Here is a 229275-nt window from a genome sequence, read left to right on the forward strand (position 1 = left end):
GCTGACGACCGTATCAAACTCGAACCTAGCTGGAAGGAGGCCTTGCGTGCCGAGTTCGACCAACCCTACATGGCAGACTTGCGCACCTTCTTGCAGCAGGAGCGTGCCGCAGGCAAGGAGATCTATCCACCGGGGCCGATGATTTTCAACGCCCTCAATTCCACGCCGTTGGACAAGGTCAAGGTCGTCATTCTCGGTCAGGACCCTTATCACGGGCCGGGTCAGGCCCATGGCCTGTGCTTTTCAGTGCAACCGGGTGTGCCGGCGCCGCCGTCGCTGGTGAACATCTATAAGGAGTTGAAGCGCGACCTGAACATCGACATTCCCAGCCACGGCTGCCTGCAAAGCTGGGCCGATCAGGGCGTACTGATGATCAACACCACCATGACCGTCGAGCGGGCCAACGCTAACGCACATGCTGGCAAAGGTTGGCAGTTCTTTACCGACCGGATTATCGAAGTGGTCAGTGAGCATCAGCCACACCTGGTGTTTCTGCTGTGGGGCGCGCATGCCCAAGGCAAACAAAAACTGATCGATGCGACCAAGCATCTGGTGCTGACCTCGGTGCATCCGTCGCCGCTGTCCGCCTATCGCGGCTTCCTCGGTTGCGGACACTTCAGCCGGACCAATAAGTTTCTGGAGCAGAATGGCGAGACGCCGATCGAGTGGCGGTTGCCACCGGTCGCGTAATGATCGTTCCCTCGCGTGGGAACGATCATGGTAAGGAGGATTCTGGTTGCCGGTTCCAATACTTGAACAACGGTTCTGCCAGAAACAACACAAACAGCAGTCGCATGACTTGCATCGCTGTTACCAGTGGCACCGACAATTGCAAGGTCTCTGCGGTCAGGCTCATCTCTGCGATCCCGCCGGGCATCATGCCTAACGTCAGGGAACGCAGGTCCAGATGGGTCAAGGCACTCAAACCCAGGGCTGCTAGCGTGGCGATCAACATGGTCAGCGCCGTACCCATTAAGGTTCGGCCCATGAACGAAGGCGCTCGCCGGAAGAACTGTCGGTTGAAGTGACATCCCAAGCCGCTGCCGATCAGCCATTGCCCTATTTGACTGCCGCCGTTGGGCAAACCGATGTGCAGGTCCCAACCGATGCTGACGGCGGCGCTGACCAGCAGCGGCCCGAACAGCCACGGATTGGGTTGGCGCAAACGCTGCCAGCCCCAGGCGAGCAGGGCGCCCGCCGGAAACAGAAACGCCAGCCAATACCCGTTGACGGCTGTGGCATGGGCGATCGGCGCGCCTTCCCCCAGCACGTATTTGAAGGCCGCCGGCACACACAACACCACCACCAGCACCCGCAAACTTTGCCCCGCCGCGACCCGGCTAAGCACCGCGCCATTGCGCGCGCCGAGGTTGACCATTTCCCCTGAACCGCCCGGCATGCTGGAGAAAAACGCGGTGGCGCGGTCCTCCCCTGAACGCCGCATCAACCAGACCCCGACCACGCTGGACAGGCTAGTGATCAGCGCGCCAAAGAAGATCAACCCGAAATGGCTCATGACCTGCTCGATCACCACCGGGGTGAAGTGCAAGCCAATGCCGATGCCGACGATCCACTGCCCACCCTTACGCCCGCCAGGAATTTCTGCCAGTTGCCAGGGTGTCAGGCAGCGCACCAGGATGATCGCCAGTAACGAGCCGACCATCCAAGGTAGCGGCCAGCCGACCTGGCTGGCGAGGTAGCCGCCGAGTAGGCCGACCAGCGGCGTTCCCCACCAGGTTTTGAAAGGTCGATCAGACATCGCTGACCGGGCGTCGGGCGACCGAACGTTTGCGCCAGATCCGCAGGATCGGCATCAGGAGCATGATGGCGGTCAGCACCCAGACACCAAAGGTAATCGGGCTCGACCAGAGGATTTCCAATGCGCCGTTGGAAATCGACAGGGCACGACGCAGGTTTTGTTCCATCAGGCCTCCGAGGATGAACCCCAGCAGAACCGGCGACAACGGGAAGTCCAGCTTGCGCAGGATGTAGCCAAAAATACCGATGCCGATCATCAGGAACAAGTCGAAGGTGGTCGCGTGGACGGCATAGACGCCGATTCCGGTAATGATCGCGATGACCGGCACCAGCGCCCAGTTCGGCACGGAAAGGATGCGCGTGAAGAGACGGATCATTGGGATGTTGAGGATCACCAGCATGATGTTGGCGATGAACAACGAGGCGATTAGGCCCCAGACGATGTCCGGTTGCTGTTGGAACAGCAGCGGCCCTGGAGTGATGTTGTAAAGCGACAGCGCGCCAATCATCACCGCTGTGGTGCCGGATCCCGGAACGCCCAAGGTCAGCATCGGCACCAGGGCGCCGCACGCGGAAGCACCGATAGCGGTTTCCGGCGCCGCGAGGCCGCGCATGTCGCCTTGGCCGAACGTGCCCTTGGCGCCGGCGATACGTTTCTCGGTCATGTAGGCCACCGCACTCGCCAGTGTCGCTCCCGCCCCTGGCAACACGCCCATGATGAAGCCCAGCAAGCCGCAGCGGATGTTCACGACGAACACCGAAGACGCTTCCTTGAAGTTGAACATCATGCGGCCGGTGGCTTTCACCGCTTCCTGGCCGCGATGGGTCTTCTCCAGCAACAGCAGGATTTCGCTGATGGAGAACAGGCCCAACACCAACACCACAAACTGAATGCCATCGGTGAGGTGGATGTTGTCCCCGGTGAATCGGTACACGCCACTGTTGGCGTCGATGCCGACGGTCGACAGAAACAGCCCGATCAGCGCCGCAATAAACGTTTTCAGCGGACGATCACCTGCCATGCCGCCCAGGCAGACAATCGCAAACACCATCAGAACGAAATATTCCGCAGGTCCGAAGGCAATGGCCCATTTCGCCAGCAGTGGGGCGAACAGCACCATGCCGCAGGTGGCGATGAATGCGCCGATGAATGAACTCCACGCCGACAGCGATAACGCCACACCTGCCAGGCCTTTGCGGGCCATCGGGTAACCATCGAGGGTGGTCATCACGGTAGAAGCTTCGCCCGGAATATTGAGCAAAATCGAGCTGATCCGACCGCCGTATTCGCAACCCAGGTACACCGCTGCGAGCAGGATCAGGGCGGACTCGGGAGGCAGGCCCAGGGCAAACGCGATCGGGATCAGTAACGCCACGCCGTTGATCGGGCCCAGGCCCGGCAGCAGGCCCACCACCGTGCCAATCAACGTACCGCAGAGCGCGGTCACCAAGTTATAGGGCGTCAGCGCAACGCCGAAACCCTGTCCCAAATAGGCAAAAGTATCCATATCAGTTCTCCAGGACGTCGAGCAGGCCCAAGGGCAGCGGTACGTCCATCAACTTGTCGAACAGCAGATAGAGGCCAATGCTCATCAACGTGGTGACGACGATGCTGGGCCCCCAGCGACCGCCGTACAGACGGGCCATCGGAATGCCGATCAGGATGCTGCTGAGGATGAAACCCAGCGGTTCGAACATCCCGGCGAAGATCAACAGCAGCACGATGCACACGCCAATCTTGTTTAGGGTTTCACGGTCGAGTTTCGGGTCGTCGTCGCTGTGTACGATGGGCGTCGGGCGAAACAGCATGTACAGCAGGCCAAGGCCCATCAAAGCAAGCATCAACAATGGGAAAGCCCTGGGGCCCACCGGTTCGTAGGAAAAAGCGGCCTGATAGGGCCACGCCATGAGTGCCAGGCCAATACAGGCCAGCAACAGTGCGCAGGCAAAAATGCGTTGTAAGAGCATGCAGAACTCCTGTGCCGCGGCCCTCAATGACGAGGGCCGCGGCCGCTAGACAGAGGCGATCACTGGATCAGGCCGAACTCTTTGGCCAGCACTTTGTAGTCGGCGACCTGTTTCTTGACGTAGGTGTCCAGTTCCGGACCGGTCATGGCGAACGGGAAGAGTTGACGCTGATCGCGCAGCTTGGCGAAATCTTCGGAGGCCAGCAGCTTGTCGAAGGTGTTTTTCCACCAGGCGTAGTCTGCGTCACTGACTTTGGGCCCAAGGTAAAAGCCACGAACCACCGGCCAGACGATGTTGTAGCCTTGTTCCTTGGCGGTTGGGATGTTTTTCATTTCCGGCTCGTCCAGGCGTTCTTCGGCGAACACCGCCAACAGGCGCATGTCACCGCTTTGAATGTGCGGCATGGAGTCGGAGATGTCGGTACTGCCAACCTGAATGTGGCCGCCCAGCAACGCGGTGGCGATTTCACCGCCGCCTTCGAGGGCGACGTAACGCAGGTCACGCGGATTGATGCCAGCGGCCTTGGCAATCAGTGCGGTTTGCATCCAGTCCTGGCTGCCGACGGTGCCACCGGAGCCGATCACTACTTTGCTTGGGTCTTTCTTCAGCGCCTGAACCAGATCGTCTAGATTCTTGTAGGGCGAATCGCTTCTTACGGCGATGGCGCCATAGCTGGTGCCAACCGCCGCCAGCCAGCGGACGTTAGTTTCATCGAAGCGACCGAACTTACCCTGGGCCAGGTTCAGCAGCGAACCGCTGGACCACGCTACCAGCGTGCCCGCATCGGCGGGGCGTTGGGCGACCACCGCGTTATACGCCACCGCGCCGACACCGCCGGGCATGTAGGTCACGCGCATCGGTTTGGTCAGGAGTTTTTCGTTGACCAGCGCGCTTTGAGCCAGTTTGCAGGTCAGGTCGAAACCACCGCCCGGTGAGGCCGGGGCGATGCATTCCGGGCGTTTGGGTTCAGCGAGCAATTGGCCGGCGAACAACAGGGCGCTAGCGGTGAGCGCCACGTTACGCAGTGATAAGTTCATTCAAGTCTCCTTGGGAGTTTTTGTTATGGGCGTACTTTTTACCAACGGGCAATGCTGTCGCTCACCCGACAACGCACGTCATCCGCGTCGCGGGTGCAGTATTGGAACGGCAGGCCTTGCTGGCAACATGTTGGACGAGTGGCCAAGTACGTTGGCACTGAAAAGGGACGTGAGGCTAGGGCGGGGAAATCGTGCGGGCGGGCAAGCCTGGGGCTGTGTAGACAGCATCTTGAAGTACTCCATTATTGTTCTTATTGGCGAAAACGCTTCGAGGCGTTTTTCGTATGGCTTAGTGCTCAAGCAGCGGCAGTCGAAACGGTACAACTCTGGACTTTAGCCGCCGAACCTTTCGTGAACCTTTCAATCGGCTTTCACGGTTTTGAGGCTTCACAGCGGCGGATGCGGCTGTAAACTTCGCGCCAAAGAATGGCGTTGACCATCCCTGAATGAGGTAAAGATCCATGCGTGTTCTGCTCGTCGAAGATCATCTTCAGCTCGCCGACAGTGTCGCTCAGGCGCTCAAGAGCACCGGCTTGACCGTGGATGTGCTGCACGATGGCGTAGCGGCCGACCTGGCGTTAAGCAGCGAGGAGTACGCCATGGCGATTCTTGACGTCGGCCTGCCACGCATGGATGGTTTCGAGGTGCTGGCGCGCCTGCGGGGCCGGGGTAAAAACCTGCCGGTGTTGATGTTGACCGCACGCAGCGATGTCAAAGACCGGGTCCATGGGCTGAACCTGGGCGCCGACGATTACCTGGCCAAACCGTTCGAACTGACCGAGCTTGAGGCCCGCGTCAAAGCCTTGCTGCGGCGCAGCGTGTTGGGCGGCGAGCGTCAGCAGCGCTGCGGCGTGCTGGCCTATGACCTGGACACTCGCCGTTTCACTCTCGGCGAAGAACTGCTGACCCTGACCTCCCGTGAGCAAGCGGTGCTCGAAGCGTTGATCGCCCGTCCCGGTCGAGTGATGAGCAAGGAGCAGTTGGCCTCCCAGGTGTTCGGCCTCGACGAAGAAGCGAGCCCTGACGCTATCGAAATCTACGTCCACCGCTTGCGCAAGAAGCTCGACGGTCAGCCGGTGGCGATCGTGACCTTTCGAGGACTTGGCTATTTGCTGGAAAGCCGCGATGCATAAGCCCAGCAGCCTGCGCTGGCGATTGCTGTGGAACCTGGCGCTGTTGTTGGTGCTGTTGATGCTGGCCAGTGGTTTGAGTGCGTATTGGAACGGTCGCGAAGCCGCCGATACCGCCTATGACCGAACGTTGCTGGCCTCGGCGCGCACGATTGCCGCCGGCCTGTCCCAACGCGATGGCAGCCTCAGCGCCGACGTCCCTTACGTTGCTCTTGATACCTTCGCCTACGACAGCGCCGGGCGGATTTATTACCAGGTCAACGATATTCACCAAAAGCTGATCTCCGGCTACGAGAACCTGCCGGGACCGCCGCCTGGGACGCCGCGCACCGACGATTACCCGGCGTTGGCGCGTTTCTATGACGCCGTCTATCAAGGTCAGAATGTGCGCGTGGTGAGTCTGCTTAAACCTGTGATTGAGCCGAACATGAATGGCATGGCGGAAATTCGCGTGGCGGAAACCGACGAGGCTCGCGTCCGCATGGCACGCAGTCTTGCGATGGACACTTTGCTGCGTCTGGGCATGCTGGCAGTCGGTGCATTGTTGCTGGTGTGGTTCGCGGTCAGCGCCGCGCTTCGTCCTCTTGAGCGCTTGCGCACAGCGGTGGAGGAGCGGCAGTCGGACGATCTGCGGCCCTTGCCGTTGGTGGAAGTGCAACATGAGTTATGGCCGCTGGTGCGCGCGCTCAATCACTTTACGGAACGCCTGCGTGGGCAGTTCGAGCGCCAGGCGCAGTTTATCGCCGATGCAGCACACGAATTGCGCACACCGCTGGCGGCACTCAAGGCGCGACTCGAACTTGGGTTGCGTTCCAGCGCACCCGAGACCTGGCGCAGCACCCTTGAAACTGCCGCCCAAGGTACGGATCGCCTAACCCACCTGGCTAATCAGTTGCTGTCCCTGGCACGGGTCGAAAATGGCGCCCGCGCGATTGCCGAGGGGGGCGCTCAGTTGCTGGATCTGAGCCAATTGGCCCGTGAGTTGGGTATGGCGATGGCGCCCCTGGCCCACGCCCGCGGTGTGGCCCTGGCCCTGGAAGCGGAAGAGCCGGTGTGGCTGCGGGGTGAGCCGACGCTGTTGAACGAGTTATTGAGCAATCTGGTGGACAACGCGCTGGCCCACACACCGCCCGGCGGCAACGTGATCCTGCGGGTGACGGCGCCTGCCGTTTTGGAAGTGGAGGACGACGGGCCAGGCATCCCCCTAGACGAGCGGGACCGGGTGTTCGAGCGGTTTTATCGGCGTAACCAGCAAGTGGCAGGCTCGGGACTTGGGCTGGCGATTGTCGGCGAGATCTGCCGCGCGCACCTGGCTCAAATCAGCTTGCACGACGGGGAGAAGGCGGGGTTGAAGGTGCGGGTGAGTTTCATCGCAGGCGAGTGAGCGAAGCGCCGGCTTCCTTGCCACCGTTGCTTGTGTTCACCCTCAGTAGAACATCGACCGTGATTCATCCAGGTTCCAGCGCACGGGTTCGTTCTCGGGATCGATTCCTAGCTTTTTGAACGCCGGCACCGTCAACGGGTCGATGAGTGCCAGCGGATGATCGGTGCCTTTATAGCAATACAGGCAAGCCACCTGCACCAGGTCGACATAATCGACGCGTTTCGATTGGCGGTTGAAGTCCAGGTACGATCCGGGCAATTGCACCAGCAGTTCCGGAAACTCCCAGACCCTGAGCAGCTTGTCGCCGAGGAGCGGATGGATGCTATCGATCACATGGTTAAGGCTGATCGGGTCGGACAGCAGCTCATAGTGATCCTCTGCGTAAGTCAGGATCGGCAACACGCCAATCTGATGCACCAACCCGCCCAGTGCGGCCTGATCAGGTTTTAGCTGGGTATAGGTGCGACACAGCGAATAACAGACCCCGGCAATTTCCAGGCTCTTGCGCCATACCTCGCGCATTTTTTGTTCCACCACCTCGGATCGGGCATGGAAAATTTGCTCCATCACCAGACCAATCGCCAGGTTGCTACTGTAATTGACGCCCAGACGGGTGATCGCCGTGTGCAAGTCGGTCACTTCCTGGGTGGCGCGCAGTAAGGGGCTGTTGACCACTTTGATCAGGCGCGCGGACAGTGCTGTGTCACGGCTGATCACTTTGCTCAGGGTGCTGATGCTGATCTCCGGGTCCTCAGCGGCCTTGCGTATCTTTAGGGCCACTTCCGGTAGCGTTGGCAGAACCAGGTCGTCGTTATCGATGGCCTCAACCAAATCCTGTAGGACCTTATCTGCCAGCTCACTCATTTCGGTTCTCTAGGGTCTTGCAAAAAAATACGGCTCCTTACTAACGCTGAATTTCTTTATCGCGATCCAGTGAGTAAGGCAGGTCGAGCAATTGCAAGGCAGGACCGTCGAGCGTAGTCAGGTGGATGTCACCACCTTCTGCTGCTTCGGCTTGTAGCACGGCCAAGAGTTCAATGTGTTGATCTGTATGAGCGGCAATGACGACTTCGCCGATGGCGCTGCCGTGAGTCGGCGAGAACAGCGGGGTGCCGGGTTCTGGCAGTTCGGGGGTATCGAGTTGCAGGCGGTACAGGCGGCGCTTGAGTTTGCCCAGGTATTGCATGCGCGCGACGATTTCCTGACCGGTGTAGCAGCCCTTCTTGAAGCTCACTCCGCCGACGGCTTGCAGGTTCAGCATCTGAGGAATGAATAGCTCGCGGGTACTCGGCATGACCTGGCCGATCCCTGCTCGGACCTGCCCCAGTAGCCATTGATTCAGATTTCCTTCATTCAACAGGGCGCTCAGTTTGTCCTTGATTGCCTCGGCTTGATCGGCGGCGGCCCACAGTTCGGCGCGCTCAGGCGATACGCGAACGGCAATCAGGCGGTCATTGCGCACCACGCAGTCGGTATCGGCCGACAGCTCAAGACCCAGGCTACTCAGTGCCGTATCGCCCTGCTGGAGACCGAAGCGAACCCAGGCTGCGCTTTCGTCGGTCAGCTTGGATTTGGAGAATACCGCGTACTTTTTCAAGTCAGCGAGTTGCGGTTCGAGCAGTTCGCTGGCCATGGCCATTAAGACGCCATCACCTTGCAACAGAATACGAAAGCTGGACTGCATTCGGCCTTTCTGCGTGCAGCGGGCACCAAGACTGGCCTGGGTGTCGCTCAGGTAATTGAGGTTGCAGGTCAACTGGCCTTGCAGGAATTTGCCTGCATCCGCGCCGCGGACCGCCAGAACACCTTCGTGAGACAGGGTGCAGAAAAAAGCAGAGTCGGCCATGAGTCTTCGCAGGGTAAAAAGTCTGGGGGACATCATAAGGGGGCGCCCATGAAATGGGTAGTTCACAAAGGATCGGTTGTGCGCGACCAAAGCCGACTGTTCGGCGGTGCCTGGGGCTGTATACTTGCCGCCTATTTGAGGAGCGCTCCATGGTCGAAGATGTTGAACTGAATCGCCTCTACTGGCACAGCCGCCGCGGCATGCTCGAGCTTGACGTGTTGCTGGTGCCGTTCGTGAAAGAGGTCTACCCGCATCTCAATGATGTCGACCGCGATTGCTACCGTAAGCTGCTTGAGTGCGAAGATCAGGACATGTTCGGCTGGTTCATGGAACGTGCCGAGTCTGAGGATCCGGAGCTTCAGCGCATGGTTCGCATGATCCTGGATCGTGTCCAGCCCAAGTAATGTGTTCGAATGCCGCTGGCATGCCTCGCGGCAATTGCTGGCGGTGTATCTGTTGGCCCAGCTGTCAGCCCTGGGTTCGGTAGTTCTTCTCTCTATACCCGTTTGGGCGTGTTTGGTTGTGGCTTTGTGCTGCCTGGCGCATGGCGTTTGGGTTGTGCCGCGGCAAATTCTTTTGACCCATCCGACGGCATTCCGCGGTGTGCGGTGCAATGCTGATGGCTGGCAAGTGTGGAATCAGGCGTCCGGGTGGCAGTCGGTGCAGTTGCGGCCGGACAGCCTGGCGTTACCGTTGGTCGTGGTGCTGCGGTTTCGTCTGCGCGGCGAACGGCGGATCAGGACGCTCTGCGTGCCCCGCGATGCGCAGGCGGCGGACTTGCACCGACGCCTGCGAGTTCGTCTTGCGTTTAGTCGACGTAGGTGGGAGGCACCAGAATAGTGTCCAGCGCGACCGGCAGCATGTTCGGGTAATCGAGGGTGTAATGCAGTCCGCGGCTTTCCTTGCGCTCCATGGCGCTGCGGATCATCAGTTCGGCCACTTGTGCCAGGTTGCGCAACTCGATCAAGTCCCGACTGACCTTATAGTTGCTGTAGAACTCATCAATCTCGTCGAGTAACAGCCGCACCCGGTGCTGTGCCCGTTGCAGGCGCTTATTGGTGCGCACGATGCCGACGTAGTCCCACATGAATCGCCGCAGCTCATCCCAGTTGTGCGCAATGATCACGTCTTCATCGGAGTCAGTCACCTGGCTGGCGTCCCAGACGGGGAGGGCAATCGGGATCGAAACCTGTGGCAATTGTTCAATAATGTCAGCCGCCGCCGAGCGAGCGTAGACGAAACATTCCAGTAACGAATTACTGGCCATGCGGTTGGCACCGTGCAAGCCGGTGAAGCTGGTTTCGCCAATGGCATACAAGCCGGGCACGTCGGTGCGCCCCTGCTGATCAACCATCACACCACCACAGGTGTAGTGTGCCGCGGGTACCACCGGTATCGGTTGCTTGGTGATATCGATGGAGAATTCCAGGCAGCGCTCGTACACCGTCGGGAAGTGGGTTTTGATGAAGTCTTCGGGCTTGTGGCTGATGTCCAGGTAGACGCAATCGACCCCCAGCCGTTTCATCTCGTGGTCGATGGCGCGGGCGACGATGTCTCGGGGGGCGAGTTCGGCACGGGGGTCGAAGCGCTGCATGAAGCGCTCGCCATTGGGCAGCTTCAAGTGGGCACCTTCGCCGCGCAGGGCTTCGGTGATGAGGAAACTTTTGGCTTGCGGGTGATACAGGCACGTGGGGTGGAACTGGTTGAACTCCAGGTTCGCGACCCGGCAGCCCGAGCGCCAGGCCATGGCGATACCGTCACCACAGGCGCCATCGGGGTTACTGGTATAGAGGTAGACCTTGGCGGCGCCACCGGAAGCAAGAATCACGAAGCGGGCGCCATAAGTGTCGACTTCGCCGGTGCTGCGATTAAGAACGTAAGCCCCGAGGCAACGATCACCTTCCAGGCCCAGGCGTTTTTCCGTGATCAGGTCGACGGCGACCCGCTGCTCCAGCAGTTCGATGTTTGGCCGTTGTCGGGCTTGAAACAGCAGGGTTCTGAAGATCGCCGCCCCGGTAGCATCGGCGGCGTGGATGATGCGTCGATGGCTATGGCCGCCCTCGCGGGTCAAGTGAAACTCGAAGCCGCCGTCTTCAGTCCCGGACTGTTCGTCACGGGTGAACGGAACACCTTGGTCGATCAGCCATTGAATCGCTTCTTTGCTGTGTTCGACAGTAAACCGCACCGCGTCTTCATGGCACAGGCCACCGCCAGCGTTGAGGGTGTCGTCGACGTGGGATTCAACGGTATCGGTATCATCCAGCACGGCCGCGACGCCGCCCTGGGCCCAGAAGGTCGAGCCGTTGGCGAGGTCGCCCTTGCTCAATACCGCGATGCGTAAATGACCTGGCAAGGTCAGCGCAAGACTTAAACCGGCAGCGCCGCTGCCAATGACCAGAACATCGTGTTGAAACTGTTGGCTCATTTCAGGATTCCGCTCAAAGCGACCCGGGTCGGGGTTGGCGCAAGACACCTGGATCGGCGAGTCAGGCAGCCACACAGCCCACTAGTATATAGAGGGGTGGATCGGCACAATAGCCACGCCCGTATGGCATTGTGAAACTACTGTGGCGGAAAAGACCGGCCGCTTCGTCGGAAGTTTTTTTAAGCGGTTTGGCGATATGACGACTGTATCGCCGATTTAACAGTCTTTTTCTCTTCATAGTTACCCCGTGCCGGGTTCGTGCCGCTATAAATAATTGGAACTTTTGCCAGAAGTCCAAGATCAATAGACGGCTGCCTGAATCCAGGGACAGTGTCGGTTTCGGAGCGGGACCTGCGGTTTGGTCCTCTTCAGCGAATCCGATGACAAGATTATTCGCGCAGCCGGGTCATCCCGAGCTGCGTTTTTCGTGCGTGCCAAATCAGAGTCCGCAGGAAACTTGCTTGAAGGGGGAGAACTTTTGCGAAAAGCCCGAGTCTATGTTTGCAAGTCTGGTCGTTTAGTTATGCAAGCCTCCTTCGAGTTTAACGAGGAGTGTTCATGCTAACCCAGGAAGAGGATCAGCAACTGGTTGAGCGCGTTCAACGCGGCGACAAGCGAGCTTTTGATCTGCTGGTGCTGAAATATCAGCACAAAATTCTCGGGTTGATCGTGCGTTTCGTGCACGACACCCATGAAGCCCAAGATGTCGCACAAGAGGCCTTTATCAAGGCTTACCGTGCGCTTGGTAACTTTCGCGGAGACAGTGCGTTTTATACGTGGCTTTACCGCATCGCCATCAACACGGCGAAAAACTATCTGGTTTCGCGCGGTCGTCGGCCGCCGGATAGTGATGTTAGTTCTGAGGATGCAGAGTTCTACGATGGCGATCATGGCCTCAAGGATCTCGAGTCGCCAGAGCGTGCGCTTTTGCGCGATGAGATCGAGGGCACCGTCCATCGAACCATCCAGCAACTGCCAGAAGATTTGCGTACTGCTTTAACTTTGCGTGAATTCGATGGTCTGAGTTACGAAGACATTGCGGCAGTTATGCAGTGTCCGGTGGGTACTGTGCGTTCCCGGATTTTCCGGGCGCGGGAAGCCATCGATAAAGCCCTGCAACCGTTGTTGCAGGAAAACTAAAGACAGCGGCGATAGCCAAGAGAGGAACGCCATGAGTCGTGAAGCCCTGCAGGAATCGCTGTCCGCAGTGATGGATAACGAGGCGGACGAACTGGAATTGCGTCGGGTATTAAATGCCTTTGACGATGTTGAAACCCGTGAAACCTGGGCTCGTTACCAGATCGCTCGGGCAGTGATGCACAAGGATTTGTTGCTCCCTCGTCTGGACATTGCTGCGGCAGTTTCTGCTGCGCTCCAGGATGAAGCCGTTCCGGCCAAGGCATCGCGTGGTCCATGGCGTAGCCTGGGTCGATTGGCGGTTGCTGCTTCGGTGACTGTTGCCGTGCTGGCAGGTGTTCGTCTGTACAACCAAGACGAGATCGCCGGTGTTCAACTGGCCCAGCAATCAAACCAGCCGAGTCTGGCCGTTCCTCAGGTCAGGGGACCAGCAGTATTGGCCGGCTACAAAGAAAGCTCGGAAGCTACCGGTCCTATGGCGAGCGGTGTATTGCAAGGTCAGCCAGGCTGGCACGATCAGCGTCTGCCAAGCTACTTGCGCCAACATGCTCAACAAGCTGCCTTGAAAGGCTCTGAAAGCGCTCTGCCTTACGCACGTGCAGCAAGCCTGGAAAACCGCTAAGGAGGATCATGCGCGCCATACCTCTACTTACGCTTCTGCTCGGTGGCTGGTTTGTTGTTCCAGCCCACGCTGATGAGGCTCAAGACTGGTTGACCCGTCTTGGCCAAGCCGAGCAACAGCAAAGCTTTCAAGGTACTTTCGTCTACGAGCGTAACGGTAGTTTTTCTACCCATGACATCTGGCATCGCGTCCAGGATGGCAAGGTCCGCGAGCGTTTACTACAACTCGACGGCTCCGCTCAGGAAGTCGTGCGCATCGATGGGCACACTCAATGCGTCAGCGGCACTTTGATCGCGGGGCTGGGGGACTCCCCCAACTCTAGCGCCCGTGCGCTTGATCCGCAAAAGCTTAAAGATTGGTACGATCTTGCCGTCATTGGCAAATCGCGTGTGGCTGGTCGTGCAGCGGTGATTATTTCACTGACGCCACGTGATCAGCATCGATACGGCTTCGAACTGCATCTGGACAAAGAAACAGGCTTGCCCCTGAAGTCATTGCTGCTTAATGAGAAAGGGCAATTGCTCGAGCGTTTTCAGTTCACTCAACTGGATACGGCGAATGTGCCGTCGGACAAGGATTTACAGGCAGGCTCTGACTGCAACGCTGTCACGCTCGACAGCGACAAGGCTTCTGCTGTCAAGATCGCCCAGGATTGGCATTCTGATTGGCTGCCGCCCGGTTTCGAACTGACCAGCAGTACCTCACGCAAGGATCCTGAGACCAAAACCCAAGTCAATAGCTTGATGTACGACGACGGTCTTGCGCGCTTCTCGGTGTTTCTTGAGCCTTTGAACGGCGCTACAGTGACCGACACTCGTACCCAGTTGGGGCCGACTGTCGCGGTCTCCCGACGCTTAACCACGCCCCAGGGCGAGATCATGGTGACTGTCGTGGGTGAAATTCCAATTGGCACTGCAGAACGGATTGCGCTTTCCATGCGCTCCGACGCTGTTGCGGCCAAGTAGCAGCCCGACAGTGGTGGAACTCATTTGATTGGCCGTTTGATCGTGCGAATGGTCAGATATGGTCGTCCTGCCGTTGAGATGTCGAAATGTTTGGTGAGCATTTCAATTTGCAAATACCCCCAAAGTTTTCTATAGGTCAGAGCCTCTCGGTTCTGGCCTTGTTTGTTGTTCCCGGAACAAAAATACCGGCGTATTGTTCCCGGTGTTCCTTGCTCCATATCGCTTAACCATGCTCGTCGTAACGGGAGCCGTATGTCGATACCACGCTTGAAGTCTTATCTCTCCATTTTTGCCACCGTGCTGGTGCTCGGTCAGGCGGTCTCTGCCCAAGCGGCCGAATTGCCTGACTTCACGCAGTTGGTCGAGCAGGCTTCGCCTGCGGTGGTGAACATCAGTACTACGCAGAAGCTCCCCGACCGTAAGGTATCGGACCAGCAAATGCCCGACCTCGAAGGCTTGCCGCCGATGCTGCGCGAGTTCTTCGAGCGCGGTATGCCCCAGCAGCGCGCGCCTCGTGGTGATCGTCAGCGTGAAGCTCAGTCCTTGGGTTCGGGGTTCATCATCTCGCCTGACGGCTACATTCTGACCAACAACCACGTGATCGCTGATGCGGACGAAATTCTGGTTCGCCTGGCTGACCGCAGCGAGCTTAAAGCCAAGCTGATCGGCACGGACCCGCGTTCTGACGTGGCCCTGCTGAAAATCGAAGGCAAGGATCTTCCGGTGCTGAAACTTGGCAAATCCCAAGACCTCAAAGCTGGTCAGTGGGTAGTGGCTATCGGTTCGCCGTTTGGTTTTGATCACACGGTAACCCAAGGCATTGTCAGTGCCATTGGTCGCAGCCTGCCGAACGAAAACTATGTGCCGTTCATCCAGACCGACGTGCCCATCAATCCGGGCAACTCCGGTGGGCCATTGTTCAACCTGAACGGAGAAGTGGTCGGCATCAACTCGCAGATCTACACCCGTTCTGGCGGCTTCATGGGCGTGTCTTTCGCGATCCCGATCGATGTCGCGATGGATGTATCCAATCAGCTGAAAAACGGCGGAAAGGTCAGTCGCGGCTGGCTGGGTGTTGTGATCCAGGAAGTGAACAAGGACCTGGCCGAGTCGTTCGGTCTTGATAAGCCGGCCGGTGCGCTTGTCGCTCAAATCCAGGAAGGTGGTCCGGCTGCCAAGGGCGGTCTGCAAGTGGGCGACGTGATCTTGAGCATGAACGGTCAGCCGATTGTTATGTCTGCCGATCTGCCGCACTTGGTGGGTGCGCTTAAGGCGGGCGCTAAGGCCAATCTTGAAGTGATCCGTGACGGCAAACGTAAGAATGTCGAGCTGACGGTCGGCGCAATTCCTGAAGAAGGCAAAGAGCTGGCGGCCTTGCCAAAAACCGGTATTGAAGCCAGCAGCAACCGTTTGGGCGTTTCCGTTGCAGAGTTGACGGCTGAGCAAAAGAAAGCCAACGACCTTAAGGGCGGAGTGGTTATCAAGGAAGTTCAGGACGGCCCTGCGTCGTTGATTGGTTTGCAGCCGGGTGACGTGATCACTCACCTGAACAATCAGGCAATTGAGTCCACGAAAGAGTTTGCTGACATCGCTAAAGCACTGCCGAAGAATCGTTCGGTGTCTATGCGTGTTTTGCGCCAGGGACGTGCGAGCTTCATTACGTTCAAACTGGCTGAATAAACCGGTCGTTGGCTGAAAAAAAACCGCCTCGAAAGAGGCGGTTTTTTTTCTGAATCAACTCAGCCCATCATGTCCTTGACCATACGCTCCTGCTCCATCAGCTCGCGTTGCCGTGCGTCGATCCGCGACGACAGTGGGAAGTTACTGCCGGCCTTGCGTTTGGCGAAGTCCAGTTGTTGGATCGCCTGACGGTAGTCGCCGATCAGGGCGAAGTATTCTGCGCGGGCCTGATGCAGGCCGATGATGTTGCCCGACAAGCCACGAGTTTCCGCGACCATGTACCAGACGTCGGGATCGTCCGGGCGGCTTTTAAGCAAGTTTTCCAACGCCTTTTCCGCGTCTGCGGTGCGATTCTGTTTGAGCAGCAAGTCGACACGTATCTGATTCAGCGGGTAGTTGCCCGGATACTGAGTGAGCATTCGGTCGACCCTTGATTGCGCTTCAGGCAGACGATTGCTGGCGATATCCAGATCGACCTGGGCCAGGTTGTAAATGATCTCGTTTGGCGATTTAGCCAGTAGCGGTTTGAGATTCTCGCGCGCTTCATTCAACTGAGTGCCCTTGATCTGGGCAATCGCCAATCCGTAACGAGCCACGTCGCTACTTGGATTCTCATCGAGCTGGGCGCGGAAGCGTTTGGCGCCCAAACCTGGGGTCTCTTCATAAATCAGCTGTACGCGCGCACGAATCAACTGGTAACGCATGCTGTCTTCGATGCCGCCCGGTTTTGATTGTTCTGCGCGGTTACGCGTGTCCGCGATCCGCGATTCGGTGACCGGGTGAGTCAGCAGGAACTCTGGTGGTTTGGCGTCGAAGCGGTATTGGCGCATCAGTCGCTCAAACATATTTGGCATCGAGCGCGGATCGTAACCGGCTTTTTCCAGATTGAGGATGCCGATCCGGTCGGCTTCCTGTTCGTTTTGACGCGAGAAGCGCCTTTGTTCCTGGATGGCCGCCGCCTGAGTGCCGGCAATGGTTGCGATGCCGGCATCTCCGGCTCCGGCCGCCGCGATGACGATCCCGGCCAGCAGGGCGGCCATCATCGGTACTTGCATCCGCTGCGAAGCTTCTACGCCTCGGGCGAAGTGACGTTGAGACAAGTGAGCCAGTTCATGGGCCAGAACGGAGGCGTATTCGCCTTCGGTCTGGGCGTTCAGGAACAATCCGCCGTTGACCCCGATGATCCCGCCGGGCGCGGCAAATGCGTTGAGCTGCGGGCTGTTGATCAGGATGAATTCCAGGCGCCGATCATTGACCTGGCTGGTCTCGACCAGCTTGTAAACACTGGTTTCGACATAGTCCTTGAGCTGCGGATCGTTGAGTTGCGCGACTTGGCTGCGCAACATCGCCAGCCACGCACGGCCCAATTGGTATTCCTGTTGTGGCGAGACAATGGCAGAGCTGGCGTCACCCAGTGACGGCAGGTCGTCGGCGAAGCCTGGCGAGGCAAGCAGGCAAGCAAGCGTCAGCAGGGTAGGGCGCAAAAAAGTCATGCACAAAGCCTTAGTCGACAAAGAGCTTACTGTAGCCGGACACTGGGCTTGGGACCAGATATTCTAAGCCGCTCAACCACCTGCCCCGGAGTGACGCAATGACCGATGCTGTAGCCCATGACGCCGAGCTGGACGCCAGCGGTCTGAATTGTCCATTGCCATTGTTAAAGGCCAAGCTGGAGCTTAATCGCATGATCAGCGGCGCGGTGCTTAAGGTGATCGCCACGGATGCCGGCTCCCAGCGCGACTTCCGCACCTTTGCCAAGTTGGCCGGTCACACGCTGCTGCTTGAAGAAGACGAGGCGGGGGTCTACCGCTACTGGTTGAAAAAAGCCTGAAACCTGCTGCGTTCTGCCGCTAAGGATTATTGATGTTCAAAGTGTTACGCGACTGGGTTCAGCGCTATTTCTCTGACGAAGAGGCTGTGGTGCTGGCGGTGCTGCTGTTTCTGGCGTTTACCGCGGTGCTGACGTTGGGAGGCATGCTGGCGCCCGTGTTGGCGGGGATGGTGCTCGCCTATCTGATGCAAGGGCTGGTCGTCACTCTGGAGCGTTTGCGCATGCCGGGCGGCGTGGCGGTGGGGTTGGTGTTCGCCTTGTTCATGGGCTTGCTGATGGTGTTTATCGTGGTGGTCGTACCGCTGCTCTGGCATCAGTTGATCACCTTGTTCAACGAATTGCCCGGCATGCTCGTCAAGTGGCAGTCGCTGTTGCTGCTGCTACCCGAGCGCTACCCGCATCTGGTGTCCGACGAGCAAGTGTTGCAGGCCATAGAGGTGGCGCGGGGCGAGATTGGCAAGTTTGGTCAGTGGGCGTTGACGTTCTCGCTATCGAGCCTGCCGCTGCTGGTTAACATCATGATCTATTTGGTGTTGGTGCCGATTCTGGTGTTTTTCTTTCTCAAGGACCGGGAAATGATTGGCCAATGGGTGCGCGGTTACCTGCCTCGCGAACGCGCGCTGATCACCCGTGTGGCCCAGGAAATGAACCGACAGATCGCCAATTACATTCGCGGCAAGGTTATCGAGATCATCATTTGTGGCGGGGTGACCTACATTGCGTTTGTGGCGCTGGGGCTCAACTACGCGGCGCTGCTGGCGTTACTGGTGGGGATTTCGGTGGTGGTGCCTTACGTCGGCGCGGTGGTGGTGACGGTTCCTGTGCTGCTGATTGCGTTGTTTCAGTGGGGCTGGAGCGATCAGTTCATCTACCTGATGGCGGTCTATGGAATTATTCAGACCCTGGATGGCAACGTGCTGGTGCCGCTGTTGTTTTCAGAAGCGGTTAACCTGCACCCGGTGGCGATCATTTGCGCTGTGCTGCTGTTTGGCGGGCTGTGGGGGTTCTGGGGCGTGTTCTTTGCGATTCCGCTGGCTACGTTGTTCAAGGCGGTCCTTGATGCGTGGCCGCGCAAAGAGCCGGTGGTGGCTCCGCTGCTTTGATTGTCAGCTTTGACTGGCGAGTGAGTACACGCTGTATCACAAGGTTTGTGTAAATCCTGTGAGAGCGGGTTTGCCCACGAAGGCGCCTTAATAGGCGCCATCAAAATCAGTCTTTATTCAGGGCTTGAGCTGCCGCCAAAACCGCATCGACATGCCCCGGCACCTTCACGCCGCGCCATTCCTGACGCAGCACGCCGTTCTTGTCGATTAGGAACGTGCTGCGATCCACGCCCAGGTATTCTTTGCCGTAGAGTTTTTTCAGCTTGATCACGTCGAACAACTGACAGACGGCTTCGTCCTTGTCGCTGATCAGCTCGAAGGGAAACTCCTGCTTGCCCTTGAAGTTTTCGTGAGACTTCAGGCTGTCGCGGGACACGCCAAACACTTCGGTGTTAGCCGCCTTGAACGCCGCGTACTGGTCGCGAAAACCCTGGCCTTCAGTGGTGCAACCCGGGGTGCTGTCCTTCGGGTAGAAGTAAATCACCACTTGTTTGCCTTTGAGGTTCGCGAGGCTGATCGTCTGCCCGTTGGTGGCGGGCGCTTCAAAGTCGGCAACCGGTTGGTCGATAGCAACGGCCATGAAAGTTTCCTTACATTGGGTTTTGTGGGCGCCACGGTTCGATCAGCGCATCCAGGTTGAGCGCGTCGGCGAAATCCAGGAACTGATCACGCAGCCAACTGATTTGCACGCCAGCAGGCAAGGTCACGGTAAACGTGGCGTTGAGCATGGTGCCGCCGGTTTGCGGGGCTTGATAAGTGTCGCAGGTCAGGTTTTCCAGCTCGACGTTGTGGTCCATGAAGAACTGGCACAACTCGTTGATGATGTCCGAGCGATAAGCCGAGCTGACATAAGCCACATAAGGCAGGGCCTGTGGACGGTTCTCCAGCGCCGCGCTGCGCACCACGTTGACCGTGAAGGCGTGCTTCTTGGCGAGGCTCGGCAGGCTGCCTTCAAGGCGCGCCAGGGCGTCCCAGCTACCGGAGATCTCAAGGATCAGCGCGCTGCACTCGCCATGGCGGGTCAGGCGAGAGGTGACCACGGCGCAGCGGTTTTCATGGCTGGCGCGGCACAGGACGTTAGTCAGCTCCATGGGGTTGGCGCCGAGGGCACTGATGACAAGGAATTGTTCGCGAACTGTGGGGGTGGACATGCAGCATTCCTAAAGCGATGAGCGGTCGATACTTCTACGGGCTTTTTTACCGGGAGCGAGCCTGCGGATGCGAATTCAGAAAACCCGGCCGAAGGTTGCAACATGCTCCAGTGTGGCAAGAGCGAGGGGTGGCAACGCTGGATCGGGGCTTATGATGCCGAAAATGGAGGCTGGAACCCGGCTTGCGAGCTTATCAGTACCGATCAAAGTCTGAAGGGTAGCGAAAACCAGCGCCAAGGGGAATGGCAGCAGCGCAGTACTTTGCTTGTACAAGCATCTTGGCGCCAGTACCATTACGGCTCTCTTTTTCCGGCAGGAGCGGTTGCATGATTGCGGGCAGTATGGTGGCACTGGTCACACCCATGGATGCACAGGGTCGTCTCGATTGGGACAGCCTGAGCAAACTGGTGGACTTTCACCTGCAAAACGGCACCCACGCTATCGTGGCAGTCGGCACCACAGGTGAATCGGCCACTCTTGACGTGAACGAGCACATTGAAGTGATTCGTCGCGTGGTGACCCAGGTAGCAGGGCGCATCCCTGTGATCGCCGGTACTGGCGCCAACTCGACGCGCGAAGCCATCGAGTTGACCACCAATGCGAAGAACGCCGGCGCTGATGCCTGCCTGCTGGTGACGCCCTACTATAACAAGCCGACCCAGGAAGGCTTGTACCAGCATTTCAAGGCTATCGCCGAAGCTGTCGATATTCCGCAGATCCTTTACAACGTGCCTGGCCGTACTGCATGCGACATGCAGGCCGACACAGTAATTCGTCTGTCGACCGTGAAAAACATCATCGGTATCAAGGAAGCCACCGGCGACTTGAGCCGGGCCAAGGCCATCATCGACGGTGTCAGCAAAGACTTCCTGGTGATCTCTGGCGATGACGCCACCGCAGTCGAGCTGATTCTGCTCGGCGGCAAAGGCAACATCTCGGTGACCGCCAACGTCGCCCCGCGCGAGATGGCAGACCTGTGCAACGCTGCGCTCAAGGGTGATGCCGTCACGGCCCGGGCGATTCATGAAAAACTGATGCCGCTCAATAAAACCCTGTTTATCGAATCCAACCCTATCCCCGTGAAATTTGCACTGCATGAAATGGGCTTGATGCCGGACGGTATCCGTCTGCCGCTCACCTGGCTCAGCACTGCCTGTCACGAACCGCTGCGGCAGGCCATGCGCCAGTCCGGCGTCCTGGTTTAATTGAGGAAGTACAACGCATGAAGCGAATGGCCGGACTTTCCGCACTTGCCTTGATTATCTCCAGCACCAGTGGCTGCGGATGGGTCTGGGGCCCGGAAGGTTACTTCCGCGACCGGGGTAGCGATTACCTGGGCGCGCAACAGACTGCACCGATGCAACTGCCACCGGATGTCCACACCTCCAAGCGCCTCGATCCGCTGTTGCCGATCCCGCGCAACGTGGCCGATGACACCACCAAGGGTGAGTACATTGTTCCGCGTCCACAGCCGCTGTCGGCGATTGCCGACGCCAGCGACTACACCCTTCAAAAGAGCGGTGATTCGCGGTGGGTCATGGGCCAGCATCCTCCGGCCGAAGTCTGGCCAGTGGCTGTGCAGTTCTTCCAGGACAACGGTTTTCGTCTAGACGAACAACGTCCGCAAACGGGTGAGTTCACGACGACCTGGCAGCATTCCACTGAGCTGTCTGCCGCGATGTCCAAGCGCATGCTGGCAGCCGGTATCGCTTCTGAGAGCGAAACACGTGTGCGGGTCCGCATTGAACCGGGCGTGCAGCGCAACACCAGCGAAATCTATGTGGTCAGCGCCCAGCGTCCCTCGGGCAGCACCGCCAACGTCGACTTCACCAACCGTTCGGTGAACACTGGCCTGGACGCGGCGCTGGTGGATGACATGCTCGCGAGCATGAGCCGCATTTCGGAGAAGGGAGGTTCGGTCTCCATGCTGGCTTCCCGTGATTTCGATACGCCTAGCCGTGTCAGCTTGAGCGAAGACGGTAGCGGCAACCCGGTATTGAGCCTCGGCCCTGACCTGGATCGCGCCTGGTCGAGTGTCGGTCGTGCTCTGGATCAGGGCGAATGGCGTGTTGAAGACATCAACCGCAGTCTGGGTCTGTACTACATCAACCTGTCTGAAAAAGCCGAGAAAAAAGACGAGAAGCCTGGCTTCTTCAGTGGCCTCTTCGGCAGCGCGCCGACCAAAGAAGCTGTTGAAGCCCGCGCCGAGCGTTATCAGGTTCGCCTGAGCAAGGTCGGCGAGAACGTCCAGGTTACTGTTGAGAAAAACATCAACACCGTGGCGCCGGCAGAAGTCGCTCGCAAAGTGTTGAGTGTGATTCAGGACAATCTGGGCTGATAACATGCGTTTTGCCGTTCTCGGCAGCGGTAGCCAAGGGAACGGCACGCTGATAGCCAGCGATGACACTTACGTGCTGGTGGATTGTGGTTTCTCCCTGCGAGAGACCGAAAAACGCCTGCTGCGCCTGGGTGTAAACCCGGAGCAGTTGAGCGCGATACTCGTAACCCACGAACATGCCGACCACGTGCATGGCGTGGGTTTGCTGTCTCGGCGCTACAATCTGCCTGTCTACCTTAGTCGTGGCACCCTGCGCGGGATGCGCAAACCAATAGAGCCCGCAGGCTTTCTGGCCGGCGGCGAGCAACTGCAAGTCGGCGCCCTGCACATCGAAGTCATTGCCGTGGCTCACGATGCGCAGGAACCGACGCAGTACGTTTTCAATGACGGTGAGCGGCGCTTCGGCCTGTTAACCGACTTGGGCTCGTATTGCAGCAAGGTACTGGATGGCTATCGGGACCTCGATGCGTTGATGATCGAGTCCAACCACTGCCGTGACATGCTGGCTCGCGGTCACTATCCCTATTTCCTGAAGCAGCGGGTGGGTGGTGAGCTGGGACATTTGAACAACCACCAGGCGGCATTCCTGGTGGCCGAGTTGGGCTGGCAAGGCCTGCAACATCTGGTCCTGGCCCATTTGAGCAGCAAGAACAACCTGCCGCAGCTGGCCCGTCAATGTTTTGTCGACACCCTTGGGTGCGACCCGGACTGGCTGCAACTGGCCGATCAAGATTCAGGGCTCGACTGGCGACACATCGCCTAGCCCACCTACTTAGCAAGCGGAGCCCATCATGGAAAAACGTGAAGAACTCTACCGCGGCAAAGCCAAATCGGTATTCAAGACCGACGACGCTGACCGTTTGATCCTGCTGTTTCGTAACGACACCTCGGCGTTCGACGGCAAGCGTATTGAACAGCTCGACCGCAAAGGCATGGTGAACAACAAGTTCAATGCCTTCATCATGCAAAAACTCGAAGCAGCCGGCGTGCCGACTCAGTTCGACAAACTGCTGGGTGACAACGAATGCCTGGTGAAAAAACTCGACATGATCCCGGTCGAGTGCGTCGTGCGTAACTACGCAGCTGGCAGCCTGGTCAAGCGTCTTGGCGTTGAAGAAGGCCTGAAGCTCAACCCGTACACCTTTGAATTGTTCCTGAAGGACGACGCCAAGGGCGACCCGTTCATCAACGAATCCCATGTCGTAGCGTTCGGTTGGGGCACTGCTGAGCAACTGGTTCGCATGAAAGAACTGTCGCTCAAGGTCAACGAAGTCCTGAGCAAACTGTTCGATGATGCTGGCCTGCTGCTGGTCGACTTCAAACTTGAATTCGGCGTGTTCTCCGATGGCTCCATTGTTCTGGGCGATGAATTCAGCCCGGACGGTTGCCGTCTGTGGGACAAGGCTACCGGCAAGAAAATGGACAAAGACCGCTTCCGCCAAGGTCTCGGTGACGTCATCGAAGCCTACGAAGAAGTCGCTAATCGTCTGGGCGTACCGCTTTAACCTACGCAAGCATCTGATAGCACGGAAAAATTTCGCGTAGGGGGCTTCGCTTCCGGCGAAAGTGTTGTTATGATGCGCGCCGTTGGAGAGATGCCAGAGTGGCCGAATGGGACGGATTCGAAATCCGTTGTACCTTCACCGGTACCTAGGGTTCGAATCCCTATCTCTCCGCCATATTCAGAAAAGCCCCGTAATTCAATGAGTTACGGGGCTTCTTCGTTTCTGGTTCTACTACTCGTTTCTACTACTCAAATCCGAAGAATTTTGGTTCGGGCTTGTGCTGTGTCCTTCCCTAAATGGTCACAAAGTGCCATCACTCGACTACGCTAGTGGTGCGAGCGCTCTTGCTCGGCGCATAAGAAAGGGAAGCACATGCTCAAGCCTAGTTTTGTTGCTGCTGTATTGGCAATGACCTTCTCATCACTGGCCTGTTTGTAGTGGTCTAATGAAACCGGACACCCATTTAGGCGAGAATGCTCGCCAGATCGAGGTGTCAGATGACCAAACAACGCCGTTCCTTTTCTGCTGAATTCAAGCGCGAGGCTGCCGACCTCGTACTCAAGCAAAACTACAGCTACATCGAAGCCAGCCGTTCACTCGGCGTCGGCGAGTCAGCCCTGCGCCGCTGGGTTGATCAGGTTCAGCAGGAACGCCAAGGCGCCACTCCGCAGAGCAAAGCATTGACCCCGGAACAGCAGAAAATTCAGGAGTTAGAAGCCCGGATTGCCCGCCTTGAACGGGAAAAATCGATATTAAAAAAGGCTACCGCGCTCTTGATGTCGGAAGATCACGAGCGTACGCGCTGATCAATCAGCTGAGCGTCCATGAGCCGGTTGATTGGCTGTGCAAGGTGTTTGAAGTCACCCGTTCGTGCTACTACGCCCAGCGCCTTCGGCACCGCACGCCAGATGTCGAACGGCTTCGGTTGCGCAGTCGGGTGAGCGAGTTGTTCACGCAAAGTCGTAGTGCTGCGGGCAGCCGCAGCATCCTGTCGCTGATGCGTGACGACGGTGAGCAGCTCGGTCGATTCAACGTGCGCAGCCTGATGCGCGAGCTTGATTTAGTCAGTAAACAACCCGGATCACATGCCTACAAAAGAGCGACGGTAGAACGACTCGATATCCCAAATACCTTGAACCGCGAGTTCGATGTTCCGGCCCCCAACCAGGTGTGGTGCGGCGACATCACCTACATCTGGGCCCAGGGGAAATGGCATTACCTGGCTGTCGTGCTGGATCTTTGCACGCGACGGGTGGTGGGCTGGGCATTGTCAGAAAAGCCGGACGCCGATCTGGTTATCAAGGCGCTGGATATGGCTTATGAGCAACGAGGAAGGCCTCAGGGCCTGCTGTTTCACTCGGATCAAGGGTCGCAGGGCGGATTCAACCGGTCGTAGCAACACCGGATTGTTGAATAGATTTTAGATACTCATTTAGAGCTTCGGCGGGTGTTTTCCAGCCGAGTGTTTTTCTAGGCCTTGTGTTTAGTGCATGGGCTACGGCTTGCATCTCTTGAGCACTCCAGCGAGACAGATCGGTACCTTTCGGGAAGTATTGACGCAGAAGACCGTTCGTATTCTCGTTCGTGCCGCGCTGCCATGGGCTATGAGGGTCAGCGAAGAAAAACTTAACGTCGTGTCCGGGATTAGTTGACCACTACAATTACCTGGGCCGCACTTAAGGCCGGAGTCAGCAGGTATTAACCCTGATTATTCAACAAAATTTGGGTGGCGATGAGTTGGAAAGTATGGTTTTCGACCAACAGGATTCGCAGGGTGTTTTTTGCATCGGTCATTCCGTGTTAAACCAATAGTGCAAAACAAGCAGCTCAGCCAATGGATTACAGGTGAGTTGTGATCGATTAGGCTGATAAATGATCTGTCCGTGCAGGGCCATTAACGGAGGGAATTAATCGACAGTGGCGCTTTGGGATCGATAGAACTTTTTGTTCTGGGTGTAGGCCGCGTCTTTAAATGTCAGAAGTGGACGTTGCCCGAAAATGGCGTTGCGAAGGCAATGTATGCCTGTAGGAAAAGTCCTACATGCTTCTGGGAAACGGCCTAACTGTTTTGCTCCTGCCAAGTGACACTATCGGCGCTCTCGTTATCTGGCTATAGGTAGCCGCCACATGCATCCAGTACGCATTCTTGTCCTAGAAAACCAATCTTTTCAGCGTAGCTCGGTGGTTATAGCCCTAGAGCGACTTGGTCTAACCGGGGTTCTGCAGGCAAGCACCGATAAAGATGCCATGGCCCTCATGCGCATGCAGGGGAGCGTAGATATCGCGATCTGCGACGTGTCCCACACCTGCATGGATTACCTGGCTTTTTTGCGCCGCGCGAGCCAGTTTGGGATGGTGCGGGCCATGGTGCTTTACGGCGACCTCGGCCCCGAATCCTATCGCGCGGTGGAGCAAATGGCTTCGTTGTCAGGTCTGGAGTTACTCGGCGCGTTGAGCAAGCCGATACAATTACGACCGTTGCAGAAAACCCTGCGACGCTACAGCAACAGATGTCTGGTTCCACAGCCTGCGACAAAATCGGTCATCGAGCTGCCGACTGAAGACGACATCCATCGAGGCCTCGCGCTAGGCGAATTTAACGCCTACTTTCAACCAAAGTGCGTATTGGCCAGCGGCGCAATGGTCGGTGCCGAGGTACTAGCTCGTTGGCAGCACCCGACAAAGGGGCTGCTGCTACCTAAAGATTTTTTGGCGGCAGTACTGGCTTACGACTTGATTGACGAAGTATTTAAACAGCTACTTGAACAAGGCTTGAGCTTACAGTCGGTGTTGCGCCGTCAGGGGCAGCGTCTTGAACTTGCCTTTAATCTTCATGCGTCGCAGTTGATGCGCGATGGATTGACCAAGCACATTCATCAACGGCTGGCTTACCACGAGTTATCGGGCTCGGACTTGATGTTCGAAGTGGCCGAAAACGGCCTTTTGGAAATGCAGCAAGCCACACAGACCGGGCTAATGCGGCTGCGCATGATGGGGTGTGGGTTAGCCATTGATGACTTCGGCGCCGGGTTTTCGTCGATGAAGCTCTTGTGTTTGCTACCCTTTACCCAAATTAAGCTCGACGCAGAGTTCGTTCAAAGTCTGCAGAAGACGGAAAGTAAGGCGGTCATTGCCAGCACCCAGGCATTGGCTAAGTCATTGAACATGGAGCTAGTGATACAAGGTATCAGTCAACAGCTCGAACACTTGCAGCTACTGGAAATGGGCTGTTTATTCGGGCAGGGTTTTTACTACCGTCGCCCCATGAGCGCACATGCGTTGATGTCATGGTTGAAAGTGCTAAACGGACGTGTATGAATCGGCAAAAACTGCATAGATGAATTAGTCTTATTAGCTATTAAACGAGTCACGACTATTTCAACTCTTGCAACCCACTCGTTGGCGGGTTATTTCTGCCTATATTGTTCTTGATGAGCGCCGCTTCGACGAGACGGGTCATCAGGAATTTGCTTGACGCAATGCCTTCGGTCCCCGCTTTTTTGCTGCTTTTTTGAGGTCAAAATGTACAAAGCCATGATTGTGGATGATCATCCGGTCATTCGTTCCACAATGAAAATGATCCTCAAAGTTGAAAATTTTGAGGTGGTTGCTGAGGCCGATAACGGTGCGGACGCTGTGCAGCTTGCTCGTCAGCATGTTCCGGACTTGATCATCCTCGACATCTCCATGCCTAAGCTGGATGGTCTGGAAGCGTTAAGCAGAATCACTGCGCTCAAACTTTCGATAAAAGTGCTGGTAATGACCTCTCAGTCGCCGGTCTTTTACGCAATGCGTTGCATGAAGGCGGGCGCCGCTGGGTATGTCTCTAAAACAGACGAAATCACCGACGTCGTGAAGGCCATCAGTTCAATTATGTCTGGCTATACGTTTTTTCCGAACCTGACGGTCAATTCCGTGCGCCGCGACGATGTGCAGGCCACAGAGCTTAAGTTGATCGAGAGTTTGTCTGACCGTGAGTTAGCGATACTGCAGCAGCTTGCCTTGGGCTGGAGCAATAAAGAAATTGGCGACGCGATGCTCCTCAGCAACAAGACCGTCAGTACCTATAAAGCGCGCTTGATAGAAAAGCTGAACATGAAGTCGTTGGTGCATTTATCAGGGTTCGCTAAACGTAACGAATTGATCTAAATGAGTGCATTTTTTAGGGTCAATTTGGCGCTGGTATTGTTAGCGTGTTACGCAGTTATGGTAACGCCCGTTGCTGCAGCGGCGGATTCTCTCCGGCTGATTGGTCGATCCAAAATCGAAGAGTCCGGGCCTAAACTGGACGAATCAGACTGGCGTTGGCTGCGTCAAAAAGGCACGTTGCGCCTCGGCTACTCGCGGCCGGATTATCCACCGTTTGACATCGTTTCTAATGTTACTTCCTCTCTAGAGGGCATCAGCGCCGATTTTGCTGTACTGATGTCTGACCTGCTGCGCGTTAAAATCGAAGTGCGGCGCTATGACTCCAGGGCGGAAGTGATACAGGCACTGAAGTCCAATGAGGTCGATCTTTTAGGCACTGCAAACGGCTATGAAGCATCGGACCCCGGATTGGAACTGTCTGTACCCTACGCCGAGGACCAACCCACGTTAGTAACCCGCAGCTCTGAAACCCAGAAACTTGCCCCAGACTTGGCGGGTAAGCGCGTCTCCATGCTGTACCACTACCTACCGGTTGAAACGGTTCAGGCTTACTATCCGAAAGCTGAAATTAAAGTGTACCCATCCATTATCAGTGCTGTTGGCGCTGTGGCGTTCGATCAAGCCGACGTTTTCCTTGGCGACTCGATCAGTGCTAATTATCTGATCAACAACGACTTCTTGAACAACGTTCAATTGGTTGGATTTTCATTGTTGGAAAGCAATAACTTTTCTTTTGCCGTTGCCCGCACCAACTCAAGATTATTGCGCGTGCTTAACGCTGCCCTGGCTGCTATCCCAGCCAATGAACGCATAACTATCATGCGTCGTTGGGGGGCCGGGGCGAGCGGGTTACACGCAAGCGAGCGGCCGCAGTTCACCGCTTTGGAACAAAGCTGGCTGGACGCACACCCGCGCCTCAAAGTCGTAATCAACGATGACTTTTTACCGCTTACGTTTCTAGACAACAATGGTACGTTTCAAGGTATTAGTGCTGATGTTTTGGCGAAAGTCAGCTTGCGCACCGGGCTGAAATTTGATGTGCAGATGGGGACGTCGGTAAGTGACCTTATCAATCAGGTAAAAACCGGAAAAGCCGACATTATTGCTGCGTTTACCTCAAGTGTTGAGCGCGAGGCCGAAGTGCACTTTACGCGTGCTTACGTGAGCACCCCGCTGGTGCTGGTCAGCCGAACAGATACCGTCGATGTACCCACGCTGGTAGAGCTGGCAGGCAAAAGCATTGCCATCGTTCGCGGTAATTTTGCCATAGACTATATCAGGACGAACTACCCGACCGTTCGCATTGTGGAAGCCGGTAACGCAACCGAGACCATGGAACAAGTAGCTCAAGGTAAGGTCGACGCTGCTGTACTACCGCTAATCAGCGCGCGCTACATGATTTCTCATTTATACCGCAATCAACTGCAAGTCACCTCGACCGTTGGTATTTATCCTGCGCGAATGAGCTTTTCGACCAATCGTGGTGCGGTGGAGCTAAACTCCATCCTGGAAAAAGCTTTGCTCAGCATTCCGCCGGAAGAGATGACGGAAGTGACTAACCGCTGGCGCAATGAAGCGGTGGTTAATGACAGCTTTTGGCTTAGAAATCGATCGGCGATAATCCCAGGTTTCTTCATCGCGGCTGCGTTATTAATAGTGGCACTGCTGTGGATTGCCAACCTGCGACGATTGATCCGCCAGCGTCAGTTAGCCGAGTTGGCGCTCAGCGACCAGAACGAATTCATGCGCGTTTTGCTAGACGGCACGCCGCACCCTATTTACGTGCGTGACCGCGCGGGGCGCCTGATTAGTTGCAACTCTGCTTACCTCGACATATTTAGAACCCGCCGCGAGGACTTGATCGGCAAAACGATACTTGAGGGCAGGTTGTTGTCGTCAGCTGACAGTCTCAGCTACCACAACGAATACCTTGAGCTGATGGCGGCCGGTGAATCGCGCTTAATGGATCGCTCGCTGACGCTGGCAGATGGCCGAGTATTGCTGAACTATCACTGGATGCTGCCCTATCGCGGTACCGACGGCTCGGTCATCGGTTTAATCGCTGGCTGGATCGACATCAGTGATCGTCACCGCCTGTTAGAGCAACTGCAGGACGCCAAAGGTCTCGCGGAAGACGCCAATAAAGCCAAAACCACATTTCTGGCAACCATGAGTCATGAAATTCGCACGCCAATGAACGCGGTCATCGGCATGCTGGAGTTGGCAATGAAAAAAGCCGCTCAAGGTGTGCTGGATCGTTTTGCGATTGAAGTCGCCTCCAATGCGGCTCGCGGCTTGCTGGACCTGATCGGGGACATTCTGGACATTGCCCGGATTGAATCCGGCCATCTGTCGTTAAACCCTGAACGCGCAAACTTGCGCGAACAGGTGGAATCGGTAGCGCGCATATTTGAAGGCTTGGCACGGCAGAAGCGTTTACACCTGTTGCTAAACCTGGATTTTGAAGCCAATCGCGATGTACTGATTGACCCGCTGCGCTTTAAACAGATTCTTTCTAACCTGTTAAGTAACTCCATCAAGTTCACCACTGAAGGCGAAGTGCGGCTTACCCTGCAAGTACTGTCGGGCAGCGAGCCAAACAACAGAAACATTCGTCTGATTGTTGAAGACACCGGCATGGGGATTTCTGTTGAAGATCAGCAGCGCCTGTTCAGTCCATTCGTTCAAGGCAGCAACAACAACCAGTCTGCTCGTGGCGGCTCCGGTCTGGGGCTGGTCATCAGCCGCACCCTGTGTGAAATGATGGGCGGTGAATTACGCCTGACAAGTGCGCTGGGTAAAGGGACGCGAATCGAAGTGTTGTTCAACCTGAAGACTCTGGAACCGCTGGTGCAATCCCAAGCGGCCATCTTGGAGTTGGCGCCCCAAACACAGATTCTCACTGTATTGGTGGTTGATGACTACCCAGCTAACCGTCTGTTGCTCTCCCAGCAATTGGGCTATCTCGGCCATAAAGTCCACGACGCCCAAGACGGCGCCCATGGTCTTCGAGCCTGGCGCAATAATCATTTTGATGTCGTTATTACCGACTGCAACATGCCGATCATGAATGGCTATGATTTGACCCGGGCTATTCGCGCAGAAGAGTTGGCGAGGGGAGGGCCGCCCTGTGTGATCTTCGGATTCACTGCGAACGCGCAGCCTGATGAAAAGGGCCGTTGCCTGGATGCTGGCATGGATGACTGTCTGTTTAAACCAATCAGTCTTGAAAGCTTGAGCCTGCGCCTCAGCTCAGTGCGACCCAATAAGCAGCTTACGATGATAGGCGATGCGTTTCCCTCGGTGGCCGGTGTCATCGACCTGACCAGTATCGAGCAACTCACCCGGGGCGACGCTAGCGCTATGAATGCATTGCTACGCGACCTGGCGGACAGTAATGATCAGGACTTGATCAGGCTGGCAGAAGTATCAGAGGCTCAAGACTGCCAAGGGCTGGATGATCTTGCGCACAGGGTCAAGGGAGGCGCGCGCATCATTAAAGCGTGGGCGTTGATTGAAGCATGTGAGCAACTGGAAGTTATTTGCCGTGAATCCGATACCGATTATCAAGCGTTGACGCTTGCCATAGAGGAACTGGATCACCAGATGCAGGAACTGGCAGCTACCCTGAAACAACACTGTTTTGAGGCGTAATCATCACTAATAACAAACGGGGTCAACCTGAACACACCCTCTGTCTGTGTGTTTTCCGAACAGGTTCTGTGCTGATAGGTGCGTTGTAGTAACGGGGTGCGAATTCTAGAATTAGCCCCTGTTATCTACTAATCCACACAGGACTTCCACCGATGAGTATGTCTACTGTTTCACTATCCGCCGCACCTCGATTCACGCTGTCGTCGTTGTTTAAATCCACCGTGATCGGCTTAGGCTTGGTGGTCGCTGGAAATCAATTGGCGTCAGCTGCCGAAACAACCGTCAACCAGCATCCAACGATCCGCGCCATGTCTGGTGCGGAGCCAATGGACAAAATCAACCCGAAAACTACCGCGTTACTGGTTATTGATTTTCAGAACGAATATTTTACCGGTCGTATGCCTATTCCCGACGGTATGGCTGCACTGAAAAACGCCCAACGCCTTATTGATTTCGCCGACAAGAACCACATCCAGGTGGTTCATGTTCAGCACATTGCTCCAGACGGCGCTGCGGTATTTGCCCTTGACGGCAAGACCGTAGGATTCCACCCGCTGATGAAGCCACGCCTGCAGGAAAAGTTGGTGCAAAAGACTACCGTCAGCGTGTTTGCCAGCACCGACCTGAACGCGCAGTTGAAGAAAGCTAACATTGACACGCTTATTATTAGCGGCCTGATGACCCATGCCTGTATCGCGGGCGCTGCACGTGATGCGGTGCCGTTGGGTTATAACGTCGTGGTAGCATCCGATGCGACCGCCACCCGTGCAATTAAGCGCGCCGATGGCCACACCGTGTCCAAGGATGAGCTGCAAAATTCTACACTCGCTGAAATCGAAGACACCTTTGGCTCAGTGCTGACGACCTCGCAGATCATCGCCTTGCCGATTGATTAATCTATTTAACGCTTACGCCTGACTATGGATCGCCTGTTTCATGAACCAGCTAGCTGCCATGCGCGCCTTTCGGTGCATCGTTGAGGCGAAGGGCTTCTCTGCCGCAGCAGAGCGCCTGGATACCACTCACTCGACAATTTCACGGCAGTTGCAGCAGTTGGAGATTGAACTGGGCGTTCAATTGATCAATCGCAATACCCGGCGTTTTAGCCTGACGACTCCCGGCGAGCAATACTACGCAGCGTGTGTCGATATCCTTGAGCGGGTGCAGGCAGCGTCTCAAGCCATTGCTCAAGGGCATCAACGGCCAGAAGGATTGCTGCGGGTCGGCGTGCCCTTAGTCGTGGGGACTATTGATTTGCCCCATTGGCTACCAGCCTTCCAAAAGCGTTATCCCGATATAGAACTTGAACTGTGTTGCGATGACCAGTTTGTGGATGTGGTGGCTGAAGGTTTTGATGTGGCGATCCGTATTGCCAGTGCTTTGAGCGATACCACGCTAATTGCGCGCACGTTAACTGTCTCAAAACTGATGCTGGTCGCAGCCCCCGGTTATGTCCGCACACACGGGCTGCCACGATCGGCTGAAGAACTCAAACAGCATCGATTGCTGACCTTTGTGGGTGCAACCTCGGACTGGGAATTAAGCTCAACCCGAGGCGCCACGGTGACGGTAGCCCCAACAGGCCAATTCAAGACCAACACCATCATCGCACTGCACGCCGCTACAGTATCTGGCGCAGGCATCGCCTGTTTCACCCAGGCCACCGTGCGCAACGACCTTGCGACCGGGCTGCTTGTCTCTATCCTCCCCAACTACAGCTTGGGCGAGCGACATTACTACGCGGTATACCCCCAGTCTAAATATCAAGCGCCCAAAGTCCGGGCTTTTGTCGATTTCCTTGCTGATTACTACCAAACATCTAAGAACTGACGGTCTCTCGCTAGGAAATTTCCTACAAAACCGTGGGCGTTTTCGTGTAGTCCGTATCCCCCAGCTTGTTTAATCTGTGCTCAAGGTTAAAGAGCAACAAGACAGCGTTCGGTGCTTGTCTTAGCTCGACTAAATCTTCCTTGAACTCTTATCCAACAGGTATCTACCATGCGTTTCCAAACTAAAGCTCTTTTCGCCGCCTTGATGCTTGCCAGCGCAAGCTCTGCATTTGCTGCCAGCACTGCTGATCTAAAGGTGATCGGTACTGTTATTCCGGGTGCGTGTACTCCAGTGTTCGCGGGCGGTGGTGTGGTTGACTATGGCAAAATCTCATCAAGTGATTTATCTGCCACCGCCACTTCAAAGCTGCAGTCGCGTCAAATTGCTTACACCATTACTTGTGATGCACCTATCGTAGTCGGTACTTCTTGGGTCGATAACCGTTTGAGTTCATCTTCGTTGGTGAGTGAGCAGGTATTTGGTCTAGGTACTCAGGGTGTCAATAAGATTGGTTATTACACTCTCAGAAACGTACCTGGCCAAACGCTGGCTGATGGTGTCGTTGCGGACAGCATTGTTTCAGACGGTCTCAATGGCGTTTGGATTCCAAGCGCAACAGACGGTAACGTGATTACCCAAGGCGCTAGGAATCGCGTTTACTCTTTCGCTGCACCAGGCACTTTGATCCCGGCTGCACACACCACTTATTCAGGTGCTGTGTCTGTTACCGCTAGCATCGCACCGACCAACACGCTTGATTTGGCTACTCCGATCACGCTGGATGGCTTGTCTACCATGGAAGTACGTTACCTGTAATAGCTGGCCTAGCGGTACCATTGGTTAATTGATGGTCCATTGTTATTCTCTGCTATTTAATTATCTACTACTTTCTCTCGACAGTTAAGTCCGTCGCTTTTATACGGTCGGATTATTGGCTGTCGAGATCAAACTTGATTCAATGAGGCTTTTTATATGCGTTTCCAAACTAAAGCTCTTTTCGCCACCTTGATGCTTGCCAGCGCAAGCTCTGCATTTGCTGCCAGCACTGCTGATCTAAAAGTGATCGGTACTGTTATTCCGGGTGCGTGTACTCCAGTGTTCGCGGGCGGTGGTGTGGTTGACTACGGCAAAATCTCAGCAAGTGATTTGTCTGCGACCGCCACTTCAAATCTGCAGTCGCGTCAAATTGCTTATACCATTACTTGTGATGCACCTATCGTAGTCGGTACTTCTTGGGTCGATAACCGTTTGAGTTCAGCTTCGTTGGTGAATGAACAGGTATTTGGTCTAGGTACTCAGGGTGTCAATAAGATTGGGTTTTACACTCTCAGAACCGTACCTGGCCAAACGCTGGCTGATGGTGTCGTTGCGGACAGCATTGTTTCAGACGGTCTGAGTGGCGTTTGGATTCCAAGCGCAACAGACGCTAACGTGATCACCCAAGGCGCCAGGAATCGCATTTACTCTTTCGCAGCGCCAGGTACCTTGATCCCGGCTGCCCACACCACTTATTCAGGTGCTGTGTCTGTTGCCGCTAGCATCGCACCGACCAACACGCTTGATTTGGCTACTCCGATCACGCTGGATGGCTTGTCTACCATGGAAGTACGCTACCTGTAATTTGAGCGGCGCGGTGCCATCGGCTAAGCCGATGGCTCGCTAGGCATTCCGGCGTTTAATTCAAAATTCTTCCTCGGCTACTAGGTCAAGTAGTTACTGCTTTCTGTAACTAAACGGCAAGTTTAAACTTAATGTTCGTGAGGTTTTTATATGCGTTTCCAAACTAAGGCTGTTTTTGCTGCCTTGATGCTTGCTAGCGCAAGCTCTGCATTTGCTGCCAGCACCGCTGATCTTAAAGTAATCGGTACGGTTATTCCTGGCGCGTGCACTCCAGTGTTTGCTGGTGGTGGCGTAGTTGACTACGGAAAAATTTCAGCCAGTGATTTGTCGGCTACAGTTGCTTCACCCTTGCAGGCGCGTCAAATTTCTTACACCATTACCTGCGATGCGCCGATTGTGATCGGTACCTCGTGGGTAGATAACCGCCTTAGTTCCACAACACCGGTTTCAGAGTCCAAGTTCGGTTTAGGCACTCAAGGAACTGCGAAGATAGGTTCGTATACAGTCAGGACCGTACCGGCACAAACTCTGGCCAACGGCGCTGTCGCAGATAGCATCGTATCTGATGATGGTGTCACCTGGCATACCAGCGCAAGTTACGGTAACGTGATCACCCAAGGCGCTCGTAATCGCGTGTACTCTTTTGCAACGCCTGGTACGTTAATCCCCGCTGCATTCAGCACCTACTCGGGCGCGCTGTCGATCGTAGCAACTATCGCACCCACCAGCACGCTGAATATGGGAAGTGCTATCACGCTAGACGGCTTGTCCACCATGGAAGTCCGTTACCTGTAATCAGTGATCCGAGCAATGTTAAACGTCAGACGATGTGATCGCATTGCTCGCTTCTCACTCTTGGTTAGCACAGATAACCAATGGTTTAAAAGAACCAAAACCCAATGGCTCTTTTCGGTTGGTATTTATCAAACCCGCGTAAGGTAAGGTTCTATGCACGTCCATACAAATTTGTTTCTGGCATCCTTGATGCTAACAAGCGCAGGGTCGGTTTCGGCCGCAAGCACTGCTGATTTGCGTGTCATTGGTAGCGTTATTCCAAGCGCTTGTACGCCGTTGTTTGCTGGCGGCGGCGTGGTCGATTATGGGCATATTCCTGCTGGTAGTTTATCTGCCACCCTGCATACAGCGTTGCAAACGCGTAATGTTTCTTATTCTATTATTTGCGATGCGCCCATTCCCATAGGAATCTCTTGGGTAGACGACCGCCTTGGCTCGGCTTCCATACCCGGTGAAACCGCTTTTGGACTGGATAATCAGGGAGCAAATCGTATTGGGTTGTATACGTTAAGGAATGCGCCCCGCCAAATGTTAGGCGACGGTAAGTCAGTCGATAGCATCACCTCTTTCGGGTACAGCGGCGTATGGGTACTGGGCTCGGCCAATGGCGACTACTTTGGTCAGGGTGCCCGCAATCCGATTTACTCATTTGCTAAACAAGGTAATTTAACACCCACGGCCTATACGACTTACTCCGGTGCGGTGTCGGTGACAGCCAGTATCGCACCGACCACAACGCTCGATATGACCGCGCCACTTATCCTTAATGGATTGTCCACCATGGTTGTTCACTACCTCTAACGCCAACTACCAATGCCTACCGTCAAATAACATTGCCGGTATTATTGGTTTGCCTAGCTGCTGGTCTGCATATCGCCTGCATCTCAACCACGATTCAGCACGACTTTATATTTTTTACTCGCCACACCACTATGTTCACATTTAAGTAAATTAAATTATGCGTTTACATATAAAAATAACGCTTGCTGCTGTGATGGTTGTCAGCGCGCATACGGTATTGGCTGCAAGTACCGCCGACTTGCATATTGTGGGTACGGTTGTTCCTGGGGCATGCACTCCAGTTTTTGTTGGGGGCGGCGTTGTAGATTACGGTAGTATCGCCGCTTCCGATTTATCCGCTACGACCAACACTACACTGCAGCCCCGTTCACTTGCTTATACCATTGCTTGTGAAGCGCCGGTCGTGATCGGTACCTCTTGGACGGACGACCGCTTAGCATCAGCGTTATCGGTGAACGAGCAAATATTTGGTCTAGGGAGCCAGAGTTCGAATAAAATTGGCTACTACACAGTTAGGAACGTTCCCTCTCAAACCTGGGCTGATGGTGTCTTAGTCGATAGCATTAGCTCCGACGGCGGCAGCGGCTTATGGACGTCCAGCGCAGCAGTTGGCAACGTAATTACTCAAGGCTCCAGGAATCGTCTTTATTCTTTCGCAGCGCCTGGCACCTTGATTCCGGCCGCGCATATGAATTACTCCGGGGGATTGACGATTACGGCAACCATTGCTCCTACTGGCACGCTGGATATGACCGCTCCAGTTACGTTGGACGGCTTATCGACCATGGAAGTCCGTTACCTGTAAATTTTTCCTTCCGCGCGCCCACTTAGCTGTGGGCGTCGGCTTCTCAAGTATTGCGCATACGCCCCTCCCGCTTAAGCATGCATCGCTATGCTCCCGTTCTCAGTAAAATCGCTGGGAAATTTCCTACAAGCCCTTGCGCTGATTCGTACCGACGGGCAACGGCTATCCCTTTATATTGTGTGCATCAGGCGGCGGTAGAGATCAGGGCATACAAAGCGCGATCACTCACCCCAAGTCTGAGATTCAATAAACACTTTGTCATTTAATACAATTAACGAACGCGTACCTCTGCGCGTATCAATACACGCTCATGTTTTCGCGGTTGAGAATCCAATGAGCCTTTACCTCTTCTGGAGTTTAACTTGAATACTTCTGCAAAGTTGACGAGCGTAGCGTTTTCTTTCTTGGCATTGATGGCCGCCAGTAACTTATCTAGCGCTGCCGGCATGGTGCCTGAAACGTCCGTAGTCATGGTCAGCGTAGCAGACGGTGAGGGTACGATTAATGTGACTAACACCGACAGTAAGGCCGCGTTGCTGTACACCTCGCTTGAAAATCTGCCAGAAGATACCGAAAGCCTCTTAGTGGTTACGCCACCGGTTGCTCGGGTAGAAGCCGGCGAGAAACAACTGGTACGTTTTATTGTTCAGTCGAAAACCCCGATTACTACCCAGCGACTGAAGCGTGTGAGCTTTGAAGGTATTCCACAGAAGGGTGCAGACGATAAGCCAACAGTAGGGATAACGGTTCGTCAAAACCTGCCTGTCCTGCTTTCACCGGCTGATTTACCTGAGAAGGCAGACACGTGGACGGTCTTAAAGTGGAGTGTAAGTGGTCAAATGCTGACAGTAAAAAATGACAGTCGCTACGTCGTACGCCTTAATCAGCAAGTAAACGTGTTGCCTTCAGATATCAAGTTGGCACTTCCGCGTACTTATATATTGCCGGGCGAAGCTCACACGTTGCAATTGCCAGCCGGGAAGTCAGTTGCGGATAACTCGACTATTCGTATCTACCCGGCCAGTGCTTATGGTTACGGTAATAAGCCTTTCGACGCTGCACTCAGCAAGTAATTCTACTCTAACTTCTCAGGCGGTGATTCTCATGACTCTGATACCTACGATGGCGTGTACTGCGCAAACAACCATGCGCACCGCCAGCACGTCCGTACCGGGCATGCAGTTAAAACCGTTGATAGCAGTGATAGCTGGGTTACTAGCCTACAACGCACAAAATGCGAACGCGGCATCGGCTAACGCGGTTCCGACTGCAGTTACTGCATCTTCCAGCAAAGTGGCGCCTGACGCCTCGTTTGACCTGGACATGCTGAAAAGCCGCGGCATGGACGTTAAAGTTGCCGATTTTTTCCGTAAAGCTCCACGCTTTACTCCAGGAAAACGCCGAGTCTATCTGCTGGTAAATGGTAGCGAACGGGGCAGTGTCGAAGCCACCTTTGATGCGCAAGGGCAGCTGTGTTTCAACACCGCCCTGCTGGATCAGGCCAACTTGATGGTCCCAGCGAGCCGCTTCAAACTAGTGGTTGATAAAGCCGTTTCAGCCACTGACTGCTACGATTTTGTGGCCGCTTTTCCGCAGACCGAAATCGAACTGCGCCCCGGCCGGGAAGAGGTTTCACTGGTAGTGAGCACTGACGCACTGCGTCCGTTAAGCGATGATTATGGCGTCTATCAAACCGGCGGCACAGGTGGATTGTTTAACTACGAAGTATTGGGCCAAAACACTCAGTTTTCTGGTGGTGAAAGCCGGTATTACGCGACCAACACCGAGATAGGTTTCAATGCCGGTGACTGGATTTTGCGCAGTCGTCAGTCCTTGACCATGCAGAACGACACTCGCAACTTTCAATCGCTGTATACCTATGCACAGAAGACGTTTGTTCCTATCAAGTCGACGTTGCAAGCTGGTCAAATCAACATCCGTAATTCGGTATTTCCAGGTTCGGCGATAACGGGTTTGCAAGTCGTGCCTGACGCGGGGCTGCAGGGCAAGGACCTTGGTGGCGCAACAGTCGAAGGCATTGCTCAGAGTCAGGCACGTGTAGAAGTTCGGCAGGCGGGGGCACTGATTCATACCTCCCTGGTGCCCGCCGGTCCTTTCAAGCTAGCCAATGTACAAGTGTTGAACGGCTTTACCGATCTGGACGTGAGGGTTATTGAAGCCAACGGCCAGCAACGCAGCTTTACGATTCCTGCGGCCTCGCTGGGTAATGTCTCAATGAGTGCTCCGGGTTACTCAATGGCGGTCGGTAAGGTCCGTACATTTCAGGATGATGAAATGGACTCGCCAATGGTAGTCACCGGCAGCGGTGGCTGGCTTTTAAGCCCGAGTAATAAGCTGTCGAGTGGCCTGATGGCCAGTTCCAATGACTACCAAGCAATGGCGTGGACACTGGACTCAAGCTTGACGCCAACCAGCTCGGTTAGTTTTCGTAATACCGTCTCTCGATCGGGCGACGAAAAAATAACTGGCACCCAAGCAAGCGTTAGTCTCAGTACCAGCTTGTCGAAAAATGTCACTGCAGGCGTCAACCTGACTCGTCAAACTCAAGGCTTTCGCGATTTGCTCGATACCACACGGGTACAGACAGATGGCTATACCGATGGGCTTGCTAAACAACAGTACGGAGCTTCCCTCGGTTGGAGCAATGAGACGTTGGGCAGTTTTTCAGCAGGCTACTCCACGTCTACATCGTTCGGCGGCCAGCAGACTCAGGGTGTAAACGCTGCCTGGAGCAAAAACTTTAAACGCGCTACCGTCAGCCTTAACCTTGAGCGCAGCCTAGGTGAAACAAGTTACGACAACGACTACTTGAATCTTGGCGGAAGCAGTACCAGTTCCAATATTAACAACGGTACCGCTATGTACCTCAGCGTGAGCGTACCGTTGGGTAACAACCGTAGCGTTCGCAGCTACGCCAATAAACGTAACGGGAATACGCGTTTCGGTGTCACGATGGATGACAGCAGCAATGATCTGGCAACTTATACCATCAATTCAGAGCGTGATACGCTGAACAAAGAGCAGGACTTTTCGGGTAACGTAAATATGTTGCCGCGTTATACCCAAGTTAATGTGGGTTACGCACAGAACGGCTCTGACAGTACCAGCTATACGGGCCAAGTACGTGGCGGCGTAGCCGTTCACGATCAGGGTGTTACATTTTCACCTTATCAACTGGCAGATACGTTTGGTGTCGCTAAGGTAGGCAAGGTCTCTGGTGTAAAGCTAAATACGCCGAGCGGTCCAGTATGGACGGATAAACAGGGTAATGCGGTGATCCCACAACTCAATGCCTATCAGAACACTCGTGTTGAAGTTGAAACCAAGAGCTTACCGCGAAATGTCGATATCAAGAACGGTTTCAAATCGGTGTCCGCCGGCCGTGGTGCAGTCAGTAAGTTAGACTTTCCCGTCGAAGTTTCTCGCCGGGCACTCTTACAAATCACTGACGCTAATGGTCAGTTAGCGGCCAAAGGCAATTCAGTACTGGACAGCAAGGGTGATTTTGTTACCGCGGTCGTTGAAGATGGAAATGTATTTCTGAGTAATGGGCAATTAAACGAATCGTTGAGTATCAGTTTGGGCGGTGGCAAAAGCTGTGCGATTCATTACCAGCTCCCGGACGTGGCTGATTTGAAAGTCTACTTTGAAACTGCGTCAGCTATCTGCACCCCCAACTGATCTATTCTTTAACATTAAATTCAGGAAAAACCACCATGAAAACGTTAAAGCAACAATGGAAATTAACTTCAGTCACTCTGTTAATGCTTACCGGGTTGCTGGGTACTGCCCAGGCCGTTGCCCAAGATTGCCAGGTAAGCTTGAGTAACTCGACAGTGGACTTCGGACGCGTTATTCAACCCAGCACCAACGATGCGCTGAATGCTGGAAATATGCACGCCTTGGGGGATCGGGTGATCAGCCTCAACGCCATATGCCCGAGCGGTTCCAAAGTGGTATTGAGTTTGCGTGGTGCCCAGCAGGGCGAACAGTTTAAATTTGCCAAGCAGGGAAACATTAGAGTGAGCCTCAGTAATGCCCAGCTTGATGGTCGCCGTGTTGAACTGGCCCAGGTTAAAACGCTTGGTGCCGGTCCGAGTGCAGCCGCCCCTTCGATAGTGGCGTCGCCCGGCGATCAAGTCATTCCAGTGAGCGGCGGGTTGCCAGCGGAGGGATCGGTATTGTCGGTCCAAATTGAAGTTCGGCCGACAGTACCTGTCGCGGAACTGAGAACCCGCGATGCAACGACGATGGAATCAAACCTATCGTTTGAGGTTAAGACGTACTGAGTTTTTAAACCAGTCACGGTGTCATGGTCGCCAACTTTCTGGTGATCCTAAGCCGCGGCAGAAAAATGTCTAAGGCTCTGCCTGACTATGGAAAACGCTGGGAAATTTCCTACAAACACGTAAGCCGTTTCTCGCTGACGAACCCTGATTATCTTCCTATAGTGTTCCTGTCGTAAGTTGGTATTGAATGTTAAAAATCTCATTTAACCAGCCTGTATTTACTTGGCGATGCGATACAGCATTCTTTACGGGTCTTCAGGTGTTATCACGCGTAAAAATTTAGTTCCTTCCGACAACTAGTCTTGCGCTCAGGGTTGCGATGCAATTGTCGCGATTCCGTTTGTAAACGGTTCACAGCGCATATTCTGCGACGTGGGCTGCCGCCCATTGATCACAAGAAAGGAAACTGTATGTCTCGCCTGCCCAAATTCGCACTGTCGCTTGCTGCCAGTGCCGTCATTGGCGCTATTGACCTACAAACTATTAGCATGGCCAATGCAAGCACGCCGCCTGACATAGTGTTTGATGGTGATACTGTTAACACCACAGATGATAATGCGCCCGGTATAAAAATTTCGGGTAGCGGCCTCAACGTGTTGATTAATGAAAGTTCCGTGGCTACCGGCGGGAGCTATAGCGACGGCGTCTTGATCCTTGGGGCCAACGACCGTGTAGAGGTCGACGGTTCAACAATTGCAACATTAGGTGAGTCGAGCCACGGTTTGAATTTTGCCGGGGCCCGTGGTGCGGGCGTGATTAATAATACCCAGATTATTACCAGTGGCGATAATGCCTTCGCCTTGAATATGGGACAGGGCGGTAGCCTACAGATGGACGGGTTGACGTTGACGACTGCGGGGCGCTTTTCGTCTGCGATCAATTTGTTAGACGACAGCACCCTGGACTTGCGTAACAGTAGTATCGATACAGCGGGTTCCAGCGCCCACGGTATTTACCTGTTAGGCCTTAACGACCAACGGCGGGCAACCGCGACATTGGATAACGTTGCTGTCAATACAACGGGCAATAATGCTTACGGTATTAACGTTAACCGCAACGCTACGGTAACTGCCACTGATGTGCAGATCGCTACTGCCAGTTCGAACGCCTATGGCATTTGGGTACCCGACGAAGACAGCGTGCTGATTGGCAAAAACGTCGACGTTGATACCCAGGGTGCTGGCGCGATTGGTATTTTTACTCAGTTTGGCGGTACCGCGAGCCTCGACGGTGGCACGATTAAAACCGCGGGTATCAATGCCTATGCCTTGTACGCTGGTAATCAGTCAGCGATCAACGGCCAGAATCTTTCTGTGCAAGTCGGCGCGAGCAGCGTCGGTGCATTTGCCAGTGATAGCTCCACTATCACATTGGACAAGACCGATCTGTTCAGCAGCGAAGCCGCCATAGGTTTGGCGGCTTATTCCGGCTCGACAATTGACATCAGTAACTCCACTGTGCGCTTCGATGGCGATGCAGCACGCGGTGTGCAGGCCAACAACGGTGGTACGTTGAACCTGGACAACGTCGCTGTCAGCGCCAATGGTGTAAACGGCATGGGTTTGCAATCGTTGGCCACCGCTGGCGTCAGCAACAGCTTCAATCTGAACAACAGCTCCATCTCGGCTGACAATGGCCGCGGTATGAGCGTGCAGGGCGGCAGCGCCGTCATTGATTTGAGCAACTCTCAAGTCAGCGCTAATAACTTGCTAGTCGCTAAAAAGCGTCAGATTGCGGATGGTTCGTTTGTCGATACACAAGATGTACAGGTCACGGCCAGCGGTTCACATCTGCAAGGCGCTGTTAACATCGATGCGTTGAACTCCAGTCTGCAACTAACGGACAACTCCACCCTGACGGGCACCATCCACGGCCTGGACAAATTAGGCCTCAACAACAGCCAGTGGCAGATGAATGGCGACTCCACTGTCGGCCAGTTGGCATTGAATGACGGTGTGGTCAAGTTTGGTGGGACACCTTTCAGCACCTTGACCGTCGCCGGCGACCTCACGGGCAGCGGTAGTTTTCTGATGAATACCGACTTGGCCAGTTTGCAAGGTAACTTGCTTAAAGTTGGCGGTGTCATTGAAGGCAGCCATACCTTAATCGTGGAAGACTCAGGCAACGAACCCGCTGCCGCCAATGGCCAATTGCTTTTGGTGGACGGCAACGGCGGCGCAGGGCGCTTCGGTCTTTATGGTGAGCATGTCGATGCCGGTGCGTTTCGCTACACCTTGCAGCAGAAGGGTGACGACTGGTTCTTAGTGAACACTGCCGCAGTGCCGGTTGATCCAGTCAAGCCGGTTGATCCAACCGACCCAGTAGACCCAGTAGACCCGGTGCGTCCGATCGACCCAAGTCCGGAACACCTGTCCGCCGGAGCCAATGCGGCCATTGCCTCACAGACCGCTGCCGCTACGTTATGGAGCGCGCAGATGAACACGCTCGTGAAGCGTTTGGGCGAATTGCGCATGGGCAAGGATGGCGGTGGGGTGTGGACCCGCGCCATTGGCAATAGCTACAACATTTTTGAGGGTTCAAGTCGTGCCTTTAGCCAGAATAACAGCGGTGTAGAAATCGGCGCCGATAAGGCTATTGCACTCAAAAGTGGCAAAGTTTACCTGGGCGCAATGGTCGGTACTGCCCAGTCGAACTTGAATTTCGGTGAAGGCGCGTCCGGAGAGATCGACAGCAAAATGGCTGGCGTTTATGCGACCTACTTGAATGACAACGGCATCTATGTCGACACCGTCTTGAAGTACAGCCGCTTCAACAGCGACGTGAAAATGCTGACGAACCTGGGCAGCGGCGTACGCGGCTCCTATGACGCTAACGGTTACGGAATGGACGTTGAGGTGGGCAAGCACATACCGCTCAAAGACGGTTGGTTTGTTGAACCTCAGGTAGAAATTACCGCCACCCGCACCGAAGGCGGCAATTACACAGCCAGCAATGGTCTGCGGGTTAACGCTGACGATATGGATTCGCTGCAAAACCGGGTTGGCTCTTTATTCGGTCGTAACCTAGAGTTCGATAACGGTATCAAGGCGCAGCCTTATGTAAAGGCGTCGTACATCACCGAACATGCGGGTTCTAGCCATGTAACGGTCAACGATATAAAGCTTAACTCTGAACTACTAGGCAACCGTGTGGAACTGGGGTTTGGCGGCATCGTACAGGTCAGCGAAAAAAGCAAGATCTCAGTGGATGCGGAGTACGCCAAGGGTAATAACATCGAACAGCCTTGGGGCGTAACAGTCGGCTATCGCTATATGTGGTAACTCAGTAACTTCCCTTTTGCCCAGCTTCGGCTGGTTTTTTTTCAATTCTTTTTTGAGTCGTGAGTAGGAAATTTCCTACAAGCCTTAAGGCCAATTCGTCGTTTTTTCCAAGCGCGAGTCGCGCATTATTAATCACCGCGACTTAACGAGAGCCTTACCGATGTCAACCCAAGCGCTACGATTGATTGTCCTTGAAGATCATGCATTTCAACGTTCGATTGCAGTCAATATGCTTCGCCAATCGGGCTGTGCAGAGGTATTTGGTGCTGCGGATGGCGTCGAAGCTTTGGCCATTTTGCGTGAGGTTGGTCCGGTGGATATCGCGCTTTGCGACCTGCGCATGGAAGGCATGGATGGCCTGGAGTTTATGCGGGAAGTGGGCGATTTGGGGTTAGTGAAGTCGATCATTATCTGCAGCAGCGTGTCGCCTGATTTACGTCGGGCCGTAGGCCAGATCGTCTCGTTGTCCGGCTTGGAATTACTCGGGGATGTCGGTAAGCCACTGAGGCTTGATCCGCTGGAGAGCTTGCTGAAAAAGTATGTATACCGGCCTCCGGTCGAAATACGTCCAGCCAATACAATTGATCTGCCCAGCGAGGCTGACGTGCGTCGCGCTATGGCGGCCCAAGAGTTCATCCCGTACTTCCAGCCGAAATTTAACTTGAGGACCGGGGATGTCAAAGCGGTTGAAGTACTTGCTCGCTGGCAGCACCCAACCCTAGGCATATTGCCGCCTTCGCTTTTTCTGCCAACCATAGAGCGTTGCGGTTTGATGGACGACCTGCTGTTTGGGCTGTTAAAGAAAAGCATGTTGTTTCAGCGCCGACTTAAGAATGCGCAGCATTGCCTTAACCTTGCCTTCAATCTGCACGCCTCACAGTTATCTAACACTGATCTAGTCCCCACGATTAAAACGCTGCTCGCTGAGCACAATGTGCCTGGTTCTGAGCTGACCTTTGAACTGACCGAAAGTGGGTTGCTGGAGATTTCAGCGGCGAATCTGGATTGCCTGGTTCGTTTGCGCATGATGGGCTGTAGTTTGTCTATTGACGACTTTGGCGCTGGGTTTTCATCGTTGCAGCGGCTGTGTCAGTTACCGTTCAACGAGCTGAAAATCGACGCAGAATTCGTTCGTATGCTCGCCTACGAACCTCGTTGTGAGGCGGTAATCAGAACGACGCTCGCACTGGGCGATGCGCTGGGGTTGTCGGTAGTGATTGAAGGCATAGAAACCGAAGAGCAACGCCAGCAGTTGCTGGAATTAGGTTGCATCGAAGGCCAAGGTTACTTGTTGGCAAGGCCCATGAACGGCTTGAAATTGCTGAGCTGGCTGGATGATCTCCGCCTTGCCCAACGCCATAGTTATGGAGAGAACTGGTAGTGTATTTAATCAATAAAACCCTTCGGATAATGGTTGCACACGAAGACCAATCTCAACGTTTGTCCATTGAAAAGCATCTAAACACGCTTGGGTACTATCGTGTCGCGCCGGTCACTTCTTTCAGGGAGGTGGTGCTGCTAAGCCAACTGCCGGGCAAAGCGTTCGATCTGCTCATTGTCAGCCGAGCGCTGTACGTAGCTGGCGAGCAATGCACGTTCTTCGGCGATAAAAGGACCCCGAATATTCCGAATATTTTGATTTATGAAGATGAACAGTTTTTAACCAGGCAAGGGTTGGAGGTGAGCCGAGGCACTCTTCAGCACGGTAGAGCCTTAGCTGTTTAGCAGGGCATAGTAACGTTGTACTCAGAGTTTCCGGTTACACCGGAGGCCAACTAACTTGATATATGGAGCATTTGATGAATATTCATCGTGGGCACGCTGTTGTCCGGATTGCCGCTGTTCTGTTGTTTACCGTCGGTGTTGCGACCTTAAGTGCCTGTGCCAGTGCACCGGTACCAGACGAACAGATAACGATGTCCAAAGACGCACTTAATCGTGCTATCTCCGCTGATGCTACCCAATACGCTCCGCTGCAGATGAAGTCGGCGCAAGACAAGATGTCGCAGCTGGATCGGGCCGTTGGCGAAAAGGACTACGCGAAAGTTCGCGTATTGGCACAGCAAATTGAAGTCGACGCCAACTTGGCTGAGCGCACTGCGCGTACGGCGCGTTCCATTCAGCAATTGAAAGCGGCTCAAGACGGTATCAAGGTGTTGAAGCAAGAGATGCTGCAAGCGCCGGCAACCGATTCAAACTCTTCGATCACTGAAACCTTTTAAGGAACACAGCATGCGTACTTCTTTGATACTACCAATGGTCTCAGTGTTAGGTTTGACGCTCGCGGGCTGTGCTGCTACGCCAGAAAACCCAAATTTGCTTGAAGCCCGTGCTCAGCTCTCGACGCTGCAAAGCAAGCCTCAGTCCAGCACAATGGCGGCCATTGAAACCAAGGATGCTGTTACCGCAGTGAACAAAGTTGAGCAGACTTCGGTGTTAAATCGCAAAGATCCGAAGATTGATCAGCAAGCTTATATCGCTAGCCAGAAAGTGGCCTACGCCGAGCAGACGATCCTGGGTCGCGAAGCAGAAGCTGGTTTGAAAAACATTGATGTGGAGCGCACCCAGGTTCGTCTTGATGTGCGTACACAGCAGTTAAAAGCGCTGCAGACCATGAAAGCCAAGCCTACGGAGCGTGGGGAGGTTATTACCTTCGGTGATGTACTGTTTGACACCGGTAAGTCGGATTTGAAGAGCAATGGCCAGCGCAACTTCCAGCAGTTGGCTGAGTTTCTCTCGAAAAACCCTGAGCGCCAGGTGCGTGTTGAAGGTTTTACCGACAGCGTAGGTAGCGACAGTTCCAACCTGGCGCTTTCGCAGCGCCGCGCCGACGCCGTGGCCTGGAGGCTGCAGCGACTGGGTGTTAGTGCTGACCGGATCATCACCAAAGGTTACGGTGAAAAGTATCCAGTGACTGACAACAGCAGTGCAAATGGCCGTCAGTTGAATCGCCGGGTTGAAGTGATCGTGTCCAATGATTCATCCGCAGTAAAAGCACGCTTCTGATTTGATTGCTGCACCGTCCATCCTGAAGTAATCAGGCATAAAGAAACGCTCCGGAAGATGCGCCAAGGCATCTTCCACTTTTCCCCGTCTTCACTGAACCCCGGTGTTGACGGGGTTTTTTTATTAAATATTTAGTTAGGTTTTTACTGGGTTGATATACGCTATGGCTTCTTAGTTTTTTACATTCGGACACAAGTCAGGATTATTAAAGATTATCGTGCAACATAATTGTAGTAATAGTAGCGCGCGCTTTACTTTTGCTCTAATAACTCTAAGGCAGCACCTTGAAAGATTTTCCTACAGTGTGTTTCTCTTCTATTGTTTGCCTGCAATCCGCTATAGCGCTCGCTGATAATACACCGCTAAGGTAGGTCTGAAGTAGGCAGACGTTTTAAATCCATTCGTTTTTCAGGACTCAAAAACGTTGATTCAATCGAAAACCAGACCTTTCCCTCGCTCAACTCTTCTTTTCCCGTCGAGCAAGCGCTTTTTAGCGCCCATTGTCCGCAATACAGGCGTACCTCTCCTGTATTCAGCAGTCGTTTTCGCATCATCCACAGGTTGGGCAGAGCAAATAGTGTTGTCTGCTGCGCAGTGTTTTTGATCAGGCCTCGCAAGCGTACTTTCGTATAACCAAATTGGCGCTTGATCACTCGAAACGGGTGCTCAACCTTGGCGCGCAGTTGGGCTTTCGCGTATTCGATTTTGCGACGCATGCGCCCAATCAGGCTCTTCTTTGCATGCTGCTATAACTGCTGGGCCGAGCGGCAATCGACCAGATTATTTGACGATCTTGATGCTAGGGGCGCTTTTCGACACCGGTGTAACCGGCATCGCCAGAGACGTAAGTTTCTTCTTCATGCATTAGCTGATCGACCTGGGTTACGTCCGCCACATTCGCCGCAGTGCCCACCACGCTTGTACCAAACCGGATTCAGTATCGACACCGATGTGCGCTTTCATCCCGAAGAAATATTGATTTCCTTTCTTCGTCTGGTGCATCTCAGGGTCACGTTTTCCGTCCTTGTTCTTGGTCGAACTCGGCGCATGAATGATCGTCGCATCGACCACGGTGCCTTGGCGCAGCAACAAACCGCGGTCGCCCAAATAGCCATTGATGACCTGCAAAATCCCACCGGCCAGCTCATGTTTTTCCAGCAGTCGGCGGAAATTGAGGATCGTGGTTTCGTCCGGAATCCGATCCAGATGCAGCCCGGCAAACTGGCGCAGAATCGTGGTTTCGTAGAGCGATTCTTCCATGGCCGGGTCGCTATAACCGAACCAGTTTTGCATTAGATGAACCCGCAACATGGCCATCAACGGATACGCCGGACGACCGCCTTCACCCTTTGGATAATGCGGTTCGATCAAGGCAATCAAGCCCTTCCGGGGCACAACCTGATCCATTTCAATCAGGAAACGTTCACGGAGGGCCTGTTTACGTTTGCCTGCGTACTCGGCATCAGCGAAGGAGATTTTCTTCATCGGGGCTCAACCGTTCAGTGCTTGGGACTGGCGTACTTCACCAGATTTGGAAGTCTTTTTCAGGGTTTCCCTAAGGCATTTTGACGTCATGTAGGTAACCCGTCGCTAATCCCTTATGATGGCGCTCACTGTGTAAAGCATTAGTAGGATTTCATAAGATGAGCCCCGAGCATCTTGCAATATCACTTTTTTCAGGTGCTGGTGGCTTTTCCTATGGTTTTTCTCAAGCAGGATTAAAGCCACTTTTCGGGGCTGAGATTAACAAGGATGCATGCCTTAGCTACGAGCTGAATGTCCAAAGTCCTTGCCATCAGATTGATTTGGGAACTGTGGATCCTAGGATTCTGAAAAGCATGGCTGGTGGAAAAAAGCCATTTGTCATTATTGGCGGGCCACCCTGCCAGGGCTTTAGTACAGCGGGACCACGTAATGCGGAGGACCCTCGGAACCGTCTGATTTTCAATTATCTGGCCATCGTCGAAGAGTTGGCGCCTCGTTGGTTTATTTTTGAAAACGTTGAGGGCCTTCTTACTTCCGGAAGTGGCCAGGATTTGGTTCGTCTCGTTAAAGAGTTTGTACGGCTGGGGTACTCGATCAGACTTCAAAAAGTTAACTTGGCAAGCTATGGGGTTCCTCAAACCCGAAAGCGGGTGCTCATAATTGGCAATCGTCTCGGTATCGACTTTGAGTTCCCGCCTGAACTGTATTCATACGACAGCGGCAAGGCAAAGAAGGTGTCCGCCGGACTGCCGATGGCGCCAACTCTTGATACTGCGGTTGAGGGGCTAGGGGCGCCGGTCTTCAATAAAAAAGACATTGCGCGCTATCGCTCCTCAGAGCCTTCCAGTTTTTTTGATGCTGAAATGCGGCATGGAAACAACATGCCGGGAGTTACCCAGCATTTTCAGGGTGCGGACAGTACTGGGAAGGGGCAGGTTGAGTTACTGCTGCCCGGTCAGACAATGAAGGATCTTCCGCCTGAGCTGTGGCATGAAAGTTTCAAGCGCCGAGCCAACCGCCGTGTCTCCGACGGGACACCCACCGAAAAGCGGGGCGGGGCGCCTTCTGGTATCAAGCGGCTTCACGGCAATCTACAGGCGCTGACGATCACGGGTGCAGCAAGTCGAGAGTTCATACATCCCCATGAACATCGTCCACTTACTATTCGTGAGTGTGCTCGTATTCAGACCTTCCCTGACTGTTATCAATGGGAGGGCAATAGCTCAAGCGTCATTCAACAGATTGGCAATGCCGTGCCACCACTCGCAGCCCGTATACTTGCCCGCCATATTCAAGAAGTGGATGGACGTTTTGGCTCGGGCTTGGGGCATGCAGCACAGTTTGGCAGGCCTGGGTTATTGGGCTTCGTACTCACAGAAGCCGCTGGAATGAGCCCTGCACTTAAAACAACACAAGCCCTGTTGACGTGCCTTCATCAAGGAAGTTTTGAATTCGATGCAACCTAAAAAACATCGGCTTAGCGCAGAAAAGTCAAAGCAGCTAACGCGCCTTATCACAATCACCAAGACAGCCAATATGAAGGCTGTCATGGATCCAAGCGAACTTGCAAAGATCATCGCTTTGGTCGCTACCGACATTGGTGTGGCGGGACCTATGTCAGAAGCTTTTCCTCAGCTATGGGGAAGTATTGCTCCACAGGCAGAATACTATTCGTTGAATGTGGGATGGTTTACTGAGCCTGATGTCGCGATCACCACGTTTGACGTAGTGGATTTACTAAACTGTGGTGAAGAGTTGGATGAGGACTTTCTGACCTATCTGAAGTGCCTCACTGAGTTGCACAAACGCAGGCGTAAGTACGGGCTCATATTGCAGCGTCAGCCCTTACCCACCATGGTCCAGGTTTCGCCTAGAGCGTTAATGGAATACGGTCCTGAGTTTGAACCTGAAGCGTTGGCGTCATGGCTAACCTGGCGTAAGTTTTTCTACGATTTGGACAACCGTTCGGCACAGGAAACCGGCTATTTGTTTGAGCCGATCCTCGCTTCTGCCATCGGCGGCGAGCCTAAGTCTGCACGTGAACGAGTCGTCCGTCGCAGCGGTGATCAATCCAAGGGGCGCCAGGTTGATTGTTGGAAAATAATGCCCGACGGCACGGCCCTCGCTTACGAGTTGAAGCTGCGAGTTACAATTGCAGCCAGTGGGCAAGGTCGTTTTGCAGAGGAGCTTTCGTTTGCGCAAGACTGTCGCGCTTCAGGTGTGAAGCCAGTGTTGGTTGTGCTTGATCCTACTGCGAATGGCAAGCTGACGGGGTTGCAGGCGGCCTACCGAGAAGTTGGCGGCGAGGCCTATGTTGGAGAGGCCGCGTGGGAGCACCTTGAGTACGAAGCAGGGCCAACAATGGCAGCGTTCATTGAACGTTACGTTCGAACGCCCGTAGATGCGGTGACGGCGTTTGAGACGTTAATTGGTGGTGATTCAACCAAGCGAAGTCTCATCCTGCTCGACTTGGCAGCGAAGTTACAGGGTAATGAATTGACTATCACGTTGGGTGACCATGAGCGGCGTATTGAACGACACGAGGATCCGTCGTTGGCGGAGGACGACGAGTCAGACGAAGACTTATGAGAATGCCTTACTTGAAGGGCTTTCTCTAAGTAGACAGTAAGGTTTCGGCCCCATAGATGAAAATCTACGGGGCTTTCTTGTTTTGTATGTTCCGTCCGGCTTCTAAATCTCCTTAACCGGCGTCCCCTCCTGAACACCCTTGATCAAACCGATCACATGCAAACAATCCGTCTTGTTCACATAAGACTCGCCGCTGGCAACCGTCTCATGATTCCCCGCTCGTAACCGCCAGCGCCACTGTCCTTTACCGGTGCTTGGTGTGCCTTTGGATTGCCTGTAAATCTCGAAATACATTCAGCTCGCTCCCTGCGATTCGTCGACTGCGACAACCTGTGTGTCGCCTGCATGCAAGCCTAGCGGAGCTGGTTTATTTGGCCAACGGGCATTTGTGTCCAATGATTTGAGGGCTTTTCCTACATTCACGTTGGGTCTGGGTCGATGGCCAAAACCGCCGCAGTTTCGCCCTTGCATCACCTCACGTGCTGCTGCTGCTTAATACGATCCGACCCAAGGCGCTGAAAAACAGCTCAGTGGCCGAAAGCTGTAAAAAACTACTATAAAAAAGAGCAATAAATTGACTCATCAGCACGGAACGCAGTTGGCCGGCCATGTAGCGCTTTCGCTTGTCATCCCCGTATTTAATGAAGAGGCGACGATTGATTTATTCGTCGCGCGGATTACCGACGTCTTTAAGGATGAGGCCCTGTTCGGGCTGGAGATGGTATTCGTCAATGACGGCAGCACCGATGCCACGCTGGATCTGCTTTTGACGCACCAGCAAGTTGATTCGCGTGTTTGCATCGTCGACTTGAGTCGCAATTTCGGTAAGGAAGCGGCGCTGACCGCTGGCTTGCAGACGGCAACCGGCCAAGTGGTGGTGCCGATTGATGTCGACTTACAGGATCCTCCGGAAGTGATCCTGCAAATGATTGCCCTTTGGCGCCAAGGTTTCGAAGTGGCGTTGGGTCATCGGGTGAGTCGCAAGACCGACTCCTGGGCCAAGAAAACCTCGGCCAATTGGTTCTATCACCTGCACAATAAAATGTCCGATCAGCCGCTTCCAGCAAACGTCGGTGACTTTCGGCTGATGGACCGCTGTGTGGTGGATGCCCTCCAGACGCTGCCAGAATCGCGGCGATTTATGAAAGGTTTGTTCGCCTGGGTAGGATTCGCACCACTCACATTGATTATGAGCGTGCGGAGCGAGTGGCCGGCGAGAGCAAATTCAACGGTTGGCGACTGTGGAATTTTGCGCTGGAAGGGATTACCAGTTTCAGTACCGACCCACTTAATATCTGGACTTACCTGGGGTTGTGCGTGTCAGTGGTGTCGTTCGCATTTGCGCTTTTTATTGTTCTGCGCACGTTGTTTACCGGAATTGATGTTCCGGGCTATGCATCACTGATGGTCGCGGTGACTTTTCTCGGTGGACTGCAATTGATTGGCATCGGGGTGCTCGGCGAATACTTGGGGCGCACTTACATCGAATCAAAACGCCGGCCGGTTTATCTGGTGCGTCGCGTCTATAACGCCAAGGACTGAACCATGGACCTCAAGGAAACCGACATCCTCGGTTCAAGCATTGACCAGCCTTGATATTACGTGTCAAAGGCGGCAGCAACCATGCGTTTGCTGGGCGATATCCCGATCAAGAAAATTCTTGATGTGGGCGCAGGTTCGGGGTTCTTTACCCACAATTTGCTGACTCAAACAGCCGCCACCGAAGCCTGGTGCGTGGACATCAGTTATGACGCGGACTCAGATGCCTCCACCGCGGGTAAACCGGTGCATTTCCGGCGCGAGATGAGTGCGGTGGACGCCGATCTGGTGCTGTCGATGGACGTGCTAGAGCATGTCGATGACGATGTTGGGCTGCTCAAAGCTTATGTCGATAAAGTCCCATCCGGCAGCCGTTTTCTGATGACGGTGCCTGCGTTTCAGTTTCTCTGGAGCGAGCACGATGATTTTCTTGAGCATCGGCGTCGCTACACCTTGCCGCAACTGGAAGCTGTGGCCAGGAAGGCTGGTTTGACGGTGAAGCGAGGGGTTTACTATTTCGGCCTGGTGTTCCCGATTGCTGCGGCGCTGCGACTGCTGCCAAAAGGCGCGCCGCTTTCTGCGCCGCACTCGCAACTCAAACAGCATCATCCGCTGGTGAACACGATTCTGAAGTCGATGTGCAGCATCGAGCTGCCCTTTATGGGCGCGAATCGCTTGGCCGGTCTGACGGTGTTTGTGCTGGCGCAGAAACCATGATGTCAGCCGAAAAATCGGCGCTGATCAAAAGAGCGTTGAGGTTCGCGGTGACCGGGTTGTTTGTCACCGCTCTTCACGCGCTCATCGCTGTGCTGTTCATCAATTTCGTGATGCCGATCCCGCCCCTTGCTAACGGCGTGGCATTTGCCGTGGCGACCGTGGTGCCCTACCTCATCAATACCACCTGGAGCTTTTCCGCCCGGCTGCACGGTCGCACGTTGCTGCGCTTCATGATGGTCTCGAGCGCAGGCTTTTTGCTGGCGATGTTCGTGGCGTGGGTCGCGCAAATGGCCGGGCTCAATTATTTGCTAGGAATTTGCGCAGTCGCGTTGACCATTCCGGCGTTCACCTTTGTATTGCATAACTTCTGGACGTATCGATGAAGGATTCAGGCAAGCGCCTAGCGGTCACGCTATTACCGTTGCTGATCGGGGTGTTGGCATTTTTTCTGGTCATTGGGCCGCGGGCTCTGAATCCACAGAATATTAGTTGGTTGAGCAGTGGTGACCCAGCGACGCATTATCTGGGCTGGGTGTTTTTCAGGCAGTCGCCGTGGACCTTCCCGATTGGCCTGAATCCGGCCTACGGGCTGGAGTTGGGTAATGGCATTATTTTTTCTGACTCCAATCCGCTGTTGGCTTTTTTGTTCAAACCGTTTGCCTCGTTATTACCGGAGCCTTTCCAGTATTTCGGAATATGGTTCCTCGCCTGTTTTGTCCTCCAAGCGTGGTTCGCCTGGAAACTGGTGGGGCTTATCACACCTAGCGTCAGCCTACGTGCCGCCAGTACGGTGCTGTTTCTGTTTGTCCCCCCGATGCTCATGCGCATGCCGGTGCATTTGTCGCTGGGCGGGCATTTTCTGATTCTTGCCTCGTTGTACCTGAGCCTGAATCCGCTGCTGCGCAAACGACGTCTGGCGTGGGGTGCATTGCTGGCAGCGGCGGCATTGGTCCATGCGTATTTCCTGGCCATGATCGCACTGATCTGGATTGCCGATCTCGCCGCCAGGTACTTCAAGCAAACGTTGAGCCTGCGTGCGGTCGTCATCGAGTTGGCGCTGCTGTTTTCACTGGTTAGTTTCTGCTGCTGGCAAGCGGCGTATTTCACCGTGGGCGGCGATGGTGCGATTTCAGATGGCTTCGGTTTGTATCGCGCCAACGTGTTGTCGTTGATCAGCCCCGACACTTCGTCCTACGTATTGAAGGATATTCCGGGAGTTTCAGGTGACCGCGAAGGCTACGCTTTCCTGGGGCTGGGCCTGTTGTTCCTGGCCATCGTTGCGTTGGTCGGTTGGCTTCAAGGCCACACCGGGTTGGGGGCCGCAGTGCGTAAACGACCATTTCTGCTGCTCGCTTTAGCGGGCCTGGCGATTTTTTCTTTCTCAAACCACATCGCCATCGGAACGCTTGAATTTACCTACCCTTTGCCTCCTGCGGTCATCTCCATAGCGAACATTTTTCGTGCGTCGGGGCGGATGTTCTGGCCGGTGTATTACGCCGTAATCCTGGCGATCGTTTTCCTGGTGATTCGGGCTAGCCGGCCAAGAACTGCAACGTGCCTGCTCACGATCGCGCTGGTGCTACAGGTGGCTGATACCCATAGCGGCTGGTCGCTGGTGCGCAAGATGCTGATGGTGGAACCGGCCTCTGAGTGGGCCACGCCCTTTGTCGATCCGTTCTGGAAAAGTGCGGCTTCTCACTACCGAAAAGTGCGCTGGATCGTGCCGCAAAATCTCTCCCCTCAGTGGATGACCGTCGCCGCTTTTGCGGGTAAATACGGTTTGTCTACCGACGCCGTGTATCTGGGACGCATGGATTTTAACCAATGGCGGCAGGTCGATCAAAAGGCGAACAAGGCGTTCGCTACGGGGAAATATGACGCTGACTCGCTGTACTTGCTGGATGATCGCGCACTGCTGCGGGCGGTCCCAACGGTCAATACCCAGACCGATCTTTTCGCCAGAATCGATGGCTTTACAGTGCTGGCACCCTGCTGGAAGCAGTGCGCTGATTGCCCGCAACTGATTGCGCAGGTTCCGCCAACAGATTTGCTTCCAGCCATCGAGTCTGGGCAAAAAAATCTGTTCACTGTGGGCGGCAAAGGCAAGATTTTACTGGCCTCGGGGTGGTCCGATCCTGAACTTTGGGGCACTTGGTCTCAAGCGTCCCGCGCCGAAGTGGTGTTTTGAGTTCCCACATCCGCACGCTTGCTTCGACTTGAGGCCACGGCGTTTCTTCCCCCAGACCATGCGCGACAGACTGTCGTTGTCAGCGTCAATGACCTACCCGCACTGACGACGGAACTGGATAAGACCGATGGTAATGTGATCGACGTGAACCTCAGCGCGGCAATGCAAGCACGCATCTCGAGCCAAGGGATGCTGCGTTTGCAATTGCAGTTTGCTGACGCGGTCAGTCCATTGGACTCGGGTATGGGTAGTGACGCGCGCAAAATTGCGTTGGGCTTGAAAGCCTTGACGGTCAATTGATCGCTTGCGCACGTAGACGCATCTGCTGCGCCTTTCTACACTGGCCAGAGTCTTGGGCTGCGGGGTGCAATGGATGAATCGCAACGAACTACGCAAGGCCGACATCAACCTGATGGTGGTGTTCGAAACCCTGATGCTTGAACGCAATGTCACGCGGGTGGCGGAGAAGTTGTTTCTTGGCCAGCCGACCATCAGCGCTGCGCTCAATCGCTTACGCACGATGTTTAACGATCCGCTGTTCATTCGTGTCGGTCATCGTATGGAGCCCACGGCGCGCGCCGAAGAAATCATCCAGCATTTATCGCCGGCGCTTGATTCATTGTCGGTAGCCTTGAGCCTGACCCACCATTTTGACCCGGCCAGTAGCACCATGACCTTTCGCATCGGCCTGTCGGACGATGTCGAATTTGGTCTGTTGCCGCCGATGCTGCGGGCCTTGCGTCAAGAAGCCCCAACGGTGGTGTTCGTGGTTCAGCATGTGGACTATTGGCGGATCCCCGATTTGCTGGCCTCCGGCGAAATCACCGTCGGTATCAGCCAGACCCGTGGCCTACCGGCTAACGCCAAGCGCAAATTGCTGCGGCATATCCAGCCCAGCGTATTGCGTGCGGATGCGTCCGACACACCGCTGACCCTCGATGAATATTGCGCACGGCCCCATGTGCTGGTTTCCCACACCGCCAACGTGACGGGTTTTGCTGATGAGTGGCTGGCGGAAATCGGCCGCACGCGGCATGTCGTGTTGTCGGTGCCGCAATACAGTGCGTTGCTGGCGCTGCTGGCCGGGACTGACTTGATTGCCAGCCTGCCGGACTACACGGCCACGGCTATGGCCGCGTCCGGGCAACTGTTCAATGAGCCGTTTCCTTTCAAGACGCCGACGTTGGACTTGTCGATGGTCTGGCTCAGTCATGTCGACAGTGATCCGGCCGAACGCTGGCTGCGCGCGCGGCTGGAGGCGTTCATGAGTGAGCAGGGCCTGGCCGACGCGCACCGTGACGATTACCTCTGACCTCTGACCCCGGAGCCCCGGCATGAGCATTTCCCGTTCGTTGTTGCGTGGGCGTGGCGGCCATGACAGTGGCAAGGTCGGCATGGTCGAGTTGTTTTTCGACCTGGTGTTCGTGTTCGCCATCACTCAGCTTTCCCATACGCTGCTGGCCCATTTGTCGATTGGCGGCGCGGTGCAGGTGGCACTGATGATGGTGGCGGTGTGGTGGGTGTGGATCTTCACGTCGTGGATCACCAATTGGCTCGATCCGGAAAAACTGCCGATCCGCCTCGGCCTGTTCGGTTTGATGATTGCGGGTTTGTTGCTGTCGTCATCGATTCCCAAGGCCTTTAGCGATCATGGCTTGATGTTCGCCGGCGCGTTTGTGTTCATGCAGGTCGGGCGCACGCTGTTTGCGATCTGGGCGGTGCGTGGCGAACCCTTGAGCATGACCCGCAACTTTCAGCGCATTCTGGCTTGGCTCGTGCTGTCTGGCGTGTTCTGGATCGCGGGCGCCTTTGTGCAAGGTGATCAGCGTCTGGCCTGTTGGGCGCTGGCACTGCTGATCGAGTTGATCTCGCCGTCCGTCTATTTTTACGTGCCGGGCTTGGGCCGTTCGACGCTGACGGACTGGAACGTCGAAGGCAATCACATGGCTGAACGCTGTGGGCTATTTGTGATCATCGCCTTGGGTGAGTCGTTGCTGGTGACTGGCGCGACCTTTGCCGAACTGGAGTTGAATCTGCAAGGCGTACTGGCATTTCTGGTCGCGGTGCTGGGCAGCATCGCCATGTGGTGGGTGTATTTCGACAGCGGCGCCGAGCGTGCGCACCATCGTATCGCCCATTCTTCTGACCCCGGCCGCCAGGCCCGGATTGCCTACACTTACCTGCATGTGTTGATTGTCGCCGGGGTGATCGTCAGCGCGGTGGCCGATGAGCTGGTGTTGGTGCATCCCGATCACGCCAGCGACGCCGGGATCATCGCGATCGTCGTCGGGCCTTGGTTGTTTTTACTGGGCAACGCGCTGTTCAAGTGGGTCATGGCGGATCGTTTGTGGCCGCCGTTATCGCATCTGGTGGGTCTCGGGCTGTTAATCGTGCTATTGCCGCTCGGGTTGAATCAGCTGTTTTCAGCCTGGGTGCTGGGGACGCTGACCACGGCAGTGGTGATGGTGGTGGCCGCGTGGGAAACCCTGGTCCTGCGAGCCTCGTTGCCCGTCTCTGAACACTGAGGGTGGCGCAGTTTTATGCCTACGCCCTTTGTGCCTTGCGGCGCTGAGCGCTGCGCGGAAATTCTCGACATCGATCGCAAGTCCTATTAAGACGGCTATCGCTCGCTGAGTCTCAGGCCACCGCTTGTTCGGCACAGACTTTGATCACTTGCTCGCGCAGCCAGGTGTTGGCGCTGTCCTGGTCAACGCGTTGGCTCCATTGCATGTCAAGGCTGAAGCCGGGCAAACCGTTGGGCGCTTCGCAGTGATTGAACACGGCCTCGTTGGCCAGTAAACGTTGGATACGCCTTGGCAGGGTGAGAATGAAGTCGGTGCCAGTGATTGTTTTCAGCGCTGCGCCGTAGCTGTTGGACCGCGCTGCGATTTGGCGCTTCTGTGCTTGCCGGGCCAGCCAGCCGTCGACCATGTTGGTGGTGGAGGTCCAGGGGGTGGGGAATACATGCCGACGTTCGGTGAAAGCTTTCAGGCTTAAACGCGGCTCCAGTGGGGTGGCGCGTTTGTCAAAGACACAGACCAGATCGTCCTCCAGCAGCCTCTGGGATTTAAGGTCGGTATGGTTTCTATGAAAGTTCGGGCCAAAACTGATCACCAGGTCGAGGCTGCCGTCACGCAGCTCTTCGGCGGGGATGTCCGTTTCAAATTTGTGCATATTGACCATCACCGGCAGATCGGCGAAATCGAAGCGCTTCAACAGGCGCGGCAGGATCAACTGCTCGAAGTATTCCGGTGCGCAGATGTTGAAGGTGACGGGCTGCGAGGTCGGGTCGAACGCCTGGGCGCCGGCATGACAGAGATTGATGCTCTCCAGGATTTTCAGCACGTGGTTGTACATGCTGCAGGCTTTGTAAGTGGGGCGCATGCCGGTGCGCGTGTTGATGAACAACTCATCTTCGAAGCTGGTGCGCAGTTTTTTCAGGCAATAACTCACGGTGGACTGACTGACGAAGAGTGCCTCCGACACACCGGTGACGCTGCTTTGCTCGTACACCGCCACAAATACCATGAGATCTTGCATGTCGAGCTTTCTAAGCAAGTTACTGTTCAGCATCCATTCTGCCTCGCTCTGCTCCTTGCGCTGACTGTGCGCAAACGTGTGCGAACGATCCTAACGGAACGATGGTGCTAGGAGAATGCCTTGTGGGACCTTTCATGTTCAGTAGTGGGACAGAAAATGTTATGAACACGACCTGCGAATAATCTTCTCAGCGAATGTACTGCGCGTAGTGCCGTGGATCGAAGCGCATAACCATGAGTAGCATCAGCACGGTGACGCCGGTCAGGCACCACCAGGCCCATTCGAAACTGCCCAATTGATCACGAATCAGCCCAGCGATCAGTGGCGACAGCCCGGCGATCAGGTAGCCGATGCCTTGCACGAAAGCGGTCAGGCCGCCGGCGCGTTGAGGGTTGTCCAGATGATCCAGGGACACGATGAGGCTCATCGGGAACAGGCCACCAATGCCCAGACCCAATAGGCACGGCCAGAGCAGGCCCAGGTGTTGTGGGCTGAGGATGAGCCCGCAGAAACCGGCCATGATCAGTATCAGCAGCGCTCCCAGCACTAAACGGCGGTCACGACTGCGATTGGCGATGGCCGGTGTCAGCAGTCCGGAGAGCACTTCCATGGCCGTCAAGAAACCCAACAGCAGACCGGCGTTTTGTTGGCTCCAGCCTTTTTCGACGTAATACGGCGCCAGCCAGGCCAGTACGCAGGTGTAGGAGGCGGTGCCCAGGCCGAAGAAAATCGCCAGTAACCAGGCGCGGGGATTGCTGAAGAAAGACGTGTTGTGCGGTGCCGACTGTTGCGGTGTTGCTTGGCTCGGACGCTGTAGGCTCCAAAACAGCAGCGCCGTCAGTGCCAGCACCGACCAGACCGCCAAGCCCACGCGCCAGCTGCCGGTGTGCGCCATCACCAACGGTGCAAACGCCGCCGCGATTGCTGCGCCGCCCATGATGGAGGTGACATAGAGACCCATGCACAGCGCGACGTTATCGCTGAAGCAGGCTTTGATCAGTGCCGGCATCAGCGCCTGAATCAGGGCGATACCGATGCCAGCGGCTATGGCGCTGACGATCAGTTGCGCTGCCGAGTCGAGGAACAATCGCGACAGGGTCGCCAAGCCGATGATCAGCAATGACAGCATGACCGTGCGCTGTTCGCCTAGGCGCTGGCTGATGCTGATGCCGAGAAACATCGCCAGCCCCATCGCCATGACCGGCAGCATGGTCAGCAGCGAAGCGAGGCTGAAACTCAGTGGGATATCGCCGCGAATTGCCGACAGCAACGGCCCGACAGCCGCCATGGACGGACGCAGATTCAGCGCTACCAGCATGATGCTGAGCATCAGCCAGACAGCGGGACGTGAGGTTGCGCGAACGTTTTCCATTGTCGAGCCTTCAAGAGCAGGTGCTCGATTAGGCGGGAAGGGCAGGAAAGCGGCAAATCAGAAACTCTGGTGCGGTATTTATAAATTAAATAAGGGTGTCCCTCCCTGGACACGCCTATTGAACGGGCCTGCTTGTGCCTCGCTTGAGGGGGTTGAGTCTTGTCTCACATCCCCCCTTTGCCCAGCGCCAAGTCCTGCGTCATGAACCACTACTGGCGGGCGGCATACGGTGTCCACGCAGACCCTTGCCGGGTAGCGGCGGCCATTCTGGCGTGTGTTCGTCGGGAACGATGCGTCGACGGTGTGCGCGCCAAAAATAAATGTTTCGACATATTTTTTACGCTTGGGTCGCTAACCTGACGTTCATGGAAACCCCACAAGAGCCATCGCACATGCCCGGCCTGCCCTTATCCGCTATCGAGCTTGAGTTCGCCAGGCGCTACGACCAGGAGCACGCGCGCGTTTGCCAACAACCGCGGTCTCAAAGTCTGGCTTGCCGACTGGCGTTCTGGCGTGAGGAGCAGTTGGTGCGCAAGGCGCTCAAGGTGGCCGGCGAGCCAGGACTGATCCTCGATCTGGCCTGCGGCGCCGGACGTTTCTGGCCGGTGCTGGCTGAGCATGGCAACCGGGTGATTCTGGCGTCCGACCCTTCGCAGGAGATGCTGGATCACGCCCGTACTCACCATCCCCAAAAACTGCTTGAACGGATAAGAACTTTTCAAAGTTCAGCCTTCACCATTAGTTTGCCGGCCAACGCAGTTGACTGCATTTTTTGCATGCAACTGTTTCAACGTATCGACAGCGCCGAACACCGTTTGGCAATGCTGCGTGAGTTCCATCGGGTCAGCCGCGATACGGTTATTGTCGCGGCTCGGATCAAGGGCCACTTTAAGCATCGAAACGACGTTCAAGCCCCACCGCTCGCGGGCAAAGCCGAATTGGAAGCCGGGTTTCGCAACGCCGGTTTTACTCTGCTCGGTCATCAGGACTTCCTGCCTGGTTGCGCGGGGCTGCGTATCTACGTGCTGCGTAAGGCCAGCTAACCTTCCTGTGTCAGACAATTACCGCTATCCGGTCGTTAGTTTCGCTAGCGCAGCGGTTCAGCGAATGCGCGGAAATCGCCGGGCGCGATATATACTGCGCGCCATTCTTCAAGGGAGAGCCGTGTGGCCATCGATATTCACTGGATTCGCGACAACGATAGCCTCGGTCAGTTTTGCGCCGAGTGGCAGCAGCTGCCATTCGTTGCCCTCGACACCGAATTCATGCGGGTCGACACTTTTTATCCGATTGCCGGCCTGTTGCAGATCGGCGATGGCGTGCGCGCTTACCTGATAGACCCACTGACCATCGACAACTGGCAGCCTTTGGCGGCACTGCTGGAAAACCCGGCGGTGGTCAAAGTCGTGCATGCCTGCAGCGAAGACCTCGAAGTCCTGCTGCGCCTGACTGGCAGCCTGCCGGCGCCGCTGTTCGATACGCAGCTGGCCGCCGCTTACCTGAACCTGGGTTTTTCCATGGGCTACTCGCGGCTGGTACAGGCCGTGCTTGGCATTGACCTGCCTAAAGGTGAGACCCGTTCCGACTGGTTGCAACGACCGCTTTCCGACACCCAAATCAGCTATGCCGCTGAAGATGCCTTGCACCTGGCGGAAGTTTTCATACGCCTGCGTCCGAAGCTGTCTGACGACAAGTACAACTGGGTGCTGGACGATGGCGCCGAGCTGGTGGCCAACCTGCGTCGTGAGGTCGATCCCTACGAGGTCTATCGCGAGGCCAAACTGGCTTGGAAGCTGTCTCGCGCCCAACTTGCTGTGTTGCGTGAACTCTGTGCCTGGCGCGAACATGAAGCCCGCGCCCGCGACTTGCCGCGCAATCGCATCGTTCGCGAACATGCCCTGTGGCCACTGGCTCGCACCCAGCCGGACAACCTTGGCGCATTGGCGAAAATCGAAGACATGCACCCACGTACCGTGCGTCAGGACGGTGAATTTCTGCTTGATCTGATCAAGCGCTCTGGCAGTGTGTCGCCAGACCAATGGCCGCCCGCTGTGCCAGAGCCCTTGCCGGTGGACGCCGCGGTGCTGATCAAGCAACTGCGAGCTATCGGTCAGGCTGAGGCCGAGCGCCTGAACATCGCGCCGGAATTGATGCTGCGCAAGAAAACCCTGGAAGCGCTGCTCAAGAGCGGCTTCCCCAAGGGACCTTACCAATTGCCTGATTCGCTGCGTGGCTGGCGCCGCGAATTGATGGGCCAGGCGCTGCTTGAAAGCCTGGCCACTGCCGGAGAACAGCCTTGAAACGTATTTGCTCCATTTACCGCAGCCTGAAGAAAAACGAGATGTACCTCTACGTGCTCAAAAGTGATGCACTGGAGCGCGTCCCGGAATCGCTGATGGCCGCGTTCGGCAAACCTCACCATGCGTTCGATCTGGTGCTGACTCCCGAGCGCAAGCTGTCGCGCGAGGACATCACCGTCGTCCTGGAAAACCTAGAGAAGCAGGGCTACCACCTACAAATGCCGCCGGCCGAAGACGAGTACATCGAACACTTGCCGGAAGAGTTATTGAGACGCAACGATCCGATGTGATCTTGAGTTGCCGAGGCTCTTTCCTGAGCCTTATGAAACACGTGAACTGACTATTGGCGATGGCCGCGACGATGGAGCGATACTCCGCCGTTGGCCGTCTGCACTGTTTTTGAAAGGTTTGAACCATGCGCGTTCTGATTGCTGAACACGATCACCCTGTGTACGCCCAACTGCTGCGTCAGGCGGCACCTGATCTGGAAGTGCTGAGCAGCGGCGACTCTGCCGAACTGGCTCGCCAAGCCGCCGATTGTCCGATCTGGCTCGGCCAGCCGGACCTGCTGGCGACGCTGTTGCGTCAAGGTCACCAACCGCAATGGCTGCAATCGACCTGGGCTGGCATCACGCCGCTGCTGGCCGATGGCTTGCCGCGTCACTATCGCCTGACCAGGGCGGTGGGCATTTTTGGCCAGGTCATGGCGGAATACGTACTGACGTATATGCTTGGCCACGAGCGCGAAGTGCTGGCGCGTCTGGTCAGTCAGGTCGAGCGCAAATGGGACAATCGCCTGGGCCAGAGCCTGGCGGGACGTAAGGCGTTGATCGTTGGCACCGGCGACATCGGTCGTACCGTGGCGCAGTTTCTGCTGCCGTTTGGCGTCGAGTTGTATGGCATCGCCAGCAGCACCCGTGAGCAGGCACCGTTTGTCGAAGTCGGTGCGTTGGAAGACTTGCCGCGTTTGGTCGGTGAAGTGGATTACGTGATCAATCTGCTGCCCAACACACCGAATACGCACGACCTGTACGACGCGGCGCTGTTTAAGCAGTTCAAGTCCACGGGTGTGTTCATCAACGTTGGGCGCGGTGTGGCCGTGGTCGATGCTGACCTGGTGGAGGCCTTGAAAGAGGGCCATCTGGCGGGTGCGGTGATCGACGTCTGCCGCCAGGAGCCTTTACCGCAACGGCACCCGTTCTGGACCGCCTGGGGCTTGTTGCTGACCGGCCACAGTTCGGCACCGACTTCGCCATCAATGATGGTGAACCTGTTTGTCGAAAACCTGCGGGCGTATCAGGCTGGCGAAGTGTTGCGCGGCGAAGTGGACTTCAGTCGCGGGTATTGAAACCGCCTCAATGAGCGTTCCCACACCGTGGGAACGCTCAATTCAAGAGCGAGCTATCGAGGACTTTGGACGGTTCCCCAATCACGCTTTCAGCCAGCTGAATGAACTCCTTGGTGTCAATACGCCCCATATGCATCGCCCCTTGCAAGACGTCGTCAAGCGAGCGCTTGTTGCGGGTTTTCAGGCGTATCTCACGGTCAAGTTCTCCCAGCACCACCACGGCTTTCGAGACCTGAGCCGGGCTGATCTGCACCCCGCGTAATGTGCTCACCTTCTGGCTGTCTTTGGTCAATTTGCCCTGCAATGCCTCATACCGCTCATCACTTATGCCGCCGGCACGGCGCACCAGTTCAAGGGCGTAATATTCGGCAAACCCTTCGCTGATCCAGTTGCTACGCTGCCTGTCGTTGATTCGCCCGAACATCTTGGCCAGTTCACGCATCAATGCACTGTTGCCGCTTTCGCTGACCATGGGCAGTTTGCTGTTGATATAGATCGATTCATGCCCCGCCATACTGCCGCGCCACATGGGGTCACTGGCGCCGACAATCAGCAGCTTGGTCGGGTGACGCGGATAAAGCGCCTGCACCTGCGGCCAGACAAAAGTCAGCAGCGTCAGCACGTCCATGCGGTGCATGCCCTGGCCACGGGGGGAGGCAACGGTGACTTCGGTTTCTCCCAGTCGTGTGCGCCGACTACCCAACTGCCCGGCGAGTACCCAGCCGGTGGGCCGGTCGAACAGTCGAGAGACGTTATCAATGCGAAATTTGTTTTTGCCAACGCGGGGCCAAGCGGTTTCGACGCTTTTCCAACCGCTGGGCAATTCAAACTCAAGGCGCGAGACCAGCTCGATGCCGTCCTGCTGATCGAGTTTGGCGGCCGGCACCAGATCCTCTCCACGCATCAGCGCCCAGGTCGGGGTCATCCGAGTGTCGAAGCTGCCGTTCTTGCGCTCATGGCTGACGCGCACGCGGTAGGTCAGGCTGGCTTTGTCGGAGGCTGGGCGCCATACGCCACGTGCTGGCTTGCCCGCTGTGAGCTGCCATTGACCGTCCGCCTTGAAGTCACTGTATTGACTGCCGTCGCCCAAGTCGAAGTCCAGGCTACGCACCGCCGTCCCTTGGGCGAGGGTCAGGCGCACCTCGGCCTGATCACTTTGCGGCAACAACCGCACGTGGTAATCCAGATCGACCTTCTTCGCCGCCCACACGGACGAACTCAGGGCCAGCAGCCCAACGGCCAACGCCAGCCGGATTCCCACAGCCATACACACTCCTTCGTGAAACGTTAAAACGGCAGGGGCTTAACCCGCCCGGAAAATCAGATGGTCTTCCCAGTCCTCTTCCGCCACGCTACCTTCGGCCAACATGCGCCCAGATTGGGAAATGCGTTCCTGGTGTACCGCATCGCGGTCGCCGCACACCAGATAATGCCAAAGCGGCAAGTCCTTGCCCTCGCTGACCAGCCGATAACCGCAGGTCGGCGGTAGCCACTTGAACTCATCGGCCTTGCCCGGCGTGAGCTGGATGCAATCGGGCACGAAGTCGCGACGGTTAGGATAATCACTGCACTGGCACGTTTTCAGGTCCAGCAGTTTGCAGGCAATGCGCGTGTAGTAGACGCTGTTGTCGTCTTCATCTTCGAGCTTCTGCAAGCAGCACAGGCCACATCCGTCGCACAGCGATTCCCATTCCTCTTGATCCAGTTGATCGAGGGTTTTGCGTATCCAGAACGGTTCGACTTTGGCGGCCATGGCTCAAGCATCTACATCAGCAGGTGAAAAGGCCGCCAGTCTAGTGTGCCGGGCCGCTGGGGCCAAGTGCTGGCGACTGTCGGTAGAACGCACTTGTCAGTTATTGCGCCGCCACGTAGGGTTTTGCCTTGCCCCTCAGTTCCAGCCGTAGCAAGGAATCCCTTGATGAGCGTTAATTCACGTGTTGCCGATTACGCCATTCACCCGCAATTCACCGAGCGCTGGTCGCCCCGCGCCTTTACCGGTGAGGCCATCCCGGAAGACACCTTGCTAAGCTTCTTCGAAGCCGCGCGCTGGGCCCCGTCGGCCTACAACTCGCAGCCGTGGCGGTTTCTCTACGCACGTCGTGATACGCCGAACTGGGAGCGGTTCCTGGGTTTGCTGAACGAATTCAATCGTGGTTGGGCGCAACACGCTTGCGCGCTGATCATCGTGATCTCGAAAACCACCTTCATCGCACCGGGTGCCACTGAAGAAAGTCCAGCTTCGTGCCACACCTTCGACACCGGTTCCGCGTGGGGGCATCTGGCGTTGCAAGCCAGCATCAGCGGCTGGTACACCCATGGCATGGCGGGCTTCGACCAGGAGCTGACTCGCAAGGAACTCAATATTCCCGAGGGCTACGCGCTGCATGCTGCGGTAGCGGTTGGCAAACTGGGCGACAAGGCAACACTGGCCGAGTACCTGCAAGCCCGTGAAGAGCCTAGCCCGCGTCGCCCGTTGAGCGAGTTGGCGGCTGAAGGTGACTTCACCCTCTAAGCGCTGAACTGATCGCTGCCCTGTGTGGTAGCGATCAGTCAACTGCTGGATTAGCTTTAGGCCTTGGGCGAGTTCAACGAATCATTGCCGGTCACGGTGGCCGTGTGTGTCGCGGCCTGCGCATTGGCCTTCAAGCGGCTCAACTCGTCTCCCGCACGCTGAATTTTCGAGCGCACGGTGTTCATGTCCTGACGGCTTTTTTCCAACAGACTCTTGGCCGAGCTGTGCCCGGTGATGCCTCGGGCCAATACCACGCCGCCAATCGCGACTTGAATCAAACCGAACAGGCCGCCGCGACGCAGACCCTTGCCCATCATTAACACGCCACCGGCCAGCGAACCGATGCGCTCCCAGCCCTCGACGTTCTGGTCAGGGTAAGCCTGGACCGGGGTCGATTGAATACGTTCTACGCGTTTGAGTTCGTTCATGATCTGTCTCCTGGCAAGAATGGCTGCTTCAAGAATCGATAGTTAAGCTGACTGCCAGGGCGGGCCGCTTGTTCCATTGGATTGCGCGATTCAGCGGAATTTCGGGCCTGAGCGAGTGTTAAGGCCCTTGGCCATTCGGTCGTAGAGCACAACGTTGACGGTTGCCGCCAGGTTCATGCAACCGGTGGTCGGGATGTAGACCACGTCTTCGCACCAGTCGCGAATGTCTTTATCCAGCGAACCGTCTTCCGGCCCGAAGATATACAGCGCGCGGTCAGGGTGAGTGTATTCCGGCAGAGAACGGGCGCCTTCGACCAGTTCCACGGCGACTGGCACACAGCCCAGCGGCAGGATTTTTTTCAAGTCATCGATGCCGATCAGCGGGATGTCGTAGTGGACACGCTTGGTGTCGGTGACGAAATCGGCGGCGCGGTCATAGCGTTTGCCGGTGTAGAACACCGACGCCACGCCATAGCAGCCCGCGGCGCGCATCACCGAACCGACGTTCTCCGGTGATTTGGGGTTATACAAACCAATGCAGCTGTACCGTTTGTCTGCCACGAGCGGGGTGCCTTCGGGAAAAAGAGGGCGATTATACGGTGATTGGTGTCGGGTATTCACTTTCGGGATCTGGGGGGCAGGGCAATCGCCATCGCGAGCACGTGTGCCCCCACAAGTATTGGCTGATTTCAGCTGCCGCCGCTCCAGCCGCCACCCAGTGCCACGAGTAGCCCGACACTCGCCTGCAACTGCCGCGTTTGCAGGGTCTGCAACTGCCGCTGCGCTTGCAGCGCCGAGGTTTGTGCCGTCACCACGTCCAGATAATTCACCGCACCGGCTTCATAGCTGTTCATGGCCAGGGCCTGGGTGTGTTGTGCGGCGGTGACAGCGGCCTGTTCATCCTCGGCCTCACAGTGCAGGTCACGCAGTTGCGCGAGGTTATCCTCGACTTCACGCACCGCGCGCAGTACCTGGCTGCGGTAATGGGCCGACGCCTCTTCGAACTCGGCCTTGGCCTGGCGTTCGTTGGCGTCCAGGCGGCCACCGTCCAAGATCGGCAGATTAACCAAAGGCCCCAGCGCCCAATAGCGATTGCCGGCCGCCAACAGATTGCCGCTGCCCGCGGTTTGACCGCCCAGCAGGCCGGTCAGGCTGAAGTCCGGGTACCACGCGGCTCGGGCAACGCCGATGTTGGCGTTGGCAGCGAAAACCCGGCGTTCGGCGGCTGAAATGTCTGGCCGGCGCTGCAACAGGGTGCTGGGCAGTGCGCCGGGGACCGCTGGCAAATCCAGCGTCTGGTGACTCGCACTCAGTTGGAAAACACTCGCGGGTTGCCCGACAAGTTCCCCCATTGCATGCTCGGCGAGGTCACGCTGTGCTCGCACATCGTCCAGTTGTACCTGCGCTTCGGCCAGTTGGCTTTGCGCGCGAGTAAGGTCAAGTTCCGACGCGATTGCGCCTTCATAGCGGTCGCGCGTCAGTTGCAGCGCTTGGCGGTAATCATCCAGCGAGCGGGCGAGTATGGTGCTTTGTGCATCCAGACCATTGAGCTGGATATACAGGGTTGCCAGTTGCTGTTGCAGGCTCAGCCGCGCGGCCGCCAAGTCGTCCGCTGAGGCCTGGACCTGTGCGTCGCCGGCGGCCACCTGATTGCGAATCCGTCCCCACAAGTCGAGATCGAAATTCAGCACCAAGCCCATGGTGTTGCTGTTGTACACCGAAGGCTGGTTGCTGCCGCGCAACGGTTTGTTGTCCGACTGACGTTGGCGCAGCGGCTGGGCGCTGGCGGTGATTTGCGGGAACAGCCCGGCATGTAATTGACCGGCGTAGGCCTGCGCCGCATCAAAATGGGCGAGGGCGGCTGCCAGGTCGGGGTTGGCCTTGAGCAATTGCTGTTGCAGGTCGTCCAGGCGTGGATCTTTATACAAATGCCACCAGTTCGACCAAAGGGTCGAGGCCGGCTCGGCCAAGTGCCAGGGCCCGTCGCTGGTCTGTTCGCGGTAGTGGTTGGGCAAGTCGAGGGTCGGCGCTTTGTACGCTGGCGCCATTGAACAACCTTGCAGTGCCAGCGCCAGGACCAGCAGTTCAAGCCTTGGGCGCATGGGCACCTCCGGCGTCGGCCAGTTGCACGGTATCGCCTTCACGCAGTGCATCCGGCGGGTTGTCGACGACTCGGTCGGCCGGTTTCAGGCCTTGATCGATGACCAGTCGTTCACCCAGGTCCAGACCGATATGAATGTCGCGCAAGTGAACATGATTGTCCGGGTCGAGCACCGCCACTTGCGTGCCTTGGGCGCGAAAGATCAACGAGCTGGCGGGAATGCTCACACCGTGCGTGTCGGCCGGAATCTGTAACGTGGCCTCGGCATAATCGCCGGGTAACAAGGCGCCGTCCGGGTTCTCGGCGACAAACTGCGCGAGCAAGGTGCCGGAGCGGCGGTCGACGGCGGTGGAGTCACCGATCAAGCGGGCGCTGAAGTGCTGACCTGGGTGTTCCGGTACGATCAGTTCCGCTTGCATACCGGGGCGGATGACGCTGGCGTAGTTCTGCGGCACCGGCACATACAGGCGCAGTTGATGGGTATCGGCGATCTCGAACAGCTCTGGATCGCTGTCGCTGTCAGCCTTGATCAACTGACCGATGTCGGTGTTGCGCGCGGTGATGGTCCCGGCGAAGGGCGCACGTAGGGTTTTGTAGTCCTCCAGCGCTGACAGCCGCGCGTAATCGGCGGCCGCCGCCTGGGCGTTGGCCTTGGCGGCAGCAGCGTTGGAGCTTTTTTCATCGGCCTCCTGGCGCGACACCGAGTGCGTCGCCAGCAGGTTTTGCCAGCGGGTGGCGGTGGTTTCGGCAAGGCGCGCGTTAGCCTGTTCCTGGATCAGCCGCGCGTGGGTCTGTGCTACCTGTTGGTCGAGGTCCGGGCTGTCGATTTCCCCTAAAATCTGCCCGGCCTTGACGTGAGTACCGATGTCGGTTTTCCAGTCTTTGAGGTAGCCGCTGACTCGCGCATGGATCGGTGCTTTGCTCCAGGCTTCAAGGTGCGCCGGAAGGCGCAGGCTATCGCCGTGTACATTCTGTTGTGGCTGGAACACGCTGACCAACGGCATGGCGGCGCTTTCGGTCCAGCTCGCCACGGCTTTTTCGTGGCGCGTGCGGGCGGCTAGCCCGTTGGCCACCAGCAATGCGGCCAGGGTCAGGCCGCCGACCCCCACCAGCATCAGGCGTTTGCGCGAAGGTTTTTGATCAGACGACATGAGAGCTTTCTCCAGCAAGATTTGCTTCAGCAATAGCGCGAGATTGACGCCCGTGGACGAGGCTGAAAACCACAGGGACGAACAGCAGCGTGGCGGTGGTGGCGAGAATCAGGCCGCCGATTACCGCTCGGCCCAAGGGTGCGTTCTGTTCTTCGGACAGTGCCAGCGGCAACATGCCAATGATCATTGCCAGGGCGGTCATGCACACTGGGCGAAAGCGTGTATAGCCGCCTTCCAATGCCGCCTTGAGGGCGTCGCCATGTTCTGCCAGGCGTTCGCGACAGAAACTCACCACCAGAATCGAGTTGGCCGTCGCCACCCCCATGCAGAGGATGGCCCCGGTCAGGGCCGGCACCGACAGCGAAGTGCCACTGAGGAAGAGCATCCACACAATCCCGGCAAGCGCGGCGGGCAGGGCGCTGATGATCACGAACGGATCGACCCACGACTGGAAGTTGACCACGATCAGCAAGTAGATCAGCACCACCGCACCGAGCAAGCCGAAGCTCAGGCCGCTGAAGGCTTCGTGCAGCGCATCGATCTGCCCGTGCAGGCTGATCACCGAACCTTTGGGGCGTAGCGAGGCCGTGTCATCCAGCACTTTCTGGATGTCTTTGGCCACGCCGCCGAGGTCGCGACCTTGCACGTTGGCGTACAAGTCGAGGGTCGGCATGATGTTGTAGTGGCTGACGACTGCATCGCTTTGAACCCTGGAAATACTCGCCAGGCCACCGAGGATCTGCGATTGCCCATCACTGCCAGTGACCGGCAGGGCTTCCAGTGATGGCAGGCTGTCCAAGCGGTACTGCGGCGTGGCCGCGACCACCCCGTAAGACACGCCATTGGCCGGGTTGAGCCAGAAGGTCGGCGCCACCTGAGAGCTGCCGGCCAGCGACGCGACCATGCTGTTGGTCACGTCACGTTCGGTGATACCGAGACCATTGGCCCGCAGCCGATCCACCTTGACCTGTAGCGACGGGTAGCCGGTGGACTGCTGGATCCGCAAGTCGGCAATCCCGGCAACATGTTGCAGGCGCCGCTCGAGTTCCACCGCATAGGCGCGGTTTTCGGCGCCGTTGGGGCCGGAAACTTTGACGTCCAGCGGCGCCGGTGCGCCGAAATTGAGGATCTGGCTGCTGATGTCGGCGGGCAGAAACGCAAAGTGGCTGCCGGGAAAACTCTCGGGCAAGGCTTCGCGCAGACGTTTCACGTAGTCGGCGGTGGGGGAGTGATCGGCCTTGAGGCTGACCTGAATGTCACCGTCCTGCGGGCCGATGGTGCCGCTGTTGCTATAAGCCATGTCGATGCCGCTTAGCGGGATGCCGATGTTGTCGACGATAGTGTCCAGTTGCTCGGCCGGAATAATCTCGCGAATCCGTGCTTCGATCCGGTCGAACGCCGCAGCGCTTTCTTCGATCCGTGTGCCCAGCGGCAACCGCACATGCAGTGATAGCGCGCCGGCGTCGGTGGCCGGAAAAAAGTCCTGGCCGAGGCTCGGCAGCAACGCGAACGAAGCCAGCACGCACGCCATAAACCCCAGCAGGAAGCGCTTGCGGTACGCCAGCGCCAGTTCCAGCAGGGCGAAGTAGGTGTCACGCAGGTTGGAAAACCGATGCTCGAAACCCTGCTGGAAATTCAGCACCCCTTGCAGCAGTGCGTGCCGGGGTTGGCGGTGTTGTTCGCCTTCGTGATGGTTGATGAATTCATCTTCGGGGTGGTGTCCCGGACCTTGCTCGGGTACATGGGGCTTGAGCAGGTACATCGCCAGCGTCGGCACCAGGGTGCGCGACAGGATGAACGAACTGGCCATTGCGAAGATCACCGCTAGGGCCATCGGCCGGAACAGGTAGCCGGCGATGCCTTGCAACAGGAACATCGGCACAAACACGATGCAGATGCACAGCAACGACACGAAGGCCGGGCCGACGATCTGCTTCGCGCCGTCGAGGATCGCGGTCTTCACCGCTTTGCCTTGTTCCAGGTGCCAGTTGATGTTCTCGATGGTCACCGTGGCATCGTCCACCAGAATCCCCACCGCCAACGCCAGCCCACCGAGGGTCATGACGTTCAGGGTCTGGCCGCTGGCGGCTAACAGAGCAATGGCCGACAACACCGCCAGCGGAATCGACGCCGCAATAATGAGTGTCGAACGCCAACTGCCGAGAAACAGCAGGATCATCGCGCTGGTCAGCAACGCGGCGATGATGCCTTCCTTGGCCACGCTGCCGACCGACTGTTTAACGAAGACCGAAGCGTCGCCCAGCAGTGAGGTCTTCAGCGACGGCGGCAGGGTTTCGTTGATGCGCGGCAGCATCTGGCGAATGCCATCGATGATCGACAGCGTCGAGATGTTGCCGTTCTTCAGGGCCGGCATCAGCACGGCACGGCGCCCGTCGACTCGCACGATGTTGGTCTGCGGCGGCGAGCCGTCGCGCACGTGGGCCACCTGGCCGATGGTGATCAGCGCGCCGTCGACGGTTTTGATTGGCAGGTCGTTGAGCTCATCAATGGCTTTGGGACTGTTGTTGAGCAGCACTGTGTATTCGTTGGTCCCGAGTTTGGCGGTGCCCACCGGAATGATCTGGTTTTGCGCCGCCAGGGCATTGCTCACGTCCTGGGCCGAGAGCCCTTTGGCGGCCAGCGCTTGCGGGTCAAGGTCGAGGGTGATCTGGCGTTGCTTGCCACCCATTGGCGTGGGAATCGCCAGGCCCGGCACCGAGGTCAATGGCAGACGGATGTTGTTCTGTACCAGGTCGCGAATCTTGGCTTCCGAGAGCGTGGGGCTGGAGAACGCCATCTGCAAAATCGGCACCGTTGAAGCGCTGTAATTGAGGATTAGCGGTGGCGTAATACCCGGTGGCATTTGTTTGAGCACGGTCTGCGACACCGCCGTGACTTGGGCGTTGGCGGTGCGGATATCGACGCCGGGCTGGAAGAAAATCTTGACGATGCCCATGCCCGCCAGCGATTGCGACTCAATGTGTTCGATGTCGTTGACCGTGGTACTCAGCGAGCGCTCATAGGTGTAAATCACCCGTCCGGCCATGTCTTGCGCCGCCAGGCCGTTGTACTGCCAGACCACCGCAATCACGGGAATGCCAATGTCGGGAAACACGTCAGTGGGCGTTCGCAGGGCCGCCATCGGCCCGATGATGCAGATGAATATTGCCAGCACGATAAACGTGTAGGGCTTGAGCAGTGCAGTCTTTACCAGCCCGAGCATGCCGTAACCTCCGAGGTCTTTAATTGCAATTCTCGGCAGTGTTGCGAGTGCTACTTAACGATTTGCCTTCACTGGAATGAAGAGTTTTTTAATGACTATCTGAATTTCCTTTCACGCGGATTCATTTGTCTGGCCCGCTCTAGCTCGACACTCTGCACCTCAAGCCGACGGCCCGTCCTCACTCCTGAAGGCGGCATCGGCGTCTACTTGCGAGGTGTTTTTCAATGACGCTTAAACCCCTGTTACTGGTCCCGGGCCTGAGCCTGGTGTGTCTGTTGTCGGCGTGTGCGGGACCGATGCCCAAGGCTGACCCGAGTGAAGCCTGGATCGGCCTGCAACAACCGGCGAGCGCCGATTTGCTGGCCGAACGCATCGATGGTCAACGCGTTACTGACGGGCGTTATTTCGAGGTCAAGCCGGGGGCTCATCGACTGGACATGACCCTGGTCAGTGGGGCGGATGGCAACTCCATCGATCTCAATTGCATGGGGCGTCTCGATTACAGCCACTTTCAGGCGGGTGAGCGCTATCAAGTCAATGCGTCGAGCGAGGGCTTGAAAGCGGGCGTCAGCCTGGTGGATTCCCACGGCAATCAGGTGGCGCAGAGCAACAGCTTCAAGTGTTCGTAGGCTGAATGTTTGCGCAAGTTGCCGGTCAGCCAAATGCCATCCCACGGGTGATGCGTTCTGACTGACGGGCATCAGGATTTCAAGGTTATGGTTTTTCATCGAAAGGAAGGTCATGCAATGACACTTAAACATCTGCTGTTGATTCCGGGCCTGAGTGTGGTCTGCCTGTTGGCCGCGTGTGCCGGACCGATGCCCCAGCCCGATCCGGGCATGGCCTGGATCGGACTGCAAGAAGAGGCGCCCAATGACATGTTGGCCGAGCGGGTGGATGGCAAAAGTATCGATGACGGACGCTTTTTTGAGGTCACCCCCGGCGCCCACGACCTGGCCGTGACGCTGTTCGAAATGCCGAATGGCGATTCGAATCAGCAGGATTGCCAAGGCAAAGTCAGCTACAAGCAGTTCAAGGCGGGTGAGCATTACCAACTGGTGGAGTCGAGCCTGGGGCAGGAAGTCAGTGCGCGGTTGGAGGATTCACACGGCCAGCAAGTCGCGCAGGCGGCTGACTTCCAGTGCATGCCGGGTTGAAGAAAAACACGCACCCGGCGGCAGCCAGCCAGTTCCCGCCGGGGTGTGTTATTGGAGGGTGATCGACGGCGGTCGGCAATTGAGGGTCATCCGGGTTCCGCCCTGCACACTGTTGCCGACGTCGAGCTTGAACCCGTGCAAGGTGATGATCGCGGCCACAATCGACAGCCCGAGCCCGAAGCCACTCTGTTGCCTGGCGTCGTCGCAGCGATAGAAGCGTTGGAAGATTGCTTCGCGTTCGGTTTCAGGAATGCCGGGGCCTGAATCCAGGATTTCGATCCGTGTGCTGCCGCCGTTGTTGCTAGCCTTGAGGATGACTTCGCCGCCACACGGTGTGAACTTGATTGAGTTGCTCAGCAGGTTGGCCAATGCCTCGAATAACAACGCCCGGTCTCCGTAAAGCGATGGCAGCGAGTCGGGACACTGCAAGCGCAACGTGAGGCGGGCTTCATCGGCGAGCGGCAGGTAAAAGTCATGCACTTCCAGCAGCAACGGTATCGGGTCAAGCTGGACGAAGTCGCCGCGACGTTGATGATCTTCCAGCTCGGAGATGCGTAACAGGCTGCGAAAACGTGCCATCAGGGCGTCCGCCTCGCCGATGACTTTGTTCATCTGTACGGCTTGGGACGAACCCTCACCGGCCTGCTGTTGCAGGCGATAGAGTTGCGTACGCAAGCGGGTCAGGGGCGTGCGCAAGTCATGGGCGATGCTGTCGCACACGCCTTTGACCTCGTGCATCAACCGCTCGATACGTTCGAGCATGGCGTTGACGATGGCGGCGAGCATGTCCAGCTCATCGCGTCGATCCGACAACGGCAGGCGCTGGGTCAGGTTGCCCGCGACGATGGATTCGGCGCTGGCCTGAATTGCCCTGATTCGCCGCAACGGGCGGCGGCGCAACAGCTGCCAGCCGGCGATACCGGGAATGACGGTCAAGGAAATCCCCCAGAGCAGCGCATGCAAGATGATTTGGGTCACCGCAAACAATGAACCGTTGTCCCGCACCAACACCAGCCAGCGACCGTTTTTAATCGGCGTGGCCACGGCATCGCAACTGGATTGGGGCAAGGAGGGATCGTCGGAACCCACACAGTTGCTCAGCTCATGAATCTGGCCGTCCAGCGGCAAATTTTCGGGAATGCTGTGGATTGGGCCGTTCAAAGGTTTTTTCTGGCGGTCGAACAGGCCGAAGGCGTCCACACTCGGTATATCGAATGTAGTGTTACTGGTAAGGGCTTCGATCAACTGGTCGTCTTGCAGCCGTGCGAACAGGTGCTGGCGCTGCATCAGCGAATGCCGGGCCAGGTTGTTCATGTAACTGGACACTTCGTAATACAGCCCGCCCATGAGCACGCCGCTCCAGAGCACAAACAAGCCGCTGTACAGCGCCAGCAGTCGACTGGTCGATGAACTCCAGCCTCTAGAGGGGTTCAGCAATGACATAGCCCGAGCCTCGCATCGTGCGGATCAATGGCGTCAGGCCGGGCGGATCGATTTTTTTGCGCAGACGGCCGATATGCACGTCGATCAGGTTGGTGCCCGGGTCGAAGTGATAGCCCCAGACTTCTTCGAAAATCATCATCCGCGAAAGAATCTGCCCAGGATTACGCATCATGAAGGCCAGTAATTTGTACTCGGTGGGCAGCAGGCTCAGCGGTTGATCCGCCCGGTTGGCTTCGTGACTGATCAGGTTGAGTTCCAGGTCGGCGACACGCAGGGTGGTTTCAAGGGCGCCGACCGGGCTTTTACGGCGCAGCAGCACTTCGACGCGGGCAGCCATCTCATCGGTGGCAAACGGCTTGGACAAGTAGTCATCGCCGCCAGCCCGAAGGCCGCGCACGCGTTCATCGACGTCGGACAGGGCGCTGATCATCAAGATCGGTGTCGCCACGCCAATCGCCCGCAGGGTGGTGACAATGGCCAGGCCATCCAGTTCGGGCAGCATGCGGTCGAGTGTGATCAGGTCGTAGTCGCCACTGACCGCACGCACCAGCCCTTCGCGGCCGTTGTCCACCCAATCGACTTCAAAGCCGTGACTTTGCAACTCAGTGACGATTTCCCTGGCCGTGATCGCATCGTCTTCTATGGTCAAAATACGAGACATGTCGGTTACCTGATGATGAGTTCCGGATGTCTGATTTTGCCAATAAACGTTGCTCGACTTTCTGATGAAAGTTTCATGTGCGATACAGATGAACGGGTCAGCCACAACCTTGACGCCCCCCTCGATTTTTTTGGCACGCGGTGCCATTGCCCAGACGTGCGCCATTGCATCGAACTCAACGATCAAGCCAGCGCTTGTGTCGCCAGTTCAGCCTCGCGTTGGGTGATGGCGGCTTCCAGTTCCGGGGAGCGTTTTGCCCATTGTTCTGGGGGGAGCGGTTTTGACCATTCGATGATGTCGGGGTGGGGTAGGTCGGGTGGCGGCGATAACTTCCATTCTTGCAACATCATTGCCAGTGGCCCACCCAGAAATACCGCCCCAATTACCAGCCACGCCGCTTTGCCAACTTCCTGCGCGACCAAGTGCTGCCTGATGCCATCCAGATAGGCACAACAAATGCCCCAAAAGACGCCTCTACCCCGTAGCTTTTCTCGTCCGCCCTCAAAGTCATTTGTGATTGGTAGAACCTGCGGCCCGATCTCCATGTAACTGCGCATGCACTCCCACAACGCCATGGCCGTGGTGCCACCGCCGCAGTTGAAGCCCAGGGAAAAATGCTGGTTGTCTTCCTCGGCCAGCGGGTCAGGGTTTTCGAAACCGATGATCAGCAAACCCATCGTGGCTTTACCGGCCTGACTGACCGATGACTGCTGCGTGGCGGCGGCGGTGACGCTTTCCCAGGGCACGATCCAATATTCGCCGTCTTCGCGGGGGACGCAGACTTCGCGGCGTTGGCGGTTGAAGCGCACTGGGAGGGGCACTTTGCGGAAGAGGGCACTAATCAACATGAGCGCAGGAATGCCAGTGATTATCCCTCCCCCGATAAGAGTAAAAGCGCTGAGATCAGGTGCAATGTTTCTAAGTCCATAAGCCAACCCCAAAAACAACATCACCATCGGCCACATCGTCATCACGGCCGAACCGATGCTGTAGTTACCTATATCCAAGAACACTTCGTTCTTGCGCCAGATGATGTTGAGCACGTCCAGCGGCTTTTCTCCCGTAGGGATTGGCAACGGCGCCAGATAGTCATTGCGCGAAAGCATCCGTTTTTTCGTGGTGCCTGCCGGTGGTGTACTCATGCTTTGTCCTTGGGTTGCAGGTAAACACCGCCGGGGTGCTCCGCGCCGAGCGGGTAATTCGGGGCACGGTCCAAGTGTGGCGTCGGGTCGCCCCGCAGCTCTATCACGCCAGTGGTGTCGTTCAGGGTAAACGCCAGCCCTTGTTCGCCACCGATGAAGTTCTGGGCGCCGAGCATGACAATCAGCGGCGTGCGATAGCGCAAACGAAGTGAGACCGTGGTGGGGGTCGAACTCAGTATGTTTTTCAGTGTGTTGAACGGACCGCTCAAGCGCAGGCCCTGACCTTCCTTGTACGGTATCCAGTGGCAGGTGCTGCTGGATAACCAATGAGGTGTCATGTCGCGCCATGGCCTCGGGGTTTTGTACGGGTGGATCGGGCGGTTTTTGATCTGGTTACGAGAGGCGTGGGTATTCGTCGTCAAGCCGACGCTCGCTCCGCCTGCGCGGCCAGTTCAGCCTCGCGTTGGGTGATGGCGGCTTCCAGTTCCGGGGAGCGTTGTGCCCATTGTTCTGGGGGGAGCGGTTTTGACCATTCGATGATGTCGGGGTGGGGTAGGTCGGGTGGCGGATTGAGTTTCCAGCGCTCGAGCACATCGATCAGCAGCGTGTTGAAGATGAAGATCCCGCAGAACCCTTCCCAGAGGACCGTTACGAACCAGCCTCTGAGTTTTGAGGCTTTGATCAGATCGTCCAGGTAAGTCGCCCATATTCCTTTCGACCTGTCGAAACGCGCTGTTTGATCCTCAACAGCTTGCGGCCCAACTTCCATATAACTGCGCATGCACTCCCACAACGCCATGGCCGTGGTGCCGCCGCCGCAGTTGAAGCCCAGGGAAAAATGCTGGTTGTCTTCCTCGGCCAGTGGGTCAGGGTTTTCGAAACCGATGATCAGCAAACCCATCGTGGCTTTACCGGCCTGACTGACCGATGACTGCTGCGTGGCGGCGGCGGTGACGCTTTCCCAGGGCACGATCCAGTACTCGCCGTCTTCGCGGGGGACGCAGACTTCGCGGCGTTGGCGGTTGAAGCGCACTGGGAGGGGCACTTCACGGAAGAGGCCTTGGATCAAAATCAATGAAGGGATACCAATGATGATTAGCGCCGCAATCCAGATCATTCCAGGCTCCGGAGTGATGTAACCCATCAATACAAACACCATCAGTGTGGGCCACATCACCATCACCGCCGAACCGATGCTGTAGTTACCTATATCCAAGAACACTTCGTTCTTGCGCCAGATGATGTTGAGCACGTCCGAGGGTTTTCTACCTGTCGGGATCGGTAACGGCGCCAGGTAGTCATTGCGCGAAAGCATCCGTTTTTTCGTGGTGCCTGCCGGTGGTGTACTCATGCTTTGTCCTTGGGTTGCAGGTAAACACCGCCGGGATGCTCCGCGCCGAGCGGGTAATTCGGGGCACGGTCGAGGTGGGGCGTCGGGTCACCCCGCAGCTCTATCACGCCAGTGGTGTCATTCAGGGTAAACGCCAGCCCTTGTTTGCCACCGATGAAGTTCTGGGCGCCGAGCATGACAATCAGCGGCGTGCGATAGCGCAAACGAAGTGAGACCGTGGTGGGGGTCGAACTCAGTATGTTTTTCAGTGTGTTGAACGGACCGCTCAAGCGCAGGCCCTGACCTTCCTTGTACGGTATCCACTGGCAGGTGCTGCTGGATAACCAATGAGGCGCCATGTCGCGCCATGGCCTCGGGGTTTTGTACGGGTGGATCGGGCGATTTTTCATCTCGTTACGAGAGGCGTGGGTATTCGTCGTCAAGCCGACGCTCGCTCCGCCTGCGCGGCCAGTTCAGCCTCGCGTTGGGTGATGGCGGCTTCCAGTTCCGGGGAGCGTTGTGCCCATTGTTCTGGGGGGAGCGGTTTTGACCATTCGATGATGTCGGGGTGGGGTAGGTCGGGTGGCGGATTGAGTTTCCAGCGTTCGAGCACATCGATCAGCAGCGTGTTGAAGATGAAGATCCCGCAGAACCCTTCCCAGAGGACCGTTACGAACCAGCCTCTGAGTTTTGAGGCTTTGATCAGATCGTCCAGGTAAGTCGCCCATATTCCTTTCGACCTGTCGAAACGCGCTGTTTGATCCTCAACAGCTTGCGGCCCAACTTCCATATAACTGCGCATGCACTCCCACAACGCCATGGCCGTGGTGCCGCCGCCGCAGTTGAAGCCCAGGGAAAAATGCTGGTTGTCTTCCTCGGCCAGCGGGTCAGGGTTTTCGAAACCGATGATCAGCAAACCCATCGTGGCTTTACCGGCCTGACTGACCGATGACTGCTGCGTGGCGGCGGCGGTGACGCTTTCCCAGGGCACGATCCAGTACTCGCCGTCTTCGCGGGGGACGCAGACTTCGCGGCGTTGGCGGTTGAAGCGCACTGGGAGGGGGACTTTGCGGAAGAGGGCACTAATCAACATGAGCGCAGGAATGCCAGTGATTACCCCTCCCCCGATAAGAGTAAAAGCGCTGAGATCAGGTGCAATGTTTCTAAGTCCATAAGCCAGAGCTAAAAACAACATCACTCCTGGCCATAGCACCATCACCGCCGAACCGATGCTGTAGTTACCTATATCCAAGAACACTTCGTTCTTGCGCCAGATGATGTTGAGCACATCCGAAGGTTTTCTACCTGTCGGGATCGGTAACGGCGCCAGATAGTCATTGCGCGAAAGCATCCGTTTTTTCGTGGTGCCTGCCGGTGGTGTACTCATGCTTTGCCCTTGGGTTGCAGGTAAACACCGCCGGGATGCTCCGCGCCGAGCGGGTAATTCGGTGTACGGTCCAAGTGTGGCGTCGGGTCGCCCCGCAGCTCTATCACGCCAGTGGTGTCGTTCAGGGTAAACGCCAGCCCTTGTTTGCCACCGATGAAGTTCTGGGCGCCGAGCATGACAATCAGCGGCGTGCGATAGCGCAAACGAAGTGAGACCGTGGTGGGGGTTGAACTCAGTATGTTTTTCAGTGTGTTGAACGGACCGCTCAAGCGCAGGCCCTGACCCTCCTTGTACGGTATCCACTGGCAGGTGCTGCTGGATAACCAATGAGGCGCCATGTCGCGCCATGGCCTCGGGGTTTTGTACTGGTAGATCGGGCGGTTTTTGATCTGGTCGCGGGAGTCCTGGGTATCAATCGGATCGCCGATCATGCTCATTTCCAGATAAACACTGCCCGGCTCGGCCCCCGGTAAATCGATGGTCAGGGTGTCGATGGAGCTGACGAACGTGAGGCCGGACGGGCCATTACCCATTGCCGACTGCGAACTGCTTTGCATCGTGATCCTCGGTGCATAAAGGATGCGGTATAGCCGGTCGAGTTCGTTCATTTGGGCTTTGGGCGGGATAGGTGCCAAGTCGTGCGCCCGGCCTTTTGCCCAGCAGCAGAAATTCAGGAAGTTTTGCAGCGGGGTTTGCTGCATGATCGTGGCAATCAGGTACGACACGCCCAACCCGAACAGGATCCAGTTCAACGGGCCCATGTACAGGGTGTAGCGTAAGATGGCGGCTTCGACGGTGATTGAGCCTGCCAACGCGCGAGTGGTGTAGCCAAAACCTAACATCGCCTGGGCGCCGAAGGCTGCGACTTGTCCACCGACCGCGATTTGACGCATCTCCAGCCAGGGATCGATTCGGGTTTGTGCGTTTTCCAGTTGTAGTTGCAGGGACTTGAACTCAGCGCCTGCTGCAATAAATGACAATCCACCAATCACCCCACCAAACAACGTAAGCGTCGGAGCAGCAGACGAACGAATAAAAAACCGATCCTTCCCCAACCCCTTCCGCACCTGATTATCAATCACCGCCGTAAGCGCCGCCCCCGCATACAACGTCGCCGACAGCGTGTCATTCACCCGCCGACTTTCCATCCCCTCCAACACCTCCGCCTCACGCCAATACCTCTGCGCATTCACCACGTTCAGCAACAGCGCCGCCAACGGCAACACCCCGCCGCTGTTCACCACCGCCGGCGAATTCAAAATCCGCTCAATCCGTCCCGTGCCAATGGCCCGCCCGGTCGCTTTGACCCAAGCGTCCAGCGCTTCCGCCTGCTCACCCAGCATTTTCCACACTCGCCGGCCGTTCTCGACCAGCATCCCCAACGGCGCGTTGTTGCCCAACCGGTTGGCGATGAGCAGGCCCATCCAGGCGCGGCTGAACGCGTCGTCGCCCTTGAGCAACAGCAGCGCCGCTGCCAGTCGGTTGACCAGCACGCTCCATGAGCTGCTGACCTCACGGGCCATGGCCGCGATGTCGTCCAGGACCAAGGTGCTCAGCGGCGCCAAGGCTTGATAGGTGGCACTGACGTTGTCGGCGGCCAGCGCCGCCATCAGTTCGTTCAGGCGCGAGACGTTGTTAACCGCCGCATCGATCGAGGGCGCCCAGCCGTTGAACAGGTGTTTCAGCGCGCCGTCATCGGTGGTTCGCACGTAATCGGCATATTGCTCAGCGCCCTCGGCGCGCAGGCATTGCGCGGTCAGGCAGCCGGTGGCCAGTTCGGTCAGCCAGTGGCGGGTGGGCAGGTCGTGGTAATCGACAAACCAGGTGCCGTTGTGCGAGCGCGTGAGGTACACGCCACGGTCGGCGAACAAGGCGGTATGACGAGCGTCGATCTGCCGGTAATGGTCGGCGGCGGTGTGCGAAAACCAGTGGTCCATGGCCTTGAGGTCGATGTATTCGTCGACCTTGGCACTCCAGTGATGATTGTTGAGATTCGCCTGTTTTTCGGCGCGGTACTCGCGCACGACAAACTCTGCTTCGTTGTACAAATCCGCCGGGATAAAGGCCCGCACCGGGGCGACGATGGCCGCGATACGCCCGTCCCTGGCGCGGGTTTGGGCCTGCGTGGGCTGGCCGCCGTACTGCCGGGCCTGGGTTTCAGCCCTGAGTTCTTCATCGAGTCGCTGCTGGGTCGCCAGCATCACCTTGCCCTGGTCCGGGGTCAGCTCGATCTCGCGATCCTTGTAGCGATAATTGAGCGAACCGGCCAGTTCGGCGCCATCTTCGCTGATCAGGCTGCGAACAAAGCCGCCGATGCTCAAGCGCAGGTGGTTATCCCCCAGCCAGGTTTCGTGGCTCGCTTCAATCCATTCTTGCTCATGGTTGATGTCGCGCAACACGCCCAGATCATCGTCGAGGCAGGCAAACACGGCGAACAGGTATTCAGCTTGCTCCTTGGCGTTGTCCAGCCAGTTCTGAGTGCCTTGGCCGTCCCACGCTTCGGCGCTCCACTCGCCGGGCGGTTGATCGCTGGCCTCGGGGTATTGGGCAAGGACTTTTTCCCGCTCACGGGCGCGGTGCATGGCATCGGTGTAGGCCTTGATGTTGACCGGGGTCGGCTCTTTCATCAGGGTGGCGCCGAGCGCATCGGTGTTTTCGACGGCCCTGAGCTGGTCGACTTTCATCGAGCGGGCGAAGGTATTGGGCCGCAGCTCGGCCATGACCTGAGCGGCTTTTTCCAGCGGCGGGCAATGCTCGGCTTGAAGCTCATTGGCCACGGTGCGCAACGCCACATGGCGCATGTGCTGTTGGCGTTTGGCGCTGCTGTCGGTCAGTGCCTGGCAGTGCTCGGCGTTCAGCGGGAACTCGCTGTAAAGCATCCACGCGTTGTGGATTTTTTGCAGGGCCAGACCGGCCAGCGTGGCGTCGAGCACCGGAGTGGCATCGGCCTCCAGCGCTTGCTCCTTGAACAACCCGTTCGGCGACACCGCATAGCGTTTGAGCAGGCCCTGGTCCTGCCACATATACACAAACCCCGCGCGCAAGCGTCGCGCCGCCATAGGTCGGCTTTTGGGTGTTACGCCGGGAACGCAGCACGGGTCGTCGGCCTTTTCTTCGGCCAAGGCATAGCGCACGGGCACCACGAAAAGCTCAGGCTGGCTGGCGGGGCAGGGCCAAACAGTGCAGTTGATATCGACGTGAGGTGCGGCCTTGGCGGCGCGCTCGGCCCGAGCGGCGTTGTCGACCATCGCCAGTTTCTTTGCGCTCATGGGCAGGACTCCGTGGTGGAGATTCGCCGCGCGCTCAGGTGCTTGTCGTCAGAGGGGAGGGCATTGAGATTGTTAGAAGCAGCGGGAGTTTGCAGCGGGAAGTGTGTCGTATTGGCCGCATGGGACATACGCTTATCCTTAAGCCGAGAAGAGATAAAGCGCAATGTCCAAACCGTCCTTGGTCTGTGCGCGCGAAAACTGGCCAGCACGTTAACAAGCGTTGACGCGGATGAATGTAGGACTAGTCGCCGAGTCTCGTGCGAGCTTTCCGAATATCAAAGGGTGTGGTCGAGCGAGGTGGTTAAAATGATGTCGAGCTCGCATCAGGGATCTTTCGATGTCTGATCGGCTGAGGGGTTGGATGTTGAAACCACAGAGAGAAGAATCTGAAAAATGGTTGTTGCCTGACAGGTGCGTTGCCTGACACCGGCCAAGTCTCTTTTCGCCCAAGTAAACCTTTACCGAAGAGAGCGGTTAATCAAGACCGTTGAACGTGCAGTTTTGCAACCGGTGTTCTGCTTTGTGGCAATAGACCTGAACCGTCACAGGCTGAAAATGACGTAACCTCTTGCTCATTCAAAAACGCCGCATGCTCATGGAGGAGCCGCGGCGTTTTTTTCAGGGAGTAGCGCGGTCAGAGATTTTTTGCGCTTACTCGTCTTTTTTCATCAACCCTGCCAACGCCGCAAACGGGTTGTGCGTGGCTTTGGCGATTGTCGGCGAGCTGAGGGAGCCTTCGCCGAAATACTGCTGGTCGGTGTAGCGCGAGTGTTCGTTGTCATGGCAGAAGAGACAGAGAAGTTCCCAGTTCGAACCGTCCTGTGGGTTGTTGTCGTGGTTATGATCGCGGTGATGCACGGTAAGCTCGCTCAGGCGCTTGCCGGCGAACTCCCGTGTACAGCGGCCGCACACGTGTGGGTACATTTTCAAGGCTTTATCGCGATAGCCCATGTCCTTGTCGCGTTTGGCGTCGGCCAAAATACGATCCAGCTTCGCGGTGTTGGTAGGCGTTGACGAACTCATGGGTTCACCTTTGTAAAAAGACTAATGACGGTTATGAGCAATAAAAAGGAGTTTAGCTCAGCCCTTGAGTTTCTCGGCAATCCAGATGGTGTGGCGCGTGCCCTTGTTGCCGTGGGCAAAGACCTGGACTTCCTCGGCCTTGAAACCGGCCTTCTTCAATTTGTCGGAAAACTGCCGGTCGGCACTGGCCGACCACACGGCCAGCACGCCTTTAGGCCGCAGGGCCTTGGCGCAAGCGCTCAGGCCACCGGTAGAGTAGAGCCAGCTATTGGCCTTCTGCGTCAGGCCTTCCGGGCCATTGTCGACGTCGAGCATGATCGCATCGAAACCGTGCGGCTCGGCTTGCAGGACCTTGGCTACGTCTTCCATGCGAATCACTGTTCGTGGGTCGAGTAGTGGGTTACCGGCCTTTTCGCCCAGCGGTCCACGGTTCCATTCGACGACCCCCGGCACCAGTTCGGCCACCACCACTTCAGCCGTTTTGCCCAAGTGCTTGAGGGCCGAGGCGAGGGTGAAGCCCATGCCCAGGCCGCCGATCAATACGCGCGAATTCGGGCGGCCGGCGACTTTGCGGCACGGGATTTCAGCCAGGGCATCTTCGGAGCCGTGCATCCGGGTGTTCATCAATTGCCCGCCATCGCCACCCTGAATCTTGATGACGAAATCTTCACCGTATTCGAACAGGCACAGGGCTCCGCCGTTGTCAGGGATGGGAGCGGTGTCGAGCAGAACGAAACGTTTCATGGGACTCTCAATCAGGAGAAATTGGCAGACAGCAGGGCAAACGGGCGCGGTTAAGAGTAGCCTGCGAAGTAGACAACAAGGCCAACGGAGCCATTGATGAAGCGCACCATTCTAACGGTCATTACCTTGGCCGCGCTCTCGATAACTGCAGTGCAGGCCCAGGAGCAGCAAACCATCCCTACCAGTCCCTTGCCGATGTCCGGTTCGCCAGGCACCGCGACCCCAACGCCGTATCCGCAAATTACCCCTACCAGCGTACCGAAGACTGGCGCCGGCAATGGAGGAGCGCCGCTGTTACCACGCATCGAAATGCCCAATCCGCCCAAGGACCAAACCTTGCCGGGCCTTGAGCAGAACAGCACGAAAATCAAGTCGCCGGGCGGTTAAACCTGTTGCGACAACAGCTGCCCATCGGCCATGCGCAGACGTTTAGAGAGAGAGACAGCGAGGGCGCGGATGATTTTGGCGGCGATTTTTGGCGCATCGTTAAGCATCTTTTCCAGCGAGTCCTTGCCCAGGTTGAGTAGCTGGCAGTGACTGGCGGCCACGCAACTGGCCGAGCGCCGTTCGCCGTCAAGCACGGCCATTTCGCCGAACGCCCGACCGCTACGCAGGGTGGCCATGGTCACCCGTTGCCCGTCGCTGCTGCTCTTCTGCACCGCCACCTGGCCGGTGTGGATGATGCACATGAAGCTGCCTGCATCGCCCTCGTGGAAAATCTCTTCACCTTGCGCCACGGTGCTGATGCTGAAGTAACCCGAGGCAGCAGAGAAGTCTGCCGGCAGCAGCTGATTGAACAAGCCACAGTCCATCAGCCAGTCGCGGATTTCGTTGTTCAGTAAGGTCGGTTCTGACATGTCGTCACGGTCTTTTTTTGTGGTCTGTTGCTGTTCAGGGGCCAGGGCTCACCGCCCATCCCTTCTGGTAGTAAGTCTCTTGTATCGGCCCGGTATCTGGTCTTAAGACCGGAACGCCGGGCCAAGTTCCTCAGGCGATGCCCCACACCTTGAAAACAAATGCGTATTCGAGCGCTACGTCACGTAATCCCTGATATCGACCACTCATGCCGCCATGGCCGGCGCCCATTTCGGTTTTGAGCAACAGGGGATTGCCGTCGGTTTTGGTGGCGCGCAATTTTGCCACCCACTTGGCCGCTTCCCAGTACTGCACGCGACTGTCGTTGTAGCCCGCAATCACCAGCGTCGGGGGATACGCTTGCGCGCTGACGTTTTCGTAAGGAGCGTAGGCCTTGATCCGCTCATAAACCTCGGGCTCTTCAGGGTTGCCCCATTCGTCGTATTCAGTGACCGTCAGTGGCAGGTCAGGGTCGAGCATCGTGTTGAGAACATCGACGAACGGCACTTCGGCAATCGCCATACCGAACAATTCCGGCCGCTGATTGAGCACGGCACCGATCAGCAGACCTCCGGCGCTGCCGCCACTGATCGCCAGTTGCGAGGCGCTGGTGAAACCGTTGGCGATCAGGTGTTCGGCACAGGCAATAAAGTCGCTGAAGGTGTTGTGCTTGTGTTCCTGCTTGCCTGCGCGGTACCAGGCTTCGCCCAACTCACCGCCACCGCGCACGTGAGCGATGGCGAAGGCCACGCCGCGATCCAAAAGACTCAAGCGCGCATGAGAGAACCACGGGTCGAGGCTTTCGCCATATGCGCCGTAGCCATAGAGATAAAGCGGCGTCGGCTGACCCAGTGCTTCGCGTTTGACCACCAGGCTGATTGGTACTTGCGTACCGTCCGGCGCAGTTGCCCACAAGCGCTGGCTGACGTAGGCGTCGGCATCGAATGTGCCGAGCACCGGGGTTTGTTTGAGAACGGTTTGCGCGCCAGTGGCCAATACCAACTGTCGGACCTGTGCCGGACGGTTCAACGCCTCGTAGCGTAGACGGATCCGGTCGCTGACAAACTCCAGGCTGTTTTGCACGTGCAGGCTGTAGGCCGCGTCCGGCAGCTGCACGCGATAAGGCGGCAGGCCCTGTGGGCGAACTTCGATGATCGGCAAACCACCTTCACGCAGGCTTAAAGTCACGGCTTCGATGTTCAGGCTCAGGCCTTCGAGCATCACCGTTTCGCTGTGGGGGATCAGGTTCTGCCAGTCGACCTCAGTCGGCACCACGCCAGTATCAGTAGCCTGATACAGCGCAAAGTTGATGCCATCACGGTTGGTGCGAATGAACCAGGTCCATTGACCGTCGAGGGTGCCGTGATCGACATCGTACTCATGGTCTTCGACCCTGCTTGCCAGGCAGGTAAAGGCGTGATGTGGCTGGAACGCGTCGAGCGCCCAGACTTCGCTGGTGGTCTTGCTGGCCAGTGATAACAGCAACTGCTGTTCGGAGCTGGAGCGGTAGCAATGCAGGAAGAAGCGGCCGTCCGGTTCGTGGAACACCTCTTCGGCCGCCGTGCCGTCCAGTCGATAGCGCAACAGCTTGTGCGGGCGATGGGTGTCGTCCAGTTCGCCGAAAAACAGCGTCAAGCTGTCGTTGGCCCAGGTCATGCTGCCGTCGCAGTCCTCGAACTCCAGCTCGCTGACCTTACCGTTGGACAACTCTTTGACGAACAGCGTGTAAATCTCATCGCCCGTGGTATCGAGGCTGTAGGCCAGACGCTGATGATCCGGGCTGATGCTGAAGGCGCCGAGAGAGAAAAAACCGCCATTGGCCAGCACGTTCGGGTCCAGCAACAGGTGTTCCTGGCTTTCGTCGATAAACAGACTGTCGTCGGCCGGGCGTGGGCAGCGATAGTGCCGCGCGTATTCGTCACCGGCCGTGGTGCGGGTGTAATACAGGTAAGGGCCCCAGGGCGAGGGCAGCGACAGGTCGGTTTCCAGGATCCGGCCCTTAATCTCTTCGAACAGGGTTTCACGCAGCTCGGCCTGATCGGCGGTTTGTGCCTCTTGGTAGCTGTTTTCGGCCTTGAGGTAGTCGAGCACCGCGTCGGTGTCGCGCTCCTGCAGCCAGGCATACGGGTCAGAACCCGGGGCCTTGTGGGCAATCGGGGCGTTGGTGACGTTCGCGGATAAGGGCATGAATGGCTCTCGGACGATGACAAATGATGGCCGGGCAGACGGCGGGGCAGCCTGACGGGCGAAAAGTCGTTACTATAAGCGCCTCTTTGCCTGCCTTGCCATGGACACCATGACCGAGAACGACTATCTGATCGCTTGGGGCCTCTACGCCTTTGCCGCTTTAGGCTGCCTGTTGGTGTGGATGCGCATGACCCGCTGGATGTGGCGCTACCTGCGTGAACCGCTGCGCCTGCTGATGGCGGTGTTGTTGTTTAGCCCGACCATCATCGACCCGGTGAAGTCAAAGGTTGCTCCGGCCCTTGCCATTACGGCCCTGGACCTGGCGTTCAAGGTCGGTAACAACGCGTGGCGGGCGATTTCCGATCTTTTCATGTACGCCATGATCGCTTTCGGCCTGTACCTGATATTTGTGCTGATCCGCTGGCCGATCGAGCGCGCGTCCAACGCTCGCAAGGAACAGGCGGCCGCAGCCAAGGCGGCGGCCAAAGTCGAGCAGCGTAACGACGATCAACCCTTCGGCTTGGCCGGTGATGATCGCTATGGTCGTCCGCCTGTCCCGAGTACCCCCCAGCGTTCGCGTATCGAACCGCGTTTGTAAGCGCAGGCCCAGCTTTGAAACGAGAGTCCGAACATGTGTGAGTTATTGGGCATGAGCGCCAATGTGCCGACCGATATCGTGTTCAGCTTCACCGGGCTGATGCAGCGCGGTGGCAAGACCGGCCCGCACCGTGACGGCTGGGGCATTGCCTTTTATGAAGGCCGTGGCTTGCGGTTGTTTCAGGACCCGGCGGCGAGCAGTGAGTCGGAAGTCGCAAATCTGGTGCAGCGCTATCCGATCAAGAGCGAAGTGGTGATCGGGCACATTCGCCAGGCCAATGTCGGCAAGGTCTGCTTGTCCAATACCCACCCGTTTGTGCGTGAGTTGTGGGGACGTAACTGGTGTTTCGCCCATAACGGCCAGCTCGCAGACTTTGAACCGATCAAAAGTTTCTACCGTCCAGTTGGCGATACCGACAGCGAGGCAGCGTTCTGCGATTTGCTCAACCGGGTACGCGCCGCATTCCCCGAACCGGTTGAAATCGAAGAGCTGCTGCCCGACCTGGTGGCTGCCTGTGCCGAATATCGCAGCAAAGGCGTATTCAACTGCTTACTCAGCGACGGTGATTGGCTGTTCTGCTATTGCTCGACCAAACTGGTGCAGATCACCCGTCGCGCACCGTTCGGCCCGGCGCGCCTGAAGGATGTTGATGTGATCGTCGATTTCCAGGCCGAAACCACGCCCAACGATGTGGTTACGGTGATCGCTACCGAACCGTTGACCGAAAACGAAACCTGGACCCGCTACGAACCGGGCCAATGGAGCCTCTGGCGGCGCGGTGAATGCGTCAGCCAGGGCACGACCGAATAAGGACTCACCTCATGTTGCTCAGTTATCTTCGGCTGGTGTTGTTTGCGGCGGGCCTGCTGATCGGTGTTCAGGTGCCAGGGTTCATCAGCGATTACGCCAAACGGGTCGAAGCGCACCTGATCGAGGCGCAGACTGGCTTGAGTGGTTTTCAGGGCACCGCCAATCAGTTTTTCAAAGGCGACATGCAGGCTTTGGTTGCTCATTACCGCGAAAGCGAAGACCCGATCTTTCGCAGCGATGCCGACAGCCTGAGCACTCTGCTCACCCGTCAGTTGGCCCTCGATAAACAGTTCCAGGCCATGCAAGGCCCGTGGTACATCCGCTTCCTGCAAGTGGCGCTGGCCGCTGATTCGGATATTCGCAAGGAAACCTGGAACGGTTACAGCTACCAGATTTTGCTGACACCAGAAGCGATGATCTGGGGCATGAGCATCGCCTTGCTGCTGTCTTTCGGCATTGAATGCCTGTTCCGTCTGATCGACTGGGTGGTGCTGGGCGGCAAACGCCTGCGCCAGAGCCGCCCGATTGAAGATCGGGATGTGCGCGGCCTATAGCTGATAGCTCCCACGCTCTGCGTGGGAATACAGCCCAGGACGCTCAGCGCGCCAAAACGATGTAGTCCTTACCCACTTTGCGCGCATAACCCTCCAGCACTGGCTGACACAACGCCACAATCTCCTCGACCCATTCCACCCCGACCCGCCACGACACCACCACCTGCAGATTCGGTGGCTGTTGATCGATGCTCAGTAAGGTCAACTCCCCGCGCGCCAGTTCCTCGGCCACTAGCACCGGAGGCAGCGCGCCGATGCCGAAACCATCACGCAGTAATCGGGTAATCGCCGATACCGAGTTCACGCAATTCAGTCTTGGCGCAAGGACGCCGTTGGCCTGCATCAAACTCAGAATGTTCTGATGCGGATGGGAGTTTTTCGAGTACGTAATAATCCGCTCGCGGGCCAGGTCTACCACGCCTCCATACTCGCGGTTATAGAGCGAATTGCTGGCAACGATCCAGCCCATGGGATGGCTGGCCAGTTCCAGGCTGCGCACGCTTTCCTGACGCAGCAGGTCGGTTTGCAGGATTAGGTCGAGAAAGCCTTTTTGTAGCTGATCGCAGAGGTTAAGCGACGTATCGGCCACCAGTTCGATTTCAACGCGCGGATAGTGGTCCGTCATCTGCGCCACTAACGGGCTGAGCCAGGTATGAATCACAGTGTCCATGACGCCGATGCGCACTCGTCCGACCTTGCTCGAACGGGTTTCGATCGACTGCTTGAGCGCTTGCATGGTGTCCATCATTTGCTCGGCGTAATCGAGCACTTTCAAGCCTTCGGGCGTCAGGCTCACGCCCCGTGAATCGCGCAAAAACAGCTTCACCCCCAGCTCACTCTCCAGCACGGCAATACGGCTGGAAATCGACGCCTGAGTGGTGAACAGCTTGTCCGCTGTGAGGCGAAAACTCTTGAGTCGCGCGACCCAGACAAATGTCTCGAGAAACTTCAGATTCATAGGATCAGCTCGTGGGACAAAGTTTTCTTATGTCTAGGGCGGGGTTTTATTAGTTGGACGGAGCAGGGCCGGCCGCCCAAAAATCAGCGCATCCGGTTCCTACGATAGGCGTCGTCGGGGCTTCGAACAATACCAATAAAACTTGCACGGAGATTCGCCATGAGTGCGCCCGACACCCCGGTCATCCCCAAGGTCACGACGCGTCCGGGACCTTTTGACTGGTATCGCAACATCAATCAACAGGAGCGCCGCACCTTCTGGAGTTGCAAGATTGGTTATGGCCTGGATGGCATGGACACTCAGATGCTCAGCTTCGTGGTGCCGACGCTGATTGCCATGTGGGGCATCACCACCGGTCAGGCCGGTTTGATTCACACCAGTACGCTGATCGCGTCGGCCATCGGCGGCTGGGTGGCGGGGATTCTCTCGGACCGCATTGGCCGGGTGCGCACGCTGCAACTGACGGTGCTGTGGTTCGCGCTCTTTACTTTTCTCTGCGGTTTCGCTCAGAACTATGATCAATTGCTGATCAGCCGCACCCTTATGGGCTTCGGTTTCGGCGGTGAATGGACCGCCGGAGCGGTGTTGATGGGCGAAGTGATTCGCGCCAAGGACCGTGGCAAGGCGGTGGGTATGGTGCAATCCGGCTGGGCTTTGGGGTGGGGGCTGACGGCGATTTTGTATGCGCTGCTGTTCTCGGTATTGCCGCCCGAAGACGCTTGGCGGGCGCTGTTCATCCTTGGCATCGTGCCGGCGGTGTTCGTTATTTTCGTTCGCCGGCTGGTCAAGGACCCGGAAATCTATCGCGAGGCCAAAGCCCAGCAAACGCCGAGTAATCCGTCGAAGTTCTACGAGATCTTCGCCCCAGGCATGCTCAGCACCACGTTGCGCGCCTCGTTACTGACCACCGGTGCGTTGGGCGGTTACTACGCAATTACGTCTTGGCTGCCGACCTTTCTGAAAAACGAGCGTGGTTTAAGCGTACTGGGCACCTGCGGTTATCTGGCGATGGTGATCGTCGGCTCCTACGCCGGTTATGTGGTCAGCGCCTATTTGACGGACATCCTTGGCCGCAAGAAGAATTTCATTTTGTTCGCCGTCGGCTCGTTCACCATCGTGCTGCTGTACACCCAGTTGCCGGTCAGTAATGGCGTGATGCTATGGCTGGGTTTTCCGCTAGGGTTCTTTGCCTCGGGGATTTTCAGCGGCATGGGAGCGTTTCTGACCGAGCTGTTTCCCACACGAATTCGTGGTTCCGGCCAAGGCTTTTGCTACAACATCGGTAGAGCGCTGGCGGCGTTGTTTCCCTTGCTGATCGGGTTGCTCAGCCAGAAGGTACCGCTGAGTGTAGGTATCGGGGCGTTTGCGGCGGTGTCCTACGGTGTCGTGATTCTGGCGGCCTTGAGTCTGCCGGAAACCCGTGGCAAGCAACTTGAAGCCCAATAGCTAAATGCTCAGCAACTGATAATCTGCCGGGCAAATGCCCTACAGATAAAGAAGAACAAAACTACAGGAGTGTTCACCGTGAGCCGCCTGCTATTGAACTGCGACATCGGCGAGAGTTTCGGCAACTGGACCCTGGGTCTGGACGCCGAGGTCATGCCCTTCATCGACTGTGCCAACATCGCTTGCGGCTTCCACGCGGGCGACCCGAGCATCATGCGCAAGACTGTCAGCCTGGCCCTGAGCCATGGCGTACAGATTGGCGCCCACCCGTCCTATCAGGACTTGGTGGGGTTCGGTCGGCGCTCCATGGCTTACACCGCTCAGGAACTTCAAGACATCGTGCATTACCAGATCGGCGCCCTCGACGGTATTTGCCGGGCGCAGGGCGCGCGGGTGAGTTACGTCAAACCCCACGGTGCGATGTACAACGACATGATGGCCAACCCGGCGCAGTTGCGTGCAGTGATGCAAGCGGTGGTCGCTTATGACCACACGTTACCGCTGATGCTCATGGCGACTCGCGACAACAGCGCCGCACAGCAACTGGGCGATGAATACGGCCTGACGCTGTGGTTCGAAGCCTTCGCCGACCGCGCCTACGACAAGGCCGGCAGGTTGGTCTCGCGGCAACTGCCGGGGGCTGTGCATCACCAAGCGGAAAAAATCATCGAGCAAGCGCTGATCATTGCCCGTGGTGAAAATCTCACGGCCAGCGATGGCAGCGCCTTGCATTTACAGGCCAACACCTTGTGCGTCCATGGCGATAACGCCAGTTCGGTGGCTGCCGTGCAGCGCATCCGCGAGGCCTTGAATCAGCAGAGCGCCTCATGAAACCACGGGTGGAAGTGGTGGCACTGGACTGCCTGATGGTGCGTCTGTTCGATGAAATCGCTGAAGCGAACATGCCGTGGATGCTCGCCGCCAGTGAAGGTTTGCGCACCGCGTTTGCCGGGCATTTGATCGACCTGGTGCCGTCTTATACGACATTGATGGTGCATTACGATCTGACCGCGTTGAGCCCGGCCAAGGCGCGGGAGTTGATCGCTGAAGCGTTGATCGACCTGTCGCCGAATGCCAGCACCACCGGCAAATGCCATGTGTTGCCGGTCTGGTATGACCTGAGCGTCGGGCCCGAATTGAATCTGTTGTCCCGGCGCAGTGGCTTGTCGGTGAGGGACGTGATCCGTCGTCACAGCGAGCGCGAGTACCAAGTGTTCGCACTGGGATTCGCGCCGGGATTCGCCTTCATGGGACTTGTAGAGGAAATCCTGGCTGCGCCACGCTTGAACACGCCACGCAAGAAAGTCGCCGCTGGCAGTGTCGGCATCGCCGAGCGGCAAACCGCCGCTTATCCGGTGGTGTCCCCCGGTGGCTGGAACCTGATCGGCCGCACCCCGGCCAAACTGTTTGACCGCGAACGTGACGGCTACAGCCTGATGCAGCCCGGCGACACGGTGCGGTTCGAAGCCGTCAGCCAGGCCGAGTTCATCCGCCTGGGCGGTGACGACACGCCGCTGGAGGCCCAGGCATGAGCCGATTATTGATAGAAGCGAGCACGCCGCTGTGCCTGTTGCAGGATGCCGGGCGTTTCGGCGTGCGGCACTTGGGCGTAACCCAGGGCGGCGGACTGGATTGGCGCTCGATGGCGTGGGCCAATTGGCTGCTGGGCAATGGGTTGGATGCGCCCGTGGTGGAAATCACCCTCGGCGGGTTCACGGTGGTGGCCGAAGAGGATTGCGTACTGGCGCTGGCCGGCGCAGATCTGGGCGCGCAGGTGAATGGCGAAGCGTTGGCGCCGTGGCGCAGTTTCCGGTTGCACAAAGGCCAGCGTTTACAGTTCACCCAGCCGCTGCTCGGGGCTCGGGCTTATCTGGCGGCACCGGGCGGATTTGATGCGCCGAAAGTTCTGGGCAGCAGCTCGACGGTGGTCCGCGAAGAACTCGGCGGGCTGGATGGCATGGGCCGGCCGTTGGCCAAAGAGGCGCAGTTGAGCTATTCGGGCAGTGACTTGATCTTGCTCCGGGCGTTGCCGCGCGAACGGGTACCGGATTTCAAACTCGATGCGCCGCTGGAGGTGGTATTGGGCGCGCAAATCGGCGCGTTCAGCGGGCAAAGCCTGTTCGATGCGTTCAACAGCGCCTGGAGTCTCGACAGTCGAGCCGACCGCATGGGCATTCGCCTGCTGGGCACGCCTTTGGAGTACCAGGGCAAACCGATGATCTCCGAAGGCATCCCGCTCGGCGCCGTGCAGGTGCCGCCGGACGGGCAGCCGATTGTCTTGCTCAATGATCGACAGACCATTGGCGGTTATCCGCGATTAGGGGCATTGACGCCATTGGCACTGGCACGGCTGGCGCAGTGTTTGCCGGGGGCCAAGGTCAGGTTGAGGCCGGTGGTGCAGGATGTTGCGCATCGGGAGCAGGTCGAATATTTGCGACGGTTTTCAGGCCGATGATCGTTCCCACGCTCTGCGTGGGAATGCCGCCCGGGACGCTCCGTGTCCCTGTGACGCGGAGCGTCACTTGATGCATTCCCACGCGGGAGCGTGGGAAGGATCGGCGCTCTACTTGGACAAAAACCGCATGCCTTCCTCCAACCCACGCAAGGTCAGCGGGTACATCTGGTCCTCGATCAAATCCCGCACGATGTGGGTCGAGGAGGTATAGCCCCAGGTGTCTTTCGGGTACGGGTTGATCCAGATGAGCTTCTTGTATTTCGCCATGAAGCGCTGCATCCACACATAACCCGGCTCCTCGTTCCAGTGCTCGACGCTGCCACCGGCCTGAGTGATTTCATAGGGCGCCATGGCGGCGTCGCCGATGAAGATCACTTTGTAGTCGGCGCCATACTTGTGCAGCAAGTCCTGAGTCGAGAAGCGCTCTGAGGTGCGGCGCATGTTGTTCTTCCACACCGATTCATAGAGGAAGTTGTGGAAGTAGAAATACTCCAAGTGTTTGAACTCGGTCTTGCAGGCCGAGAACAACTCTTCGCAAATCTTTACATGGGCGTCCATCGAGCCGCCGATGTCGAACAGTAGCAACAGCTTGACGGTGTTGCGCCGCTCCGGGCGCATCTGGATATTCAGCAGCCCCGCATCGCGTGCTGTGTGGTCGATGGTGCCATCGATGTCCAGTTCTTCTGCGGCACCCTGGCGTGCAAACTTGCGCAGTCGGCGCAAGGCCACCTTGATATTGCGTGTGCCCAGTTCCACCGAGTCGTCGAGGTTCTTGTACTCGCGCTGATCCCAGACTTTTACCGCTTTGCCTTGGCGTTTTCCGGCATCGCCGACCCGAATACCTTCCGGGTTGAAGCCGCCGGAGCCGAACGGACTGGTGCCGCCGGTGCCGATCCACTTGTTGCCGCCGGCATGACGTTCTTTCTGTTCTTCAAGGCGTTTCTTGAACTCTTCGATCAGCTTGTCGAGACCGCCGAGGGACTGGATCTGCGCCCGTTCTTCATCGCTCAGGGAGCGTTCGAACTCTTTGCGCAGCCAGTCCTCCGGTATCAACGCCTGAAGGTGGTCGTCGAGTTTTTCCAGGCCATTGAAGTAGGCGCCGAAAGCCCTGTCGAATTTGTCGAAGTGCTTTTCGTCCTTCACCAGAATCGTCCGGGACAAGTAATAAAACTCGTCCATGTCGGCGAAGACCACGCGCTGTTTCAGCGCGTTGATCAGGTCCAGCAGCTCGCGCACCGAGACCGGCACCTTGGCGGCGCGCATTTCATTGAACAGGTTGAGCAGCATGGCAATCGCCTCCGCTTTTGTTAAAAAAAGCGATGTTTAGCGAGAGCCGCGACGGCTCATGAATGCCAGACGCTCAAGCAGTTGCACGTCCTGTTCGTTCTTCACCAACGCGCCGGCCAGCGGCGGAATGGCCTTGGTCGGATCGCGTTCGCGCAGCACCGCTTCGCCGATGTTGTCGGCCATCAGCAATTTGAGCCAGTCCACCAGTTCGGAGGTTGAAGGCTTCTTTTTCAGACCCGGCACTTTGCGCACGTCGAAGAACACGTCCAGCGCTTCGCTGACCAGGTCTTTCTTGATGCTCGGGTAATGCACATCGACGATCCGCTGCATCGTGGTGCGATCCGGGAAGGCGATGTAGTGGAAGAAGCAGCGGCGCAGGAACGCGTCCGGCAGCTCTTTCTCGTTGTTGGAGGTAATGATAATGATCGGGCGGATCTTGGCCTTGATCGTCTCGTCGATCTCGTAAACGTAGAACTCCATCTTGTCGAGTTCTTGCAGCAGGTCGTTGGGGAACTCGATGTCGGCTTTGTCGATTTCATCGATCAGCAGGATCACCCGCTCCTCGGATTCGAAGGCCTCCCACAACTTGCCCTTTTTCAGGTAGTTGCGAACGTCGTGGACCTTTTCCGTACCCAGTTGCGAGTCGCGCAGGCGGCTGACCGCGTCGTACTCGTACAGTCCCTGATGCGCCTTGGTCGTGGATTTGATGTGCCACGTAATCAACTTGGCGCCAAGGGATTCGGCCAGTTGCTCGGCGAGCATGGTCTTGCCGGTACCCGGCTCGCCCTTGACCAGCAGCGGACGCTCCAGGGTGATAGCGGCGTTGACCGCCAGCTTCAGGTCATCGGTGGCGACGTAGGCCTGGGTGCCTTCGAACTTCATCTGCTAATCCTCGAACGGTGACGCCGACCTGAGCGGGGCAGGGCGGGGCGCAATAGGTGTGATGCCGGACTATAACGCGCTGCCCGGTCGACTGTGAACGCAGACGGGTTATTCAGTCTCTGAATGGGGCGTCACATCTTGACTCGGTCTGGACGCAAGGCCAGCATTCAGGTATCGCCGATTTGGCGATAGCCTTCGCAGCCTGTCTACTCAATACCGATTTCGAGATAAGTACCGCATTCAGTTGCGCGAGAAAGATCATCCGCTGCCCCACGTTCACCTGACCGGTGGCGGGGGGATGTTGCGGCCATTGCTTGCGGATCACGTCTTTGAGCGCGCTGCCCTCGGCGATGATGGCTGGACGGTGGAGTGGTCCGAGCCGGATATTCAGATTGGCGCAGACTCTTTGTATCTGGACGCCCTCGCGCAAAACGCTACGGACGAAAACACTCGAATCTTCATCAACTGGCGCGCCCGCACCGGGTTGCCCTTGAATCAGGCCGCCGAAGCCTTGGGCGTCAGTACACGCAGGATCAGCCGTTACAGCAGCGGACGCGAAGCAGTACCAAAGTCGTTAGCCCTGGCCTGTCTGGGCTGGGATGCCTTGCAGCAACGCTCGTCATTGGCGGCAGCAGAGGAAACCGGTCGCTACACCGTCGCGCCTAAGCCCTAACCCGCCTCCGGCTTGGGCTGTTCATACCGGGCGGTGAACGCCTGAATGAAGCCATTGCGCAAAATCTGTAAAAACGCCTGGAACGCGCTGATATCTTGCTGATGCACATTGCCACTGAGTTCTACTCGGGTGGCGAACTGGTTTTTTTTCTGGTTTTTCAGCACCGTTTCCGTACCGCCGACGATGGCTTCCCAAACGGACCGCAAGATCCCTTTGTTCTTGTTCTCGACATCCTGTTGCCAATTGAACACTTCCACGTCACGCAGCAGTGGCTTGATGTAGCCCTTGAGCTGGCCTTTGTTGGCCTCGGCCTCGATCACCACATCGCCATGGCCGGCATTGAAATCGAACTTGCCGTAGGCCGACGCGAAGTCGTTCATGCTCTTGAGTTCGATGTCCTTGGCCCGCAGGCGAAACTGGAAGTCTTCAAAGTTGCTCAGCGGGTCGAAGGTCGCGCTGGTTTCAAGAGGGGCGTGTCCCTGGAGTAGCGCCTTGCCTTCGAAGCGGGCATCGCGCTTGCCAGCGGTGTCGACCACGTTGGTCAAGTTGTAGAGGCTGGCGTTGACCTGGGTGGCGTTGAGGTTAACCGGTGGCGTTGAGCTGAAGTTGCGGAAACTGATCTTGCCGTCGTTGATCCGCACTTCGTTGAGGGTGATCGGCAACAGTTTGCTCATCTGAGCGCGCCAGTCGGTGCCGCGACCTGTTTGTGAGTTCTTCTGATTGGCGCCGCCATCGACGAAGTTCAGTTGCGGGTTGTTGAACTGCACTTCGGCCACCACCGCGTGTTCGTACCAGAGCGAATGCCAACTGACCGAGAGTTCGATTACAGGCGCATTGACGAAGGGCACGGGAACCTTGCCGTCGACTTTGATAATTTTCAGCCCATTGATTCTGTAGGCGCCACGCCACAGTGCCAGGTCAACATCGGTGACCTGTCCACGGTAGTCGCCCATGTCCGACAGTTTGTCGTTGAGGTAGTTACGCACCAGGTAAGGCAGTGCGATATCCAGCACCACTAACAGCACAGCGAGGCCGGCGAGGGTCCACAGGGGCCAACGGTATCGACGCTTCATGATGGCAATTCTCTGGCAGTGTTAAACCATTGACTGCTGTAACAACTGGACGTTCGCTCGAACTGGACGACCACAGGCAACAGGCATACCTTGGACAGCCTATTCAACGCTGCATAAGGACCCAGCCATGAGCCGTATTTTCGCTGACAACGCCCACTCCATCGGCAACACACCGCTGGTGCAGATCAACCGTATCGCCCCGCGCGGCGTGACCATTTTGGCCAAGATCGAAGGGCGCAACCCCGGATATTCGGTCAAGTGCCGGATCGGCGCGAACATGATCTGGGACGCCGAAAGCAGCGGCAAGCTCAAGCCAGGCATGACCATCATCGAACCCACCTCGGGCAATACCGGCATCGGCCTGGCGTTTGTGGCTGCCGCCCGTGGCTACAAGCTGATGTTGACGATGCCCGCCTCAATGAGCATCGAGCGCCGCAAAGTCCTTAAGGCCTTGGGGGCTGAGTTGGTACTGACCGAGCCGACCAAGGGCATGAAAGGTGCAATCGAGAAGGCCGGTGAAATTCTTGCCAGCGACCCTTCTAAATATTTCATGCCGGCGCAGTTCGAAAACCCGGCGAACCCCGCCATCCATGAAAAAACCACCGGCCCGGAAATCTGGAACGACACCGACGGCGCGGTTGACGTATTGGTGGCCGGCGTTGGAACCGGCGGAACCATCACCGGTGTTTCGCGGTATATCAAGAATACCCAGGGCAAACCGATTCTTTCGATCGCCGTGGAGCCCGTGTCGTCGCCCGTCATCACGCAGGCGCTCGCCGGGGAAGAAATCAAACCCATCGGCCCCCACAAGATCCAGGGCATTGGTGCCGGGTTTGTGCCCAAGAACCTTGATCTGTCGATGGTTGACCGGGTCGAACTGGTCACCGACGAAGAGGCCAAGTCCATGGCCCGCCGCCTGATGCAAGAGGAAGGCATTTTGTGCGGCATCTCGTGTGGTGCCGCTATGGCGGTCGCTGTGCGTTTGGCTGAAACGCCTGAAATGCAGGGCAAGACCATCGTCGTGATCCTGCCTGACTCTGGGGAACGCTACTTGTCGAGCATGTTGTTCAGTGACCTGTTCACCGATCAGGAAACCCAACAGTAAGTGCTGAGTCCTGTGGCGAGAGGGCTCGCCACAGATTGATTCAGATCAGCCGGTATTCAGGCGCCTTATGTTAATAATCGTGGTGTTGCACACCGCTTAATACTGAATGTTCAGACAAGCGGGTTTTTCCGTAAGCCGGTAGTGGTTATCATGGCCGGCTGCCACGTCGGGTGAATGACGTTGTGCAGAGTTACCTATTCTCAAGGAGTCTTTGATGACCTTTTCCTTTGCCGCGAAGGCGTCGGTGCTGTTGCTGTTTATTGGCAGCACCCTCTATGTGCATTTGCGCGGCAAGGCGCGTTTGCCGGTACTGCGCCAGTTCGTCAATCATTCAGCCCTGTTCGCGCCTTATAACGCCTTGATGTACCTGTTCTCCGGCGTGCCGTCCAAGCCCTATCTGGACCGCAGCAAGTTTCCGGAACTGGACGTGCTCAAGGACAACTGGGAAGTGATCCGCGACGAGGCCATGCACTTATTCGACGAGGGGTATATCCGCGCCGCCGAGAAGAATAATGACGCCGGTTTCGGTTCGTTCTTCAAGAAGGGCTGGAAACGTTTTTACCTCAAGTGGTACGACAAGCCGTTGCCTTCAGCTGAAGCTTTGTGCCCAAAAACCGTGGCGCTGGTCAGCAGCATTCCCAACGTCAAGGGCGCCATGTTTGCGTTGTTGCCTGGAGGCAGCCACCTCAATCCGCACCGCGACCCATTCGCCGGTTCCCTGCGTTATCACTTGGGGCTTTCGACACCGAATTCCGACGACTGTCGTATCTTCGTTGACGGTCAGGTCTACGCCTGGCGTGATGGTGAAGACGTGATGTTCGATGAGACCTACGTCCACTGGGTCAAGAACGAAACTGAAAAAACCCGGGTTATTCTCTTCTGCGACATCGAGCGGCCGCTGAGCAGCCGTCTCATGACTCGCATCAACCGTTGGGTCAGCGGCTGGTTAGGGCGTGCCACTGCACCGCAAAACCTTGACGATGAACGCGTCGGCGGGATTAACCAGGCTTACGCCTGGAGCAAAAATTCCAGCGATAAATTCAGCGGCGTGATCAAACAGTGGAAGCGCCGTCATCCCAAGGCCTATCGTGTACTGCGGCCCGTCTTGGCGGTGGCAGTGTTGACGTTGCTGGGGTATTGGCTGTTGGGTTGAAGTTCGTTACAGAATGAAAAAACGCTCCTTGTGCGTGATTAACGAGGTCGTCACCCCACACCCTGCGAGGGCTAAGCCTTCGCAGGGTGTTTTATTTCACAGACCATCTCCATCAGCGCTTTAGCACTGATCGGTATCGATGTCGGCGACCTGGGCCGCATCGCCTCAGCAATCCACCGCGGTATTTGCCGGGCTCACGACCCAAGCGCTTTTGCTGACCGCTACGCCAATTCCGGTGTCTTCAGCTTTGCCGGCTTCAGCACTAACCACAACGCGGCCGCAATCAATACACCGCCATAGATGTGCGCCATCGACAACGGCTCATCCAGTAGCAGCGCGCCCCACAGTACGCCGAATGGCGGAATCATGAAGGTCGTTGTCATCGACTTCACCGGCCCGATCGAGCTGAGAAGTCGGAAGTAGACAATGTACGCAAACGCGGTGCAGACCAGCCCCAACCCCAGCAGCGACAACCAGACATTCCAGCCGCCCCAACTGGCGGGAGGCTGGGTGATCACGCTGTAACCGAACAGCGGGAGCAGGAACAGCGTTGCGCCCAGCATGCTGCCCAGTGCCGAAAGACGGCTGTCGAGTCCGCCGGCCTGATCGAGCCAACGCCGCGCGAGAAATCCGGCGAAGCCGTAACACGTGGTGGCAAGCAGGCAAGCAAAGGCCCCCATCAGCAATTGCCCATCGAATGCCACCGGACCGGCGCGGGTCAGGATGCCCACGCCAAACAGACCGAGGAACACGCCGCCGAGCTTGGCGCCGGTGAGTCGCTCACTGAAGAACAGCCCGCCGATAAGCACGCCCATCAATGGCGTGGAGGCGTTAAAGATCGCCGAGTACCCGGCCGGCAGCACTTGCGCGGCCACGGAATAAAGGGTCGCCGGAATTCCGGAGTTGATGACCCCCAGCAGCATCACCGTTTTGAGCTTGCCTTTGAAATCCCAGCTGATACGCATTAGCCCGAGGATCACCAGCAACCCGGTTGCGGCAATCGACACGCGAAAGAATGCCGTGGGAATGCTACCGATCACGGGGGCAATGATGCGCATGAACAGGAAGCTCGCGCCCCAAATAGCCGCCAGCGACAGTAAACGAAAAATATCGACGGGGCTCAAGGCGCACTCCTTCCTTATAAGGGGCGAGAGTGTTGCCGAGAGCCCTGAACATGGCAACCGCTAATCGGGCATTTAAATCACGAAGCGCGTTACCAGTCCGTTGAGGTCTGCGGCCAGGCGCGACAGTTCCTGACTGGCCACTGAGGTCTGGGTGGCGCCAGCGGCGGTCTGGGTCGAGAGGTCGCGGATATTGACCAGGTTTTGATCGACTTCACGGGCCACCAATGCCTGCTGCTCGGCGGCACTGGCGATGACCAGGTTACGTTGATTGATCTGCGCGATCGACGAGGTGATTTTCTCCAGCGCGAGCCCGGCGCTGTTGGCCCGGCGCAGGGTCTGGTTCGCCAGCTCGGCACTGCTTTGCAAGGCGCTGACTGTGGTTCCGGTGCCCGCCTGGATATTGCTGATCATCAGCTCGATTTCCTCGGTGGAGTTCTGGGTGCGCTGGGCCAATGAACGCACTTCGTCGGCCACCACCGCAAAGCCGCGTCCGGCTTCACCGGCCCGTGCGGCTTCGATGGCGGCGTTGAGCGCCAGCAGGTTGGTCTGGCCGGCGATGCCGCGAATTACTTCCAGCACTTTGCTGATGTCCTGGGCTTGAACCGCCAGGCCTTCAGCCTGCTGCGAAGCGCCGAGGACTTCGTTGACCAGTCCTTTAATCGAGCTGATGGTCTCGCTGACCTGAACATGCCCGTGCTTGCTGTCATCATTTGAGGCCTGGGACGCTTCGGCGCTGGACACCGCGTTGGCGGCCACTTCGTCCACCGCCGTGCTCATTTCGGTGACCGCAGTGGCGGCCATTTCGATCTGATCGTTTTGTTGTTGCAGGCCCCGGGTACTTTGCTCCATCACCGAACTCATTTCCTCGGCGGCGGATGCCAGTTGCTGTGCCGAGTCGCTGATTGCGCTAAGGGTCGTGCGCAGGTTGCCTTGCATCTCGCCCAAGGCGTCGAGCAAGTGCGTGGCCTCGTCCTTGCCGCTGCTCTCGATTCGAGCGCTGAGGTCACCGGCGGCAATGCGGCGCGCCACGTTAAGTGCCTGATTGATCGGTGTGGTAATACTGCGAGTCAGCTGCCAGGCCAGCAGCAACGTGGCGATTAACGCGACCAGAATAATCGCGCCGACAATCCATTGCGCCCGTTGATACATCGACGCGGCCTCTTCGGCGGCGGCATCGACGCCCTGTTGATTGAAACGGATCATGCCGTCGAGCGTCTTGTCCAGCACGGCACCCTGCGGGGCCAGCTCGGTGGTGAGGCGAGCGTAGGCCTGGTCACCCTGGCCTGCGTTGATCTGGGCCATGACCTGATCGAGGATCATCAGGTACTTGCCCACGGCGGCGTTCAGGGTGTCGAGCATCATTCGTTCCTGATCGTTGGCAAGCAGTGCTTTGTGGTCGTCAAGGCGCTTGAGTAATTCCTGTCGTTGAGCGCCGATGATCCCGGTGCTTTTCTCGCGACTGCTGGCTTGGTTGACTGCGATCAATCGCAGCGATTCCAGGCGAAGGGTGGCGATGTTAGCGGCGCAGTCGTGAATGTTTTCAATGCTCGGCATCCATGACTCTTCAATGACCCTTGCGCTCTCTCGCAGGGTTGCCATTTGACCCAGGCCGAACAGGCCGACAATGACCAACAGGCTGGCCAATACGGCGAAACTCAGGCTGGCGCGCAATCCAATGCGTAGGTTTCTGATTGACATTAATGTGCTCCTTGGGCTTTTGAGGGGGTAGTCCTCGTGAGCCGAGGATCTTGTTTTAGAGGGGGTGAGGGCGAGCTGTATATCAAAGTGCCATCATTTTGGTAAGGCCCATCAATCGAGCTTTCCCAGATGGGCCTTGCGGGGGCCAGCACCGCGCAATGAGGCGGTGAGCCCGGACCCGTTCGGTGGACTGGAACTGACGGCCAGAGGATTCAAGGGGTACAGCTGAATCGGTTAAGTATCGGTGTTGATACTTAACGGTCTTTTACTGACCAATTGGTCGATTAAAAAACTTCAACTAAAGGGTTAACCCTGGAGCCACTGATTCGTCTGCTGGCCGAAATTCCCCTTCTCCTGCACCCGCTCCACTGGCTAAGCTCAGGACTTGCGAATTCCCACCGAGGTCTCACCATGCCGCAGCAATGGCCAGCCGCCGACATCGCCCGCACGATCCTTGAGGGCTTCGATGATTACCGCGAGCATTTCCGCCAGATCACCGATGGCGCGCGGGCCCGTTTCGAACAGGCCAAGTGGCAGGAGGCGCAAGTAGCGTCGGCGGCGCGGATCAATCTCTATGAAGAGAAGGTCGGCGAAACGGTGGGGCGGCTGCAAATGTGCTTTGACCTCGATGCGTTAATGGACGTCAGTTGCTGGCCGCTGGTTAAAAGCGCCTACATCAGCCTGATTGATCTGCGCTTCGACGATGAACTGTCCGAGACCTGGTACAACTCGATTTTCTGCGCCTTGTTTCGCCATGACCTGATCAGCGACGGCTGCATGTTCATCCACACCACCCGACCCAGTTTGCGCCGGGCCAGGGCTGCGCAAACCCGTACCTACAAGCCCCAAGGGCATTTGAGCGAGATGTTGGCGAGCATCTTTGGCGACTACCGCTTCAGCGAAGATTACGCGGACCTGGCCGGCGACCTGCGGCGCCTCGAAGCGCAACTGCGCGAGAACCTGCCGGACTGGGTCTGCAAAGACCCGCAACTAAGCGTTGAACTGTTTTCCTCGGTGCTCTACCGCAACAAGGGCGCGTACCTGGTGGGGCGCATTTACACCCAGGACGAACAATGGCCGCTGGTGATTCCGCTGCTGCACCGTGAAGGTCGCGGCATCCAGATCGATGCGCTGATCACTGATGAGGCAGACGTCTCTATCATCTTCTCGTTCACCCGCTCGTATTTCATGGTCGATGTGCCGGTGCCGGCGGAGTTCATTGGCTTCCTCAAACGCATTTTGCCGGGCAAGCACATCGCCGAGTTGTACACCTCGATTGGCTTCTATAAACACGGCAAGTCCGAGTTTTACCGGGCGCTGATCAATCACCTGGCCAACACCGACGACCAGTTCATCATGGCGCCGGGCGTGCGTGGCATGGTCATGAGCGTGTTCACGCTGCCGGGCTTCAACACCGTGTTCAAGATCATCAAGGATCGCTTCTCGCCCTCGAAAAACGTTGACCGCGCCACGGTGATTGAAAAATATCGCCTGGTCAAAAGCGTCGACCGGGTTGGGCGCATGGCTGATACCCAGGAATTCTCGGACTTCCGTTTCCCGCTGAGCAAGTTCGAGCCGGCCTGCCTTGAGGAATTGCTCGACGTGGCGCCGTCCACGGTCTCGGTCGAGGGCGATACGGTACTGATCCGCCACTGCTGGACCGAGCGGCGCATGACTCCGCTGAACCTCTACCTGGAAAACGCCAACGATGCCCAAGTGCGTGAGGCGCTGGAAGACTACGGTCTGGCGATCAAACAACTGGCTGCCGCGAACATCTTCCCCGGCGACATGTTGCTGAAGAACTTCGGTGTCACCCGACACGGACGCGTGGTGTTCTATGACTACGACGAGATTTGCTACCTGACCGAAGCCAATTTTCGCCACATCCCGCAACCGCGCACACCCGAAGACGAAATGGCTTCTGAGCCGTGGTACTCGATCGGACCGCTGGATGTGTTCCCTGAAGAGTTTCCACCGTTCCTGTTTGCCGATTCCGGGCAGCGACGGTTGTTCGATCAACTGCACGGTGAGCTATACAACGCCGATTACTGGAAAAGCCTGCAAGCAGCGATTCGGGCAGGGAAGGTGATTGACGTGTTTCCTTACCGCCGTAAAGGCTTCGATAACGAATAGCCCACGCAGATCGTTCCCACGTTCTGCGTGGGAATGCCTCAATGGACGCTTTTGGCAGGCGGAGCATGCCGGTTGCATTCCCGCGCGGCGTGTGGGAACGATCACATGGCGGCGCAAATCTGCGACAATCGCCCCCCTGCGCCACTAGACGACTTATTTGTACCTGATGACTGACGAATCGCCTTCCATCGACAAACTGCTGAAAAACCTTGATCACGCCATGCTCGCCGACCGTACCCGGCTGCGGCGGCAGTTGCTTGAGCTGCGCAAGAAACCTGACGAGGCCAAGCTGGCCCAGTGGGTGACGCGCATGCAGGCGTCCTGTGATCAGGTCTTGGCGCGGCGCGCCAGCCTACCGGTGATTCGTTACGACGACAGCCTGCCTATCGCCGCCAAGCGCGATGAAATCAAGGCCGCGCTGCTCAAGCATCAGGTGCTGATCATTGCCGGTGAGACCGGGTCGGGTAAAACCACTCAGTTGCCGAAAATCTGTCTGGAAATCGGTCGCGGTCAACATGGCCTGATCGGCCATACCCAGCCCCGTCGAATCGCCGCCCGCAGCGTGGCGAGCCGCGTTGCCGAAGAGCTGGCGACGCCACTCGGCGCGCTGGTGGGCTATCAGGTGCGGTTCGAAGATCAGAGCGATTCCAATACCCTGATCAAACTGATGACCGACGGCATTCTGCTGGCCGAAACCCAGAATGACCGCTACCTCGAACGTTACGACACGATCATCGTCGACGAAGCTCACGAACGCAGCCTGAACATCGACTTCCTGCTGGGCTATCTGAAAACCCTGCTGCCACGTCGCCCGGACCTGAAAGTCATCATCACCTCGGCAACCATCGACCTGGAGCGTTTTTCCAAGCACTTCGATGACGCGCCGATTGTCGAAGTTTCTGGCCGCACTTTCCCGGTGGACACCTGGTATCGCCCGCTGACGCTGGAGCAGGACGAAGAGGGCAACCGCGTCGAGGACGATTTGACCGTGGATCAGGCGATCCTCGCCACCCTCGACGAAATCGCTGATTTTGAACGCAGCGAGCGCAAAAGCCCGGGGGATGTGCTGGTATTTCTGCCTGGCGAACGCGAGATTCGCGACGCCGCCGACATGCTGCGTAAAGCGCAGCTCAAGCACACCGAAATCCTGCCGCTTTACGCGCGCTTGTCGCCGGCCGAACAACAGCGGATTTTCCAGTCGCACCCAGGGCGTCGCGTGGTCCTGGCGACCAACGTCGCGGAAACGTCGCTGACGGTGCCGGGCATCCGTTATGTGATTGACAGCGGCACTGCGCGCATCAGCCGTTACAGCTACCGCGCCAAGGTTCAACGCCTGCCCATCGAAGCGATTTCCCAGGCCAGCGCCAACCAGCGTAAAGGTCGCTGCGGACGCGTCGAGCCGGGCATTTGCATCCGGCTCTACGGCGAAGAAGACTTCATGGGGCGGCCGGAATTCACGGACCCGGAAATCCTACGGACCAACCTCGCTGCGGTTATTTTGCAGATGCTGCACCTGCGCCTCGGCGAGATCACCGATTTCCCGTTTATCGAGCCGCCGGACGGCAAGGCCATCAGCGACGGTTTCAACTTGCTGCAAGAACTGTCGGCGGTGGACCGCAACAGTCAACTGACGCCGCTCGGTCGCCAACTGGCGCGGCTGCCGGTGGACCCGCGCATGGGCCGCATGCTGCTCGAAGCAGCCACGCTCGGCAGCTTGCAGGAAGTGCTGATCGTCGCCAGCGCGATGTCGATCCAAGACCCGCGCGAACGTCCACCGGAGCGGCAACAGGCCGCTGATCAAGCCCACGCGCAGTGGAAAGACGTGGACTCGGATTTCGCCGGATTGGTCAATCTGTGGCGCGGCTTTGAAGAACAGCGTCAAGCGCTGACTGCCAGCCCGCTGCGCAACTGGTGCCGCAAGAACTTCCTGAACTACTTGCGTCTGCGCGAGTGGCGTGACTCTCACCGTCAGTTGAGCCTGATCTGCCGCGACATGCAGTTGAGCCTCAATAAAGAGCCGGCGGATTACCCGAAACTGCACAAAGCCGTGTTATCCGGGTTGCTTAGCCAGATCGGTCAGAAAACCGAAGACGGCGACTACCTGGGTGCCCGTCAGCGGCGTTTCTGGATTCATCCCTCGTCCGGGTTGGGCAAGAAGCGACCGCAATGGCTGATGGCTGCCGAACTGGTGGAAACCACCAAGCTGTATGCGCGGATGGTGGCCAAGATCGACGCCGATTGGATCGAGCCACTGGCCGGCCATCTGATCAAGAAAAATCACTTCGAGCCGCATTGGGAGAAAAAGCGCGGGCAGGTGGTGGCCTTTGAGCAAATCACTTTGTTCGGGCTGATTGTGGTCGGGCGTCGGCCGGTGCATTACGGGCCGATTGATCCGGTGGTGTCGCGTGAGTTTTTCATTCGCGAAGGTTTGGTGCGCGGCGAGATTCAGTCCAAGGCCAAGTGCCTGACGGCGAATGCGCAGTTGCTGGAACAGCTCGACGAACTGGAGGCCAAGGCCCGGCGTCGAGACATTCTGGCTGACGAGGAAACCCTGTTCGCCTTCTACGATGCAAGGCTGCCGGCGGAGATTCACCAGACCGCCACTTTCGATAGCTGGTATCGAGTCCATAGCCAGAAAGACCCGCAGTTGCTGATCATGCGCGAAGAAGACGTGCTGGCCCGTGAAGCCAGTGAAGTCACCGCGCTGCATTACCCGGACACTTTGCACATCGGTGATCTGGAACTGGCCCTCAGTTATCACTTCGAGCCTAATCATCCGCGCGATGGCGTGACATTGCGCGTGCCGGCGCCGCTGTTGCCGATGCTACCGCCGGAACGCCTGGATTGGCTGGTGCCCGGTGTGATTGAGGCCAAGTGCATTGCCTTGGTACGTAATCTGCCCAAGGCCTTGCGCAAAAATTTTGTACCGGTGCCGGACTTCGTCAAAGCCGCGTTACAGCGAATGACCTTCGCCGAGGGCTCGTTGCCCCAGGCGCTGGGCCGCGAACTGCTGCGCATGACCGGTGCGCGGGTCAGCGATGAGGCCTGGGCGGAGGCGGCGCAGCAGGTCGACAGCCATTTGCGAATGAACCTGGAAATCGTCGACGGCCAGGGCAAGTTCCTTGGCGAAGGGCGTGACCTTGCCGAGTTGACCGCTCGCTTTGCTGAAGCCAGTCAAGCGGCGTTGGCGGTGCCGCAAACCGCGAAAAACCAGCTGCCAGTGGAGCCGAAAGTCTTTGCTGCCGTCGCCGAGAAAACCCAGCAAAAGATCGCCGGACTGTCGATGACGGTGTATCCGGCGCTGGTGGAAGAGGGCGGTACGGTCAAGGAAGGGCGTTTCTCGACGCCTGCCGAAGCCGAGTTTCAGCATCGTCGGGCCTTGCAGCGTCTGCTAATGCAACAGCTGGCGGAGCCGGCGAAGTTCCTGCGCGGCAAGTTGCCGGGGCTGACCGAGCTGGGCTTGATGTACCGCGAACTGGGGCGCGTTGATGGTCTGGTCGAAGACATTCTGTTGGCCAGTCTCGACAGTTGCATTTTGGAGGGTGAAGACCCGTTGCCGCGCGACGGCGCCGGGTTGGCTTCGCTAGCCGAGCGTAAGCGTGGCGGCTGGACGGAGCACGCCGAGCGGTTGGCGAAACTGACCCTGGAAACCCTCAAACTCTGGCACGGCCTGCAAAAGCGCTTCAAGGGCAAGATCGATTTGGCGCAAGCCGTGGCCTTGAACGACATCAAGCAGCAGCTAAGCCATCTGGTGTATCCGGGGTTCGTGCGGGAAACACCGATGCAATGGCTTAAGGAGTTGCCGCGTTATTTGAAAGCGGTCGAGCAGCGTTTCGAGAAAATCGGCGCTCAAGTGCAAAGGGATCGGGTCTGGAGCGGCGAATTGTCGGGTCTGTGGGCGCAATATCAGACCCGCGCCAACAAGCACGCCCAAGAAGGCAAGCGCGACCCGCAGTTGGAACTCTACCGCTGGTGGCTGGAGGAGTACCGGGTGTCGTTGTTCGCCCAACAATTGGGAACCAAGGTGCCGATCTCGGACAAACGCCTGAGCAAGCAGTGGACGCAAGTCGAGCCATAACCCGGCGGGCTCGGTTCGCAGTGGCTCGCGCAAAAGGCGCCAAACCCCAGCGTTTATGGCAAACTTCGCGCCTATAAACGCCGGCGCCGCAGTTTTGAGCCTTCCCGGGCTCAAGCGGAGCGCAATAAAGCGATGCCAGGTTTGTTTCCCTTGAGGGGAGTAGACCCTTTATGTGTTGGTACGTCGGTGCCAGCGCTTTCTGCCTGAACAGATTAGAGAAACGACCATGCATAACGTCGTCATCAGCGGCACCGGCCTGTATACCCCGGCCAACAGCATCTCCAATGAAGAGCTGGTGCAGTCTTTCAATGCTTACGTCGCGCAGTTCAACGCGGACAACGCTGACGCCATCACTCGTGGTGAAGTCCAGGCATTGACCGAGTCCAGTGCCGCGTTTATCGAAAAAGCGTCCGGAATCAAAAGCCGCTTTGTGATGGACAAGGAAGGCATTCTTGACCCTCAGCGCATGGCGCCGCGTCTGCCCGAGCGTTCCAACGACGAATGGTCGGTGCTTTGCCAAATGGCCATTGGCGCCGCTGAGCAAGCGTTGCAGCGCGCCGGAAAAACCGCCGCTGACATCGATGGGGTGATCGTCGCCTGCTCCAACCTGCAACGGGCTTATCCGGCCATTGCCATCGAAGTCCAGGAAGCCTTGGGCATTCAAGGTTTCGGTTTCGACATGAACGTTGCCTGCTCTTCGGCAACCTTCGGCATTCAGGCGGCGACCAACAGCGTGCAACTGGGTCAGGCCCGGGCGATTCTGATGGTCAACCCGGAAGTCTGCACCGGTCACCTGAACTTTCGCGACCGCGACAGCCACTTCATTTTTGGTGACGCCGCCACTGCGGTGATCATTGAACGCGCCGACCTGGCGACTTCGCCCTACCAGTTCGACATCGTCAGCACCAAACTGCTGACCAAGTTCTCCAACAACATCCGCAACAACTTCGGCTTCCTCAACCGCGCGGCTGAAGAAGGCGTGGGTGCTCGCGACAAGTTGTTCGTGCAGGAAGGCCGCAAGGTATTCCGCGATGTGTGTCCGATGGTTGCCGAGCTGATCGCCGCGCACCTGGAAGAGAATCAACTCAATATCGGCGACGTGAAGCGTTTTTGGCTGCACCAAGCCAACCTCAGCATGAACCACCTGATCGTCAAAAAGCTGCTGGGTCGTGAAGCCACTGAGACTGAAGCACCGGTGATTCTCGACACCTACGCCAACACCAGTTCCGCCGGTTCGGTGATTGCGTTTCACAAGAATCAGGACGATTTGGCCACGGGATCGCTGGCTGTGCTCAGCTCGTTTGGCGCCGGTTATTCGATTGGCAGCGTGATTCTGCGTAAGCGTTGAGTCAAATACCTGTAGTTCTTTTCCTTCGAAAAGCGATGATTTTTCCTACAGTCGAAATCGCCAAGACGCTGTAATTTCGAAGATGACGACTGGACGACGCCTCAGCTAAGTCCAGTCGCTGTTGTTTTCGAACTCAGAATAAGGGGATGCTTTGATGGCGGTTGACGACGCGCAATTGCTCGAGCGATTGCTGGCAGGTGAACAAAAGGCTTTCAAAGAATTGATCAGCACCTACCAGAACGCCATGCGCGCGGTGGCGTATGCGATCGTTGGCAACCGGCATGCCGACGAGATTGTTCAAGACGCCTGGCTGTCGGTAGTGCGCAACCTCAGTGGGTTTGAAGGGCGTTCGAGTCTCAAGACCTGGCTGCTGACCATCACCGCCAATGCGGCCAAGGGGCGATACAAACAAAACCGTCGTGAGGTTTTGCTCGATGACCTGCCATCGCCTCACGGCACGATTGATGATGATCGTTTTTCGCCGGGCGATGAGCACTGGCTGGTGGCACCGTTCGCCTGGCACCAGGACACGCCGGAAGCCCTGCTGATCGAAAATGAACTGCGTGAATGCCTGGAACACACGTTGCTCAGTCTGTCGGAACTGCAAAGCAGCGTCTTGCTGCTGCGTGAGCGTCAGGGCCTGGAGCTGGAAGATATTTGTAATCTTCTGGAGATTTCGCTCTCCAATGCCCGTGTGCTGCTGCACCGCGCACGGTTGAAAGTCTTTGCGGCCGTGGAGCATTTTGAGGAGACTGGCGAATGTTGAGCTGCAAGGAACAAGTGGCGCGTTCTAGCGATTACCTCGACGGGCAGTTGAGTTTTCGCGAGAAGCTGATGATGCGCCATCACCTGATGTTTTGCGCCAATTGCCGGCGGTTCATTCGGCAAATGCGTTTGATGCAAGCGACCCTCAAGGCGATGCCCGAGCCGCCTCTGCCAGGGGTGGATGAGCTGGCTGCGCGCCTGGCCGCCGAACGTGCGAAACATCTATAAAAAGCGCGTTGAGAGGTGGAACGGGTGCCAATAAGCGATACTCGCCGGGCTTTTACGCAAAGAAGTGGGGAGTAAGCCGATGCCGTTGCAACGTCTGGAAAGTCTGAGCGAAATTGCGTCGCAAACATGGGACGCGCTGGTGCCTGAAAATCAGCCGTTTCTGCGCCACGCTTTTCTGAGTGCGCTGGAGGACAGCGCTAGCCTCGGCCACCATAGTGGTTGGCAGCCTGAGCATTTACTGCACGTCGAAGGTGATCGGCTGATCGCCGCGTTGCCCGGTTACCGCAAATGGCACTCCTACGGCGAGTACGTCTTCGATCACGCCTGGGCCGATGCTTGCGAGCGTGCCGGTATTGAGTACTACCCCAAGCTGTTGACGGCAGTGCCGTTCAGTCCGGTCAGTGGTCCGCGCTTGCTGGCCGCCAGTCTTGAGGACGGTTTTGAACTGCTCAACAGCCTGCCCGGTTACCTTGAAGTCGAACAACTCTCCAGCGCGCACATCAATTTCACTGATCCCTTTACCGATGCCGCGTTGGCTGAGCAGCCCGGCTGGTTGCAGCGAATTGGCTGTCAGTACCACTGGCAAAACCGAGGTTATCGCGATTTCCAGGATTTCCTCGATGCCCTCAGTTCGCGCAAGCGCAAGCAGATGCGCAAGGAGCGAGAGCAAGTGGCGGGGCAGGGCATTGAGTTTGAATGGCTCGACGGTGGGCAACTGACCCAGGCACAGTGGGATTTTGTCTATGCCTGCTATGCCAATACCTACGCGGTGCGTCGGCAATTACCCTATCTGACACGAGAGTTTTTCAGCCTGCTGGCAGAGCGCATGCCGGAGGCTATTCGCGTGGTGATGGCCAAGCAGGGGGCCAGACCGGTGGCCATGGCGTTCAGTCTGGTCGGCGGTGACAGTTTTTATGGTCGTTACTGGGGGTGCCTGGCGGAGTTCGACCGTCTGCACTTCGAGACGTGCTTCTATCAAGGCATGGACTACGCGATCGCCAATGGCTTTCAGCGTTTCGATGCCGGGGCGCAGGGCGAGCATAAGTTGATTCGCGGGTTCGAACCCGTTATCACCCATTCCTGGCACTACTTGCGTCATCCCGGATTGAAAGCGGCGGTCAACGATTTTTTGCAGCAGGAACGAGTCGCAGTGCTGGCGTATGCCGAGGAAGCGAAGGCAGCCTTGCCCTACCGGCAAGGCTGATCTTCACCACAGGCTCAACCGTTATTTCGAGACTTAATCGATCCCGACAAACCCGCCGGTCTGATGCTGCCACAGCCGTGCATACAGCCCGCCGTGCGCCAGCAGTTCAGCGTGACTGCCGGTTTCAGCGATCCTGCCGTTTTCCAGTACCACCAGCCGATCCATGCGGGCAATCGTCGAGAGGCGGTGGGCGATGGCGATCACGGTTTTACCTTGCATCAGGGTTTCCAGGCTTTCCTGAATCGCCGCTTCCACTTCCGAATCCAGCGCCGAGGTGGCCTCGTCCATGATCAGGATCGGCGCGTCCTTGAGCAGCACTCGGGCGATCGCGATCCGCTGACGCTGGCCGCCCGAGAGCTTCACGCCACGCTCACCGACGTGTGCATCGAAACCCGTGCGGCCTTCGGCATCTGAGAGCAAGGGTATGAATTCGTCAGCCCTGGCCTTGTGTACCGCTTCCCAGAGTTCGGCGTCGGTCGCATCGGGTTTGCCGTACAGCAAATTGTCGCGGATCGAACGGTGTAGCAGCGAGGTGTCCTGGGTGATCATGCCGATGCGTGCTCGAAGGCTTTCCTGGCCGACGTCGGCGATGTTCTGGCCGTCGATGAGGATGCTCCCGCCCTGCACGTCATAGAGGCGTAGCAGCAGGTTGACCAAGGTCGACTTACCGGCACCGGACGGGCCAATCAAACCGATCTTTTCACCCGGTTTGATGGTCAGGTTGAGGTCGCCGATGATCCCGCTCTTCTTGCCATAGTGGAAATCGACGTGCTCGAAACGTACTTCGCCACGGACCACTGCCAGTGGTTTGGCCTGGTCACGGTCGGTGATGCTGACCGGTTGGGCGATGGTCTGTAAACCGTCCTGGACCATGCCGATGTTTTCGAAGATGCCGGTCACGACCCACATGATCCAGCCGGACATGTTGACGATGCGGATCACCAGGCCTGTAGCCAGAGCAATGGCGCCCACCGAGATCAGCGACTGACTCCACAGCCACAAGGCCAGCCCAGTAGTGGAGACGATCAGCAGGCCGTTCATGCTGGTGATGGCTACGTCCATGCTGGTGACCACGCGGCCGGCCAGTTGGGCTTTTTCGGTTTGCTCCTTGATGGCTTCCTTGGCGTACTGCTGTTCAAAATTGGTGTGAGCGAACAGCTTCAGCGTGGTGATGTTGGTGTAGCCGTCGACGATCCGACCCATGAGTTTGGAGCGCGCGTCAGACGACTGCACCGATCGGTCCTTGACCCGTGGCACGAAGTAATAAAGAGCGCCAATGAAACCTGTAATCCAGGTGATCAGCGGGATCATCAGGCGCCAGTCAGCTTCGGCAAACAGCACCAGTGCGCTGATGGCGTAGATCAGTACGTGCCACAGGGCATCGACGGCTTGTACGGCAGAGTCGCGCAAGGCGTTGCCGGTTTGCATGATGCGCTGGGCGATGCGCCCGGCGAAGTCGTTCTGGAAAAAATTCAGGCTCTGTTTGAGGACGTAGCGGTGGTTCTGCCAGAGAATCAGGCTGGTCATGCCGGGCGTCAGGGTCTGATGCACCAGCAGGTCGTGCAGGCCGAAGAAAATTGGCCGCAGAATCAGTGTTACCACCACCATCCACGTCAGCTCGAGCGCATGGTCCTGGAAGAAATTGACGTTCGGTGTGCCTTGGGTGAGGTCGATGATGCGGCTCAGGTAGTTGAACAGCGCGACTTCGATCAAAGAAGCGAACAAGCCCACGACCAGCAGAGCGGCAAAACTGGGCCAGACTTGCTTCAAGTAATAGGTATAGAAGGGTAGAACGCGATCGGGAGGAGCCGCTGTCGGGGCATCGCGAAAAATGTCGATCAGTTGTTCAAAACGGCGATAGAGCATCTGTTCTCCGCCCCGGGGCGGGGCTCTCCTTTAAACAGTTCGAGCGGCGCCGGGCAACGGTCACCGCTCAAGACGTCCTGTGCGACTTAGTCGATGCGCTTGGCCGACTTGATGAAGACAGGGTCGGCCGGCACGTCTTTCATGCCGCTTTTGGTGGTGGTTGGCGAGTTGACGATGATGTCTACCACGTCCATGCCCTTCACGACCTTACCGAACACGGCATAGCCGTCACCGCTGTCGAGGAAATCGTTGTCTTTGACGTTGACGAAGAACTGGCTGGTGGCCGAATCCGGATCGGAGGTGCGGGCCATGGACAAGGTGCCACGGACGTTATGCAGGCCGTTTTTGGACTCGTTCTTGATCGGCGATTCGGTAGGTTTTTGCTGCATTTGTTGAGTGAAGCCACCGCCCTGGATCATGAAACCCGGGATCACACGGTGGAAAATTGTGTTGTTGTAGAAGCCGCTGTCCACGTACTTGAGGAAGTTTGCGGTACTTTTCGGCGCCTTCACCGGGTCCAGTTCGATTTCGATCTGGCCATTGGTGGTGTCAAGCAGCACGTGCGGCGCCTTGGCTGGCGTGGCGGCCATCAGGTTGGCGGCGAACAATACGGAGCCGGCGACGAGGGCGATTTTTTTCAACATGGGTCAGTGATCCTGAGGGGTAGTGTCGACTGCGCTAAGAAATTCGAGCAGCGTTTGGTTGAAGTTTTCGGGTTGATCCAGCGGGGTGGCGTGGCGCGAATCGGCAATCACCGCCAGCCGCGCATCGGGCAGCAGTTTTACATAGGTTTCTTTCAAGGCGACCGGGGTGTAGTCATGGTCGGCGCTGATGATGAGGGTTGGACAAGACACCCTGGAAAGTCGTTCCTGAACACCCCAGCCAACAATGGCATCGAAGCTGGCGAGATAAGCATGTTTGTCGTTTTTTGCCCAGCGCTCGGCGATTTTTTGTCGCAGATCGGCCTGTGCCGGCAGGGGGAACAGGTTGCGGCCCAGGGCCTTGCCAATGGTGCGCAGGCTGAGCAGCCGCATCAGGCTCCAGCGCTTGAACCACTGCCAGTAATCGTCGGTACTGCGCAGTTTGACCTCGGGCGCGCTGTTGACGATGCACAGGCTTTTGAGCAATTGCGGCTGATCTGTCGCCAATTGAAAACCGATCATGCCGCCCATGGACAAGCCCACGTAATGCGTCGGGCCCAGGTTCAGGTGTTCCATCAGGGCAATCAGGTCGGCACTGAAACCCTCGATGCTGTAGCGCTCGCGCGGTTTGTCCGAGCGCCCGTGGCCGCGCACATCGGGCACGATCACCCGGTAGTGAGCGGACAACACCGGGATCTGTTTTTCCCAGTCCAGGGTGCTCGAGCCGAGTCCGTGGACCAGCAGTAGTGGGGTGCCATGGCCATATTCTTCATAGTGCAGGGCGCAACCGTCATGTTCGAAATAAGCCATGGGTACACTCCGTGTCAGGCTTGTTCAGGGGCCGCGAATGGTGCAGTCAGCGGCGCGGTATCGAACGTTCGCAGCAGTTCGATGAGGATTTGCGTCGCCGGGCCCATGGGTTTGTCCTTGTTCGAGTACAGATAGAAACTCGGGTTGCGGCTGCCACCCTGGTCCAACGGTAGCAGCTTGAGCGTGCCTTCCTTCAATTCCCGCTCGATCAGGTGCCGCGGCAACCAGGCAAACCCCAGACCGCTGCTGACAAATGTCGCCGCAGTGGCCAGGCTGCCCACGGTCCAGCGTTGTTCGGCGCCGAGCCAGCCGACGTCGCGTGGTTGCTGGCGGCCGGAGTCGCGGATCACCACTTGCATTTGGGTTTCCAGGTCCTGAAAGTTGATTTCGCGGTTCAGGCGATGCAGCGGATGTTCGGGGTGGGCGACGGCCACAAATTCTACGGCGCTCAATTCTGCGCCAAGGTATCCGGGAATGCTCAGGCCGGTGATGGCAAGATCGGCCACCCCCTCAAGCAAGACTTCTTCGACACCGGACAATACTTCCTCGCGCAGACGTACTCGACAGCCTCGGCTTTGTGGCATGAAGGCGGTCAAGGCACGCACCAGACGCGCGCTCGGATAAGCCGCATCGACCACTAGGCGCACTTCCGCTTCCCATCCTTGCTCCATGTGGTGGGCCAGGTCTTCGAGCTGGCTGGCCTGTTTCACCAGTTGCCGGGAGCGGCGCAGCAACACACTGCCGGCGTCGGTCAGCACGGCTTTGCGCCCATCGATACGTAACAGCGGCACCCCGAGCTGGTCCTGCATGCGGGCCACGGTGTAGCTGACCGACGATTGCGAGCGGTGCAACGCTTCGGCGGCCTGGGCGAAACCGCCATGGTCGACTACAGCCTGTAATGTTCGCCATTGATCAAGGGTCACGCGGGGCGCTTTCATGATGAGCTCCTCTTGTCCTAAGCTGGCGGTCCTTATTGGAGACTGCCGAATGAAAAAATTCTGTTGTGTGATGTTGGCGCTGCTGCCGTTGACGGCCTCTGCTTATCCAATCGACGTTGAAAAACACCTCAACGGCCTGAGTGTGGATTACACGTCCTATGCCACAGACTCGGACATGAGCTCCATTCAGGTGAACAACTTCGGCGCCACCGACGTATCGTGCACGGTGGTGTTCAATAACGGCCCTGAAGCACCGCGCACTCGCAGAGTCGACGTGGCCGCCGGCAAATTCAAAAATGCCTCCGCCAAGTTCAATCGCACCATCACTCGTCTACGTATCGTCCTGACCTGCACGCCGAAGTAGCGTCACGTGGAGCAAGCCTGCTGGGCATGCTCCGCTTATAAACGAATTTATTGATGGTTTGCAGCAGTTATTTGCGCTTTTTCATCAATATGGCTCTGTTTACTCTCCACTCCATCGACTTACAGCATTCTCAGATGGAGCCTACATCCCATGTCACGCGTTCTGATCATCGAAAGCAGCGCCCGTCAGCAAGACTCGGTCTCCCGTCAGTTGACCCAGACCTTCATCAAACAGTGGAAAGCCGCGCATCCGTCCGATCAGATCAGCGTGCGTGATGTGGCGCTCAACCCGGTGCCACATCTGGACAGCAACCTGTTGGGCGGCTGGATGAAACCTGCCGAGCAGCGCAACGAGATCGAACAGGCTTCGCTGGAGCGCTCCAATCAGTTGACCGACGAGTTACTCGCTGCCGACGTGCTGGTGATGGCTGCGCCCATGTACAACTTCGCCATCCCAAGCACCCTTAAAGCCTGGCTCGACCACGTGCTGCGTGCCGGCGTGACTTTCAAGTACACCGCAACCGGTCCGCAAGGCTTGCTCACGGGCAAACGGGCTTATGTGCTGACCGCTCGCGGCGGGATTTACGCGGGCAGCGCCGCGGATCACCAGGAACCGTACCTGCGTCAGGTCATGGGCTTTATCGGTATCCACGACGTGACGTTTATTCACGCCGAGGGCATGAACCTGGGCGGCGACTTCCAAGAGAAGGGCCTGAACCAGGCTAACGCCAAGCTTTCTGAGGTCGCCTAAGGTTTTAATCGCCAGATAATCGCTTGATGTTCAAGTGATCTGGCGCAACTCCTTCAAGGCTTTCCGCGCATCGAACCTCCCTTTGCACTTGTTGCTACTGAGTGTGTAGCCCGATTGAACGCTTTAGCGAGATCGGGCTTTTTTTTGCCTGCGATTTTGTTGAGGTCTACACCCTCCAGGTGGATGTTGCTTGAAGCTTCGCAGTGAAGCGCAAAACCGGCTATGGTCGCTGCCATTCGAAATGAGGCGAAGCATGGGCTATCTACTTTTTGTCACGCTGATTCAGGCGTTTTCCTTCAGTCTGATCGGCGAATACCTGGCCGGGCATGTCGACAGTTATTTCGCGGTGCTGGTGCGCGTGTTATTGGCGGGGCTGGTGTTTGTTCCGTTGACCCGCTGGCGCTCGGTTGAGCCGGCGTTCATGCGCGGCATGTTGCTGATCGGTGCGTTGCAGTTCGGCGTGACCTACGTTTGCCTGTACCTGAGTTTTCGGGTGCTGACGGTGCCTGAAGTGTTGCTCTTCACCATCCTCACGCCGTTGCACGTGACCTTGATCGAAGACGCGCTCAACCGGCGCTTCAACCCGTGGGCGTTGGTGGCGGCGCTGGTGGCTGTACTCGGTGCGGCAGTGATTCGCTACGACCGGATCAACCCGGACTTCTTCATGGGGTTCCTGCTGCTGCAACTGGCCAACTTCACTTACGCCGCCGGGCAAGTGCTTTATAAACATCTGGTGGCGCGATACCCGAGCGATTTACCGCATTACCGACGTTTCGGCTATTTCTACCTGGGGGCGTTAGCGGTGGCATTGCCGGCGTTTCTGCTATTCGGCAAACAGAACTTCCTGCCCGAGGCACCACTGCAATGGGGCGTTCTGGTGTTCCTTGGGCTAGTTTCTACGGCACTGGGGCTTTACTGGTGGAACAAAGGCGCGTGCCTGGTGAATGGCGGCACGCTGGCGGTGATGAACAATCTGCATGTGCCGGTGGGGTTGCTGATCAATTTGTTGATTTGGAATCAGCATGAAGAGCTGGGACGGCTGTTCCTCGGCGGGGCGGTGATTTTGGCGGCGGTGTGGGTCAGTCGGTTGGGCATACGCCGATTGGCAGTCGCACCCTGACCCCGTGCGGGAGCGAGCGGGCTCGTCCCACAGGGATTGTGGTGTTACATAAATTGTTTTTCCGGCGCGGGGATGTGGTTCGCGCCGAGCACCGCCGGCAGCAGTCCGGCCCGCAAATCCCCGCCACTCGGCTGTTGGTAAAGGTTCAAGCCAAACTCCTGCAACACCGCCAGCAAGTAATCGAAAATATCGCCCTGAGTCCGCTCGTAATCAGCTCACGCCGTGGTGCGGGTGAAACGGTAGATTTCCAGCGGAATGCCCTGAGCGGTGGTCTGCATCTGGCGGACCATGCAGGTCATGTTCGGCTGAATTTCGGGTCGGCTCTTGAACGTCTTGAGGCCGAAGTTATTCAGGAAGCCATCGCGGCGACGAGCGATGGCGCAGGAAATGGTTTGCTCAGGTCGGTGCAGTATTAAGTTGGCGTGCCTGGCTTTTCAGGGTTAGCCTCACGTGCTTTCGCTATCAGCCGCGCTTGGCGCCTGCGCCAACCTGTCCCAGGATGCTGCATGATCCAAGAAGAAATTCTGGAGTGTTGAGAGCGATCGAGGTACTCATGCGGAGATTCTGTAGCCTGACCCGAAACGGATACCGGTATCCGTTAGCATCACTCCTCATTGTTATGGATCACGACCAGCAATTGCGCCTGCTTCTCCCCAACTGAACGTATCCGATGCGGTTTTTGTGCGTTGAAATGCAGTGCATCCCCGCAATTGAGAATCACCCGTTCATTCATGAAGTCCACCTCGACTTCGCCCTCGTGGACAAATAAGAATTCTTCACCAAGGTGTTCTTTGAATGTCGAATCGCCGAAGGTCGCAGGGGGGCGAATGATGAATGGCAGCAGGGTAAGGTCTGCGACTCTGTGGGCCAATACAGCATAGTCAGCACTGTGGCCGTTAGACGATAGCGATTGGCGCTCGTTGCTTCTGACCAGGCTATAGCTGGCTTGTGAGGTGGATCCTTCAGCAAAAAGCTCTTCGACACTCACGTTAAACGCCGTCGCGAGCTTTAAGGCTGCTGCAATCGACGGCGTGTTCAACCCTCTTTCCAACTTGGACAGGTAACTCTTGGTCATACCCGTCTTTTCGGAAAGTGTCTCAAGGGTCATCCCCAGCCGTTTTCTTAGTATTTTCAGTCGGATAGACATCTACTATTTCCGTAAAAGAAAAGTTTCACAGTTGACAATGACACAATTTGTCATATATCTTCGTTTGTGTCATGCGTACTCTACCCGATCACCAGCGACACTGCTGGTAGCACCGTTGACGGCGTACTTAAGGGTGTCTTCTAAGGATGGAAATGGCCAAGACATTAGCATTACCAAAGGATCAGCTTGTCAAGCAGGCCCTTGCAGAGATGCAAAGCAACCTGGCTGACAATACATGGACTGAGCGGGAGAAGCTGGCGTTGACGTGCCGAATTCTCTATGAAAACGGCCACGATTCTGGCCTCTCGGGGCAGATTACGACCCGTGGCCCCGAGCCTGGTACGTACTACACCCAACAGTTAGGTCTGGGCTTCGACGAAATAACCGCAAGTAATTTGCTTCTGGTTAATGAAGATCTTGAGGTCCTTGAAGGCTGCGGTATGCCTAACCCCGCTAACCGTTTTCACAGTTGGGTATATCGCGCCCGCGCAGATGTGATGTGCATGATCCATACCCATCCGACCCATATTGCGGCGCTCTCAATGCTCGAACTGCCTTTGGTCGTTTCGCACATGGATATGTGTCCGCTTTACGACGATTGCGCCTTTTTAGAACACTGGCCCGGTATACCGGTTGGGAATGAGGAGGGAGAGCTCATCACCCGCGCACTCGGCGAGAAGCGGGCGGTTTTGCTTGCCCATCACGGCCAGCTGTCTACAGGGAGAACAATCGAGGAAGCTTGTGTTACCGCACTGCTGATCGAGCGCGCCGCCAAGCTGCAATTGCTGGCCAGCGCGGCAGGCGAAATCAAGCCCATCCAACCGGAATTAGGACAGGAAGCTCACGATTGGATTTCCAAGCCCAAGCGCCACGGCGCAGCATTTAACTACTATGCGCGGCAAGTTCTGCGTCGGCATGCCGGCTGCCTGAGCTGAACCAATCCATTTGCTTTACTGGAGAGACATGATGTCTACCCCTTCCATACTGGACGAGCCCCCTGAAAGACAGGACACCGTTTCCCCCTTAACATAAGGGATAGGCAAACGACTGTGTATATGACTAATAGAAACGATAAGGGTGGGGAGCTTTTGGGTCAGGAGCGGCGTCGCCGCTGGAGCCCGGAGCAAAAACTGGCCATGGTTCGCGAGAGCCTGCAACCGGGGCAAAGCGTCTCGGTGGTGGCTCGACAGAATGGCGTGAATGCCAACCAGTTGTTTCAGTGGCGCAAGCTCTATCAGAGCGGCAGTCTCTCGGCTGTCAGTGCTGGGGAGAGCGTGGTGCCCGCTTCCGAGCTGGCCGATGCGCTCAAGCAGATCCGCGAGCTACAGCGCATGCTTGGCAAGAAAACCATGCAGGTCGAGATCCTTCAGGAAGCTGTGGAGATTGCTCGGTCGCGAAAATGGATTGCGCACTCACCCTTGTTGCCGGGGGACGACCAGTGAAGCTGATCAGTGAAAGTCTCGGTGTAGCGCGCTCGCAATTGACGGTTCGACTCAACCCAAATGCTCAGGTCGAGCGGCGTCGCCCTGCGCTGGACGATGCCGCACTGGTCGAAGAAATTCAGGCTGAAGTGAGTGAACTGCCCAGCTACGGGTACCGCCGTGTGTGGGGGTTGCTGCGTCGTCGGCGTGAAAAGCAGAGTCAGGCGCCGATCAACGTCAAGCGGGTTTATCGCGTCATGCGCGATCATCAGTTGCTGCTGGAGCGACGGATTAAACAACCGGGTGTGGCACGCCGTCACGAAGGCCGAATTGCCGTGGCCACCAGCGATACCCGGTGGTGCTCGGACGGGTTTGAGTTTCGCTGTGATGATAACGCCAAGCTGAGCGTGACCTTTGCCCTGGACTGCTGCGACCGCGAAGCCATCGGTTGGGTGGCCAGCCCGACCGGGTACAGCGGCGACGATATCCGTGATCTGATGCTGGAGGCGGTGGAAAAACGCTTCGGTGAAGAGGCGCCTGCCACCCCGGTGCAATGGCTGAGCGACAATGGCTCGGCCTACATCGCTGAACAGACACGCCAGTTTGCCCGACAGATCGGTTTGCAACCGGTGACCACACCGGTGCGTAGCCCGCAGAGCAACGGCATGGCCGAGAGCTTCGTCAAAACGATGAAACGCGACTACGTCGCGCACATGCCCAAACCTGACCGGGAAACAGCCTTGCGTAACCTGACGATTGCCTTTGAGCATTACAACGAGGAGCATCCGCACAGCGCGCTGAAATACCGTTCACCACGGGAGTTTAGGCGTTTGGCAGCGGCATCAATTTAACGGGGTGCAGGTGTCCGGTTTGATAGGGGCCAGTCCACATACATGGAATCATCGGTTACACCATTACCCCCTTTACTTCTAATGGAGAGGGCATTGAGCTCGATGCGCTTGGCCGCTCAATTGATCGCCTGATCAGCGGCGGCGTCCACGCAATTGCGCCATTGGGCAGCACCGGTGAGGGTGCTTACCTGAGTGATACGGAATGGGATCAAGTCGCTGAGTTCAGTATTTCTCATGTTGCCAAGCGCGTGCCCACTATAGTCAGCGTGTCGGACTTGACCACTGCTAACGCTGTACGACGGGCGCGCTTTGCCGAAGCTCATGGCGCCGATGCCGTCATGGTGCTCCCGTCATCATATTGGAAGCTGAGCGAGCAGGAAATCCTGCAGCATTATCAAACTATTGGCGACGCCATAAGTTTACCAATCATGCTTTATAACAACCCGGCTGTTAGTGGCACCGACATGTCGGTGGAACTTATTTTACGGATTTTCGATACCGTGGAAAACGTAACAATGGTCAAAGAGAGCACTGGCGATATTCAGAGAATGCACAAACTGCACCTTCTCGGAGAACGTCGGGTGCCATTCTATAATGGTTGCAATCCGCTGGCCTTGGAAGCGTTCGCAGCTGGCGCTGTAGGCTGGTGTACTGCGGCACCCAACCTAATAGCTGACTTGAATGGGGCACTTTATAGAGCAATTCTCGATAATGAGTTAGGTAGTGCCCGCGAGCTATTCTACCAGCAGCTGCCATTGCTGGACTTCATACTCAAAGGCGGATTGCCCGCGACCATCAAGGCGGGTCTCCGCATGACCGGGCTAGAGGCCGGAGATCCACGGCTGCCTGTGTCTGCATTAAGTGAGGTTGCCTGTTTTGAACTACGCGGTTTACTGGCTAAATTGCTATAAGACAAACTTATACGCTGGGTGAGTCATCGCCCCAACATTGCTCCATAGTTTTAGCAACAATATTAGGCGGGATAAGCTTTATCAACCTGACATGAATGACTGCTTAAATTCAATTTAAACCGTTGGCCCGTGCTTGCAGCGCCTGCGAGCAATATGGGCTTTCGCCCCTACCCAAAAGATCAATGGGCTGCATACTTATGGAGCGCCATTGTTTTGCGTGGGTATAATATTTTTATACTGACCGAAGATAGGAAGTAATAGTGACGTCGCTTAATCAGAGCTTTGGCGAAAACAATCATGTGGGCGCGATGCTCAAAAAACTATCAGGTCTGTGGGCTAACAGGGCGGCTATCAATAAAGCACCCTTGATGTATTCTGCACTGGCGTTCGACCCTAACAAAGATGACTACAGTGAATCGCTGCTGCCCTTCAAAGACCATGAAGTGTGGCTCGAAGCCCCCGCTCATATTCGATCCAAATGCCTGTCATATGCTTGGATCATTTACAACATGAAAACCATCTATATTGAATGCGATATCGTTACACCCGTATGCGAAGACCTGATCAAGTCACCTCCCTCCGACTCAAGCAACAGAGAGGTTATTCAGGAGGCCATGGCCGAAGCATTGTTGGATGAAGCCCTGCATACGAAGATGTCACTGTCCGCCTGTAACTATATCTATAAAATGCGCGGTATCGACTACTTTGATTTCACAGATTTCAACTTGGTAAAATGGCAGCGGGATATTTTGTCATCCTGCACGGCAGCATGGGAACGACGGCTAACTCGATTCGGAATTGCCTGCGCCAGCGAAACATTAATAACGGACTATCTGAAAACCATGTCGGAAGACACCTCTATCCAGCCCATCTGTCATGAGGTCACAAGCGCTCACGCTATGGATGAATGGAGTCACTCAAGCGTGTTCAGCTTGGTCGCGACCGACATCGTCCAGGGCTTGGGTCGCAATGAACGAGACTACCTGCGAGCGATTATTACTAAAACGGTAAGCATGTTTGCTGATAATGAGCTTGGCGCATGGGAGAAAGCATTCTCGATGGTTGGTCTGCAAAATCACAAAGAATTACTACGTGATACCCAGTCTTTGGATGGAGTACACATCTATACGGGCTCTGTTGAATCGTTGATTGATCGTATAGGGTTGAACTGATAATGGATGCTTTACATTTCCAAGAGATGTTTGGGGTTTCTCTCTATGTTGTTCTTTTTCTTATAGCCGGCGCTACTGTTGCCGGTTTTATCGATTCGATTTGCGGTGGAGGCGGTCTGATATCCGTTCCCGTGCTACTGCTCGCCGGGTTTACACCTGCTGAAGCCATAGCCGCCAATAAACTTCAAGGTACATTGGGTGGGCTTGCCTCAACCCACTATTATTTAAATAAGAAAATTATTGAATGGGCAGTGCTGAAAAAAATGACCATTGGTTCCCTTCTAGGCGGGGCACTGGGCACGTTAATGGTTTATTTTGTTGGTAACGGTTTTATGGAGACCGCGCTCCCAATAATGTTGGTAGCCATGGCGTTCTATTTTGCGTTTTCCTCCAAAGTCAGTGATGTAGGCGGAAAAGCAGTTATGCCTATATCTATGCTGGGAGCGTCAGTCATCCCTTGTATTGGACTATATGACGGCTTCTTTGGCCCAGGAGCCGGCACATTTTACTTGATGGCTTTGGTTTCGCTGGGTGGGATGGCGATGACTCACGCGGTCGCCTATTCTAGAGTTTTGAATTTATTCAGTAACGCTATATCGCTACTGATTTTTATTTTGCTCGGGAAAATGGTTTGGGTCGCTGGTTTCGCCATGTCAATAGGTGAAGTTGCAGGTGTTTACTTGGGCTCACATCTGGTCCAGAAAAACGGTGCCAAACTCGTAAAGCCATTAGTTGTTGTTGCCTGCATTGGCATGGCAATTAAATCCATTTATAGTTGATGACTTATGCATAATAGAAGTTTCCTGCGCTGTGAGAACGTCACTCAAGATACTGCTTCGGTCAGGACATTCGCTTTGCGCGTGCTCGCAAAAGAAATGGCCGAGCAATGTGATATGGGTAAATATTTGATTTTAGAACTACCTGATCAAGACGGCGTTATTCAGCAGCGTAATTATTCGATAGTCGGTAGGCCCGAGGCAGATTTGGTTGAGATATCGGTCAAAGACACTGGCAGGTCAGGCATATCGAGTCAGCTTCATTCAAAGGTGGTCGTAGATTCATTGCTGCTCTCTGCGGGAGTGGGCGGCGCTATCACTGTAGACAGCTTGGCAGATGTGCAAAAGGTCGCCATGTTTGCAGGGGGCATTGGTATAACTTTACCCCTGGCGCTCATACGCCAACTGGACATGCGGGCCAAGAAAAAAATATGGACTCCGAGCGTTCAACTGTTTGTATCAGTGCCTTCACTTGTAGAACTTCCTTACCTGGATGAGCTTTTGGCGATGGCACTTTCGAGCGCATGGCTCGACGTAAGAATTTTTTTGACGCAGGAAAAGTTTGTCAGTGACTCCAAGCTTTTTACCTCAGGTAGGCCGCAGCGAGCTGATTACAAGGAAATGAGTGTTCCGGATATTGCCGTGATTTGCGGAAGCAAAGGTTTTGTGTCGGAAAATCGTGATGTCCTGAATCACTTGTTTCCGGAAACAAAACTACTGATAGAGAATTTCACCCAGGTTTCTGACCACGTGAGGCATTCCGCAGACGGGGATGAGGCGTCATGTAATGTCACTGTCTACGGAACTGATCAGCAGCATCAATTTTCTAAGGGGGTCACTCTACTTGGCGAGTTTGATCGATGTCATCTGAAGATCAAAAGCCAGTGTAAATCTGGTATTTGTGGCAGTTGCAGGGTGAGACTGAGAAGTGGGTCTGTACGAAGTGATGGCGATTTTGCACTGACCCCTAGAGAGCGGGAGAATGGATATATCCTTTCATGTTGCTCTTACCCGACGAGCGAGAGTATTTGCATAGAAATATAGCCGCTACAGATTAGGGGGGACGTTCGCCTCGGCTAAGATATTTAGCGGAGCAATTTGGACAAGGAGCCCTCGCGTGGAGCTACTCAGTTCTGCACCTTGACCGTGTGTAAGGTGATGCCCACCACGTCACCATCGGCGCCAACTTGCGGCACTCAATCCAGTCGCCGCCCCGCCGCCTGTCGTTGCTGGTCAACTGCACACTGGCGACGAACGACAGCAGGGTGTCCTTGTCGACCAACAGTATCACCGCCGACATGGCGCTCAGACCCGATAGCAGTGACAGGGGTGAACGGTCGATCAGGGTGGCGACGATGGTGGTCGCGCCAAAGACGAACAACACCATTTTCGTCAGTTGCACATAGCCTTTGATGGAACGGGTGCGGGCGTGTTCGGTATGCACGTAGATGTCCAGCAGGGCGTTAAGCAATGCGCTGAGTGCCAGCACCAGAAACAGAATGGTGAAGGCCAGAGCGACGTTGCCCAGGAAGATCAGGCTGGTTTTGCCCAGCTCCGGCACCTGATAAGGGCCGAACTGGACCGCCAGTAACGGCATCATCTGCGCCAACCGGTGAAAGACTTTGTTGTGCCGCAAGCTGTTGACCCAATGCAGCGCCGGTTGGCGCCCGAGCATTTTGGTCGCGTGAAGCACAGGCAACGCGCCACTCGTCCGAGGACCAGCGCCACCACCAACAACACCATCAGCGCTAGGCTGGAATGCAGCAGTGGGTGCTGATCAAGTGCGCCCAGAGGTCTTGGGCATTGAGCCAGCGCTTTGTGATGTCCGTTAGCTAAAACGGTTTTTCTGTGGGTTATGACGGGGGGGATTAGAGCTTTTAAGACGCTTCGTCTTACCGTTGGAGACAAAACAGGCAATAAAAAAGCCACTGTTTACGGTCTATTGCATAAAGAAACTCGGCCTCGGCGCTCGAAACCGTTACCCTATGCAGCTGTTTTTTTGTATTTCTTCGAGGTAACACCCGTGTTTTCCCAATTCGCCCTGCACGAACGCCTGCTCAAAGCCGTGGCCGAGCTTAAATTTGTCGAGCCAACGCCCGTGCAAGCAGCGGCTATTCCGCTGGCGCTCCTAGGGCGTGACCTGCGGGTGACAGCGCAAACCGGCAGCGGCAAAACCGCTGCGTTCGTTTTGCCGATCCTCAACCGTTTGATCGGCCCGGCCAAAGTCCGCGTCAGCATCAAGACCCTGATCCTGCTGCCAACCCGTGAGTTGGCTCAGCAGACGATCAAGGAAGTCGAGCGCTTCGCCCAGTACACGTTCATCAAGTCCGGTCTGATTACTGGCGGTGAAGACTTCAAGGTCCAGGCTGCCATGCTGCGCAAGGTGCCGGACATCCTGATCGGTACGCCGGGCCGGATGATCGAGCAACTGAACGCTGGCAACCTGGACTTGAAAGAAGTCGAAGTGCTGGTACTCGACGAAGCTGACCGCATGCTCGACATGGGCTTTGCCGATGACGTCCAGCGTCTGGTGCAAGAATGCACCAACCGTCAGCAGACCATGCTGTTCTCCGCCACCACTGGCGGTTCGGGCCTGCGCGACATGGTCGCCAAGGTGCTGAACAATCCAGAGCACTTGCAGCTCAACAACGTCAGCGATCTGAACGCCACGACCCGTCAGCAAATCATCACGGCCGACCACAACCAGCACAAAGAGCAAATTGTGAACTGGCTGTTGGCCAACGAGACTTATCAGAAAGCCATCGTGTTCACCAACACCCGAGCCATGGCCGACCGCATCTACGGCCGTCTGGTGGCGCAGGAATACAAGGCGTTCGTGCTGCACGGTGAGAAAGACCAGAAAGACCGCAAGCTGGCCATCGATCGTCTGAAGCAGGGCGGCGTGAAAATCCTTGTTGCTACCGACGTCGCGGCTCGCGGTCTGGACGTAGAAGGCCTGGACCTGGTGATCAACTTCGACATGCCGCGCAGCGGCGACGAATATGTTCACCGCATCGGTCGTACCGGCCGTGCCGGCAACGATGGCCTGGCTATCTCGCTGATCTGCCACGGCGACTGGAACCTGATGTCGAGCGTCGAGCGCTACCTCAAGCAGAGCTTCGAGCGCCGCACCATCAAGGAAGTCAAAGGCACCTACGGCGGACCGAAAAAGGTCAAGGCTTCGGGCAAAGCCGTTGGCGTGAAGAAGAAAAAAGTCGACGCCAAAGGCGACAAGAAAAAAACCGGCGCCAAGGCTCCGACCAAACGCAAGATCGCTAACCGCCCGAAGACCGACGCTCTGTCGCTGGTCAGCAAGGACGGCATGGCTCCGCTCAAGCGCCGCAAGCCGGAAGCGCCGGCGGCTGAATAACGCGCCGTAGCGACCCAATAAAAAACCCGGACAGTGTCCGGGTTTTTTTATATCCAGCGTTTGTCAGTTCCCCAACAGGCCGCGGGTGTCTGCGTCAAACGCTTGCTTGGCCCGCGATGCGGCGGGTGTGAGCAGTGCCATCAGGCTGACCTCGCTGTAGAGTTGCGTTGCCGCGAGTTCCGGGGGCGTCGGTGCGATCGGGATCAGCACATCGTCACCGTCTGCGTGCAGCCAGATCGCTACAACGTGCAGTGCCGAGATAAACAACACCCGCAGCTCCACGGTCTTGCCCTGCAATTGCGCCGCGTTTTCCGCCAGCTCCAGCGCACTGACCGTGGCCGACGCCATGGCACCGTGGTTGAGAGAGGAGAACTCGACATGGCCTTGCTTTTCAGCCAGCTGTGCCTCGGCAATGGTCACGCCATCGGCAAACACCAGGTAATGCCAATCACCCAGAGCGGCGTCTTTCAGACGTTTGCCTTGTGCCAGGTCTTCCAGGCTCAGTGAGTAACTGCGGTAAGGCGCAGACAAACTGATGCCGCTGGCCGAGGCTTGAGCAAACTGCCGGTTGATGCCAAAGCCTTGGGTTTGCAGTGCAGCTTGCAGCGCCGGGCGAAGGGTTTGTACGCCATTGGAAGGCGCCTTTGGATAAGTAAGTTGCATGGTGTGCCCTCCTAGTTTTTACGGGTGAAGTAGGTGTTGGTCCAGTTACCGCCACCGTTGTACGAACCGGGGAACGCGTTGACCGCTCGGGTCGAGTAGCCGTAGATCGAATCCGCGATCAATAGGTAGTTACCGTTGGTGCCATAGATCGTCAGAAAGTGCGCACCTCCGCCGTACCAGGCACAGCGCAAACCGATCGGTCGGCCCATGCAGATCTGATTCTCGATGGCTGACAGCTGCAGCGAGCCCTGATTCATGCCGTTGTAACTGCGAGTGATCGTCAGGGCTGAATCCAGATAGCCGTACACGTTGCAGGGCCCAGGTTGATTGCAGCAGTTGCGGTCCAGCGCTGCGGTGGCGACCCCGCACTGGGTCCACGACCCGGTGCCGTAATAGTTACCGACCGAGGCGGAAACCGCCGCCCAGCACCAGTTGCTCTGGGTTTGTGGCTGCATGTTGAAGTTCAGACTGGCCGCCGCGAGCGGTGCGTGTTCTGCGCCAGGTACAACGTCTGCCAGTTTCGGGTTGACCAGATGACTGGCCAAGCACTTCGGCAGGGATCTGCCGGTGAAATGCGTTGCTTCAGTGGTTAACATTTTCAATCCTCCATGAGTGAAATCAAGCGTCTAGCTTGTGAGTTTGTAGCGGTGTTGCTGAGCGATCGGCGTCTGTGTCTTGCCATGTTTGATGGCCGCTCCGATCTCTGGCTCGAGGTAACCTTAGGTCTAAATATGCATTGATGCAAACAAATAAATGCACTGGTGCAATTCCAGGTGCGAAAATAGACCGTCCTCAGAGAGCGCCTAACACCGTTGTTCTAAAAAACACGCTGCAAGACCTGCCCCGCATGCGGCATGCGCACCTTCCCCTCTGCGCGCTGAAACTGCGTGTCATTCGAGACACATTTAGCAATAAATTCACACGACGTATATTGACGTCAAAATAGTGGCCATCTAATATCGCGCCACTATTTTGCTACCAGTCGTTATTTCGAGGGATCGAACATGTACCCACTCACCCTCACGAAGAGGCTGTGTGCGGCTTTGCCGTTTTTGCTGCTGTGTTTTTACCCGTTGAGTCTGGCCTACGCTGCGACCAGTCCGGGTGACACTGATCTGATCCGCGACCGCCAGGATCGCTTGCTTGATGAGCAACACCGGCGCCTCGAAGAGCTCAAGGCATTGCCCGGCAAACAAGCCATGCCTGTCCAGCCGACGGCCCCGGCTGATGCTCGTTGTTTCCCTATCCAAGACATCGAACTCAAAGGAGCCGACAGCCTCTCTGTCGCTGAGCAGCAGCATTTACTCAAGTCCTATATCGGCCAGTGCCTGGGCGTCACACAGCTCAATGAGCTGCTCAAGGTCATTACCGATCATTACATCGAGAAGGGCCTGGTCACCAGTCGTGCCTATTTACCGCAGCAGGACTTGTCCGCCGGGCATCTGAAAGTGCTGGTGGTCGAAGGCAAGCTCGAAGGAGTGAAGGGCGCGCAGGACAGCAAATTGTCCGACCGTGAACTGGCCATGGCGTTTCCCGGCAAGACCGGTGATCTGGTCAATCTGCGCGAGATCGAGCAGATGGTCGACCAGTTGAACCGCTTGCCGTCGAATCAGGCGCAGATGGAGTTGTCGCCGGGCAAGGCCGTAGGTGGCAGTGACGTGCTGGTCAAGAACACGCCGCAAAAACCCTGGCGTGCTGGTCTGTCACGCAGCAACGAAGGCCAGCGCAGCACCGGCGAGCAGCAATGGGGCACCACGTTTGATTGGGACAGCCCGTTGGGCCTGGCCGATCAGTTGAATCTGCGTGGCGGTCACGACGCGGTGAGCGATCACCAGCAGACGTCCAGCAACGCAATGCTGACTTACAACCTGCCGTGGGGCTGGTGGAATTTCAATTACACCTACAGCCAGAGCGATTACCGCTCGCAGGCACAAGCCAACGGCTTCAATTTCAAACAGACGGGCGACAGCGAAAACCATCAGCTTCGCGCCGAGCGGGTGATCCATCGTGATGCGGTGAGCAAGACGTCGCTCAGCGCCGGTCTGTCGTACCTGCGCACCAACAACTTCATCGAAGACAGCAAGCTGGCCCTGAGCAGCAACCGCCTTAGCGAAGCGCAGTTCGGGATCAACCATGGGCGGCGGATCGGCAGTGCCTTCGTCAACCTTGACCTGGGCATGCAGAACGGCATCGGCGCGTTTGGCGCTCAGGACAATGGTCATCCCGATCCCGGCGAGCCGGACGCGCGTTATCGCAAATACACCGGAACCTTGAGTTACTTGCAGCCGTTCAAAGTGTGGGGCGAGTCGTTCAGTTTCAGCAGCCTGATGACCGGCCAACACAGTGAAGACGTGTTGTTCAGCCCGCAGCGCACCAGCCTCGGCGGGCAGTCGTCGATTCGTGGTTACAAGGATCAATCGTTGTCCGGCGACAGCGGTGGGTACTGGCGCAATGACCTGCGCTGGAGCCGCCCGATCAGCTTCGAATGGCTACGCCCGGTGTTCGCCGAGTACGGCACAAGCCTCGGTTATGACCAAGGGGTGATCAGCGCCAACCGCTACAACGGCGCTCAGCACGGGCGCATGTCCAGCGATTCTGTGGAGCTGTTCGCCCGTGGGCAGCATGTGGCCGCCAGCGTGACCTTCGCCCACTCGCTGGAACGGCCGTATGCGCTGACCGAGCGCGAAGCACCGATTTATTTCCGTATGGATTTTTTCCTCTAATTCAGTTTTTTTGAGACCTCCAACATGGACGTTCGCCAACACGCCTTTCTTGCGCGCCAGCCTTCTGCTGAGCTGAAAACCCGCGAGCACTTCTGGGGTATGCCCAAACGCGGGTTGGCGTTCCTGTTGGCGAACGTTATGTTTTGGCAGCCGATGTGGGCCCAGGCCGACGGCATTGTGGTGGCGAACCCCGGCACCAGCCTTGGCCAGGCCGGAAATGGCGTGCCGATCGTCAACATCGCCACACCCAACGGCTCCGGTCTGTCGCATAACCAGTTCCATGACTACAACGTCGGCACCCAAGGCGTAATCCTCAACAACGTTGCGGCGCAAACCGGCGCCACGCAGTTGGGCGCAATCATCGTCGGCAACCCCAACCTGACCAATCGGGTTGCGGCGCAAACCATTCTCAACGAAGTGGTCGGCGGCAGCCCGAGCCAGTTGCGCGGCTACACCGAAGTGGCGGGGCAATCGGCCCGAGTGATCGTGGCTAACCCTTACGGCATCAGCTGTAATGGCTGCGGCTTTATCAATACCCCGCGCGTCACGTTGACCACCGGTAAACCCGTGCTCGACAACGGTCGCCTGGATCGTTTTCAGGTCGATCAGGGCAGCGTTTCCATCGACGGCGATGGCCTCAACGCCAGCAACGTCGATCACTTCGAAATCATCACCCGCAGCGCGAAAATCAACGCCCAGATCCAGGCGAACAACCTGACGATTATCGCCGGTCGCAACGACGTCAACGCTGACACCCTCAACGCCACGGCTCGGGCGAATGACGGCAGTGCGAAGCCGGAACTGGCTATCGACTCCTCAGCCTTGGGCGGCATGTACGCCGGGACGATAAAACTGGTCGGCACCGAGGCCGGGGTCGGTGTCCGATTGGCGGGTAACGTGGCGGCCAGTGGCGGTGATATCCAACTCGACGTTAACGGTCATTTGAGTCTGGCCCAGACCGCCGCCAGTGGCGCTGTCAACGTCAATGCCGCGAGTCTCGATGTCAGCGGCCGGGTGTACGCCGGCAGCAGCCTGGCGATCAACACCCGCGGTGATCTCAACGTCCAGCAGAGCCTCGCCGCCCGCGATCGCATCAGCCTCTCCAGTGGTGGACAACTGAGCAATCAGGCGGTCATCGAAGCCGGCGTCAATAGCGACAACAGCCGCAACGCCACGGGCGATGTCAGCCTGAGCGCGCAAAACCTGAGCAACACTGGCAGCATCATCGCCAGTCGCGCGGTACAAGCGACTGTGGCGCAGACCCTGTTTAACCAGGGCGGCACCTTGAGCGCACAGCAAAGCGCGAACATCACGGCCGCAACCCTGGATAACCAGAACAAGGGCCGAGTGCTGAGCAGCGGTAGTCTGGGCGTCAGCGCCACCCAGTTGCTCAACGCCCAAGGTGGGTTGTTCCATAGTGCCGGTAGCCTGACGACCCAAGCCGGTTATGTGAATAACAACGGCGGCGAGGTGTCCAGTCTCAATACCGCGACGCTGAATATCGCCTCGCTGGACAACGTGGCCGGCTTGGTGTCGGCCGGCATGGCCCTGAGTCTCACGGCGAGCGGGAAGGTGAATAACCAGGGCGGCAAACTCACCGGGCTGGATACGCTGAACCTCAGCGCCGGGCAGGTCGATAACAGTAATCAAGGGCGCATCGCCAGCAACCAGACACTGACCGCCAGTGTCAGTGGTCTCGATCAACACAACGGTGGTCAGCTCACCAGTAGCAGCGCTTTGACCCTGGATTTGAATCACGGTCAGTTGAACAACCAGAACGGCCTGATCAACGCACCGTTGCTGATGCTGAAAAACCTTCAGGGCGTCGTCAACCAGAACGGTGAGATCTCCAGCGCGCAAGCGTTCACCCTGGCCGCCGATAGCTTCGATAACAGTAACGGCAAATTGCTCAGCAACCAGGCACTGACTCTGCGCATCAATCAGGCGCTGAGCAACGTCAATGGCCTGATATCAGCGGCCACTCTCGATGCTCACAGCGCCAGCGTGGACAACAGCAACGGCCTGATCAGTAGCCATGGCGTCCTGAGCGCGGGTGCAGATGGCAGCTTCGTGAACCAGGGCGGAACGGTGATCGCTGACGGCGATATGCAGTTGAACGCCGGCACACTGAACAACCTCAACGGCCAGGTTTCCGGCAAGCGCGATCTTAAGGCGCAGATCACTAGCCTTACCAACCAGAACGGCAAACTGATTGCCCTCGGGGCGCTCACCCTTAGCGGTAGCACCCTGGATAACCGTGGCAAAGGCCTGGTCGGCGCAACCCAAGCGCTGAACGTCAAGGTCGACGCTATCGATAACCGCGGTGGCGAACTGTCGAGTACGGTCGGCGTGGCGCTGCTCGGTAGCCAACTGGACAACAGCGACAGTGGCCAGGTCATTGCCGGTGACACCCTGAAACTGACCGTCGACCACGTGATCAACCAGAGCAAAGGCCTGCTCTCGGCCACGGGAGATTTGAGTCTGACCGGCAGCAGCCTTGATGTCAGTGGCGGTAGCCTGGTCAGTCAGCACAACCTCAATGTTGGCCTCACGGGAAGCTTGACCAACAGCGCCGGCCTGCTCAGCAGCGAAGGGTTGCTTACGATCAATGCCGCCAGCCTGGCCAACCGCCTTGGCAGCTTGTCCAGTGCCGGGCAACTGAGCCTCACCAGTGCCGGGTTGATCGACAACCAGGGTGGCAAGTTGGTCACCGACGGCGGTATCGATGTGCATAGCGCCAGCCTCGACAATAGTCAGGCGGGCAGTGTTAGCGGCAAGGGTGCCGTGAGCATCACCACCGGCATACTCGACAACAGCCATGCCGGCAACCTGAACAGCAGCAGCACGCTGAATCTCAACGCTGGTCAAGTCACCAACCAGGATAACGGCCGCATCGCCAGCGTTGACACCTTGACCGCCAGCGTCACCGGTCTGGATCAGCAGGGCGGTCAACTGTTCAGCAACACGGGTCTGAACCTGGACCTGAACAACGGTCAACTGAACAACCAGAACGGGCTGATCAATGCACCGATTCTGGTGCTGAAAAACCTCAACGGTGTGGCTAACCAGAACGGTGAAATCTCCAGCCCTCAGGCGTTCACGTTGACGGCTAACAACCTCGACAACAGCAACGCAAAGCTGCTCAGCAGCCAGGCGCTAACGCTGCAGATCAATCAGGCCCTGAGCAACATCAAAGGTCTGATCGCGGCGGCGAGTATTGATACTCACGTCGGCAGCCTGGACAACAGCGGCGGCACCCTGACTAGCCGCGCCGACCTCAATCTGCACGTCGATGGCCAGCTCGGTAATCAGAACCTTGGGCTGATCAATGCCGCCACACTGCTGAACATCAGCAGTGCTGGCCTGAACAACCAGAATGGCTCCTTGCTCGGCAGCGCTATTAGCCTGGACTTTACCGGTACGAGCGGTGACTTGAACAACGGGGCGGGGCTGATCACGACTGCTGGCCAACTGACCGTCAACCATCTGCGTGACCTCAACAACCAGGGCGGCGAGATCTCCAGCAACCAGAGCTTCAGCCTGGTCGGACGTACTCTCGATAACAGCGGCGGCAAACTGATCAGCAGCAACCTGCTGAGCCTCAACGCCAGCGCCAGCCTGCTGAACCAGAATGGTTTAGTCTCCGGTTGGCAGGGCCTCGACGTCAGCGCCGCCAGCCTCGATAACCGCAACAACGGCACGCTCTCCAGCCGTAACGGTGACCTGAGCGCCAACGTCAGTGGCGCACTGCTCAACAGTGGTGCAGGCGCACTGGTCAGCCAGAATGCGCTGACTGTCAACGCGGCAAGCCTGGACAACAGTGGCGGTATTCTGTCCAGCGGCGCAGGCCAGACCCTCACTGTCGGCGGTCTGCTGAACAACGGCCAGAAAGGCCTGATCGATAGCGGCGCGGCGCTCATCGTACAAGCCATGACCCTCGGTAACGCTGCGGGCGCGATCACCGCACAAAAAAACTTGAGCTTCACCGGTACCGCGCTGGACAACACGTCCGGCAGTTTGGTCGGCAATGAGACGGTCACACTCGACCTGCTCGGCGCTCTGACCAACACCAATGGCAAACTCGCCAGCGCCGGCCCGCTGCTGATCCAGCGCGCCAGCCAGATCGACAACCAGGGCGGCCAACTGGCCAGCCAAAGTCTGATGACCCTGTTCACCGGCGGTCTCGACAACAGCAATCGCGGGACCGTTGCCGCCAGCGGTCAACTCCTGCTCAGCGCCACTGGCGCCGTGCAGAACAACGCTGATGGTTTGATCTACAGCCAGAACGCCGGCCTTCAACTGCAAGCCGCCAGCCTGGCCAACAGCAAAGGCACGATGCAAAGCCAAGGTGCGTTGGCGCTCACTGTCTCCGGTGACATCGACAACCAGAGCGGCCGCATCATCGCTCAAGGCGCAGACCTCACCGTCAATGCCGGCAATCTCGACAGCCGCGGCGGTGTCCTGGCCAGCCTGCAAGGCGCGTTCACCGCGCACCTCGCGGGCGTACTGAAAAACGGCTACGACCTGACCAACAACAACCAGGGTGGCGTCATCCAGGCACATAATCTGGACATCACCGCCTTGGCCGGCATCAACAACTATGGCGGGCGCATCTCCGCGCAAACCGGTGACGCACTCATTCATACCGCCGACTTCGACAACCGTAACGGCGGCCTCTATGCCACCGGTCGGGTCAACGTCACCGGCAATAACTTCGACAACAGCGGCAGCAACGACGGCCAGATCGCCGGCAGCCAGATTGACTTGACCCTCAGCGGTGTACTCAACAACCGCCTGGGCATCATCGAAAGCGACAGCACTCTGGCGATCACCGCCGCGAGTATCGACAACCAGACCGGCCAACTGCGTGCCTTGGGTACCAGCGGTAAAACCAACTTCCAGATCGGCGGCCTGTTCGACAACAGCAACGGTACTATCGAAACCGCCAACACCGACCTCACCCTCGGCGCCGGCAGCTTCCACAACACCGGCGGCAGCTTGCTGCATGCCGGCACCGGCACCTTCGACATCTCCACCGCCAACGTCATGGGGGCTGGCGGCACGCTCGTCACCCGCGGAGGTCTGACGCTCAACGCCAACAGCTGGACCAACAGCAGCGTGATCCAGGCAGGGCGCCTGACCGTCAACGTCAACAGCTTAAGTCAAACCGCCAGTGGTCAACTGTTGGCCTCCGACAGTTTCAGCGGTAGTGGTGGCAGCTGGTACAACGACGGGTTGATCGCCAGTGATGGCAACCTCAGCCTGGGCATCGGTGGTGCTTACTGGGGTGCAGGTCGGCTCAGCAGTCAAGGAAACCTTGGCCTGAGCGCCGCGCAAGTGAGCCTCAACAGTGTGACTTCGACCATCGCGAGCGGGGGAGACGCCACGATCAATGTCAGCGGCCAGCTGGACAACGCCGGTCGACTGACCTCCATGGCCGCAATGACGGTGACGGCAGGTGGGCTGAGAAACTACGGCACGCTGGGGGCCGGGGGCAACCTGACGGTCAACACTGGTGCATTGCTCAACAACAACGGTTTGATTTCCAGCGGCGGGAATATGCAGCTGCTGGCCAGCAGCTTCACCAATAGCTATGCGCAGGTTTACGGCTTTGGCAACGTACTGATCGGACGGGATTCGCAGGGGGGGATGGCAAACCTGTTGGACAACCGCTCAGGCAACATCGACAGCGCACAAAACCTGACCATTAACGCCATGACCGTCAACAACGTCATGGACGTTTTGCAATACACGGACCATACAAAAAGCTCAGCGACCATTACCCAGTTAACGTGCGCGCAGATACCGATCGCCGGTTGCGATGAACGCGACTGGGGTGGCATCAATGGCCGTTGGGAAATCGACGAAACAGACAGCTTGAGGGTGACCAGCAGCTCTGCCGCGTCGGGCCTCACCAGTGGCGCGAATCTGCTGATCAATGCGCAGACGCTGAATAACATCAGCAGTACCATCGCCGCCAGCGGGAACCTGACCGCGAATGCCACGACCATCAACAACAATGGGTTGCAGCCCCAGGACATTACTACCGTCCGGACCTATTGGAATTTCGTGACGCAGATTAACCAGGCCATCGCGGCGGCTGCCGATTTCAACGCCAAGAACAGCCCCACACCTTCGGCCACCGTTGAAGCGGATCTAAGTGCCTTTATCAACTGGATGGGCGGCGGTCTGCTCACTCAAACCAGCAATGTCACTAATACAAGCGGTCAATCCTACGGCGCGGTGATCCAGGCGGGCGGCAGCGTCAACCTCAACGCCGCCCAGAACATCAATAACAGCGTTGTCCGGGCTTATTACGCTTTTGTCACTGCCGGCCATACCAACACCGACACCCGTGCAGGCAGTACGTATGCCACGCGGGTTCAGATCAACGCGCAACTCCCGCCCAACCTGGCTCAGCAACAAGTCAATCCCACGGCGTTACCAGGCTTCAGCCTGCCAACCGGCCAAAACGGACTGTTTCGCCTGAGCGCGGCGAGCACCAGCGCGCCAGTCAGCACTGGCCCGCAAAGCTGGACGCTGGGGGGCGGCGGTATCAGCGCAGCTCAGCGTCAGCAGTCACTGCCGGCCAGCCAACTCGCGATTCAGGTGGGTGGTATCGCCCAAGCCTCCGCCAGCTCGGTGGCAGGACTGCCTGGCGTGACGGCTGCGCCAGGCCCGCTCAGTATCGCCCGTGTTCAAGGCCTGCCGAGCAGCGCTAGCCCGTCCAACCCGCAGAAATACTTGATCGAAACCAACCCGGTCCTTACCGACCTCAAGCAATTCATGAGTTCGGACTACCTGCTCAAGGCCCTCGGCTACAACCCCGACGACAGCGCCAAACGCTTGGGAGACGGCTTCTACGAACAGAAGCTGATCCAGCAGGCGGTCGTGGCCGGCACGGGTCAAGCGTTCATCAATGGAAAGACCTCGAACGAGGCGCAGTTCAAGTACCTGATGGACAACGCCATCGCCAGCAAGAACGAGCTGAAGTTGTCCGTCGGCGTGAGCCTCACCGCCGAACAGGTCGCCGCGCTGACCCACGACATCGTCTGGATGGAAAGTGAAGTCGTCGACGGCCAGACCGTGCTGGTGCCGGTGCTGTACCTTGCCAACGCCAACAACCGCCTGGCCGCCAACGGCGCCCTGATCCAGGGCGGCGACGTGAGCCTGATCGCCGGCCAAAATCTCGACAACGCCGGCACCCTGCGCGCCAGCAATAACCTGTCCGCCGCCGCCGGCAACAATCTGGTCAACAGCGGCCTGGTGGAAGCCGGTAATCGCCTGGACCTGCTCGCTGGTAACAACATCGCCAACCAGTCCGGGGGCATTATCGCCGGGCGCGATGTCAGCCTGACCGCCGTTAATGGCGACGTGACCAACGAACTCACCGTCACCAGCCACAAAAGCAGCGTCGATGAGTACAGCCAGCAGACAGACGTTGTCGACAGCGCGGCGCGCATTGAAGCGGCGAACAACCTGACCATCCGCGCCGGGCGCGACCTGAATAACACCGGCGGCGTCCTGAAAAGCGCTGCAAACACCACGATCACGGCCGGGCGAGATGTCAAGCTCAGCGCCGTCCAGCAAGTCGTCAGCCACGACTACGGCGCCGACCGCCGGGATCAAAGCATCACTCAGCACGGTTCCAGCGTGACGGCCGGTCAGGACCTGAGCATTCAGGCCGGCCGTGACCTCTTGGCCATTGCCAGCCAGATCGACGCCAAGCGCGATGTCGCCATGGCGGCGGGCGGCAACCTGACCCTGGCCTCGGCGGCGGACGAAACGCACTCGTACTACCAGGACAACAAGGTCAAGGCTCAGGAAGACCACGTCAGCCAGGTCAGCACAACCGTCAATGCTGGCGGCAATGTCACGTTGAACGCCAGTCAGGACCTGACACTCAGCTCAAGCAACGTTACGGCGGGCAATGAAGCTTATCTGGTGGCCGGTGGGCAATTGAACGTGCTGGCGGCACAAAACAGCGACTACTCGCTGTACGACATGAAGAAAAAGGGCAGTTGGGGCAGTGAGAAGACCCAGCGTGACGAAGTCACCGACGTGAAGAACATCGCGAGCGAAATCAAGGCTGGGGGCAACCTGACGTTGGTCAGTGGTGGGGACCAGTTGTATCAGGGGGCCAGGCTTGAGGCTGGCAACGATTTGACGCTGGAGAGTGGTGGGGGCATCACGTTTGAGGCGGTGAAGGATCTGCATGACGAAAGTCATATCAAGAGCAACGGCGACCTGGCGTGGACCTCATCGTCAGGCAAAGGCAACACCGATGAGACGTTGCGCCAGAGTGAGTTGATTGCTCAAGGCCAGATGACGATCAATGCGGTTAATGGCTTGAACATTGACCTTAAGAACATCAACCAAAAATCGGTGAGCCAGACCATTGATGCGATGGTCAAGGCTGATCCGGGTCTGGCTTGGATCAAAGAGGCTGAGCAGCGGGGGGATGTGGATTGGCGGCAGGTGAAGGAGGTTCATGACTCCTTTAAGTACAGCCAGTCGGGTATGGGCCAGGGTGCGATGCTCATCGTTGCCATTGTCGTCACTGTGCTCACATATGGCGCTGCTAGTGGGGCTATTGGCGCGGCAGCAGTGGGTACAAGTGCCGGTGCTGCCGGAACTGGAGCATTGGCGGCGGCCACTGCTGGAACAGCTGCTGTAGGGGGCGTTGCCGGCACCGCGGCTGCCGCTGCGGGTTGGGCCAACGTCGCCCTATCCATGGGCGCTGCTTCGCTAGCCTCCACTGGTGCCATCAGCACCATCAATAACAAGGGCAACCTGGGTATTGCGCTGAAAGATACCTTCAGCAGTGACAGCCTCAAGCAAGCGATGATCTCCGCAGGCGTTGCGGGCGTTATGTCGGCCTACGGCCCTGAATGGTTTGGCGGTAAAACCGACCCTACGACAAGCACCACCACCACGGCGGCTGGCTCGGCTGTTGGAGCCATTCCGGACATAACCAACCCGAGTGCCTGGGCCAACTTCGCTGGCATGCAACTGACCCAGAGCGCCTTGACTGGAGTGGCCAATGAAGCCTTGGGCCAAGGCAAGTTCGGCGATGCTATGCAGAGCGCGCTGTACAACATCTTGCAAGCCAGCGCGTTTAATTCTGTCGGCGATATGGGATTTGGCAGTGGAAGCCTAGCCAATATAGCCGCCCACGCTTTAACCGGTGGCTTGCTAGCTGAAGCCATGGGCGGCGACTTCAAGACCGGAGCCATGGCAGCTGGGGCCAGCGAGGCCATGGCCAATGCGCTGGGAAGCGGCCTCCTTTCGGGCAACGACGAACAAGCCAAACGCTTGCAACAGGCGGCGGCGCAGATCGTGGGCGTTCTTGCCGCTGCCAGCGTCAATGGCGACGTGCAGATGGGCGCAGACATTGCCAAGAATGGACGTGCCTATAACCACGACTTACATGAGAAAGACGCTGAGCATTTCATCAAAGGAGCTATGGAGGCCTGTCGGAGCAATCCAGGGATTTGCAATACTGGGGTGGATTTCAGCAAACTGACCGCCGACGACATTCTTGCGGCTATGCGGGTTGAAGGGGCCCATGGCGAAGGAATCGCTGGTGTTAAACCGGAGGCGATAGCCTTCATCGACGACTTCATGTTCTCCCTTTTACCGGCGCTGCGCGAGCAGTTGTACAGTCCAACGGCTTCAGAAGCCGAGCGACTGGACGTTGAGCACAAAGCAACGCTCTTGTTGTTAGTATTATCGCTGGGACAAGGGGTTCGAAACATTGGCAACGCGGTCCAAGGTTTTGAAACTGGTGCTGTAGCTGGTGTTGAGGCTGCGAAGTCGGGAAGCGAGGGTGCAAAAGGTAGTCTCCCAGAAATTAAGATGGTTGATGGTTTCTACCAAGCGGAAGGAACTCCATTCAAATTCTCTGAGTATTACTACAATCGCTTATGGTCGACTGGGCGTGGGGCACCTTTTGTTCAGGCGGATGAGGTCCTGAAAACAGCAACAACGGTTACCCCGGATAGGATGGCAGGGTTCTATCGTTATACGAATGGTTCGATGGAGATGGTTTATAATCCTGTTACTAAAGAAGTTTGGCATCTTCAACCTTTAAGGTAGTTAAAAATGTGCGAAATTACCATGCAGATTATTTATTTTTTATTTGTGCATCAGAAGGGAAGGCGGCTTTCTGTTTTAGAGTTCTGCATAAATTATATTGATGGGGATTTGGCCTTTTCAGAAGATTTTTTACGTAACGAGCCTGCAATGTACGAAGAGCTTTTCTCTTTAGAGTGTAAGGGGTATATGCTTGATTTACTTGAAAAACTGATGACTGAGATGAAAGTGTTAAGGTTTGAAGAGTCAGGAGAGGTTTTAGATGGGTTGGAGTTCGTTCAGAATGTTGGCGCTACGGCATTGTGGAAGTTTAATTGTAATTTGAGTTCTGAGGTAGAGAGCTTTGTTAGGGAGTTCGATCGATTGGATGTCGTTGAGGAGAGAGAAAGATTGTATTCATTAGCGCAAGCTTAATGGTGCAAAAGGTGTAGGCAATGCAGCAACTTATGTTGCTGATGATATTCGCTTCTCGCAGAATACTGTTTCGTTCAGCAAGACAGATCGAATTTCTGGCACGAACTACACCTACGACGATTTAGTCCAGAGCATGAAAACTAATGGCTGGAAAGGTGATCCGGTTGATGTTGTGAAAATGCCGGATGGTAAGCTGACTAGTATGGACAACACTCGAATTGCTGCTGCCAGAGAAGCGGGGATTGAGGTGAATGCTAGCGTTCGTGGATTTGACGATCCATTGACGCCAGCTATTCAAAAGGCTAGAGGGTGGGAGAGTTTTAGTACTTGGGGCGAAGCGATTAGTGCCCGTATAAATAAACAGTCAGGTGGGTTTTCTACTTCCAACCCTTACGGCTCATCAGATTTACCACGTGTTACTGGAGGAGGAGGTAGATAATGAAGCCTTTTTTGTATGAGCTTCCAATTTTGCCGAGCGGCTTTCAATTTCCCGCTGATTACCTAAGTATAGTTATGGCGGATGAGGGTTTGGATATAGAGCCATGGAGGCTTTTGTCGGAAGACATGGCGCTATCTCTTTCCTACTATGGTTCTATGCTTTTGAAATTTCCAGGGTGTGCTCTGGTTCCATTTGCAATTATTCAAGACGAATCTGGATTGTATAATGATGGCTGGGTAGTTCTCGCTTGCTTTGATGGAAGCACAGGGGTGGGGGGCAGTGTCCGGATTTATGATTATTCAAGGCCGAAATCAAGTCCTTGGGATAATTTTTCTTACTCTGGTTTCTCTGAATGGCTTAGTGCTGCCAAAGAAGAGTCAGCTCGTTACAAGTCTGAGCGGGAAGACGACGAAAATTATTCCTGATGTATAAAAAGTATAGGAACGTGATCCGTTAACCATACGCCATTCTCAGACTGAAAAAACTTGAGGCCCTGCTGGTACATCCGCAGGGCTTCAATTTTTAGCACCACAGGTTTTCCATATCGCTGTCCGACGGCTATGGCTGTGGCTACGTCTTGAGATAGATGCACATGATGGCGAGAGCCCGCAATTAGCCCTTGCTGCTGAATTGACTCTAGAAAGCGAGTGGCTGTTCCGTGGTACAAAATCTGGGGTGGCTCTTTCTCAATATACTGGAGGTTTACACTTTCAGTTGAATGGCCCTGCACGGCGCGAATGTATTGCGCATCGTTAGAAATAGCAAAACGCTTTTTATCGCTGCTGCTGACAATATCCAGGATCAGTTCGCGATCTAGAACACGCCCTTCCTTAGCTGCGCCTGCAATTAATAAATCAATTTCTGCCCAGCCCTCCATGTCTAGCTGAAGTCCAATGGACTGCGGTTCATGTCGCAATACATAGCTGAGAAATTTGCTAATTTCGTTGAGCTGCTTACTGTTCATGGTTGCTGTTTTGACTCTGTACTGGGTACAAAAAATCGTTTTGTCTGGTGTTTCAAAATCATCGCATCGAGTAGGGCGAGCACAGAGCGTCGTTCGTCCTCGTCCATTTGCACCACAGCTTCGAATTTGAGCTTTAGCTCGTCCTGCGGTTCGCGCTCGTTTTCTTCAAACACCAGCCAATCGGTGGAGACATTAAAGGCCACAGCCACCTTCTTGAGCACCTCAAGCGATGGTTGGGCTTCACCGGATTCATAGCGTTTTACCTGGGTGATATGGATTCCCACGGTGTCAGCCATTTGCTGTTGGGTCAGGCTGTGTTGCTTGCGTAGTCGCAAGAAGCGTTCAGTGAAGCTCATCCAGAACAAGCCTTGGTGGTGGTCGATGCCTGGCATTGTCACCTCTGGTTCTGATGAGGGTTGACTGAAGTATCTATATGGAGCCTACGATAATACCTGATGAGATACTTGACAAGGTTCTGAGGAGATACTGAATGGCTCGCATCCCCGAAGCTGAACTGGAACGCCTCAAGCGCGAGGTGTCACTGGTTCGGCTGATCCAGTCGCAGGGCCATGAGCTGAAAAAGCGCGGTAAGGATTGGGTGATGTGCTGCGTGTTCCATGACGAAAGCACGCCCAGCCTGTCAGTCTCCGACGAGAAAAACCTCTATCACTGCTTCGGCTGCGGGGCCGCAGGTTCGGTGCTCGATTGGGTGATGAAAACCCAGGGCGTGTCGTTGCCGCACGCGGTCCAACTGTTGCGCAACGACGCACCGTTGGAGAACACGGAAAAAGTTGGCGTGTCGCGCAGTCATGCTCGACACCTCCCTTCTTTAGCCGCTGGCTCTTCGGCTTCTGCTGCTTCCGAGGTCGAAGACGCGGCGCTGCTGCGTTCGGTGGTCGAGTTCTATCACGCCAATTTCAAGCAATCACCCGAAGCGCTGACCTATCTGGTGTCTCGCGGCCTGAACCATCCCGAACTGATCGAGCATTTTCAGCTGGGTTATGCCAATAAAACCCTGACTTACCGCTTGCCCGCTGGGCATACCCAGGCCGGGCGCCAAATGCGGGAGCAATTGCAGACCTTGGGGGTTTTGCGCTCCACCGGTCACGAACATTTAAACGGTTGTGTGGTCGTGCCGGTGTTGGGTCTGGAAGACGGCGCCCAGCCAGAGCAATCCGGGCGAGTGATGCAGCTTTACGGACGACGGATGCAGCCGAACAACAAGCTGCACAATCAGCCCCGGCATTTGTACTTGGCCACGCCGTTGCGCGGAGTCTGGAATGAAGCTGCATTGTTGGCCAGTCTGGAAATTATTCTCTGTGAGTCGCTGATCGACGCCATGACCTTTTGGTGTGCGGGTTTTCGCAACGTCATCAGTGCTTATGGCGTGAACGGTTTTTCCCAAGACCATTGGCAGGCCCTGAAACACCATGGCACCCAGCGGGTGGTGATTGCCTTCGACCGTGATCCAGCGGGAGACGCAGCAGCAGAAAAATTGGCCGAGGAACTGCGCTCTGCCGGCATCGAAGTGTTTCGCTTGTTGTTTCCGCAAGGCATGGACGCCAACGCTTTCGCCTTGCAGGTGGAAAACCCGGCCCAGGCGCTGGGCGAACTGTTGCAACAGGCGCTGTGGCAGGGCAAAGGCACGCCGGTTTTGGTCGAGCCAGAAACCTCTTTTTCTTTAGCCGCTGCGCCGCAGGCAACCGCCGAGTTGCCACCGATGCCGGGTGTTTCCGATTCGGAAACTTTGACCGTAGCGGGGCCAGTTTCCGAATCGGAAACTTTCAGCGAAAACGCCCAGGGCGATCTTTTGTTGGCCGTGGCCGACCGCCGATGGCGGGTGCGCGGCTGGAAAAAGAACCTCGGCCCGGAACAAATGCGGGTCAATGTGCAGGTGCGCCGCGAGGTCGCAGAAGACCACGTACAGGGCCGCGAAGCGGCCTATTACGTGGACAGCTTCGACCTGTACGCGGCCAAGGCCCGATACAGTTATTTGAAACAGGCGAGTATTGAGTTGGGCGTGCCGGAAGAAATCATCAAGCGCGACCTGGGCAAACTGTTGCTCAAGCTGGAAGGTTTGCAGGAAGCCTCAATCCAGGCGGCACTGGCCCCGAAAAATCCTACTCCGAAGCTGAGCGCGGAGGATGAACTGGCCGCGTTGAACCTGTTGCGTGCGCCGAATTTGATCGAGCGCATCGAGGCGGATTTGACCCGTTGCGGTGTCGTCGGTGAGTCCTACAACCTGCTGGCCGGTTACTTTGCGGCGGTTTCTCGCAAGCTGGATCAGCCTTTGGCCGTGTTGATTCAGTCATCAAGCGCGGCGGGCAAAAGCTCGCTGATGGACGCGGTTCTAAATCTGATGCCAGAAGAAGAACGCATCCAGTACAGCGCCATGACCGGCCAGAGTCTGTTTTACCTCGGCGAAACGGATCTGCAACACAAGATCCTGGCCATCGCCGAAGAGGAGGGTGTACGCCAAGCGGCCTATGCCCTGAAACTGCTGCAATCGGATGGCGAATTGACCATTGCCAGCACCGGCAAGGATGAAGCCACCGGCAACTTGATCACCAAGCAATACACGGTCAAAGGCCCGGTGATGCTGATGCTCACCACCACGGCCATCGACGTGGACGAAGAATTGCTCAACCGGTGTTTGGTGCTGACCATCAACGAAAGCCGCGAGCAAACCGAAGCGATCCATGCGGCCCAACGTAAAAAACAAACCCTCGACGGCCTGCTGGCCGACGCTGAAAAACAGGCGATTACTCGCCTGCATCAGAACGCCCAGCGGCTGATTAAAACCGTGGCGGTGGTCAATCCGTTCGCGGATCAGCTGACTTTTCTTTCGGACAAAACCCGGACCCGGCGTGACCACATGAAATACCTGACGTTGATTCGCTGCATTGCCTTGCTGCATCAGCATCAACGCCCGATCAAACACGTCGAGCATCGCGGAAAATCCTTGGCATACATCGAGGTCACGAAGGGCGACATTGTGTTGGCCAACCGGCTGGCCCACGACATTCTTGGGCGCACCCTGGACGAACTACCGCCGCAAACGCGGCGGTTGCTGGAGCTGTTGCAAGGCTGGGTCGAGGCCCGAAGTCAGGCGCAGGGACTCAAAGAAAAAGAGTTTCGGTTCGGTCGCAAGGACGTGCGCGAGGCCACTGGCTGGGGGGATACCCAGTTGAAAATCCACTTGGGCCGACTGACCGAACTGGAATACCTGCTGCTGCACCGCAAGGGGTTAGCCCATGAATACACCCTCACGTATGACGGCAAAAGTGGCAACCAACCGCACCTGATGGGCTTGATCGATGCCGACCAACTCGACAACACATCCGCTCGGTCGGGGGATTCAGAAAAACGGTCGGACTCAGATCGGGCCATAGTCGGTACTCAGTCGGACACCCTCAACCACGCGCAAAGCCACGCCATTTCTGGTCTTGAGGCCGAAGCGGTCGGCCTGAACGAAAAACCACTGCTCCAGCCGTTATTAAAAAACCACTCCGCGTTGTCCAGCGCCGTCTAAGTCGAGGTGGTCATGCCGAAAAAAGGCGAGAGCAAAAAACTGCGTGTGTCGGAACAAATCATTGGCCCGCTGGGCGATCCCGGCAGCCTGTATTTTCAGATGAAACAGTTCCTGCAATACCAGCGCGAGCGCAGCTATTCAGAACGCACCGTGGGCAACCGCGAACACCTGCTGATTGCGTTTATCCGCTGGTGTGACGAACGGGGTCTGACCCGGCCACAAGAAATTACCCGACCCATTTTAGAGCGTTACCAGCGGCATCTTTTTTTATATCGAAAAGCTGACGGCGAAGCGCTGTCAGCGCGCAGCCAAACGGTGCGCATCACGCCGATTCGGGTCTGGTTCAAGTGGCTGACCAAAACCAACCGTATCCTTTACAACCCGGCTTCTGACCTCGATCTACCGAGGATGGAACAGCGTTTGCCGAAACATATCCTCAGCAGCGACGAAGCCGAACGCATCCTCAATGTGCCAGATGTCCAAACCCCGACCGGCATCCGCGACCGGGCCATGCTGGAAACCCTCTACAGCACCGGCATGCGCCGCATGGAGTTGATCGACCTGAGCTGGAGCGCCATCGACTACGAGCGCGGCACGGTGATGATTCGCCAGGGCAAGGGCAAAAAAGACCGGATGATTCCCATCGGCGAGCGTGCCTTGGCCTGGATCACCAAATACCGCGACGACGTCCGGCCTCAGTTCGCGATGGCCCAGGACGACGGGACGTTGTTTCTGACCCAGCAGGGTGAAGTGTTCAGCCCCAACCGCCTGAGCCAATTGGTGCGCGAGCACATCGATAAAGCCAACATCGGTAAGCGTGGCAGTTGCCACCTGTTCCGCCACACCATGGCCACGTTGATGCTGGAGAACGGCGCCGATATTCGTTTCATCCAGGCCATGCTCGGGCATGTCAGCCTGAACACCACGCAGATTTACACCCAGGTCAGCATCCGAGCGCTCAAGGAAATTCACACCGCGACCCATCCGGCACGCTTGCAACGGCAACATTCGGCCAGTGAAACCACGACTGAAACCTTGCCAGATGATCCCGTCGAAGCCCTGTTGACGGCCTTGGACGCCGAAGCGGATGAAGAAAGCGAGTTGGCCTGACAACTTGCCTGCAAAGGCCTGACAAACACCCCGCAAGTCCCCTACAGATACCCGTCGGCCTGACAAATCGCCTGCAAACTCCCCGCAAAGTTCCAACCAATACCTGACACCCCCGCAGGCCGCGAAGCGGCCTCAATCAACGGCAAAAAATACAGGCACGCTATGGATGTATACATCCGGTGCCAAAGGGGAGCCCTTTGAATCCCGAAAAGCCGCCTCTACGAGTCGAGCGATAAACACCTGGACAGGTTGTCAGGGGGCTATCGGAGCAGATGCAAATGCCGGACAGGAAATGTTTTGTGGCCACCGCCTGCACGCAGTCGATGTCCCCAAAACCCTGATCAGGGCTGCGCCCCGATACCCCGTTGGATTAGCATCTTTCAGGGAGGCGAGTTTTTCTCGATTAGTGCAAATGAGTGCAACTTAAAGCAAATTAACGCCAATCAGAGCAACTTAGAGCAACTTAGAGCAATTCAATGCAATTTCCCTCGGGCATGGAACCAGCATGCTTTTTGGGGAGGCACGTTACCGACTGTTTACAAATGAGCTGCGCCATTCGTAACCAATCGACCGTACCAAAGGGGAAACCCCTTTGAACCCCGAAGCCTAACGCGCTGTGCTTGTTGGCCCCTGGCCGTCCGATGGCTTCGCCACCGAACGGCCAGGGGCTTTTTTGTCGTCGCCTGATTTGGGTCGTCCAGGGTGTTCTGTGACGGGCTCAAAACCCGCGTCGGGGTGGTTTTCCTTGGTGAGCGCGCATCAGCTAGGTCGACCGTCTCGCAGACCACGTCACATCAGGCGTTGCGCGCCTAGACAACGAAATTCGCGTCGGGTGATACTGTTGGTGCAAAAGGCGTTGAAATACCTCCTCTAGTGAACAAACCATTAGGCTTGGGTTCGACGGGTAGAACTACGCCTGCTAACTTGAATGAACAGCTTGCAATGGAGCAGGCTATTTCAAATCCTGCTGCTGGTCGCCCGCTGTCGGTTCCCATGACTGATTCCCGATGGCCGGCAACTGATGGTTGGGTGAAATCAGCGCAAAATATCAATGGAATAGAAATCCATTACGTTAGAAACTCCATTACTGGAGCAATTGACGACTTCAAATTTAAGTGAGTAAACATATGCTTGCCTTTTGTCAGGCTAATCTCGGTAGCGCCATCCCAACAAAGGAGCGCTATTTAGGCGAGGTAGATCAAACGGACTATTCTCCTTTGAGTATTGGAGAAAGTTACGTGGTGTATGCGCTGTTGTTTATTTTTGATCGGGTGGATTTTTTAGTGCGGGCTCCTGAACAACCTCCTTTTTGGGCTCCGAGCAGTCTATTTCGATTGGTTGACGCTAGGGTTCCAGCAAACTGGGAGTTTTGTATTACTCAGTTGCGCCCTGGCTACAAATCTCTTTTTGATGCGTTCAAAATTAGCTATGTTATGGGCTACCCGCTGCTGGTGAATGAGTATGAGCATTATGTAGGGATTGTTGAGCGAGACCCAATAGAGGTTCTACGATTTATGGAGGAAGAGCTAAAGCAGATTTCAGACTGATTTAACGATTTGATGGTGCAAAAGCGACAGGTGGTGCAGTAGAGCTAACGTTTGACAAGGCTACCCGGACTTGGACAACTCCAGCTGGTCTAGACTATGGACAAGGATCGGTTCAAGGAAACAGAGTTTTGCATGTTTTAGAGCATGCGGAGCCGAATCCGGCCAAGACAACACATAGCGTCTTTAGTATGGACAGAAAAGAGATTTTAGGCACTATCGATGAGGCATGGCTCAAGAAAGGTAGTCCTGTAGTAAATGATTCGGGTGCATATGTTGTCCCGATGGGCCGAGCGATTGGTACTTCGGGAGAAACGAGTATTAAAATTATTGTTCGGCCTGGGACCAGTCAGGTCATTACCGCCTATCCTGTTAAATAGAGAAGTCTTATATGTTGTGTCCAAGGTGTGAGCAGGGAGATATTGTCAGGGCTAAAATTATAGCCCATGACACTTGCTTGTTCGTATGTCAAGAGTGCGAGGCCTCATGGTTTTTATACGAAGACATTGGGGTTAGGGCCTTTTTCGACTATGGGACTTATATGGAAAGCCTTGGACTGAAACCACTATGGAGTGAGTTGAAAATTATTCCTGAGTAGGTGCAAAAGCGACAGCGGAAGTTCCCAAGCCGACTAGCCTTACCAAGATTACGGACGAGATGAAGGCTGATCCTTACCATCCGGATTGGCAGCGTTACGTGGGTAATGAACCGAGAGCGGTTGGAGCGGATGTTGTTAGCGGTGATGCAAAATACACCACTCGATTTATTGATGGCATCGAGGTAGTTGATCAAAAAACTGGGCAAATTTTCAAAGGCACAGTTGATCTTGGTCCAACCTTAGATAGGATTAAGTCAGGAGGATCCTTCCCTCATCGAAATGATGGCTCTGTGTTCCAGAATCGTGCATTGGATCTGCCGCAGAAACCAGCCGGTTACTACACTGAGTATGTCCATCCTACGCCGGGTATTGCAGGGCCTGGGCCTCAGCGAATAGTCGTAGGGAAAGGCGGCGAAATGTATTACACCGCCGACCACTACAAAACCTTCATCCCAGTAAAAAATTGAGGTCTGTCGAAATGTTGCCATTCACGTTTGTGGAAACCCCGCCTTCATATGACGCGGCCAAAGTTTTTTATGTGCGGATTGACCCCACCATTCGGATCACGGAGGAACTGATAAGATCGTTGTATTACCTACTTTGGTTGCCGGGGTACTTTGGATTTAACTGGGATGCCTTGTATGACTGCTTAAGGGATCTCAGCTGGGTTCCGTGTCACAAAATCGTCCTTGTGCATGAGTCTCTGCCAGGATTACCAAGAGACGACCTAAAAGTATACCTAGAAATTTTGCGTGACTCGGTCCTTGATTGGGTTGCTGACGATGGACACGAGATAGAAGTAGTCTTCAGAGATACTGATAGAGTTGTGATCGAAGGTTTGCTGAAAAGTTAGGTTCAGCCGTTGGTGCAAAAGGCGGAAGTACGGTAGCGGATGATTTCTTTGCAGGTACGAAATACACAGATAAAGTGTTAGGTCAGATCAAGACAGGCGATCTTCATGGATTCCCGGAAAGTGTCACTACTTTCCAAGGGGCCGGACAGGTGACGAAGATCACAGGGGGAGATGGTGTGGTAAGAGATATGCTGAAAATTCCAGGTGAGTATCGTGGGAAACAAGGCGTTTTCGAGTTCATAAAGGAGTCGGATGGGTCAATCAATCATCGACTATTCAAACCGACCTCGGCGGAGTGATCTATGAGTATTATATGGTCGGAGCAAATTGATTCTATTCTAAGTAGAGGTATATCCCTAGATCATTTGGGGGTGCGGAACTGGGCCCTAAGTCGTGATGACGCTTTACATGCTATTTATGAGCTCGAGGCTTTCGGAGTCGCGATTCTTGGAGGAGATGTATATCAATTGGTTGGCGAGAAAGCTGAGCAGACGTACGACAGTTGGTACTGCGACCAAGGCCCCGATGAGTCTGATACTGTTTTTTTTAAGCGCAGTTCAGATAAGGCAAAGAGTTACATTTTTAGCTACTTAATGCCGGAGGGGCTTTTTGCGCTAGTGCCTAAAATTTGATGGTGCAAAAGCAACAGGTTCTGCTGGAAAGGTAGCAGACGATATTCCGGCAACATCTCCACTGGCTCGGGACGGCTTGCGCGAAGACTTAGCGGCACAAGCCGGTATTCCTCGAAATATTGCTGGAAATCCTTCCGGCGTTTGGGGGAAGTCAATAGATGATGTTAAACAGCCGCTCACCATGGACGGCGCAACACTTACGCCTAAAGTGAAAGCTAGTTTATCTGGTAATGCCCAAGTCTATACAGTCGAAGGTGGCACTACAGGGATTAAGGAAGTTCAATATAGCCCATCTACTGTTGGGGATGATATTTTATCAACTCACAAAGGAGAGTACTACAAGCTTACTTATAGTGATGGGAGCAAGGTTAAAGTTGTCGATCCTGGGAGTTACAGGCCGACTTTTAATAGTGAGGGGCCTATTTATGATGCTAATACAAGGTATTTGAACCCTCAGGGGCAAAAAGTGATATTAAATTCCACCACTAACAAGTGGGTGCCAGAATGACACCGTCTAACTATTTCTCAGTATCTTGGGCGGCACCAATTGTGCCATCCATATCTCTTGCAGGCATACCGCTGGGCGTCAATGCAGAAGTGCTGGGTCGTGTGTTGCTTAAGTATTTAGTTGATGCAACCAGTCAGCTGTACAAATTTGAAAATGCACCAAACATTCGATTAAGAACGCATGGTCTGGACGAGCTTGGAAATGGAGGCTACTCTTTTTCTTTGTTTAATGATGCAGTTATTGATGACCTGCTAAAAGGGACTCCCGCTCTATCAATAATGATTAGGGAGGGGAAGGTTTATGCTATTAAAGTTTACGATTTCAGTTTTTCTGGGGAGTTTGCGCAAGAGCTTGTCTATAAAGGTGTTTTGCCAGCAGGTATCGGCTTGGGTAGTTTGGTTTCGGATCTATTGCCATTTACATCTTTAGAGTTTGACAGCGCTGAGGAGTGGTTCTATACCGATCAGGACTATGGCGGGCTTGAAGTTACCGGCTGGGGAGTTCCTCTGGAAGATCATCCTGATCAAATTATTACTGCTTTATGTGTGATATCAGGAACGATTGCTCAAGTCTAAGCAAGCGGTACTCACCTAACACCGGCCAGGCCGGTGTTTTTTATCTGGCTTTTGATTTCCCGACTTTTATTTAGCCGCCTGCTTGATCCTTCCCTTTAGTCGTTGGCCCTGCTGCACGGGCAATGGCCCCGGCTACCTGGTGTTTCACAATCACCGCATCGAGCAGGCCCCGTACCAGTTCTTGCTCTTCCATGGGCATGCGTGAAATCGCTTCGAACTGGTAGCGCAGGCGATCATCCGGCCCACGCTCGTCGGTTTCGAATAGTAAAAAATCCGATGTTACGTGCAGTGCGATAGCCAGCTTTTTCAGTGCATCGGCTGTGGGCAAGGAGCTACCAGCCTCGTAGCGCTTTATCTGCTGCACATGAATTTCTGTTGCCGCCGAGAGGGCTTGTTGTGTCATGCCGAGCTTTTTGCGTAGCTCGACGATGCGTTGGGAAAAGCTCATCAGTCCGGGGGCATTATCGCCGGGCGCGATGTCAGCCTGACCGCTGTTAATGGCGACGTGACCAACGAACTCACCGTCACCAGCCACAAAAGCAGCGTCGATGAGTACAGCCAGCAGACAGACGTTGTCGACAGCGCGGCGCGCATTGAAGCGGCGAACAACCTGACCATCCGCGCCGGGCGCGACCTGAATAACACCGGCGGCGTCCTGAAAAGCGCTGCAAACACCACGATCACGGCCGGGCGAGATGTCAAGCTCAGCGCCGTCCAGCAAGTCGTCAGCCACGACTACGGCGCCGACCGCCGGGATCAAAGCATCACTCAGCACGGTTCCAGCGTGACGGCCGGTCAGGACCTGAGCATTCAGGCCGGCCGTGACCTCTTGGCCATTGCCAGCCAGATCGACGCCAAGCGCGATGTCGCCATGGCGGCGGGCGGCAATCTGACCCTGGCCTCGGCGGCGGACGAAACGCACTCGTACTACCAGGACAACAAGGTCAAGGCTCAGGAAGACCACGTCAGCCAGGTCAGCACAACCGTCAATGCTGGCGGCAATGTCACGTTGAACGCCAGTCAGGACCTGACACTCAGCTCAAGCAACGTTACGGCGGGCAATGAAGCTTATCTGGTGGCCGGTGGGCAATTGAACGTGCTGGCGGCACAAAACAGCGACTACTCGCTGTACGACATGAAGAAAAAGGGCAGTTGGGGCAGTGAGAAGACCCAGCGTGACGAAGTGACCCAGGTCACCAACATCGGCAGTGAAATCAAGAGCGGTGGTGACCTGACGCTGAAGAGCGGCGGGGATCAACGTTATCAGGTCGCCACGTTGCAGAGTGGCAAAGACCTGACGTTGGACAGCGGTGGTTCGATCACCTTTGAGGCGGTGAAGGATCTGCATGACGAGAGCCATACCAAGAGTGATAACGACGCTTTCTGGAACTCGTCAAAGGGCGAGGGCAAGACAGACGAAACCCTGCGTCAGAGCAGTCTGATCGCGGCTGGCAATCTCACCATCAAAGCGGTTGATGGGCTGAAGATCGATATCAAACACATCGATCAGAAAAGCGTCAGCCAGACCATCGACGCGATGGTCAAGGCTGACCCGCAACTTGCCTGGCTAAAACAAGCCGAAGCGCGCGGCGATGTGGACTGGCGGCAAGTCAAGGAGATTCACGAGTCGTTCAAATACAACAACTCAGGCTTGGGTCCGGCTGCCCAGTTGATCATTGCCATTGCTTTGGCTGCAGTCATGGGGCCGATGATGGCCGGTATGAATTCGATGCTGCAGGCCGTGTCTCTCAGTGTTGCGACCAAGGCCACAGTCAGCACCATCGACAACCGAGGCAACCTCGGTAAGGTCGTAAAAGACGTTACCTCAAAGGAAAGTATCAAGGGATATACCGTCGCTGCCGCAATGGCCGGGGTAGCGGATGGACTTCATTACAACCCGGGCAAGCTTGGCTTTGATGCCAAGAGCTTGCAAACCTTGGCCATCAAGGTAACCGCTGACGCCGCTATAAAAACGGCTGTTTATGGCGGAAGTTTCAAAGACAACCTTGCCAGTGCTGCGATGGGCGAGGCCGTCACTGTCGGTGGCGCCGTTGGTGCTGGAGCCATTGGTGGACTGCCTTATGCGGAAAGTGGGTGGGCCAAAGTGGCCCTCCACGCCGCCCTCGGTGGCCTAATGGCAGAGGCCATGGGCGGCGACTTCCGCACCGGAGCTTTGGCTGCCGGCGCTAATCAAGCATTGGTAGAGGCACTTGCCGACAAATTGCTTCCACTGAGCGGCAACACCACTAGCCCTGAATACCAACAGCAAATGGCAAACCTGCTCGCGATCTCGAAGGTGATCGGTGTGCTTGGTGCTGTTGTGACCAATGGGGATGTCGGGATTGGGGCGGCAGTTGCGGGCAATAGCACCCAGTACAACTACTTGGGGCATGCCCAATTGGAAAGAGCAGCCCGCAAGCTGCTCACTTGTACTGACCAGGCGTGTATCACGGATACGACCCGTATCTACCAGGAAATCAGCTTCCAGCAGGATCTTGATGCTGTTGCTGTTTGTATGGCGGATCGAACTCAGTGTGCGGGCCCCTCTAAAGAAGTGGCCAATACCATGGCCAATCTGAACTCGATCCGTGACACCCTCGACGCCGCGTCCCCGCAGGCTCAAGTGGCGTTACAGACCCTCATAAATTCCAACCACGACTTCCAGGGGATGCTGGCTGCAGCCACCACTGAGAACGAAGTGGATAAAATGGTTGACTCACTCAGGTCCAAGTGGAATCTTACTGACGCTGAAGTCAGCGCTATGAAAGAAGGTTTCAAGGTTGCTGGCGCCATAGGGATGGGCGCCGCAGGAGCTCTCGCTTACAAACGAGCTGTTGCCCGGATCAAGGGCGCAACGGTATCGGATAAGGCCCCAAATTTTTCGCCCGATCCCTCGCCTGCCACAAAAGGGGCAGGGGCTCCCAATGTCACTATCAAAGATCACTATGATCACCACCTGAACATGGTGGATGACATCAAGGATCAACTTTCATCTCAAGGGTTCAGAGTCAGCGAAAAAGAAATATCATTTGGCAGTTCTTGTGGCACTGGTCGTTGCAGGCCTGACATTGTGGCCGAAGCGCCAGATGGAACCCTTAGGATTATTGAAGTTAAGACCGGAAGTGCGGACCTAAGTATTCGTCAGTCCGAGATTTTTCCTCAAATAAAAGATGGGAGTTCAATTCCTAGGGGTAAAGTGGCTGAAAGCTTTGGCCTGAAGCCGGGTGTGCCGTTAAAGGAGCAAGGGTATCCTAACGGCATTCCTATTGAGATTATGAATTTCCCTGGTGCCAAGTAATGAAAGAAAAAGATGTTGTTTCAATCTTGAAGGAGCAGGGCTGGGTTTGTAGCAAGGATGAAGTTGGTGATTATTTTTGCGTCACCGATGTCGGAGGGGTTCAACTTCAGGTTATCCCATCTGTGGGTAAACGCTCGGACCATTTTCGGGTTTCGCTTATGCCCTCCATTTCCTCCAAAGAATTTTCGGAGGCTGTTTCTCTTATATTGGGTGATGGCGGTAGTAATGCTCCGATTATAGTTAGCAATGAAGCTCCGGAGAAATTGTCTGATTTTTCTAGTGATGATGTTATTAGGTTGTCGGAGAAGGCTATGTCTTGGGCTCGTTCTCAGAGTATTGAGGAGGGGTTGACGGTTTATAGACAGCTCCCAACTGATGTTAAAGGTGCAATGCCTATCCGACATTTGGCGGCTCTAGCAATAGCTGGTGATACTGGATGTTTAGACGAATACAAGAAAAATTTTGAGAAGGGAGATAGGCTCGGATTTGTGCCTTACATTACTTCCGATATGATTGATCGAGCACTCATGATAGCCAAAAAAAATAAATAACCATCCAATAAGAACTCCAGCCAAAGAGCTGGGGTTCTTATTGCCTGTGATTTGCCGTCGTCGCCCTCGCTGTTTAACTGTATGCAGGGAAGCCTTCGCCCCACTCCGGCAAATAGAGCTCGGAAAGTGCTTGATGAGCTTAGAATTAAAAACATTTCAGTGAAGGTGATTCATGAGCCAGGAAGTCAATAAACAGGTTGTACGAGCTATTGCTGAGACTGCTGTATTCCTTGAGTTTTCGGGGGAGGATGCAATAAACCCGGATGCTGCCGTGCAGATGCTTGAGCAATTAGCTTCGACATTGCAAATGATGGACTCAAAAAACAAATCATCTTTGTGTTCGCTATTTGAAAATATTGCAGTGGAATACTCCGGTGAACAGGCAGAATTTGTGGAAAGTCTGGGTGAAACGCTGGGATTGATCGAGGAGTAGCTCCCCCTCCGGTTGTACCGTGATGTAGATGTTCTAACACCGGCCTTGCTCCGGTGTTTTTTCATCTGGCTTTTGATTCCCTGGCTTTTATTTAGCTGCCTGCTTATTCCTTCCCTTTAGTCGCTGGCCCTGCCGCACGGGCAATGGCCCCGGCTACCTGGTGTTTCACAATCACCGCATCGAGCAGGCCCCGTACCAGTTCTTGCTCTTCCATGGGCATGCGTGAAATCGCTTCGAACTGGTAGCGCAGGCGATCATCCGGCCCACGCTCGTCGGTTTCGAATAGTAAAAAATCCGATGTTACGTGCAGTGCGATAGCCAGCTTTTTCAGTGCATCGGCTGTGGGCAAGGAGCTACCAGCCTCGTAGCGCTTTATCTGCTGCACATGAATTTCTGTTGCCGCCGAGAGGGCTTGTTGTGTCATGCCGAGCTTTTTGCGTAGCTCGACGATGCGTTGGGAAAAGCTCATCAGTCCGGGGGCATTATCGCCGGGCGCGATGTCAGCCTGACCGCCGTTAATGGCGACGTGACCAACGAACTCACCGTCACCAGCCACAAAAGCAGCGTCGATGAGTACAGCCAGCAGACAGACGTTGTCGACAGCGCGGCGCGCATTGAAGCGGCGAACAACCTGACCATCCGCGCCGGGCGCGACCTGAATAACACCGGCGGCGTCCTGAAAAGCGCTGCAAACACCACGATCACGGCCGGGCGAGATGTCAAGCTCAGCGCCGTCCAGCAAGTCGTCAGCCACGACTACGGCGCCGACCGCCGGGATCAAAGCATCACTCAGCACGGTTCCAGCGTGACGGCCGGTCAGGACCTGAGCATTCAGGCCGGCCGTGACCTCTTGGCCATTGCCAGCCAGATCGACGCCAAGCGCGATGTCGCCATGGCGGCGGGCGGCAACCTGACCCTGGCCTCGGCGGCGGACGAAACGCACTCGTACTACCAGGACAACAAGGTCAAGGCTCAGGAAGACCACGTCAGCCAGGTCAGCACAACCGTCAATGCTGGCGGCAATGTCACGTTGAACGCCAGTCAGGACCTGACACTCAGCTCAAGCAACGTTACGGCGGGCAATGAAGCTTATCTGGTGGCCGGTGGGCAACTGAACGTGCTGGCGGCACAAAACAGCGACTACTCGCTGTACGACATGAAGAAAAAGGGCAGTTGGGGCAGCAAGAAGACCCAGCGCGATGAAGTGACCGACGTCAAGAACATCGGCAGCGAAATAAAGACCGGTGGCGACCTGACGTTGATCAGCGGTGGTGACCAGCGCTACCAGGGCGCCAAGCTTAACAGCGGTGGTGACCTGACGCTGGACAGCGGCGGCAGCATCACCTTTGAGGCAGTAAAAGATTCGCATCAGGAAAGTCACGAAAAGAGTGATACCAGCCTCGCGTGGATGTCGATGTCAGGCAAGGGCAGCACCGACGAAACGTTGCGCCAAAGCGTGCTAGCCGCGCAGGGCAATGTCGCAATAAATGCTGTAAATGGGCTGCATATTGACCTCAAGCAAGTCAATCAGCAGACGGTGAGCCAAGCCATTGATGCGATGGTGGCCGCCGACCCGCAAATGGCGTGGCTGAAAGATGCTGAGCAGCGTGGGGACGTGAATTGGCAACTGATTCAGGAGGTGCATGACTCTTACGAGTACAGCCATTCCGGGTTAGGTCAAGGGGCGATGCTGGCGATCATTATCATCGTCACGATCTTGACCGCGGGCTCGGGCACTGCCGCAGCTCTTGCTAGTTCCGCTTCCGCCGCAGCACAAACTGCCGCGCTAGCCGCTGGTATGTCAGCAGCCACGGCAGCAACTATTGGCGCCGCAGCAGCGGCTGCTGCAACGGCGAGTTTCTCGGCAGCTCTATCGTAGGCAGCCATCAGCGGGATCAACAACAAGGGCAATTTGGGCGCCACGCTCAAGGATGTGACCTCTCCGGAGAGCCTGAAAGGCTACGTCGTCAGTGGGCTGGTGGCCGGTTTTGCTGCCGGAGTACTCGACAAGGCGTTTGGTGTGACTGCCGAAGGCGCGGGAAAGGCCACTCATGGTTTCGAATTGGGTGAGCTGGATGGTTTCACTAAATACGCCGGTTACACCTTGGCCGAAAATGGCTTCGCTGCTTCGACTAACGCTGCACTTAATGGCGGCAGTCTCAAAGACGCACTGGCTCAAGCAGCCATAGGCAGTGTTGCCGATGCCTTGTCGGCCTCGATTTATAACAAGCTCGGGACCCAGCTGGAGTTTTCAGGTCTGCCCGCAAAAGTTGCAGCACACGCGTTGGTGGGTGGGCTGATCGCAGAGCTGGCTGGCGGTGATTTCAAAATGGGTGCTCTGGCCGCCGGGGCTAATGAGGCATTTGTTGCCACAATTGGCGATTCCATTTTCAAAGGCGACGCACACGATCAGCTTCTGGCGCTGACTTCACAGCTGATCGGTTTGTCTGTGACTGCCGCTGCCGGCGGCTCGGACAAGGATCAGGCGATATCCGGTTGGGTCGCCGCCCAGGCGACAAAGTTCAACAGCCTCGATCATCCAACGGCTGAAAAGCTTTTGAATGAGATCAAAGACTGCAAAGCGAGTGGCAATTGCAGCGAGGCTAAAATTCGCGAGGTGATAGCTCAATACGAGAAAATTTCGTCTGCGCGATCTGCCTTGATCGACGCTTGTACGACTCGCGCATGCGTCGAATCTATCCAGGCCAATACCATCGCCATGGACGATCCGGTTGCAAAGGACCTGTTGAACCTGTTCAAAACCTCCATCGCATATGACATGTATGGCTTGATGGTGGGTGATCCGAGCAAGGTTGCCATTCCTTCACAAGGCATGGATGCGTGGGGAGGCACTTTTTTTACCGATGATCAACTCGCCTTTGCCAAGTACATCCAAGAAGGATGGTTGACCACTGCGGAGCAAGCTCATCTAGACACTTGGACTAAAGAAACGTCTTGGATGGACAACGCCGCCGGGCGGGTATTGAGTGCCTCTGAGAAGGCCGGGATGTTGCTCAACCTCGGCAACACGATGTTGACCGAGGGGTGGGGTAAGGCCGCCAATGGCAATGCGCTCGGCAATAGTGCAAAGAAAGGGGACGGAATCTCCAAGGATGCTGATGGATTTGGGGATGCCACAAAAGCAACCAGCATTGAATTTTTGCCGAAAATGACCAGGAACAGCGCTGGACAAATTGAAGCGAATGTCACGCAAAGCAGTGCTATAAATACTCTTGAGGCTAGTGGTTACAAGAAAGCTGTTTCGCAGGACGGTACGGTGACAGTGCTAACAAGTGGCGATAAAACATACCGGTTTTATCCATCCTCCACGTCTACAGGGCAACCCTCGGCTTCGTTGACAATTTCAGGTGTCAAAAAGCCCATTGCAAAAATTAGATTTGTCGGAGAATGAATTGACCATATTGAATATCAGCCCTATTGACTTATCTCGCATAGTAGAAAAACTATCAGAGGTCGTCGACTTCAAGAGCGACTTGCCTTCAAAAGTTTTTTTTGAAAGCGGATTGGTGTTTTGGTTTTTTGAGCGACCACTGCTTGCATTTATAGAGGTGGTTTCTGGGCTGATTTCAAAAAGTATCTCTAGCTATGGAATGAATGTCTTTGTTAAGTTTTCTGGCGATGAATTGCTGGATAATTCTTGCATTATTTTTGATGGGTGTGACACCGAAAATAAAATTTTGATTGTTAATGATGAGTACGTTGATTTTCTTGGCGGGGAAGTTGGCTATCCGATAGTCTTGTTTAATGAGACCCATGACTGGGTAGCTTTTGAGAGTGCGCATGAAGAATTTGGCGTTATAGCGGTTAGGGAAGCTAGTCTTCCAAAGGATTTTTCTGAGTATCTGGAGTCTAATTTCATTTCAGCTAAAATTCTTGATGAATTGGCGTTGAGTACCACTGCTGATGGCCTTATAGCAAGGGCTTTTAAGAAGTCATACAGTAGTTAGTTGGTGCAAAAGCAACTGGCGGGGCGGTAGACCGTGCTACTACTGGGATTGAGTGGGGCAAGGGTATTCAAGGTCAAGGAATGCCTTGGGAGGATTACCTTGGGACGCAACTGCCAGCTGGCTCTCGACTACCGCCGAACTTCAAGACGTTTGACTTTTTTGATAGAACGACCGGTGTTGCGACCAGTGCAAAAACACTTGATACGACCACTGCGGCTAAAATTGCCAATCCAAGTCAGGTTTATTCATCGCTCAAAGGAAATATTGATACCGCCGCAGGGTTTACTGAGTACGGTTTGAAGGACGTAACAGTATCCTCTAGTCAAATTACTAGTCGTGAATTGCAAGTGGCAGTTCCAAAATCTACGACGAGTGCTCAGTGGGATCAAATTAATAGAGCTATTGAGTATGGTCAGGGCAAAGGCGTTACGGTAAAAATTACCAAGGTGGATTAAGATGAGTGATGTCGTAAAAACAGCTTGGGCAGATGCGAAAATAAATAAGGATTTTATTTCCGTAAAAACTTTTTCTGGCTATCGAAGTAGCCAAGCGGATCCGCAAGGTGTGGAGCATTTTTTCAGCCCTGACGCTGCCGATAAAGAGCTAGGCTTTGCTGTGCTTGACGCCTTGGCTCATAGCCGATTTGTGCTTCCCGAGCCGCGAAAGGATGTTTGGATTCATCCTGAAGCTACTTTTGATATGGAGTTATACGACTACAACTTGACCAATCAACGATATGATCAATGGGTTGGCAGTACTTTGGAGCGCTATGGCTACAAGACTAAGCGTGCATTATTTAAAGGTATGAAAAAATGCAGTATTGAAAGTAAGAGGGGGCAGATAACTATTCGTCCTAGTCATCACGAAAAGCTAGAAGCCTGGAGTGGTAAGGGGCTAAGTGAGAGTGACTATGTCATTGTCCCCTGCGGTAGTAGTCCTTCCGATGTAGGTGCGGCCTTACGCTTGGCTTTTAGTCGGTGCACCTAATGTGTAGAGGTTTCGAGTTGATCTGACACCGGCCTCGTGCCGGTGTTGTTTTATCTGCTTACTGCAAAACCTCCCTTCCTTCGCTGCTCGCTTTGGTCGTGGCCTGAGCGATCAAGGCATCGAGCATCTGCGCAACAAATTTCTGCTGGCTCTTAGGTAGCTGGTCGATGGCTTCCAGTTGCTGTTGCCATTTCGGAGCAGGGCCACGCTTACGCACAGTGGTTTCCTGCTGCTGACCAAACAGCTCTTTGAGTGTGGTTGCAAGCAGTCGGGCCAGTTCAGGCAACGCCGCTACCTGGATACGCCGTTTACCGGACTCATAGGCTTGGATGGTCTGCTGGGACACGCCCAGCCGTTCAGCCAGTTGTGTTTGGGTGATGCCGTGTTCTTTGCGCAGGCGGGCAATGCGTTCGCCCAGGGCAATGAAAAATGCACGTTCTTCGCTGGTGATGCTCATGGCTGTCGTTGACAACAACGCAGCACAAAACAAGATATGGTCCTGGTCGATTGGACGCTCGAACTGATTTTTCGCTGGCTCATTGTGCAGCGGCAGTCATGGACTTGATCCAGTAGGCGCGCGAATGGGCATGCACCTTATGCCTATCTCAACGATGTGCTGTAGCGGCTGCCGACGCAGCGGGAGAGCGAAACTGCAGAGCTGCAGCACAGATGGGCAAACTTATACTGTGCAAGGTGCTAAAGCCCGCTATCCGCGCAAGGGCCTGAAGAATGCCCTGATTTCCTCCGCCAGAATCTGAGGCTGCTCCAACGCTGCGAAATGACCGCCATGGGCAGCATGTTCCCAGTGATGCACGTTGAATACACGTGCGACCCAACTACGCGGCGGCATAGGCAGCTCCTTAGGGAATAGTGTTACGCCTAATGGCGGATCGACCCGTTCCCAAGGCTCGAACGTCAGTGGGTTTTGCCGATTTTCCTTATATAGACGTAAGCTTGCCTGTAGGTTCCCGCTAAACCAGTACAGGGAAATATCGTTGAGAATCGTGTCGAACGACAATACCTGCTCTAGATCGTCGGGATGATCAACCCATGCCTGAAATTTTTCGACTATCCACGCCGCCAGCCCTATTGGTGAGTCCGCCAATGCGAAAGCAAGTGTCTGGGGTTTCGTGCTCTGCAACGCCGCATAGGCGCCCTCAGTGGCAGAAAAGTGGCTGCTCCTATCCAAGAATTCCTGTTCTTTCTCGCTCAAACTATCTTGGCCGCGACCTAGTGGCGGCCGATAGCTCCCAGGAATGTAATTGAGATGAGCGCCGATAATTTGGGGTGGATGATCACGGGCGAGCCACATTGAAACGCCTGCGCCGATATCCCCTCCCTGGGCACCAAAACGATCGTACCCCAGCTGCTCCATGAGCGCTTTCCAGAGCGCCGCAATCTGTTTTGAGCCTGTCCCCGCTTGGATCGGTGCAGGCGAGCAGCCGTAGCCAGGAAGAGAGGGCACCACCACATCAAATGCGTCAGCGGCATCACCACCGTTGGCAGCAGGGTCGGTGAGTAGCGGGAGCAACTGTTCCATTTCCAGGAATGAACCTGGCCAGCCGTGGGTGATAACCAGAGGCATGGGCTTGTGCCCTTTTCCGCGCTGGTGCAGGAAATGAATGGCTTGGCCATTGACCTCAGTCATGAACTGCGGCAGCTGATTGATCCGTCGCTCTTGATCTCGCCAATTATAGTGGTTGCACCAATGTTCAAGGAGACGCTGAAGAAAAACTGAATTGGTACCATCCTCCCAGCTGTCTGGCTTTAGGGCATCAGGGAAGCGTGAATTGCGTAGTCGCTGATGAAGGTCACTTAGCTGAGCATCAGTGACGGCCAACGTAAACGGTCGGATGGGCATGACAACTCCGTATGAGTGTAAATACGCTAAATTACAGTGCTGCTTCGCAATCAGGTAATCAGCGGCTACCAGCCCATCGCCAAAATCACCAGATCAAACGCTCACCCGAAACTGCGAAGTCCTAGGGCTCCAACGAAACGCATCGACGCCAGTTGCCTGAGCAACGATATCCCGGTTACTTGACTGATGCTGAAGGGGCGCTGGTTGCCGATTTACTTGAAACTCAGGGATGTGCCACAGCGTCATTCTCGACGGAAGCTGCTCGAAGCCTGCTGCTATTTTGTCGATAGAGCATACGCGGGGAATTGAACTCAGCGCCTGTATAAAACGCACGCGGTCGACGTTCAGTTGATCCGGGGGGCAAACGCTAGAAGAACGTGGCCATGGTGCTCGGCGCAAGGCGATCTGTTCACGGTAACACCTGCTCCGACCAGCTTCGTGGTGCTGCCCAAGCGCTGGTTGGTGGTGCGAGCTTATGCCTGTAACGACAGGGCTTGGCGACTGATCATGCGCCACGACCGGTGGTTCGCAGTGAGTGAGGCGTGGGTGTGGTTGGCCGGGGTACTTGTACTCGCGCGCCGACTGACGACTTGAATTTGTCTACATCCTCCGGGCGCGGTATCCAGTTTCACGCGCATAAAAAATCCGGAGCCTTTGTCCGGCTCCGGACTCTTCTGCTGTTCGTGGGTTAATCAATAATCCTTAACTGAACAGCATGCGGCTTGACCGTGCTTTACACGTCAGCGCTTACCGCTTATTGAGCGGTTTTCAACTTGACGACATCACCGGAGATTTTGGTGGTGTAACCGGTCAGGACCCAAGCCCAGAACCAGTTTTCCTGCACTTGAGTATTGATCATGGCGTCGCCGCCTTTAGCCTTGATCGCTGCATCTTGTGCGCGAACAAAACGGCTGTTTTGTTGAATCGGGATAACGCCGAACAGCATTAGGCCAGTGGCGGTTGCTTCACTGTGGCCCAACACGGTGTATTGGCTGCTGTCATATTGCTGAGTCTTCATCGGGGCGCCGGTGCAACCCGCCAGAACCAGGCCAAATACTGCCGCTGCAACTACTTTACTGAGGTAATTCACTGCACAACTCCATAATAAAACGTCCGGGCCCATTACTTGGGCGGCGCGCATTTTAACGGAGATGATGGCCAATAGATATCGATTGTAGAGTGGTTACGGGTGAAGTATCAGGACGGTGGATGACGTTAAGAATGCATTAGTATGCTGACCACTTGTTAAGGACGGATACAGCATGCGAGGCAGTGAATTCGCCCAGCTTCGGGCGTTTGTCGCGGTGGTTGAGCACGGCAGTTTTGTGCGCGCGGCGGCTCATTTGGGGATGTCGGCGTCGGCGCTGAGTCAGACGATCCGTGAATTGGAGGAACGTCTGGATGTGCGGCTGCTCAACCGCACGCCCCGCAGCGTGTCGCCCAGTGATGCCGGTGCGCGGTTGTTGTTGCGTCTGCAACCGGCGCTCAACGAGTCAGACGTAGCACTCGCAGGTGCCACGCACACGCCGGGCATACCCAGCGGTTGTTTGCGCATCAACGCGCCACGCGTCGCAGCTATTTATTACCTCGCGCCGTTGGTTGGCCCGTTTCTGAACGCCTATCCCGGCGTCAGCCTCGACATTGTCACCGACGAGCAGGTGTCGCAAAGGTTGACCGATGGCTTTGACGTCGGCATCCGACTCGGCGAAAACCTTGATCAGGACAGGGGCTGCGTTGAATTGAGCGGTCACCTTGAAATGATGGTCGTGGCGTCCCCGGCCTACCTTGAGCAATTCGGTACGCCACAGACCCCGCACGATTTGAGCGAGCATCAGTGTTTGTCCTGTCGTGGGTCGACTGAGGGCAGCCCATATCGTTGGGCGTTCGAGCACGCGGGCGAGCGACTGTCGATCTCTGTCAATGGGCCGCTGGTGGTCACCGAACCGGAAATGCTCACCCGTGTTGCCCTTGAGGGCGCGGGTATTGCCTACCTGTTTGAGCATCAAGTGCGCGAGCACATTACGGCGGGCCGTTTGGTTCATCTGCTGCAGGACTGGACGCCGGCCTTTCCCGGGTTTTACCTCGATTACCCAAACCAGCAGCCCATATCCCCGGCGCTGCGGGCATTTCTGGATTTTGTGCAACGGCCGCTACGGTCAGATTCATGACGGGGTGGTTTTGAGTATTCCCGGCGTTCTCTCCTGCGAGTTGCTGGTAGGAGACTTACATACCGTTGTCGTTGATACCGTGGGTCGGTAGCACCGACCCTCTCGGCTGAGCCGTTGCTCAAGGCGAGCCCATTGGTAACTGAATCATCTGCAAGTGGGCGCCAGCGGATCTGGAAAGTGACGACGTGATCTGCTCCTTATTCCCATAAGCGATAAGCACCATACTTTGCGTGATATGGCCTGCGCAGGTTTGCCGGTATGATGGGCGCCCCCGCAGTCTGGATTGCGAATACGCCATGACCTTGCAGTACCCAACCATCGCCGATTGCGTCGGCAACACTCCGCTGGTCCGTTTGCAGCGCCTGCCGGGCGTCACCAGCAATACCCTTTTGCTCAAGCTGGAAGGGAATAACCCGGCGGGATCGGTCAAAGACCGTCCGGCGCTGTCGATGATTACCCGCGCCGAATTGCGCGGGCAGATCCACCCCGGCGACACGCTGATCGAGGCGACCTCGGGCAACACCGGGATCGCTCTGGCGATGGCGGCGGCGATCAAGGGTTACAAAATGATCCTGATCATGCCGGACAACTCCAGTGCCGAACGCAAGGCGGCGATGACCGCCTATGGCGCCGAGCTGATTCTGGTGACTCAGGAAGAGGGCATGGAAGGTGCCCGCGACCTGGCTCAGCGGATGGAAGCCCAAGGCCGTGGCAAGGTGCTGGATCAGTTCGCCAATGGCGATAATCCCGAAGCGCACTACACCAGCACCGGCCCCGAAATCTGGCGCCAGACCCAAGGCACCATCACCCATTTCGTCAGCTCCATGGGCACCACCGGGACCATCATGGGCGTGTCGCGCTACTTGAAAGAGCAGAGCGATAGCGTGCAGATCGTCGGCTTGCAGCCAATGGAAGGTTCGGCGATTCCGGGCATACGCCGTTGGCCTCAGGAATACCTGCCGAAGATTTATCAGGCGGATCGTGTCGACCGAATCGTCGACATGGCGCAAAGCGAAGCCGAAGACGTGACCCGTCGACTGGCCCGCGAAGAAGGCGTTTTTTGTGGCGTGTCCTCGGGCGGTGCGGTGGCAGCGATGTTGCGCCTGTCCAAAGAAGTTGAAAACGCGGTGATCGTCGCGATCATCTGCGACCGTGGCGACCGTTACTTGTCGACCGGCATTTTCGACGCGCCCAACTGATGGCCAAGCAAGAGAGAGGCCTGCGCTTTCAGCCCACGGGTGGTAGCAAGGCCCCGCAAATTCCCACCGGTAAAAAGCAGCGCTTGAGCATCGAGCGCCTGGCCAACGACGGTCGCGGTATCGCGTTTTTCGAAGGTCGCACCTGGTTCGTTATCGGCGCTTTGGCCGGTGAAGACGTTGAGGTTCGGGTGTTGGGCGCCCACGGTAAAGTCGTCGAGGCGCGCACTGAACGTGTGTTCCAGCAGAGTGAACTGCGTCGGCCGGCACCTTGCCCGCATGCCGGGCGCTGCGGCGGTTGCAGCGTTCAGCACTTGCCCCATAACGAACAACTTGCCCTGAAACAGCGCATGCTCGCCGAGCAATTGTTGAAGGTCGCGGGTGTCGAGCCCCTGGAGTGGGCCGCGCCGTTGAGTGGTCCTGAGTTCGGTTACCGCCGCCGTGCCCGAGTGGCTGTGCGTTGGGACATGAAGGCGAAAAAGCTTGAAGTCGGTTTCCGTGCGGCAGGCAGTCAAGACATCGTCGCGATCAGCGAATGCACGGTGCTGGTACAGCCTTTGCAACCGATCATGAGCCGCCTGCCGGAGATGTTGCGGCGCTTGAGCAAACCCCAGGCGCTGGGGCACGTGGAATTGTTCAGCGGCTCTACATTGGCGGTTTTACTGCGGCACATGGCGCCGTTGTCCGACGCCGACCTGACGATCCTCAAAGATTTTTGTGCATTCCATGAAGCCCAGTTGTGGCTGCATGGCGACGGCGAACCGCAACCGGTCGACGTCGATCAGGTGCTGGGTTATCGCCTGTCATCATGGGATTTGGATTTGGCGTATCGGCCTGGAGATTTCATCCAGGTCAACGCCGGGGTCAACGAGGCGATGATCGCCCAGGCGCTGGACTGGCTTAAGCCTCAAGCCGATGAGCGGGTTTTGGACCTGTTCTGCGGTTTGGGTAACTTCGCACTGCCGCTGGCCAAAGCCGTTCGTGAAGTGGTGGCGGTCGAGGGTGTGCAGGCGATGGTGGAGCGGGCTGCGGCCAATGCATCCAGCAATAACCTGCATAATGCGAAGTTTTTTCAGTCAGATTTATCCCAGCCTTTGACCGATGCCGAGTGGGCCAGCGAAGGCTTTTGTGCGGTACTCTTGGACCCACCGCGCGACGGTGCTTTTGAGGTGGTGCGCAAGCTGGCATCGCTGGGCGCCAAACGAGTGGTGTATGTGTCGTGCAACCCTGCAACTCTGGCGCGCGATACGGTCGAATTGATCAAGCAGGGCTACCGGTTAAAACGTGCCGGGATTCTCGATATGTTTCCTCAGACGGCACATGTCGAGGCCATGGCGTTATTTGAAGCGAGCTAGGATGGCTCGTCTGGTCCGACTGGCCCGTCCGTGCCGCTCTCGCTTTAGCCCCGCGAGAGTCCACGGGCAACGAAAGGTCAGCGATTTGACGCATTGAATCTGCGTCGTAGGGAAGGTAAGCAAGATGGTACAGGTGAGAGCACACCAGCCGATCAACACCGACGGCAGTATCAATCTCGAGGCTTGGCTCGATCACGCGGTCAGTGTCGATCCGGCACTGGATCGCGAGGCCTTGAAAGAAGCCTGCGAGTTCGCTCGACAGTCTGAACAGCAAGCCAATGCGGCGAAAAATCTCTGGTCCGAAGGGACGTCGAGTTTTCGCACGGGGCTTGAGATTGCGGAAATCCTCGCCGACCTCAAACTCGACCAGGACTCGCTGGTCGCCGCGATCCTGTATCGCGGCGTGCGCGAGGGCCAGATTCAGTTGCCGGCGGTCAGCCAGCGCTTCGGTCTGGTGGTTTCCAAACTCATCGACGGCGTGTTGCGCATGGCGGCGATCAGCGCCAGCCTGAGCCCGCGCCAATCCTTGGTACTCGGCACCCAGGGCCAGGTGGAAAACCTGCGCAAGATGCTGGTGGCCATGGTCGACGACGTTCGCGTTGCCCTGATCAAACTGGCCGAGCGCACTTGTGCGATCCGTGCGGTAAAAACCGCCGACGACGAGAAGCGCAACCGTGTCGCTCGTGAAGTCTTCGACATCTATGCGCCGCTCGCTCACCGCCTCGGTATCGGTCATATCAAGTGGGAGCTGGAGGACTTGTCCTTCCGTTACCTTGAGCCTGACCAATACAAGCAGATCGCCAAGTTGCTGCATGAGCGGCGACTGGATCGCGAGCGTTTCATCGCCGACGTGATGAGCCAGCTGAAGAATGAGCTGACCGCCACCGGCGTCGATGCCGACATCAGCGGCCGGGCCAAACACATCTATTCGATCTGGCGCAAAATGCAGCGCAAGGGTCTGGAGTTCAGCCAGATTTACGACGTGCGCGCCGTTCGCGTACTGGTGCCGGAAATGCGCGACTGCTACACCGCGCTCGGTATCGTCCACACCTTGTGGCGGCACATTCCCAAAGAATTCGACGACTACATTGCCAACCCGAAAGAGAACGGCTATCGCTCGTTGCACACCGCAGTGATCGGCCCCGAAGGCAAGGTGCTGGAAGTGCAGATCCGCACCCATGCCATGCACGAAGAAGCCGAGCTGGGGGTTTGTGCGCACTGGCGCTACAAGGGCACCGACGTCAAGGCTGGTTCCAACCAGTACGAAGAGAAAATCTCCTGGCTGCGTCAGGTCCTTGAGTGGCACGAAGAGCTCGGCGACATTGGTGGCCTGGCGGAACAACTGCGCGTCGATATCGAACCGGACCGGGTCTACATTTTTACCCCTGACGGCCACGCCATTGACTTGCCGAAGGGTTCCACACCGCTGGACTTTGCTTACCGCGTCCACACCGAAATCGGTCATAACTGCCGCGGCGCCAAGATCAACGGGCGCATCGTGCCGCTCAACTACAGCCTGCAAACCGGTGAGCAGGTCGAGATCATCACCAGCAAGCACGGCACTCCAAGCCGCGATTGGCTGAACTCGAACCTGGGATATATCACCACCTCGCGAGCGCGGGCGAAGATTGTCCACTGGTTCAAATTGCAGGCCCGCGATCAGAACGTCGCGGCCGGTAAAACCTTGCTTGAGCGTGAACTCACCCGCCTGGGTCTGCCGGCAGTGGATTTCGACAAGTTGGCCGAAAAGGCCAACATGAAGATCGCCGAGGATATGTTTGCCGCGCTGGGCGCCGGCGATTTGCGCTTGGCGCAACTGGTCAATCTGGCGCAACAACTGGTCGAGCCGGAACGCGGCAACGAACAGTTGGAGCTGATCCCGCGCAAAGCCACCGGCTACAAGCCGGGCAAGCGCGGCGACATCCAGATCCAGGGCGTTGGTAACCTGATGACCCAAATGGCCGGTTGCTGTCAGCCGCTGCCGGGGGATGCGATCGTCGGTTACATCACCCAAGGCCGTGGCGTGAGCATTCACCGCCAGGACTGCGCCTCGGTGCTGCAATTGGGCGGGCGTGAGCCGGAACGGATCATCCAGGTCAGTTGGGGGCCGGTGCCGGTGCTCACCTACCCGGTGGATATCATCATCCGCGCTTACGACCGTTCCGGTTTGCTGCGCGACGTGTCTCAGGTGCTGCTCAACGAGCGGATCAACGTGCTGGCGGTCAACACCCGCTCGAACAAAGAGGACAACACTGCGTTGATGTCCCTGACCATCGAGATTCCGGGGCTGGATGCGTTGGGTCGGTTGCTGGGCCGTATATCCCAGCTGCCTAACATCATCGAAACCCGCCGTAATCGCACGCCGTGAAGATGACCTCGCTGTGGGAGCGAGCAGGTTCGCTCCCACAGGGTTTTGTTGTGAGACAGACATGATGTACAGCCTTGAAGACTTGCTGCACCTGATGAACCGCCTGCGTGACCCGCAGTTTGGTTGTCCGTGGGACATCAAGCAAACCTATGCGACGATCGTTCCGCACACCCTGGAAGAAGCCTACGAGGTCGCCGACGCCATCGAGCGTGGCGACTTTGACCACTTGCAGGGCGAGCTGGGTGATTTGCTGTTTCAGGTGGTTTATTACAGCCAACTGGCGCGCGAAGAAGGGCGCTTCGAGTTCGCCGGCGTGGTCGACAGCATCACTCGTAAGTTGATTCGTCGTCATCCCCATGTGTTCCCCACCGGCGATTTGTATGCGCCGCTGGACGTTGCGCGGCTGAGTGAAGAACAGGTCAAACAGCGTTGGGAAGAGATAAAGGCCGAGGAGCGTGCCGAGAAATCTACGGCACCTGAGCAGTTATCGTTGCTGGACGATGTGCCCAGCGCGTTGCCGGCGTTGTCCCGTTCGGCAAAATTGCAGAAGCGCGCAGGGCAGGTCGGTTTCGACTGGCCGCACGCGTTGCCGGTGCTGGACAAGGTCCGCGAAGAACTCGATGAAGTGCTCGAAGCCATGGCCGACAACGACGCCTTAGCGATTGCCGATGAAGTCGGTGATCTGCTGTTTTCCGTGGTCAATCTGGCGCGGCACCTCAAGGTTGATCCGGAAACGGCCTTGCGCGGCGCCAACTCGAAGTTTGAACGTCGCTTCCGATTTATCGAACAGGCATTGCGCGACACCCGCCGTCCCATAGAAGATTGCACCCTCGAAGAGTTGGACGCCTTGTGGGGCGAAGCCAAACGTCAGGAAAAGAATTTGCCCAACTGCGGTTGAGCAGTTGCCTAAGTGAGTAAGCACCATGAGCATTTCCCTTCGCGACCAGTTGCTCAAAGCAGGGCTGGTCAACCAGAAGCAGGCCAAACAGGTCGGCAAAGACAAGCAAAAGCAGCAGCGTCTGGTGCATAAAGGCCAGATTGAACAGGACGATACCCAGCAGCGTCTGGCCCAGGAAGCGCTGGCCGAGAAGGTCAAGCGTGATCAGGAACTGAATCGTGTGCAGCAGGAGAAAGTGGAGCAGAAAGCGCGTGCGGCCCAGGTCAAACAATTGATCGAAGTCTCACGCTTGCCGAAGCTGATCACCGAGGACTACTACAACTTTGTTGACGACAAGAAGGTCAAGCGCCTCTGCGTCAACACCCTGATGCGTAACAAACTGAGCAACGGGTCGCTGGCGATCGTGCATCATGCCGGCGGCTACGAAGTCATCCCTCGCGAGGCGGCTCTCAAGATCCAGGAGCGCGATCCACAACGGATTGTGCAGATGAACGTCAAGACCGAAGAAGTCAGCGTCGAAGACGATCCATACGCGGCCTATCAGATCCCTGATGATTTGATGTGGTAAGGCTTTAAAGGCTGTGACAACGACAAACCCCGCTTACGGCGGGGTTTGTCATTTTCAATACTGTCATTGCTCAGGTTTCGCGCCTAGGCGGAACGCGCTTCGCGTTTTTGCTCCAGTGTTTCCAGCTCAGACTTGTAGTTGTGTGCGTCGGCCTCGGAGTGGAACATGCCGACTAACAGGTCTTGCTGATGCACGTCCCAGATCCGGATACCAGCGGCTACGCCCTCGTGGGACATATGTGAATCGTCGCGTTCAGTTACTTTCACAGTCATCTGCTAGCTCCAATCTCAGTTACCTGCACCAAGGCGTGTGCAGGACTCTGTTATATATTTTGTTAGCTTCCTAAGTAAATGCTTTCGTTCGGTAACGAATATTTGCGAATTTGGCAAAAGTCCTACAGCCCCCTAAATCCGCGACATTACGTCGCAGGCTGCTGAGTTGGCTGACAAAAGTTTCATGTTCGTGGCGAACAAAACCACTGCTGGAAGCTGACCGCAATGCCGGTAGGAACGAGCGTCCTCGGTCCAGAAGGGCTTTCTATCTTCTTCAAGACGAAAAAAAACGCCCCGAACCCGTCGGAGCGTTTTTGTGTACAGCGAAACGGCGGAGTGTTACTTACCCGCCCAGCGCTTCAGTACCAACGTGGCGTTGGTGCCACCGAAACCGAAGCTGTTGCTCATCACGGTGTTGATGGTGGCGTTTTCGCGAGTCTTGGTCAGGATTGGCATGTCAGCCACTTCTGGGTCCAGTTCTTCGATGTTGGCGGAGCCCGCCATGAAGTTGCCTTCCATCATCAACATGCAGTAGATCGCTTCGTGAACGCCAGCAGCGCCCAGGGAGTGACCCGACAAGCTCTTGGTGGAGCTGATGGCTGGAGCGTTGGTGCCGAACACTTCACGTACACCTTTCATCTCCGCGACATCGCCGACCGGAGTCGAGGTGCCATGGGTGTTCAGGTAGTCGATCGGGGTATCGACGGTGGACATGGCCATCTGCATGCAACGGATGGCGCCTTCGCCGCTTGGAGCGACCATGTCGTAACCATCGGACGTTGCGCCGTAACCCACGATTTCCGCGTAGATCTTCGCACCGCGTGCCAGAGCATGTTCCAGCTCTTCGACCACGACCATGCCGCCGCCGCCGGCGATGACGAAACCGTCACGCTTGGCGTCGTAGGCACGGGAAGCTTTTTCCGGGGTTTCGTTGTACTGGCTGGACAGTGCGCCCATGGCGTCGAACAGGAACGATTGGCTCCAATGCTCTTCTTCACCGCCGCCGGCGAACACAACATCCTGCTTGCCCATCTGGATCTGTTCCATGGCGTTGCCGATGCAGTGAGCACTGGTAGCGCAGGCAGAAGCGATGGAGTAATTCAGGCCTTTGATCTTGAACGGAGTGGCCAGGCAAGCGGAAACGGTGCTGCTCATGGTCCGCGTAACGCGGTATGGGCCGACGCGCTTGACGCCTTTCTCGCGCAGGATATCCAACGCTTCCATCTGGTTCAGCGTCGAAGCACCACCGGAACCAGCGATCAGGCCGGTCCGCGGATTGGAGACTTGCTCATCGGTCAGACCGGAGTCAGCGATGGCATCTTTCATGGCCAGGTAGGCGTAAGCCGCCGCGTGGCCGACGAAGCGATAGATCTTACGGTCGATCAGCTCTTCGAGAGGCAGGTCAATGGAGCCGGAAACCTGGCTACGCAGACCCATTTCGGCATATTCCGGGTTGAACCGGATGCCCGGGCGACTTGCACGCAGGTTAGCGGAGACGGTCTCTTTGTCATTGCCCAAGCACGAAACGATGCCCAGACCAGTGATAACGACGCGGCGCATGCGGATAACCCTTAGAAGTTTTCAGTGGAGGTGAAAACGCCGACCCGGAGGCCTTCGGCGGTGTAGATCTCGCGACCATCTACGCTAACCGAACCATCGGCGATAGCCAGGTTCAGCTTGCCTTTGAGGACGCGCTTGATCTGAATGTTATACGTGACTTTCTTGGCGGTCGGCAGGACCTGACCAAAGAACTTCACTTCGCCCGAACCCAGCGCACGGCCACGGCCCGGCAGACCCTGCCAGCCGAGGTAGAAGCCGACCAGTTGCCACATGGCATCGAGGCCCAGGCAGCCCGGCATCACCGGATCACCTTCGAAGTGGCAGGCGAAAAACCACAGGTCTGGAGTGATATCCAGCTCGGCGACCAATTCACCTTTGCCGTACTTGCCACCCTCTTCGCTGATATGGGTGATGCGATCAACCATCAGCATGTTAGGGGCGGGCAGTTGCGCGTTACCTGGGCCGAACAGCTCACCGCGACTGCAGCGCAGCAGATCTTCCCGAGTAAAGGCGTTTTGTTTGGTCATGCGAGCTCCTCAATAGTCCCGTGCGGCAGGGTGGGGCAAATCTTCCCGGCCGATCGAAGCGTTCATGCCTCGAGTCGACAGCCTACTCATAGACTATTGCGTTGTGGTGAAAGTCACAGCACCAAGGACATGAATGTACACTTGTGCACTGAAATATTTATTCAAGCCCCTTTTCGGGCCTGTTCGGGTGGCTAAGACTGCCGCACTTTCGCCTTTCACGCCAGTCGCATATAGCCGAAAGGCCTGCACTACTGCACCCAGCGCTGCAAAATTTGCTGCAGATCAGTGCGTTTGAAGGGCTTGGCCAGGTAATCGTTCATTCCCGCTGCCAAACAGGTTTCGCGGTCGCCCTGCAAGGCGTTGGCTGTCAGCGCAATAATCGGCAAGTCTGTGCAGCCCGGCAATTGGCGGATCTGCCGGGTGGCCTCGTAGCCGTCGATCACCGGCAATCGGCAGTCCATCAAAATCGCTTCGAAGATCAGGCTCTCGGCACTGCGCACGGCTTGCACGCCATCGGTGACAACGCTGACCGTGAAGCCCAGGCTGCGCAACATCGCGGCGATCACGGTTTGGTTGACCGGGTTGTCTTCCACCAGCAGCACGTTGCGTCCTTCGCCGGTGCCGTTACCGGTGGGCGTGCGCTGCGGCGTCAGCACCGGCAACGCTTGCTGATAAAGGGCGAGCGGGATCTCGAGAGTAAACACCGAGCCACGACCTTCTTCACTTTGGGCGCGCAGCGTACCCCCCATCCGTTCGGCCAGGGTGCGGGCAATTGGCAAGCCCAATCCGGTGCCGCCATAGCGTCTTGAAATAGAACTGTCGGCCTGCTGGAACGGGTTGAACATTGAGTCCAGGCGTTCAGTCGAGATGCCGATCCCGCTGTCGCGCACGGTGCAGGTGAACCACAGTAATTCGTGATCCAGGGATTGCCACTGGGGTTCGATGCTGACGCGGCCCCGTTCGGTGAACTTCAGCGCATTGCCGATGAGGTTGACCAGAATCTGCCGGATCCGTGTGGGGTCGCCCTGAACCTGCAGCGCGCGCATGTCATCGGGGATCAGCAGTTGCAGATCGAGCTTGCGCTGCACGGCGCTGTGCTGGAACGACTGCGCGCAACTGGCGATCAAGTCCACGAGATTGAATGCAATGTGCTCCAGCTCCAGTTCCGAGCGCTCTATCCGCGAGAAGTCGAGAATGTCGTTGATCACTTTGAGCAGGTGTTCGGTGGACTCCGAAGCCAGCGCCGCATACTCGACCTGTTCCTCGGTCATCTCAGTGGTTTCCAGCAGTTGCAACATGCCCAGTACGCCATTCATCGGTGTGCGCAGTTCATGGCTCATCATCGCCAGGAAGTCGGATTTGGCGTTATTGGCTTTTTCCGCCTCTTCGCGCGTCTGGATCAACTGCGTCATGGCTTGATGCTGCTCTCGGCTCGCTTGTTCGAGACCGTCGGCGAGGTTGTTGATGTGTTGCGACAAGGCCCCCAGTTCCGTGTCATCGACGATCGGGAGCGAGGTTTTGTAGTCGCCGCCCTGAATGGCCTTGACCGCGTTGCCGATGTCGCGGATCGGCTGCGACAAACTGCTCGCCAGTCGGCGTGCGACCAGAAAGGTAAACAGCAGGGCGAACAGCGCCAGTACCCCGGCCTTGAACAGGATTTCCTGTTGGCGCTGGCTGAAGGCGTCGTTGGACAAGCCGACGATGACCCGACCCAAATAATCCTCGCTCGACGCACTGGTGGACGTGGAGGCGGTCTGGAAGAAGTCGTTATTGAGGGCGATCCGTTGCAGCCGTACCGGCGCCTGGAAGAGTTCGACCTGTTGCGAGCGCTCGTAGGGTTGCGCCGGTTGCTCGACGTAGACCAACGTCCGATTGGTGCTGTCCTGGATTTCCAGAAAGCGCACGTTGGGCGTCGCCAGCGTGGCCTTGAGCAGGCTGTCGAGTACGTCGTTGTTACCCGAAATCACCCCGTACTCGGTAGCGGGCGCCAGTTGGTTGGCGATCAACTGACCGGTGTGATTGAGCTCCTGGCGCAGGTCCTGGATCCGCACGAAGGTGAAGAAACTGATCAGCAGCAAGGTCAGCAGCAGCGCAGGCCCGAGGCTAATCATCTGGGTGCGGGTGTTGATGTCCCAGCGACGACTGAAGGTCATGGGCGGCGTTCTCCTTCGGCCAACTGTGCGGCGACCTGTGCTTCATTCATTGGCTCAATGCCTAATGAACGAGCCACTTGCGGGTTGCTTAAGACTTTGAAGTATTTCGGGTAGAGCGTGCGGGGCCAACTCGCCGGTGGCCGGTCCAGCAGTTCGTCAAGCATCGCCAGCCAGTCGCTCTGATCGCTGTAAGTGCTGGCCAGGCTGCCGGCCTTGACGAAGCCGGCATTGGGGCCCATCAGCGGCACTTGTCGCGCGTAGCTGCTGAGCAGCAGGTTTTTTGCAGTTTTTGGGTTATACAGATGCGTGTCGTCGAGTCCCAGCAAAACATCGCTGTTCTTTAACAAGTCCTGCAAGGGGCGGCTGTCACCGGTGTTATCCCAGCGCTCGTCGACGATCTCAAGGCCTAGTGGCACGGCGGCTTGGCGCAGTTCCTTGAGGAGAAACTCGCTGTGTCGATCGTAAAGTACGCCGACCCTGCGTGCTTGCGGCAGGATCAGCCGGGTCAGGCGTAATTGCCGGTCCAGGGGCGGATCACTCCACAACAAGCTCAGGCGTGAGGGCAAGAGGTTGTTCAGTCGCATGTTGGCTTGCAGGCGGCTGATGCGCAGCACCAGCGTTGCCGGGCCCTGAGCCTCTTGCAGACGCCAGTCGAGGCTGGGCAGGTCGAGCAGAATCAAGCGGGTGCCGTTGGGCAGTTTGCCCGGTGCCGGCAGGCTGGCCAGGGGTTGGAAGCGCACGTTATCGGTGGGGCGCAATTCCCCCAGAGCACGGGTAAAGGATTGCACGCCTGGGCTGTCTTCAGCGCCGGTCAGCAGAACGTCTGCCGCCTGCGCTGACAGGCTACTCAGCACGCTGGCAGTCAGCAGGCACAACCCGGCCAGCAGCAGGCCGACAGTGGGCGTCTTGCGCGACGGGCGTGCCAGCATTCTAAAATTCCAGCTCGGCGCTGAAGTAGAGCACCCGGCGCTCATCGTAGTTGTTATCGACGAACGTGTTGGGTTGGTTGTCCAGGCGTTGTTGCATCACGCCGGCCAGTTCCAGGTTGGCCTTGCCTAAACCGATGCGTTTGGCGATGCGCGTGTCAACCCGTTCGAAACGGTAGCCATTGAGGGCGTCGTCGCCGTAATAGAAGAGGGCGCTGCTCCAGCCTTGGCCCCACTCGCGCAGCCAACCGGCCGAGCCGCTGTTGCGCGCGGTTTGCTGTTGGTCCAGCGGATTGCTGGCCTTGGCATCGATGTAGGCATAGGTCAGGCGCAGGCGATCAGCGTTGCCGAGTTTCCAGTCAAGTTGGGTTTCAGTGCCTGAAAAATGCGAGTGGTTGGCGTTGCTGGCGATGTACTGATTGTTGCGTAACGGTTCGCTGATCATGCCGGTGATGTCGTCGTAGAACAGCTTCACATCTACCGCCAAGCCCCACTCGGTGAAATAGCCGTTGTAGCCCAACTCACGAGAGCGCATGCGTTCTTTGTCGAGGTTGCCGGGGCCGCGGGTCTTGACGAAATAGCGGGCACTGGACTGGCCGTAGGCGCTGGGCCGCAGGTTCGTTACCTGATAACTCCAGTTGACGTTGTTCTCGAACATGTTCGGTGAGCGGATGGCTTCGGAGTACACCGCTCGCAAGCCATGACGCGGGTTGATCAGGTAATTGATTGCCACCCGAGGGGTCAGCGAATTACCGGTCAACTGCGTGTCTTCGAACATGGCACCGCCCTGAAGCAGCCAGTGTTCGGTGGCGCGCCACTCCAGTTGGCCGAACGTGCGCCACGTGGTGTCGTCGATCGTGCCATTGAAGTAGGTCTCGGAGTCTGCTCGGTCGTAACGATAGTTCATGCCGCTGACCAACCGCAGACTATCTGACAGGCTCAGCGTATCTTGCAATTCCAGGTCATAGCGCGACTCGCGAGTGCTCTGATCAATGTCGCCGCACACCGTTTGCCGCGCGCCGCCTTTCCATTGGGTCAGCACCTGGTTGGCCAGTGCCTGTTCGGCGGGCGTGCCTGCCGGCGCACCGGGGCCGGTGTAGCGCTCGATATTGCGCGCCAGGCGTTCGGCGTAGTTCGGGTTGAGCTGCCAGAGTTCGGTCAGCTCGGGGCTGAACGAGACTTCTGCATCACAGGCGCGCCAGGTTTGCTGTCGATCCCAGTGCTGGGCCGAGCCCTGTATATAAAGGCTGTGATCAGGATTTATGTCCAGATTCCAGCGCAACGAGCCGGCATAGTCATTAGCGATGACGTCCGAATTGTTCCCGGCGGCGGTAATCCCGGAAAACACTGGGCGGTAGGTGTAAGGCCGCTGGTTGGTCCCGTCCTTGGCGTTCAATTGCCAGTCGATGCTTTGGTTCTCGTTGAGGTTCTGACTGACCGCCAGGCTGAAGCGGTTCAAGCGGCGGCTGTCGCGGTAGTCAGCGCCTGTGCGGTCGGAGTCGAAGCCATCATCTTGCTGACCGGACATTGACAGTCGCAGGTCGCCGCTGTCCCAAGCGGTGCCTTGGCTGGCATAAAAATCGTTGATGCCGCGCTGGCCCCGGGTCACTTTCAGTCGCGTGCCATGGCTGTCGGCGGGGCGTCGGGTAATGATGTTGACCACGGCCATCAGTGCATTGGCGCCGTAACTTACGGTGTTCGGGCCACGGAAAACCTCGATGCGCTCGATGTCCTCCATGGCCACGGGAATGTCACTCCAGTCCACCGTGGCCAGCCCGGCGCGATACACCGAGCGGCCGTCGATCAAAACCTGCAGGCGTCGCGCTTCGCTGGCGCTGGTGCCGTGATAGTTCACCACCGCCTGATTGCCGCTGATATTGCCGACCATCATCCCCGGGACCAGGCGCAGCAGCTCGCTGATATCCCTAGCGCCGCTGGCCTTGATCAATTCGCTGTCGATCACCGTCATGCTTCCCGGCACGGCGGCCGGCGACTGCTTCAAGCGCGTGGCCGTCAGCACTTGCGGCAACGGGTCGCTGGCCAGAAACAGGTCGTCGGCCAGCAATGCCGGGCTGAAGATCAGTGCCAGAACCAGCGGCGAACGAGGTGAGGGAGGGCCAAAAGACACGACACAGCCTAAATAGCGATTAACGGGCGCGCATGTTAACCGAGCCCTACGACTTTTCCAGTCACGATGTGGGCATTTTCCTCGGTTTTGTTGGTCTTCTTCCTACATGTGCGGGTAATTGATGCGGGGACTGGCCGCCACTGGGGCTCTCCGTATAATGCCGGCATTGCCACTGCTATGGATTAATGGATTGCATATGACTGAACAGCGCCCAATTGCGGTCCTGGGAGGCGGAAGTTTTGGGACCGCCGTGGCTAATCTATTGGCCGAGAACGGGCATCAGGTCCGGCAATGGATGCGTGACCCCGAACAGGCTGAGGCCATGCGGGTCAATCGCGAGAACCCGCGTTACCTCAAAGGCATCAAAATTCTGCCCGCCGTCACGCCGGTCACCGACTTGCAAGCCACGCTTGAGGCTTGCGACCTGTGTTTCGTTGCGCTGCCGTCCAGCGCGCTGCGTTCAGTGCTGGCACCTCACGCGCAGCTGTTGAGCGGCAAATTGCTGGTGAGCCTGACTAAAGGTATCGAAGCGCACACCTTCAAACTGATGAGCGAGATCCTCGAAGAGATCGCCCCGCAAGCACGTATCGGCGTGCTGTCCGGCCCGAACCTGGCCCGTGAAATTGCCGAACATGCACTGACCGCCACGGTGGTCGCCAGCGAAGATGAAGAACTCTGTCAGCGGGTTCAGGCTGCACTTCACGGTCGCACCTTCCGCGTGTATGCCAGCGCCGACCGCTTCGGCGTGGAGCTGGGGGGGGCGTTGAAAAACGTCTACGCGATCATCGCCGGCATGGCGGTAGCGTTGGGGATGGGCGAAAACACCAAGAGCATGCTGATCACCCGGGCACTGGCAGAAATGACTCGCTTTGCGGTGAATCAGGGCGCTAATCCGATGACCTTTCTGGGGTTGGCGGGCGTGGGCGATTTGATCGTCACCTGCTCATCCTCCAAAAGCCGTAACTATCAGGTCGGTTTTGCCCTCGGCCAGGGTCTGAGCCTGGAGGATGCTGTGACGCGCTTGGGTGAAGTCGCCGAAGGGGTCAACACCCTGAAAGTGCTCAAGGCCAAGGCGCAAGAGGTGGGCGTGTACATGCCACTGGTCGCCGGGCTGCATGCGATTCTGTTCGAAGGGCGCACGCTGAATCAGGTCATCGAGTTGTTGATGCGCGGCGAACCAAAAACCGACGTCGACTTTATCTCCACCAGCGGTTTTAACTGAGCACGCTACCCATCAGGAGCAGGAGAAAGACATGAACGAGCCGAAAGTAGAAGCCAGGTACGAATCCATCCTGCTGCGTGTGCTGTGGATGATCGTTTACATCCTGGTCTGGCAAGTGGCGCAATTTATCCTCGGCGCGGTGGTGCTGGTGCAGTTGATCTATCGTTTGATCTACGGCGCTCCGAGCGCCAGCCTGATGAATTTCGGCGACAGCCTGAGCCAGTTCCTGGCGCAGATTGGTCGTTTCGGCAGCTTCCACAGCGACCAGAAACCCTGGCCCTTTGCCGATTGGCCGGCGCCACGCACGCCCGAAGGTGAAGCGCCACATGTCGTAGCGCCTGCGCCACATCCGGCCCGAGATGAGGAGCCCAAGCTATGAAGCTGTGGGTATTACGTCATGGTGAGGCCGAGCCCTACGGTTCACGTCCCGACGCCGAACGCGCACTGACTGCTCACGGTCGCGAAGAGGCACTGCGCAGCGCCGCTGAGTTGATCGGGCAACCGATTAGCGTGATCTATGCCAGCCCTTACTTGCGGGCGCAGCAGACCGCGCAACTGGTGCGTGAAGCCTTGGGGTTCGAGCCGGACATTCGCACCGTCGAGTGGCTGACCCCTGACAACCGTCCGCAAGCGGTGTTGGAACAGTGGGAGGCCATGGATTACGCGCTATTGGTCAGCCATAACCCGCTGGTGGGTAACTTGCTGGGTTACCTGCAACACGGTCATGTGCAGCAACCGGAGGCGGTAAAAACTGCCGGCCTGGCCGAGCTTGAGGGCGACATGCCGCTGGCCGGGGCGATGAAACTCAACAGTATCAAACACCCTTGACACGGTTAGCGCAGGACTAGAGTGGGCGCGTGGTTTGCCGCGATGGCATCGACTCGGCCTGACGGATACACCGTGTCGCCTGTATGGCGGGCAAGCCCTACGCCCGCAGGTACAGCGCGGTTGCTGATTTTTATGTGAAATAGTCAACCAAGCACTTGCTTGGTTGACTACGCTTGCTCCAGACCAAAAACACAGGAGCACGTCGCATGTCTGCTGCCTTTCGTTTGCCACTGGACGTGTTCTACGAGCGTGAAACGCGCCATCCCCGCCAGCGCTTTCTGGTGCAGCCGGTGGGTAATGGCCAGGTCGATACGCTGACCTGGGCTGATGTCGGCCATCAGGCTCGCTGCGCTGCGCATTGGTTGCGTGCGCGTGAGCTGCCGCAAGGTAGCCACATTGCCCTGATCTCGAAAAACTGTGCGCACTGGATCATCGCCGACCTGGCGATCTGGATGGCCGGGCATGTTTCGGTGCCGCTTTATCCCAACCTCACTGCCGAGTCCGTGGCTCAGGTGCTCGAACACAGCGAAGCGGTGCTGGCGTTCATCGGCAAACTTGACGACTGGCCCGACATGGCTCGTGGTGTCAGTCCCCACCTGCGCACCATCAGCTTGCCGCTGCATCCGCCCGGCACCTTCGATTTCAGTTGGGACGACCTGCAACGCAGCTCGCCGATTCAGGATGATCCCAAGCCCGCCGCCGATCAGTTGGCGACCATCATCTACACCTCCGGCACCACCGGCCAGCCCAAAGGTGTCATGCAGAGCTTCGGTACGCTGGGATTTGCCGCCACGCGCGGCACTCAGTTGTTCGGCCTCAACGAGTCCGATCGTCTGCTGTCTTACCTGCCGCTGTGCCACGTCGCGGAGCGGATGTTCGTCGAGATGGCATCGATCTATACCGGGCAAACGGTGTTCTTCGCCGAGAGCCTCGACACTTTCCTGGTTGATTTACAGCGTGCCAGACCCACCGCATTGTTCGGTGTGCCGCGCATCTGGACCAAATTCCAGATGGGCGTCTTCGGCAAGATCCCGGCCAAACGCCTCGATTTCCTGCTCGGTCTGCCGATCATTGGCAAGCGGGTAGGGCACAAGGTGTTGGTGGGGCTGGGACTGGACGCTTTGCGCATCGCATTGTCCGGCGCGGCGCCCGTGCCACAGACGTTGCTGCTGTGGTATCGCAAGCTTGGGCTGGATGTGCTGGAGGTCTATGGCATGACCGAAAGCTGCGGTTACTCGCATATTGGCCTGCCGGGCCAAAATAAACCCGGCTGGATTGGCAAGCCGTGCCCTGAGGTCGAAGTGCGCATCGAACCGTCCGGCGAAGTATTGGTACGCAGCGGTGCGACCATGCTCGGTTACTACAAGGAACCGCTGAAAACGGCTGAAACCGTGACTGAGGAAGGTTTCCTGCGCACCGGTGACAAAGGCGAGCAGGACAGCGAAGGCAACCTGCGCCTGACCGGACGCTTGAAGGAAATTTTCAAGACCAGCAAAGGCAAATATGTTGCCCCGGCGCCGATCGAAAATCGCTTGGCCGTGCATTCGCGGATCGAACAGGTGTGTGTGGTGGGCGATGGTTTGAGTGCGCCGCTGGGGTTGTGCGTGCTCTCGTCTGTTGGCCAGCAAGACGCCGCGAGTGCCGGGCGGGCAGGGTTGCACTCAAGCCTGGAAAAACTGCTGGAGGAGGTCAACGGTGCCCTCGACAAGCATGAGCGCTTGCGTCGGCTGGTGGTGGTTAAAGACAGTTGGGCGGTGGAAAACGGCTTTCTGACGCCGACCTTGAAGATCAAGCGCAACGTGATCGAAGCCACGTATGGTGCCCGCTTCGAGGAATGGAGTGAGCGCAGCGAAGCGGTGCTGTGGCAGGATTGAGCGACCAACAAAACCAACAAAGGAAAATCTGTAATGAGCCTGTGGCGCACCCTTCCCAACATCGAGCAGTTGAACGTCAGCCAGAAAAACACCATCGGCGAGGTGCTGGATATCCGCTTCGAAGCCTTCGATGACGCGTCACTGACCGCCAGCATGGTCATCGACCATCGCACCCACCAGCCTTATGGTTTGCTGCACGGCGGTGCTTCTGTGGTACTGGCCGAAACGGTGGGCTCCACGGCCAGTTATTTGTGCATCGACGCCAGCCAGTTTTATTGCGTGGGTCTGGAAATCAACGCTAACCATTTGCGCGGCCTGCGCAGCGGTCGGGTGACGGCGGTGGCCAGGGCGATACACATCGGCCGCACCACGCATGTCTGGGACATCCGCTTGAGCAGCGATGAAGGCAAGGCCAGCTGCATATCGCGGTTGACCATGGCGGTGGTGCCACTGGGTGAAAATCCTCCGATGCGTTGAATGCTGACAGGCATGACCGGACTGTCACCTTTCCTGTCAGTTACAGTCATTGCTGTCGGTCGCCGTCTTACGGACAATCAACCGCATGTTCTCGCCCATGGATTGACCGGTATGTTGCAGCAAATCTTCTTCGCCCACGCCAATGGTTTCCCTTCGGGCACCTACGGCAAGCTGTTCGCGGCGTTGGCGCCTGAGTACCAGGTCACTCACTTGGAGCAGCACGCCCACGATCCGCGTTTTCCGGCGGATGACAACTGGTACAACCTGGTGGATGAACTGATCCATCATCTTGAGCAGCAAACGGAACCGGTCTGGGGTGTCGGCCACTCCTTTGGCGGCGTATTGCACCTGCACGCGGCGCTGCGTCGTCCTGAGCTGTACCGCGGGGTGGTGATGCTCGATTCGCCGGTATTGACCCGCACTGACCAGTGGGTGATTCGCGCCGCCAAGCGTTTCGGTTTTATCGACCGTCTTACACCGGCCGGCCGCACGTTGGGGCGGCGCGAAGAGTTTGCCGATCTCGACAGCGCGCGCCGTTATTTCGCCGGCAAAACCTTGTTTCGCAGCTTTGACCCAGAGTGTTTCGATGCCTACCTGCAACATGGGTTACATCCAGTCGGCGATAAACTGCGCCTGCGCTTCGACCCCGCCACGGAAATCAGCATCTACCGCGGCGTGCCCGATACCAGCCCAGGGTGTGCGCGTCAGTTAACAGTGCCGCTGGCGGTGGTGCGCGGGCGCAATAGCCGCGTGGTGATGCGCCATCACGCCCGCTCTGTCGGTCGCATGCCACAGGGTGAGTCCTTGACCATGCCCGGTGGCCACATGTTTCCCCTTGAGCGTCCACAAGACACTGCCACGCTGCTGAAGAACCTGTTTAGTCGCTGGGAAGGTCGCCGTCAGCAGGGGTGCGCATGAGCCGCACGGTCGAAGAAGTTCGCTTGAGCTTGCCGCACATCGAGCTGGCGGCGCACTTGTTTGGTCCCGAAGACGGCTTACCGGTCATTGCCTTGCACGGCTGGCTGGACAACGCCAACAGTTTTGCGCGACTGGCGCCCAAGCTCAAAGGCCTGCGCATCATCGCGCTGGACATGGCCGGCCACGGTCATTCGGGGCACCGGCCGAGCGGCGCCGGATATGCGTTGTGGGACTATGTCTACGACGTGCTGCAAGTCGCCGAACAATTGGGCTACCCGCGTTTCGGCTTGCTGGGGCATTCCATGGGAGCGATTGTTTCCCTGGTGCTGGCCGGCTCGCTGCCCGAGCGCGTGACTCATCTGGCGCTGATCGACGGCATCATTCCTCCAACAGACAAAGGCGAAAACGCTGCCGAACGGATGGGCATGGCTCTGCAAGCGCAGCTGGATCTGCAGGAAAAGCGCAAACCGGTCTACAGCAGTCTTGACCGGGCGATCGAAGCTCGCATGAAAGGTCTGGTGGCGGTCAGTCGTGAAGCCGCCGAGTTGCTGGCCCAGCGTGGCTTGATGCCTGTGCCGGGGGGATACACCTGGCGCACCGACAATCGCCTGACGCTGCCATCGCCGCTCCGTTTGACGCAAGAACAGGCGATGGCCTTCGTTCAGCGGGTCAGTTGCCCTGCGCAATTGGTGGTCGCGGCCGATGGCATGCTCGCCAAACACCCCCAATTGCTGGAACGTCTACCCTTTAGCCGTGAACAGCTGCCAGGCGGCCATCATTTGCACCTCAATGATGAACCCGGCGCCGACCTTGTCGCAGACTGTTTCAATCGGTTCTTCGCCGTTCCTTGACTTGCGCCGGGCAACTGTCGAGGCTGGGCGGGTTGAAATGGGAGACAACCATGATAGATCTCTACACCGCTGCGACCCCGAATGGCCACAAGGTCTCTATCGTGCTCGAGGAACTCGGCCTGCCCTACACGGTGCATGCCTTGAGTTTCGACAAAAAAGAACAGAAGTCACCTGACTTCCTCAAGATCAACCCCAATGGCCGGATTCCGGCGATTGTCGACCGCGCCAACGGCGATTTCGCCGTGTTCGAATCCGGTGCCATCCTTATTTATCTCGCTGAACTGAGCGGGCAGCTCATGCCCAAAGACCCTAAGGGACGCTCGCAGGTCATGCAGTGGCTGATGTTCCAGATGGGCGGGATCGGTCCGATGCAGGGCCAGGCCAACGTGTTTTTCCGCTATTTCCCGGAAAAACTTCAGGGCGCCATTGACCGCTATCAGCATGAAACCCGCCGTTTGTATGAAGTGCTCGACACCCGCCTGCAATCCGAGGCGTTTCTGGCCGGCGAGTACAGCATTGCCGACATCGCAACGTACCCGTGGGTGCGTGGTCACGAGTGGTCCGGTGTCGAGGTCGACGGCTTGCCCGCCTTACAACGCTGGATGGCGACGATGGCGGCTCGCCCGGCGGTTCAGCGCGGTTTGCAGGTCCCTCAGCGCATTGATGACGCCAGCGTCGTCAAGGGTGCCCAGGCCATGTTGATCCGATGAGCCTATCTACGCGATCACTCAGCCTGCTGGCGTTGTGTTGTTTCAGTCCTCTGGTGTTTGCTGCCGATGTGCCGGGAAGTCAGGACCTGGCGCTTGTGCCGCGTCTGGCCGATGCGCAGATTGTCGATTTTCGCGCACCGGTGGAGCTTGAACGGATTTATCCGCTGGGCTCCATTCGCAAGATCAGCGGCCAATTGCGTTTCGACGGTCAAGTCAGCGCTCGCGGTCAGACCACGTCGGTGACCTACGAGTTGCCTGCCGAGCATCCCGCTACCGAGGCGTTTACCGCTGCCCGTGAAGCCTTGCAGAAGCAGGGTGCCGAGTTACTGTTTTGGTGTCAGGCCCGCGATTGCGGCGAAAGCAGTTTGTGGGCCAATGAAGTCTTTGGTAACGCCAAGCTATATGGCGCTGACGATCAGCAGTCCTATTTGCTGCTGAGACTTGCAGCCCCCAGGGACAATACGCTGGTAGCGCTTTACAGCATCACCCGTGGTAATCGTAAAGCCTACTTGCATGTCGAACAGTTCGACGCCGTGACCCCGTTAGGGGATTTGCTGCCGACATCCGCGACTTTGCTGCGGCAGCTCAAAAGCACCGGCGTGCTCGACTTTCCAAAGATGAGTGCTGATCCCGACGATACGTGGCTGCGTTTAATCTCCCGTGGGTTGAACCTGGACACCACGCAACGAGTCAGTCTTTCCGGTGCCAAAGCCGAAGCCTGGCGTCAGGCGTTGATCGCACAGGGTGTGCGTGCGGCGCGAATGGAAACCGGCAGCGTCGAAGGCTCTGGCCTGCACATCGAGCTGTTGCGATAAGCTTCATCAGGCGAACGCGCTCCTCGCGTTCGCCTACTCTTTGGCTGACTGACTTTTTCGAGACCTTACATGCTCAATAACGATCGCCTGTTGGTGCAGATTCTGCTCCTGGTGCTGTTTGGCGCGAGCTTCTGGGTGATGGCGCCGTTCTGGTCGGCGCTATTCTGGGGCGCGGTACTGGCGTTTGCCAGCTGGCCGCTGATGCGCTTGCTGACCCGCTGGCTGCACGGTCGCGAGTCCTTGGCCGCGGCGCTACTGACCCTGGGCTGGATGTTGCTGGTTGCGGTGCCGCTGGTGTGGCTGGGGTTCAACTTGGCAGACCATGTGCGCGATGCCACTGCGCTCATCAAGGATATCCAGGTTGACGGCTTGCCTGAAGCGCCGACCTGGCTGGCAAGCGTGCCTCTTGTTGGCGAGCGTTTGGTAGGGCTCTGGAACAGCATCGATGAGCAGGGCGCGGCAATGATGGTGGCGGTCAAACCCTATCTGGGTCAGGTCGGCAACTGGTTGCTGGCGCGCAGTGCGCAGATTGGTGGCGGTATTCTCGAATTGACGCTGAGCATTGTGTTTGTGTTCTTTTTCTACCGTGACGGGCCGCGTCTTGCGGCGTTTGTTCACAGCTTGCTGGCACGGCTGATTGGTGAGCGTGCCGGGTATTACATCGAGCTGGTAGCCGGTACGGTGCAACGGGTGGTGAACGGCGTCATCGGTACGGCGGCCGCGCAAGCGATTTTGGCGTTAATCGGGTTCCTGATTGCTGGCGTGCCGGGGGCGTTGGTGCTGGGTATCGTGACCTTCCTGTTGAGCCTGATCCCGATGGGGCCACCACTGATCTGGATTCCGGCCACCGCGTGGCTGGCCTGGAAAGGTGAGTATGGAACGGCGGTGTTCCTGGGCATTTGGGGGACGTTTATCATCAGCGGCGTGGATAACGTGCTCAAACCGTATCTGATCAGTCGCGGTGGGAATTTACCGTTGGTGATCGTGCTGCTCGGGGTGTTCGGTGGGTTGATTGCGTTCGGGTTCATCGGCTTGTTTATCGGCCCGACCCTTTTGGCCGTGGCCTACAGCCTGTTGACCGACTGGAGCAAGAGTCAGGCTCGGGTGGAAGACCCGCGTCTCTGAGCCTGCGTATTTACTGTCCCGCCCCCCACACAGGCTTTGTGTGGGGCATTCACCGTGTGATCAACACCGGTCAAATGTAGGCCGGGCTTGCTCGTGCGGCGTTCGACTCAAGTGGCGACGCTCAGGTTTTGGCCCACGCTCGTCACATTGCTGAGCGAATACTGCTTGCTCAGGTTGGCAATCATGGTGTTTAGGGCTTCGCGGACATTCGACTGATCGGTAGTGCTGTCGCTGTTTTTCTCGCGACCGGCCTGCAGGGCGGCTTTGAGTTCGTCGCTGCTGATACCTCCGCTGCTGTTGCTGTCGAGCATCTTGAGCAAAGCGGCGCTGGTGTCGCTGGCGGTCGAAGAATTGCTGGTGTTGGCCTGCAAGGCGCTGCTGAGTTCAGTGGCGCTGATGCTGCCGTCGCTGTCTGTGTCGAGCTGGCTGAACAGTGTGTCGCTGGAAGCCTGCTGGGTGGCCGGCGGCGGTGGCGGCGTCAGGGCGGCTGCTAACTCATCTTTGCTGATGGTGCCGTCCTGGTTTTTATCCAGCGCCGAAAAAATTTGTTTGCTGTCGGCGCTGCTACCGGCGCTGGTCAAGCCACTGCTCAGCTCATCACTGCTGATGCTGCCGTTACCATTGGTGTCCAGGGCGCCAAGGATTGCGTCGGCCAGTTCAGTGTTAGGTGCCTGATCCTGCGCGGGCGGTGCAGGCGGTGCCATCGCGGCCATTTCTTCACTGCTCAGGCTACCGCTGTTGTCGCTGTCCAGGCTGGCGAAATTCTTGCTCAGGTCGGCCAGCAAGCGACTGTCAGGCTTTTTCGCCTCGGCGGTCTTGAGTTCGTCCTGGCTGATCGAGCCGTCGCCATTCGTGTCGAGCTTGGCGAACAGTGCTTTCTGGAACTGTTCGCGGCGGGCACTGTTGGCCGAAGTGCTGGCGGTGCTAGTGCTGGTATGGCTCGAGGTGTTACTGCTGACGCTGCTGATCATGAGGTTCACTCCTTGGGCTGGAAAACCGGTGAGTACACCGGCTTATGAAGCCTCAAGGGGTAAGTTGTCGTAGGTATGTTGAATTTGTACCGGGTGGTACACACGCGCTTGGCTCAGGTTCGCGGTAGGCGGATGACGGCTGTCAAACCACCACCGTGGGTTTCTTCTAGGCTCAACTGGCCGCCCAGGCGTTCCGCTGCTTCCCTGGCGATGGTCATGCCCAGGCCGACACCGCCGGAGTTGCGGTTACGCGATCCCTCCAGGCGAAAGAACGGTTCGAACACCGCCTCGCGTTTATCCATCGCGATCCCCGGGCCCTGATCGATTACTCTGATCACCAGTTGCTCGCGGCAGTCTTCCAGCGCAATCACCACCTGTCCGGCATAACGCAGGGCATTGTCCATCAGGTTGTTGATGCACGAGCGCAAAGCCATTGGCTGCACTTGTAGCGGCGCGCAATGGCCCCTGGCCTCAACGTCACCGCCCTGGTCCTGCGCATTTTCGCTCAGCGATTCAACCAGAGCCTGCACGTCCATCCATTGCCGAGCTTCACTGGTCCGCTGTTCGTGCAGGTAGGTGAGGGTGGCGTCCAGCATTCCGATCATATCGTCCAGGTCCTGACGCATCTGGCCTTGCAGTTTGTCATCGTCAATCTGCTCCAGTCGCAGCTTGAGTCGCGACAGCGGCGTGCGCAGGTCGTGGGACACTGCACCGAGCATCCGCGAGCGTTGTTGCACTTGCTCACGAATGCGCTGCTGCATTTTGTTGAAAGTGTGCGCGGCCTGCCGTGCTTCCCTTGGGCCTGACTCATCCAGCGGCGGGCTGTCGAGGTTCTCGCTCAAACGCTCGGCAGCATCACTCAGGCGCTGGATCGGCCGACTCAGCAGTTTGGCGCCGTACCAGGCCGCGATGACCAGCGAGATCAATTGAGACGTCAACGGCACCAACGGCCCACCGAACCATGGCCTTGGTGGGCGACGCTCGAAGCGCGGTTGCGCGGTAGGGCGCTGACCGTTGACGTTCTGCGAAAATTCAGGCGGCGGCGGTGGGGGCGGCGGAGGGCCGTAATAGTGAAACCAGAAAAACGCCAACAGGTGCGCCAGGATGATCGCCACCAACAGCACACCAAACAGGCGGCCGAACAGCGTATCGAAGCGCGTCCGCATCAGCCGATTTCTCTCGCGTCGAACAGGTAACCTTCACCGCGAACGGTCTTGATCAACTGGGGGGCTTTAGGGTCATCGCCGAGTTTCTGGCGCAGGCGCGACACCAGCAGATCGATGCTGCGATCAAAGGCTTCGATCGACCGGCCGCGTGCGGCGTCCAGCAATTGTTCGCGGCTGAGCACCCGGCGTGGACGTTCGATGAACACCCAGAGCAGCCGGAATTCGGCATTGGAAAGTGGCACCACCAAGCCATCAGCAGCAATCAATTGGCGCAGCACACTGTTCAGTCGCCAGTTGTCGAAGCGAATGTTCGCCCGCTGTTCCGTTCGATCGTCGCGCACTCGACGCAGAATCGTCTGAATCCGTGCCACCAGTTCCCTGGGCTCGAACGGCTTGGCCATGTAGTCGTCGGCACCCAGTTCCAGGCCAATGATCCGGTCGGTGGGTTCGCAGCGGGCGGTGAGCATCAGGATCGGAATATCCGATTCGGCACGTAACCAGCGGCACAGTGACAAACCGTCTTCGCCGGGCAACATGAGGTCAAGTACGACCACATCAAAATGTTCCGCTTGCAGCGCCAGGCGCATGTCGCTGCCATCGGTGACGCCGCTGGCGTGAATATTGAACCGGGCCAGGTAGTCGATCATCAACTCACGGATAGGCACGTCATCGTCTACGATCAGCGCGCGAATGCTCCAGCGTTTGTCACCGGCGGGCGCTTTTTGATCGTCGTTCACGGTTGCTTGGGTGTTGTGCATGCGTGCGTTCATCTGCCAGATAGGCTGCCAACCACAAAGATGGGCTGCGAGGTTGTGGCTTCAGCATAGGCGTCCTGCCCGAAGGCGGGAAGTGCTGTAAGGAGGTGTTGCGGCTGCCGAAGGTAATCAGGGCGCTTGTTGGGGGGATGTCCTGTGTGTATCGGTGTCGATACAATTTCTGCGGCGTCTAGTATTGATTGAGCCGCGTCGACGATTTAACGATCATCGGGTCCCGCAGCCGCGCTGGTTCCGCTACAATGCGCGCCGATTTCGTCCTGCCTGAGAGCCCGCACATGTCCGTCTGCCAGACTCCTATCATCGTCGCCCTGGATTTCCCCACCCGTGACGCCGCACTGAAGCTGGCCGATCAGTTGGACCCTACACTGTGCCGGGTCAAAGTCGGCAAGGAATTGTTCACCAGCTGTGCCTCGGAAATCGTCGGCACCTTGCGTGATAAGGGTTTCGAGGTGTTCCTCGACCTCAAGTTCCACGACATCCCGAACACCACCGCCATGGCCGTCAAGGCTGCTGCAGAAATGGGCGTGTGGATGGTCAACGTGCATTGCTCAGGTGGTCTGCGCATGATGGCTGCCTGCCGTGAAGTGCTTGACCAGCGCAGTGGCCCCAAGCCGCTGTTGATCGGTGTGACGGTGCTGACCAGCATGGAACGCGAGGATCTGGCGGGTATCGGCCTCGACATTGAGCCGCAGGAGCAAGTACTGCGCCTGGCTGCCTTGGCTGAAAAAGCTGGGATGGATGGTTTGGTGTGCTCGGCTCTGGAAGCCCATGCCCTGAAGCTGGCTCACCCGTCGCTGCAGTTGGTGACCCCGGGGATTCGTCCTGCGGGCAGCGCCCAGGACGACCAGCGCCGTATCCTGACCCCGCGTCAGGCGCTCGATGCCGGTTCCGACTATCTGGTGATCGGCCGTCCGATCAGCCAGGCTGCCGATCCAGCCAAGGCATTGGCGGCAGTGGTTGCCGAAATCGCCTGATCAGGTGCTGAAAATCTAAATGGGTGAGCGGGCCTGCCGGTGCTCTTGATCAACGGCAAGAAACTCCTCGCCCGGAAGGCTCAAGGTTTGTGCAAGGTCTTCTGGCGAAGGATATACACCGTCACCAGTACCGCACTGGTCAGCATGAACGCGCGTGCCCACGGCAGCGGCACCAGGTAGCAGGAAAACAGAATACTGACCCACATCAGCCCGATCGCGTAGACCTTGCCCTTGAGCGGGATACCGTTGCCATCGAGGTAGTTACCTATCCACGGTCCAAGCCGTGGATGCTCAACCAGCCAGTGGTAGAAGCGTGGTGAACTGCGGGCGAAACAGCCAGCCGCTAATAGCAGGAAGGGTGTGGTGGGCAGCACCGGCAGGAAAATCCCGATCACCCCCAGCATCACGCTCAGCCAGCCGATGGCCAGCAGAACGTAACGCAGAATCAGGGGGCGGTTGCCTATGGGCGGGGGCGCCATAGGCACAACCTTAGTGGTGACGTGGCTTGAGGATGGCCGGTTTTTCGTCTGGCGCATTGCACAGCAGGTACAGCGCGGTCAGGGCTTCCGGGATTTGCACGATCATGTCGTCCATCAGGTTGGCATCGGCCGCGATGTCGGAGAACTCAGGCTGTTCGTCGAACAGACCCGAGCCGACCATGATTGGCAGAAGCATTTCGCTGACTTCGTCTTCTGCGGTTTCGAACCACGCCTCTTCGCGCAGGAACACGCCTTCCATGAAGCCGATGCACCAGCCGCGCAGGTCGGAGTCATCCGGCTCTTCGCCAAGGTCCAGGTCACACGGCAGCTCGAACTCTTCATCGGACGCCAGTTGGCGGGCGATATGGGCCTTGAGCGCTAGCAAGGTGGATTCGATCGCATCACGCTCGGTGTCGTCAGCGTAGTGCGGCTCTTCGGCGAAGAGCGCGTCGATCCACTCGCGGTCGGGAACGATTTCGGAGCAAATCGATAGCGCAGTGAGATAGCCGTGGGCGGCCACGTAGTCCAGCGCCTCGTCGTGCAGCTCGTCGGCGTCGAGGAAGACTTGCAGGCGGGTTAGTTGCTCAGCGAAGGACATTAAAGGACTACCTTGGGAATTAACAATGCGCGAATTCTAGGCCTTCTTGAGCGCCCAGGCCAGCCGCGCGGCATATTTGCGCCCGCGCGCCTCTTATCAGCGGCACCCTTTGCCTGACAGGGGTCGGGTATACTCCCGCGTTTTGTGATGCCCTGCTGGCGTTACGGCTGAAATGTGAGGCGCCATGCAACGCGCACTTACGATTCGTCCGTGCAGCTTTCGTGGTTCTGAACCAGCCTTGCAGGGATGTTTCGATGATTTTTGGAGTTTCTATGCTCGAACAGGCTCAACGCGTCCTCAAGGACATCTTCGGCTACGACAGTTTCCGTGGCCGCCAGGGTGCAATCATTGAGCGCGTGGCCAATGGCGGCGACGCCTTGGTACTGATGCCTACCGGCGGTGGCAAATCTCTGTGCTTCCAGGTGCCGGCTTTGCTGCGCGACGGTCTGGCGGTGGTAGTGTCGCCGCTGATCGCGCTGATGGACGACCAGGTTGCGACCCTTGAAGAGTTGGGCGTGGCCGCCGCTGCGTTGAATTCAACACTGAGTGCCGAGCAGCAGCGGGACCTGGCGGCGCGAATCAAGCGTGGCGAAGTCAAAATGCTCTATCTCGCCCCCGAGCGTCTGGTGCAGCCACGGATGCTGGCCTTTCTGCAAAGCCTGGAGATCGCGCTGTTCGCCATCGACGAAGCGCACTGCGTCTCGCAATGGGGTCATGACTTTCGCCGCGAGTACCTGCAATTGGGCCAGTTGGCGGAACTCTTCCCCAATGTCCCGCGCATTGCGCTGACCGCCACTGCCGACAAGCGCACCCGCGAAGAAATCGTCGATCGTTTGCACTTGCACGAAGCCGAACGCTTCCTGTCGAGCTTCGACCGGCCGAACATTTTCTACCGCATCGTGCCCAAGGAGCAGCCGCGCAAGCAATTGCTGGTGTTCCTCGCCGAGCGCCGCAGCGATGCCGGCATCGTCTATTGCCTGTCGCGCAAGAAAGTCGATGAAGTGGCGGTGTTCCTCAGTGAACAAGGCTTCCCGGCGCTGCCGTATCACGCCGGTTTGCCCAACGAAACCCGGGCCCATAACCAGAAGCGCTTTCTTAACGAAGAAGGGCTGATCATGGTCGCCACGGTGGCGTTCGGCATGGGCATCGACAAGCCCAACGTGCGCTTCGTCGCCCACCTCGATTTGCCGAAATCCCTTGAGGCCTACTACCAGGAAACCGGTCGTGGCGGCCGTGACGGTCTGCCGGCGGACGCCTGGATGGCCTACGGCCTGCAAGACGTGGTGATGCTCAAGCAGATGTTGCAGAACTCCGAAGGCGACGAGCGCCACAAGCGGCTGGAACAGCACAAGCTTGACGCCATGCTCTCGCTCTGCGAAGAGACCCGCTGCCGCCGTCAGACCCTGCTGGCGTACTTTGATGAGGACATGCCTGAGCCCTGCGGCCATTGCGATAACTGTGTCGACGGCGTACAGACCTGGGACGCTACCGAGCCTGCTCGTCAGGCTCTGTCGGCGATCTATCGCACCGGCCAACGTTACGGTGTAGGGCATCTGGTGGATGTGCTGCTGGGTAAGGATAACGAAAAGGTCCGCAGCTTTGGCCATCAGCATTTATCGGTATTTGGCGTTGGCAAGGCGATGGCCGAAGGCGAATGGCGCTCGCTGTTTCGACAGTTGGTGGCGCGTGGTTTGGCCGACATCGATCTGGAAGGCTACGGCGGCCTGCGCCTCAGTGACACCTGTCGGCCGCTGCTCAAGGGCGAAGTGACCCTTGAGCTGCGCCGCGACCTCAAGCCGCAAACTTCAGCGAAAAGCAGCAAGAGTCAAGCGAGCCAACTGGTCCGTGGCGAAGAGCGCGAGCAATGGGAGGCGTTACGCGCCCTGCGACGCAAACTGGCCGAAGAACACGGCGTGCCGCCATACGTTATTTTTCCCGATTCGACACTGCTGGAAATGCTCCGCAGCCAGCCGACGTCCCTTGCGGAAATGGGGACGGTCAGTGGCGTTGGCGCACGTAAGCTGGAACGTTATGGCGAAGCCTTCCTCGAAGTCCTCGGTGGCCAGGTCGAAGCGCCGAGAGTGGTGGCAGACCTGCGCCACGAGCTGATCACGCTGGCCAGAGCCGGTATGACGCCGCTGCAGATCGCCGGCCAGTTGCAATGCTCGGAAAAGAACGTATACACCCTGTTGGCGGAGGCCATTGGCAAGCAACAGTTGTCCCTCGAGCAAGCCCTCGACCTGCCGGAAGAACTGATGGGAGAAGTCCAGGACGCGTTCCTCGACGGCGAGGGCGAGTTACCGCCGGTCTCCGAGATTGCCGCGCTGTTTGCCGGCCGGGTCCCGGAAGGGGTGTTGTACTGTGTGCGGGCGGCACTGCAATCCGAGTTCGAGGTTTAAGTGATCCTTGGCAAAGGTGTAACGATTCAGTGCAGAGCGAGCCTTGCCTACAGCGAAGGGTCATGCTTAGCTGACTAATAATTAGTTTTTCTCTATTTCAGTCTAACCATGAGTTTTTTATGCCGTTAACCGATCAACACCGCTTTGGGATGCAACTGGCCCAGATGTCTCGCGGCTGGCGCGCCGAACTGGACCGTCGCCTGGCCGGCTTGGGATTGTCCCAGGCGCGCTGGCTTGTGCTGCTGCATCTTGCACGTTTTGAGGAGGCCCCGACCCAGCGTGAGCTGGCACAAAGCGTTGGCGTCGAAGGGCCAACGCTGGCTCGTTTGCTCGACAGTCTGGAAGCCCAGGGGCTGGTGCAGCGTCAGTCGGTGCTGGAAGATCGTCGGGCCAAGAAAATCGTCCTGTGTGCTCCGGCCCGGCCCTTGATCGAACAAATTGAAACGATTGCCACTCAACTGCGCCATGAGCTGTTCGACGGCGTCGATGAGGCGGATTTGAAGGTTTGCATGCGTGTCCACGGGCACATTTTGGCTAATCTGGAAAAATCTTGAGGCATAACCGCGCGCCAGACTTTTGAGATACCTCGCAGGGCGGACTATAAGAAATACTGCGCACTATCTGTTCGTGCTGGATGTGCGAACGCTTACAGGTTGGTTCCGTTTATTTAAGGGATGCTCATGCTCGAGAGTTGGCACATAGTTTTGCGGTTTAGCACCCGTCTGCTTCTGGCCAGTAGTGCTGTCATCTACTCGGCATTGGCACCGGCCCTGGGATTGGGAGACATCACCCTTCATTCGGCGTTAAACCAGCCGCTCAAAGCCGACATTGCTCTGGTGGATGCCGGTGGGCTGGGGGAGGGTGATCTGTCCGTGAGCCTCGGCACGACGGACGAGTTCAGTCGCGCGGGCGTCGAGCGGGTGTTCTTCCTCAATAATCTGACATTCACGCCGATCCTGCGGGGCAACCGGCAACTGATCCGGGTGACGTCCAGCAAACCGGTCACTGAACCGTTTCTGAATTTCCTGGTGCAGCTCAGTCAGCCTAATGGGCGGTTATTGCGCGAGTACACGGTGTTGATCGATCCGCCGGGTGCCCCGGGTATTGTTCCCGCCACGGATGAACCGGTCGCCAGGCCTCAATCATCCGAGTTTCCGACCGTTGAACCGACCAGCGCACCGCCACCTGCATCTCAGGGCAAACGCTACACCGTGGTTCAGGGTGACAATCCCTGGGTAATCGCCAAACGCCTGCACGACAGTGGCAGCAATGCGTCTGCCAGCGAGCTGATGCAAGGCATTCTCGCGCTTAACCCAGGCAGCGAAAGGCTGAGCGTGGGCCAGCATCTGTTGTTACCGGACTCGGCGCAGCTACCGGCCCCAAGTGCCAACGTGGCTCAGCAGGTGGTTGCGCCAGAGGCTGACGCGATGGCTGAGCAACTGGCAACCAGCGTATTGCAAAACCAGCAACTGCAAAAAACCGTCGATGAATTGAATGTCAAAGTGCGGGCCCAGGATGAGCAGATTGCCGATGCGCGTAAGCAAGTGAGCGATTTGCAGGCCCGGCTCGCCGAGGTCAGGCCTCCGGCGCCCGCACCGGTGCTTTCAGTAGCGCCTGTGTCGGCGCCGGCGGTTGCCCAAGAGCCGCAAGAGTCTCACTGGCTGATGATCAGCGGTTTGCTGGCGCTGGTGGCATTGTTGGTGCTGGGGGTATTTGTTCGGCGTCAGCGTCAACGAGTTCAGGTATTAGCCGAGCCTTTGCCGGTGCTGCCGTCACGGCACGAGCCGGTGCTTGATCGAGAACCCACGCCACAACCCGCCAATGCGGCGCCCGCCCCGGCGCCTCATCGAGAGACACCCGCGGGAGATGTCCTGGGAGGCGTCGGTATTTACTTGGCTTATGGCCGGTTTTCCGAAGCAGCGGACCTGTTGCGCGAGGCGTGTGTCAAGGAACCGCAGCGTACTGATCTGGCACTGCAACTGTTGGAGGTGCTTGGTAAGCAAGGGGATGTGGCAGCCTATGAAGCCCAGGAAGCCCAGTTACGTGAGGCGGGTTTCGATGCCCAACAACTCCACGATATCCGGGCTCGCTGTCCGAAACTGCAAAGTGCCGCACCGATCGCCGCGATTGCTCCGGCCGTCGTGCCGCCCCCTGAAGTGGCGACAGAAGATGAGTTTCAGCTGAACCTCGACGACCTGTCGATGGACTCCAACTGGGATCTGGTCAGCCCCTTTGAAAGCCCGGCCGCTGCCGTTAAACCGTTGAATTCCCCTGCGGCGCCTGACGAGCCGGCGTTTACCTCGAATTTGCACGTGTTGCCCGATGTGTTCGAAATGCCTTACGAATCGACGGTGGATGAGCCTGAACTGGAGTGGGTCGGCGAGTCGGAAGATGAGTCGCTGGACGACAGCTTTCTTGAGGAGTTCGGCGAGCCGGCTCAGCCCCTTGAACTTGAGTCGCTACCTCAGGCGCTGACCGCGCCAAACGGCGCCGGCAAACTGGAGCAGGCGCAGACGTACATCGACGATGGCGATCTCGACCGGGCCATTGAGTTGCTCAACGAGTTGCTCAACACCGACGATGAACCGCTCAAGCAGACGGCGCGTAATTTGTTGGCCGGTATTCGCTGAGCCTTGAGGTGGTGATCCATTGTGGCGAGGGCACTCCGTCCCTTGCCACTTGGATTCACTGCCGGTCAGCGTTTTGTTTCAAAACGTCTGCCCCAGATTCAAGTAAACGGCCTGCTCATCGGCATCGTTGAAGCCATAGCTGAAGTTCAGCGGCCCTAGCGGTGTGTCGAAACCGATGAATACACTGGCTGCGTTGATGTAACCGCTGTCGAATGGGTTGTCGTTGTTCCACGCTCGGCCACGCTCCAGAGACCCGCCGATGTACAGCGGGAAATCCAGCGGCAGGTAGGAGCGCGGTGTCAGGCGCCGATAGTAAACCCCGCGCATCAGGCTGATGTTCTGCCCGGAAATCGCATCTTCGCGAAAGCCCGACAACTGCCGGGCACCGCCAAGAAGAAAGCTTGAAGTGACCACGTTGGCAGTGTCCAGCGTGCGACCGTAGCGCCCACCGAGGATGAACGTATCCGGGCCACTGCTCAGGGCCTTGTCCAATTTGAACTCCCACTGTCGGTAGCGTTGGTCCGAGCCCAGCCCCGGTTCGAACTGGCGTAATGACAGGCCAATGTCTTCGCCTTCGTGAGGAAAGTAGACGTTGTCCAGCGAGTCGAACGAGTACTTGAGCTGATAGAACCCCTCATTGAAACTTTCGCTTGGCAGGCTTTGGTCGCCGATGCGCACGTTCGCCTTGCCCCAAGCTTCGCCGACACCGAAACGTATCTCCCCACTGTTGCCGATTTGCCGGCCCACATTCAGACCAAAGCCGTAGCGTTCGACGCGATATTGGGCAATGGGGTCGTTGTCCAGGATCGACTCGACGTTCTGCGCTTCGAAAGCTGCATACGGCGCGAGGAAGTAGCGTGAACCTACGTCCAGCGGCTGATAGAACTCGCTGTAGAGTTCCTGTTTGTCGCCGATCTGCGCCCGCGTCAGCCACTCCGCACCCAAGCGGTTGATGCCATTGATTCGGTAACTGGCGCCGAGGTTGAACGCGCTGTCGCCACGCATGTCGTCCGAGAGGTTCAGGCCTACTCGTAAATAATCGGTGCCGCTGCGTTTGCCGCGGGCGCTGATGACCAACGTATGGGCGGGGCCCTTATGCACCACGCGGTATTGCACCTGCTCGAAGTAATCCAGGCCATACAAGGTGCCCATGTCAGTTTGTAGGCGGCCAAGGTCCAAAGGTTCACCGACAGCCTGGCGGATGTAGTAGCGAATGACGTCGTCGCCGACTTTAGAGTCGTTTTCCACTTTGATCGCGGTAATGATCGGCGTGCGCTGGCTTGGTGCGCGTGCGGCGGTCAGTTCCTCGTTCAGAGGCTGTGCCGGTTTGAGCCGCGCCAGGCGCCCTTCGAGGATTTTTGTTGCGCGGTAACCGGCGTCAATCATGTCTTGGGCTCGGCCGAAATCGGTCACACCGAAGCTTGCCAGTGAAGGCTGGATCAGCACGTCATCCTTGTGCAGGGCGGCAAGTTGTTCTTCGGAGTTGCGGCGGGTCATCAAGGTGATCGACTGGTTCAGCACATCGACCACCGTGTTCAGTTGCTTGCGATTGCGCAGCGGGGTGCCAATGTCTACCACGATGGCGATGTCGACGCCCATCTCGCGCGCGACGTCCAACGGGATGTTGTCGGTCATGCCGCCGTCTACCAGTAGTCGGCCATCCAGTTCAACCGGGGCGAACACCGCCGGGATTGACATGCTGGCGCGAATAACCTGGGGCAGGTGGCCCTTGCGAAATACTACTTTTTCGCCACTGGCGATGTCGGTGGCCACGGCGCGGAACGGAATCGGTAGTTTGTCGAAGTCACGGGTGTCACTGGTGTGGGCCAGCAGGCTCTCCAGCAGCAGCGCCAGGTTCTGACCCTGAATCACCCCCAGCGGCAAACCGAGGCTGCCATCGTCGCGGAAACTGAGTTTCTGTTTGACGAGGAAATCTCGGTCATCCTGCTTGCGCCGAAATGGCACGTCTTCCCTGGGCGGAGCGTCAGACAGGGCTTGCTTCCAGTCGATGCTGAGGGCGAGTTTTTCCAGTTCATCAATCTTGTAGCCCGAGGCATAGAGACCACCGACCACCGCACCCATGCTGGTGCCGGCAATTGCATCGATCTTGATGCCTTGTTCTTCCAGTGCCTTGAGCACGCCAATATGTGCCAATCCGCGGGCAGCCCCACCGGACAGCACCAGCCCAATTTTTGGCCTCGGGGTATCGGTAGCTTGGGCAAATAAAGGAAATAGGCAGAGCAACAGGCATGACAGCAAACGGCGCATCGTGGATCTCGGGGCTAGCGACAAAGGCGGCTATTATAGCGGCGCCCTCTGCCTCAGGAGTTTCAGCAATCATGACCGTGCAAAAACCGGAAATCGTCATCACCTACTGCACCCAGTGCCAATGGCTGCTGCGCGCCGCCTGGCTGGCACAGGAGCTGCTCAGCACCTTTGGCGATGACTTGGGCAAGGTGTCCCTGGTGCCAGGCTCCGGTGGGGTTTTTCACATTTTTTGTAACGATGTGCAGATTTGGGAGCGTAAGGCCGACGATGGTTTTCCGGAAGCCAAGGTACTTAAGCAGCGGGTTCGGGATGAGATCGACCCGGACCGTGACCTCGGCCACAACGAGCGCACTCAATGAGACGCGGCTTCCGCCACCACGCTCTTCTTGCTTGAGCCGCCCGAGAGCCTGCTCGACACTACAATGGCTACGATGATCAGTGCGCCACCGATCAACATGCGCCAGGTCGGGTTTTCGTCGAACAACAGCCACGCCACGGTAATGCCGTACACCGGCTCCAGGGCAAACACCACCGCGGCGGTCCGTGCTTTGATCACCGCGAGGCTGGCAACGAACAGGCTATGGGCCAAGCCGGTGCAGAACACCCCCAGCAGGCTGATCCACAGCCAGTCGATGGCGCGCACTTCGCTCAACTGCGGCGCCGCCATCGGTAGCAGGCACAGTGCGACTACGACGTTCTGACACAACGCTGCCTGTACCGGAGGAATGCGCCCGGAGCTGACTCTGTTGACCAGCGACAGCAGGGCGAACAGCAGGCCCGAGCCCACGGCCCAGAGCAGGCCGGTGGTAGCGCCGCTGGCCAGGTCGAAGTCCGGGGTGACCAGCACCAGTCCGATGCTCACCAGCACCACTAGCAGGATTTCGTTGGAGCGAATTCGTTCGCGGAAGATCAGCCCTTCGAGAATCACAGTAAACGCTGGGAAACTCGCAAAGCCCAGGGTGGCAATCGCCACACCCGCGACCTTCACTGCGATGAAAAAACTCACCCAGTGCCCGGCGAGCAACACGCCGCTGAGCAACAGCCGGCGCCAGTCCAAGGCTTCGAGCGTGCGCCAGCGGGTGTTGCTGGCGAACCGGGCAAAGAACGCCAAGGCGAGCACCGCAAACGCAGCGCGACCGAAGACGATGACGGCGGGCGAGGCCGCGGCGAGTTTGCCGAACACGCCGGTCAAGCCGAACATCAGTGCGCCAATATGTAGGGCGCCAAGGGCGGTACGGGGAGTCATTGCAGTCCTTGATAAACGGAGTGAAACAGGCCTCACAGTCAACCGTGCAAGTTGCCCTTGAATCTGTTGCCAGGCTAGCGTTTTTTTATCGCCAGCCTCGCGCCGCCGCATCAGGACCGGTCGCATCGCAATGGGCGCCAGTCTACACCGACGGCACAGTTGGGCGCTGTCACGGGACTGACTTGCCACTGTCATGGGTCATTAACCCGGTCGGCGCACTCTTGCAAAAACATCATAGAGGGTTGCCCATGACCAGCGCTGAGCTCGCCAAACCCAGCCGTAAACAACGCGTGCGGACATTATGGATTTCCGACGTGCATCTGGGCACTCGGGATTGCCAGGCCGAGCACTTATCGCAGTTTCTCAAGGGCTACCATGCGGACAAAGTCTACTTGGTCGGTGACATCATCGACGGCTGGAAACTGCGCGGCGGCATGTATTGGCCGCAGGCCCACACCAACGTCATCCGACGTTTGCTGACCATGAGCAAGCGCGGCACCGAGGTGATCTACGTCACCGGTAATCACGACGAATTCCTGCGCCGCTATTCGAAACTGATTCTGGGCAATATCCAGTTGGTGGACGAAGCGGTGCACGTGACCGCCGATGGTCGTCATCTGTTAGTCATCCATGGCGATCAGTTTGATGTCATTACCCGTTACCACCGCTGGCTGGCGTTTCTCGGCGACTCGGCTTACGAATTCACCCTGACCCTTAACCGCTGGCTCAATCATTGGCGTGCCCGTTATGGCTACGGTTACTGGTCGTTGTCGGCATACCTCAAACACAAGGTCAAAACCGCCGTCAGCTTTATCAGTGACTTCGAAGAGGCCATCGCCCACGAATGCGTCAAGCGGGGTTTGCACGGTGTGGTGTGCGGGCACATTCACCACGCTGAGATCCGCAAGGTCGGTGAGGTGGATTACCTCAATTGTGGGGATTGGGTGGAGTCGTGTACGGCGCTGATCGAGCATTGGGATGGCTCGATCGAGTTGTATCGTTTAGCGGATGCCCAGGCACGTGAGGCCGAGTTGAAAGCGCTGAAGATCGCTGAGCCGGCTTAGTCCGCGCCACGTCTGATCGGTGACAAGGCCTCATCGCGCAGCGATTCCTGTCATTGATCAGGCTGGCGCGTGTTGCGCCACCGCCACCTTGTAAATTGAGCGTTTCGGCTGGGCAAACAACCGCTCCATCATTGGCTCAAAAAAACTCAACGGCAGGTGCTCATAGGCGGGATCAAACGCGGCAGCATCATAGTTGGCGCAAAAATCGATGGTCGCTTGATACTGCGCATGTCCGCTGAATTGCTCGCGTAAATGCCTGTCCATGCCCAAGTGATGAAAGAAGTAGTAGCCCTGGAAAATCCCGTGCTTCTCCACTATCCATAGATTTTCAGCGCTGACGAACGGTTTGAGAATGGCGGCGGCGATGTCTGCATGGTTGTAGGCGCCGAGCGTGTCGCCGATGTCATGGAGCAGGGCGCAGACCACGTATTCTTCATCTCGGCCATCGCGCCAGGCGCGGGTCGCCGTTTGCAGAGAGTGAGTTAACCGATCCACCGGGAAACCGCCAAAATCACCTGCCAGCAACGCCAGATGCGTGGCAATCCTTGTCGACAATTGCCGCGCATAGGCACTGAAATCTGAGGCGATAATCGCCCAGTCTTCCTCGGTGCCGTCCTGCATGTGGGTGAAATGGGCAGTGGCTTTCATCGGCTATCCTCTTGTTCTTGGCTGACGGGATATTTTCAGTGTAGGACTTGGATCCATTCGCGCACTGGCTGCGCAGGACGTATCGCTGGCCTGTGAAGCCTAGAACGGTACGCGGCCCAGGATCATGTCGCGGTACATCGTGAAGTCGCCCAGCAGACTGTAAAGCGGGTGCTGAAAGGTTGCCGGCCGATTTTTCTCGAAGAAAAAATGCCCGACCCAGGCAAAGCTGTAGCCGGCCAAGGGCAGGGCCCACAGCATCTGCCATGCGCCTTTGCCGAGGGTCAGCGCCAGAATAAAAATGACCAGCGAGGTCCCGACAAAGTGCAGCCGTCGGCAGGTACTGTTGCTGTGTTCGCTGAGGTAGTACGGATAGAACTCAGTGAAGCTGTTGAAACGCTTAAGGTTTTCCACGACTGCGATCTCTGTGGTTATTGTTCTGACGGCAAGTTGCTCTATGGGTAGCGTATTTGAGTCTAGAGTGATCATTGGCATCAGCCAGTGACAATAGGCGCCACTTTAGTATCCTTCGAAAACTGGCCGTAATAAGCGGCTCATCACGTAAGTAAACGCCATGAGCGAACGAACGACTTCTGCAAGTTGGGCGATGGGGATTGTTAAAGCGCTGGAGATGGACGGGCTGGATTGCCGTGTATTGTTCAAACAACTGGGGCTCGACTATGCGGCCCTGGATGATCCGGATGCGCGCTTCCCGCAAGACTCGATGACACGGCTCTGGCAGCGGGCGGTTGAGCTGTCCGGCAATCCGGCAATCGGTCTGAACATGGCCAAGGTGGTACGCCCGGCCTCTTTTCATGTGGCCGGTTACGCGTTGATGTCCAGTCAGACCCTGGCCGAAGGCTTTCAACGATTGGTACGGTATCAGCGGATCATCGCTGAAAGCGCCGACCTGAGTTTTCGCCTGCTCGACGAAGGCTATGCGCTGATTCTGACGGTCCATGGCGACCACCTGCCTCCCACCCGGCAAAGTGCTGAAGCGTCTCTGGCCTGCGCCCTTGCGCTGTGTGGCTGGTTGACCGGACGCACCTTGCAACCGCGCAAGGTACTGGTGCAGGGTGCTGAACCCGCCGATCTCGGGCCCTATAAACAAGCCTTCCATGCGCCGTTGATGTTCAACGCCCCCTACGATGCGCTGATCTTCGAACGGGCTGACATGGAGGCGCCGCTGCCCACGGCCAACGAAGCCATGGCGGCGTTGCATGACCGGTTTGCCGGAGAATACTTGGCGCGCTTCTCTGAGAGCCGAGTGACGCACAAGGCGCGGCAGGTATTATGCCGTTTGCTGCCCCAGGGTGAGCCCAAGCGCGACACGGTGGCGCAGACCCTGCACCTGTCGCAACGCACGTTGCAGCGCCGCTTGCAGGAGGAAGGCACCAGTTTTCAGGCGCTGCTGGACGACACCCGGCGCGAATTGGCCGAACAGTATCTCGCACAGCCAAGCATGACGTTGCTGGAAATTGCCTACCTGCTGGGGTTTGCTGATCCGAGCAACTTCTTCCGCGCTTTCCGGCGTTGGTTTGACATCACCCCCGGCGAGTACCGGACGCGGCTGCTGGCCGCGCCCAACCGGATCAATGACGCCAGAACGCAGGAATACACAGCACAAACACCGTAATGATCTCCAGACGGCCCAGCAACATGCCGAACGAGAGAATCCACTTGGCGGCGTCCGGCAGGGTGGAGAAATTGCCCGCCGGGCCAATGGTCTCGCCCAGTCCTGGGCCGACACCCGACACCGTGCTGGCGGCACCGGTCAGCGCGGTCATCCAGTCCAGGCCCAGCAGCGACAACATCAGCGCAATCGCGCAGATGGTGATAGCGAAAAAGAACGAGAAGGTCAGTATCGAGCGCACGATTTCTTCGTCGAGGCGGTGGCCGTTGTACTTCTGTTTGATCACCGCGCGCGGGTGAATTAACTGGTTAAGGTTGGCCTTGAGCAGAATGTAGGCGACCTGAAAGCGGAAAATCTTGATTCCGCCAGCGGTCGAGCCAGAACAGCCGCCAATAAAACCCAGATAGAAGAACAGCATCAGCGAGAAATTGCCCCACATGCTGTAGTCCCCAAGCGCAAACCCAGTGGTGGTCACCACCGAAGTCACGTTCAGTGCCACATGCCGCAGCGCGTCCAGCCATGGCAAGTTGGTGGTCCACCAGTACCAAGTGCCGAGCACCACCCACGTCACCAGCAACAGGCCAAGCAGGCCTTGAACCTGCTGATCCTTGATCAGGGCTCGACGGTTACCGCGCAGGGTCGCCACATACAGTGTGAAGGGCAGGCTGCCGAGGATCATCACGACGACGGCTACCCAATGCACAGCCGGTTGTTTCCAATGGGCCAGGGACTCGTCGGAGGTGGAGAAACCACCGGTGGAAATCGCCGACATCGCATGATTGATCGCATCGAACAGGTTCATCCCGGCCCACCAGAACGCCAAGCTGCCGACAATGGTAATACCGACGTAGGCCGCTACGATCAAACGCGCCACCATGTGCGAACGGGGCATAACCTTTTCGGAACGGTCCGACGACTCTGTCTGAAACAGCCGCATGCCACCGATGCGCAGCAATGGCAGAATAGCGACCGCCATGCCGATAAAACCAATGCCGCCGAGCCAGTGCAGCAACGAGCGCCATATCAGGATGCCGGGGGACATGCTGTCCAGGCCACTGAGCACGGTGGAACCGGTGGCGGTGATGCCGGACATGCTTTCAAAGAACGAATCGGTGTAGCTGATGTGTTGGGTCAGTAAAAATGGCAGCGCAGCGAAGATGCACACCACCAGCCAGCTACTGACGGTCAGCAGGTACATGTCCCTGGGCCGCAGGTGTATATGTTCGGGCCGGCCGGGAATTACCAGGGCCAAACCCGCCACAAAGGTAATCATGCTCGCCCAGATAAACGACGGCAGGTCGCTGGTGCGGTCGAAGATCACCAGAGTGGCCATCGGCACGAACATGGCGATCGCCAGGGTAATCAGGAAGATGCCGATGATGAAACCAATGATCCGTAAGGTCGGCAACGCCATGAAGTCCGCTCGGGGTGAAATAGAGATGGACGCCATTCTACCTGCGGGGCAGGTCATGTAAACCGGCAGCCCGGCGGCACTTGCCGCTAGAATGGCCGGACAATTTTTCCAGGAGGTGGCCGATGCAGGCTCTCGACGCTTTGCTCAACCGTGTTTCCGTTCCACGACTGTTAGACCCTGCGCCTACCGCAGAACAACGTGAAGTGCTGTTTGCCGCCGCCCTGCGTGCGCCGGATCACGGTCACTTGCAGCCGTGGCGCTTCCTGACTGTCGAAGGCGCGGCGCGGGAGCAGATGGGCGAGTTGCTGGCGCAAGCGGCGAAGTTGCAGGACAGTCATGCGTCCGAGGCTGTGCTGGACAAGGCCCGCAATGGTCCGTTGCGGGCGCCACTGGTGGTCGTGGTGATCGCTCGTTTGCAGGAGCACTTCAAGGTGCCGAAGTCCGAGCAATTACTGGCGGCCGGCTGTGCGGCTCACGGGATTTTGCTGGCAGCCTACGCTCAGGGCATTGGTGCGGTGTGGCGAACCGGTGAACTGGCCTATTCGGCACATGTGGCCAAAGGACTGGGACTGGCTGAAGGCGAGGAGGTGATTGCGTTCCTTTACCTCGGTACGCCGCAGAAAGAGCCGCGAGTCGCGGATAAAGTCGAGCTGAGCGAGTTTGTCAGCGCGTGGACGCCTACGGCCTAGTGTTAGCGAAAGGGCTGTGACAGTCAGTAATCATCTTGACTGCGACAGCCCTTGCGTCAGTAAAGCCGTTTTACACCGTCACAACTGAACCACTGCCCCCGGTTCCAATGGCAACTCCAGGCTGGCAATAAACCCTCCTTCCGGATGATTGGCCAGTATCAAGCTACCGCCATGACGCTCGGCTGCGCGCCGTGCGATGGCCAGACCGAGGCCATGGCCGGCGGCGGACTGGCCCGGCGCGCGGTAGAACGGCTCGCCTAATTGACTCAAATGTTCGGCCTGCACGCCAGGGCCATGGTCGCGAACGCTGATGACAATTCTTTCGCCTTGACGTGAGACGCGCATTTCAATGGGATGCTCCGGCGGATTAAAGCGCTGCGCGTTGCGCAACAGATTATCCAGGGCACGTTCGATCATGGTCGGCCAGCCTTTGAGGTGGAGTAACGGCTCCGCCTCCACTTGTACGTTCTGTTCCGGCGAGCCCAATTGGGCATCCTTTTGCAACGTCACCAGCAAGGCGTTGAGGTCCACGTCTTCAGCACTGGCGTTGTCGGCATCGACTCGCGCCAATACCAGAATTTCGCTGATCAAGGCCTCCAGACGATCACATTCGCGGGTCAGTCGCGGCCAATATTTTTCCCGTTCCTCAGGCGTACTCCGCTCGGCCAGCGCCAGTGCAATGCGCAGTCTGGCAAGCGGTGAGCGCAACTCATGCGAAACATCTCGCAGCAACTGCCGCTGACTGCTGATCAGGCTTTGTAAGCGAGAACCCATTCGGTTGAAATCGTTCGCCAGTACGCCGAATTCGTCGCGCCGGTTGGCCAGCTTTACCAGGCTGTTTTGCTGATAAGTTGTTTGTCCAAGATCATGCACTGCGCCGCGTAAACGGCTGAGAGGGCGAGTGATGGACAGGGTCACCAACAGGCTGAAAAGGGTCAGTACCACCAGCGCAATCCCCAGCGCGCTCAATGGCCAGACCAAGCTTTTGCGGCGCCATGCATCCAGTTCCGGGTGGGGGATGCGATAGATCAGCAAGTAGGTATTGCCGGTCTTTTCGCTGGTGTATTCAGTGGTCAGGCGGCGCCAGGGCAAGCGGCGATCATCGTCATTTTGCCGCGCCTCGAAGGCCGCCGCCCGGCGTGGAAAAGTGCCACGCACCACTGGGTCGCCGCTCTCGTTGAGCACCTGAACATCGATGTGGTACTGGTGCTTACGCTGTTCCAATATGTCCTGGGCGGCTTCCTCGCCCTCTGATTCGTAGGTTTGCGTCCACCGTTGCGCCAGTGTGTTGAGGCCCGGATGGCGACTGAGAATCCATGCGTCTTGGTTGAGCATGTGCCCAAGCAGAATGAAAAGCCCTGCAACCAGAGCGATGGCTAGCCAGAAGCTGGCCAGAATTCGCCAGAACAATGAGCGCACAGAAAATCCTCAAACAAAGAAAGCCCAGCGGCGATGAACCGTTGGGCTGGGGCGTAACGCTAGAACATTATTGCGCTTTTTGCGGTTGTTGCGCTTTCCAGGCCTTGAATTCGGCCCACTCTGCGCGACGCTCAGCCTGTTTTTTCTGGATATCGTCGAATTTCTTCTGTTGATCCGGCTTGAGCACTGCACGCACATCAGCTTCGGCTTTCTGATGCTTGGCCGCTACTTCGTCTTTCATGGCTTTCTGGTCGGCTGGGGACAGTTTATCCAGATATTTTTCGACCAGTTGTTTGCGATCATGCATCTGCTCGCCCATGATTTTGCGAATTTGCTCGCGCTGTTCGCGGCTCAAATCCAGCTGGCTGTAAGGTCCTTTGCCGTGCATGTCGTGCATCTGACCGCCGTGGCGCGGGCCATCCATCGGGCCATCCATCGGCCCGGCACCTTCAGGCATTGCCATGGCAGCGGTCGGTAGGGCGGCAGCGAACATCAGAGCGATAAGGGTCTTGCGCATGGTGAATCTCCTTGTCTCGTTCCCGGTACGTTCCGGATGAGTACAGACTACGGAGATCAAGGTCAGCGGCGGTCAGCGAAGCGTAAAGCTTGGGTAAAGACGCTTTTGTGCCGACCTTACAAAACTTACAGGCTGTAGTAGTAACCGCGACTGCGCAGGGCGACGATACGCGGACGCCCATCAGTATGTGGTCCGATCTTTTTGCGCAGGTTGCTGACGTGCATGTCCAGGCTGCGGTCGTACAGGGTCAGTTTGCGACCCAAGGCGATCAGCGCCAGTTCCTGCTTGTCCAGCGGCTCACCGGGTTGCTTGATCAGCGCTTCAAGCAGGCGACTTTCGGAGGCGGTGAGCGTGAATTCCTGCTCATTGATACTGACCACACCACGCAACGGACTGAAGCACAGATCGCCCAGTTCCAGCTGGCTGGACACGGCCGACGGATGACTGCGTCGCAACACGGCACGCAGTCGGGCTGTCAGTTCTCGCGGGTCACAAGGCTTGGCCAGGTAATCATCAGCGCCCAATTCCAGGCCGAGGATACGGTCCAGCGGTTCACCGCGGGCCGATAGCATCAGCACGGGCAAATCAGGGTGATCACCGCGCAACTGCTTGAGCAGTTCCAGGCCACTGCCATCCGGCAGCATGACGTCCAACACCACGGCCGCCGGCGATATTTCGGTCAAGGCACGGCGTGCGCTTTGACCATCATGGCAAGCGCGGACCACGAAGCCTTCCTGGCCTAGCCAACTGCTCAGGAGCTCACAGAGTTCCTGGTCATCATCAATTAATAACAGCTCGCTCATGACGCACTCAATTTAGCCATTGTCGACGTTTTCGACTTGCACCACTGGCGAAGATACCGCAGAGCAGAGCCAATAGCGCTACTCCGGCCCCAGTGACGAACCATTGCTGTTGGTCTGTCAGCAGGCGCGGCAGCGGGCTGGCCAAGGCCTCCTTGAGTTGCAGCTTCAGGCGCTGGTTCTCTTGGCGCAACCGGGTCAGTTGAGCGCTTTCGCGTTCACCATCAGGATTTTGCAATTGTTTACTCAGTATTTCTCGTTGTTGTTCACTGGCCTTCAAGCGTTGTTGCAACTCGGCGAGCGGGCTGCCGGTGCTCAAGGACGGTGAGGTTGAACCAGCACCTTCGGCGCTTACTTCAGCGCGGGCGTAGACCCCGATCGACAACGTCACCAACATCAGACACAACGGACCCTTGCGCATCATGACTCCTGATTCCAATCGAGTTATTGGGCAAGTTGTCGGCAGGTAAACAAGAATAATGAGCGATAGATAGCACGATGAACCGATAGGGTTCATCGCACGAAGAACATTACGGCAGTACTTGCTTGAACGGCTTAACCGAAACGTTGGCGTAGACGCCAGCACTGACGTAGGGGTCGGCGTCTGCCCAGGCTTGTGCAGCACTCAATGAATCGAATTGGGCAACGATCAGGCTGCCGGTGAAACCCGCGGCTCCTGGATCATTGCTGTCGACCGCCGGGTGCGGTCCGGCCAGTACAACGCGACCCTCGCCCTTGAGCTGTTGCAGGCGCTCAAGGTGTGCAGGCCTTGCGGCGAGGCGAGCTTCCAGGGAGTTGGCGACGTCTGTGGCAACGATGGCGTAGAGCATGTCAGTCCTCGGTTTTTGGGGTTGTGGTATCAGCGTCGTGCAAGTGACGGGACAGGTAAATGCCTTGGCCAACCAGGAATAGTAGCGTCATGCCCAGGCTGCCGAAGACCTTGAAGTCGACCCAGTAATTCTGGAACGTGAACGCAACGAACAGGTTGGCAGCGCCGCAAAACAGGAAAAAGATAATCCAGGCGATGTTCAAGCGTGTCCAGACCGAGTCCGGCAGGGTTAGTGCGTGACCCATGATGCGTTTGATCAGCAAGCGGTCACCGATAAAATGGCTGCCGATGAACGCGAGGGCGAACAGCCAGTTGACCACCGGTGCTTTCCATTTCAGGAAGGTTTCGCTGTGGAAGGCCAAGGTCAGGCTGCCGAAGACCAGGCAGGCGATAAGGGTCAGCCACTGGCTCTTTTCCAGCTTGCGGTGGGTGATGAACAAGGCGCCGTAAACAACCAGTGAGCTGATAATCAGCATGGCGGTGGCGCTGTAAATACCGCCGACATTCAGTTCATGACCGGCGATGTCGACGACCCGAGGATCGATCTTATAGACGATGAAAAACAGCAGAAGCGGGATGAAATCGATGAATTGTTTCACAGTGGCAGCCAGAAGCAGGATGTGGCGGCATAATAACAAACATATTGGCGCGCGATAGCGCCAGCTGATTTGAGGTTACAAAGCCCCGTGAATGTTGATTTGCACTGCCATAGCACGGCCTCCGATGGCGCCCTGGCGCCTGCGGTACTGGTTGCGCGTGCGTTCGAGAAAGGCGTGCGAGTCCTGGCCTTGACCGATCACGATACCCTTGAAGGGCTCGACGAGGCCCGCAGCGCTGCGGCCGCGCTGGGGATGCAACTGGTCAACGGGGTTGAGTTGTCCTGCACTTGGGGCGGCGCGACCATTCATGTGTTGGGCTACGGTTTCGATGTCAATGCCGTGCCGTTGGTCGAGGCAATCGCCCGGCTGCACGATGGCCGTTGGCTAAGATCTGAAGAAATAAGCCGTAAGTTGGCGTTGAAAGGTATGCCTGGCGCGATGGAGGGGGCCAGGGAGATGCAGCAGGCGTTGGGCGACAGCGGTAACGCGCCGGCCCGTCCGCATTTCGCCGACTGGATGGTGCGCGAGGGTTTCGTCAAGGATCGAGCTGAGGCATTTCGCAAATGGTTGGGCGCCGGCAAACTGGGGGACGTCAAGCAACACTGGCCAACCCTGGAAGATACCGTTGCCACCTTGCGCGCCGCTAATGCCTGGGTCAGCCTGGCGCATCCGTGGCATTACGATTTCACCCGCAGCAAGCGTCGTCGCTTGATTGGCGACTATATTCAAGCGGGCGGCCACGCTATTGAAGTGGTCAATGGTCATCAGCCTGCGGAACAGGTAGGCAGTTTGGCCATTTTGGCTCGTGAGTTTGGTCTGCTGGTCAGCGCCGGCAGTGATTTTCATGGTCCTGGAGGCTGGTCCGAGATTGGCGAATACCGCCCGCTTCCTGAGGATCTGCCACCCCTGTGGTGTCGATTCAAACATGACCCAGTTATTGCCGCCGTCTGAACAGGTAGAAAATGTGAGTCAATTTTTCCAGATTCATCCGGAAAACCCGCAAGCGCGCCTGATCAAACAGGCGGTCGAGATCATCCGCAACGGCGGGGTAGTTATTTACCCCACCGATTCGTCGTATGCCATTGGTTGTCAGATTGGCGACAAGAATGCTGTGGAGCGTGTGCGTCGGCTGCGTGCGCTGGATGACAAGCACAACTTCGCGCTGATTTGCAGCGATCTGTCGCAGCTCGGCGTGTTCGCCAAGATCGACACCGGCACCTTTCGTATTCTCAAGGCTCATCTGCCGGGGCCGTATACCTTTATTCTCAACGCCACCCGCGAAGTTCCGCGGCTGTTGCTGCACGCTAAAAAACGCACCATTGGTCTGCGGGTGCCAAGCCATCCAATAGCCCTGGCGCTACTGGCGGAGCTGGGCGAGCCACTTATGAGCGTGAGCCTGATCATGCCTGGCGACACTGATCCCCTGACGGACCCTTACGAAATGCGTCAGTTACTTGAACATCAGGTGGACTTGATCATCGATGGTGGTCACGGCGGGATCAAGGCCTCCACGGTGATCAGCCTCGCCGATGGCGAGCCGCAAGTGATCCGCGTCGGATGTGGCGACCCTGCACCGTTCATGGCCGAGGCCTAGATGTCGGCAGTAGAACCCGTCGACAGTCAGGCCGGCGCTCAGCAAGAGCTTCCGTTTGCCATGGTCTACGGCCAGGCAGTCATGGAAATGCCGCTGGACCTGTACATTCCGCCGGATGCTCTTGAGGTGTTTCTTGAGGCCTTCGAAGGTCCGCTCGACCTGCTGCTGTACCTTATACGCAAACAGAACATCAATATCCTTGATATCCCTGTGGCGGAAATCACCCGTCAGTACATGGGTTATGTCGAGTTGATGCAGTCGGTGCGCCTGGAGCTGGCCGCCGAATACCTGGTCATGGCCGCCATGCTGGCCGAGATCAAGTCGCGGATGTTGCTGCCGCGAGCGGAGTCCATCGAAGCTGAAGAAGATGATCCCAGGGCTGAACTGATCCGCCGCTTGCAGGAGTACGAACGCTTCAAGGCCGCTGCCGAAGGCATTGACGGCCTGACCCGCGTGGGCCGTGATGTGGTGGTGCCCAAGCTCGATGCGCCCGAGGCCAGGGCGCGCAAGCTGGTGCCGGACGTGAGTCTGGAAGAGTTGCTGATGTCCATGGCTGAGGTGCTGCGCCGTGGCGACATGTTTGAAAGCCACCAGGTCAGCCGCGAGGCGCTGTCCACTCGTGAGCGCATGAGCGATGTGCTGGAACGGCTCAAGGGCGGCGGTTTTGTACCCTTTGTCGAGCTGTTCACGGCTGAAGAGGGGCGTTTGGGGGTGGTGGTGACCTTTATGGCGGTCCTCGAACTGGTCAAGGAATCCTTGGTCGAGCTGGTGCAAAATGAGCCGTTCGCGGCGATCCACGTGCGGGCCCGAGCAGAATAACGAGTTGAATCATGAACCTGACTGAACCCCGCGAGCTGGCGCCATTGCTTGAAGCCTTTCTGTTGGCCTCGGGAAAACCGCAATCCCTGGAACGCCTGTTCGAACTCTTCGAAGAAGGCGAACGGCCGGAGCCGCCGGTTTTCAAAAAAGCACTGACGATTCTCGCCAAATCCTGTGATGGCCGAGCCTTTGAACTAAAGGAAGTTGCCTCCGGGTATCGTCTGCAAATTCGCGAAAAGTTTTCGCCGTGGGTTGGGCGTTTGTGGGAAGAGCGCCCGCAACGTTACTCACGCGCCATGCTCGAAACCATTGCGCTGATTGCCTATCGTCAGCCGATCACCCGTGGCGAGATCGAAGATGTGCGGGGTGTGGCGGTCAATAGCCACATCGTCAAAACCTTGCTGGAGCGGGAATGGATCCGCATCGTCGGTTACCGTGATGTGCCCGGCAAACCGGCAATGTTCGCCACCACCAAAGCGTTTCTCGATCACTTCAACCTGAAAAACCTGGACGACCTGCCGCCACTCGCCGAGCTGCGGGAGATGGAACCTGACCCTGTGCTCGATTTCGATGACGCGCCGGTGCCTGCCAGCTTGCAGGAACTTGCCGACGCTAGCGCAGAGCCGGAAGAGCCCAAGGAAGAAACCAGTTTTCACACGTTGCTGCTGGAACTGGACACCATGGAAGAGGGGATCAAGACCGACTTCGACGATTTGCTGCGTGATGGGGCGGTGACTGAGGCTGACGAGGGTGTCGAGCAACCTGAGGTTGAGCCTGAAATCGAAGTTGAACTTCAGGTCGAACCAGGCGCCGAAAGAGAGGACGAGCCGGAGCAAAAGCAGGAAGACGACGTGCTCGGCGTCGCCGAGGCGCGCGAGAAGCTGTTGGCCGCTGTCGCCGCGCTCGAACAGCCTAAGCCCGAACTCAGCGATGAAGAGGCCGAAGCGCTGGCCATTGCCGAAGCGATCGAAGCCGAGCGTCGCGAGTTCGAAGACTGACCCGCATCCGGTGGGCAATAAAGATCCCCAGTGGGAGCGCGCCCAAGGAATCTGCCATGAGTTCAACCAAAGACCCCTGCATCAGCGTCTGTAAATTTACCGAGGATATTTGCATCGGCTGCGGACGCAGCAAGCGTGAGATCAAGGCCTGGAAGAAACTCGACAAGGCTGAAAAGCGCACAGTGCTGGCCGAAGCATCGCTGCGGTTGATCCGTCTCGGCGGCGCCGTTCGGCGCAAATCCAAATAACCTTTCGTCTATCAACTAGTCTCTGATGCGCGAAGGCTCCCATGAGCGTATGATTCGCGACCCTTTGGCGATCTCTTCGCCCAAGAACCCAGCTTTCAACTCTTCAGGCCATGCCTGAACAGACCACACCGGGAGGTGCCCAGATGAGTGTTAACGACCAGAAAGACGACCAGGAAATCGGCCCAGCAGGCGAAAAACTGCAGAAAGTCCTCGCCCGTATTGGCGTGGGCTCGCGCCGCGACGTAGAAGCCTGGATCAGCCACGGCCGCATCAAGGTCAACGGCAAAGACGCCACCCTTGGGCTGCGTGTCGACCTGCATGACGCCATCACCATCGATGGCAAGGTGATCAAGCGCGAAGAAGCCGCCGAGTCGGTACGCCGCGTGATCATGTACAACAAGCCAGACGGTGAAATCTGCACCCGTGATGACCCTGAGGGCCGTCCGACCGTGTTCGACAAGATGCCGCGTCCTAAAGAAGGTCGCTGGATTAACATCGGTCGTCTGGACATCAACACCACCGGTCTGCTGATGTTCACCACCGACGGTGAGCTGGCTAACCGCCTGATGCACCCTTCCTACGAAATGGACCGTGAATACGCGGTCCGTGTGCGTGGTGAGGTGGACGACGAGATGATCGAGCGTCTAAAGGCAGGCGTCGTCCTTGAAGACGGGCCGGCCAAGTTCACCGACATTAAACAGGCACCCGGTGGTGAAGGTTTCAACCACTGGTATCACTGCGTAGTGATGGAAGGTCGCAACCGCGAAGTTCGTCGTCTGTGGGAATCCCAAGGGCTGGTGGTCAGCCGTTTGAAGCGCGTGCGTTTCGGCCCGGTATTCCTTAACTCCGATCTGCCGATGGGTCGCTGGCGCGAAATGAGCCAGTACGAAGTCGATATTCTGAGCGCTGAAGTCGGCCTGACTCCGGTGGCTATGCCGCAGATGAATGCCAAGAGCAAAGACAAGCTTGAGCGTATGCAGCGCAAATCGTCGCGCCCGGTGGGCAAGACCGAGCGCGTGCGTACCTTGCGTCCAGCCGCGGGTGCCCCCGCTGCCGGTCCACGTCCAGCACGTGAGCCGCAGATCGAAGGCGAGCGTCCGGCGCGCAAGCCAGCAGCCCCGCGTGCTGATGGCGAGCGCGGTCCACGCACGCCGCGTCCGGCCAATGGCCGCACTGAACGTGGCGAAGGCCGTGGTGCGCCATCCGGTGGTCGTAGCGATCGCGGTGCTCCAGCGGGTCGCGGTACGCCAGTGGCCGATCGTCCGTCCGATTCCAAGCGTCCGTCAAAGCCTGCGCCGAAGAAACGTCCGGGTATCGTCCTGGTCGACCGTGATGCGCCATCGGGCAAACGCCGCGGTGCGCCGGCCGGTTCCGGCCAGCGTCCGGGCTTTGGTCGCCGCAAGCCTGAGTAATCGGTAAGCGTCGCCTAAAAAACGCCAACCCTCGGGTTGGCGTTTTTTTTTGGCTGGCTGATTGCCTAGAACACAAACCGGCCATCAAACACGGGCTCATCATCCAGAGCGAGGACGCCGCTGGAAAAGATCAGGTCCAGATGATGGCTGCCCTTGGCGCCGCCGCCCAGCCCCAAGTGCAATCCGCAATGGCGCTCCTCAAACCCAGCGTTGCGTGCGTACAGGCTCTTCACGCCCTCATTGGTGCCGATGCCCAACTCTTCGATGCGTCGATTGGACGGATTGGCATTCAAGTAGTTGTTGAAGTCATGCTCCAGTCCCGGCACGTCGGTGGCGATTTTGCAGACGGTCGAGTTCTCGATCCACAACTCCAGCGGCGACGCCAATACCCCGTATTTACGGGCAAAGGGAATGGTGCTGAGAAACGTCCCGATGAATTTCACCCGACCGTTAATCGCTTCGCTATGGGTCGCAATCTCACCAGGTGCTAAGTCAAAGTTGCCGACACCATTGATGTCGGTCCACTTCTTGATACTGCTCAACGGTGTTTCGAACCACGAACCATGGTCATCTTTGAAACTTAACGTAGTGGCCTTGGACATGCGCTGGATCAAGTGACTGTTCAACCCGGCGATTCGTTGTGGGGTGACACTGAACGTGTCGTAGAAGTAATCGCCGTAATCCTTGAACAGCAGTGATTTTTTCCAGTGTTCTGCCATCACGCCTTGCAGCGCGCGTACAAAGTCCGGGCCGTCTGGGCGTGGGTTGGGCAGGGTGGAGGAGTCGTAAAAGAAGATGTACAGATCGTTATCGACGATTGCCTGAGCCAGTAGGGCCGTAGGCTCGAGGTCGAGGCGCATTGTGCTGAAGCTAAACCGTTGGCTGTCGCCGGCCTGTTCGGCGATGGCGCCGGTCAATGCCTCGTAATCAGCGGTGTGGCCGAGCAAAACCTTGGCCTGGTTGATGCCGACAAGGGCAGGGTGGTGTTCGAGGTAGTAGAGGAAATGCGAAATGGCGCGATGCTTATCCATGTAGTCCTCCCTGACAAACCGAGAAAAAGGCAGGTACGGCCGGCCGGGTCGTACCTGCCAAGGTGTCTTACAAAGGCCACATCGCCGTGCCGAACGGAACAACCGCGTCGGCTTGCATCATTTCAACGGCGGCTTCATGGGTCGGTGCTTCAAACCATTCGTCCAGTTGCAGTTCAGTTTCCAAGTCTTTGTCCAGTGCTTGCATGGTGAATCTCCTAGATGACTTTTGAGTAAGAACAACTTGCCGGTCGATGCGCTCGGCAAGTCGCTCAAAACCTAGTTCAACGATTTTAAAATTGCAAAATAATATTTAAATAATATTTATTTGAACTTTTTGTTCTGTTTTTGGTTGAGGTTTTTTTTAATTAAAAACAAAAACTAACTCGATCCTTACTGTTGGAAATTTTCTACCGTCAATTTACAGTCAGAAGTAATTGCTATCTGACCTGGAAATTTTACGTTACGCCTTGTAAAGAAATAATGACGAAAATGCTGCGCAAAGCCTCTGCGATGATCGTGGCGTCGGGGTTGTAAGGAAAACCTTCCGTGCCTCTGCTGGTCCACGTCTGCGCAGGGCTCTGGAGGACTTGTTTCAGAAGTGTTTGCGGGGTGAGATGCGGCCTATGCCTGCCGTGCAGGCGCATAACAACAAGGAGGCGCAATGAACGCCGTGATTGATCTGCATTCCTCTCGGTGGGGCGACTTTATCGCCATCACTGTCGATGACCCGCAACGGTCTGACTCCATTTTTGCAGCCGCCCGAGCCTCTCGGGGTGGACACAAGCAATCCCGGCAACCAACACGCTGACCTGGCGGTGTCTGGCAGCAGGGGATTAGCGGTGTACAATGCGCCGCGTTTTAACGGTGACCTCCTGCGCAAGATCAAGGCTATCCGTCTTGTTCACTCCGCCGCGCCATAAGCGCGTCGGGTTCGATTTCGTCACAGATAAAAACAAACAGGTGACGCATGACCGTTGTAAATACGCTGAACTCCTGGTGCTTGCGCTGGGGTTTGATCGGCGCTGCTTGAAATTGCAGCCAAGCAGCAACGTCTACTGAATATCATCAAACCTTGCGTGAGACCCTTTTCATGAGTGGACAAAACTCGCATTCAGGCGAGCTGAAACGCGGCCTGAAAAATCGCCACATTCAACTGATCGCCTTGGGCGGCGCAATCGGAACCGGGTTGTTTCTCGGCTCGGCCGGGGTATTAAAATCTGCCGGTCCTTCGATGATTCTCGGCTACGCCATCTGCGGCGTTATCGCCTTCATGATCATGCGTCAGCTCGGTGAAATGATCGTTGAAGAGCCGGTGGCCGGTTCTTTCAGTCACTTTGCGCACAAATATTGGGGCGGTTTCGCTGGCTTCCTGTCAGGTTGGAACTGCTGGATTTTGTACATTCTGGTGGGCATGTCCGAGCTGACCGCTGTCGGTAAATACATCCACTACTGGGCGCCGGATATCCCGACCTGGGTGTCTGCCGCCGGATTCTTCGTACTGATCAACCTGATCAACCTGGCCAACGTCAAAGTTTTCGGTGAAGCGGAGTTCTGGTTCGCGATCATCAAGGTCGTGGCCATCGTCGGGATGATTGCTTTGGGCAGTTACCTGCTGGTCAGCGGTAACGGCGGGCCGCAGGCTTCGGTGAGCAACCTGTGGGCTCACGGCGGCTTCTTTCCCAATGGCGTCAGCGGTTTGGTGATGGCCATGGCGATCATCATGTTTTCCTTTGGTGGCCTGGAAATGCTCGGTTTCACCGCAGCAGAAGCCGATCAACCGAAAACCGTGATCCCGAAAGCGATTAACCAGGTGATTTACCGGATTTTGATTTTCTATATCGGTGCCTTGGTGGTTCTGCTGTCACTTACCCCGTGGGACAGCCTGCTGGTGAGCCTGAACGCGTCTGGCGATGCGTATAGCGGCAGTCCTTTCGTTCAGGTGTTCTCGATGCTGGGTAGCAGCACGGCAGCGCATATTCTCAACTTTGTGGTCCTGACGGCAGCGCTGTCGGTGTACAACAGCGGCACTTACTGCAACAGCCGGATGTTGCTGGGAATGGCCGAGCAGGGCGATGCGCCGAAAGCGTTGTCGAAGATCGACAAGCGTGGCGTGCCGGTGCGCGCCATCCTTGCTTCGGCCGCGGTGACGCTGATCGCCGTGGTGCTGAACTACCTGATTCCGCAACACGCGCTCGAATTGTTGATGTCGCTGGTGGTCGCCACCCTGGTAATCAACTGGGCGATGATCAGTTACTCGCACTTCAAGTTTCGTCAGCACATGAACAAGACTCACCAGACGCCGCTGTTCAAGGCCCTTTGGTACCCGTATGGGAACTACATCTGTCTGGCGTTCGTGGTGTTCATTCTGTGCGTGATGTTGCTGATTCCGGGGATCAAGATCTCGGTGTATGCGATTCCGGTATGGCTCGCATTCATGTGGGTCTGCTACGGGATCAAGAACAAGCGCCGTGAGCGTCATGCTCTGCAGGTTGCGGGTTCCGTGGCCAAGTAAGGACTCATCGCACAAACAAACAACCCGGCCATGTGCCGGGTTGTTTGTTTTCAGGGGAGCAGTCAATCGCGCTCCCGCCTTGGGCCGCATTCATTCGTTCTATTCGCGGTATCCTGAGCGCCCTCAACACGGACGCTTTTCCATGCTGGTGATATCCAACAATGTGCATCTGCCGGATGCCGAAATTGAATTGACGGCCATTCGCGCTCAGGGCGCAGGTGGGCAGAACGTCAACAAGGTTTCCAGCGCCATGCACCTGCGCTTTGACATTCCGGCGTCGTCCTTGCCCGAGTTCTACAAGGAGCGGCTGCTGGCGCTGCGTGACAGTCGCATCACCAGCGAAGGCGTGTTGATTATCAAGGCCCAGCAGTACCGCACGCAGGAAGCCAACCGTGCCGATGCACTTGAGCGTTTGGTCGAGTTGATCCTCAGCGCCACCAAAGTGGAAAAAAAGCGTCGCCCGACCAAGCCGACCCTCGGTTCGAAGAAGCGTCGGCTGGAGTCCAAGACCAAGCGCGGCAGCATCAAGGCCGGGCGCGGCAAGGTGGATTTTTAGCGAGCTGCTCTTTCTTCGCGATACTTCGGCGCTTGCCGGTACAAGTAAATGCTCAGCGCCAAACCGCTCAGAGCAGCGAGGGCAGCAAACAAAAAGATCGAAGCAAAACCAAATCCTGCCGCAATCGCACCGGCCAGTGGCCCGGTAATCCCCAGCGACAAATCGATAAACAGTGAATAAGCCCCTACCGCTGCACCTCGGCTGGAGGCCGGGACGAGGTTGACCGCTTCCACGCCCAGCGCCGGGAATACCAGCGAAAAGCCAAAACCGCTCAGCGCCGCGCCGGCCAACGCCCAATGAGCATCCGGCGCCAGCCACAGCAGTAAAAGCCCCAGCGTTTCCACCGACAGGCACGCAATCGCTACGCGAAAGCCGCCGAGGCGGTTGATCAGATTGCCGAACAGCAGTCGCGCACCAATGAAGCTGGCGCCGAACAGGCTCAAGCACAGCACTGCGTTTGACCAATGTTGCGTGGCGTAATACAGGGTGATGAAGGTGGCGATGGTGCCAAAGCCAATCGAGCCCAGTGCTAAACCACAACCGTGTGGCAGTACCCGGCCCAACACATGCATGAACGGCAAGCGTTCACCGACGACAACTGGAGCCGCCGTTTTTGGCCAGGCCAGCGCCAGGCCCAGCACGGCCAGCAGCACGATGCTGACGCCCATGCTCCATAAGCCTAATTGGTTGACCAGCAGCACGCCGAGCGGGGCGCCGATGGCGATGGCGCCGTAGCTGGCGATGCCGTTCCAGGAGATTACCTTGGCGGTGTTCGCCGCACCGACGCGGCCAATGCCCCAGCCAATTGAGCCTGAGCCCACCAGGCTTTCGGCGCTGCCAAGCACCAGTCGACCGATCAGCAGGCTGATCAGACTGAGCATTGGCAGGCTTTGGGTCCAGGCTGAAATCAGCATGAATATGCCGCTCAAGCCGCATCCGGCAAGGCCATACATGACCGCCAGTTTGCTGCCCTTGTTGTCGATGATCCGGCCCGCGTAAGGCCTGCTGAGTAAAGTGGCGAGGTATTGCACGCTGATCACCAGGCCGGCGATGACGGCGCCGAAACCCAGGTCGCTATGGACGTAGCCGGGCAACACGGCCAGCGGAATGCCGATATTCAAGTAGCCGATGAAGGTGAACAGGACGATGGAAACGACTTGCAGCGTGACCGCCAGGGGGCGCTGGGTTTCAGGCATGGGTAAAAGTCCACGGGCAGCAGGATAGGTAGGCTGCTCATGATAGCGGCGCGGGCGACTGCGGGTCGTGTGAAAAGTAAAACTATTTGCGGGGCTAGGGTGGATTCAGGGCTTGGCGGGAGCAACCAATTGCGTGGTTACGAGGGCGGCGAGGGCGTTTTCTTTGCTGCCGAAGCGCGTGAGCAATGCGGCCTGTTTTTCGGGGGAGAGGCGATTCCAGATCTCGATCATCTTCTCGGCAGTGCCGATCAGAACACTGGTCTGAGCTTGGCTAAAAGTAGGGCTGAAGTCGTCGGTCATGGGGTAAAGCTCACGTTTCAGGCAGTGTGGAAAGCGCATGTTAGCGCTTTCCACACGGTCTGGCATCGCGGGTGTTTCAGTCTTCGTTTTCAGTCTTGCGACTGTCAGTGGCTTCTTTCGGTTCTGGCTGTCGTGCAGCGGCTTGTTGCGGGGTTGTCTGCTCAGTTTCGTGCAGGCTTGGGAAGGGGAGATTAGGGATCTCGTGCATGTTCGCGCTCCTCGCAAAGTCTGTTGACAGATCTGATAGATCCGCGCTTTTACAAAGCTTGGGCAGGATACAGCAGGAAAAATGACAAATAGACTTTTATCTGGAAATTCTGCGACCAATGGCCGCATTTGGAGAACGAGGCCGCACCGAAACCCCTGTGGGAGCAGGCCCGCACACAGGGGTAAAGCAGTGGAGGTTTACTGGCAGACGCTGGCAATCGCCTCGGCCAGCAAATCAAGACGCGTGGCATCAATGCCTGCCACGTTCGCTCGGCCAGAGCTGACCATATAAACGCTGTGATGGTCGCGCAGTTGTTTGACTTGCTCGGGCGTCAAGCCGGTGTAAGAGAACATCCCGCGTTGTACACCAATGTGTGCGAAGCGCTCGCGCAAACCATGCGGTTCCAGAGCTTGCATCAGGCCGCTGCGCAGTTGGGCAATGCGCAACCGCATGGCCTCCACTTCGTCGGCCCAGAGGCTTTTCAGCTCCGGGTCGCCGAGGATGGTCGCGACCACTGCGGCACCGTGATCCGGTGGCGTTGACCACAAATTGCGGGCGATATTGGCCAGTTGGCTGCGGATATCGACCAGTTTGTCTGCCGTTTTTGCGCAGACAATCAGCGCGCCCGTGCGGTCTCGGTACAGGCCGAAGTTCTTCGAGCAGGAGCTGGTAATGAGCACTTCCGGCAGCTCGGCGGCGAATAGACGGGTCGACCAGGCGTCCTGTTCCAGGCCATCGCCAAACCCCTGATAGGCAAAGTCGATCAGTGGCAATAGCTCGCGCCGGCGGACCACGTCCAGCACTCGGCGCCAATCGTCGTGCGCCAGGTCGAAACCGGTCGGGTTATGGCAGCAGGCGTGCAGCAATACCACGTCGCCCTTGGGCGCCTCATTGAGCACCGCGAGCATTGCTTCGACGTCGAGGCGGTTATCACTGCCGACATACGGGTAATGACTGACTTTGACGCCGGCGGCCGCGAAAATCGTTTCGTGGATCGGCCAGGTCGGGTTGCTCAACCACACGCCACGGCCCGGTAGCATTTGGGCGATGAAGTCGGCGCTCAAACGCAACGCACCGGTGCCGCCTGGTGTCTGAGTAACGCCAGCACGCTGTTCGCTGATGAGGGTCGAGTCAGCGCCCAGCACCAGCTCGTTCATGACCTTGCCGAACGCCGGGTCGCCATGGCCGCCGATGTAGGTCTTGGTGAGCTGACGATCCACCAGTCGTGCCTCGGCGAGTTTCACCGCCTGCGGAATCGGTGTCAGGCCCTGCGCGTCTTTATAGACCCCTACGCCAAGGTCAAACTTGCGCGGGTTGGGGTCTTGCGCATAGGCCTCCATCAGGCCGAGGATCGGGTCGCCGGGTACTCGGCCGATGGCATCGAAATGCATTATTTGCGGCCCTCGGCGTCTTTGGCCACTTCGTCGGTACGCGCGGCCATGATGAAGTCGTTGCGGTGCAGGCCCTTGATGGAGTGGCTCCACCACGTGACGGTGACTTTGCCCCACTCGGTCAGCAGGCCTGGGTGGTGACCTTCGGCCTCGGAGATTTCACCGACAGCATTGGTGAAGGCCAGGGCGTGTTTGAAATTCTTGAACAGGAACACTTTTTCCAGTTGCATGATGCTGTCGCGAACTTCGATGTTCCAGTCCGGGATCTGCTTGATCAGGATGGGCAACTCTTCGTCGCTGACCTGAGGGGCGCCGGCCTGGCAGGCTTCGCAGTGGGCTTGGTTCAATGTGGACATGGTCTGTTTCCCGATTCGATTCTTGTTAGACGTTACTATTTTTTGTGCGACGCCGCGACTGTCGGCGCGTTCAGGCCGCCTTGGTTTTTGGCGGGAACTTTGGCGCATGCAAGCCTAGCTGCATGCCTTGCTTGACCAGGCCCATGATGTCTTCCTGGGCCAGGTCAAACAGGCGCTTGAGGCTGGGTAGTACAAAGTACAGCGGTTGCAGGATGTCGATGCGGTAGGGCGTGCGCATGCATTCCAGCGGATCGAAGGCTTGGTGTTCCGGTGCATCCGACAGGCTGTAAACAGTTTCTTTGGGCGATGACAGAATGCCGCCGCCGTAGATGCGCTGACCTTGGGGCGTATCCACCAGACCGAACTCGATGGTCATCCAGTACAAGCGCGCAAGGTACACGCGTTCTTCCTTGGAAGCCTGTAGGCCAAGTTTGCCGTAGGTGTGGGTAAATTCAGCAAACCAAGGGTTGGTCAGCAGCGGGCAGTGGCCAAAGATCTCGTGGAAAATGTCCGGCTCTTGCAGGTAATCCAGCTCTTCGCGGGTGCGAATAAAGGTCGCTACCGGAAACTGCTTGTTGGCCAGTAACTCAAAGAATGTCTGGAAAGGGATCAGTGCGGGGACTCGGGCAACCTGCCAGCCGGTGGTATCACCCAGGACCTGGTTGATCTCGCTTAATTGCGGGATACGGTCGTGGGGCAGGCCCAGTTTATCGATGCCATCCAGGTACTCCTGGCACGCACGCCCTTCGAGCACTTTGAGTTGGCGAGTGATTAGCGTATTCCACACCGCGTGTTCTTCGGCGGTGTAATCGATAAAACCTTGCGCATCGGGCTCGCGAGCCACGTAGTGCGTTTGCTTCATGCTGCTCTCCTGCTAGGGGGATTCGTTCTTGTTATGTCCAGCGGTAGGTCTAGAGATACTCCAACGCCTGCGGTGAAGCAGCAGGTGATTCGAGTTGCGCGTAGGAAGAATCTTTGGTTTTCGTAAAGTTTTCGTTACGTGTTGGCCGGTGTGGCGCAGGTATTGAGATTTTCCGGTTTGAAAAGCCCCTCGGCTGTCACATAATCTTGACGACTAACTGAGCGCTCCCGCAGAAACTGTCAGGCGACGGTGCTCGACCACTGCTTTTTCGGGCCTTTTATATGCGTATCAAAGTCCACTGTCAGAACCGCATCGGTATCTTGCGCGACATTCTTAACCTGCTCGTGGAGTACGGCATCAACGTTGCGCGCGGCGAGGTGGGAGGGGAGCATGGTAATGCGATCTACCTGCACTGCCCGAATCTGATCAACCTTCAGTTCCAGGCGTTGCGTGCGAAG

General features: G+C 57.1%; 208 protein-coding genes, 1 tRNA gene and 11 pseudogenes (2 of these 220 running past the window's edge). 133 read left to right on the forward strand and 87 right to left on the reverse strand.

Features of this window, described 5'->3' with window-relative positions:
• A protein-coding gene (ung, locus tag RHM68_RS06450; protein ID WP_322221080.1) for a uracil-DNA glycosylase crosses the window boundary here: on the forward strand, positions 1-690 show its 3' portion. It extends 6 nt beyond the left edge of the window; the window shows 690 of its 696 coding nt (coding positions 7-696); the start codon falls outside the window, past its left edge; its stop codon occupies positions 688-690.
• Between the two features lie 25 nt (positions 691-715).
• Here ung and RHM68_RS06455 read toward each other — a convergent pair whose 3' ends face one another.
• The 4 genes from RHM68_RS06455 to RHM68_RS06470 are packed head-to-tail and all read right to left on the reverse strand — an operon-like array spanning position 716 to position 4763.
• Positions 716-1759, reverse strand: coding sequence for an AbrB family transcriptional regulator (locus tag RHM68_RS06455; protein WP_322221081.1), 1044 nt, complete (start codon positions 1757-1759; stop codon positions 716-718).
• A complete protein-coding gene (locus RHM68_RS06460) occupies positions 1752-3266 on the reverse strand; it encodes a tripartite tricarboxylate transporter permease (RefSeq protein ID WP_322221082.1) in 1515 nt (504 codons plus the stop codon). The genes RHM68_RS06455 and RHM68_RS06460 overlap by 8 nt, the downstream gene beginning before the upstream one ends.
• 1 nt (position 3267) lies before the next feature.
• A complete protein-coding gene (locus RHM68_RS06465) occupies positions 3268-3726 on the reverse strand; it encodes a tripartite tricarboxylate transporter TctB family protein (protein WP_322221083.1) in 459 nt (152 codons plus the stop codon).
• Between the two features lie 59 nt (positions 3727-3785).
• Positions 3786-4763, reverse strand: coding sequence for a tripartite tricarboxylate transporter substrate binding protein (locus RHM68_RS06470; RefSeq protein ID WP_322221084.1), 978 nt, complete (start codon positions 4761-4763; stop codon positions 3786-3788).
• Between the two features lie 461 nt (positions 4764-5224).
• On the opposite strand from RHM68_RS06470, the gene RHM68_RS06475 reads away from it, so the two are divergent.
• Positions 5225-5896, forward strand: a complete 672-nt coding sequence (locus tag RHM68_RS06475; protein WP_322221085.1) for a response regulator — start codon at positions 5225-5227, stop codon at positions 5894-5896.
• Positions 5889-7277: a sensor histidine kinase gene (locus RHM68_RS06480; protein ID WP_322221086.1), complete on the forward strand. Its 1389-nt coding sequence runs from the start codon at positions 5889-5891 to the stop codon at positions 7275-7277. The genes RHM68_RS06475 and RHM68_RS06480 overlap by 8 nt, the downstream gene beginning before the upstream one ends.
• Positions 7278-7319: 42 nt before the next feature.
• Here the strand turns inward: RHM68_RS06480 and RHM68_RS06485 are convergent, their stop codons facing one another.
• Positions 7320-8141: an HDOD domain-containing protein gene (locus RHM68_RS06485; RefSeq protein WP_322221087.1), complete on the reverse strand. Its 822-nt coding sequence runs from the start codon at positions 8139-8141 to the stop codon at positions 7320-7322.
• 40 nt (positions 8142-8181) lie between these two features.
• On the reverse strand, positions 8182-9123 hold the full coding sequence (locus RHM68_RS06490; protein ID WP_322221088.1) for a folate-binding protein YgfZ: 942 nt from the start codon (positions 9121-9123) through the stop codon (positions 8182-8184).
• Positions 9124-9272: 149 nt separating this feature from the next.
• On the opposite strand from RHM68_RS06490, the gene RHM68_RS06495 reads away from it, so the two are divergent.
• Both RHM68_RS06495 and RHM68_RS06500 read left to right on the forward strand, forming a co-directional pair.
• Entirely contained in the window at positions 9273-9527 is a 255-nt protein-coding gene (locus RHM68_RS06495) for a succinate dehydrogenase assembly factor 2 (RefSeq protein ID WP_007944081.1), read from the forward strand.
• Positions 9511-9963, forward strand: a complete 453-nt coding sequence (locus RHM68_RS06500; RefSeq protein WP_322221089.1) for a protein YgfX — start codon at positions 9511-9513, stop codon at positions 9961-9963. Before RHM68_RS06495 ends, RHM68_RS06500 begins: the two co-directional genes overlap by 17 nt.
• On the opposite strand, the gene nadB is transcribed toward RHM68_RS06500, so the two are convergent.
• Positions 9932-11548 (reverse strand): L-aspartate oxidase, encoded by a 1617-nt coding sequence (nadB, locus tag RHM68_RS06505; RefSeq protein WP_322221090.1) that lies wholly within the window; start codon positions 11546-11548, stop codon positions 9932-9934. The two genes, RHM68_RS06500 and nadB, sit on opposite strands and share 32 nt — an antisense overlap.
• A 558-nt stretch (positions 11549-12106) precedes the next feature.
• Between nadB and rpoE the strand changes: the two genes are divergently transcribed.
• From rpoE to RHM68_RS06525, 4 genes are all read left to right on the forward strand, one after another.
• Positions 12107-12688, forward strand: a complete 582-nt coding sequence (rpoE, locus tag RHM68_RS06510) for an RNA polymerase sigma factor RpoE (protein ID WP_007944079.1) — start codon at positions 12107-12109, stop codon at positions 12686-12688.
• 31 nt (positions 12689-12719) lie between these two features.
• Positions 12720-13307, forward strand: a complete 588-nt coding sequence (locus tag RHM68_RS06515) for a sigma-E factor negative regulatory protein (protein WP_322221091.1) — start codon at positions 12720-12722, stop codon at positions 13305-13307.
• A gap of 8 nt (positions 13308-13315) precedes the next feature.
• Positions 13316-14272 carry a MucB/RseB C-terminal domain-containing protein gene (locus tag RHM68_RS06520; protein ID WP_322221093.1) on the forward strand — a complete coding sequence of 319 codons (957 nt, stop codon included), beginning with the start codon at positions 13316-13318 and terminating at the stop codon, positions 14270-14272.
• A gap of 252 nt (positions 14273-14524) precedes the next feature.
• On the forward strand, positions 14525-15952 hold the full coding sequence (locus RHM68_RS06525) for a DegQ family serine endoprotease (RefSeq protein ID WP_322221095.1): 1428 nt from the start codon (positions 14525-14527) through the stop codon (positions 15950-15952).
• A gap of 59 nt (positions 15953-16011) precedes the next feature.
• On the opposite strand, the gene RHM68_RS06530 is transcribed toward RHM68_RS06525, so the two are convergent.
• Positions 16012-17445: a M48 family metalloprotease gene (locus RHM68_RS06530; protein ID WP_322221097.1), complete on the reverse strand. Its 1434-nt coding sequence runs from the start codon at positions 17443-17445 to the stop codon at positions 16012-16014.
• A gap of 98 nt (positions 17446-17543) precedes the next feature.
• On the opposite strand from RHM68_RS06530, the gene RHM68_RS06535 reads away from it, so the two are divergent.
• Together RHM68_RS06535 and RHM68_RS06540 are read left to right on the forward strand one after the other, a co-directional pair.
• The gene (locus RHM68_RS06535) at positions 17544-17783 is read left to right on the forward strand and encodes a sulfurtransferase TusA family protein (RefSeq protein ID WP_322221099.1); all 240 of its coding nucleotides are present in this window, start codon (positions 17544-17546) and stop codon (positions 17781-17783) included.
• Positions 17784-17815: 32 nt separating this feature from the next.
• Complete coding sequence (locus tag RHM68_RS06540) at positions 17816-18886, forward strand: AI-2E family transporter (protein ID WP_322221101.1); 1071 nt, start codon at positions 17816-17818, stop codon at positions 18884-18886.
• A 106-nt stretch (positions 18887-18992) separates the two neighbouring features.
• Here RHM68_RS06540 and RHM68_RS06545 read toward each other — a convergent pair whose 3' ends face one another.
• Positions 18993-19466 carry a peroxiredoxin gene (locus RHM68_RS06545; protein ID WP_322221103.1) on the reverse strand — a complete coding sequence of 158 codons (474 nt, stop codon included), beginning with the start codon at positions 19464-19466 and terminating at the stop codon, positions 18993-18995.
• 10 nt (positions 19467-19476) lie between these two features.
• Positions 19477-20037 carry a glycine cleavage system protein R gene (locus RHM68_RS06550; protein WP_008034925.1) on the reverse strand — a complete coding sequence of 187 codons (561 nt, stop codon included), beginning with the start codon at positions 20035-20037 and terminating at the stop codon, positions 19477-19479.
• 326 nt (positions 20038-20363) lie between these two features.
• On the opposite strand from RHM68_RS06550, the gene dapA reads away from it, so the two are divergent.
• The 6 genes and pseudogenes from dapA to RHM68_RS06580 all read left to right on the forward strand — a co-directional run.
• A complete protein-coding gene (gene dapA / locus RHM68_RS06555) occupies positions 20364-21242 on the forward strand; it encodes a 4-hydroxy-tetrahydrodipicolinate synthase (protein WP_322221106.1) in 879 nt (292 codons plus the stop codon).
• A 17-nt stretch (positions 21243-21259) separates the two neighbouring features.
• Positions 21260-22375, forward strand: a complete 1116-nt coding sequence (gene bamC, locus RHM68_RS06560) for an outer membrane protein assembly factor BamC (protein ID WP_322221108.1) — start codon at positions 21260-21262, stop codon at positions 22373-22375.
• 4 nt (positions 22376-22379) lie between these two features.
• A complete protein-coding gene (locus tag RHM68_RS06565; protein WP_322221110.1) occupies positions 22380-23138 on the forward strand; it encodes an MBL fold metallo-hydrolase in 759 nt (252 codons plus the stop codon).
• 28 nt (positions 23139-23166) lie between these two features.
• On the forward strand, positions 23167-23880 hold the full coding sequence (gene purC / locus RHM68_RS06570) for a phosphoribosylaminoimidazolesuccinocarboxamide synthase (RefSeq protein WP_123507616.1): 714 nt from the start codon (positions 23167-23169) through the stop codon (positions 23878-23880).
• An 84-nt stretch (positions 23881-23964) separates the two neighbouring features.
• Positions 23965-24054, forward strand: a tRNA-Ser gene (locus tag RHM68_RS06575).
• 323 nt (positions 24055-24377) lie between these two features.
• A pseudogene (locus tag RHM68_RS06580) lies at positions 24378-25261 on the forward strand (IS3 family transposase); the annotation flags it as partial.
• Between the two features lies 1 nt (position 25262).
• Here RHM68_RS06580 and RHM68_RS06585 read toward each other — a convergent pair.
• Both RHM68_RS06585 and RHM68_RS06590 read right to left on the reverse strand, forming a co-directional pair.
• A pseudogene (locus tag RHM68_RS06585) lies at positions 25263-25511 on the reverse strand (IS30 family transposase); the annotation flags it as partial.
• A gap of 70 nt (positions 25512-25581) precedes the next feature.
• Positions 25582-25674: pseudogene (locus RHM68_RS06590) on the reverse strand (response regulator); the annotation flags it as partial.
• 333 nt (positions 25675-26007) lie between these two features.
• On the opposite strand from RHM68_RS06590, the gene RHM68_RS06595 reads away from it, so the two are divergent.
• From RHM68_RS06595 to RHM68_RS06680, 18 genes are all read left to right on the forward strand, one after another.
• Entirely contained in the window at positions 26008-27198 is a 1191-nt protein-coding gene (locus tag RHM68_RS06595) for an EAL domain-containing response regulator (protein ID WP_322221112.1), read from the forward strand.
• 204 nt (positions 27199-27402) lie between these two features.
• Positions 27403-28029, forward strand: coding sequence for a response regulator transcription factor (locus tag RHM68_RS06600; protein ID WP_322221115.1), 627 nt, complete (start codon positions 27403-27405; stop codon positions 28027-28029).
• Positions 28030-31683 (forward strand): transporter substrate-binding domain-containing protein, encoded by a 3654-nt coding sequence (locus RHM68_RS06605; protein ID WP_322221117.1) that lies wholly within the window; start codon positions 28030-28032, stop codon positions 31681-31683. It abuts the gene before it with no gap.
• Between the two features lie 152 nt (positions 31684-31835).
• Entirely contained in the window at positions 31836-32579 is a 744-nt protein-coding gene (locus RHM68_RS06610) for a cysteine hydrolase family protein (RefSeq protein WP_322221119.1), read from the forward strand.
• A 40-nt stretch (positions 32580-32619) separates the two neighbouring features.
• Positions 32620-33513, forward strand: a complete 894-nt coding sequence (locus RHM68_RS06615) for a LysR family transcriptional regulator (RefSeq protein ID WP_322221121.1) — start codon at positions 32620-32622, stop codon at positions 33511-33513.
• 168 nt (positions 33514-33681) lie between these two features.
• A complete protein-coding gene (locus tag RHM68_RS06620) occupies positions 33682-34329 on the forward strand; it encodes a DUF1120 domain-containing protein (RefSeq protein WP_322221123.1) in 648 nt (215 codons plus the stop codon).
• Between the two features lie 156 nt (positions 34330-34485).
• Positions 34486-35133 carry a DUF1120 domain-containing protein gene (locus RHM68_RS06625; protein ID WP_322221125.1) on the forward strand — a complete coding sequence of 216 codons (648 nt, stop codon included), beginning with the start codon at positions 34486-34488 and terminating at the stop codon, positions 35131-35133.
• A 150-nt stretch (positions 35134-35283) separates the two neighbouring features.
• On the forward strand, positions 35284-35928 hold the full coding sequence (locus tag RHM68_RS06630; RefSeq protein ID WP_322221127.1) for a DUF1120 domain-containing protein: 645 nt from the start codon (positions 35284-35286) through the stop codon (positions 35926-35928).
• Positions 35929-36081: 153 nt separating this feature from the next.
• Positions 36082-36729: a DUF1120 domain-containing protein gene (locus RHM68_RS06635; protein WP_322221129.1), complete on the forward strand. Its 648-nt coding sequence runs from the start codon at positions 36082-36084 to the stop codon at positions 36727-36729.
• A gap of 157 nt (positions 36730-36886) precedes the next feature.
• Positions 36887-37534, forward strand: coding sequence for a DUF1120 domain-containing protein (locus RHM68_RS06640; RefSeq protein ID WP_322221132.1), 648 nt, complete (start codon positions 36887-36889; stop codon positions 37532-37534).
• Between the two features lie 362 nt (positions 37535-37896).
• Complete coding sequence (locus tag RHM68_RS06645; RefSeq protein WP_322221134.1) at positions 37897-38607, forward strand: fimbria/pilus chaperone family protein; 711 nt, start codon at positions 37897-37899, stop codon at positions 38605-38607.
• Between the two features lie 31 nt (positions 38608-38638).
• Positions 38639-41236: a fimbrial biogenesis usher protein gene (locus RHM68_RS06650; RefSeq protein WP_322221137.1), complete on the forward strand. Its 2598-nt coding sequence runs from the start codon at positions 38639-38641 to the stop codon at positions 41234-41236.
• A 35-nt stretch (positions 41237-41271) separates the two neighbouring features.
• Entirely contained in the window at positions 41272-41844 is a 573-nt protein-coding gene (locus RHM68_RS06655; RefSeq protein ID WP_322221139.1) for a hypothetical protein, read from the forward strand.
• A gap of 302 nt (positions 41845-42146) precedes the next feature.
• A complete protein-coding gene (locus RHM68_RS06660; RefSeq protein WP_322221141.1) occupies positions 42147-45125 on the forward strand; it encodes an autotransporter outer membrane beta-barrel domain-containing protein in 2979 nt (992 codons plus the stop codon).
• A 160-nt stretch (positions 45126-45285) separates the two neighbouring features.
• On the forward strand, positions 45286-46506 hold the full coding sequence (locus RHM68_RS06665) for an EAL domain-containing response regulator (protein WP_322221143.1): 1221 nt from the start codon (positions 45286-45288) through the stop codon (positions 46504-46506).
• Entirely contained in the window at positions 46506-46850 is a 345-nt protein-coding gene (locus RHM68_RS06670; protein ID WP_322221145.1) for a hypothetical protein, read from the forward strand. The genes RHM68_RS06665 and RHM68_RS06670 overlap by 1 nt, the downstream gene beginning before the upstream one ends.
• Positions 46851-46924: 74 nt before the next feature.
• Positions 46925-47347 (forward strand): DUF4398 domain-containing protein, encoded by a 423-nt coding sequence (locus tag RHM68_RS06675; RefSeq protein WP_322221147.1) that lies wholly within the window; start codon positions 46925-46927, stop codon positions 47345-47347.
• A gap of 10 nt (positions 47348-47357) precedes the next feature.
• A complete protein-coding gene (locus RHM68_RS06680) occupies positions 47358-48131 on the forward strand; it encodes an OmpA family protein (RefSeq protein WP_322221149.1) in 774 nt (257 codons plus the stop codon).
• A gap of 512 nt (positions 48132-48643) precedes the next feature.
• Here RHM68_RS06680 and RHM68_RS06685 read toward each other — a convergent pair.
• A pseudogene (locus RHM68_RS06685) lies at positions 48644-49616 on the reverse strand (IS5 family transposase); the annotation flags it as partial.
• A 158-nt stretch (positions 49617-49774) separates the two neighbouring features.
• Here RHM68_RS06685 and RHM68_RS06690 point away from each other — a divergent pair.
• Together RHM68_RS06690 and RHM68_RS06695 are read left to right on the forward strand one after the other, a co-directional pair.
• On the forward strand, positions 49775-51082 hold the full coding sequence (locus tag RHM68_RS06690; RefSeq protein ID WP_322221152.1) for a DNA cytosine methyltransferase: 1308 nt from the start codon (positions 49775-49777) through the stop codon (positions 51080-51082).
• Positions 51072-52205: a hypothetical protein gene (locus tag RHM68_RS06695; RefSeq protein WP_322221154.1), complete on the forward strand. Its 1134-nt coding sequence runs from the start codon at positions 51072-51074 to the stop codon at positions 52203-52205. Before RHM68_RS06690 ends, RHM68_RS06695 begins: the two co-directional genes overlap by 11 nt.
• 102 nt (positions 52206-52307) lie before the next feature.
• Here RHM68_RS06695 and RHM68_RS06700 read toward each other — a convergent pair whose 3' ends face one another.
• Positions 52308-52499, reverse strand: coding sequence for a YegP family protein (locus tag RHM68_RS06700; protein ID WP_322221156.1), 192 nt, complete (start codon positions 52497-52499; stop codon positions 52308-52310).
• A 280-nt stretch (positions 52500-52779) separates the two neighbouring features.
• Here RHM68_RS06700 and RHM68_RS06705 point away from each other — a divergent pair.
• The 6 genes and pseudogenes from RHM68_RS06705 to RHM68_RS06730 all read left to right on the forward strand — a co-directional run bounded on the left by RHM68_RS06705 (position 52780) and on the right by RHM68_RS06730 (position 59174).
• A pseudogene (locus RHM68_RS06705) lies at positions 52780-53747 on the forward strand (glycosyltransferase family 2 protein).
• A 60-nt stretch (positions 53748-53807) separates the two neighbouring features.
• The gene (locus RHM68_RS06710; protein ID WP_322221158.1) at positions 53808-54461 is read left to right on the forward strand and encodes a class I SAM-dependent methyltransferase; all 654 of its coding nucleotides are present in this window, start codon (positions 53808-53810) and stop codon (positions 54459-54461) included.
• Entirely contained in the window at positions 54458-54844 is a 387-nt protein-coding gene (locus RHM68_RS06715; RefSeq protein ID WP_322221161.1) for a GtrA family protein, read from the forward strand. Before RHM68_RS06710 ends, RHM68_RS06715 begins: the two co-directional genes overlap by 4 nt.
• Positions 54841-56649 (forward strand): DUF6311 domain-containing protein, encoded by a 1809-nt coding sequence (locus RHM68_RS06720; RefSeq protein WP_322221163.1) that lies wholly within the window; start codon positions 54841-54843, stop codon positions 56647-56649. The genes RHM68_RS06715 and RHM68_RS06720 overlap by 4 nt, the downstream gene beginning before the upstream one ends.
• A gap of 373 nt (positions 56650-57022) precedes the next feature.
• Positions 57023-57961 carry a LysR substrate-binding domain-containing protein gene (locus RHM68_RS06725; protein WP_322221165.1) on the forward strand — a complete coding sequence of 313 codons (939 nt, stop codon included), beginning with the start codon at positions 57023-57025 and terminating at the stop codon, positions 57959-57961.
• 22 nt (positions 57962-57983) lie between these two features.
• Positions 57984-59174 (forward strand): low temperature requirement protein A, encoded by a 1191-nt coding sequence (locus RHM68_RS06730; RefSeq protein ID WP_322221167.1) that lies wholly within the window; start codon positions 57984-57986, stop codon positions 59172-59174.
• Positions 59175-59286: 112 nt separating this feature from the next.
• Here the strand turns inward: RHM68_RS06730 and RHM68_RS06735 are convergent, their stop codons facing one another.
• Positions 59287-60222 carry a LysR family transcriptional regulator gene (locus tag RHM68_RS06735; RefSeq protein WP_322221170.1) on the reverse strand — a complete coding sequence of 312 codons (936 nt, stop codon included), beginning with the start codon at positions 60220-60222 and terminating at the stop codon, positions 59287-59289.
• 154 nt (positions 60223-60376) lie between these two features.
• A complete protein-coding gene (locus RHM68_RS06740) occupies positions 60377-61561 on the reverse strand; it encodes a cyanate transporter (RefSeq protein ID WP_322221172.1) in 1185 nt (394 codons plus the stop codon).
• Positions 61562-61953: 392 nt separating this feature from the next.
• Between RHM68_RS06740 and RHM68_RS06745 the strand changes: the two genes are divergently transcribed.
• From RHM68_RS06745 to RHM68_RS06760, 4 genes are all read left to right on the forward strand, one after another.
• Positions 61954-62604 carry a class I SAM-dependent methyltransferase gene (locus RHM68_RS06745; protein ID WP_322221174.1) on the forward strand — a complete coding sequence of 217 codons (651 nt, stop codon included), beginning with the start codon at positions 61954-61956 and terminating at the stop codon, positions 62602-62604.
• Positions 62605-62727: 123 nt separating this feature from the next.
• Positions 62728-63861, forward strand: a complete 1134-nt coding sequence (gene rnd / locus RHM68_RS06750; RefSeq protein WP_322221176.1) for a ribonuclease D — start codon at positions 62728-62730, stop codon at positions 63859-63861.
• Complete coding sequence (locus RHM68_RS06755; RefSeq protein ID WP_007898694.1) at positions 63858-64151, forward strand: YcgL domain-containing protein; 294 nt, start codon at positions 63858-63860, stop codon at positions 64149-64151. The genes rnd and RHM68_RS06755 overlap by 4 nt, the downstream gene beginning before the upstream one ends.
• A gap of 125 nt (positions 64152-64276) precedes the next feature.
• Entirely contained in the window at positions 64277-65209 is a 933-nt protein-coding gene (locus tag RHM68_RS06760) for a D-2-hydroxyacid dehydrogenase (protein ID WP_322221183.1), read from the forward strand.
• Between the two features lie 37 nt (positions 65210-65246).
• Here the strand turns inward: RHM68_RS06760 and RHM68_RS06765 are convergent, their stop codons facing one another.
• Together RHM68_RS06765 and RHM68_RS06770 are read right to left on the reverse strand one after the other, a co-directional pair.
• Positions 65247-66476, reverse strand: a complete 1230-nt coding sequence (locus RHM68_RS06765) for a hypothetical protein (RefSeq protein WP_322221185.1) — start codon at positions 66474-66476, stop codon at positions 65247-65249.
• 36 nt (positions 66477-66512) lie between these two features.
• Positions 66513-66962, reverse strand: a complete 450-nt coding sequence (locus tag RHM68_RS06770) for a YcgN family cysteine cluster protein (RefSeq protein ID WP_322221186.1) — start codon at positions 66960-66962, stop codon at positions 66513-66515.
• Between the two features lie 165 nt (positions 66963-67127).
• Here RHM68_RS06770 and RHM68_RS06775 point away from each other — a divergent pair, with 165 nt between their 5' ends.
• Positions 67128-67721: a nitroreductase family protein gene (locus RHM68_RS06775; protein ID WP_322221188.1), complete on the forward strand. Its 594-nt coding sequence runs from the start codon at positions 67128-67130 to the stop codon at positions 67719-67721.
• Between the two features lie 56 nt (positions 67722-67777).
• On the opposite strand, the gene RHM68_RS06780 is transcribed toward RHM68_RS06775, so the two are convergent.
• From RHM68_RS06780 to RHM68_RS06800, 5 genes are all read right to left on the reverse strand, one after another.
• A complete protein-coding gene (locus RHM68_RS06780; protein WP_322221190.1) occupies positions 67778-68149 on the reverse strand; it encodes a DUF2892 domain-containing protein in 372 nt (123 codons plus the stop codon).
• 90 nt (positions 68150-68239) lie between these two features.
• Positions 68240-68710, reverse strand: coding sequence for an RNA methyltransferase (locus RHM68_RS06785; protein WP_322221192.1), 471 nt, complete (start codon positions 68708-68710; stop codon positions 68240-68242).
• A gap of 128 nt (positions 68711-68838) precedes the next feature.
• Positions 68839-70251, reverse strand: a complete 1413-nt coding sequence (locus RHM68_RS06790) for an efflux transporter outer membrane subunit (RefSeq protein WP_322221194.1) — start codon at positions 70249-70251, stop codon at positions 68839-68841.
• A complete protein-coding gene (locus tag RHM68_RS06795) occupies positions 70235-71401 on the reverse strand; it encodes an efflux RND transporter periplasmic adaptor subunit (RefSeq protein ID WP_322221196.1) in 1167 nt (388 codons plus the stop codon). Before RHM68_RS06795 ends, RHM68_RS06790 begins: the two co-directional genes overlap by 17 nt.
• Positions 71391-74624 (reverse strand): efflux RND transporter permease subunit, encoded by a 3234-nt coding sequence (locus RHM68_RS06800; protein WP_322221199.1) that lies wholly within the window; start codon positions 74622-74624, stop codon positions 71391-71393. The genes RHM68_RS06795 and RHM68_RS06800 overlap by 11 nt, the downstream gene beginning before the upstream one ends.
• 224 nt (positions 74625-74848) lie before the next feature.
• Between RHM68_RS06800 and RHM68_RS06805 the strand changes: the two genes are divergently transcribed.
• Entirely contained in the window at positions 74849-75253 is a 405-nt protein-coding gene (locus tag RHM68_RS06805) for a hypothetical protein (protein ID WP_322221201.1), read from the forward strand.
• 117 nt (positions 75254-75370) lie between these two features.
• Positions 75371-75781 carry a hypothetical protein gene (locus RHM68_RS06810; protein WP_322221203.1) on the forward strand — a complete coding sequence of 137 codons (411 nt, stop codon included), beginning with the start codon at positions 75371-75373 and terminating at the stop codon, positions 75779-75781.
• A gap of 48 nt (positions 75782-75829) precedes the next feature.
• Here RHM68_RS06810 and RHM68_RS06815 read toward each other — a convergent pair whose 3' ends face one another.
• The 10 genes from RHM68_RS06815 to RHM68_RS06860 form a co-directional block, all read right to left on the reverse strand.
• Positions 75830-77224 carry a HAMP domain-containing sensor histidine kinase gene (locus RHM68_RS06815; RefSeq protein ID WP_322221205.1) on the reverse strand — a complete coding sequence of 465 codons (1395 nt, stop codon included), beginning with the start codon at positions 77222-77224 and terminating at the stop codon, positions 75830-75832.
• The gene (locus tag RHM68_RS06820; RefSeq protein ID WP_322221207.1) at positions 77202-77885 is read right to left on the reverse strand and encodes a response regulator transcription factor; all 684 of its coding nucleotides are present in this window, start codon (positions 77883-77885) and stop codon (positions 77202-77204) included. The genes RHM68_RS06815 and RHM68_RS06820 overlap by 23 nt, the downstream gene beginning before the upstream one ends.
• 182 nt (positions 77886-78067) lie before the next feature.
• Positions 78068-79027, reverse strand: coding sequence for a hypothetical protein (locus RHM68_RS06825; RefSeq protein ID WP_322221209.1), 960 nt, complete (start codon positions 79025-79027; stop codon positions 78068-78070).
• A complete protein-coding gene (locus RHM68_RS06830; RefSeq protein ID WP_322221211.1) occupies positions 79024-79449 on the reverse strand; it encodes a hypothetical protein in 426 nt (141 codons plus the stop codon). Before RHM68_RS06830 ends, RHM68_RS06825 begins: the two co-directional genes overlap by 4 nt.
• Entirely contained in the window at positions 79446-80378 is a 933-nt protein-coding gene (locus tag RHM68_RS06835) for a hypothetical protein (RefSeq protein ID WP_322221213.1), read from the reverse strand. The genes RHM68_RS06830 and RHM68_RS06835 overlap by 4 nt, the downstream gene beginning before the upstream one ends.
• Entirely contained in the window at positions 80375-80800 is a 426-nt protein-coding gene (locus RHM68_RS06840; protein ID WP_322221215.1) for a hypothetical protein, read from the reverse strand. The genes RHM68_RS06835 and RHM68_RS06840 overlap by 4 nt, the downstream gene beginning before the upstream one ends.
• A complete protein-coding gene (locus RHM68_RS06845) occupies positions 80797-81744 on the reverse strand; it encodes a phage holin family protein (protein ID WP_322221218.1) in 948 nt (315 codons plus the stop codon). The genes RHM68_RS06840 and RHM68_RS06845 overlap by 4 nt, the downstream gene beginning before the upstream one ends.
• Complete coding sequence (locus RHM68_RS06850) at positions 81741-85013, reverse strand: toxin VasX (RefSeq protein ID WP_322221220.1); 3273 nt, start codon at positions 85011-85013, stop codon at positions 81741-81743. Before RHM68_RS06850 ends, RHM68_RS06845 begins: the two co-directional genes overlap by 4 nt.
• 651 nt (positions 85014-85664) lie before the next feature.
• A complete protein-coding gene (locus tag RHM68_RS06855; protein WP_322221222.1) occupies positions 85665-86036 on the reverse strand; it encodes a YajD family HNH nuclease in 372 nt (123 codons plus the stop codon).
• Positions 86037-86093: 57 nt separating this feature from the next.
• The gene (locus RHM68_RS06860; protein WP_322221224.1) at positions 86094-86780 is read right to left on the reverse strand and encodes a hypothetical protein; all 687 of its coding nucleotides are present in this window, start codon (positions 86778-86780) and stop codon (positions 86094-86096) included.
• 96 nt (positions 86781-86876) lie between these two features.
• On the opposite strand from RHM68_RS06860, the gene RHM68_RS06865 reads away from it, so the two are divergent.
• Entirely contained in the window at positions 86877-87167 is a 291-nt protein-coding gene (locus RHM68_RS06865) for a hypothetical protein (protein ID WP_322221226.1), read from the forward strand.
• Here RHM68_RS06865 and RHM68_RS06870 read toward each other — a convergent pair.
• Positions 87164-87637: a cyclic nucleotide-binding domain-containing protein gene (locus tag RHM68_RS06870; protein WP_322221228.1), complete on the reverse strand. Its 474-nt coding sequence runs from the start codon at positions 87635-87637 to the stop codon at positions 87164-87166. The two genes, RHM68_RS06865 and RHM68_RS06870, sit on opposite strands and share 4 nt — an antisense overlap.
• Before the next feature lie 130 nt (positions 87638-87767).
• Positions 87768-89822, reverse strand: a complete 2055-nt coding sequence (locus RHM68_RS06875; RefSeq protein ID WP_322221230.1) for a S9 family peptidase — start codon at positions 89820-89822, stop codon at positions 87768-87770.
• Positions 89823-89922: 100 nt separating this feature from the next.
• On the opposite strand from RHM68_RS06875, the gene RHM68_RS06880 reads away from it, so the two are divergent.
• From RHM68_RS06880 to RHM68_RS06890, 3 genes are read left to right on the forward strand one after another with little or no spacing between them, the layout of a single operon-like run.
• Positions 89923-90420 (forward strand): MFS transporter, encoded by a 498-nt coding sequence (locus tag RHM68_RS06880; RefSeq protein ID WP_322221232.1) that lies wholly within the window; start codon positions 89923-89925, stop codon positions 90418-90420.
• 33 nt (positions 90421-90453) lie between these two features.
• Positions 90454-91230, forward strand: coding sequence for a class II glutamine amidotransferase (locus RHM68_RS06885; RefSeq protein ID WP_322221235.1), 777 nt, complete (start codon positions 90454-90456; stop codon positions 91228-91230).
• Between the two features lie 11 nt (positions 91231-91241).
• Positions 91242-91784, forward strand: coding sequence for a DUF2937 family protein (locus tag RHM68_RS06890; RefSeq protein ID WP_322221237.1), 543 nt, complete (start codon positions 91242-91244; stop codon positions 91782-91784).
• Positions 91785-91827: 43 nt separating this feature from the next.
• On the opposite strand, the gene RHM68_RS06895 is transcribed toward RHM68_RS06890, so the two are convergent.
• Positions 91828-92742, reverse strand: coding sequence for a LysR family transcriptional regulator (locus RHM68_RS06895; protein WP_322221241.1), 915 nt, complete (start codon positions 92740-92742; stop codon positions 91828-91830).
• 159 nt (positions 92743-92901) lie between these two features.
• Between RHM68_RS06895 and RHM68_RS06900 the strand changes: the two genes are divergently transcribed.
• The 4 genes from RHM68_RS06900 (at position 92902) to RHM68_RS06915 (ending at position 96643) form a co-directional block, all read left to right on the forward strand.
• Positions 92902-94188, forward strand: a complete 1287-nt coding sequence (locus tag RHM68_RS06900) for an MFS transporter (protein ID WP_322221244.1) — start codon at positions 92902-92904, stop codon at positions 94186-94188.
• A 78-nt stretch (positions 94189-94266) separates the two neighbouring features.
• A complete protein-coding gene (locus tag RHM68_RS06905; protein WP_322221246.1) occupies positions 94267-95019 on the forward strand; it encodes a 5-oxoprolinase subunit PxpA in 753 nt (250 codons plus the stop codon).
• Positions 95016-95720 carry an allophanate hydrolase subunit 1 gene (locus tag RHM68_RS06910; RefSeq protein ID WP_322221249.1) on the forward strand — a complete coding sequence of 235 codons (705 nt, stop codon included), beginning with the start codon at positions 95016-95018 and terminating at the stop codon, positions 95718-95720. The genes RHM68_RS06905 and RHM68_RS06910 overlap by 4 nt, the downstream gene beginning before the upstream one ends.
• Entirely contained in the window at positions 95717-96643 is a 927-nt protein-coding gene (locus RHM68_RS06915) for a biotin-dependent carboxyltransferase family protein (RefSeq protein ID WP_322221252.1), read from the forward strand. Before RHM68_RS06910 ends, RHM68_RS06915 begins: the two co-directional genes overlap by 4 nt.
• A gap of 108 nt (positions 96644-96751) precedes the next feature.
• Here RHM68_RS06915 and RHM68_RS06920 read toward each other — a convergent pair whose 3' ends face one another.
• Positions 96752-97930: a VWA domain-containing protein gene (locus RHM68_RS06920; protein WP_322221255.1), complete on the reverse strand. Its 1179-nt coding sequence runs from the start codon at positions 97928-97930 to the stop codon at positions 96752-96754.
• Between the two features lie 36 nt (positions 97931-97966).
• A complete protein-coding gene (locus RHM68_RS06925) occupies positions 97967-98812 on the reverse strand; it encodes a MoxR family ATPase (RefSeq protein ID WP_322221257.1) in 846 nt (281 codons plus the stop codon).
• A gap of 202 nt (positions 98813-99014) precedes the next feature.
• On the opposite strand from RHM68_RS06925, the pseudogene RHM68_RS26655 reads away from it, so the two are divergent.
• Together RHM68_RS26655 and RHM68_RS06930 are read left to right on the forward strand one after the other, a co-directional pair.
• Positions 99015-99107: pseudogene (locus RHM68_RS26655) on the forward strand (DUF4160 domain-containing protein); the annotation flags it as partial.
• Between the two features lie 3 nt (positions 99108-99110).
• Complete coding sequence (locus tag RHM68_RS06930) at positions 99111-99485, forward strand: hypothetical protein (RefSeq protein WP_416195242.1); 375 nt, start codon at positions 99111-99113, stop codon at positions 99483-99485.
• Here the strand turns inward: RHM68_RS06930 and RHM68_RS06935 are convergent.
• Positions 99482-100558 (reverse strand): DUF748 domain-containing protein, encoded by a 1077-nt coding sequence (locus tag RHM68_RS06935; RefSeq protein WP_322221263.1) that lies wholly within the window; start codon positions 100556-100558, stop codon positions 99482-99484. The two genes, RHM68_RS06930 and RHM68_RS06935, sit on opposite strands and share 4 nt — an antisense overlap.
• Positions 100559-100685: 127 nt before the next feature.
• Between RHM68_RS06935 and cysK the strand changes: the two genes are divergently transcribed.
• Together cysK and RHM68_RS06945 are read left to right on the forward strand one after the other, a co-directional pair.
• Positions 100686-101663 (forward strand): cysteine synthase A, encoded by a 978-nt coding sequence (cysK, locus tag RHM68_RS06940; protein ID WP_322221264.1) that lies wholly within the window; start codon positions 100686-100688, stop codon positions 101661-101663.
• Positions 101664-101877: 214 nt separating this feature from the next.
• Positions 101878-102816: an aspartyl/asparaginyl beta-hydroxylase domain-containing protein gene (locus RHM68_RS06945; RefSeq protein ID WP_322221266.1), complete on the forward strand. Its 939-nt coding sequence runs from the start codon at positions 101878-101880 to the stop codon at positions 102814-102816.
• A gap of 221 nt (positions 102817-103037) precedes the next feature.
• Here RHM68_RS06945 and RHM68_RS06950 read toward each other — a convergent pair whose 3' ends face one another.
• Both RHM68_RS06950 and RHM68_RS06955 read right to left on the reverse strand, forming a co-directional pair.
• Positions 103038-103940 (reverse strand): DMT family transporter, encoded by a 903-nt coding sequence (locus RHM68_RS06950; RefSeq protein ID WP_322221269.1) that lies wholly within the window; start codon positions 103938-103940, stop codon positions 103038-103040.
• A 72-nt stretch (positions 103941-104012) separates the two neighbouring features.
• Positions 104013-105638 (reverse strand): methyl-accepting chemotaxis protein, encoded by a 1626-nt coding sequence (locus RHM68_RS06955; protein WP_322221271.1) that lies wholly within the window; start codon positions 105636-105638, stop codon positions 104013-104015.
• A gap of 411 nt (positions 105639-106049) precedes the next feature.
• On the opposite strand from RHM68_RS06955, the gene aceK reads away from it, so the two are divergent.
• The 6 genes from aceK to RHM68_RS06985 all read left to right on the forward strand — a co-directional run bounded on the left by aceK (position 106050) and on the right by RHM68_RS06985 (position 115394).
• On the forward strand, positions 106050-107771 hold the full coding sequence (gene aceK, locus RHM68_RS06960) for a bifunctional isocitrate dehydrogenase kinase/phosphatase (RefSeq protein ID WP_322221276.1): 1722 nt from the start codon (positions 106050-106052) through the stop codon (positions 107769-107771).
• 166 nt (positions 107772-107937) lie between these two features.
• Complete coding sequence (gene hrpA, locus RHM68_RS06965) at positions 107938-111849, forward strand: ATP-dependent RNA helicase HrpA (protein ID WP_322223706.1); 3912 nt, start codon at positions 107938-107940, stop codon at positions 111847-111849.
• 226 nt (positions 111850-112075) lie between these two features.
• Positions 112076-113197, forward strand: coding sequence for a beta-ketoacyl-ACP synthase III (locus RHM68_RS06970; RefSeq protein ID WP_322221280.1), 1122 nt, complete (start codon positions 112076-112078; stop codon positions 113195-113197).
• A 151-nt stretch (positions 113198-113348) separates the two neighbouring features.
• Positions 113349-113963 (forward strand): RNA polymerase sigma factor, encoded by a 615-nt coding sequence (locus RHM68_RS06975; protein ID WP_322221282.1) that lies wholly within the window; start codon positions 113349-113351, stop codon positions 113961-113963.
• Positions 113957-114190, forward strand: a complete 234-nt coding sequence (locus RHM68_RS06980; RefSeq protein WP_322221284.1) for a zf-HC2 domain-containing protein — start codon at positions 113957-113959, stop codon at positions 114188-114190. Before RHM68_RS06975 ends, RHM68_RS06980 begins: the two co-directional genes overlap by 7 nt.
• Positions 114191-114269: 79 nt before the next feature.
• Positions 114270-115394, forward strand: a complete 1125-nt coding sequence (locus tag RHM68_RS06985) for a GNAT family N-acetyltransferase (protein WP_322221286.1) — start codon at positions 114270-114272, stop codon at positions 115392-115394.
• A 33-nt stretch (positions 115395-115427) separates the two neighbouring features.
• Here RHM68_RS06985 and RHM68_RS06990 read toward each other — a convergent pair whose 3' ends face one another.
• From RHM68_RS06990 to RHM68_RS07005, 4 genes are all read right to left on the reverse strand, one after another.
• A complete protein-coding gene (locus RHM68_RS06990) occupies positions 115428-117260 on the reverse strand; it encodes an ABC transporter ATP-binding protein (protein WP_322221288.1) in 1833 nt (610 codons plus the stop codon).
• Positions 117261-117346: 86 nt separating this feature from the next.
• The gene (locus RHM68_RS06995) at positions 117347-117904 is read right to left on the reverse strand and encodes a peptidylprolyl isomerase (protein WP_322221290.1); all 558 of its coding nucleotides are present in this window, start codon (positions 117902-117904) and stop codon (positions 117347-117349) included.
• Positions 117905-117907: 3 nt separating this feature from the next.
• Positions 117908-118711 carry an alpha/beta hydrolase gene (locus RHM68_RS07000; protein ID WP_322221292.1) on the reverse strand — a complete coding sequence of 268 codons (804 nt, stop codon included), beginning with the start codon at positions 118709-118711 and terminating at the stop codon, positions 117908-117910.
• Between the two features lie 14 nt (positions 118712-118725).
• A complete protein-coding gene (locus RHM68_RS07005) occupies positions 118726-119649 on the reverse strand; it encodes a LysR family transcriptional regulator (RefSeq protein WP_322221295.1) in 924 nt (307 codons plus the stop codon).
• A gap of 49 nt (positions 119650-119698) precedes the next feature.
• Between RHM68_RS07005 and RHM68_RS07010 the strand changes: the two genes are divergently transcribed.
• From RHM68_RS07010 to RHM68_RS07020, 3 genes are all read left to right on the forward strand, one after another.
• Positions 119699-120013: a 3-phosphoglycerate kinase gene (locus RHM68_RS07010; protein WP_322221297.1), complete on the forward strand. Its 315-nt coding sequence runs from the start codon at positions 119699-119701 to the stop codon at positions 120011-120013.
• 150 nt (positions 120014-120163) lie between these two features.
• A complete protein-coding gene (locus RHM68_RS07015) occupies positions 120164-120763 on the forward strand; it encodes an FMN-dependent NADH-azoreductase (protein ID WP_322221298.1) in 600 nt (199 codons plus the stop codon).
• A 253-nt stretch (positions 120764-121016) separates the two neighbouring features.
• Positions 121017-121883 (forward strand): carboxylate/amino acid/amine transporter, encoded by an 867-nt coding sequence (locus tag RHM68_RS07020; RefSeq protein ID WP_322221300.1) that lies wholly within the window; start codon positions 121017-121019, stop codon positions 121881-121883.
• 44 nt (positions 121884-121927) lie between these two features.
• Here RHM68_RS07020 and RHM68_RS07025 read toward each other — a convergent pair.
• Positions 121928-122200, reverse strand: a pseudogene (locus RHM68_RS07025) (mechanosensitive ion channel family protein); the annotation flags it as partial.
• Between the two features lie 287 nt (positions 122201-122487).
• The gene (locus RHM68_RS07030) at positions 122488-123030 is read right to left on the reverse strand and encodes an XRE family transcriptional regulator (protein ID WP_322221302.1); all 543 of its coding nucleotides are present in this window, start codon (positions 123028-123030) and stop codon (positions 122488-122490) included.
• A 152-nt stretch (positions 123031-123182) separates the two neighbouring features.
• On the opposite strand from RHM68_RS07030, the gene RHM68_RS07035 reads away from it, so the two are divergent.
• The 6 genes from RHM68_RS07035 (at position 123183) to RHM68_RS07060 (ending at position 129205) form a co-directional block, all read left to right on the forward strand.
• Positions 123183-123965 (forward strand): aldolase, encoded by a 783-nt coding sequence (locus RHM68_RS07035; protein ID WP_322221304.1) that lies wholly within the window; start codon positions 123183-123185, stop codon positions 123963-123965.
• 120 nt (positions 123966-124085) lie between these two features.
• Positions 124086-125302 (forward strand): IS3 family transposase gene (locus RHM68_RS07040; protein ID WP_322216042.1). Its coding sequence is split into 2 segments (ribosomal slippage): positions 124086-124431 and positions 124431-125302, totalling 1218 coding nucleotides; the frame shifts between segments, so codons are not numbered across the junction.
• 38 nt (positions 125303-125340) lie between these two features.
• Positions 125341-126213 carry a dihydrodipicolinate synthase family protein gene (locus tag RHM68_RS07045; protein WP_322223709.1) on the forward strand — a complete coding sequence of 291 codons (873 nt, stop codon included), beginning with the start codon at positions 125341-125343 and terminating at the stop codon, positions 126211-126213.
• A gap of 260 nt (positions 126214-126473) precedes the next feature.
• Entirely contained in the window at positions 126474-127385 is a 912-nt protein-coding gene (locus RHM68_RS07050) for a diiron oxygenase (RefSeq protein ID WP_322221306.1), read from the forward strand.
• Between the two features lie 2 nt (positions 127386-127387).
• Positions 127388-128164 (forward strand): TSUP family transporter, encoded by a 777-nt coding sequence (locus RHM68_RS07055; RefSeq protein WP_322221308.1) that lies wholly within the window; start codon positions 127388-127390, stop codon positions 128162-128164.
• A gap of 6 nt (positions 128165-128170) precedes the next feature.
• The gene (locus RHM68_RS07060) at positions 128171-129205 is read left to right on the forward strand and encodes an iron-sulfur cluster-binding domain-containing protein (protein ID WP_322221310.1); all 1035 of its coding nucleotides are present in this window, start codon (positions 128171-128173) and stop codon (positions 129203-129205) included.
• Between the two features lie 86 nt (positions 129206-129291).
• Here the strand turns inward: RHM68_RS07060 and RHM68_RS07065 are convergent.
• A pseudogene (locus RHM68_RS07065) lies at positions 129292-129984 on the reverse strand (mechanosensitive ion channel family protein); the annotation flags it as partial.
• Between the two features lie 200 nt (positions 129985-130184).
• Between RHM68_RS07065 and RHM68_RS07070 the strand changes: the two are divergent.
• A complete protein-coding gene (locus RHM68_RS07070; RefSeq protein ID WP_322221312.1) occupies positions 130185-131531 on the forward strand; it encodes a DEAD/DEAH box helicase in 1347 nt (448 codons plus the stop codon).
• A gap of 63 nt (positions 131532-131594) precedes the next feature.
• Here the strand turns inward: RHM68_RS07070 and RHM68_RS07075 are convergent, their stop codons facing one another.
• Positions 131595-132194, reverse strand: coding sequence for a hypothetical protein (locus tag RHM68_RS07075; protein WP_322221314.1), 600 nt, complete (start codon positions 132192-132194; stop codon positions 131595-131597).
• Positions 132195-132205: 11 nt separating this feature from the next.
• Positions 132206-132790, reverse strand: coding sequence for a papain-like cysteine protease family protein (locus tag RHM68_RS07080; protein ID WP_322221316.1), 585 nt, complete (start codon positions 132788-132790; stop codon positions 132206-132208).
• Positions 132791-133198: 408 nt separating this feature from the next.
• Between RHM68_RS07080 and RHM68_RS07085 the strand changes: the two genes are divergently transcribed.
• The 5 genes from RHM68_RS07085 to RHM68_RS07105 all read left to right on the forward strand — a co-directional run bounded on the left by RHM68_RS07085 (position 133199) and on the right by RHM68_RS07105 (position 146290).
• Complete coding sequence (locus tag RHM68_RS07085; RefSeq protein WP_322221318.1) at positions 133199-134917, forward strand: ShlB/FhaC/HecB family hemolysin secretion/activation protein; 1719 nt, start codon at positions 133199-133201, stop codon at positions 134915-134917.
• 24 nt (positions 134918-134941) lie between these two features.
• Positions 134942-145015, forward strand: coding sequence for a filamentous hemagglutinin N-terminal domain-containing protein (locus RHM68_RS07090; RefSeq protein ID WP_322221320.1), 10074 nt, complete (start codon positions 134942-134944; stop codon positions 145013-145015).
• 6 nt (positions 145016-145021) lie between these two features.
• Complete coding sequence (locus RHM68_RS07095; protein ID WP_322221322.1) at positions 145022-145426, forward strand: hypothetical protein; 405 nt, start codon at positions 145022-145024, stop codon at positions 145424-145426.
• Between the two features lie 133 nt (positions 145427-145559).
• On the forward strand, positions 145560-145865 hold the full coding sequence (locus RHM68_RS07100) for a hypothetical protein (RefSeq protein WP_322221324.1): 306 nt from the start codon (positions 145560-145562) through the stop codon (positions 145863-145865).
• Positions 145865-146290: a hypothetical protein gene (locus RHM68_RS07105; protein ID WP_322221326.1), complete on the forward strand. Its 426-nt coding sequence runs from the start codon at positions 145865-145867 to the stop codon at positions 146288-146290. Before RHM68_RS07100 ends, RHM68_RS07105 begins: the two co-directional genes overlap by 1 nt.
• Here RHM68_RS07105 and RHM68_RS07110 read toward each other — a convergent pair.
• A complete protein-coding gene (locus RHM68_RS07110) occupies positions 146281-146829 on the reverse strand; it encodes an RNA 2'-phosphotransferase (protein ID WP_322221328.1) in 549 nt (182 codons plus the stop codon). The genes RHM68_RS07105 and RHM68_RS07110 overlap by 10 nt on opposite strands.
• On the reverse strand, positions 146826-147221 hold the full coding sequence (locus tag RHM68_RS07115; RefSeq protein ID WP_322221330.1) for a helix-turn-helix transcriptional regulator: 396 nt from the start codon (positions 147219-147221) through the stop codon (positions 146826-146828). The genes RHM68_RS07110 and RHM68_RS07115 overlap by 4 nt, the downstream gene beginning before the upstream one ends.
• 98 nt (positions 147222-147319) lie before the next feature.
• Here RHM68_RS07115 and RHM68_RS07120 point away from each other — a divergent pair, with 98 nt between their 5' ends.
• From RHM68_RS07120 to RHM68_RS07155, 9 genes are all read left to right on the forward strand, one after another.
• Positions 147320-150361: a CHC2 zinc finger domain-containing protein gene (locus RHM68_RS07120; protein ID WP_322221332.1), complete on the forward strand. Its 3042-nt coding sequence runs from the start codon at positions 147320-147322 to the stop codon at positions 150359-150361.
• Between the two features lie 12 nt (positions 150362-150373).
• The gene (gene xerC / locus RHM68_RS07125) at positions 150374-151471 is read left to right on the forward strand and encodes a site-specific tyrosine recombinase XerC (protein WP_322221334.1); all 1098 of its coding nucleotides are present in this window, start codon (positions 150374-150376) and stop codon (positions 151469-151471) included.
• A gap of 942 nt (positions 151472-152413) precedes the next feature.
• Positions 152414-152590: a hypothetical protein gene (locus tag RHM68_RS07130; RefSeq protein ID WP_322221336.1), complete on the forward strand. Its 177-nt coding sequence runs from the start codon at positions 152414-152416 to the stop codon at positions 152588-152590.
• A gap of 8 nt (positions 152591-152598) precedes the next feature.
• Positions 152599-153018: a hypothetical protein gene (locus tag RHM68_RS07135; protein WP_322221338.1), complete on the forward strand. Its 420-nt coding sequence runs from the start codon at positions 152599-152601 to the stop codon at positions 153016-153018.
• A 654-nt stretch (positions 153019-153672) separates the two neighbouring features.
• On the forward strand, positions 153673-154080 hold the full coding sequence (locus RHM68_RS07140) for a ribonuclease domain-containing protein (RefSeq protein WP_322221340.1): 408 nt from the start codon (positions 153673-153675) through the stop codon (positions 154078-154080).
• An 11-nt stretch (positions 154081-154091) separates the two neighbouring features.
• Positions 154092-154466: a barstar family protein gene (locus RHM68_RS07145; protein WP_322221342.1), complete on the forward strand. Its 375-nt coding sequence runs from the start codon at positions 154092-154094 to the stop codon at positions 154464-154466.
• A gap of 302 nt (positions 154467-154768) precedes the next feature.
• Entirely contained in the window at positions 154769-155098 is a 330-nt protein-coding gene (imm40, locus tag RHM68_RS26660) for an Imm40 family immunity protein (protein ID WP_323561538.1), read from the forward strand.
• A 76-nt stretch (positions 155099-155174) separates the two neighbouring features.
• Positions 155175-155606, forward strand: coding sequence for a hypothetical protein (locus tag RHM68_RS07150; RefSeq protein WP_322221344.1), 432 nt, complete (start codon positions 155175-155177; stop codon positions 155604-155606).
• A complete protein-coding gene (locus tag RHM68_RS07155; protein WP_322221345.1) occupies positions 155603-156181 on the forward strand; it encodes a hypothetical protein in 579 nt (192 codons plus the stop codon). The genes RHM68_RS07150 and RHM68_RS07155 overlap by 4 nt, the downstream gene beginning before the upstream one ends.
• Positions 156182-156251: 70 nt before the next feature.
• On the opposite strand, the gene RHM68_RS07160 is transcribed toward RHM68_RS07155, so the two are convergent.
• The gene (locus tag RHM68_RS07160; protein WP_322221347.1) at positions 156252-156629 is read right to left on the reverse strand and encodes a helix-turn-helix transcriptional regulator; all 378 of its coding nucleotides are present in this window, start codon (positions 156627-156629) and stop codon (positions 156252-156254) included.
• Here RHM68_RS07160 and RHM68_RS07165 point away from each other — a divergent pair.
• The 3 genes and pseudogenes from RHM68_RS07165 to RHM68_RS07175 all read left to right on the forward strand — a co-directional run.
• Positions 156627-159479 (forward strand): annotated as a pseudogene (locus RHM68_RS07165) (DUF637 domain-containing protein); the annotation flags it as partial. The gene RHM68_RS07160 and the pseudogene RHM68_RS07165 sit on opposite strands and share 3 nt — an antisense overlap.
• A complete protein-coding gene (locus RHM68_RS07170) occupies positions 159479-160030 on the forward strand; it encodes a DUF6990 domain-containing protein (protein ID WP_322221351.1) in 552 nt (183 codons plus the stop codon). The pseudogene RHM68_RS07165 and the gene RHM68_RS07170, both read left to right, overlap by 1 nt.
• A gap of 172 nt (positions 160031-160202) precedes the next feature.
• Positions 160203-160463 (forward strand): hypothetical protein, encoded by a 261-nt coding sequence (locus RHM68_RS07175; RefSeq protein WP_322221353.1) that lies wholly within the window; start codon positions 160203-160205, stop codon positions 160461-160463.
• A 103-nt stretch (positions 160464-160566) separates the two neighbouring features.
• On the opposite strand, the gene RHM68_RS07180 is transcribed toward RHM68_RS07175, so the two are convergent.
• The gene (locus RHM68_RS07180) at positions 160567-160932 is read right to left on the reverse strand and encodes a helix-turn-helix domain-containing protein (protein WP_263273630.1); all 366 of its coding nucleotides are present in this window, start codon (positions 160930-160932) and stop codon (positions 160567-160569) included.
• Between RHM68_RS07180 and RHM68_RS07185 the strand changes: the two are divergent.
• The 4 genes and pseudogenes from RHM68_RS07185 to RHM68_RS07205 all read left to right on the forward strand — a co-directional run.
• Positions 160930-162930 (forward strand): annotated as a pseudogene (locus RHM68_RS07185) (DUF637 domain-containing protein); the annotation flags it as partial. The gene RHM68_RS07180 and the pseudogene RHM68_RS07185 sit on opposite strands and share 3 nt — an antisense overlap.
• A gap of 946 nt (positions 162931-163876) precedes the next feature.
• A complete protein-coding gene (locus tag RHM68_RS07195) occupies positions 163877-164431 on the forward strand; it encodes a hypothetical protein (RefSeq protein WP_322221357.1) in 555 nt (184 codons plus the stop codon).
• 80 nt (positions 164432-164511) lie between these two features.
• Positions 164512-164886: a hypothetical protein gene (locus RHM68_RS07200; RefSeq protein WP_177000244.1), complete on the forward strand. Its 375-nt coding sequence runs from the start codon at positions 164512-164514 to the stop codon at positions 164884-164886.
• A 1-nt stretch (position 164887) separates the two neighbouring features.
• Positions 164888-165418, forward strand: coding sequence for a contact-dependent growth inhibition system immunity protein (locus tag RHM68_RS07205; protein WP_322221359.1), 531 nt, complete (start codon positions 164888-164890; stop codon positions 165416-165418).
• A gap of 58 nt (positions 165419-165476) precedes the next feature.
• Here the strand turns inward: RHM68_RS07205 and RHM68_RS07210 are convergent, their stop codons facing one another.
• Both RHM68_RS07210 and RHM68_RS07215 read right to left on the reverse strand, forming a co-directional pair.
• Positions 165477-165875, reverse strand: coding sequence for a helix-turn-helix domain-containing protein (locus RHM68_RS07210; RefSeq protein WP_322221361.1), 399 nt, complete (start codon positions 165873-165875; stop codon positions 165477-165479).
• Between the two features lie 249 nt (positions 165876-166124).
• Positions 166125-167279, reverse strand: coding sequence for an epoxide hydrolase (locus tag RHM68_RS07215; protein ID WP_322221363.1), 1155 nt, complete (start codon positions 167277-167279; stop codon positions 166125-166127).
• Between the two features lie 125 nt (positions 167280-167404).
• On the opposite strand from RHM68_RS07215, the pseudogene RHM68_RS07220 reads away from it, so the two are divergent.
• Positions 167405-167873 (forward strand): annotated as a pseudogene (locus RHM68_RS07220) (hypothetical protein); the annotation flags it as partial.
• A gap of 160 nt (positions 167874-168033) precedes the next feature.
• Here RHM68_RS07220 and RHM68_RS07225 read toward each other — a convergent pair.
• Complete coding sequence (locus RHM68_RS07225) at positions 168034-168369, reverse strand: hypothetical protein (protein ID WP_322221365.1); 336 nt, start codon at positions 168367-168369, stop codon at positions 168034-168036.
• Positions 168370-168541: 172 nt separating this feature from the next.
• On the opposite strand from RHM68_RS07225, the gene RHM68_RS07230 reads away from it, so the two are divergent.
• The 6 genes from RHM68_RS07230 to RHM68_RS07255 all read left to right on the forward strand — a co-directional run bounded on the left by RHM68_RS07230 (position 168542) and on the right by RHM68_RS07255 (position 175832).
• On the forward strand, positions 168542-169447 hold the full coding sequence (locus tag RHM68_RS07230; protein ID WP_322221367.1) for a LysR family transcriptional regulator: 906 nt from the start codon (positions 168542-168544) through the stop codon (positions 169445-169447).
• 296 nt (positions 169448-169743) lie between these two features.
• Positions 169744-170646, forward strand: coding sequence for a cysteine synthase CysM (gene cysM, locus RHM68_RS07235; protein WP_322221369.1), 903 nt, complete (start codon positions 169744-169746; stop codon positions 170644-170646).
• Positions 170646-171998 (forward strand): 23S rRNA (uracil(1939)-C(5))-methyltransferase RlmD, encoded by a 1353-nt coding sequence (gene rlmD / locus RHM68_RS07240; protein ID WP_322221371.1) that lies wholly within the window; start codon positions 170646-170648, stop codon positions 171996-171998. Before cysM ends, rlmD begins: the two co-directional genes overlap by 1 nt.
• Before the next feature lie 124 nt (positions 171999-172122).
• A complete protein-coding gene (gene relA, locus RHM68_RS07245) occupies positions 172123-174366 on the forward strand; it encodes a GTP diphosphokinase (protein ID WP_322221373.1) in 2244 nt (747 codons plus the stop codon).
• A 64-nt stretch (positions 174367-174430) separates the two neighbouring features.
• Positions 174431-175264 (forward strand): nucleoside triphosphate pyrophosphohydrolase, encoded by an 834-nt coding sequence (mazG, locus tag RHM68_RS07250; protein ID WP_322223714.1) that lies wholly within the window; start codon positions 174431-174433, stop codon positions 175262-175264.
• 25 nt (positions 175265-175289) lie between these two features.
• Positions 175290-175832, forward strand: a complete 543-nt coding sequence (locus tag RHM68_RS07255; RefSeq protein WP_322221375.1) for a DUF2058 domain-containing protein — start codon at positions 175290-175292, stop codon at positions 175830-175832.
• 83 nt (positions 175833-175915) lie between these two features.
• On the opposite strand, the gene RHM68_RS07260 is transcribed toward RHM68_RS07255, so the two are convergent.
• From RHM68_RS07260 to RHM68_RS07285, 6 genes are all read right to left on the reverse strand, one after another.
• Complete coding sequence (locus RHM68_RS07260; protein ID WP_322221377.1) at positions 175916-176104, reverse strand: hypothetical protein; 189 nt, start codon at positions 176102-176104, stop codon at positions 175916-175918.
• A gap of 339 nt (positions 176105-176443) precedes the next feature.
• Complete coding sequence (gene fabB / locus RHM68_RS07265; RefSeq protein WP_322221379.1) at positions 176444-177664, reverse strand: beta-ketoacyl-ACP synthase I; 1221 nt, start codon at positions 177662-177664, stop codon at positions 176444-176446.
• Positions 177665-177675: 11 nt separating this feature from the next.
• A complete protein-coding gene (gene fabA / locus RHM68_RS07270; protein WP_322221381.1) occupies positions 177676-178191 on the reverse strand; it encodes a 3-hydroxyacyl-[acyl-carrier-protein] dehydratase FabA in 516 nt (171 codons plus the stop codon).
• A 248-nt stretch (positions 178192-178439) separates the two neighbouring features.
• Positions 178440-180344: an ATP-binding protein gene (locus RHM68_RS07275; protein WP_322221383.1), complete on the reverse strand. Its 1905-nt coding sequence runs from the start codon at positions 180342-180344 to the stop codon at positions 178440-178442.
• The gene (locus RHM68_RS07280) at positions 180341-181273 is read right to left on the reverse strand and encodes an ABC transporter substrate-binding protein (RefSeq protein ID WP_322221386.1); all 933 of its coding nucleotides are present in this window, start codon (positions 181271-181273) and stop codon (positions 180341-180343) included. The genes RHM68_RS07275 and RHM68_RS07280 overlap by 4 nt, the downstream gene beginning before the upstream one ends.
• A gap of 1 nt (position 181274) precedes the next feature.
• Complete coding sequence (locus RHM68_RS07285; RefSeq protein ID WP_322221388.1) at positions 181275-183398, reverse strand: TonB-dependent receptor plug domain-containing protein; 2124 nt, start codon at positions 183396-183398, stop codon at positions 181275-181277.
• Between the two features lie 196 nt (positions 183399-183594).
• Between RHM68_RS07285 and RHM68_RS07290 the strand changes: the two genes are divergently transcribed.
• The 10 genes from RHM68_RS07290 to RHM68_RS07335 all read left to right on the forward strand — a co-directional run bounded on the left by RHM68_RS07290 (position 183595) and on the right by RHM68_RS07335 (position 192218).
• The gene (locus RHM68_RS07290; protein WP_322221390.1) at positions 183595-184620 is read left to right on the forward strand and encodes an NAD(P)H-dependent glycerol-3-phosphate dehydrogenase; all 1026 of its coding nucleotides are present in this window, start codon (positions 183595-183597) and stop codon (positions 184618-184620) included.
• A gap of 31 nt (positions 184621-184651) precedes the next feature.
• The gene (locus RHM68_RS07295) at positions 184652-184999 is read left to right on the forward strand and encodes a DUF4389 domain-containing protein (protein WP_322221392.1); all 348 of its coding nucleotides are present in this window, start codon (positions 184652-184654) and stop codon (positions 184997-184999) included.
• Positions 184996-185448 carry a phosphohistidine phosphatase SixA gene (gene sixA / locus RHM68_RS07300; protein ID WP_322221394.1) on the forward strand — a complete coding sequence of 151 codons (453 nt, stop codon included), beginning with the start codon at positions 184996-184998 and terminating at the stop codon, positions 185446-185448. The genes RHM68_RS07295 and sixA overlap by 4 nt, the downstream gene beginning before the upstream one ends.
• Positions 185449-185654: 206 nt before the next feature.
• Positions 185655-187322 (forward strand): AMP-binding protein, encoded by a 1668-nt coding sequence (locus RHM68_RS07305; protein WP_322221396.1) that lies wholly within the window; start codon positions 185655-185657, stop codon positions 187320-187322.
• A gap of 33 nt (positions 187323-187355) precedes the next feature.
• A complete protein-coding gene (locus tag RHM68_RS07310) occupies positions 187356-187799 on the forward strand; it encodes a hotdog fold thioesterase (protein WP_322221398.1) in 444 nt (147 codons plus the stop codon).
• 111 nt (positions 187800-187910) lie between these two features.
• Positions 187911-188717: an alpha/beta hydrolase gene (locus RHM68_RS07315; protein WP_322221399.1), complete on the forward strand. Its 807-nt coding sequence runs from the start codon at positions 187911-187913 to the stop codon at positions 188715-188717.
• Positions 188714-189568, forward strand: a complete 855-nt coding sequence (locus RHM68_RS07320; RefSeq protein ID WP_322221401.1) for an alpha/beta hydrolase — start codon at positions 188714-188716, stop codon at positions 189566-189568. Before RHM68_RS07315 ends, RHM68_RS07320 begins: the two co-directional genes overlap by 4 nt.
• Before the next feature lie 50 nt (positions 189569-189618).
• Positions 189619-190278 carry a glutathione S-transferase family protein gene (locus RHM68_RS07325; protein ID WP_322221403.1) on the forward strand — a complete coding sequence of 220 codons (660 nt, stop codon included), beginning with the start codon at positions 189619-189621 and terminating at the stop codon, positions 190276-190278.
• A complete protein-coding gene (locus tag RHM68_RS07330; protein ID WP_322221404.1) occupies positions 190275-191093 on the forward strand; it encodes a DUF4892 domain-containing protein in 819 nt (272 codons plus the stop codon). Before RHM68_RS07325 ends, RHM68_RS07330 begins: the two co-directional genes overlap by 4 nt.
• 69 nt (positions 191094-191162) lie before the next feature.
• Positions 191163-192218, forward strand: coding sequence for an AI-2E family transporter (locus tag RHM68_RS07335; protein ID WP_322221406.1), 1056 nt, complete (start codon positions 191163-191165; stop codon positions 192216-192218).
• Positions 192219-192325: 107 nt separating this feature from the next.
• Here RHM68_RS07335 and RHM68_RS07340 read toward each other — a convergent pair whose 3' ends face one another.
• The 3 genes from RHM68_RS07340 to RHM68_RS07350 all read right to left on the reverse strand — a co-directional run bounded on the left by RHM68_RS07340 (position 192326) and on the right by RHM68_RS07350 (position 195113).
• Positions 192326-193189 (reverse strand): EF-hand domain-containing protein, encoded by an 864-nt coding sequence (locus tag RHM68_RS07340; RefSeq protein ID WP_322221408.1) that lies wholly within the window; start codon positions 193187-193189, stop codon positions 192326-192328.
• Between the two features lie 113 nt (positions 193190-193302).
• Complete coding sequence (locus RHM68_RS07345) at positions 193303-194355, reverse strand: sensor histidine kinase (RefSeq protein ID WP_322221410.1); 1053 nt, start codon at positions 194353-194355, stop codon at positions 193303-193305.
• Positions 194355-195113, reverse strand: coding sequence for a response regulator (locus RHM68_RS07350; protein WP_322221412.1), 759 nt, complete (start codon positions 195111-195113; stop codon positions 194355-194357). The genes RHM68_RS07345 and RHM68_RS07350 overlap by 1 nt, the downstream gene beginning before the upstream one ends.
• Positions 195114-195406: 293 nt before the next feature.
• Here RHM68_RS07350 and pyrF point away from each other — a divergent pair, with 293 nt between their 5' ends.
• The gene (gene pyrF / locus RHM68_RS07355; RefSeq protein WP_322223716.1) at positions 195407-196105 is read left to right on the forward strand and encodes an orotidine-5'-phosphate decarboxylase; all 699 of its coding nucleotides are present in this window, start codon (positions 195407-195409) and stop codon (positions 196103-196105) included.
• Positions 196106-196185: 80 nt separating this feature from the next.
• Here pyrF and RHM68_RS07360 read toward each other — a convergent pair whose 3' ends face one another.
• On the reverse strand, positions 196186-196584 hold the full coding sequence (locus RHM68_RS07360; protein ID WP_322221414.1) for a YbaN family protein: 399 nt from the start codon (positions 196582-196584) through the stop codon (positions 196186-196188).
• Between the two features lie 10 nt (positions 196585-196594).
• Positions 196595-197182: a YecA family protein gene (locus RHM68_RS07365; protein WP_322221416.1), complete on the reverse strand. Its 588-nt coding sequence runs from the start codon at positions 197180-197182 to the stop codon at positions 196595-196597.
• Positions 197183-197454: 272 nt separating this feature from the next.
• Here RHM68_RS07365 and recQ point away from each other — a divergent pair, with 272 nt between their 5' ends.
• The 3 genes from recQ (at position 197455) to RHM68_RS07380 (ending at position 202211) form a co-directional block, all read left to right on the forward strand.
• Positions 197455-199581: a DNA helicase RecQ gene (gene recQ / locus RHM68_RS07370; protein WP_322221418.1), complete on the forward strand. Its 2127-nt coding sequence runs from the start codon at positions 197455-197457 to the stop codon at positions 199579-199581.
• A 119-nt stretch (positions 199582-199700) separates the two neighbouring features.
• Positions 199701-200135 (forward strand): MarR family transcriptional regulator, encoded by a 435-nt coding sequence (locus RHM68_RS07375; protein ID WP_322221420.1) that lies wholly within the window; start codon positions 199701-199703, stop codon positions 200133-200135.
• 126 nt (positions 200136-200261) lie between these two features.
• On the forward strand, positions 200262-202211 hold the full coding sequence (locus RHM68_RS07380; protein WP_322221422.1) for a FimV/HubP family polar landmark protein: 1950 nt from the start codon (positions 200262-200264) through the stop codon (positions 202209-202211).
• Between the two features lie 78 nt (positions 202212-202289).
• On the opposite strand, the gene RHM68_RS07385 is transcribed toward RHM68_RS07380, so the two are convergent.
• Positions 202290-204479, reverse strand: a complete 2190-nt coding sequence (locus RHM68_RS07385; protein WP_322221424.1) for a patatin-like phospholipase family protein — start codon at positions 204477-204479, stop codon at positions 202290-202292.
• A gap of 71 nt (positions 204480-204550) precedes the next feature.
• Here RHM68_RS07385 and RHM68_RS07390 point away from each other — a divergent pair, with 71 nt between their 5' ends.
• The gene (locus RHM68_RS07390) at positions 204551-204838 is read left to right on the forward strand and encodes a SelT/SelW/SelH family protein (RefSeq protein ID WP_322221426.1); all 288 of its coding nucleotides are present in this window, start codon (positions 204551-204553) and stop codon (positions 204836-204838) included.
• Here the strand turns inward: RHM68_RS07390 and RHM68_RS07395 are convergent.
• Positions 204832-205725, reverse strand: coding sequence for a DMT family transporter (locus RHM68_RS07395; RefSeq protein WP_322221428.1), 894 nt, complete (start codon positions 205723-205725; stop codon positions 204832-204834). The two genes, RHM68_RS07390 and RHM68_RS07395, sit on opposite strands and share 7 nt — an antisense overlap.
• Positions 205726-205973: 248 nt before the next feature.
• On the opposite strand from RHM68_RS07395, the gene RHM68_RS07400 reads away from it, so the two are divergent.
• Positions 205974-206789 (forward strand): UDP-2,3-diacylglucosamine diphosphatase, encoded by an 816-nt coding sequence (locus tag RHM68_RS07400; protein WP_322221430.1) that lies wholly within the window; start codon positions 205974-205976, stop codon positions 206787-206789.
• A 57-nt stretch (positions 206790-206846) separates the two neighbouring features.
• On the opposite strand, the gene RHM68_RS07405 is transcribed toward RHM68_RS07400, so the two are convergent.
• Both RHM68_RS07405 and RHM68_RS07410 read right to left on the reverse strand, forming a co-directional pair.
• Positions 206847-207437, reverse strand: coding sequence for an HD domain-containing protein (locus tag RHM68_RS07405; protein ID WP_322221432.1), 591 nt, complete (start codon positions 207435-207437; stop codon positions 206847-206849).
• Positions 207438-207536: 99 nt separating this feature from the next.
• A complete protein-coding gene (locus tag RHM68_RS07410; RefSeq protein ID WP_322221434.1) occupies positions 207537-207848 on the reverse strand; it encodes a DUF962 domain-containing protein in 312 nt (103 codons plus the stop codon).
• Between the two features lie 160 nt (positions 207849-208008).
• Here RHM68_RS07410 and RHM68_RS07415 point away from each other — a divergent pair, with 160 nt between their 5' ends.
• Positions 208009-209070 carry an AraC family transcriptional regulator gene (locus RHM68_RS07415; protein WP_322221436.1) on the forward strand — a complete coding sequence of 354 codons (1062 nt, stop codon included), beginning with the start codon at positions 208009-208011 and terminating at the stop codon, positions 209068-209070.
• Here the strand turns inward: RHM68_RS07415 and RHM68_RS07420 are convergent.
• On the reverse strand, positions 209027-210481 hold the full coding sequence (locus RHM68_RS07420; protein ID WP_322221438.1) for a TrkH family potassium uptake protein: 1455 nt from the start codon (positions 210479-210481) through the stop codon (positions 209027-209029). The genes RHM68_RS07415 and RHM68_RS07420 overlap by 44 nt on opposite strands.
• A gap of 122 nt (positions 210482-210603) precedes the next feature.
• On the opposite strand from RHM68_RS07420, the gene RHM68_RS07425 reads away from it, so the two are divergent.
• A complete protein-coding gene (locus tag RHM68_RS07425; protein WP_322221440.1) occupies positions 210604-211170 on the forward strand; it encodes an NAD(P)H nitroreductase in 567 nt (188 codons plus the stop codon).
• 78 nt (positions 211171-211248) lie between these two features.
• Here the strand turns inward: RHM68_RS07425 and RHM68_RS07430 are convergent, their stop codons facing one another.
• The 6 genes from RHM68_RS07430 to RHM68_RS07455 form a co-directional block, all read right to left on the reverse strand.
• A complete protein-coding gene (locus RHM68_RS07430) occupies positions 211249-212589 on the reverse strand; it encodes a HAMP domain-containing sensor histidine kinase (protein ID WP_322221442.1) in 1341 nt (446 codons plus the stop codon).
• A gap of 67 nt (positions 212590-212656) precedes the next feature.
• Positions 212657-213106, reverse strand: a complete 450-nt coding sequence (locus RHM68_RS07435; protein WP_322221444.1) for an LTXXQ domain protein — start codon at positions 213104-213106, stop codon at positions 212657-212659.
• A 125-nt stretch (positions 213107-213231) separates the two neighbouring features.
• Complete coding sequence (locus RHM68_RS07440) at positions 213232-213909, reverse strand: response regulator transcription factor (protein ID WP_322221446.1); 678 nt, start codon at positions 213907-213909, stop codon at positions 213232-213234.
• Between the two features lie 7 nt (positions 213910-213916).
• Positions 213917-214327, reverse strand: a complete 411-nt coding sequence (locus tag RHM68_RS07445) for a translation initiation factor 2 (RefSeq protein ID WP_322223719.1) — start codon at positions 214325-214327, stop codon at positions 213917-213919.
• Positions 214328-214436: 109 nt separating this feature from the next.
• Positions 214437-214736, reverse strand: coding sequence for a YciI family protein (locus RHM68_RS07450; RefSeq protein WP_322221448.1), 300 nt, complete (start codon positions 214734-214736; stop codon positions 214437-214439).
• Between the two features lies 1 nt (position 214737).
• Entirely contained in the window at positions 214738-215334 is a 597-nt protein-coding gene (locus RHM68_RS07455; protein ID WP_322221450.1) for a septation protein A, read from the reverse strand.
• An 87-nt stretch (positions 215335-215421) separates the two neighbouring features.
• On the opposite strand from RHM68_RS07455, the gene RHM68_RS07460 reads away from it, so the two are divergent.
• From RHM68_RS07460 to rluB, 6 genes are all read left to right on the forward strand, one after another.
• The gene (locus RHM68_RS07460) at positions 215422-216285 is read left to right on the forward strand and encodes a PHP domain-containing protein (RefSeq protein ID WP_322221452.1); all 864 of its coding nucleotides are present in this window, start codon (positions 215422-215424) and stop codon (positions 216283-216285) included.
• A gap of 13 nt (positions 216286-216298) precedes the next feature.
• Positions 216299-216928 carry an L-threonylcarbamoyladenylate synthase gene (locus RHM68_RS07465; protein WP_322221454.1) on the forward strand — a complete coding sequence of 210 codons (630 nt, stop codon included), beginning with the start codon at positions 216299-216301 and terminating at the stop codon, positions 216926-216928.
• A 60-nt stretch (positions 216929-216988) separates the two neighbouring features.
• Positions 216989-217747, forward strand: a complete 759-nt coding sequence (locus tag RHM68_RS07470) for a ScpA family protein (RefSeq protein WP_322223722.1) — start codon at positions 216989-216991, stop codon at positions 217745-217747.
• 11 nt (positions 217748-217758) lie between these two features.
• Positions 217759-218745 carry an SMC-Scp complex subunit ScpB gene (gene scpB, locus RHM68_RS07475; protein WP_322221456.1) on the forward strand — a complete coding sequence of 329 codons (987 nt, stop codon included), beginning with the start codon at positions 217759-217761 and terminating at the stop codon, positions 218743-218745.
• Positions 218746-218801: 56 nt separating this feature from the next.
• Entirely contained in the window at positions 218802-218993 is a 192-nt protein-coding gene (locus tag RHM68_RS07480) for a DUF1289 domain-containing protein (RefSeq protein WP_322221458.1), read from the forward strand.
• 143 nt (positions 218994-219136) lie between these two features.
• Positions 219137-220405 (forward strand): 23S rRNA pseudouridine(2605) synthase RluB, encoded by a 1269-nt coding sequence (rluB, locus tag RHM68_RS07485; protein WP_322221460.1) that lies wholly within the window; start codon positions 219137-219139, stop codon positions 220403-220405.
• 65 nt (positions 220406-220470) lie between these two features.
• On the opposite strand, the gene RHM68_RS07490 is transcribed toward rluB, so the two are convergent.
• Both RHM68_RS07490 and RHM68_RS07495 read right to left on the reverse strand, forming a co-directional pair.
• A complete protein-coding gene (locus RHM68_RS07490; protein ID WP_322221462.1) occupies positions 220471-221436 on the reverse strand; it encodes a leucyl aminopeptidase in 966 nt (321 codons plus the stop codon).
• A gap of 67 nt (positions 221437-221503) precedes the next feature.
• A complete protein-coding gene (locus RHM68_RS07495; protein ID WP_003178782.1) occupies positions 221504-221641 on the reverse strand; it encodes a hypothetical protein in 138 nt (45 codons plus the stop codon).
• A gap of 885 nt (positions 221642-222526) precedes the next feature.
• Between RHM68_RS07495 and RHM68_RS07500 the strand changes: the two genes are divergently transcribed.
• Entirely contained in the window at positions 222527-223948 is a 1422-nt protein-coding gene (locus tag RHM68_RS07500) for an amino acid permease (RefSeq protein WP_322221467.1), read from the forward strand.
• Positions 223949-224090: 142 nt separating this feature from the next.
• A complete protein-coding gene (gene arfB / locus RHM68_RS07505; protein ID WP_123599095.1) occupies positions 224091-224504 on the forward strand; it encodes an alternative ribosome rescue aminoacyl-tRNA hydrolase ArfB in 414 nt (137 codons plus the stop codon).
• Here the strand turns inward: arfB and RHM68_RS07510 are convergent.
• The 6 genes from RHM68_RS07510 to phhA all read right to left on the reverse strand — a co-directional run bounded on the left by RHM68_RS07510 (position 224501) and on the right by phhA (position 228817).
• The gene (locus tag RHM68_RS07510; RefSeq protein ID WP_322221469.1) at positions 224501-225700 is read right to left on the reverse strand and encodes an MFS transporter; all 1200 of its coding nucleotides are present in this window, start codon (positions 225698-225700) and stop codon (positions 224501-224503) included. The two genes, arfB and RHM68_RS07510, sit on opposite strands and share 4 nt — an antisense overlap.
• A gap of 105 nt (positions 225701-225805) precedes the next feature.
• Complete coding sequence (locus RHM68_RS07515) at positions 225806-226000, reverse strand: hypothetical protein (protein ID WP_322221471.1); 195 nt, start codon at positions 225998-226000, stop codon at positions 225806-225808.
• A 76-nt stretch (positions 226001-226076) separates the two neighbouring features.
• Complete coding sequence (locus RHM68_RS07520; RefSeq protein ID WP_322221473.1) at positions 226077-226208, reverse strand: hypothetical protein; 132 nt, start codon at positions 226206-226208, stop codon at positions 226077-226079.
• A 197-nt stretch (positions 226209-226405) separates the two neighbouring features.
• Complete coding sequence (locus tag RHM68_RS07525) at positions 226406-227599, reverse strand: amino acid aminotransferase (RefSeq protein WP_416195227.1); 1194 nt, start codon at positions 227597-227599, stop codon at positions 226406-226408.
• The gene (locus RHM68_RS07530) at positions 227599-227955 is read right to left on the reverse strand and encodes a 4a-hydroxytetrahydrobiopterin dehydratase (RefSeq protein WP_322221475.1); all 357 of its coding nucleotides are present in this window, start codon (positions 227953-227955) and stop codon (positions 227599-227601) included. Before RHM68_RS07530 ends, RHM68_RS07525 begins: the two co-directional genes overlap by 1 nt.
• Positions 227956-228025: 70 nt before the next feature.
• Positions 228026-228817, reverse strand: coding sequence for a phenylalanine 4-monooxygenase (phhA, locus tag RHM68_RS07535; protein ID WP_322221477.1), 792 nt, complete (start codon positions 228815-228817; stop codon positions 228026-228028).
• Positions 228818-229098: 281 nt separating this feature from the next.
• Here phhA and RHM68_RS07540 point away from each other — a divergent pair, with 281 nt between their 5' ends.
• Positions 229099-229275: the start of a sigma-54-dependent transcriptional regulator gene (locus tag RHM68_RS07540; RefSeq protein ID WP_322221479.1), read on the forward strand. Its footprint extends 1377 nt past the window's final position; 177 of the gene's 1554 nt are visible here — the first part of the coding sequence; it begins with the start codon at positions 229099-229101; its stop codon lies off the right edge, out of view.

The organism is Pseudomonas sp. DC1.2 (assembly GCF_034351645.1).
In the GTDB taxonomy this organism is placed as follows: domain Bacteria; phylum Pseudomonadota; class Gammaproteobacteria; order Pseudomonadales; family Pseudomonadaceae; genus Aquipseudomonas.

Bases quoted from the DNA above. Each gene is read 5' to 3' on its own strand.
- RHM68_RS06455 (WP_322221081.1), bottom strand. From the start codon at position 1,759: ATGTCTGATCGACCTTTCAAAACCTGGTGGGGAACGCCGCTGGTCGGC.
- RHM68_RS06460 (WP_322221082.1), bottom strand. From the start codon at position 3,266: ATGGATACTTTTGCCTATTTGGGACAGGGTTTCGGCGTTGCGCTGACG.
- RHM68_RS06465 (WP_322221083.1), bottom strand. From the start codon at position 3,726: ATGCTCTTACAACGCATTTTTGCCTGCGCACTGTTGCTGGCCTGTATT.
- RHM68_RS06470 (WP_322221084.1), bottom strand. From the start codon at position 4,763: ATGAACTTATCACTGCGTAACGTGGCGCTCACCGCTAGCGCCCTGTTG.
- RHM68_RS06475 (WP_322221085.1), top strand. From the start codon at position 5,225: ATGCGTGTTCTGCTCGTCGAAGATCATCTTCAGCTCGCCGACAGTGTC.
- RHM68_RS06480 (WP_322221086.1), top strand. From the start codon at position 5,889: ATGCATAAGCCCAGCAGCCTGCGCTGGCGATTGCTGTGGAACCTGGCG.
- RHM68_RS06485 (WP_322221087.1), bottom strand. From the start codon at position 8,141: ATGAGTGAGCTGGCAGATAAGGTCCTACAGGATTTGGTTGAGGCCATC.
- RHM68_RS06490 (WP_322221088.1), bottom strand. From the start codon at position 9,123: ATGGCCGACTCTGCTTTTTTCTGCACCCTGTCTCACGAAGGTGTTCTG.
- RHM68_RS06495 (WP_007944081.1), top strand. From the start codon at position 9,273: ATGGTCGAAGATGTTGAACTGAATCGCCTCTACTGGCACAGCCGCCGC.
- nadB (WP_322221090.1), bottom strand. From the start codon at position 11,548: ATGAGCCAACAGTTTCAACACGATGTTCTGGTCATTGGCAGCGGCGCT.
- rpoE (WP_007944079.1), top strand. From the start codon at position 12,107: ATGCTAACCCAGGAAGAGGATCAGCAACTGGTTGAGCGCGTTCAACGC.
- RHM68_RS06515 (WP_322221091.1), top strand. From the start codon at position 12,720: ATGAGTCGTGAAGCCCTGCAGGAATCGCTGTCCGCAGTGATGGATAAC.
- RHM68_RS06520 (WP_322221093.1), top strand. From the start codon at position 13,316: ATGCGCGCCATACCTCTACTTACGCTTCTGCTCGGTGGCTGGTTTGTT.
- RHM68_RS06525 (WP_322221095.1), top strand. From the start codon at position 14,525: ATGTCGATACCACGCTTGAAGTCTTATCTCTCCATTTTTGCCACCGTG.
- RHM68_RS06530 (WP_322221097.1), bottom strand. From the start codon at position 17,445: ATGACTTTTTTGCGCCCTACCCTGCTGACGCTTGCTTGCCTGCTTGCC.
- RHM68_RS06535 (WP_322221099.1), top strand. From the start codon at position 17,544: ATGACCGATGCTGTAGCCCATGACGCCGAGCTGGACGCCAGCGGTCTG.
- RHM68_RS06540 (WP_322221101.1), top strand. From the start codon at position 17,816: ATGTTCAAAGTGTTACGCGACTGGGTTCAGCGCTATTTCTCTGACGAA.
- RHM68_RS06545 (WP_322221103.1), bottom strand. From the start codon at position 19,466: ATGGCCGTTGCTATCGACCAACCGGTTGCCGACTTTGAAGCGCCCGCC.
- RHM68_RS06550 (WP_008034925.1), bottom strand. From the start codon at position 20,037: ATGTCCACCCCCACAGTTCGCGAACAATTCCTTGTCATCAGTGCCCTC.
- dapA (WP_322221106.1), top strand. From the start codon at position 20,364: ATGATTGCGGGCAGTATGGTGGCACTGGTCACACCCATGGATGCACAG.
- bamC (WP_322221108.1), top strand. From the start codon at position 21,260: ATGAAGCGAATGGCCGGACTTTCCGCACTTGCCTTGATTATCTCCAGC.
- RHM68_RS06565 (WP_322221110.1), top strand. From the start codon at position 22,380: ATGCGTTTTGCCGTTCTCGGCAGCGGTAGCCAAGGGAACGGCACGCTG.
- purC (WP_123507616.1), top strand. From the start codon at position 23,167: ATGGAAAAACGTGAAGAACTCTACCGCGGCAAAGCCAAATCGGTATTC.
- RHM68_RS06595 (WP_322221112.1), top strand. From the start codon at position 26,008: ATGCATCCAGTACGCATTCTTGTCCTAGAAAACCAATCTTTTCAGCGT.
- RHM68_RS06600 (WP_322221115.1), top strand. From the start codon at position 27,403: ATGTACAAAGCCATGATTGTGGATGATCATCCGGTCATTCGTTCCACA.
- RHM68_RS06605 (WP_322221117.1), top strand. From the start codon at position 28,030: ATGAGTGCATTTTTTAGGGTCAATTTGGCGCTGGTATTGTTAGCGTGT.
- RHM68_RS06610 (WP_322221119.1), top strand. From the start codon at position 31,836: ATGAGTATGTCTACTGTTTCACTATCCGCCGCACCTCGATTCACGCTG.
- RHM68_RS06615 (WP_322221121.1), top strand. From the start codon at position 32,620: ATGAACCAGCTAGCTGCCATGCGCGCCTTTCGGTGCATCGTTGAGGCG.
- RHM68_RS06620 (WP_322221123.1), top strand. From the start codon at position 33,682: ATGCGTTTCCAAACTAAAGCTCTTTTCGCCGCCTTGATGCTTGCCAGC.
- RHM68_RS06625 (WP_322221125.1), top strand. From the start codon at position 34,486: ATGCGTTTCCAAACTAAAGCTCTTTTCGCCACCTTGATGCTTGCCAGC.
- RHM68_RS06630 (WP_322221127.1), top strand. From the start codon at position 35,284: ATGCGTTTCCAAACTAAGGCTGTTTTTGCTGCCTTGATGCTTGCTAGC.
- RHM68_RS06635 (WP_322221129.1), top strand. From the start codon at position 36,082: ATGCACGTCCATACAAATTTGTTTCTGGCATCCTTGATGCTAACAAGC.
- RHM68_RS06640 (WP_322221132.1), top strand. From the start codon at position 36,887: ATGCGTTTACATATAAAAATAACGCTTGCTGCTGTGATGGTTGTCAGC.
- RHM68_RS06650 (WP_322221137.1), top strand. From the start codon at position 38,639: ATGACTCTGATACCTACGATGGCGTGTACTGCGCAAACAACCATGCGC.
- RHM68_RS06655 (WP_322221139.1), top strand. From the start codon at position 41,272: ATGAAAACGTTAAAGCAACAATGGAAATTAACTTCAGTCACTCTGTTA.
- RHM68_RS06665 (WP_322221143.1), top strand. From the start codon at position 45,286: ATGTCAACCCAAGCGCTACGATTGATTGTCCTTGAAGATCATGCATTT.
- RHM68_RS06675 (WP_322221147.1), top strand. From the start codon at position 46,925: ATGAATATTCATCGTGGGCACGCTGTTGTCCGGATTGCCGCTGTTCTG.
- RHM68_RS06680 (WP_322221149.1), top strand. From the start codon at position 47,358: ATGCGTACTTCTTTGATACTACCAATGGTCTCAGTGTTAGGTTTGACG.
- RHM68_RS06690 (WP_322221152.1), top strand. From the start codon at position 49,775: ATGAGCCCCGAGCATCTTGCAATATCACTTTTTTCAGGTGCTGGTGGC.
- RHM68_RS06695 (WP_322221154.1), top strand. From the start codon at position 51,072: ATGCAACCTAAAAAACATCGGCTTAGCGCAGAAAAGTCAAAGCAGCTA.
- RHM68_RS06700 (WP_322221156.1), bottom strand. From the start codon at position 52,499: ATGTATTTCGAGATTTACAGGCAATCCAAAGGCACACCAAGCACCGGT.
- RHM68_RS06715 (WP_322221161.1), top strand. From the start codon at position 54,458: ATGATGTCAGCCGAAAAATCGGCGCTGATCAAAAGAGCGTTGAGGTTC.
- RHM68_RS06720 (WP_322221163.1), top strand. From the start codon at position 54,841: ATGAAGGATTCAGGCAAGCGCCTAGCGGTCACGCTATTACCGTTGCTG.
- RHM68_RS06725 (WP_322221165.1), top strand. From the start codon at position 57,023: ATGAATCGCAACGAACTACGCAAGGCCGACATCAACCTGATGGTGGTG.
- RHM68_RS06730 (WP_322221167.1), top strand. From the start codon at position 57,984: ATGAGCATTTCCCGTTCGTTGTTGCGTGGGCGTGGCGGCCATGACAGT.
- RHM68_RS06735 (WP_322221170.1), bottom strand. From the start codon at position 60,222: ATGCTGAACAGTAACTTGCTTAGAAAGCTCGACATGCAAGATCTCATG.
- RHM68_RS06740 (WP_322221172.1), bottom strand. From the start codon at position 61,561: ATGGAAAACGTTCGCGCAACCTCACGTCCCGCTGTCTGGCTGATGCTC.
- RHM68_RS06745 (WP_322221174.1), top strand. From the start codon at position 61,954: ATGCCCGGCCTGCCCTTATCCGCTATCGAGCTTGAGTTCGCCAGGCGC.
- RHM68_RS06760 (WP_322221183.1), top strand. From the start codon at position 64,277: ATGCGCGTTCTGATTGCTGAACACGATCACCCTGTGTACGCCCAACTG.
- RHM68_RS06765 (WP_322221185.1), bottom strand. From the start codon at position 66,476: ATGGCTGTGGGAATCCGGCTGGCGTTGGCCGTTGGGCTGCTGGCCCTG.
- RHM68_RS06770 (WP_322221186.1), bottom strand. From the start codon at position 66,962: ATGGCCGCCAAAGTCGAACCGTTCTGGATACGCAAAACCCTCGATCAA.
- RHM68_RS06775 (WP_322221188.1), top strand. From the start codon at position 67,128: ATGAGCGTTAATTCACGTGTTGCCGATTACGCCATTCACCCGCAATTC.
- RHM68_RS06780 (WP_322221190.1), bottom strand. From the start codon at position 68,149: ATGAACGAACTCAAACGCGTAGAACGTATTCAATCGACCCCGGTCCAG.
- RHM68_RS06790 (WP_322221194.1), bottom strand. From the start codon at position 70,251: ATGCGCCCAAGGCTTGAACTGCTGGTCCTGGCGCTGGCACTGCAAGGT.
- RHM68_RS06795 (WP_322221196.1), bottom strand. From the start codon at position 71,401: ATGTCGTCTGATCAAAAACCTTCGCGCAAACGCCTGATGCTGGTGGGG.
- RHM68_RS06800 (WP_322221199.1), bottom strand. From the start codon at position 74,624: ATGCTCGGGCTGGTAAAGACTGCACTGCTCAAGCCCTACACGTTTATC.
- RHM68_RS06805 (WP_322221201.1), top strand. From the start codon at position 74,849: ATGACGCTTAAACCCCTGTTACTGGTCCCGGGCCTGAGCCTGGTGTGT.
- RHM68_RS06810 (WP_322221203.1), top strand. From the start codon at position 75,371: ATGACACTTAAACATCTGCTGTTGATTCCGGGCCTGAGTGTGGTCTGC.
- RHM68_RS06815 (WP_322221205.1), bottom strand. From the start codon at position 77,224: ATGTCATTGCTGAACCCCTCTAGAGGCTGGAGTTCATCGACCAGTCGA.
- RHM68_RS06820 (WP_322221207.1), bottom strand. From the start codon at position 77,885: ATGTCTCGTATTTTGACCATAGAAGACGATGCGATCACGGCCAGGGAA.
- RHM68_RS06825 (WP_322221209.1), bottom strand. From the start codon at position 79,027: ATGAGTACACCACCGGCAGGCACCACGAAAAAACGGATGCTTTCGCGC.
- RHM68_RS06835 (WP_322221213.1), bottom strand. From the start codon at position 80,378: ATGAGTACACCACCGGCAGGCACCACGAAAAAACGGATGCTTTCGCGC.
- RHM68_RS06845 (WP_322221218.1), bottom strand. From the start codon at position 81,744: ATGAGTACACCACCGGCAGGCACCACGAAAAAACGGATGCTTTCGCGC.
- RHM68_RS06850 (WP_322221220.1), bottom strand. From the start codon at position 85,013: ATGAGCGCAAAGAAACTGGCGATGGTCGACAACGCCGCTCGGGCCGAG.
- RHM68_RS06855 (WP_322221222.1), bottom strand. From the start codon at position 86,036: ATGAGTTCGTCAACGCCTACCAACACCGCGAAGCTGGATCGTATTTTG.
- RHM68_RS06860 (WP_322221224.1), bottom strand. From the start codon at position 86,780: ATGAAACGTTTCGTTCTGCTCGACACCGCTCCCATCCCTGACAACGGC.
- RHM68_RS06865 (WP_322221226.1), top strand. From the start codon at position 86,877: ATGAAGCGCACCATTCTAACGGTCATTACCTTGGCCGCGCTCTCGATA.
- RHM68_RS06870 (WP_322221228.1), bottom strand. From the start codon at position 87,637: ATGTCAGAACCGACCTTACTGAACAACGAAATCCGCGACTGGCTGATG.
- RHM68_RS06875 (WP_322221230.1), bottom strand. From the start codon at position 89,822: ATGCCCTTATCCGCGAACGTCACCAACGCCCCGATTGCCCACAAGGCC.
- RHM68_RS06880 (WP_322221232.1), top strand. From the start codon at position 89,923: ATGGACACCATGACCGAGAACGACTATCTGATCGCTTGGGGCCTCTAC.
- RHM68_RS06885 (WP_322221235.1), top strand. From the start codon at position 90,454: ATGTGTGAGTTATTGGGCATGAGCGCCAATGTGCCGACCGATATCGTG.
- RHM68_RS06890 (WP_322221237.1), top strand. From the start codon at position 91,242: ATGTTGCTCAGTTATCTTCGGCTGGTGTTGTTTGCGGCGGGCCTGCTG.
- RHM68_RS06895 (WP_322221241.1), bottom strand. From the start codon at position 92,742: ATGAATCTGAAGTTTCTCGAGACATTTGTCTGGGTCGCGCGACTCAAG.
- RHM68_RS06900 (WP_322221244.1), top strand. From the start codon at position 92,902: ATGAGTGCGCCCGACACCCCGGTCATCCCCAAGGTCACGACGCGTCCG.
- RHM68_RS06910 (WP_322221249.1), top strand. From the start codon at position 95,016: ATGAAACCACGGGTGGAAGTGGTGGCACTGGACTGCCTGATGGTGCGT.
- RHM68_RS06915 (WP_322221252.1), top strand. From the start codon at position 95,717: ATGAGCCGATTATTGATAGAAGCGAGCACGCCGCTGTGCCTGTTGCAG.
- RHM68_RS06920 (WP_322221255.1), bottom strand. From the start codon at position 97,930: ATGCTGCTCAACCTGTTCAATGAAATGCGCGCCGCCAAGGTGCCGGTC.
- RHM68_RS06925 (WP_322221257.1), bottom strand. From the start codon at position 98,812: ATGAAGTTCGAAGGCACCCAGGCCTACGTCGCCACCGATGACCTGAAG.
- RHM68_RS06930 (WP_416195242.1), top strand. From the start codon at position 99,111: ATGTTGCGGCCATTGCTTGCGGATCACGTCTTTGAGCGCGCTGCCCTC.
- RHM68_RS06935 (WP_322221263.1), bottom strand. From the start codon at position 100,558: ATGAAGCGTCGATACCGTTGGCCCCTGTGGACCCTCGCCGGCCTCGCT.
- cysK (WP_322221264.1), top strand. From the start codon at position 100,686: ATGAGCCGTATTTTCGCTGACAACGCCCACTCCATCGGCAACACACCG.
- RHM68_RS06945 (WP_322221266.1), top strand. From the start codon at position 101,878: ATGACCTTTTCCTTTGCCGCGAAGGCGTCGGTGCTGTTGCTGTTTATT.
- RHM68_RS06955 (WP_322221271.1), bottom strand. From the start codon at position 105,638: ATGTCAATCAGAAACCTACGCATTGGATTGCGCGCCAGCCTGAGTTTC.
- aceK (WP_322221276.1), top strand. From the start codon at position 106,050: ATGCCGCAGCAATGGCCAGCCGCCGACATCGCCCGCACGATCCTTGAG.
- hrpA (WP_322223706.1), top strand. From the start codon at position 107,938: ATGACTGACGAATCGCCTTCCATCGACAAACTGCTGAAAAACCTTGAT.
- RHM68_RS06970 (WP_322221280.1), top strand. From the start codon at position 112,076: ATGCATAACGTCGTCATCAGCGGCACCGGCCTGTATACCCCGGCCAAC.
- RHM68_RS06980 (WP_322221284.1), top strand. From the start codon at position 113,957: ATGTTGAGCTGCAAGGAACAAGTGGCGCGTTCTAGCGATTACCTCGAC.
- RHM68_RS06985 (WP_322221286.1), top strand. From the start codon at position 114,270: ATGCCGTTGCAACGTCTGGAAAGTCTGAGCGAAATTGCGTCGCAAACA.
- RHM68_RS06990 (WP_322221288.1), bottom strand. From the start codon at position 117,260: ATGCTCTATCGCCGTTTTGAACAACTGATCGACATTTTTCGCGATGCC.
- RHM68_RS06995 (WP_322221290.1), bottom strand. From the start codon at position 117,904: ATGTTGAAAAAAATCGCCCTCGTCGCCGGCTCCGTATTGTTCGCCGCC.
- RHM68_RS07000 (WP_322221292.1), bottom strand. From the start codon at position 118,711: ATGGCTTATTTCGAACATGACGGTTGCGCCCTGCACTATGAAGAATAT.
- RHM68_RS07005 (WP_322221295.1), bottom strand. From the start codon at position 119,649: ATGAAAGCGCCCCGCGTGACCCTTGATCAATGGCGAACATTACAGGCT.
- RHM68_RS07010 (WP_322221297.1), top strand. From the start codon at position 119,699: ATGAAAAAATTCTGTTGTGTGATGTTGGCGCTGCTGCCGTTGACGGCC.
- RHM68_RS07015 (WP_322221298.1), top strand. From the start codon at position 120,164: ATGTCACGCGTTCTGATCATCGAAAGCAGCGCCCGTCAGCAAGACTCG.
- RHM68_RS07020 (WP_322221300.1), top strand. From the start codon at position 121,017: ATGGGCTATCTACTTTTTGTCACGCTGATTCAGGCGTTTTCCTTCAGT.
- RHM68_RS07030 (WP_322221302.1), bottom strand. From the start codon at position 123,030: ATGTCTATCCGACTGAAAATACTAAGAAAACGGCTGGGGATGACCCTT.
- RHM68_RS07035 (WP_322221304.1), top strand. From the start codon at position 123,183: ATGGCCAAGACATTAGCATTACCAAAGGATCAGCTTGTCAAGCAGGCC.
- RHM68_RS07055 (WP_322221308.1), top strand. From the start codon at position 127,388: ATGGATGCTTTACATTTCCAAGAGATGTTTGGGGTTTCTCTCTATGTT.
- RHM68_RS07060 (WP_322221310.1), top strand. From the start codon at position 128,171: ATGCATAATAGAAGTTTCCTGCGCTGTGAGAACGTCACTCAAGATACT.
- RHM68_RS07075 (WP_322221314.1), bottom strand. From the start codon at position 132,194: ATGCAACTTACTTATCCAAAGGCGCCTTCCAATGGCGTACAAACCCTT.
- RHM68_RS07080 (WP_322221316.1), bottom strand. From the start codon at position 132,790: ATGTTAACCACTGAAGCAACGCATTTCACCGGCAGATCCCTGCCGAAG.
- RHM68_RS07085 (WP_322221318.1), top strand. From the start codon at position 133,199: ATGTACCCACTCACCCTCACGAAGAGGCTGTGTGCGGCTTTGCCGTTT.
- RHM68_RS07090 (WP_322221320.1), top strand. From the start codon at position 134,942: ATGGACGTTCGCCAACACGCCTTTCTTGCGCGCCAGCCTTCTGCTGAG.
- RHM68_RS07095 (WP_322221322.1), top strand. From the start codon at position 145,022: ATGTGCGAAATTACCATGCAGATTATTTATTTTTTATTTGTGCATCAG.
- RHM68_RS07100 (WP_322221324.1), top strand. From the start codon at position 145,560: ATGAAAACTAATGGCTGGAAAGGTGATCCGGTTGATGTTGTGAAAATG.
- RHM68_RS07105 (WP_322221326.1), top strand. From the start codon at position 145,865: ATGAAGCCTTTTTTGTATGAGCTTCCAATTTTGCCGAGCGGCTTTCAA.
- RHM68_RS07110 (WP_322221328.1), bottom strand. From the start codon at position 146,829: ATGAACAGTAAGCAGCTCAACGAAATTAGCAAATTTCTCAGCTATGTA.
- RHM68_RS07115 (WP_322221330.1), bottom strand. From the start codon at position 147,221: ATGCCAGGCATCGACCACCACCAAGGCTTGTTCTGGATGAGCTTCACT.
- RHM68_RS07120 (WP_322221332.1), top strand. From the start codon at position 147,320: ATGGCTCGCATCCCCGAAGCTGAACTGGAACGCCTCAAGCGCGAGGTG.
- xerC (WP_322221334.1), top strand. From the start codon at position 150,374: ATGCCGAAAAAAGGCGAGAGCAAAAAACTGCGTGTGTCGGAACAAATC.
- RHM68_RS07130 (WP_322221336.1), top strand. From the start codon at position 152,414: ATGGAGCAGGCTATTTCAAATCCTGCTGCTGGTCGCCCGCTGTCGGTT.
- RHM68_RS07135 (WP_322221338.1), top strand. From the start codon at position 152,599: ATGCTTGCCTTTTGTCAGGCTAATCTCGGTAGCGCCATCCCAACAAAG.
- RHM68_RS07140 (WP_322221340.1), top strand. From the start codon at position 153,673: ATGAAGGCTGATCCTTACCATCCGGATTGGCAGCGTTACGTGGGTAAT.
- RHM68_RS07145 (WP_322221342.1), top strand. From the start codon at position 154,092: ATGTTGCCATTCACGTTTGTGGAAACCCCGCCTTCATATGACGCGGCC.
- imm40 (WP_323561538.1), top strand. From the start codon at position 154,769: ATGAGTATTATATGGTCGGAGCAAATTGATTCTATTCTAAGTAGAGGT.
- RHM68_RS07155 (WP_322221345.1), top strand. From the start codon at position 155,603: ATGACACCGTCTAACTATTTCTCAGTATCTTGGGCGGCACCAATTGTG.
- RHM68_RS07160 (WP_322221347.1), bottom strand. From the start codon at position 156,629: ATGAGCTTTTCCCAACGCATCGTCGAGCTACGCAAAAAGCTCGGCATG.
- RHM68_RS07170 (WP_322221351.1), top strand. From the start codon at position 159,479: ATGAAAGAAAAAGATGTTGTTTCAATCTTGAAGGAGCAGGGCTGGGTT.
- RHM68_RS07175 (WP_322221353.1), top strand. From the start codon at position 160,203: ATGAGCCAGGAAGTCAATAAACAGGTTGTACGAGCTATTGCTGAGACT.
- RHM68_RS07180 (WP_263273630.1), bottom strand. From the start codon at position 160,932: ATGAGCTTTTCCCAACGCATCGTCGAGCTACGCAAAAAGCTCGGCATG.
- RHM68_RS07200 (WP_177000244.1), top strand. From the start codon at position 164,512: ATGCCTTGGGAGGATTACCTTGGGACGCAACTGCCAGCTGGCTCTCGA.
- RHM68_RS07205 (WP_322221359.1), top strand. From the start codon at position 164,888: ATGAGTGATGTCGTAAAAACAGCTTGGGCAGATGCGAAAATAAATAAG.
- RHM68_RS07210 (WP_322221361.1), bottom strand. From the start codon at position 165,875: ATGAGCATCACCAGCGAAGAACGTGCATTTTTCATTGCCCTGGGCGAA.
- RHM68_RS07215 (WP_322221363.1), bottom strand. From the start codon at position 167,279: ATGCCCATCCGACCGTTTACGTTGGCCGTCACTGATGCTCAGCTAAGT.
- RHM68_RS07230 (WP_322221367.1), top strand. From the start codon at position 168,542: ATGCGAGGCAGTGAATTCGCCCAGCTTCGGGCGTTTGTCGCGGTGGTT.
- cysM (WP_322221369.1), top strand. From the start codon at position 169,744: ATGACCTTGCAGTACCCAACCATCGCCGATTGCGTCGGCAACACTCCG.
- rlmD (WP_322221371.1), top strand. From the start codon at position 170,646: ATGGCCAAGCAAGAGAGAGGCCTGCGCTTTCAGCCCACGGGTGGTAGC.
- relA (WP_322221373.1), top strand. From the start codon at position 172,123: ATGGTACAGGTGAGAGCACACCAGCCGATCAACACCGACGGCAGTATC.
- mazG (WP_322223714.1), top strand. From the start codon at position 174,431: ATGTACAGCCTTGAAGACTTGCTGCACCTGATGAACCGCCTGCGTGAC.
- RHM68_RS07255 (WP_322221375.1), top strand. From the start codon at position 175,290: ATGAGCATTTCCCTTCGCGACCAGTTGCTCAAAGCAGGGCTGGTCAAC.
- RHM68_RS07260 (WP_322221377.1), bottom strand. From the start codon at position 176,104: ATGACTGTGAAAGTAACTGAACGCGACGATTCACATATGTCCCACGAG.
- fabB (WP_322221379.1), bottom strand. From the start codon at position 177,664: ATGCGCCGCGTCGTTATCACTGGTCTGGGCATCGTTTCGTGCTTGGGC.
- fabA (WP_322221381.1), bottom strand. From the start codon at position 178,191: ATGACCAAACAAAACGCCTTTACTCGGGAAGATCTGCTGCGCTGCAGT.
- RHM68_RS07275 (WP_322221383.1), bottom strand. From the start codon at position 180,344: ATGACCTTCAGTCGTCGCTGGGACATCAACACCCGCACCCAGATGATT.
- RHM68_RS07280 (WP_322221386.1), bottom strand. From the start codon at position 181,273: ATGCTGGCACGCCCGTCGCGCAAGACGCCCACTGTCGGCCTGCTGCTG.
- RHM68_RS07290 (WP_322221390.1), top strand. From the start codon at position 183,595: ATGACTGAACAGCGCCCAATTGCGGTCCTGGGAGGCGGAAGTTTTGGG.
- RHM68_RS07295 (WP_322221392.1), top strand. From the start codon at position 184,652: ATGAACGAGCCGAAAGTAGAAGCCAGGTACGAATCCATCCTGCTGCGT.
- sixA (WP_322221394.1), top strand. From the start codon at position 184,996: ATGAAGCTGTGGGTATTACGTCATGGTGAGGCCGAGCCCTACGGTTCA.
- RHM68_RS07305 (WP_322221396.1), top strand. From the start codon at position 185,655: ATGTCTGCTGCCTTTCGTTTGCCACTGGACGTGTTCTACGAGCGTGAA.
- RHM68_RS07310 (WP_322221398.1), top strand. From the start codon at position 187,356: ATGAGCCTGTGGCGCACCCTTCCCAACATCGAGCAGTTGAACGTCAGC.
- RHM68_RS07315 (WP_322221399.1), top strand. From the start codon at position 187,911: ATGTTGCAGCAAATCTTCTTCGCCCACGCCAATGGTTTCCCTTCGGGC.
- RHM68_RS07320 (WP_322221401.1), top strand. From the start codon at position 188,714: ATGAGCCGCACGGTCGAAGAAGTTCGCTTGAGCTTGCCGCACATCGAG.
- RHM68_RS07325 (WP_322221403.1), top strand. From the start codon at position 189,619: ATGATAGATCTCTACACCGCTGCGACCCCGAATGGCCACAAGGTCTCT.
- RHM68_RS07330 (WP_322221404.1), top strand. From the start codon at position 190,275: ATGAGCCTATCTACGCGATCACTCAGCCTGCTGGCGTTGTGTTGTTTC.
- RHM68_RS07335 (WP_322221406.1), top strand. From the start codon at position 191,163: ATGCTCAATAACGATCGCCTGTTGGTGCAGATTCTGCTCCTGGTGCTG.
- RHM68_RS07340 (WP_322221408.1), bottom strand. From the start codon at position 193,189: ATGATCAGCAGCGTCAGCAGTAACACCTCGAGCCATACCAGCACTAGC.
- RHM68_RS07345 (WP_322221410.1), bottom strand. From the start codon at position 194,355: ATGCGGACGCGCTTCGATACGCTGTTCGGCCGCCTGTTTGGTGTGCTG.
- RHM68_RS07350 (WP_322221412.1), bottom strand. From the start codon at position 195,113: ATGCACAACACCCAAGCAACCGTGAACGACGATCAAAAAGCGCCCGCC.
- pyrF (WP_322223716.1), top strand. From the start codon at position 195,407: ATGTCCGTCTGCCAGACTCCTATCATCGTCGCCCTGGATTTCCCCACC.
- RHM68_RS07360 (WP_322221414.1), bottom strand. From the start codon at position 196,584: ATGGCGCCCCCGCCCATAGGCAACCGCCCCCTGATTCTGCGTTACGTT.
- RHM68_RS07365 (WP_322221416.1), bottom strand. From the start codon at position 197,182: ATGTCCTTCGCTGAGCAACTAACCCGCCTGCAAGTCTTCCTCGACGCC.
- recQ (WP_322221418.1), top strand. From the start codon at position 197,455: ATGCTCGAACAGGCTCAACGCGTCCTCAAGGACATCTTCGGCTACGAC.
- RHM68_RS07375 (WP_322221420.1), top strand. From the start codon at position 199,701: ATGCCGTTAACCGATCAACACCGCTTTGGGATGCAACTGGCCCAGATG.
- RHM68_RS07380 (WP_322221422.1), top strand. From the start codon at position 200,262: ATGCTCGAGAGTTGGCACATAGTTTTGCGGTTTAGCACCCGTCTGCTT.
- RHM68_RS07385 (WP_322221424.1), bottom strand. From the start codon at position 204,479: ATGCGCCGTTTGCTGTCATGCCTGTTGCTCTGCCTATTTCCTTTATTT.
- RHM68_RS07390 (WP_322221426.1), top strand. From the start codon at position 204,551: ATGACCGTGCAAAAACCGGAAATCGTCATCACCTACTGCACCCAGTGC.
- RHM68_RS07395 (WP_322221428.1), bottom strand. From the start codon at position 205,725: ATGACTCCCCGTACCGCCCTTGGCGCCCTACATATTGGCGCACTGATG.
- RHM68_RS07400 (WP_322221430.1), top strand. From the start codon at position 205,974: ATGACCAGCGCTGAGCTCGCCAAACCCAGCCGTAAACAACGCGTGCGG.
- RHM68_RS07405 (WP_322221432.1), bottom strand. From the start codon at position 207,437: ATGAAAGCCACTGCCCATTTCACCCACATGCAGGACGGCACCGAGGAA.
- RHM68_RS07415 (WP_322221436.1), top strand. From the start codon at position 208,009: ATGAGCGAACGAACGACTTCTGCAAGTTGGGCGATGGGGATTGTTAAA.
- RHM68_RS07420 (WP_322221438.1), bottom strand. From the start codon at position 210,481: ATGGCGTTGCCGACCTTACGGATCATTGGTTTCATCATCGGCATCTTC.
- RHM68_RS07425 (WP_322221440.1), top strand. From the start codon at position 210,604: ATGCAGGCTCTCGACGCTTTGCTCAACCGTGTTTCCGTTCCACGACTG.
- RHM68_RS07435 (WP_322221444.1), bottom strand. From the start codon at position 213,106: ATGCGCAAGACCCTTATCGCTCTGATGTTCGCTGCCGCCCTACCGACC.
- RHM68_RS07440 (WP_322221446.1), bottom strand. From the start codon at position 213,909: ATGAGCGAGCTGTTATTAATTGATGATGACCAGGAACTCTGTGAGCTC.
- RHM68_RS07445 (WP_322223719.1), bottom strand. From the start codon at position 214,327: ATGCGCAAGGGTCCGTTGTGTCTGATGTTGGTGACGTTGTCGATCGGG.
- RHM68_RS07450 (WP_322221448.1), bottom strand. From the start codon at position 214,736: ATGCTCTACGCCATCGTTGCCACAGACGTCGCCAACTCCCTGGAAGCT.
- RHM68_RS07470 (WP_322223722.1), top strand. From the start codon at position 216,989: ATGGTCTACGGCCAGGCAGTCATGGAAATGCCGCTGGACCTGTACATT.
- scpB (WP_322221456.1), top strand. From the start codon at position 217,759: ATGAACCTGACTGAACCCCGCGAGCTGGCGCCATTGCTTGAAGCCTTT.
- RHM68_RS07480 (WP_322221458.1), top strand. From the start codon at position 218,802: ATGAGTTCAACCAAAGACCCCTGCATCAGCGTCTGTAAATTTACCGAG.
- rluB (WP_322221460.1), top strand. From the start codon at position 219,137: ATGAGTGTTAACGACCAGAAAGACGACCAGGAAATCGGCCCAGCAGGC.
- RHM68_RS07490 (WP_322221462.1), bottom strand. From the start codon at position 221,436: ATGGATAAGCATCGCGCCATTTCGCATTTCCTCTACTACCTCGAACAC.
- RHM68_RS07495 (WP_003178782.1), bottom strand. From the start codon at position 221,641: ATGCAAGCACTGGACAAAGACTTGGAAACTGAACTGCAACTGGACGAA.
- RHM68_RS07500 (WP_322221467.1), top strand. From the start codon at position 222,527: ATGAGTGGACAAAACTCGCATTCAGGCGAGCTGAAACGCGGCCTGAAA.
- arfB (WP_123599095.1), top strand. From the start codon at position 224,091: ATGCTGGTGATATCCAACAATGTGCATCTGCCGGATGCCGAAATTGAA.
- RHM68_RS07510 (WP_322221469.1), bottom strand. From the start codon at position 225,700: ATGCCTGAAACCCAGCGCCCCCTGGCGGTCACGCTGCAAGTCGTTTCC.
- RHM68_RS07515 (WP_322221471.1), bottom strand. From the start codon at position 226,000: ATGACCGACGACTTCAGCCCTACTTTTAGCCAAGCTCAGACCAGTGTT.
- RHM68_RS07520 (WP_322221473.1), bottom strand. From the start codon at position 226,208: ATGCACGAGATCCCTAATCTCCCCTTCCCAAGCCTGCACGAAACTGAG.
- RHM68_RS07525 (WP_416195227.1), bottom strand. From the start codon at position 227,599: ATGCATTTCGATGCCATCGGCCGAGTACCCGGCGACCCGATCCTCGGC.
- RHM68_RS07530 (WP_322221475.1), bottom strand. From the start codon at position 227,955: ATGTCCACATTGAACCAAGCCCACTGCGAAGCCTGCCAGGCCGGCGCC.
- phhA (WP_322221477.1), bottom strand. From the start codon at position 228,817: ATGAAGCAAACGCACTACGTGGCTCGCGAGCCCGATGCGCAAGGTTTT.